This is a genomic window from Lysobacter sp. GQ73 (assembly GCF_059758755.1).
In genome coordinates this window covers 115,344-342,465 of record NZ_JCAXEE010000001.1, presented here as the reverse complement: position 1 = coordinate 342,465, position 227,122 = coordinate 115,344, and the positions used below count along the sequence as shown (strand labels likewise).

Below are 227,122 nucleotides of genomic sequence, written 5' to 3'. Positions count from 1 at the left end.
CTCCTCGGCCAGCAAACGTTGGCTGCAGGTCGACCTCGGCGCCAGCCGCTCGATATCGAGCTTCGTCGTCAGGCATGCCGGCGCCGGCGGCGAGCCCGCATCGTTCAACAGCAAGAACTTCAGCATCCAGACCTCGGCCAACGGCAGTGCCTGGACCACCGCGGTCAGCGTGAGCAACAACAGCGCCAACGTCAGCATCCACCCGGTCGCGGCGACCAGCGCGCGCTACGTCCGCCTCGACATCGCCACGCCGACCCAGGGCAGCGACACGGCCGCGCGCATCTACGAGTTCGAAGTCCACGACGCGCCGCCGGCGAGCGAGAAACTGGTGCAGGTACTCGACCAGGTGCCGCAGTTCGGCATCTACCGCAGCACCGAGCCGACCACCTACACGCCGCCTGCGGGCGTGCTGATGTGGAAGCGCGGCACCGAGTACGCCCGCAAGCTCAGCGACGCCGAGAAGGCCAGGGTCGGCGACGACGTCGCCCTGCGCATCACCTACCACGCCCAGTGCGATCCCTACGATCGCTTCGCCTCGGCCTTCTTCATCAGCACGCCGAAAGGCGTCACGCCGACCGTCGACACGCCGCGAGTGACCTTCACCGATTTCATTTCGCCGTTCAGCGACATGTGGCAGGGCAGCAAGGCGACCCGCGTCTACCCCGATGCGCCGATGAACCCGTATGCGGCCGCGCTGGCCAACCCCGACCGCGACATCTGGGTCGGCATCAGCGGCGGCGCCAACCCGCAATACGGCGGCGACGCCTGCGAACAGCACGGCGTGACCGATCCGGCGATCGCCGAGGTCGGCTTCAAGTATTCGCTGGCGCTGGTCTCGACCCAGGCGCTGACGCCCGGCAGCGACCCGGATGTGATCGGCCTGCTGTCGCGCTCGTCGGAAAAAGACGACAGCATCGCCACCGCCACGGTCTCGCACACCGCCAACCTGGGCATCGCCACCCTCGCCGTCAGCATCGCCGGCTACGGGGCTTCCAGCGGCGGCCAGGAATACACCCACACCGACATCGCGGTAAAACTCAACGGCGCGCAGATCGCCACCTTCAGCACCAGGATCGATTGCGCGAGCTACGAGCAGTTCAGCCCGCGCGGCAACCCGGGCATCTTCCGCAACAACACCACCACCAACCCGCGCAGTTGGTGCCCGGGCGCGCTGGTGCCGATGCGTTATTTCGATCTGGGCAACATCGCCGGCAAGACCCTGCAGGTCGGCCTCGGCGTAGGCAACCCCTCGCCGTGGACCGCCGACTCGCAGTACGTGACCAGCGTGAGCGTGCTCGAGCACTGATGGCGCACACGTAACGAAACCGCACAAAAGAAAAGCGGGCCGAAGCCCGCTTTTCTCGAATCCGACGTTGCGCGCGTGCCGATTACTCGGCGGCGACGCCCTCGCCTTCTTCGACGGCCTTCATCGACAGGCGGATGCGGCCCTGCTTGTCGACTTCCAGCACCTTGACCTTGACCACGTCGCCTTCCTTGAGCTTGTCGCTGACCTTCTCGACGCGCTCGTTGGAGATCTGCGAGACGTGGACCAGACCGTCCTTGCCCGGCAGGATCGTCACGAAGGCGCCGAAGTCCATGATCTTGGCGACCTTGCCTTCGTAGATGCGGCCCGGCTCGACGTCGGACACGATCTGGTCGATGCGCGCCTTCGCGGCCTGCGCGGCGGCGGCGTTGACCGAAGCGATGACGATGGTGCCGTCGTCCTGGATGTCGATCTGGGTGCCGGTTTCCTTGGTGATCGCCTGGATGGTCGAGCCGCCCTTGCCGATCACTTCGCGGATCTTGTCCGGGTGGATCTTCATGGTCAGCAGGCGCGGCGCGTACTCGGACAGCTCGGTGCGCGACTCGGTGAGGGCGTGAGCCATCTCGCCGAGGATGTGCAGACGGCCGGCCTTCGCCTGGCCCAGCGCGACCTTCATGATCTCTTCGGTGATGCCCTGGATCTTGATGTCCATCTGCAGCGCCGAGATGCCTTCGGCGGTGCCGGCCACCTTGAAGTCCATGTCGCCGAGGTGATCTTCATCGCCCAGGATGTCCGACAGGACGACGAAGTTGTCGCCTTCCTTGACCAGGCCCATCGCGATGCCGGCGACCGGCGCCTTGATCGGCACGCCGGCGTCCATCAGCGCCAGCGAGCTGCCGCAGACCGAAGCCATCGAGGACGAACCGTTCGACTCGGTGATCTCCGAGACGATGCGGATGGTGTACGGGAATTCTTCCATCGTCGGCATGACCGCGAGCACGCCGCGCTTGGCGAGGCGGCCGTGGCCGATTTCGCGGCGCTTCGGGCCCATCATGCGACCGGCTTCGCCGACCGAGTAAGGCGGGAAGTTGTAATGGAACAGGAAATGTTCCTTGTACTCGCCCGAGACGGCGTCGATGATCTGGCCGTCGCGCGCGGTGCCGAGGGTGGCGACCACGATGGCCTGGGTCTCGCCGCGGGTGAACAGCGAGGAGCCGTGGGTGCGCGGCAGCACGCCGACGCGCGAGGCGATCGGGCGCACGGTGTCGAGGGCGCGGCCGTCGATGCGGACCTTGGTGTCGAGCACCGAGTTGCGCATGGTCTGGTATTCGAGCTCGCCGAATTCCTTCGACAGCTCCGAAGTGCTCCAGCCGTCGGCTTCGGCGCGGCCGGCCAGGCGCTGCAGCACGTCCTTCTTGATCGCGCCGATGGCGTCGCGGCGCTGCAGTTTGTCGCGCACCTGGAACGCCGAGACGAGCTGGTCGCCCACGGCTTCCTTGAGCGCGGCGATCAGCGCTTCGTTCTTGACCGGAGCTTCCCACGTCGACGGCTTGGTGCCGGCTTCGACGACGAGCTCGTTGATGATGTTGATGACCTTCTGCATTTCGCGATGGCCGAACATCACCGCGCCGAGCATGACGTCCTCGGACAGCATCTTGGCTTCGGATTCGACCATCAGCACCGCGTTCGAGGTGCCGGCGACGACGAGCTCGAGCTCGGACTCGGCCAGCTCGGCGGCGGTCGGGTTGAGCAGGTACTGGCCGTTCTTGTAACCCACCTTGGCCGCGCCGATCGGGCCCTGGAACGGGGTGCCGGCCAGCGCGAGCGCGGCCGAGGCGCCGATCAGGGCCGGGATGTCGCCGTCGATTTCCGGATTCATCGACATGACCGTGGCGATGATCTGGACTTCGTTACGGTAGTCCTCCGGGAACAGCGGACGGATCGGACGGTCGATCAGGCGCGAGATCAGCGTTTCCTTCTCGGTCGCCCGGCCTTCGCGCTTGAAGAAGCCGCCCGGGATGCGACCGCCGGCGTAGAACTTCTCCTGGTAATCCACGGTGAGCGGGAAGAAGTCCTGGCCTTCGCGCGCGCTCTTGGCGGCGACGGCCGTCACCAGCAATACGGTGTCCTCCATCTTCACGATGACGGCGCCGCCGGCCTGACGGGCGATTTCGCCGGTCTCCAGGGTCACCTGATGGTTGCCGTATTGGAAGGTCTTGGTAATTTTTGCCACGGGTGGGTTCCTTCGGTATCTATGCGTTCCGGTCGGGGCCCTTGCCCCGCTCCGGTCGGCCGCCGGCGCCGGCGACCAATAGGTGGGTGTGCGTTGCGCCGGTCCGACCGGCCGCGTGGCACGTGACCCGGTTTCGCCAGGTCGAAGCCATGCGCTCATCGAGCGCAGGCGGCGTTGCCTCCTGCAACGCCACGCGGGTTTTCATCCCCGCCAAAACAAACCGCGGCGCATCGCTGCGCCGCGGTTGGGTGTCCGGTTAGCGGCGCAGACCGAGCTTTTCGATCAGAGCCTTGTAGCGATCGCCGTCTTTGCGCTTGAGGTAGTCAAGCAGGCTGCGACGACGGTTGACCATCATCAGCAGGCCGCGGCGGCTGTGGTGGTCCTGCTTGTGCTGCTTGAAGTGGCCGGTGAGCAACTCGATGCGGGCGGTGAGCAGGGCGACCTGGACTTCCGGCGAACCGGTGTCGGCAGCGCCGCGCTTGTTGTCTTCAATGATCTTGCTGGTGTCGATCGACATGACTGTGTTCTCTATAGACGCGGGGCCCGCAGAAGCGAATCGGTCGCGAGAAAATCGCTCCGACGCACCGCCTGGCCCGCCGCTTGCTTAAGTTAAGGGTTGCCGCCCAAGCAGGTCCCGTTTGGAAGTGCTTGAAAAGCGGCGGGATTGTACCAGCCCGCGGCGGTGAATGCGACCTGTGGGCCAATGATTCGGCGCATCCGCGGCCGATACGGCGCGCGCCGGTCAGTCGCCGGCTTCGCCCGGCGTCCGTTCAGCCTTTCTGCCGAGATCGCGCATGCGCGCCTGTTTGAGGTCGTCGATCATGACCTGGGCTTCGAGCCCCGGCTGCAGCCGCCACTGCCCCTGGGCCTTGCGCAGGCTGACCAGGTCGACGACCGTGGCCGCCGCGCAGCGCATAGACATCGTCCCGAGCTTGTTCGCCGCGTCGCCTCCTGGCGCGAGTCCACCATTCGCAGCATCCGGCTCGGAGCCGCTCAGCCGCCCTGCGCCGCCCAACGGAACAGGCGCTGCGGCTGCAGCCGGCCCTCGGCCTGGCGCAAACCCAGGCCCAGGCAGCGCCCGGCCTCGCCGAACACCGCGACCAGGCCCGGCTCGCCGGGCTCGCAGCCGACCGCCTGGCCGTGGCCGAGGCGCTCGGCCGCGCTCGCATCCAGGCTGACCCGGCCGAAACCGGTCAGGCCGGCCTCGATCGGCAGCAGGCAGGCGTCGAGGGCGGGGTCGCTGCCCTGCTCGGCCAGTTCGCGCAACGCGTCTAGGGTGATCATGCGCGGCTGCATGAACGGTTCGACCCAGAGCCGGCGCAGCGTCGCGACGTGGGCGCCGCAGCCGAGCGCTTCGCCGAGGTCGCGGACCAGGCTGCGCACGTAGGTGCCGGAACCGCATTCGATATGCAGTTCCAGGCGCGGGCCGTCGCGGCCGGTCACGCTCAGGGAATGAACGACGACGTCGCGCTCGGGCGCCTCGATGACTTCGCCGCGGCGCGCCTTGGCGTACAGCGGCTCGCCGCCTTGCTTGAGCGCCGAGTAGATCGGCGCGCGCTGGCGGATCGGGCCGCGCAACGGCGCCAGGGCCGTTTCGATCGCCGCGTCGTCGAATTCGGGCACGGCGCGTTCGAGCAACGGCGCGCCATCGGCGTCGTCGCTGTCGGTGGTCAGGCCGAGCACCGCAGTGGCGCTGTAGGCCTTGCGCGCGCCGAGCAGCAGCCCGGCGATCTTGGTCGCTTCGCCGAAGCACAGCGGCAACAGGCCGGTCGCGAGCGGGTCGAGGCTGCCGGTGTGGCCGCCTTTTTCTGCGCGGAACAGATGCCGTGCCTGCTGCAGCGCCTGGTTGGAGCTGATGCCGGGGGGCTTGTCGAGCAGCAGCAGGCCGTCGACGTTGCGCCAATTGCGTTTACGCGTGGTGTTCAAGCAAACCGTCCGCCCCTGCCTGCGCGATCTGCGCGTCCTGAACCGAATGCGTACCGGATACGCCGATCGCACCGATCACCTCGCCGCCCACGATCGGCGGCAGCCCGCCCTCCAACGGCGACAGACCATCGATGCCGAGCAGCCGCAAGCCCAACCCGCCGACGGCGACCGCGTCTTCGAACGCCTTGGTCGGACGGCGGAACCTGAGCGCCGTTTCGGCCTTGGCCTGTGCCACGGGAATGCTGCCATATTGCGCCTGATCGAGCTTGTGCAACATCACCGGATGGCCGCCGCCGTCGACGATGGCGGTGACCAGCGGCCATTGCAGGCGTTCGGCCTCGGCCTGGGCCGCGCGCATGACCCGCGCGGCGTTCGCCAGCGGGATCGGCGCGCCGTAACGCGGCGGTGGCTGCGACATGCGGGGGCTCCTGCTCGGGCAAGAAAGATGGGAAGGAGAGATAGAAGGAAATCGCCGCGCGGACTGCGGCCGCATGCCGGCGCGAGGCGCCGGCAGTGCTCGTCGCCAGCGCCGCCAGGAACGGGCCCTGCGGGTGGCGACCGGAGCGCCGCCGCGAGGCAGGCCGCAACCATGCGCCCTCGCCGGCGCTTATTCGGGCTTGTTCCTTGGGCTTGTTACTCGGGCTTGGCGTCGCCGTCGGCGTCGCTGGCTTCGCCGTCGGCCTGCCCGGCTTCCAGCGGCGGCAGATCGCGCAGCAGGATGCCGATGCGCTCGCCGCGATCGACCGAATCGTCGTAATGGAAATGCAGTTCGGGCACGTGGCGCAGCTTCATCGCCCGACCCAGTTGGTAGCGCAGCTCGCGCGAGAGTTCCTTGAGCGCCTTGACCGCCTCCTTGGAACGCTCGGCCTGCAGCGCGGTCACGAACACCTTGGCGTGGGCCAGGTCGCGCGAGACCTCGACGTCGGACACGCTGACCGACGGCAGGTTGTGCTCGCGCACGGCCTCGTGCACCAGCGTGCCCAGTTCGCGGCGGAGCTGGGCGGAAACGCGGTCGGTGCGATGGAACGATTTGTTAGGCATGAGATTCGAAATTGGAGATTGGGGATTCGCAGAAACGGAGCGAAGGAGCCGGAGATTCGGGACCCGCCTTCGCGAATCCCGAATCCCGAATCACGAATCCCGGCCTCATTACAGCGTGCGCTGCACTTCGATGCGCTCGAAGCACTCGATCTGATCGCCCGGCTTGACGTCGTTGTAAGCCTTCACGCCGATACCGCATTCGGTGCCGTTGCGGACTTCGTCGACGTTCTCCTTGAAGCGGCGCAGCGATTCCAGCTCGCCCTCGAACACCACGGCGTTGTCGCGCAACACGCGGATCGGCTTGCTGCGCTTGACCACGCCTTCGACCACCATGCAGCCGGCGACCGCGCCGAACTTGGAGCTGCGGAACACGTCGCGCACTTCGGCGATGCCGATGATCTCTTCGCGGATTTCCACGCCGAGGATGCCCGAAGCCACCTGCTTCACCTGGTCGATCACGTCATAGATGATCGAGAAGTAGCGCAGGTCGACGCCGTTGCCTTCGATGATGCGGCGCGCGGAGGCGTCGGCGCGGACGTTGAAGCCGATCACCGTGGCCTTGGCCGTAGCCGCCGCGTTCGCGTCGGACTCGGTGATGCCGCCGACGCCGGAGCTGATCACGTTGATGCGGATCTGGTCGTTGGACAGCGCCATCAACGACTGGCGCAACGCCTCGACCGAGCCCTGCACGTCGGCCTTGATGACCAGGTTGAGGCTCAGCTGGCCCTCGCCCTTGCCCATCTGGGCCATGATGTCTTCCATGCGGTTGCCCGCGGCGGCGACCAGGCGCGACTCGCGGCGCTTGGCGTCGCGCTGCTGGGCGACGTCCTTGGCCAGACGCTCGTCCTCGACGACCACGAAGTCATCGCCGGCATCCGGCACGCCGGACAGGCCGAGCACCTGCACCGGGATCGACGGACCCGCTTCCTGGACCTGGCTGCCGGTCTCGTCGAACAGCGCACGCACGCGGCCGTACTGCACGCCGCAGACGAGGTAGTCGCCCTTCTTGAGCTGGCCCTGCTGGACCAGCACCGTCGCGACCGGGCCGCGGCCCTTGTCGAGCGCGGATTCGATCACCGTGCCGGTGGCGCGGCCGATCGGCACCGCACGCAGTTCCAGCACTTCGGCTTGCAGCGAGATCGCGTCGAGCAGATCGTCGACGCCGTCGCCGGTCTTCGCCGACAGCTCGACCATCTGGGTATCGCCGCCGAAATCTTCGGCCACGATGCCCTCGGCGAGCAGTTCGTTCTTGACCCGCAGCGGGTCGGCGCCGGACTTGTCGATCTTGTTGATCGCCACGATCAGCGGCACGCCGGCCGCCTTGGCGTGCTGCACGGCTTCCCTGGTCTGCGGCATGACGCCGTCGTCGGCGGCCACGACCAGCACCACGATGTCGGTCAGCTTGGCGCCGCGCGCGCGCATCGAAGTGAAGGCGGAGTGGCCCGGGGTGTCCAGGAAGCTGATCACGCCGCGCGCGGTTTCGACGTGGTACGCGCCGATGTGCTGGGTGATGCCGCCGGCTTCGCCCGAGGCGACCTTGGTGCGGCGGATGTAATCGAGCAGCGAGGTCTTGCCGTGGTCGACGTGACCCATGATGGTCACCACCGGCGGACGCGCGACCTTGTCGCCCTGCACTTCCTCGGCGTGCGCGATCAGCGCGTCCTCGGCGGCGTTGGCGTTGGTGCGCACCACGGTGTGGCCGAGCTCTTCGGTCACCAGCGCGGCGGTGTCGTGGTCGATGCTCTGGTTGATGGTCGCCATGACGCCCATCTTGAACAGCGCCTTGACCACGTCGCCGCCCTTGAGGGCGAGCTTCTGGGCCAGGTCGGCGACCGTGATGGTCTCGCCGATCGCGACTTCGCGCACGATCGGCGCGGTCGGACGCGAGAAGCCGTGCTGGCCGCCGCCGGAGCGCGCCTGCTCGGACTGGCGGCGCGGCTGCGGCCGCGACTTGCCGCGCGAGCTGCTGGTGCGGCGGGCGCGGTCGGAAGCGCTCAGGTGCAGCTGGCCGGCGAAGCGGTTGGCCGCATCGTCGTCCTCGACGCCGGCGACCATCGCGTGCGAGCCGCGGGTCTTGTGGCGCGGCGCGTTATGGTCGACCCGGGCCGGAGCCGGCGCGGCCGGCTTCGGATGGCCGTGACCGTGGGCGGTCGGCGGCTTACGCACGGCCGTGGTCGTGTCGGCGGCCGCTTCGGCGGCTGCGACGACGACGCTGGCGTCGGCGAGCTTGGTCTTCTGCTCTTCCTCGGCTTGCTCGGCCTTGGCGCGCGCGGCCTCCTCGGCGGCGCGACGCGCCGCATCGGCCGCGTCGGCGCGACGCTGGTCGTCTGCGGCCAGGCGCTGCTGTTCGGCAAGGTTGCGCTGCTTGGACTCTTCGAGCTTGCGCAGGATCTCGGCGCGCTCGTCGTCCGGCGAGATGGACTGGCCGGATTCGCTCGGCTTGACCAACGTCACCTTCTTGCGCACGACCACGTCGACGGTGGTGCGGTTCTTGCCGCCGCCGACGGTGATCTCCTGCTTGCGGCTGCGGTTGAGCGTGATCTTCTTGGCTGCCTCGTCGGTCTCGGCCGGCTTGTCGGCCTTGCCGTGAGCGCGCTTGAGGAAGCCGAGCAGCTTGACTTTTTCGATGCTGGTGACGACCTGGTCGGGGCCGCTGAACTTCATGCCGGCCTCGGCCAGCTGTTCCAGCAACTTCTCGACCGGCGTATTCACCAGTTCGGCCAGCTTGCGGATGGTGGTTTGCTGCGACATTCGGTTTCCGTGTCCTCGTGGCGCGGGACGAGTCCCGCGCGTGATGGCGCCATTCTAGCTCCGCGCGCGCCGCACGACCGGCTCGCGCAGACCTTTTTGGCCTGCCCGCGGACCGGGCCGATGCCCGATCCTGCGAATCCGAGGCCGGCCAGGCCGGTCTCGGTGTGCCGCAAGACGCTCTTTGAGCCTCTTGCGGCGTGTGTCACCTCATTCGAACCAGTGCTTGCGCGCTTCCATGATCAGGGCGGCGGCACGTTCCTCGTCGACGCCTTCGATATCGGTCAACTCGTCGGTCGCCAGGTCGGCCAGGTCGTCGCGGGTGACCACGCCGCGCGAGGCGAGCGTGAAGGCCAGCGATTCGTCCATGCCCTCCAGCGACAGCAGATCGGCGGCCGGCTGGTGCTCGTCGAGCTCTTCCTCGGCGGCCAGCGCCTCGTTGAGCAGGGCGTCGCGGGCGCGGGCGCGCAGTTCCTCGACGATGTCCTCGTCGAAGCCCTCCACCGCCAGCAGCTCGCCGACCGGCACGTAGGCGATTTCCTCGACCGTGCTGAAGCCTTCCGAGACCAGGATGCCGGCGATTTCCTCGTCGACCTCGAGCTTGTCCTGGAACAGCTGGCGGGCCGAGTTCTGTTCGGCCTCGGACTTCGCCGTGACCTGGTCCTGGGTCATGACGTTGAGCTGCCAGCCCGACAGGCGGCTGGCGAGGCGCACGTTCTGGCCGCCCTTGCCGATCGCCTGGGCCAGGCGGTCTTCGGCCACGGCCAGGTCCATCGAATGCTTTTCTTCGTCCACGATGATCGACTGCACTTCCGCCGGCGCCATCGCGTTGATGACGAACTGGGCCGGGTTGTCCGACCACAGCACGATGTCGACGCGCTCGCCGTTGAGCTCGTTGGACACCGCCTGCACGCGCGAACCGCGCATGCCGATGCAGGCGCCGATCGGATCGGTGCGGTTGTCGTGGGCGAGCACGGCGATCTTGGCGCGGTCGCCCGGATCGCGGGCGCAGGCCTTGATCGAGACCAGGCCCTGGCCGACTTCCGGCACTTCGAGCTTGAACAGCTCCATCATGAATTCGGGAGCGGCGCGGCTGATGAACAGCTGCGGGCCGCGCGGCTCGGTGCGCACGTCGAACAGGAAGCCGCGCACGCGGTCGCCGGCGCGCAGCACGTCGCGCGGGATGCCCTTGTCCTTCGGGATGATCGCCTCGGCGTTGCCGCCCAGGTCGACGTAGATGTTGCCGCGCTCCACCCGCTTGACGATGCCGGTGACCAGCTCGCCGACGCGGTCCTTCCACTGGTCGACGACCTGGGCGCGCTCGGCTTCGCGCACGCGCTGGACGATGACCTGCTTGGCGGCCTGGGCGGCGATGCGGCCGAAATCCGGGTTCTCGATCTGCTCTTCGATGTAATCGCCGACTTCGACGCCCTCGACCTCGTCGATCGCGTCCATCAGGCGGATCTGGCGGTCCGGCGACTCCATGACTACGTCGTCGGCGACGACTTCCATGCGGCGGAAGGTTTCGTAGTTGCCGTCTTTCTGGTCGATGCTGACGCGGACCAGCACGTCCTCATCGTGGTAGCGCTTCTTCGCGGCCGAAGCCAGCGCGGCCTCGATGGCCTCGAAGATCACTTCGCGCGGCACGCCCTTCTCGTTGGCCACCGCGTCCACTACCAGCAACAGTTCCTTGCTCATTTCGTCACTCCGCACGGGTCGGCTCGCAGCCGCCGGCTATTGGGATTGGTAATTGGCTGAATCTGAATCGTTCCGATCACTTCTTCTTCGAAGGCTTGGCCTTCGAGGACTTGTTCTTGGGTCGGCCCTTGGCCGGCGCGCCTTGCGGCTCGCCCTTGCTCGGAGCCAGGCCGAGCGCGGCCCAATCCGGCACCAGGCGGCCCTTGTCGATGTTCGAGAACGGCACCGTGAAGGTGGCGGCCTCGACCGTGAACACGACCTGCTCGCCTTCGACGGCGTCGATCCGGCCCTGCAGGCGGCGACGGCCCTCTTGCGGCAGCTTGAGCGCGACCTTGACCGTCTCGCCGATCAGGCGGCGGTAATGCTCGAGGGCGAACAGCGGACGGTCGATGCCCGGCGACGACACTTCGAGGGTGTAATTGCTGCTGATCGGATCTTCGACGTCGAGCTGCGCAGACACTTCGCGGCTCACCGCCTCGCAGTCCTCGATCGACACCGAACGCGGTTCGGCGCCATCGGCGCCGGCGGCGGCCTCGGCGGCGGGCACGTCGATATAGATGCGCAGCACGGCATTGCCGGCGGCCGGCAGATATTCCACGCCGAGCAATTCCACGCCCAACGACTCCACCGTCGGGGCGAGCAATGCAGCGATTTGCGTTGCCTTGTCCGTCACGCGCCTTGACTCCTGACTCGGGTTGCGACTGGTCTGACCAATCTTCGATACGTCCTGTTTCCGCTGCCACCGGTTTCGCGGTCCGCCAGCGCATGAACGCGGGACGCGGTTCGAAACCGGGCTTTCCGGAAACCCAAAAACAACAAGGGGCCCATCGGGCCCCTTGTCCGTACAACTGGATTTCGGTGTGTTCGCGCGAGCAGAGCGCGATCACAAAGCCCGAGCTTCGCGGCCAAAAAAGAAAGCCTCTAGAGAGGCTTTCGATTCGCCAGCCGAAGCTGGTAGCGGGGGCAGGATTTGAACCTGCGACCTTCGGGTTATGAGCCCGACGAGCTGCCAGACTGCTCCACCCCGCATCAGGCCGACCATCATAACGGCCGGCGTTACTTTCTGCAAGCCTGCAATCAGATCTTCATGATTGCCGCTTACCGCTGCAACAGAACCGGTGGCGTCCCTGGGGACTTCGCGGCGTTGGTGCAGGCCGCAATCTTAATGCGCATTCAAATATTTTCAAGTCTTTTCTGCGATGAGCGTTGCAATCGGTCCGGGCGCGGGTAAAACGCTGTCGCCATTTTCAACCCCAGGCCTTGCAGGGGCTGGTCGCAGCGCCCTTGCGCCGTGGTGCCACCTACTCGCCAGCCCCCGCGGGCACGCGTATCCATGAACGCCGAGGCGCCATGCGGCTTGGCCGGACCGCAGGCTCCAGGCGTTCTCGCACGAACTGCGGTGGCTGTTCGGCTACGCCGAAATAAAGCGGAGCCCGCCTGCGTGGGATGACGGCAAGAACGCAGGCGCGGGCGACGCCGTCGCAGAGGTAAACCCGGAGCCCCAAAAAAGAACGAACCCGGCGCAGTGCTTTCGATGCCGTCTGCAGCTCCCCTCGCCTCCCCGGCTGGTCGCAGGTTCGAATCCTGCCCCCGCTACCCGCTTCGCCGGAGATGCGCTCGGACCCATGCAATCGCTCGACCGCCGGCCGCAGGAATCGCCTGCCGTAAACGCATCGGGCCGGCGAAAGCCGGCCCGATGCTGGAACTGTCGGCGAAACCCTCGCCGGTTTCGCGTGCCGCCGCCGATCAGGCCGCGAACGCGCGCATGCACCAGTCCATGATCGGGTTCCAGGCCAGCCCGAGCGCCAGCAGCGCGAGCGCGTTGACGCCGAACACCACGCGCAGCGGGCGGTCGTCGCTCGGCGCCGGCATCTTGCCGTCGGGCTCGTCGAAATACATCGCCTTGATCACGCGCAGGTAGTAGAACGCGCCGATCACCGCGAACACGATGCCGACGATCGCCAGCCACAGCATGTCGCCCTGCAAAGCGGCCTTCAGCACCGCCAGCTTGGCCCAGAAGCCGAGGAACGGCGGCAGGCCGGCCAGCGAGGCCATCACGCACAGGACCATGCCGGCCAGCCACGGGCTGCGCGCGTTGAGGCCCTTGTAGTCGTCGATCCTGTCGGCCTCGAAACCGCGCCCGGACATGACGATGATCGCGGCGAACGCGGCGGCCGACATCAGCGCGTAGCTGATCGCGTAGAACATCGCCGCGGCGAAGCCCTGCGACCCGCCGCCGGCCATGCCGAGGAACAGGAAGCCGACGTGCGAGACGGTCGAGTACGCCAGCAGGCGCTTGAGGTTGGTCTGGACCAGCGCGCTGAGGTTGCCGATCGCCAGCGACAGCACGGCCAGGCCGGCCAGCAGCAGGCGCCAGTGGTCCTCCTGCCCCGCCGCGCCGACTTCGAGCAGGCGGTAGGTCATGCCGAATGCGGCCAGCTTGGGCGCCGAGCCGATGAACAGGGTGATCGGGGTCGGTGCGCCCTGATAGACGTCGGGCAGCCACATGTGGAACGGCGCCGCGCCGAACTTGAAGGCGATGCCGGCGACCACGAACACCACGCCGGTGATCATCATCAGCGAGGACGGGCCGACCTGGGCGGCGATCGCGATCTGGTCGAGCATCAGGCTGCCGGTGGCGCCGTAGATCAGCGACAGGCCGTACAGCAGCAGGCCCGAGGCCAGCGCGCCGAGCACGAAGTACTTGATCGCCGCTTCCGAGGCCAGCGGGCTGTCGCGGTCCACGGCGACCAGCGCGTAGGAACACAGGGCCAGCATTTCCAGGCCGAGGTAGACCATGACCAGGCTGCCGGCCGAGACCAGCAGCATCATGCCGGCGATCGCGAACAGCATCAGCACTGCGACTTCGCCCTTGTACAGGCCGCGCGCGCGCAGGTAGGGCCAGGTGTAGATCATCGACAGGATGCCGACCACGCCGATGCCGAGCTTGAGGCCGTCGGCGGCGGTGTCGCGCACGAACATGCCGCTGAGCACTGTGCCCTGCCCGCCGACGTCGAAGGCGATCAGCGCCGTCGCCACCGCGACCACGACGATCGCGAACACGTGGGAGACGATGCGGTTGCGCTCCTCGATGAACAGATCGAGCATCAGCAGCGCGAACGCGCCGACGATCACCACCAGTTCGGGCAGCAGGGGCATCAGGTCGGCGAAGGTCCGTACGGGCATGTTCATTAGTGAATCTCTTGGCGGATCCGGCTCGGTTCGGGAGCCTTGCTCTAGGAGCGAGTGGAGAGGAGTGAGAAGTGAGCTGCGGGTACCCGCGCTTCCGACTCGTTCCTCACTGCTCGCTTCTACTCACTTCTGCGCGGGCAAAGCCCGCGCATTACAGCTTGCTCGCGACGATCTGGCTGGCCAGGTTCGCGATCGCGGGCTCCATCAGGTCGGTCAGCGGCTTCGGCCACAGGCCGAGCACCAGCACGCCGGCCGCGAATACGCCCAGCACCAGCGCTTCGCGCGGGTTGATGTCCTCGAGCTCGGCGACGTGGGCATTGCCGACGTCGCCCCAGATCACCCGCTTGACCAGCCACAGGGTGTAGCCGGCGCCGACGATCAGGGTGGTGGCCGCGCCGAACGCGATCAGCGGGTGCTGCTGGAAGCTGGCCACGATGACCATGAACTCGCCGACGAAACCCGAGGTGCCCGGCAGGCCGGAGTTGGCCATCGCGAACAGCACCACGAACGCGGCGAACCACGGCATCACGTTGGCGACGCCGCCGTAGTCCTTGATCATGCGGCTGTGCATGCGGTCGTAGAGCACGCCGACGCAGGTGAACATCGCGCCCGACACGAAGCCGTGGCTGATCATCTGCACCATCGCGCCCTGCAGGCCCAGGCGCGCGGCATCGGTGCCGTGGGCATCGCCGTTATGGACCAGGGCGAAGGCGATGAAGGTGCCCAGGGTGACGAAGCCCATGTGCGAGACCGACGAATACGCGATCAGCTTCTTCATGTCGTCCTGGACCAGGGCGACCATGCCGACGTAGATGATCGCGATCAGGCTCAGCGCGATCACCAGCCAGGCCCATTCGTGGCCGGCGTCCGGCACGATCGGCAGGACGAAGCGCAGGAAGCCGTAGCCGCCGATCTTCAGCATGATCGCGGCCAGGATCACCGAACCGGCGGTCGGCGCCTCGACGTGCGCGTCCGGCAACCAGGTGTGGACCGGGAACATCGGCACCTTGACGGCGAAGGCGATCAGGAAGCCGAAGAAGATCCACATCTGCTCGGCCGCGTTGAGCTGCAGCGCGTACATGTCGGCCAGCTGCCAGCTGCCGCCCTTCAGGTACAGGTAGATCAGCCCGACCAGCATGAACACCGAGCCGAGGAAGGTGTACAGGAAGAACTTCACCGACGCATAGACGCGGCGCGGGCCGCCCCAGACGCCGATGATGATGAACATCGGGATCAGCATGCCCTCGAAGAACACGTAGAACAGCATCGCGTCCAGGGCCGAGAACACGCCGACCATCAGGCCTTCGAGGATCAGGAAGGCGGCGTAGTACTGGCTGACGCGCTTGTCGATCGAGGTCCAGGCGCTGATCAGCACCAGGGTCGAGGTCAGGGTGGTCAGCGCGATCAGCGCCGCGGAGATGCCGTCCGCGCCGAGGTGGTAGCGGATGTCGTAGGTCGGGATCCAGGCGTGGTCTTCGACCAGTTGCATCGCCGCGCTGCCGAAATCGGCATGGGTGAACATCGTCACGCTCAGGCCGAGGGTGACGAGGGCCACCACCAGGGCGAACCAGCGCGCGGCGTTGGCGCGCTCGTTGCCGAACGCGAGGGTGGCGAAACCGCCGAGGATCGGCAGCCAGATCAGAATGCTAAGCAAGGGCACGGGGGTCACGTCGGGTGTCCTTGTCGGATTAGTGCCAGAACCGGATGACGACGGCGAGCAATGCAATCAGGCCGAGGATCATCGCGAAGGCGTAGTGGTAGAGGTAACCGGACTGGACGCGGCGGGTCAGGTTGGCGACGAAGCCGACCAGGCCCGCGCTGCCGTTGACCACGGCGCCGTCGATCAGCTTGCTGTCGACCGCGCGCGAGGCCTTGCCCAGGCCCACGCCGCCGGCGGCGAAGCCGTCGATCCACAGATTGTCCATGCCGTACTTGTTCTCCAGGATGCGCACCGGCAGCGCGAACAGCTTGCGCGCCTTGGCCGGCAGGTCCGGCTTCCACCAGTACATGACCGTGGCCAGGGCGAAGCCCGAGAAGGCCAGCCAGAACGCCGGCGCCTGGAAGCCGTGCAGCGCGAAGGCCACCGGACCGTGCCAGGCCTCCTCGCCGACCATCGCGATGGTGTCGCGGGCGGCATCGAGGTCGATCGCGCCGAGGAAGAACGGCAGCTGCTTGACCTTGTAGTCGAGCCAGTCGGTGCCGAACAGCATCGGGCCGGCGGTGAAGAAGCCGATCAGCACCGACGGGATCGCCAGCAGGATCAGCGGCACGGTGACCACCCACGGCGACTCGTGCGGCTCGTGCGGACCATGGTGGCCGTGGTCGTCGTGCGCATCGTCATGCTTGCCGTGGTCGTGCTTGCCATGATCGTCGTGCGCATGCGCGGCGCGATCGTCATGAGCGTGCCCGTCGTGAGCGTGCCCGGCGTGCGCGTCGCGGAAACGCTCCTTGCCGTGGAAGGTCATGTACAGCAGGCGGAAGCTGTAGAACGCGGTCACGAACGCGCCGAGCAGCACCGCCCAATAGGCGTACTGGGCGACCCAGTTGGCGTGCTCGCCGTGTGCGGCATGGTGCGCGGCCTCGATGATGGTGTCCTTCGAGTAGAAGCCGGCGAAGAACGGCGTGCCCACCAACGCGAGCGTGCCGAGCAAGCTGGTCCAGTAGGTGATCGGCATGTACTTGCGCAGGCCGCCCATCTTGCGCATGTCCTGCTCGTGGTGCATGCCGATGATGACCGAGCCGGCGGCCAGGAACAGCAGCGCCTTGAAGAAGGCGTGGGTCATCAAGTGATAGACCGCGGCCGAGTACGCCGACACGCCGAGCGCGACGGTCATGTAGCCCAGCTGCGACAGGGTCGAGTACGCGACCACGCGCTTGATGTCGTTCTGGACGATGCCGATCAGGCCGGTCCAGAAGGCGGTGGTGGCGCCGATGAAGAGGACGAAGTTCAGCGCCGTCTGCGACAGCTCGAACAGCGGCGACATGCGCGCGACCATGAAGATGCCGGCGGTCACCATCGTCGCGGCGTGGATCAGCGCCGAGATCGGGGTCGGGCCTTCCATCGAGTCGGGCAGCCACACGTGCAGCGGGACTTGCGCCGACTTGCCCATCGCACCGATGAACAGGCAGATGCAGATCACCGTCGGCAGCGACCAGACGATCGGGTGCTCGCCGCCCCAGACCTGGATGGTGCGGTCGGCCAGGGTCGGCGCGTTGGCGAACACGGTGCCGTAGTCGAGCGAACCCAGCGCCCACATCACCGCGCAGATGCCGAGCAGGAAGCCGAAGTCGCCGACGCGGTTGACCAGGAAGGCCTTCATGTTGGCGAACACCGCGGTCGGCTTCTTGAACCAGAAACCGATCAGCAGGTAGGACACCAGGCCCACCGCTTCCCAGCCGAAGAACAGCTGCAGGAAATTGTTGCTCATGACCAGCATGAGCATCGAGAAGGTGAACAGCGAGATGTAGCTGAAGAATCGCTGGTAGCCCGGGTCTTCGGCCATGTAGCCGATGGTGTAGACGTGGACCAGCAGCGAGACGAAGGTGACGACCACCATCATCATCGCGGTCAGCTTGTCGACCATGAAGCCGACGTGGGCCTCATAACCGCCGACCTGGAACCAGGTGTAGATGTTCTCGTTGAACGGCGAGGCGCCCTGCCCGGCCAGCTGCCACAGCACGTACATCGACATCGCGCAGCTCGCGGCGACGCCGAGGATGGTGATCGTGTGCGAGCCGGCGCGGCCGACCTTGCGTCCGAACAGGCCGGCGACGATCGAGCCGAGCAGCGGCGCGAGCACGATCGCCAGCAGGATGGACTTGGAGATTGCGGGTTCCATGCCGGATCAGCCTTTCATCGTGTCGATTTCAGCGACGTTGATCGTGCGCCGGTTGCGGAACAGCGTGACCAGGATCGCCAGGCCGATCGCGGCCTCGGCGGCGGCGACGGTCAGGATGAAGAACACGAACACCTGACCGGCCGGATCGGCCAGCTGACGCGAGAACGCGACGAAGTTGATGTTGACCGCGAGCAGCATCAGCTCGATCGACATCAGCAACACGATCACGTTCTTGCGGTTGAGGAAGATGCCGGCGACGCTGATGCAGAACAGCACCGCGCCGAGGGCGAGGTAATGGCCCAGGGCGAGACCGGCCCCGAAGAATTCGCTCATGGCTTGGCCTCCTGTGCGGCGGGCTCGGCGGGCGCCGGCACCGCCGGTTTGACCGCGTCCATCTTGATGATGCGGATGCGGTCGCTGGCGCGGACGCGGGCCTGGGCGCTCGGATTCTGGTGCTTGGCGCCCGGGCGGCGGCGCAGGGTCAGCATGACCGCCGCGATCACCGCCACCGTCAGGATCACCGCGGCGACCTCGAACGGCAGCAGGAAGTCGGTGAACAGCGCGTGCGCCAGCCACTTGGTGTTGGAGGCGCCGGCGGCGTCCGCGGTCAGCGGCGTGGCCAGGCTGGCCTTGACCCCGATCAGGGTCAGCATTTCGGCCAGCATCACCACCGCGACCAGCAGGCCGAACGGCAGATAGCGGACATAGCCTTCGCGCAACGGCGCCACGTCGATGTCGAGCATCATGACCACGAACAGGAACAGCACCATCACCGCGCCGACGTAGACCAGGATCAGGGCCACGCCGAGGAACTCGGCGCCGGCGATGATCCACACGCAGGCCACCGAGAAGAAGGTCAGCACCAGGCTGAGCGCGGCGTGGACCGGGTTCTTGACGCTGATCACGGCCGCGGCCGACAGCGTGGCGGCGGTAGCGAAGACGAAGAAGGCGATCTGGGCGAGATCCATATCGTGGGTACTCAGCGGAAGGCGGCGTCGGCAGCGCGGCGCTCGGCGATCTCGGGTTCGAGACGGTCGCCGATGGCCAGCAGCTGCTGCTTGTTGACGATGTTCTGTCCGCGTTGGTCGAAGTGATACTCGTGGATGTGGGTTTCCACGATCGAGTCGACCGGGCAGGACTCTTCGCAGAAACCGCAGAAGATGCACTTGAACAGATCGATGTCGTAGCGCGTGGTGCGGCGGGTGCCGTCGGCGCGCTTCTCCGAGTCGATCGTGATCGCCAGCGCCGGGCACACCGCCTCGCACAGCTTGCAGGCGATGCAGCGCTCTTCGCCGTTGGGATAGCGGCGCAGCGCGTGCACGCCGCGGAAGCGCGGCGATTGCGGGGTCTTCTCCATCGGGTACATCAGCGTGTACTTGGGCTTGAACAGGTACTTGAGCGTCAGCCCGAGGCCCTGCGCGAGCTCGATCAGGAGCAGGCTCTTGAAATAGGAAACGATGCGGTTCATTAGGATGCCTGTGTCACTGTCCCGGCTCGAACACGCCGTAGTACGCCATCACCGCGACCACGCAGATCCAGGCGATGGTCAAGGGAATGAAGACCTTCCAGCCCAAACGCATGATCTGGTCGTAGCGATAGCGCGGGAACGAAGCGCGGAACCAGATGAAGCAGCTGGCGAAGAAGAACACCTTGACCAGCAGCCACCACCAGCCGTCGACCGACAGCAGCGGAATGCCCAGGCCCTGGAACGGGCTCAGCCAGCCGCCGAGGAAGAACAAGGAGGTCAGGAAGCTGATCAGGATCATGTTGGCGTATTCGGCCAGGAAGAACAGCGCGAACGCCGACCCCGAATACTCCACCATGTGCCCGGCGACGATTTCCGACTCGCCTTCGACGACGTCGAACGGCGCGCGGTTGGTCTCGGCCACGCCGGAAATGAAATACACCACGAACAGCGGCAGCATCGGCAGCGCGAACCACTCCAGCGCGCCGGCGTTGCCGGACTGCGCCATCACGATCTCGGTGAGGTTGAGGCTGCCGGCGCCGACCATCACGCCGACCATGGCGAAGCCCATGGCGATCTCGTAGGAAACCACCTGGGCCGCAGCGCGCATCGCGCCGAGGAAGGCGTATTTCGAGTTCGAGGCCCAGCCGGCCAGGATGATGCCGTACACGCCGAGCGAGGTCATCGCCAGCAGGTACAGCAGGCCGGCGTTGGCGTTGGACAACACCATCTGGGCGTCGAACGGCACTACCGCCCAGGCCGCGAACGCCGGCGCCAGGGTCAGCAGCGGCGCGAGCTTGTACAGGAAGGACTCGGCCTTGGTCGGCTGGATCACTTCCTTGAACAGCAGCTTGAACACGTCGGCGAAGGCCTGGAGGATGCCCATGCCGACGTACATCGGACCGCGGCGCACGTGCATCCAGCCGATCAGCTTGCGTTCCCAGACCACGTAGAAGGCGACGGTGACGATCACCGGCATCGCGATCAGCAGGATCTTGAGCACGATCCAGGCGACCGTGCCGATCATGCCGAACGATTCCAGCCAGGCGTGGAAGGGATCGACCACTTGGGCGATTGCGGTGGCAGTGTTCATCGCGCTCATGCCCTCACCACGTTGACGCGGGCGGCGCCGAGCGGCGCGGTGGCGCCATGCCCGCTTTCGATCCAGACCGTGCCCGGCGCGACCTTGTCGCTGATCGCGACCGGCAGCGTGGCGGTGCCGGCGCCGGCGCTGAACTTGCCGACCGCGCCGTCGGAAAACCCGAGCGCGGCGGCGTCGCTGGAATGCAGCACCGCGCGCGGTTCGAGATTGAGCGGATGCGACTGCAGTGCGGGCGCGCGGCGCACGGTGGCGTCGCTGCGGTAGATCGCGGTCGATACCGCAACCTCCAGGCCCTCGCCCGCCGGCGTCGGCGCGCGGCCGGCGGCCGGCGCCAGCTCGCGGGTCTGCAGGCCGGCGCGCAGGCCGGCCAGATCGGTGAACTCGAAGCCCTTGGCCGACAGCTCGCCGCCAAGCGCACGCAGCACGCGCCAGCCCGGACGCGCTTCGCCCGGCAGCTTGCCGCCGCAGACCGCACGCTGCTCGAAGCCGTCGAGGTTGGTGAGGGTGGCGTCGACCTCGGGCAGCAGGCCGATCGGCAGGATCACGTCGGCCACGGCCTTGGTCGAACGGCAGGCGTAATGGCTGAAGGCCACCACCTGGGCCGCGCCGAGCGCGCGCAGCGCGCTGGCGGTGTCGGCGAAATCCAGGCCCGGCTCGATGCCGTAGACGATGTAGGCGCCGCGCGCCTCGTCGAGCATGCCGCGCGCGTCGCGGGCGCTCGGCAGCACGCCGTGGCGGGCCAGGCCGACCGCGTTCGCGCCCTGCGGAATCCGGCACAGGCGCGCACCGGTGGCCTCGGCGAAGGCTTTCGCGGCGGCGCGGATGGCGGCGGCGTAAGGGCCGTTCTCGGCCAGCGCGCCGACCACGATCGCCGCATGGGCGGCGTTCTTGGCGACTTCGCGCAGGGCTTCGTCGCCGAGCGCGGCGGCGAGCTGCGACGGCGCCACGATGCGCTTGCCGGCGACATCGAAGGTGAAATCGAAGTCGACCGGATTGACCACGTGCACCTTGGCGCCGCGGATGAAGGCCTTGCGCACGCGCTGATGCACCAGCGGCAGCTCGTGACGCAGGTTGCTGCCGACGATCACGACCACGTCGGCCTTGTCGATCTCGGCGACCGGCATGGCGAAGGTCTCGGCCACGGCGGCGTCGGACAGGTCGTGCTGGGAGATGCGGTGATCGAGGTTGCCGGTGCCCAGGGCCTCGGCCAGGCGAGCCAGCAGCGCGCCCTCTTCGTTCGAGGTCGCCGGGTGCGCGAGCACGCCGAGGTTGTCGCCGCCGTTGTCGCGCAGGATCTGCGCGGCGCGGGCGAGCGCCTCGTCCCACGAGGCTTCGCGCCATTCGCCGCCGTCCTTGACGAGCGGACGCTGGGCGCGGTCTTCCGCGTACAGGCCCTGGTGCGAATAGCGGTCGCGGTCCGACAGCCAGCACTCGTTGACCGCTTCGTTGTCGCGCGGCACGGTGCGCAGCACGTCGCCGCGGCGCACGTGCAGGAACAGGTTGCTGCCGAGCGCATCGTGGTAGCCGAGCGACTCGCGCGCGGTCAGTTCCCACGGACGCGCCTTGAACTGGAACACCTTGTTGGTGAGCGCGCCGACCGGGCACACGTCGATGACGTTGCCCGACAGCTCGGTGGTCAGCGGCTTGCCGTCGTAGGTGCCGATCTGCAGGTTCTCGCCGCGGTACATGCCGCCGAGTTCGTAGGTACCGGCGATCTCGGCGGTGAAGCGCACGCAGCGCGTGCACTGGATGCAGCGGGTCATCTCGGTCGCGACCAGCGGGCCGATGTCCTCGTCGGGCACCACGCGCTTGCGCTCGGAGAAGCGGCTGACCGAGCGGCCGTAGCCCATCGACAGGTCCTGCAGTTCGCACTCGCCGCCCTGATCGCAGATCGGGCAGTCGAGCGGATGGTTGACCAGCAGGAACTCCATCACGTTGCGCTGCGACTTCAGCGCCTTCTCGCTGCGGGTGACGACCTTCATGCCGTCCATCACCGGAGTGGCGCAGGCCGGCGCCGGCTTCGGCATCTTCTCGACCTCGACCAGGCACATGCGGCAGTTCGCCGCGATCGCCAGCTTGTCGTGGTAGCAGAAACGCGGGATCGCGATGCCGGCCTTGTCGGCGGCCTGGATGATCATCGAACCCTTCGGCGCGGCCATCTCGACCCCGTCGATGAAGACGGTGACGTGGTCCGGCGGCAGGTTCGGGTTGACGGGCTGGGCGCTCATGCTGGCTCTCCCGGGACTCGGGACTCGGGGCTCGGGACTCGAAAAAGCAAGAACTGCGACACTCGGACGCCCGGGTTCGGCTTCGCGCCGAGTCCCCGGTCCCGAGCCCCGAGTCGCGCTGGCGACACCCGACTCATGCCGCCATCTCCACGTTGCCGGCGGCCTGATCGTCGACCAGGAAACGCTTGTTCACGATCGCGTACTCGAACTCGCTCCAGAAGTGGTGCAGGAAGCCCTGCACCGGCCACGCGGCGGCTTCGCCGAACGCGCAGATGGTGTGGCCTTCGATCTGGCCCGCGGCGGCGCGCAGCATCTGCAGATCGTCCAGGGTCGCCTGCTTCTCGACGATGCGGGTCAGCATGCGGTACATCCAGCCGGTGCCTTCGCGGCACGGCGTGCACTGGCCGCAGCTTTCCTTGAAATAGAACCGGGCGATGCGCTGGCAGGCGCGGACCATGCAGGCGGTCTCGTCCATCACGATCACCGCGCCCGAGCCGAGGCCGGAACCGGCCTTCTGCAGCGAGTCGTAGTCCATCGTGCAGGCCATCATCGTCTCGGCCGGCAGCACCTTCATCGAGGAACCGCCGGGGATCACCGCCTTGAGCTTGCGGCCGCCGCGCACGCCGCCGGCGAGCTCGAGCAGGTCGGCGAACGAAGTGCCCAGGCGGATCTCGTAATTGCCCGGCTTGTTGACGTGGCCGGACACCGAGAAGATCTTCGGGCCGCCGTTGTTGGGCTTGCCGAGGTTGAGGAACCACTCCGCGCCGTTGCGCAGGATCGCCGGCACCGAGGCGTAGGTCTCGGTGTTGTTGATCGTGGTCGGCTTGCCGTACAGGCCGAAATTGGCCGGGAACGGCGGCTTGTAGCGCGGCTGGCCCTTCTTGCCTTCCAGCGATTCCATCAGCGCGGTTTCTTCGCCGCAGATGTAGGCGCCGGCGCCGAGTGCGCCGTAGATGTCGATGTCCACGCCGCTGCCGAGCACGTTCTTGCCCAGCCAGCCGTGCTCGTAGGCTTCCTTCAGCGCCTGCTCGAAATGCTCGAACGGCTCATGATGGAATTCGCCGCGCAGGTAGTTGTAGGCGACCGTCGAACCGGTCGCGTAGCAGGCGATCGCCATGCCCTCGACCACCGCATGCGGGTTGAAGCGCAGGATGTCGCGGTCCTTGGCGGTGCCGGGCTCGGATTCGTCCGAGTTGCACAGGATGTACTTCTGGGTGCCGCTGCCCTTGGGCATGAAGCTCCACTTCAGCCCGGTCGGGAAGCCGGCACCGCCGCGGCCGCGCAGCCCCGAAGCCTTGACCATGTCGACGATCTGCGCCGGGTCGGTCTTCTCGCTGAGGATCTTGCGCAGTGCGCTGTAACCGCCGGTCTTGAGATAGTTCTCGTACGACCAGGGGGTTTCGTAGTGCAGCGTCGTGTAGACGACCTGATGCTCCTGCGGAGCCGGGCCGACCGGGCCGTAGCCCTTGGAATAATCGTGGTGACCGTGATGCGCCATCGGGGCCGACCTCACTTCAAACCGTCGAGCAGCGCGTCGACCTGGGTCGCGTCGAGCTTCTCGTGGTAATGACCATTGACGACGACCACCGGCGCGCCGCAGCACGCGGCCAGGCATTCTTCTTCGCGCTTGAGGAAGATGCGGCCGTCGGCGGTGGATTCGCCGAGCTTGCAGCCGAGCTTCTTCTCGGCGTGCCGGACCAGGTCCTCGGCGCCGTTGAGCCAGCAGCTGATGTTGGTGCAGAAGGCGACGTTGTTGCGGCCGACTTTCTCGGTCTCGAACATCGAATAGAAGCTGGCGACCTCGTAGGCCCACACCGGCGGCAGGCCCAGGTACTTGGCGACCGCGGCGATCAGCTCGTCGCTGAGCCAGCCGCCGTTCTGCTCCTGCGCCGCGTGCAGGCCCTGCAGCACCGCCGAGCGCTTACGGTCCGGCGGAAACTTGCTCAGCCAGTGATCGATGTGCGCACGCGTCTCGTCCGACAGCGCGAGCATCGGATCGACGTGCTGGGTGGCTTCGAAATTGCCTGTCGCTTTCATTGTTGAGCCCCCGGGACTCGGGATTCGGGACTCGGGACACGCGAGGCCCGGCCGTCCGATTTCCGAAGATCGCGGAAAAAAAATAAAGAGAGTGCTGCAGCACCGAGCGCAGAGCCGGCTTCTACGAGTCCCGAGTCCGGAATCCCGAGTCCCGGCTTCATCGGTCGATCTCGCCGAACACGATGTCGTAGGTGCCGATCATCGCCACCACGTCGGCGAGCATGTGGCCCTTGACCACTTCGTCCATCGACGACAGGTGGGCGAAGCCCGGCGCCCGCAGCTTGACCCGGAACGGCTTGTTGGCGCCGTCGGAGACCAGGTAGCAGCCGAACTCGCCCTTGGGCGCTTCGACCGCGGCGTAGGTCTCGCCCGCCGGCACGCAATAGCCTTCGGAGAACAGCTTGAAGTGATGGATCAGGGCTTCCATGTCGTCCTTCATCTCCTCGCGCTTGGGCGGGGCGACCTTGAAGTTGTCGACGATCACGGGGCCGGGATTGGCGCGCAGCCACTTCACGCACTGCTTGATGATGCGGGTGGACTCGCGCATTTCCGCGACGCGCACCAGGTAACGGTCGTAGCAGTCGCCGTTGACGCCGACCGGGATGTCGAAATCGACTTCGGCGTACTTGGCGTAGGGCTGCTTCTTGCGCAGGTCCCAGGCGATGCCGGAGCCGCGGATCATCGGACCAGTCATGCCCCAGGCCAGGGCCTGCTCGGGCGAGATCACGCCCACGCCGACGGTGCGCTGCTTCCAGATGCGGTTGTCGGTCAGCAGCGTCTCGTACTCGTCGACGCGCTTGGGGAAATCGTCGGTGAAGGCATCCAGGTAGTCGAGCATCGAGCCTTCGCGCCACTCGTTGAAGCGCTTGAGGCTGCCGCCCTTCTTCCACGGCGATTCCTTGTACTTCGGCATCCGCTCGGGCAGGTCGCGATAGACGCCGCCGGGACGGTAGTAGGCCGCGTGCATGCGCGCGCCGCTGACCGCCTCGTAGCAGTCCATGAGCTCTTCGCGCTCGCGGAAGGCATACAGGAACACCGCCATCGCGCCCAGGTCGAGCGCGTTGGAACCGACCCACATGAGGTGGTTCAGGATGCGGGTGATTTCGTCGAACATGGTGCGGATGTACTGCGCGCGCTCCGGCGCCTCGATCCCCATCAGGGTTTCGATCGCGCGCACGTAAGCGTGCTCGTTGCACATCATCGACACGTAGTCCAGGCGATCCATGTAGCCGATCGACTGGTTGAACGGCTTGGACTCGGCCAGCTTCTCGGTGCCGCGATGCAGCAGGCCGATATGCGGGTCTGCGCGCTGCACGACTTCGCCGTCCATTTCCAGGATCAGGCGCAGCACGCCGTGCGCGGCCGGATGCTGGGGGCCGAAGTTGAGCGTGTAGTTGCGGATCTCGGCGTTGTTGAGGCCCGAGGTGCCGCTGTTGACGAACGGCATCGTGGTGGCGGGACTGGACATCACTTCACCTCGCCGCGCTGGGCGGCTTCGCCGACGGCGGTCTGGTAGCGCGCATCGTCGCGGATCACCCGCGGCACGCCGACGCGCGGCTCGATCGACACCGGCTCGTAGACCACGCGCTTCTTGTCGGCGTCGTAACGCACTTCGACGTTGCCGATCAGCGGGAAATCCTTGCGGAACGGATAGCCGACGAAACCGTAGTCGGTCAGGATCCGGCGCAGGTCCGGATGGCCTTCGAAGATGATGCCGAACAGGTCGAAGGCTTCGCGCTCGAACCAGTTGGTGCCCGGCCAGACCGAGGTCAGCGAGGCCACCACCGGCAGGTCGTCGTTCTGAGCGTAGGTCTTCAGGCGCAGACGATGATTGTGCTGGTACGACAGCAAGTGAGCGACCGCGGCGAAACGGCGCTCCGGCGTCGAGGCGTCGCCGTTGGGCGACTCGCCCCAACGGAAACGGCCGGCGCTCTTGCCTTCGACGCCGCGCGAGAAACCTTCCGAGGACACATCGGTGTCCCACTCGTCGCTGCCGTAGCTGAGATAGTCGATGCCGCTGACGTCGACGCATTGCTCGAAACCGAACTCGTCGCGCAGGGCGCGCGCCGCGGCCAGCCAGGCGGCCGGGGCCACTTCGAGGGTCAGTTCGCCGCGCGGTTCGGCCACGACGACCAGAGCGTCGGCGAAGCGTTCGCGCAGACGCTCGGCAAGGGTCGCGGCGCTCATTCGCGGACGCCCTGCTTGTGCTCGCCGAAGTTGGTGCCGCGGCGGATCTTGCGCTGCAATTGCAGGATGCCGTAGACCAGCGCTTCGGCGGTCGGCGGGCAGCCGGGCACGTAGACGTCGACCGGCACCACGCGGTCGCAGCCGCGCACGACCGCATAGGAATAGTGGTAGTAGCCGCCGCCGTTCGCGCAACTGCCCATCGAGATCACCCACTTCGGGTCGGGCATCTGGTCGTAGACCTTGCGCAAGGCCGGGGCCATCTTGTTGACCAGGGTGCCGGCGACGATCATCACGTCGGACTGGCGCGGCGACGGGCGGAACACCACGCCGTACCGGTCCAGGTCCAGGCGCGAGGCGCCGGCATGCATCATCTCCACCGCGCAGCAGGCCAGGCCGAAGGTCATCGGCCACATCGAGCCGGTGCGCGCCCAGTTCCACAAAGTGTCCAGATTGGTGGTCACGAATCCCTGCTGCAGCAGCGGATTCTCGCCTTCCGGGCGCAGGATGTCGTCGAGGCGGCCTTCCGGGATCGGGTTGTGCATCAAGCCCGAAACCTTGTCGCCAACGGTTTGGATCACTCCCATTCGAGCGCTCCCTTCTTCCAGACGTAAACGAAGCCGAGCAGGAGCATGCTGGCGAAAATGCCCATCTCGATCAGGCCGATCGGTCCGAGGTCTCGGAACACCGTGGCCCAAGGCACGATGAAGATGATTTCCAGGTCGAAGATGATGAACTGGATGGCGATCAGGTAGTAGCGCACGTCGAACTGCATGCGCGCGTCTTCGAAGGCCTCGAAGCCGCATTCGTACGGAGACAGTTTCTCCGCAGTCGGGCGCTTGGGCCCGAGCGTATTGCCTACTACCAACAGGGCGACGCCAATGACGCTGGCGACGATCAGGAACAACAGAGTCGGCAGGTATTCGGCCAGCACGCGGTGTTCTCTCGGCTACTTGTTCGGCTACATGGGCGCGTTTCCGCGACCTTGGCTTGGCGCCCGGGCGCCCAGTCGTTGGGACGGCGGGTCGCGGCCCGCCGTGCGTGCCGCACCTGCGTACCGTGGTGCGAGTTGCGAATTGCTTGGAGCTAGGAGTGTGAAGCTAGGTTTGGAATGGTGCCCAAAGGGGGACTCGAACCCCCACGACCTAAGTCGCTACCACCTCAAGGTAGTGCGTCTACCAATTCCGCCATCTGGGCACTGTATCCAACCAAGCCATCCTGGCTTCGGCTTCGTAAGGGTCTTGCGAAGCCGCTCGGTCATCGCTGACCGGCCCCACCATCCCGGCGGGGCGCTGGAACTCTATTTTAACCTGTTTATCTCAGCCGCCAGTAGTCGGCTGCTTTGCCGGGGCTGCCTGCTCGGCCGGAACCTGCACCGGCGTCGCGGCCGGAGCCGCGGGCACCTGGGTCGCCGGAGCGGGCGCCGCCGCCGGAGCGGACTGGCCTGCCGGCGCCTGCGGCACGCTGGTGGCCGGAGCCGCCGGGGTGGCGGAGGCCGGGGCGGCGGTCGCCGACGGGGCCGGAGCCGTCGCCTGCGGAACGCTGCCCATCAGGCCGACGCTGGGCTTGTCCGGGGTGACCGAGGTACGACTCGCCTGCCAGGCCATGAACAGGCTGATCACGAAGAACGCGATCGCCAGCCACTTGGTGGCCTTGGACAGGAAGTTCGACGAACCGCGGGCACCGAACACGGTCGCCGAGGCACCGCCGCCGAAGCCCGAGCCCGCCTGCGCACCCGCGCCGCGCTGCATCAGGATCAGCGCGATCATGGCGATCGCGATCAACACATAGATGACGTTGAGGAACAACAGCATCGTTAAGGATTCTTCGATTCGGACTGCTTGTTACGACCGCGCCGGGCCCGCCAGGTTCGTCGGGCCCGCTCGATCAGGGTGCCGCCGCAAGCGCGATGGCGTTGAAGTCCGCTGCGACCAGGGAGGCGCCGCCGACCAGGCCGCCATCGACGTCCGGCTGGGAAAACAGCGCGGCGGCGTTGTCGGCTTTCACGCTTCCGCCGTAAAGGATCGGTAGCGAGCCAGCGATTGTAGCATCGTGCGAAGCGATTTCGCTACGAATGAATGCGTGGACTTCCTGGGCCTGCTCGGGCGATGCGGTCTTGCCGGTGCCGATGGCCCAGACCGGCTCGTAGGCCACGATCGCGCCGTCCAGCGCGGCCGCGCCGAGCAGTTCGAAGATCGGGGTCAGCTGTTCCTGCAGGCGCCACTGGGTCTTGCCGTCCTCGCGTTCGGACAGGGTCTCACCGACGCACAGGACCGGCACCAGGCCGGCGGCCTTGGCGGCGGCGAACTTGCGCGCGACCAGTTCGCTGGTTTCGGCGTGGTACTGGCGGCGCTCGGAATGGCCGACCAGGCCGTAGCCGGCGCCGACGTCCTTGAGCATCGCGGCCGAGACTTCGCCGGTGTAGGCGCCCTTCTCGTTGCTGCTGACGTCCTGGGCGCCGAAGCTCAGGCCGCGCTCGCCGTAGTGTTCGATCAGCTCGCCCAGGTAGGGCAGCGGCGGTAGGATCAGGCGCTCGACTCCGGCCGGCGGCGTCTGCGCTGCGACTTCGTCGAGCAGGGCGAAAGCGAACTCGCGGCTGCCGTGCAGCTTCCAGTTTCCGGCGACGATCCTGCGGCGCATGGCGACTCCTTTGATGCTGAGGCGCGCAGTTTACATTGGCGCAGCGAGGAACGAGGAGTGAGACGTGAGGAGTGAGCCAAAGCAACTCTCGGACTCGTTTCCAGCGCCTGCGCCCCCACTGACGGCTCACCTGTCCTCGCTCACTCCTGCCTCATCGCCCGCATGAACCCCACGCCCTCCCCCACCCTACGCAGCTTCCCGCCGGTCGAAGCGCCCGACGCCAGGGTACTGGTGCTCGGCAGCATGCCCGGGGCCGCCTCGCTGACCGCCGGGCGCTACTACGCGCATCCGCAGAACCGGTTCTGGCCGATCATGGGCAGCCTGGTCGGGGCGGCGCCGGAGCTCGATTACCCGCGCAGGCTCGACATCCTTCGCGCGGCCGGAATCGCGTTGTGGGACGTGTTCGCCGAATGCGAGCGCGAGGGCAGCCTGGATTCGGCGATCCGCGACGACACCGCGGTCGCCAACGATTTCGCCGGTTTCCTGGCCCGCCATCTGCAGGTGCGCACGGTGCTGTTCAACGGCGCCAAGGCCGAGCATGCCTTCCGCCGCTTCGTGCTTCGCCCGCTCGCCCGCCCCGACCTGATCCTGCGCCGGCTGCCCTCGACCAGCCCGGCCAACGCTTCGCAGCGCAACGAGGCCAAGTGGTCGGCCTGGCGCGAGGCGCTGCGCGACGCCGGCGTCGCGGTCCGCGACTGAGCTCCGGGCGGCCGGCCCGGCCGATCGGCGCCTGCGCCAGCCGATCCGGCCACGAAAACCGCAACGGCAGCATCGCCGGCCACGCGGCCGCGGCACCGGAACCGCGGTCCGGGCGATTCACGTCTGCAACATTCGCGACGCGCCCCGAACCGGGGCGGGAGCGCCGAAACCCGCGCCGCCACTGGCTTTCAGGCGCGCGAAACCGGGTCGTCCGCGCCCCGCTCCGACTCCGCCGGACGGTTTTTTTCGGCCGGCCCCCTGTCCTACGCTGCAGAGCAGCGCCGTTTGTTGGGGAGAACCGCCCGACAGGCGCCCACCACCCTCGATCGATCGCTTGCGGCCCCTGCGGGCGCCGCGGGTAGCGGAGCCTTTCGTCCGCGCCAACAGGAAGTCGCTGCGCCGTCGTCGCGATCGGCGCCGCAGCGCCGAAACGCCGTTCGCGCCGCCCGGGTCGGAGCGCGAGCGGTCGCACAGGGACCGACCCGTTCATCCCTCAGGGAAGCGCTACCACAAGGAGTTCCACCATGAAGATCCATCGCCATCGCTCCATCCTGCAGCTCGCCGCCTTCAGTGCGATCGTGCTGTTCTCGTCCACCGCCTCGGCCGTCGCCGGCGAGCGCGTGATCCGCACCGCGCAGGGCGACATCGCCGCGATCGACGCGCCGAAGTCGCAGCAGCTCAATGCCAAGAACGCTCACGCCCATCCGTTCGCGACCGAACGCCAGCGCGCGGCGGCCCAACCGATGGTCTGGATCGACCGCGGCGGCGACGCGGCGCCGCAGGCCGCCGAGCTGACCGACAAGCTCGTGCGTGCCGCCGGCAGCGCCCCGGGCGGCAGCGCCCCGGCCTTCGGCAACTACCTGGCGCGCAGCCATTTCCGCGCCAGTTGGGACAAGCTCGAAGCGCTCGACAAGCGCCAGGGCGCCGCGCCGGACGCCACCATCTCCTCGGAGAAGGACGGCGCCCACTATCCCTACACGCGCTTCCTCGGCAACTACTACACCACCCAGTGGCAGGCCTCGCCGTGGAACAAGATCGGCAAGCTGTATTTCACCAAGCCCAACGGCAGCACCTCGTACTGCACCGCCAACGTGGCCAGCGGCAATTCGGTGCTGGTGACCGCCGCGCATTGCGTGTACTCGTTCGGCCAGGGCTGGAACTCGAACTTCCTGTTCGTGCCGGCCGAGCGCTACGGCGTGGCGCCGTACGGCAAGTTCGGCTGGAGCGCCGCGCGCGTGCCGACCAACTGGATCAGCTCGGGCACCCGCCGCTGGGACGTGGCGGTGATCAAGCTGACCGGCGAGCAGACCAGCGGCCTGCCGGTGACCAGCTACGTCGGTTGGCTCGGCCGCGCCTGGAACCAGCCTTACTCGCTGTACACCTACTCGCACGGCTACGCGAGCAACCTGAGCACGCAGTATACCAATATCTGCGCCGGCCAGACCTACGACTCGCCGACCGAAGGCACCAACGTCCTGGTCCAGGGTTGCGACATGACCTACGGCGCCAGCGGCGGCGGCTGGCTGATCAATTACACGCCGAATTCGAGCAGCGGCAACCACGTCAACAGCGTGGTCAGCGGCCCGCACATCGGCGCCTTCGGCACCGCCTGGGTCGGCGCCCGCTTCAACGACGACAACATCGTGCCGCTGTGCACGGCGATCGGGTGCTGACTCTTTCGGGACTCTTTCGGGACTCGGGACTCGGGACTCGGGACTCGGGACTCGGGATTCGGGATTCGGGATTCGGGGCTCGGGATTCGGGCCCGGGGCCCGGGGCTTGAATTTCCGCTGTAGGAATTCGGAGAGGGAACTCCGGCCCCAACGCGTTTAAAGGAAAGCCCGCCGGTTGGCGGGCTTTTCTTTCAGGGCGATACGGGGATCGAATGCTTCGTCATTTCCGCGAAGCCGGGCGCCGCCTTCTCGGCGTAGCCGAACATCCGGAGACTTCAGAGCGATGTCGCGATGGAGCCCTGGATCCCCGCCTTCGCGGGGATGACGAGCAACAGCCGAAGCACGCCGACCTCCCCCGACATTACGCCTCCCCGCTTCACGAGTCCCCAGTTCCCAATCCCGACCATCGAGTCCCGAGTCCCGAGTCCCCAGTCCCGAACATCGACTCCCGAGCCGGAACCCCCGAGCTCCTACTTGAGCTTGATCTCCCGCAGCCGCTCTTCGAGGTAGCCCTGGGCGGTGATCGGCTCGGGGTAGCGGCTGGGGTTGTCCGGAGTGATCGTCGAGGGCAACACGTCGATCAGGAAATCCGGGTTCGGATGCAGGAAGAACGGCGTGGAGTAGCGCGGCTGGCGCGCCTTGTCGCCCGGCGGGTTGACCACGCGATGGGTGGTCGAGGGGTATACGTGGTTGGTCAGGCGCTGCAGCATGTCGCCGATGTTGACCACGATGGTGTCGGCATCGGCGGTGAACGGCACCCACTCGCCCTTGCGCGACTTCACTTCCAGGCCGGCCGAGCTCGCGCCGACCAGCAGGGTGATCAGGTTGATGTCCTCGTGGGCGCCGGCGCGCACGTTGGGGATGTCATCGGTGGTGATCGGCGGATAGTGGATCGGGCGCAGGATCGAGTTGCCCGAATCGGTCTTGTCGGCGAAATATTGCTCGGGCAGGCCGATGTGCAGGGCCAGCGCGCTGAGCACGCGCGAACCGAGGCGGTCGAGCGACTGGTACAGGCCATAGGCCTGCTCGCGGAAATCGGGGATCTCCTCCGGCCACAGATTCGGCGGCATCTCGGCGGCGTACTTGGAGTCGCGCGGGATCTCGCGGCCGACGTGCCAGAACTCCTTGAGGTCGAAATGCTTGGAGTCCTTGGCGGTCTCCACGCCGAACGGGGTGTAGCCGCGCGCGCCGCCGCCGCCGGCGACGTGATACTTGCGCTTGACCTCTTCGGGCAGGGCGAAAAAGCGCTTGAACACGTCGTAGGAGCGGTCGATCTGCTGGTCCGAGATGTCGTGACCGCGAATGCCGGCGAAGCCCCATTCGCGATAGGCCGCGCCGAGCTCGGCGACGAAGGCGTCGCGGTCGGTGTCGAAGCGGCGGATGTCCAGGGTGGGAATCTGACTCACGTTGACGTTCCTGTTGATGTTTCTTCCGGGCAGAACGCTATCTTCGCTCAAAGCCGGCGGTTGCGTGCAAGGCCTGCGCAGCCGGCCGCCCCATGGACACAAGCCCAGCTTCGCAGGCCGCCCGCACGGACAGCCCGGCCAGCCGGGATGAACGCCATCCCGCGCGGCACCCTCCCCCTTCCTCCGGCGGTTCTCCACGGCTGTGTTACACGATAAAGTCGCGCCCCGACCCGGCGCTGTTGACCGGCAGCGCCACCGCCCGCCCGAGAACGCGCCTTAGATGGATGACCTAGCCGCCCGCCCAGCCTTCACGGTGCGTCGCGCCCTGGCCTGGCTGACCGGGTTCACCCTGACCAATGCGGCGGCGGCGATCGCGATCGCCGGGTTCAACATCCCCTTCGGCCACCTGGCCCAACACTGGAAGGCCGCGTTCTTCCTGACCGTGGCCCTGCCCGGACATTTCCTGTTCTTCGGCGCCCTGCTCGGCGTGGTGCCGCTGCTGCTGGGCTGGATCGGCCGGCGCCTGCGCTGGATGACGGTCGCTGCGGTGCTGCTGCAATCGGCCTGGCTGTGCCTGCTGGTCGCCGACGCCAAGGTTTTCGCCCTGTACCGCTTCCACCTCAACGCCATGGTCGCGAACATGGTGTTCGGCGGCGCGATGCAGGACCAAGTGGTGTTTTCCGGTACGGTCTGGGGGCTGATCGCGCTCGCGATCGGCTCGGTGCTGGCGCTGGAGATCCTCGCCGCCTGGCTGTGGTGGCGCGTGCTGGAACGCCGGCCCGGCATGCTCGGCATCGTCAAGGCCTGGTGGATCGCGGCCGCGGTGATGTTGGTCGGCCAGGGCATGGTCGCCTACTACGACGCCCGCGGCGATCGCACGGTGATGTCGCAACTGCCCTACATCCCGTGGGCGCAACCGATCACCCTGAAGGACGCGCTGCATCGCTTCGGCGTCGGCAACGGCGAGTCCGCGCACCTGCCGAGCGAGGGCGAAGGCCTGCTGGCCTACCCGCGCCGGCCGCTGCAGTGCGAGGCCCAGCCCAAGCTCAACGTGGTGGTGATCCTGCTCGAATCGCTGCGCTACGACGTGCTCACCCCCGAGGTGATGCCGAACACCTGGCGCTACGCGCAGCAGTCGCTGAATTTCCAGGATCACTACAGCGCCGGCAACGCCACCCGCTTCGGCGTGTTCGGCCTGCTCTACGGCCTGCCCGGCGGCTACTGGCACAAGATGCTCGCCGAACAGCGCGGCTCGGCCCTGATCGGCCAGATGAAGCGCGACGGCTACGGCATGCACATCTACGGCAGCGCGCCGTTGTACAACCCGGAGTTCGACCGCACCGCGTTCTCGGAAGTGCGCGAGCACATCGTCAACGGCCCGCGAGAGCGCAAGAGCGCCGAACGCGACCAGGCGATCCTGGAACGGCTGCAGGCCGACATCGCCGCGACCGCGACCGGCCGGCGCTTCTTCGGCTTCGTGTTCCTGGATTCGCCGCACCAGCCGTATTACATGCCCAAAGGCTATGCCTCGCCGTTCCAGCCGATGGCGAAAGAAATCAACGTGTTCGAATTCGGGCCGGACCACGACCCGACTCCGGAATTCAATCGCTACCGCACCTCGGTGCGCTACAGCGACGAGCTGATCGGCCGTTTCCTCGACCGGCTCCAGGCCGGCCCCTTCGCCGACAACACGGTCGTGGTGATCACCGGCGACCACGGCGAGGAATTCAACGACCTCAAGCAGAATTACTGGGGCCACAACGGCAATTTCTCCGACTATCAATTACGCACGCCGTTCGTGCTGCATTGGCCGGGCAAGGCGCCGCAGAAGATCGCCCACACCACCTCGCACGAAGACCTGGTGCCGACCCTGATGCGGCATGCGCTCGGCTGCCGCAACGACAGCGCCGACTACAGCACCGGCCGCGATCTGTTCGGCCCGGGGCAGCCCTCGCGCCCGCTGCTGGTGGAGAGTTGGTCGCAGCGCGGCATCCGCCAGGGCGACCGGATCTATCTGTTCGACAACTACGGCGCCGCCACCGTGGTCGACCGCCAGTACCGCCCGCTGCCCGACGCCAAGGTCGATCCGGCCGCGGTCAGCCAGTCCTGGGAAATGCTGACGCGGTTTCAGCAGCGTTGAGGGCCGCGCGGAAGGCCATGTCTCCCTAGTAGGAGCGGCGTGAGCCGCGACCGCGGGGCGGCCGATGGCGCGCAAAGCCGGATAGATCACGGTCGCGACTTGCGTCGCTGCTGCCCCAAAGCTGCGTGCTCTTGGGTAGGAGCGGCGCGAGCCGCGAACGCGGGCGCCGATTACCACGCAAGGTCGGATATATCACGGTCGCTCCTGCCCCAAAGCTGCGTGCTCTTGGGTAGGAGCGGCGCGAGCCGCGACCGCGGGGTCGCCGATGGCCGCGCAAAGCCGGATAGATCACGGTCGCGACTTACGTCGCTCCTACATGAGCTTAAGCAGGACAAAAAAATCGCACCGGCGCCTGCGCACCGGTGCGATCGTTGCCGCGCTCGCAACGTTAGACGGCGGCGCGTACGGCGTTGGCCAAGGTGTCTAGCGTGGTCTGCATCAGGGTGGCTTCGTCGGCCTCGACGGTCACCCGCACCACCGGCTCGGTGCCGGAGGGGCGCAGGAAGGCGCGTCCACGGCCGGCCACGGCGGCTTCGGCCTGGGCCAGGGCCTGTTGCACCGAGGCCGCTTCGGTCGGCTTGTTGCTGCCTTCGTAGCGGACGTTGATGGTCTTCTGCGGCACGCGGTTCAGGCCTTCGAGCGCGGTGCGCAGGCTCAGGCCGCGACGGCCCAGCACTTCGAGCACCTGCAGCGCGCTGACGATGCCGTCGCCGGTGCTGGTGCGGTCCAGGCACAGCAGGTGGCCGGAGGCTTCGCCGCCGAGCACGCCGCCGTGGGCGATCAATTGCTGGTGCACGTAACGGTCGCCGACCTTGGCGCGCAGGAACGGGATGCCGCGCTGTTCGAAGGCGCGCTCCAGGCCGTAGTTGGTCATCAGGGTGCCGACCACCGGGCCCTGCAGGCGGCCGCTGTCCTGCCAATCGGTGGCGAGCACGTACAGCAGGTCGTCGCCGTCGCAGATGCGGCCTTCGCCGTCGACGAACAGCACGCGGTCGCCGTCGCCGTCGAAAGCGATGCCGAGGTCGGCGCCGGTCGCGCGCACGCGCTCGACCAGGGTTTGCGGATGGGTCGAGCCCACACCGTCGTTGATGTTGAGGCCGTTCGGCTCGATCCCGATCGCATCGACCCGGGCGCCGAGCTCGCTCAACACCAGCGGGCCGCTCTGGTAGGTCGCGCCGTTGGCGCAATCCATGGCGATGCGCATGCCGCTGAGGTCGAAACCGCGCGGCACCGAGTTCTTGCAGGCTTCCAGGTAACGGCCGATGGCGTCGCGCGTGCGCACGGCCTTGCCGAGGCGTTCGGATTCGACGGTCTGGAACGGTTCCTCGAGCGCGGCTTCGATCGCCAGTTCGGTCTCGTCGTCGAGCTTCTCGCCTTCGGCCGAGAAGAACTTGATGCCGTTGTCGTAGTGCGGGTTGTGCGAGGCCGAGATGACGATGCCACCGTCGGCGCGCAGCGAACGGGTCAGATGGGCGACCGCCGGAGTCGGCATCGGGCCCATCAACTGCACGTCGACGCCGGCGGCGACCAGGCCGGCTTCGAGCGCGGCCTCGAACATGTAGTTGGAGATGCGGGTGTCCTTGCCGATGATGACCATCGGGTTGCGCCAGCCGCGCCGGATCAGCGCATGGCCGTAGGCGTTGCCCAGGCGCAGGACGAAATCGGCCGAGATGGGGCCCTCGCCGACCCGGCCGCGGATGCCGTCGGTGCCGAAATACTTACGTGCCATACAGTTCAACCTCCAGGTAGCGCGACGCGTCGCACCTGGACGCGCGCGCTGGATGTGATCGGGAAAGGAACGAAGACATCGCCGACGATCGGCGCCCCCAGGCCATCCAGCCCGCCGTCGTGTGCAGATTCGTCGGAACGGTGTCGAACGTCCCGCGATGACCGAGCGGTCGCACCGCTGCGATCAAGCCGCTGCCTCGGCGTCGTCTTCGGGTTGAGATTGTTTCATCATCATCGCCAAAAGATGGGCGAGACGATCACGCATTTCGCGACGGTCGCAAATCTGGTCGACCGCGCCGTGCTCGACCAGGAACTCGCTGCGCTGGAAACCTTCGGGCAATTTTTCGCGCACGGTCTGTTCGATCACGCGCGGACCGGCGAAGCCGATCAGCGCTTCGGGCTCGGCCATGTTGATGTCGCCGAGCATCGCGAACGAGGCCGACACGCCGCCGGTGGTCGGATGGGTCATCACCGAGATGTACGGCAGGCCGGCCGCGCGCAGGCGGCCGAGCGCGGCCGAGGTCTTGGCCATCTGCATCAGCGAGAACAGGCTTTCCTGCATGCGCGCGCCGCCGCTGGCGGAGAAGCACACGAACGGGCTGCCGATCTCGAGCGCGGATTCGGCGCCAAGGGCGAAGCGCTCGCCGACCACCGAACCCATCGAGCCGCCCATGAAGGCAAAGTCGAACGAACACGCCACCAGCGGCCGCTGCTTGAGCGTGCCGCGCATGGTGATCAGCGCATCGCGTTCGCCGGTGGCTTTCTGCGCGGCCTTGATGCGCTCGGAGTACTTTTTCTGGTCCTTGAACTTGAGCACGTCGGTCGGGCCGAGCCCGGCGCCGATTTCGACGGTGCTGCCGGCGTCGAACAGCGCGTTTAGGCGCGCGCGGGCGCGGATCGGCATGTGGAAACTGCACTTCGGGCAGACCTCGAGGTTTTCCTCGAGCTCGGGGCGGTACAGCACCGCGCCGCAGCGCTCGCACTTTTCCCACAACCCCTCGGGCACGCTGCGTCGTTTCGCCGCACCGGATTCGGTGCGGATGCCGGACGGCATGAGTTTCTTGAGCCACGACATACGATGGAACCTTCTGTTCAGGCAGCTAAATAAAGGACCGGAGTGACGAGGGTGAGGCCACCGCCGCCGCCAGCCTAGCGGGTCAGTTTAACGCAGCGAACCATACGGTCCGAGGCTCAGCCGTCCAGGGCCTGTCGCAGCGGCGTCAGAAAGCCCCGCGCGGCCGCGGCCGCGGCCTGCGCATCGGCGGCCTCGGCGAGCTCGGCCACCAGGGCGCTGCCGACCACCACCCCGTCGGCCTCGCGGGCCATGGCGGCGGCGCTGGCGGCGTCCTTGATGCCGAAACCGGCCACCACCGGCACCCGGCTGCGGGCGCGGATGGTGTGCAGGCGATCTTTGGCGGCGCCGGTGTCGAGGCGGTCGGCGCCGGTCACGCCGGCGAAGCTGACGTAGTACAGGTAACCCTGGGCGTCGTCGCAGAGCAGCGCCAGACGCGCGTCGGTGGTGGTCGGCGAGGCCAGCAGGATCAGGGCCAGGCCGGTCTCGTTGAAGGCCGCGCGCAGGTCCCCGGCCTCTTCCGGCGGCAGGTCGACCAGCAACACCCCGTCGACGCCGGCCGCGACCGCGTCGCGGGCGAAGCGCGCGTTGCCGCGGATCTCGATCGGGTTCAGATAGCCCATCAACACCACCGGGGTGTCGGCGTCGCGGACGCGGAACTCGCGCACCGCTTCCAGCACCCAGCTCAGGCCGGCGCCGCGCGCGATCGCGCGCTCGGAGCTGCGCTGGATGGTCGGGCCGTCGGCCATCGGATCGGAGAACGGCACCCCGAGCTCCAGCACGTCGGCGCCGGCCTCGACCAGCGCGTGCATCACCGGCACCGTCGCCTCCAGCGAAGGATCGCCGGCGGTGACGAACGGGATCAGCGCCTTGCGTCCGGCGGCCTGCAGTTGTTGGAACTTGGCGTCGATGCGATTCATAAGGACAGGAGTGAGAAGTGAGGAATGTGAAGTGAGCGGTTCAAAAGCGCGGGGGTGATTCGAGGCGATGGCAATGCACTGGCCTTTCGCTCATTCCTCACTCCTCCACACTCACTCCTCGCTTCAAAAATGCAGCCCCTCGCGCCCGGCGATCGTATGCACGTCCTTGTCGCCGCGGCCGGACAGGTTGCACAGCACGACCTGGTCCTTCGGCATCGAGCGCGCGAGCTTGATCGCCTGGGCGATCGCATGGCTGGATTCCAGCGCGGCCAGGATGCCTTCGGTGCGTGCCAGAGTGCGGAAGGCGTCGAGCGCTTCGTCGTCGGTCACGCCGACGTATTCGGCGCGGCCGGCATCCTTGAGGAAGGCGTGTTCGGGGCCGACGCCGGGGTAGTCGAGGCCGGCCGATACCGAATGGGTCTCGATGATCTGGCCGTCGTCGTCGCACAACACGTAGGTGCGGTTGCCGTGCAGCACGCCGGGACGCCCGGCCGCGAGCGAGGCGGCATGACGGCCGGTGTCGATGCCGTCGCCGGCCGCTTCGGCGCCGACGATGCGCACCGAGGAGTCGTTGAGGAAGGCATGGAACAGGCCGATCGCATTGCTGCCGCCGCCGACGCAGGCGGTGATCGCATCGGGCAGGCGGCCGTATTCGGCCATCATCTGCGCCCTCGCCTCGCGCCCGACCACCGCGTTGAAGTCGCGGACCATGCGCGGGTACGGGTCCGGCCCGGCCACGGTGCCGATGATGTAGAAGGTGTCGCGTACGTTGGTGACCCAGTCGCGCATCGCTTCGTTGAGCGCGTCCTTGAGGGTCTGCGAGCCGCTGGTCACCGGCACCACGGTCGCGCCGAGCAGCTTCATGCGATAGACGTTGATCTTCTGCCGCTCGATGTCGGTCGCGCCCATGTAGACCACGCATTCCAGGCCCAGGCGCGCGGCCACGGTGGCGCTGGCGACGCCGTGCTGGCCGGCGCCGGTCTCGGCGATGATGCGGGTCTTGCCCATGCGGCTGGCCAACAGGGCCTGGCCGATGGTGTTGTTGATCTTGTGCGCGCCGGTGTGGTTGAGGTCTTCGCGCTTGAGCAGGATCTGCGCGCCGCCGACTTCGTCGCTGAGGCGCTGCGCGTGGTAGATCGGGCTCGGTCGGCCGACGTAATGGGCCAGGTCGCGCTCGAATTCGGCGATGAAGGCCGGATCGATGCGGGCCGCGTCGTAGGCCGCGGCCAGCTCTTCGAGCGGCGCGATCAGGGTCTCGGCGACGAAGCGGCCGCCGAAGCGGCCGAAGTGACCGGAGGCGTCCGGATAGGCGTGGAAATCGATGGGGTCTGCGGACATCGGCTCGGGCGCGTTCTGCATCGGGGCGGACATCGCCGCGGGGGCGACGGGAACCGTGAGTTTAGGGCATCGAGGCGATCACCGTACGCACGAGGTGATCGCAGAATGGCGGCGCGGGCCGCAAGCACCGGCCTGCGGCCTTGCGCGGGGCCTCAGCCGGCGTGGCAGTCGGCGCGGCGCACTTCTTCGACGAAGTGGCGCATCTTGTCGCCGTCCTTGAGCCCGGGCGCGCTTTCGATGCCGCTGGACACGTCCACGCCCCAGGGCAAGGTCGCCTGGATCGCCTCGAACACGTTGTCCGGGGTGATGCCGCCGGCGAGCACGAACGGCTTCTGCACGCCGACCGGAATCCGGGTCCAGTCGAAGGTCTTGCCGCTGCCGCCGCTGCCGCCGCGGGCATGGCTGTCGAACAGGAAGCCGGCCGCGCCCGGATAACGCACGTGCAGGGCCGAAGGATGCTGGTCGGCGAGTTCGCCGCCCATCGCGATCGCTTTCAGATACGGCACGCCGAAGGCGCGACAGAACGCATCGTCTTCGTTGCCGTGGAACTGCAGCAGGCTCGGCCGGACCTGGCGCACCACTTCGCGCACCTCGTCGACCGGATTGTCCATGAACAAGGCGACCGCATCGACCAGGGGCGCCAGGGCCTGGCGCATGGCGCGCGCCTCCTCGGCGGCGACGCGGCGGATGCTGCCGGCGGCGAACACGAAGCCGATGGCGTCGGCGCCGAGCTCGCAGGCCAGGCGGACATCGCCCGGGCGGGTGAAGCCGCAGAACTTGATGCGGGTGCGGAACAGGGTGCGGGGTGTTGGCTGGCTCAAAACGTAACCTCGGCAGGGAGCTGGCAGTCGGCGGGATAACGCGGGCCGACGAACACCAGCCCCGAAGACGGCGCGGTCGGGCCGGCGACGGTACGGTCGCGTCCGGCCAGCAGTTCCCCGATCCATGCCTCCGGTCGTTCGCCCCGGCCCACGAGCAATAAGCTTCCGACAATATTGCGCACCATATGGTGAAGAAAGGCGTTGGCCTGGACTTCCATCTCGACCACCTCGCCGTCGCGGCGCACGCCGATGTACTGCAGGTCGCGGCGGGCATGCGGGGCCTGGCAATGCACGGTGCGGAACGCCGAGAAGTCGTTCTCGCCCAGCAGGGCCTGGGCGGCGCGGTGCATGGCCCCGGCATCGAGCGGGCGGCGTTCCCAGGTCAGGTACTGGCGCTCCAGGGCCGGCCGCACCGGGCGGTTGAGGATCCGGTAGCGGTAGCGGCGCGCCCGGGCCGAGAAACGGGCGTGGAAATCCGCCGCGACCGGCACGCACCAGCGCACGCACACCGACGGCGGCAGGCGCGAGGTGGTGCCGAGGACCCAGCCGCGCAAGTCGCGCCGGGCGCTGCTGTCGAAGTGGACGACCTGGCAGGAGGCGTGGACGCCGGCGTCGGTGCGCCCGGCGCAGGTCACCTCGACTCGGCCGCCGGCGACGAACGACAGCGCCTCCTCGAGCGTGCTCTGCACCGTGGCCTCGCCGCGCAGGTCCGGCTCGCCCGGGCGCACCAGGCGCTGCCAGCCGGAGAATTCGCCGCCGTCGTACTCCACGCCCAGGGCGTAACGGCTCAGCGGGGCCGCCACTGCGGAGGGAGCCGCCTCGGTGGAGGAAGCAGCCAGGGTCTCGAAAACTTCGGTCATGCCTGATTCGGCCGCGCGCTGGCGCGGCTCAACTCAACTCTGGGATTCGAGTTCGCGCAGAAGGCGCGCGGCCTGCTGGCGGGCCGCGTGGTCGCCGTTGATCAGCACCTCGCCGAGCAGCTGGCGGGCGCTGCTTTCGTCGCCGAGGTCGAGATAGGCCCGGGCCAGTTCGATGCGCTCCTGGCCCGGCGCGGTCGCCGCCTGGGCGTCGCCGCCGGGCGGATCGAACACCGGCGCCGGGACCGGGGCCTGCACCGGCGTCGGTGCAGGCTCGGCCTGCGGCGCAGCAACGGCGGCGGCGCCCGGGGCCGGCGCGGTACCGACATCGGCCGCGTGCCAGGTCGGCACCTTGGCGCGCGAACGCGCCTCGGCCTTGGGCGCGGTCCAGAACGGCGCGGCGATCGGTTCGGCGCCGGCGGCACGCTCGGCCTCGGGTTCGCCGAGCAGTTGCGCAACCGGGTCGACCACCGCGGCGGACTCGGGACGGCGGCGCAGCGAATCGGCCGCGGCGCCGGCGCCCGGGCCGGCATCGGCCGCGGCACGCTCCTGGCTGCCGCCGCGGACCGGCGCATCGGCCGTCGTGGCCGGCGCGCGGAAACTCGGCTTCTTGGGTTCGCGACGGCTCAACACCCAACCGCCGATCAGCAAGGCCAGCACGCCGAGGCTGCCGAACACCCATGGCAGCGGCGAGCCGCCTTCGCTACGGGCCTGGTTCTCGGCCAGGCGTTGCTGGCTCGCGGCCAGCTCGCTGTCCTTCATCGCGATGAGCTTTTGCTGCTGCGCCTGCAACTGCTCCAGCTCGGCGACCCGGCTCTTGAGGTCGGCCAGTTCGGCGTCGCGCGCAGCGATGACCTCGTTGGCCTGCTGAATCTCCTGTCGAACCATGCTGCCCTCGCCTCCGGCGCTGATGCCGGACTGTGCGCCCGCCTGGGTGGCTTGGCTGGCCCCCGGCGGGACGATTTCAAGACGCGCGTCGTTGCCGCGCGAAGCCGCGCCGCCCTGCGCGGCCGGAGCCACCGGCGCCTTCGCGACCGCATCGGACTCCAGGCTGATCGGCTGCGGCACCGGCTGGCGGGCCTGGCGCCATTGCTGGACCTGCACCCGCACCAGTTCGCTGGCTTCGCGCGGATCGATCGCGTCGAGCTGGTTGCCCGGCGGCAGGCGCAGCACCGCGCCCTGCCTGAGGCGGTTGATGTTGCCGCCGATGAAGGCCTCGGGATTGGCCCGCAGCAACGCGATCATGGTCTGGTTGAGCGTGTTCTCGCCGGCCACGCTCGCGGCGATCGCCGACAGGGTCTGGCCGCGCTCGACGGTGATGTCGCCGTCGGCGCCGACGCTCGGCGCGGCCGCGACCGGACGCGGCTCGCGCGGCGCCTGCGGGATGCGGCCGGCGTTGGCCGGCTCGGCCTGCGGCACCGGGTCGGGCTCGACCGGGATGGGTTCGGGCGCCGGCTGCGGCGCGGCGGCGATGGCGCTGCCCGGGTCGTAGCGGTCGAGTTGGTTCTCCACCGCCAGCGGATCGGTCGCCTGCGGCTGCGCGCCGAACGGCAGCGGCGCATCGAGCGGGCGCTCGATGGTGTTGGCGGCGGCGCCGGTCGGGGCCTGGATCGGCGGCTGCATCGGCGCCGATACGGTGCGCGGCGCATCCAGCAAGGCCGAATACTCGCGGGTCAGCCGGCCCTGCCCCCAATCGACTTCGATCAGGAAGGTCAGCAGCGGCTGGTTCACCGGCTGGGTGCTGGTGACCCGGATCACCGGCTTGCCGGCCTGGTCGAGCGCGAGCACGAAACGCAGGTCGGTGACGATGCCCTGCGGCGGCTCCAGACCGATGCGCTGGAAGGTTTCCGGCGAGGCCAGGCCGGCGCGCAACTGCGCCAGCTCGTCGCTGTCGCTGGAAATGACCGGAATTTCCGCCAGCAACGGCTGGCCCGCGCGCGATTTGACCTCGATCTGTCCCAGACCGAGCGCGCCAGCCGCTCCACTGGCCAAGGCCAACGCGAGAGCCAACGCGGTGCGTGCGAAACCTGATCTCACAGACGATCCCATTACCCTGGTCAGGCGGCGACTCTAGCGGTCGGCGGGCGGAATGCGCAACGCAACGGTGAAGATGGACCCTCGATTCGGCGTTCGACTCGACATCCTGTCGCCTGAACCGAGTCGGCCCGATGCCTGGCGCATCGCCGTCGACCCGTATCCGTGCAGAGTGCACCACATCGGCGGGTCAATGCCAGCGGCCTGGCCGATAACCGGCGCTGCGTCCGCCGCCCGTGCCGATGCGCGTGCCGGCTGCGCAAACGAACCGGGCCCCGCAGGGCCCGATCCGCACCTCACCTCGATATCTCGCTCAGGCTTCGTTCCAGACCAGTTCCGCCAGTTGCACGGCATTGGTCGCCGCGCCCTTGCGGATGTTGTCGGACACCACCCACAGCGACAGGCCGCGCGGATGCGAGATGTCGTCGCGGATGCGTCCGACGAACACCGGATCGCGTCCCGAGGCGTGCGTGACCGGCGTCGGGTATCCGCCGCCGACCGGGTCGTCGACCACGACCAGCCCCGGGGCCTGTTCGAGCAGCGCGCGCGCGTCGGCGGCAGCGAGCTTGTCGCGGGTCTCGATGTGCACCGCCTCGGAGTGGCCGTAGAACACCGGCACCCGCACCACCGTCGCGTTCACGCCGATGCTGTCGTCGCCGAGGATCTTGCGGGTCTCCCAGACCAGCTTCATCTCCTCGGTGGTGTAGCCGTTGTCGGTGAAGTCGCCGCCGTGCGGGATCACGTTGAAGGCGATCTGCACCGGGTAGACCTCGGCCTTGGCTTCCTGGAAGTTCAGCAGCGCCGCGGTCTGCTTGCCCAGCTCTTCCATCGCCCGCTTGCCGGTGCCCGACACCGACTGGTAGGTGGCGATGTTGATGCGTTCGAGCTTGGCCTTGCGGTGGATCGGCGCCAACGCGACCATCAACTGCATGGTCGAGCAGTTCGGATTGGCGATGATGCCGAGCGGGCGGCGCTTGGCCGCTTCCGGATTGACCTCGCTGACCACCAGCGGCACGTCGTCCTGGTAACGGAACGCGGACGAGTTGTCGATCACCACCGCGCCGGCCGCCGCGAACTTCGGCGCGTATTCCTTGGACACCGAACCGCCGGCCGAGAACAGCGCGATGTCGACGCCGCTCGGATCGAATTTCGCCAGGTCCTGGACCACGATGGTTTTACCGTCGAACTGGATTTTCTCGCCCGCCGAGCGTTCGCTCGCCAACACATGCAGCTGACCGATCGGGAATTTGCGCTCGGCCAGCACCTTCAGCATGGTTTCACCGACTGCGCCGGTGGCACCGACGACAGCGACATTGCAGGACGTCTTGGCGTTCATCTGTTCCTGTTTACCTGACTTGTGGGAGCCGCCGGACCCATTTCCGGCGGGTGTTGCTCGGATCGGCGCGCGAGCGCCGGAAGAAGAATCGGGGGAGGCGCCTTCATCGTCCGCCCTGTGCGCCCATTGTGCGGCCGCCGGCGCCGGCGCGCTCGGCGAGCTGCGCGGCGTTCAGCGGCGACGGCGGGCGGCCGGCATCGGGGCCATGGCCCAGCGCGGCGATCAGATTGTCCACCGCCAGCGCGACCATGGCGCGGCGGGTGGCGAGGCTGCCGCTGGCGATGTGCGGGGTCAGCACCACGTTGCGCAACGCGAGCAGGCGCGGGTTGAGCGCCGGCTCGCCCTCGAACACGTCCAGGCCGGCTGCGGCCAGGCGCCCCTGTTCGAGCGCATCGGCCAGCGCATCCTCGTCGACGATGCCGCCGCGGGCGATGTTGGTCAGGGTCGCGTGCGGCTGCATCCGCGCCAGCGCCCCGGCATCGACCAGATGATGGGCCTGCGGCGAGTACGGCAGCACCAGAATCAGGTGATCGGCGCGCGCCAGCAGATCCTCGAAGCCGACGTAGGCCGCGGCCGACTCGCGCTCGACCGCTTCCGGCAGGCGGCTGCGGTTGTGGTACAGCACGCGCATGCGGAAGCCGGCGGCGCGGCGAGCGATGGCCTGGCCGATCCGGCCCATGCCGAGAATGCTCAGGGTCGTGCCGTGCACGTCGCCGCCGAGCAGCGAATCGAAGTTCCACTGCCGCCAATGGCCTTCGCGCAGCCAACGCTCGGCCTCGCCGATCCGGCGCGCGGCGGCCATCATCAGCGCCCAGCCGAAGTCGGCGGTAGTCTCGGTCAGCACGTCCGGCGTATTGGTGACCAGCACGCCGGCGGCGGTCAGCGCCGGCAGGTCGAGGTTGTTGTAGCCCACCGCGACGTTGGCGATGGCGCGCAGCCGGCCGGCGCCGGCGACCTGGGCCGCCCCGATCGGATCGTTGAGGGTGACCAGAGCGCCGTCGACGTTTCGCAGCGCCGCGGCGATCGCCTCGGGACCGTGCTGGGTCACCTGCGCGGTCGCGACGACCTCGAAATGCTCGCCCAAGCGCGCGACGACGTCGTCGAACAGCGGTTGCGACACCCAGACCCGCGGCCGCTCAGGCATCGGCATCGAGCTCCAGTTGGGCCGGAATGCGCGGGCTGACCACGCCGACATCGCCGCACTGGGCGCGGTGACGCAGGGCCTGGTCGATCAGCACCAGCGCGACCATGGCCTCGCAGATCGGGGTGGCGCGGATGCCGACGCAGGGGTCGTGACGGCCGGTGGTGATCACTTCGACTTCGTTGCCGTGGATGTCGACGCTGCGCACCGGCAGACGCAGGCTGGAGGTCGGCTTGAACGCGGTCGAGCAGCGCAGTTGCTGGCCGGTGCTGATGCCGCCGAGAATGCCGCCGGCATGATTGCTGGCGAAGCCGGCGCGCGAGAGCCGGTCGCGATGCTCGCTGCCCTTGGACGCCACGACCGCGAAACCGTCGCCGATCTCCACGCCCTTGACCGCGTTGATGCTCATCAGGGCCGCGGCCAGATCGCCGTCGAGCTTGCCGTAGATCGGCTCGCCCCAGCCCGGCGGCAGGCCGTCGGCGACCACGTCGACGCGCGCACCGACCGAGTCGCCGGACTTGCGCAACGCGTCCATGTAGGTCTCCAGCTCGCCGACCTGATCGGCGGCGGGCCAGAAGAACGGGTTCTCTTCCACCGCCGACAGGTCGTAGGCCTTGGGCACGATCTCGCCGATCTGCGACATGAAACCGCGCACGCTGACCCCGTACCGCTCGGCCAGCCACTTCTTGGCGATCACCCCGGCGGCCACGCGCATGGTGGTTTCGCGCGCCGAGGAACGCCCGCCGCCTCGCGGATCGCGCAGGCCGTACTTCTGCCAATAGCTGTAGTCGGCGTGGCCGGGACGGAACTGTTCGGCGATCGAGCCGTAGTCCTTGCTGCGCGCGTCGGTGTTGCGGATCAGCAGGGCGATCGGCGTGCCGGTGGTGCGGCCCTGATAGACGCCGCTGAGGATTTCGATGTCGTCGCTTTCGTGGCGCTGCGAAGTGTGGCGGGTGCGCCCGGTGGCGCGGCGGTCGAGGTCGCGGCGGAATTCCTCCGGCGCGATCTCCAGGCCCGGAGGGCAGCCGTCGATCACGCAGCCGATCGCCGGACCGTGGCTCTCGCCGAAGGTCGTCACCGTGAAAAGCTTTCCGAAGCTGTTGCTGGCCACTGATCGAAGTCCTGATGCGTGCCGGTCTCGGCCCGGCGTGGGGGTTGCGCGGAGCCGGTGCGGGCGTCGCTTGCGCGAGGCGCCCGCGCCGGTGCGCGGCGGCAGGGGTATGTCCTGCGTCGACGCCATCGCGGTGCGCGCCGAACGCAAGCCACCTGCCTACGCCGATGGTATGACGCAGCGGTGACGCACGGCTTGGCGAGTCGCAAGGCGACGGCAATCGAGGACAGCGGATTCTATGCCGGCCGACCGCGCCGTCCTGCGACCGCGACCCGCATCGCCTGCGCCATCGGCCTCATCTCGAATTTCCCCGAATGTGAGGAAAAACCCATCCTGAGGCTGATGTGCCGCAGACACCGATCCCGTGCGAACTGCCGACGCGACCTACGTCGTCCACCATAGCCGACGACGCTGGTTTCCGCTGCAACGATGGGCGCAGCCGCGATGCGATGGCGGGGCCGACGGCCCTACGCCGGGGTATCGGCGAGGTTGCGCAAACGAACGCAGACGCCGCGGGGCGCTTGCGGATTCCGGTCGGTCTGGCGCCTGGCGCGTACTGGATCAGCGCTCAGGCGCTGCGGGCACGCGTCGCGCGTCGCCCGCCACCGGCCGCCGACGCACGCTCAGCCGCGCGCGTCGGCGAGTCGTTTGATTTCGTCGTGGTGTTCGACGAGGTCGTGGCGCTCGGCCACGAAGATGCCCATTTGGCCGACCTTGAACTCGACCCAGGCCAGCGGCAGTTGCGGCAGCAGTTCGACCAGGGCGCGCTCGGCTTCGCCGACTTCGCAGATCAGCAGACCGTGCTCGCTGAGGTGATCGGGCGCATCGCGCAGGATTTTCAGTGCCAGGTCGAGGCCGTCGTCGCCGGCGCGCAGGCCGAGCTCGGGCTCGTAGGAATATTCCTTCGGCAGCGCGTCGGTCTCGTCGTTGGTGACGTAAGGCGGATTGGTCACGATCAGATCGAAGACCTCGCCCTTCAGTCCCTCGAACAGGTCGGACTTGCGCAGCTCGACGTTGTCGGCGTGCAGGCGCGCCTTGTTTTCGGCGGCCAGCGACAGCGCTTCGTCGTTGATGTCGGCGCCGATCACCTGCCAACCGGGGTGGTAATGCCCGGTGGCGATGGCGATGCAGCCCGAACCGGTGCACAGGTCGAGCGCGCGCTCGACCTCGCGGCCGCCGAGCCAGGGCTCGAAGCCCGACTCGATCAGTTCGGCGATCGGCGAACGCGGCACCAGGGCGCGGCGGTCGCTCTTGAAGCTCAGCCCGGCGAACCAGGCCTCGCCGGTCAGGTAAGCGGCCGGGATGCGTTCGTTGACGCGACGCTCGAACAGTTCCAGCACCTTGGCCTTTTCTTCGCTGGTCACGCGGCCGGCGCCGTACACCGGGCTCAGGTCGTGCGGCAGGTGCAGCGCGTGCAGGACCAGTTGGGTGGCCTCGTCCAGCGCATTGTCGTAGCTGTGGCCGAAGGTCAGCCCGGCCGCGCCGAAGCGGCTGGCGCCGTAGCGGATCAGGTCGACGAGGGTCAGCTGTTCGAAAGAGGCGGAAGCGGGCACGGCGGGTCCAGGGCAAAACAAGGCGCGCAGTATAGCGGGTGGGCTCGGGACTCTGCTCGGGACTCGGGACTCGGGACTCGGGATTCGGGATTCGGGATTCGGGATTCGGGATTCGGGATTCGGGATTCGGGTTCGGGGTTCGGGGTTCGGAGGAGGGTTTGCCGGGGAACCGAGCGCGTGTCCATGCCTGGCCCTCCCCAAGCCCGACGAAACCGACCCGGAGACGCCCCCTGTGAAAAAGCCAGGGGATCTGCTCCTCACCCATCACCCCTCGCTTCCAAGCTTTTTTACTCCCCACTCCTCACCACTAGTTCCTGGTTTCTGCGCACCTGGTTCCTGAGCCCCCAGCCCGTCCCACCGAACCAGCCCGCCCCCGCGCCCGGTATCATCCCCGGGCGCAATCGACGGAATCGCCATGTTCAATCGCACCACCGCCATCGTCCTGGTCGCCGCGCTCGCCGCCGCGGCCGGCCTGTGGGCGTCCAAGCAGTACTTCGGCAGCGCCCGCCCCTCGCCCTGGCCGCAGACCAAGGCGGTGCGCCTGTTCGAGCCGCCGCGCACCCTGCCGGCGTTCTCGCTGCGCCAGTCCGACGGCACCCAGCTCATTCCCGGCGAACTCAAGGGCCACTGGACCCTGGTGTTCCTCGGTTTCACCCACTGCCCCGACGTCTGCCCGACCACCCTGGCGGAGCTGTCGGTGGCGCAGAAGCAGTGGGACTCGATCCCCGAATCGACCCGTCCGCGGGTGCTGTTCGTCTCGGTCGACCCCGAGCGCGACCCGCCCGACCGCATCGGCGAATACGCCCACGGCTTCCACAAGGACACCCTGGCCGCGACCGCCGACATCCCGGCGCTGGAGGCCTTCACCAAGGCGCTCGGCATGGTGTTCGGCAAGGTCCCGGCGCCCGAGGGCGCGCCCGCCGACCAATACTCGATGGACCACAGCGCCAGCATGGCCGTGCTCGATCCGCAGGGCCGCATGGCCGGCCTGATCCGACCGCCGCTGGATCCGAACGCCATCGCCGCCGACCTCGCCGCACTGACCGAAGCCAAGACCCCGTGAGTCTCGTCACCACTCTGACCTATGCCCTGCCGCACCGCGCGCTGTCCTCGATCGCGCGCGCGCTGGCTTACTCCGACAACCCGCGCGTCAAGCAGTGGCTGATCGACACGGTCACGCGCAAGTTCGGCGTGAACCTCGGCGAAGCCGCCGAGTCCGACGCGCAGGCCTATCCGACCTTCAACGCCTTCTTCACCCGCGAGCTCAAGCCCGGCGCGCGCGTGCCCGATCCCGATCCGCGCGTCCTGCTGATGCCGGCCGACGGCCGCATCAGCCAGTGCGGCCCGATCCGCGCCGGCGAGATCTTCCAGGCCAAGGGCCAGTCCTTCACCGCGGCCGAACTGCTCGGCGGCGACGAAGCGGCGGCCGCGCCGTTCCACGACGGCGTGTTCGCCACGGTGTATCTGTCGCCGAAGGACTATCACCGCGTGCACATGCCCTGGGCCGGCACCCTGCGCGAAACCGTACACGTGCCGGGCCGCTTGTTCAGCGTCGGCCCGGACGCGGTGCGCAACGTGCCGCGGCTGTTCGCGCGCAACGAACGCCTGGTCTGCCACTTCGACACCGACTTCGGGCCGATGGCGATGGTCATGGTCGGCGCCTTGCTGGTCTCGGGCGTGGAAACGGTCTGGAGCGGGGTCGAGATTCCGCGCTACGGCGACCGCATCCAGCACAAGGACTACCGCGGCAAGGGCATCTCGCTCGAACGTTTCGCCGAGATGGCGCGTTTCAACTACGGCTCGACCGTGATCGTGCTGTTGCCGCCGGGCGTCGCCGCCCTGGCCGACGGCCTGGGTGCGGAAACCGCGGTGCGCCTGGGCGAGGCCCTGGCCCGCCGCAACGACTGATACGCCGTCTACCGACCACCACCCAAGGAGGGGAACCATGTCGTCCCGTCATCGCCCGGCGCTGCGCCGGGCGGCCTGCCTGTTGCTGATCGCCGCCCTCGCCGCCTGCAGCGACAGAAGCGAGAACGAGCAACTGCTCGAACTGCGCGACAGCCTCGCCTATACCCAGTACCGGCAGTTGTCCGACCACGGCCTGCCCGGCGCGATCGGCGCCTATCGCAAGGGCATGGAATGGAGCGGCAAGCAGCCGCCGGTCGAATTCGACGACGCCGACTACTGCGCGATGCACGTGCTGCTCGCCTACGGCGCGCTGGTCGCCGACAAGAGCACGATCGCGCTGGCCGAAAGCGACATCGTCGAGGCGCGCGGCTGCGGCGCGTTCGATCGCGTCGCCGCGACCTCGCTGCGCTCGGTGGTGTTCCAGCGCCTGGAATGGCCGCAACTGGCCCAGGCCGAGAGCGACAAGGTGTGGGCGGCCCCGCAAAGCCCGGGCGCCGAGCAACCGCCGGTCGCGCACGTCATCACCCTGCATGCCGCGCTGACGTATCTGGCGGTGAGCGAAAAACGCTGGGACCGCGCCCAGGTGCATATCGATGCGCTCGGCCAGTTGTTGAAGCAGCCGTGGATGAGCGAGCTGCCGCGCGCCGGCCTGGCGTTCCAGGAAGGCCGTACCCGCGACGGCCTGGTCACGCTGAAGCGGATGAGCCGGGACCCGAGCGCGCCCGAACCGGTACGCCGGGAGCTCGCCCGCTTCATCGCCAAGGTCGAAGCCAAGGGCGGCGACGTCGACTCCTTCGCCTTCATGCCGCGCCTGATCGCGGTGCTGACCTGGGAAGCGGTCAAGGACCAAGGCCCGGAGGTGCTCAGCACGACCACGCGTTTCGCCGAGGAACAGGCCTGGAAGCCCTTGAACGACACGGTCAAGCACGGCGCCGGCAAGGCGCGCGAGGTCGCCGGCGGGCTGTGGGACAAGGCCCGCGGAGCGGTCGCCCCGGACGCGAAAGCCGCGCCCGAAGCCGGACCCGAAACGACGCCGCAGTAGCCGCGCTCAGGCAAGCGCGCCACGGCAAGCGCGTCCCGTCGCCTCGAGCGACGGCGGCGCGCCGGGCTTGCCGGCTTACATGCCACGCGCGTGCGGCGGCAGTGTCTGCTGCTGTTTTTGCCGATGCTGTTCGTGCAGCGCCGCCCGTTGCGGGCCGAGCTGGCTCAGGCGCTGCTGCGAATCCTGCACCGGGGTACCGGTCGCCTCGGCGGTCGGCATGTGCGCGCGCAGGCTGGCCGGGTCGTTGCGATCGACGTCGGCCCAGACCCCGCCGATATTGGAATGGCCGCTGCCGTCGCGGTTCCAGGCCACGAAATCGTTGCCGGACGCGTACAGGCCGGCGGTCGGGCGCCCGGCCCGGCCCTCGCCTTCCTGCTGCGGACGGCCATAGGCATAGGCGCCGCCCTGTCGAGCGCGTGGATCAGGGCCGGGGCGCCGTTGTTCATCTCGCGCAGCAAGGCCGGGGTCCAGCGAGTGCCGCTCTGGTTCTCGACCTTGGCCGCCATCGTGGTCAGGCGCACTTGGTCGTCGGGCGTGGCAGTGCGGTACAGCGCGGTCTGGCTGACCTGGGCCATGACGCCGGCGACCAGTTCGTTGGCCTGGGCGACGTCGCGGTTATGGATGTGGGCGACGCCGGCATCGGAGCGCAGGAATTCGTTGAGGTTGCCTTCGATGCGCGCGTCCATCGCGCGCCCGCCCTGGGCGGTGATGGTGTTGCCGTTGCGGCCGAGGTCGGCGATGGCCTGGGTGCGCTCGGCTGCGCTGAGCACGCGGTCGGGACGGTTGGCGCGGGCCCAATCCTGATAGGCGTCGACCAGCGACGGCACCACTTCGGGATGCTGGCCGAGGTCGGTCTGCAAGGTGCCGATCGAATAGCCGCTGTTGCCGACCGGCTGCATCACGCCGTTGACGGTGTTGCCGGCGAAGGACAGGTGATTGGAGACGTCGCGGCCGCCGATGCTGCCCTCGGAGCCGACGCCGATGGCGAAATAAGCGATCGCGCGGCGTTCGTCGTCGGTCATGACGCGCGGCGGCGTCGCCGCGGCGTCTTGTGCGGTTGGTTCATGGTCTAGCCTCTTTGCTGCGTCGCGAGCCGGAGCGCCCGCGGCTTCGCTGTCTGTTCGGACTCGATGGCCCGCGGCTCAGTTGTCTCCGGGTTCGTCGTCTTTGGGTTCGTCGTCGGGGCACTGGTCGTCGGTCGGCACCTTCTGCCCGGCCTTGGCCTCGTGCAAGGTCAGATACGGCCGATAGTCGCTGCCGGACTTCCGATACCAGACCACCGTCGCCTTATCGCGCACGAGATAAGCCGAAGCCTCGCCATAGCTCGGACAAGCCGGCGTACCGGTGTCGCTGCAGAACTGCAGGTACAGCTTGTCTTCGCGCAGCTCGCCCTTGAGCTTGCCGCTGTCGCCGCCGACCCGGGCGCCGTCGTCCCAGCTGCCGGTGTAGGACCCGCCGGACCCGGCGAGGTCCAGGTTGGCGGTGTGGTTCCAGCCGCAGCTCTGCTGGTAGCTCCATTGGCCGTCGAAACGCACCCCGGCCGACGCGCAGGAACACAACGACAAGGTCAGCCAGGCCGCGGCGGCGCGGTTACATCCTGTAAGCACGACGGACTCCGTACGGGCTATGCGCAGCGATTTAGCCCGCGCCCCGGCTTGAGTAAACCGATTCCCGGCTCCAGGTCCGGTCCGGCGCGACACGACCAAGGCGCGGTCAGCCGCGCCGCACCGACAGGGCGATCAGCGCCTGGGCGATCCAGTAGGTCGCCAACACCCCCGCCGGGGCAGCCGCGAACGGCGCGGCGAAGCGGTCGATCGCCAGGGTCGCATCGGAGGCGACGAAGAAGGCACCGCCCGCGGCCGCCAGCGCAGTCGCCCGGCTGGCGCGATGGCGCCACACCGCAGCGGCTTGCGCCGCCATCGCCGCGAGCACGATCACATAGGCGATCACCGGCGCCCGCAACGCGCCCGGCAGATGAGGCCACAACACCGCCAGCACCGCCGCGGCGAGCGCGGCATAGGCCGGAACCGGCCACAGCGCCGCGAACCAGGGCGCGCGCCGGGTCAGGCCCACCAGATAAGCGATATGCGCGCAGAGAAAACTGCCGAGCCCGAACACGAACCAGTCGCCCGGCAACATCAAAAACACGTCGCCCAGGGTCGACAGCAGCAGGCCGATCAGGATCGCGCGCCGATACGCAGGGCCGGCATCGGCGTCGGGCTCCGCCTCGCCGCCGCAACGCAACAGCATCGCCACGATCAACAACGTGGTCAGCGGCTTGAATAGATAGTGCAGCCAGGGCGACAGATAACTGCCGGCGATCGCCAGCAGCGCCGACAGCGCGATCGCTGCGAGCCACGGGTCTCGACGCGAAGACGAGGTCGTTGCGATGCGCCTGTTCATGCCGGCATCACTGTTTCATGATCCTCGCGAGCCGAAACACGATCGCTGTCGATCAAGGCTTCGATCTCTCGGCGCAGACGCGCCTCTCGCGCGCGCAGCGAAGGGTCGATCGCCCCTTCGGCGTGCCCGTGCGACAAGGCCAGTTGCTTGCGGGCTTCCTCGCGGTCGCCGCGCAAGGCGGCAGCCAAGGCCCGCAGGCGCGGCGCCACATATGGCGCATACCAAAACGCGGGGTCGTTCGCGTCGAACGCATCGAGCACCGCGGGATCGCCCACGCCCCAAGCATGGAAAAACAGCCACTCCGCGCCGGCCAAGGCCATCAAGTCCGCCATCGCCTTCTGCTTCGATGGATCGTAACTCCCGAAGCGGGCCCGCATTTTCTCGAAGAGTTCCGCGGCCCTATCAAGGTCGCGAACATCCAGCGAGCGTTTCAACATCAGCCAATCGTGATAGAGCGGCATCGGTTCGGGCTCCGCAGCCAAGCGCTCCAGCAATTCAAGGGGCAAATCGTCGATCGATTCGCCGTGCAATAGTCGGCCGCCTATTATCGAGAACGCGCTCCTGGGGATCCGATCGGCACTGTTGCGCAAAGCTCGCAGCCACAGTAGACCATCGCTGGCAAAGCTGCCGAACATGCGCGGAAACAGGTTGCCCACCGCCATGGAAAAATTGAGCAAAGCGCCCAGCTCCCACGCCGTTCTAACGACCGATCGTTCCAGGCAGACCGATACCGAGAGGCTGAGTGCGGCGACCAGCAGATTCGCGAGCGGCCCGCCTAGGGCGTGCGCGATCAAACTGCGGCGCAAATCGCGTTTCGGGTCCGGAAAGGCCAGGACATAGCCACCCACGCCCCTGGCCTTGTCGCGCTGGCGCCATCGAACCCGCAAACCGTGCCTGTACGGCACCGCCTCCAGCGACCATAGAGCGATGCCCGCGACGGCCATGCCCGCCCAGCGAGCGCCCAGCCAGTGACCGCCCTCATGCGCCAGCAGTGCGACTGGCGCGATCAGCACCATCGCAAGGGACAGGCTGATCGTCACCCCGATATCGAACTGGGACCCGGCCCCGAGGATCGACAAGGCAACCGCGCCCGTCGCAACTGCGCTGGACAGAAGGCCAAGTCGACCGAAGAACTGCTGCCAACGCGGCGACAAATCCCAGGCGGCCGCGGCGGCCTGGGTCGGTGGAGCATCGTCGGCGGGCGCGTCCATGCGTTCGCTTCTCTACCCGTATTACGGCCCGCAGCCGTTGAGCTTGAGCCTCTGGCCCGGCTTGATTAGGTAGCGCGGAGCCTTGATGCCGTTGGCCTTGGCGAGCTGCTTGGTGTCGCACTGGAACTTGCGGGCGACGTCGGTCAGGGTCTCGCCGCGCTGCACGCGGTAGTCGCGCGGGGTGGCCGGCTTTTTCGGCGCCGGCTTCGGCGTCGCCAGCCCGGCCAGCTCGCCGGCGGCGATCGTGGTCGGCACGGTGCCGTCGACGGCGCCGTTGGACGACGGCAACACCGTCAGCGGGCCGGTGCGGACGATGGCGTTGCTGGCGTCGCTCATCACCAGGGTGTGGGCGAGTTCGGCGCGCTTGCCCTGGGTACACCAGCGGTTGTACAGGCCGACCATCTTGACCGTGGCGTTGAGGCTGGTGCCGGCGGCCAGGTAGCTGCTGGGCTGGTAGCGCGGGTTGAGGTTGCGCAGCGCGCGCATGTAGCCCTCGCGGGTGCCGCCGTTGCCCAGGCAGATGGTCAGCTCGTAGATCGAGCTGGCCTTGCTCAGGCGTAGCGACGCCGGCTTGGCGTCGATCTTCGGAAAGCGCAGGCCGTATTCGCGCGGATGCAGGTACAGCCAGGCCGCCGCGATCACCATCGGCACGTAGTCGCGGGTTTCGGCCGGGAACTGGTTGTAGACCGACTCGTCCCAGAAATTGCGCCCGCCGCTGGCGTTGTTGATGCGCAGCGCGCGGCCTTCGCCGCCGTTGTAGGCCGCCAACGACATCTCGATGCTGTTGTTGAGCTGGCCCAGGCGTTCGTTCAAGTACGAAGCGGCGGCCTCGGAGGAGGCGCGCGGATCGTAGCGGGTGTCGAAGCCGCTGCCGTCGTCGCCGAGGCCGAAACGCTTGCCGGTGGCGAACATGAACTGCAACGGGCCGGCGGCGCCTGCGCGCGAGGTCACGTGGACCTTGCCGTTGGATTCCTTGGCCATGATCCCGAACAGCAACGCTTCCGGCAGGCCGGCGCGCTCGAACTGCGGCCACATCATCTGGCGCATGTACTGGTAGTTTTCGTGGGTCTGGATCAGCGAGCCGCGCATGTCGGTGAGCCAGCGGCGGATGCCGGCCTGCACCGCCGGGTTGTACTGGACCATCTTGACGAAGCGCTGGCCGTCGTCGCTGAGCAGCGCGGCGGCGCGCGCGGCTTGCGGCACGTCGGCGCCGAGCCCTTCGCTGTCGAGCGTGCCGCCCTCGTCGACGTCATCCTCGCCGGCCGCGACCGAGGCGTCGGCGTTGGCCTTGAGCAGGCGCTTGTAGCCGGCGAGCATCGTGCTGAGCTGGCAGCCCTTCTGCTTGATGCAGGCCGCGATCACGTCCTCCATGTCCTCCAGCGCGGCATCGCTCTCGCGACGGCCGGCCGGGTCGGCGTTGCGGATCTTGACCAGGGCCGACTGATAACGGGTCTCGCCGGACTGCATGCGCTGGGTCAGGGCATCGACGGCGGCCTGGTCGCGCTTGGACAGCGCGGCCGCATCGGGCGAAAGACAGGACAGCGCGAGCGCGGCGGCGAGCGGCGCGAGCGCGCCGGGGATGCGGAGGGAAGCAGGCATGTGGCGTGCGGCAGATCCTTGTAGCGGGGGCCCAGGGTAACGGCGGGGTCAGGGCGCGGCAAGAAAACACGACGGCATCGGCTTTTCCGCAGGAGCCGGTTCGGTCCGGCCCGGCTGGGACGGCGCGACGCGGCGGCCGGTGCGGCGAATCGCGACCCCGGTCGCGCCGGCGCACGAGCCGGCCCCTGTCGCGGTTCACGAAGCCTGCCGGGGTGCCGCTAGAATCGGCCCCTCGCTTCTCTTCATGGATCACGGACGCGGATATGGCTTCGACCCCCGGCGCAACCCAGAACGACATCCTGATCGGCAAGGCCGTGACCACGCCCGACAGCGGCCAGGTGTTCCTGCATACCAAGCTCGGCAACCGCCACGGCCTGGTCGCCGGCGCCACCGGCACCGGCAAGACCGTGACCCTGATGACCCTGGCCGAAGGCTTCTCGCGCCAGGGCGTACCGGTGTTCCTGGCCGACGTGAAGGGCGACGTCGCCGGCCTGGCCATGCCCGGCACGCTCAACGACAAGCTGCAGGCGCGCCTGGGCGAGATCGGCATCGCCGACTTCGCTCCCGCCGGCAACCCGACCGTGTTCTGGGACCTGTTCGGCAAGCTCGGCCACCCGGTGCGCACCACGGTCAGCGAAATGGGCCCGACCCTGCTCGCGCGCATCCTCGAACTCAACGACACCCAGTCCGGCGTGCTCGACATCGTGTTCAAGCTCGCCGACGACCGCGGCCTGCTGTTGCTCGACCTGGAGGACCTGCGCGCCCTGCTCGGCCTGGTCGCCGACGAGCGCAAGGACATCTCGACCAGCTACGGCCTGGTCAGCACCCAGTCGGTCGGCGCGATCCAGCGCTCGCTGCTGCGCCTGGAACAGGAAGGCGGCGCGCATTTCTTCGGCGAGCCGGCGCTGGAACTCACCGACCTGATGCGCACCACCAGCGACGGCCGCGGCGTCATCAACATCCTCGCCGCCGACTCGCTGATCCTCAAGCCGCGCCTGTATTCGAGCTTCCTGCTGTGGCTGCTGTCGGAGCTGTTCGAGCAACTGCCGGAAGTCGGCGACCTCGACCGGCCAAGGCTGGTGTTTGTCTTCGACGAAGCGCACCTGCTGTTCGACGATGCGCCGCCGGCGCTGCAGCAGCGGGTCGAACAGGTCGTGCGCATCATCCGCTCCAAGGGCGTGGGCGTGTACTTCTGCTCGCAGTTTCCCGACGACATCCCGGACAACATCCTCGGCCAGCTCGGCAATCGCGTGCAGCATGCGTTGCGCGCGTTCACTCCGCGCGACCAGAAGGCGGTCAAGACCGCGGCCGAAACCTTCGTGCCCAATCCGGCGCTGAAGGTCGCCGAGGTGATCTCCCAGCTCGGCACCGGCGAGGCGCTGGTCTCGACCCTGCAGGACAAGGGCGTGCCGATGCCGGTCGAACGCACCCTGGTGGCGCCGCCGCGCTGCCGCATGGGCGCGATCACCGAGGCCGAGCGCGCGCAGTTGCGCGCCGGCAGCCCGATCGGCCCGAAGTACGACCACTCGGTCGACCGCGAATCGGCCGCCGAGATGCTGGCCAAGCGCGCCGAGACCGCCGCCGTGCAGGCCGACGCGCCCGCGGCCAAGACCCGCGAGCAGGACGACCAGGAAGAAGGCGGCATCGGCCAGTCGATCAAGGACGCGGTGTTCGGCACCAAGCGTCGCCAGGGCATGGTCGAGACCATGGCCAAGCAGACCGCGCGCACGGTCGGCAACCAGATCGGCCGGCAGATCCTGCGCGGCCTGCTCGGCGGCATCTTCGGCGGCAAGCGCTAGCCCGCACGCAGGGCCCGCTGCGGCCGCCCGGGCAGTCTGCCCCTGTTGCTTCAGTCTTCGCAGTACCCGCCGTTTCCGTCCATCGATCGTTTCCATCATCAATCCGGAGTCGCTCATGACCAAGCAATCGCTCGCTCTCGCCTGCCTCGCCGCGCTCGCCCTGAGCGCCTGCAACAAGCCGACCGAAGGGACATCTGCTCCCGCCGAAACTCCCAAGACCGCGGAAGCCGCTCCCGTCGCCGCTCTTGAACCGGCCCCGGCCGAAGCGCCCAAGGCCGGCTTCGACGTCGCCGCCTTCGCCGGCAGCTTCAGCGGCACCCTGCCTTGCGCCGACTGCGCCGGCATCGACACCAAGGTCGAGTTCAAGGCCGACGGCACCTATGCCATCGACGAGAGCTACCAGGGCAAGAAGGACGGCACCGCCAAGGGCGACGGCACCTGGACCGCCGAGGAAGAAGGCAAGCGCCTGCGCCTGGACCCGAACAGCAAGAGCGACCAGGACCGCCTGTTCGAAGTCGTGTCCAACGAAGAGATCCGCCTGCTCGACCAGGAAGGCAAGGCGATCGACTCGCAGCTCAACTACACCCTCAAGCGCGTCGGCGCGGCGCAGTAAGCGAGCGCCCATGGCCCGCTGGCGCCCTCCTGCCGAACACGGCACCGCGCTGATCACGCGCGAGGGCCACGCGCGCCTCAAGCACGAACTCGACGACCTGTGGCGGGTGCGCCGGCCGGAAGTCGTCAAAGCCCTGGCCGCCGCGGCGGCCGAGGGCGACCGTTCGGAAAACGCCGAATACACCTACCGCAAGAAGCAGCTCGGCGAAATCGACCGGCGCGTGCGCTACCTCAGCAAGCGCCTGCCTTTGCTGCACGTGATCGAGTCCACGCCGAGCGACCCGCGCTCGGTGTTCTTCGGCGCCTGGGTCGAGGTCGAGAACATCGCCAGCGGCGAGCTCGCGCGTTATCGCATCGTCGGCCCGGACGAGACCGACGCCAGGCTCGGCCACATCAGCATCGACTCGCCGCTGGCGCGGGCCATGCTCAAGCGCCGCGTCGACGACGAATTCGAGGCGATGCTGCCGGCCGGCCCGCAGCGCTTCGCCATCGTCGAAGTGCAGTACGGCGCCCCGCGCGCGGGTTGAGCCGCGGCGGCCATCGGGCGAGGTGCGCCGGCGGCCGGGCTTACAGGGCTTCGAGCAGCGAATCCGGGGTCGGCGTGGTCTCCATGTACAGCGGCGGGCTGGGTTTCTTCTCGCGCTTGGCCGGCGCGTAATCGATGGCCTGATCGCCCTGCCCCGAGTCGTTGACCTCGCCGCGCTCGACGATGCGGTCGCCGGTTAGCAGGTTCCAACTCAATTTGACCGTGCCGTGGCGGTTGGTGCGGCTGTAGTTCTGCGCGTCCAGGCCGATCAGGCGCATGCGCTCGGCCTTGGGGTCGTAACGATAACGATAGGTCGACTGGGTCGCGGTGGTGCCGCCGGTCAGGTCCCCGATCACCAGCACGCCGTTGCGGATCGACAGGTCGGCGTCGCCGAGCGGGTACGGATCGAGTTGCAGGGTGCCGACCGGCTGGTGGCCGAAATCGACTTCGCTGCGGTACGCCAGCCACACCGTCAGGCTGCTTCGGTCTTCGCCGCGACCGACCAGGACCGTGTCGATGTCGCCGTCGCCGTTGAGGTCGCCGTCGATGCGCTTCTCCAGGCGGGTGCCGCCGTCGAGCATGCCGGCGACCTGCTCGGCGCTCATCGCCGGGATCGGCCCGGGTTGGGCCATCGCCGGCGCAGCGCCCAGCCACGCCGCTGCGAACAGGCACAGGATCGGTTTCATCGCGTTTCCCCGGCCGGCGCAGGTCGGCGCCCGACCGTTCGCGCCCAGCGACTCGTCTGACGCGCAATCTAATCCGCCCAGGCCACGGCGGTGGCGGCTCGCGATCCGCCGGCCCCGGATGCGGGCGTCCGCAGCGACGACGACCCTCGCCGGGGCGAGGGCCGTTGCTGCGACAGCGTGCTGCAACGGCTTGCTGCGAGGTCGATGCGGCAGGCCGGTGCGCGAGCACTGCCCTCAGCCACGCGACTGCCTGCGCAGGCCGAAGAACTGCAGCTCGGCGAAGATCGCCACCACTGCCGCCTGCGCCAGCACGTAGGCGGTGCCCAGCGTGTTCGGCGCGATCGCACCTTCGACCAGGACCAGGATCGAGGCCGCGACCCAGGCCAGGTTGATCCCGATCACCGTCCACGCCATCGTCGGCGAGACCGCCTTGCGGGTCAGCAGCCAGCCGAGAAAGGCGGTCCACACGAACAGAATGACGCCGCTGCGCTGCAACCACCCGGCATCGATCGCGAGCAGGCCGGACAGCGGCCCGGCGACGGCCAGTTGCAAAGCGCCGGCGGCGCCGGACACCACGGCGTCGGCGACCAGCGCACGACGCAACAGGGAAGAAGGACGGACTTGAGCGGCGATGGCCATGGTCGACTCCTGAGGCTTGCGGTTGAAAGGGCTTGCGGTTGAAGGCGGTGTAGATCTCGGAAGCCATCAAACCGCCGCGGCCGACGCGGGTCGATTACCTGCCAGGTAATGCCTCCGGCCGGCGGCTCGGGCTATCGTGAGCGCATGAACGATCTCCGCCCCGTGGGCGAGCTGCTGCGCAACTGGCGCCAGCGTCGCCGTCTGACCCAGTTCGACCTGGCCGAAATGGCCGAGGTCTCGACCCGCCACGTCAGCTTCATCGAGACCGGGCGCTCGCTGCCGAGCCGCGCCTTGCTGCTGCGCCTGGCCGACCGCCTCGACGTGCCGCTGCGCGAAAGGAACCAGTTGATGACCGCCGCCGGTCTCGCGCCGATGTATGCCGAGCGCTCGCTCGACGACCCCGCCCTGCGCGAAGCCCATGCCGCGATCGAAACGGTGCTGTACGGGCACGAGCCGCATCCGGCGCTGGCGGTCGACCGGCACTGGAACCTGGTCATGCACAACCGCGCGGTCGCGCCGCTGCTGGCCGGCATTCCCGACTTCCTGCTGGCCCGGCCGTCGAACGTGCTGCGGGTCAGCCTGCACCCCGAAGGCCTGGCGCCGCGCATCATCAACCTGGGCGAATGGCGCGCACACCTGCTGCACCGCCTGCGCCACCTGGCCGACACCACCCGCGATCCGGTCCTGTCGACGCTGTACGACGAACTCGTCGCCTATCCCTGCGACGATCCTTACGACGAAACCGAGCTGACCGCCGCCGCGCACGTCGCGGTGCCGTTCCGCGTGCGCAGCGAGTTCGGCGACCTGGCTTTCATCAGCACCATCACGGTGTTCGGCACCCCGCTCGAAGTGACGCTGTCGGAACTGGCGATCGAATCGTTCTTCCCCGCCGACGCCGCCACCGCCAAGGCGATGCGCGCGTTCGGCGCCAGCCTGGAACCGGCGCAATCGGCCGGGCATTGATCGCCGGCGCGCAGCGAGAGCCGGTCGGCGCACCGGCTTAATTATACCAAAAGGTTGACAATTGCCTCCGGCGAGCGGATATTCAACCCCATGGTTGACTATCGCTCCGAACGGCTCGACGCCGTATTCCACGCCCTCGCCGATCCGACCCGGCGGGCGATGCTGCATCGCCTGGCCGAGCGCGAGCACAGCGTCGGCGAACTCGCCGAGCCCTATCGAATGACCCTGGCCGCGGCGTCCAAGCACATCAAAGCGCTGGAACGCGCCGGCCTGGTCCAGCGCACCGTGCTCGGCCGCACCCACGTCTGCCGCCTCGACGCTGGGCCGCTGCATGGCGGCTTCGAATGGCTGCGCCACTACGAGCGCTACTGGACCCAGCGCCTGGACGACCTCGAAGCCCTGCTGCGCGCCGAGGACGAGGTCCAGGCACGGGCGAGCAAGCCGGACCCATCGAAGCGATCTGCGCCGCAGGCGAAACCGCCTGCCGCCAAGAAAGCCGCCGCTCCGCGGCGCAAACCCCGCGCCTGAGCGCGCATCACCCTGGCCGCGACCGCGGCCTCAGGAGACCGCCATGAATCTGTCCGCGACTCACGACGACTACGGCACCGTCACCGCAGCCGACACGGTGCGTATCGAACGCCTGCTGCCCGGCCCGATCGAGCGGGTCTGGGCCTACCTGACCGAGCCCGAACAACGCCGCCGCTGGCTCGCCGCCGGGGCCATGGAGCTGCGCCTGGGCGGTTCGGTCGAGCTGATCTTCGACAATGACCGACTGACCCGCGACGACGACCCGCCGCCGGCGAAATACGCCCAGTACGGCGGCGAGCACCGCCAGCACGGCCGCATCACCGCGATCGACCCGCCACGCCTGCTCGGCTATACCTGGAGCGACACGCCGCCGTCGGAAGTGCGCTTCGAACTCAGCGAGGAAGGCGACCGGGTACGCCTGGTGGTGACCCACAGCCGCCTGGCCGACCGCGCCATGATGGTCAGCGTCGCCGGCGGCTGGCATGCCCACCTGAGCATCCTGACCGCGTTGCTGTCGGGCGAACAACCGCAGGGCTTCTGGCGCACCCACACCCGGGTCGAGGCCGAGTACGAACGGCGCATTCCCGCGGCTTGAGCGGACGGCGCCGCACCGGGTTCGCCGACAGCGGCTAAGCTTGGCGTCCTGTCGGCGATAACCCAGAGGTCGCGCGTGTCCATCGGTCGTTCCACATCCTCGTCCGCGAACGTCGTTCCGTCGCGCCTGCGCCGCTGCCTGCGCGCCCTGCCCCTGGCCCTGGCCCTGCTCTCGACCGCGGTCGCGATAAGCGCCTGCCGCAAGCCGGCGGCGCAGGAAGAAGCGGCGGCGCCGAAAGTCTTCAGCGGCCGCATCGCCCAGTTCCAGACCATCGACGAGCGCGTCGGCACCGGCGAAGTCGCCCAGTCCGGCCAGGAGGTGATCGTCCACTACACCGGTTGGCTGTACGACGAAAAGGCCGCCGACAAACACGGCAGCAAGTTCGACAGCTCGCTCGATCGCGGCAAGCCCTTCGACTTCCTGCTCGGCGCCGGTCGGGTCATCCGCGGCTGGGACGACGGCGTCGCCGGCATGCGCGAGGGCGGCAAGCGGATCCTCATGGTGCCGCCGGAGATGGGCTACGGCCGCGAAGGCGCCGGCGGCGGAGTGATCCCGCCGGATGCGTCGCTGGTGTTCGAGGTGGAGTTGTTGCGGGTGGAGAAGCGCTGAGGCGCTTGGCGCTTGGCGCGTCGGCGTGCCGCTGCGAGCCTGTCCCTGTAGGAGCGACGTGAGTCGCGACAAGGGACGCGCAGAGATGACGAGGCCGTCTTCGTTCGTCGAAGCGGCGTGCTTTCGCCGGGGTAGGAGCAGCGCACGCCGCGACTGCGGGATGCGCAGAGATATCGGGGCCGTCGTCATTCGTCGAAACGCAGCGCTTTCGCCAGGGTAGGAGCGGCGCGAGCCGCGACATCGCTGTGACGGTCTCGCTGCGCTTCTTTCAAGCAAGATCAAGATCAAGATCAAACCCAAAGCTTCCGCCACTAAAGCGGCGGGTTACTTTCTTTTGTCTAAAGCAACAAAAGAAAGGTAACCAAAGAAAAATGCTTCTCTTTGAATCACGGGCCCGCACGAGCGGTGCTTTCGCGGTGATTTTTCATACGGGACATCCCTGTCCCGATGAAAAACGGCCCGCATCCCTGCGGGCCGCCCTTTGGGTCTTCTCTTGCCTTCGCGAGTGTGAGACGGCGCACAGCCGAAGCAAAGGCCGCAGTCGCATACAGCTGACGCGCAGCGACGCCCTCCCCTGTAGGAGCGGCGTAAGCCGCGACAGGGACGCGCAAAGATAACGAGGCCGTCGTCGTTCAACGTAGCGGCGTGCTCTCGCAGGGTAGGAGCGGCGCGAGCCGCGGCCGCGAACTTGCGGCTGCCGGCGCAGGCGATCGGGTAGCGCTGTCGCGACTCGCGTCGCTCCTGCTCCGGGCAGTCCACCTACAGCGACTTGCAAACCCCCGCGGCGATCTCGAACGAACGCAACCGGGCCGCATGCTCGTAGATGTTCGCGGTCAGCATCAGCTCGTCCGGGCGATGGCGTTCGATGAAGGCGGCGATGCCGGCGCGCACTTCGGCCTCGTCGCCGACCACGGCGCAGGCCAGGGCCTGGGCGACGCCGGCTTTTTCGAGCGGGGTCCAGAAGGTTTCGATGTCGTCGATCGGCGGCGGAATCAGGCCCGGGCGACCACGGCGCAGGTTGACGAAGGCCTGCTGCTGGGTGGTGAACAAGCGCCTCGCCGCGGCGCTGTCGTCGGCGGCGACCACGTTGAGGGCCAGCATCGCATGCGGGCGCAGCAGCCGCGCCGACGGCTGGAAGTCGCGGCGGTACAGGTTCAGGGCTTCGTCCATCGCATCGGGGGCGAAATGCGAGGCGAACGCGAACGGCAGACCCAGGGCGGCCGACAGGCGCGCACTGAACAGGCTTGATCCCAGCAGCCACACCGGCACCTCGAGGCCGGCGCCGGGCACGGCGCGCACCGCCTGTCCGGGCTGCACCGGTTCGAAGTAATGCAGCAGCTCGCTGACGTCCTGCGGGAAGCTGTCGGCGCCGTCGTAATAGCGGCGCAGGGCGCGCGCGGTCGCGTGGTCGGTGCCGGGCGCGCGCCCCAGACCGAGGTCGATGCGGTCCGGGTACAGCGAGGCCAGAGTGCCGAACTGCTCGGCGACCTGCAGCGGCGCGTGATTCGGCAGCATGATGCCGCCGGCGCCGACGCGGATGGTCGAGGTGCCGCCGGCGATGTAGCCGATCAGCACCGCGGTCGCGGCGCTGGCGATGCCGGGCATGTTGTGGTGTTCGGCGAGCCAGTAACGGTTATAGCCCAGGCGTTCGGCATGGCGGGCCAGTTCGAGGCTGTTGGCGAAGGCCTGGCGGGTGTCGCTGCCTTCGGTGACGGGCGCCAGGTCGAGTACGGAAAACGGCAGCATGCGGTTGCGCTCGCAACTAGGAGTCTTTCCAGATGGGGGCGCGACGAAGGGAATTCAGCGTCGTTCGAACACACTCGGGTGCGACGCTGTGTTGCGGATCGCGAGGCGATGCCCGGGCCCGACGGCACGCAGCCCACCCTGGTCTGCCAGAACCCGCCACGCTCGCAGGCGACGCCGCCCCCCTCCCGCGCACGGGGAGGACCGAGAAACCTCAGAACAAATCGAAGCGCAGCCCCTCGCGCTCGTTGTCCCAGACCGTGCTGACCACCCACCAGCGCCCGTGTTCGTGGCAGAGCTGGATGCTGTTGGCGCCGCGCTTGAGCACGATCGGCGAGTCCGCCGTCGGCCGCGCCTCGTATTTGCTCCAGACGTGGGCGATCTGGCCGAAGCGTTCGACACGCTGTTCGGTCTCGACCTCGTGGAAGTCGTTGGCGGCGAAGAACGGTTCCACGTCCGCGATGTAGCTGTCGACATCGAAAACCGCCGCGCGGGTCGAGCCGTCGGCCTCGACCACGGTACGCAGGCTCAGCGCGCGCGGGTGTTGCAGGTAACGGAAGCGGGCCCAGTCGCGCGGCGCGCCGGCCGGACCGGAAATGCAGGCGTAGACGGCGCGGATCAGGCGGCCGATGTCCTGGGCGTCGTGCTGCCACTCGGCGGGTACGGCGTCGGTGCGTTCGTTCATGACGGGGCGGTTCCTGGCGAGGGGGACGAAGACGACGATGCTGCCGCGCTACCAGGGCACCGGCCAACCGGCGAGGGGCGCGATCAGGTAATACAGCCCGGCCAGCACCAGCAGCCACATCGCCGACTTCAGCAGGAACCCGACCAGCTTGAAGGCCAGGTACAGCCCCAGCGCCACCATCACGATCGCCACGATGTCCATCCGAACTCCTGCGCTGCAAACGGCCCCGAGCTTAAGCGCTCGCCGACGAGGCGACCAAGTGCCGTGGGTACCGCCTCGCCCTTTCGTTGCGAAGCGAAGGCTCCCACACACCAGCCGTACCCACGGCGTTAAAAAATCCTTAGGATTCCGACGAACGGCAGGAACGTTTTTCTAACATTCCGGTCTAGGCCATCGATCGATCACGCAGCCGCGCGCGCGAGCGCCCGGCGCGGTCGGGAAAGGGACGAACACGGGGACCGGCCAGGCAACGCAACGGATCGCACTGGCCCGGCACTAGCCACAGCACCACGGATTGGAACACCCGCAATGCAAAACACCGACTCGCCGTCGCAACCGGCTCCCCACGCGGAGGCCGGCGACGCCGGCCGCCCTTCGCCCTGGACGCGGGCCACGCGCTCGCTGTTCGGCCGGATCGACTGGGTCCCGCCGGTCTGGCTCGCCGCCCTGCTCGCCCGCGTGCGGCAACGGCCGGCACCGTACCTCGGCAGCCTGCTCGGCCTGCTCGCGGTCGCCACGCTCGGCTACTGGCTCGTCACCCGGCCGAGGCCGGTCGTGCCCGGCGCGCTCGGAGTCGAAGTCCATAGCCCGGCCTTGACCGATTACACGCGCGCGCCGGCCGAGGTCGACAGCCTGCGCCTGACCTTTTCCGACACCGCCGCGCCGATCAAGCAAATCGGCCTGGCGCCGGCCGGGGTGACCATGACCCCCGAACTCAAGGGCGCCTGGCGCTGGGAAGACCACAAGACTCTGGTGTTCAAGCCCTCGGCGGACTGGCCGGTCAAGACCCGCTACACGGTCGAACTCGATCCCAAGCTCAGCCTGGCGCCGAAGGTACGGCTGCAGGAGTACCGGTTCGAATTCGAGACCGCGCCGTTCTACGCGCAGATCGCCAACAGCGAGTTCTACCAGGACCCGCAGGACCCGACGCTCAAGAAAGGCGTGTACGAGCTCAAGTTCTCGCATCCGGTCGACGCCGCCCAGCTCGAACGCCGCATCGCCCTCACCCTCGCCGACGGCGCCGGCACCGCCCTGGCCGCGCCCAAGTACACGGTCAACTACGACGAGAAGGGCCGGCTCAAGGCCTGGATCCACTCGCAGCCGCTGACCCTGCCGGAGAACGGCGGCAAGCTCAAGCTCGAAATCGCCGCCGGCCTCGTCAGCACCCTCGGCGGCAACCGCACCGCCAAGCCGCTCGGCGCCACGGTCGCCCTGCCTTCGCTGTACAGCGTCGAGGTCAGCGACGTCGCCGCGGTCCTGGTCGAGAACGAACGCTTCGAGCCCGAACAGGCGCTGGTGCTGACCTTCAACAACGCCATGCGCGACCGCGACGTCGCCGGCGCCGTGCGCGCCTGGCTGCTGCCGGTCAAGGACCCGCGCCGGCCCGCCGCGCAACAGAGCGGCGCCTATACCTGGAGCCGCGACGATGTCGACGAGGCGGTGCTCAAGGCCGCCACGCCGTTGCCGCTGAGCGCGGTGCCGACCGAGCGCGAATACGTCGGGACCCACAGTTTCAAGTTCCAGGCGCCGCCGGGCCGCCGCATTTACCTGCGTGTCGACAAAGGCCTCAAGGCGTTCGGCGGTTTCATGCTCGGCGCCAACCACCGCGCGGTCGAGACCGTGCCCGACTACCCGAAGCTGCTGCGCTTCGTCGGCGAAGGCGCGCTGCTGTCGCTGCGCGGCGAGCGCCGGATCAGCCTGGTCTCGCGCAACGTCGCCGGCGCGCGCCTGGAAATCGCCCGGGTCCTGCCCGAGCAGATCCAGCACCTGGTCTTCAACAACGAGGGCAGCTATGCCAAGCCCAGCTTCTACAACCTGTCCGCCGACAGCCTGGTCGAGCGCGAGGAAAAACGCCTGAACCTGCCGGCCGCCGACCCGGCCAAGGCTCATTACGAAGGCGTCGACCTCGGCCAATACCTCAAACCCGGCCGTCGCGGCGTGTTCCTGCTCAGCCTGCGCACCCTCGAGGACGACGACAGGAAACGCAGCGCCGAGGACACCCTGGCCGAGGAAGCCGGCAGCGAAGAAGACAGCCGCCTGGTGGTGTTGACCGACCTGGGCATGGCGGTCAAGCAGGCGCTAGACGGCCGCCGCGACGTGTTCGTGCAATCGCTGTCGAATGGCGCGCCGGTCGCCGGCGCGCGCGTGCGCGCGGTCGCCCGCAACGGCGAAACCCTGGTCGAAGCGCAGACCGACGCCAGCGGCCGCGCCCAGATGCCTTCGCTGAAAGGCTTCAAGCGCGAAAAGCAGCCGGCGATGCTGACCGTGAGCCAGGGCGAGGATTACTCGTTCCTGCCGATCGGCGACCGCGACCGCGCCCTGGACTATTCGCGTTTCGATATCAGCGGCGAGCCCAACGACCTGGAGACCGGCGCGCTCAACGCCTACCTGTTTTCCGACCGCGGCCTGTACCGTCCCGGCGACACCGTCAACGTCGGCATGATCGTGCGCGCCGCCGACTGGAAGCGCGCGCTGACCGGCCTGCCGCTAGAATGGGAGTTCACCGACCCGCGCGGCACCGTCGCCAAGCGCGAGCGGCTCAAGCTCAGCGCCAGCGGTTTCGAGAGCGCCAGCTTCGCCCCGGGCGACAACGCGCCGAGCGGCACCTGGCAGGTCCAGTTGTTCCTGCTCGGCCGCGACGACCAGCGCACCACGATCGGCTCGACCTCGGTGCAGGTGCGCGAGTTCGCCCCCGACACCATGCGGGTCAAGGCGAGGCTGTCGGCCGAGAACGCCAACGGCTGGATCAAGCCCGAGCAGTTGTCGGCGCAGGTCGACGCCGAGAACCTGTTCGGCACGCCCGCGCAGCAGCGCCGGGTCGAAGGCACCATGGTGCTGCGCCCGGCCTTCCCGAGCTTCCCGGCCTATCCGGGCTACCAGTTCTTCGACCCGCAGCGCGCCAAGGAAGGCTACGACGAATCGCTCAGCGACCAGACCACCAACGCCGAAGGCCGCGCCGAATTCAAGCTCGACCTGACCAAGTACGAGCGTGCGACCTATCAGCTGAGTTTCCTCGCCCGCGCCTACGAGCCCGGCAGCGGCCGCAACGTCGCCGCGCAAACCAGCGCCCTGGTGTCGAGCAACGATCATCTGCTCGGGATCAAGTCGCAGGACGACCTGAACTACATCAAGCGCGGCGCCAAGCGCACCCTGCAGTTGCTCGCCATCGGCCAGGACGGCAAGCCCAGGACCGTCGCCGGCCTGCGCGCGGTGGTGGTCGAGAAGCGCTATGTGTCGGTGCTGACCAAGCAGGACTCCGGCCTGTACCGCTACGTCTCGCACGAACGTCGCTTCGACCGTCGCGACCAGGCGCTGACTCTTGCAGGCGGCCGCGAGAACTTAGCGCTGAGCACCGATCAGCCTGGCGATTTCGTGCTCGAAGTGCGCGCCGCCGACGGCAAGGTGCTCAACCAGGTCGGCTACCGGATCGCCGGCGCCGCCAACCTGTCGCGCTCGCTCGAACGCAATGCCGAGCTGAGCCTGAATCTGTCCAAGCCCAGCTACAAGCCGGGGGAGACCATCGAGATCAGCGTGCGCGCGCCGTACGCCGGCAGCGGCCTGATCACCCTGGAACGCGACCGCGTCTACGCCCATGCCTGGTTCCGCGCCGACAGCAACGCCAGCGTGCAGAAGATCGTCGTGCCGGCCGATTTCGAGGGCAACGGCTACGTCAACGTGCAGTTCCTGCGCGACCCGAATTCCGACGAGATCTACATGAGCCCGCTGTCCTACGGCGTGGCGCCGTTCGCGGTCGACCGCAGCGCGCGCACCCAGCCGCTCAAGGTCAGCCTGCCGCGGGTGACCAAGCCGGGCACGCCGATGACCGCCGACGTGGTCACCCAGGGCAAAGCGCGGGTGGTCCTGTTCGCGGTCGACGAAGGCATCCTGCAGGTCGCGCGCTACCGCGTCGGCGACCCGCTCGATCACTTCTTCCGCAAGAAGATGCTGCAAGTCGACACCGCACAGATCCTCGACCTGTTGCTGCCCGAGTTCAGCCGCATCGCCGGCCAGGCCGCGCCGGGCGGCGACGGCGAAGGCGGCATGGCCAAGCATCTCAATCCGTTCAAGCGCAAATCGGAGAAACCGGCGGTGTGGTGGTCGGGCATCGTCGACGTCGATGGCCAGCACCAGTTCAAGTTCACCCTGCCCGATCATTTCAACGGCCAAGTGCGGGTGGTCGCGGTCGCGGTGACGCCGGAACGGGTCGGCGTGTTCCAGACCGAGGCGCTGGTGCGCGGCGACTTCGTGTTGACCCCGACCGTGCCGACCCATGTCGCCCCCGGCGACGAATTCGACCTCCCGGTCGGCGTCGCCAACACCATCGAAGGCGCCCAGGCGGCGGCCAAGGTCGCGGTCGCGCTGCAACTGCCGCCGGCGCTGACCCTGGTCGGCGCGGCGCCGGCCCCGGTGTCGATCGCCCCGCGCGGCGAAACCACGGTGCGCTTCCGCGTGCGCGCCGGCCACGCCCTCGGCGCGATGCCGGTGGCGATCCAGGCCAGCTCGGGCGCGTTCAGGGCGCAACGGCGGATCGAACTGTCGCTGCGCCCGGCCGTGGTCGCGCGCCAGGACCTGATCGCCGGACGCGCCACCCGGCGCACCGTCATCCAACCCCTACGCAAAATGTACGACCAACGCGCAACCCGCCAGCTGTCGGGCTCGGTCTCGCCGCTGGTCGCTCTCGACGGGCTGACCGCCTACCTCGGCGATTACCCGCACCAGTGCACCGAGCAATTGCTGAGCGGCGCGTTCCCGGCGCTGGTCCTGCGGTCGCATCCTGAGCTCGGCAAGGTGGTCGGCCCGGGCGCGGGCCAACCGAAGCAGAACATCGTCGACGTGCTGCGTTCGCGCCAGAACAGCGAAGGCGGCCTGGGCGCGTGGACGGCGACGCCGGAGGCCGACGCCTTCGTCACCGCTTATGCCGCGCTGTACCTGATCGAAGCGCGCGAGCGCGGCCAGCCGATTCCGGGCGACCTGTTGAATTCGCTCAACGGCTATCTCGAATCCCTGGCCGCCGACCGCTCCGGCAACGACCTGGCGACCCTGCGCAGCCGCGCCTTCGCGGTATACCTGCTGGTGCGCCAGGGCCGCACCGCCAGCAACCTGCTCAGCTCGGTGCACGAGCAGATCAAGCGCGACCAGCCCAAGACCTGGGAGAACGACAGCGCCGGCCTGCTGATCGCGGCGAGCTATCAGTTGCTGCAACAAGACAAGGCGGCGCGTCCGCTCGCGGTCAAGGCCTTCGCCCGCGCCAACCGCAACGCGGCCGCGGCGCCGCGCGCCTACTCGCACTACTACGACGGCGGCATCGAACAGGCCTGGACGGTGTACCTGCTCAACCGCCACTTCGCCGCGCTGGCCAAGGACCAGCTCAAGCCGGCGGCGCTGGAACGACTGCTCGATCCGTTGCGCGACAACAGCTACAACACCTTGTCCTCGGCCCTGACCGTGCTGGCGATGGACGCCTACGCCAGCGCGCAACCGGCGCAAGCCGCGCCGGTGCTGGAAGCGGCCGGCCAGGACGGCAAGTCGCGCCGCATCGGCGACGCCCAGGGTCTGATCGCCCGGGGCGCCTTCGCCGGCGGCGACCTGCGCCTGTGGGTGGCGCCGGCCGGCCCGACCCCGGCCTGGTACCTGGTCAACCAGAGCGGCTACGACCGCGCGGCGCCGAAGGCGGTGCAGGACCGCGGCCTGGAAGTGGTGCGCGACTACCTCGATGCCGCCGGCAAACCGCTGACCGCGCTCAAGCAGGGTCAGGAAATCACCGTGCGCCTGCGCCTGCGTGCGCTCGGCGCGCCGGGCCGCGACAGCATCGCCATCGTCGACCTGCTCCCGGGCGGGTTCGAACCGGTGATGCAGTACGCCGCCGCGGCCGTCGCCGAGCCTGCGGCCGGCGACGACAGCGAAGGCTGCGACGAGGGTTGCGAGAACGGCGGCGAGGAAGACGCCCAGCCTTCGCGCGACGGCGGCGAGCAGAACGCGGCACCGCGACAGACCCTGGCCCTGCCCAACTCAAGCTTCACCCCGGAGCACGTCGAACAACGCGAAGACCGCATCGTGCTGTACGGCAGCGTCGGCTCGGAGGTGGTCGAGTTCCGCTACGCGATGCGCGCCAACAACACCGGCAAGTTCGTGGTGCCGCCGGTGTACGCCGAGTCGATGTACGAACGCTCGGTGTACGCGCAAGGCGGCCCCGCCGGTCGACTGCAGGTGGACGCGCCGAAGCCATGAGGCCGTGGTTCGTCCAGTCAAGGAACATGCGACGGCGGTGGTGGGTCCTGCTGCTGAGTCTCATCGCCGTCGCTTTGGTACTGGTCGCTGCGCGCTTTTGGCCGCGGCCGTCGCTGTCGGAGGCTGTACCGCTGTCGACGGTGGTCCGCGACCGCGAAGGCCGGCTGTTGCGGCTGACCCTCGCGAGCGACCAGCGTTACCGGCTGTGGGTGCCGCTGTCGCAGGTCTCGCCGCAGTTGGTCGAAGCGGTGATGCTGCAGGAAGACGCCTGGTTCCGCTGGCACCGCGGCGTCAACCCGGTCAGCCTGGCGCGCGGCGCCTGGTCGACCTACGCCAGCGGCGAGGCGCGCATCGGCGGCTCCACCTTGACCATGCAGCTCGCGCGCCTGCGCTGGCGCCTGCAGACCCGCGACGTGCGCGGCAAGCTGGTGCAGATCGCGCGCGCGCTGCAACTGGAGCTGTATTACTCGAAAGACGAAATCCTCGAGGCCTATCTCAACCTGGCCCCGTACGGCGGCAACATCGAAGGCGTCGGCGCGGCCAGCCTGATCTATTACCGGAAACCGTCCGACCGCCTGACCCTGCCCGAGTCGCTGGCGCTGGCGGTGTTGCCGCAGGCGCCGTCGCGGCGCGGCCGCCTGAGCGCGCGCGACGACGACGCCTACTACATCGGCAGCGGTCTGGAAGCGGCGCGTGCGCGGTTGTATGCGCGCTGGCGCGAGCGTCATCCCGAGGACCCCGCCGAGGACGCGCTGCTGAACCTGCCGCTGCGCCTGCACAGCGCGCGCGAGCTGCCGTTCCGCGCCCCGCACCTGGTCGACCGGGTGTTGGCCGAACGCGCCTGGCACCCGCACGACGGCCCCGAGCTCAAGACCACCCTCGACACCCGCCTGCAGCGCCTGCTCGAAGAGCGCGTGCGCAACCATCTGCAGCGCGAACGCAGCCGCGGCCTGCGCAACGCCAGCGCGATCCTGATCGACACCCGCGACATGGGCGTGCGCGCCCTGGTCGGTTCGGCGGATTACTTCGACGCCGGCATCCAGGGCCAGGTCAACGGTACCGATGCCAAGCGTTCTCCCGGCTCCACCCTCAAGCCCTTCATCTACGCGCTCGCGCTCGACCAGGGCGTGTTGCACCCGGCCAGCGTGCTGCGCGACGTGCCGAGCGCGTTCGGGCCGTACACGCCGGAAAACTTCGACGGCCGCTTCATGGGCCCGGTGACCGCGACCGAGGCCCTGGTGCGCAGCCGCAACATCCCCGCGGTCGGTGTCGCCGCGCAACTCAGGCAGCCGAGCTTCTACGATTTCCTGCGCCAAGCCGGCGTGCGCGACCTGGCCAGCCAGAATCACTACGGCCTGGCCCTGGTCCTGGGCGGCGGCGAAGTGACGATGGAAGAACTCGCGCGCATGTACGCGATGCTCGGCAACGATGGCCGCCTGCGCGCGCTGCGCTGGCGCGAACACGACCCGCAGGAAGAAGGCGCGCGCCTGCTCAGTGCCGAGGCCGCCTTCCTCACCCGCGACATGCTGCTGCACAACCCGCGCCCCGATGCCGGCTCGCAGTCGGCCTCGCGGCCCCTGCCGGTGGCGTGGAAGACCGGCACCTCGTGGGCGTTCCGCGACGCCTGGAGCGCCGGCCTGGTCGGGCCTTACGTGCTGGTGGTGTGGCTGGGCAATTTCGACGGCTCCAGCAATCCCGCCCTGGTCGGCGTCGAAGCCGCCGCGCCGCTGTTCTTCGACATCGTCGACGGCCTGCAGGCGGCGCGGGTCGATCTGGCCGAGCCGGTGCGGCAGTGGCCCTTGAACCTCAAGCGTGTCGAGGTCTGCCGCGCCAGCGGCGATCTGCCCAATGCGTGGTGCCCACAGCGCGGCACGACTTGGTTCATCCCCGGCAAGTCGCCGATCCGGATCAGCACCGTGCACCGCGCCATCTCCATCGATATCGCCAGCGGCCGGCCGGCCTGCGGGCCGTTCGACCCGCGCACGATGCGCCAGGAGGTGTTCGAGTTCTGGCCGTCCGACCTGGCGCGGGTGTTCGTCCAGGCCGGCATTCCGCGCCGGCGCCCGCCGCCGGGACGCGACTGCGCCGGTTCGCAGGACTGGCTGGGCTCGCCGCCGAGCATCACCTCGCCGTATCGCGCCACCCGCTACACCATGCGCCTGTCGCATCCCGAGCAGGTCGCTCTGAACCTCGCCGCGACCGTCGATGCCGACGTCTCGCGCCTGTACTGGTTCGTCGGCAACACCTTCCTCGGCAGCGCCGAACCCGGCGCCGCCCTGGCCTGGACGCCGGACCGCACCGGGCATTTCCGCCTGTCGGTGGTCGACGACCACGGCCGCAGCGACGAACGCGAGATCGAGGTCGCGGTGGTGCAATGACGCAGCCCGCGGCGCGACGCTGAACCCCGCCCCGCTCGCCGGCCGCGCAGGCTATGGAAAACCCTCCGCGGCGCTTATGGTGAGCGCGTCCTCGCGCAGGCAACCTCCATGTCGCGTCCTAGGTTTCGTTCGCAATCGCTCACGACCGCCTCGCGCCGCTCGATCGCCCTGGCCGCGCTCGGATGGGTCGCCTTCAGCGCCCAGGCATCGCCCGTGCATGCGGACTATCCGGACGACATCGACAAGGTCCGCGGCTGCTGGATCCAGCGCGTCGAACCCGACGGCCCGGCCACCTTGTTCCTGCGGCTGCTGCCCGAACCCGAGCGCAAGGATTGGCTGGTCGGCGCGCTGCATCGCGCCGACGGCGACGATCCCGACCGCCGCCTGCGCCTGCAGTTCGCGCGCAGCGGCCACGACGCGGTGCTCGGCCCCAATACGCCGAGCGATGCGGCGGCGATGCCGGACGCCGAGACGGCACCGGTTCACAGGCCGAACGCGCCCCGACCGCCGCAGTCCGGCACAGCGAAGTCAGGCTCCGCCAAGTCAGGCCAAGCCCAGGTGCCGACAACGCCGATGAACTACCGGCGCATGGCGGGTCTGTCCCCACCACCCGCCGGCGCCCCCGAGCAGACCAGCGTCCTTTTCTACCGCCATCACGACCAGACCTTCCTGCGCGTGGAAGTCTCGCCCGAGCATCTCAAGCTGAGCCTGGGCGACTTCCATCCGCGGCGCACGAACAGGCCGGAATCGGTGCTGTTCGACGGCCGCCGCGACGGTTGCGACTGAGGCCGCGCTAGCGCCGCCGGCCGCGCCTCACCTCGCCGCGGTGACTCGCCAGACGATGTTGCCGACGTCGTCGCTGACCAACAGAGCGCCGTGTTTGTCCAGTCGCACGTCGACCGGTCGGCCCTGGGCGTTTTCTTCGGCGTCGAGGAAACCGGTGAGGACGTCCACCGGCTGGCCGACCGGCCGGCCGTGCTCGAAGGCGACGTAGATCACCTTGTAGCCGCTCTTGGGCTTGCGGTTCCAGGAGCCGTGCTGGCCGACGAACAGGCCATTGGCGAACTGCGCCGGCAGGCTCGTGCCCTGCGAGAAGGCGATGCCGAGCGAGGCGGTATGCGGCCCGAGCGCGTAGTCCGGCACCAAGGCCTTGGCCACCAGTTCGGGTTTCTGCGGTTTCACCCGCGCGTCGACGTGCTGGCCGTAATAACTATAGGGCCAGCCGTAGAAGCCGCCGTCGCGCACCGAGGTGATGTAGTCCGGCACGAGGTCGCTGCCGATCTCGTCGCGTTCGTTGACCGCCGTCCACAGCGCGCCCGTCGCCGGCTCCCAGGCCAGGCCGTTGGGATTGCGCAGGCCGGTCGCGAACAAGCGCTTCTTGCCGCTGACGCGGTCGAGCTCCCAGATCGCGGCGCGGCCCTCCTCCATCGCCATGCCGTTCTCGCCGACGTTGCTGTTGGAACCGACCGTGATGTAGAGCTTGCGGCCGTCGGCGCTGGCGATGAGGTTCTTGGTCCAGTGATGATTGATCCCGGCCGGCAGGTCGGTGACCTTGACCCCGGCCTGCGCGATCGAGGTCTCGCCCTCGCGATACGGGAACCGCAGCACCGCATCGGCATTGGCGACATAGAAATCCTCGCCGACCAGGGCCATGCCGAACGGCGAATGCAGGCCTTGCAGGAACACACTGCGGAACTCGGCGACGCCGTCGCCGTCGGCATCGCGCAACAGGCTGATGCGGTCGGCGCTGGGCACCGCCGCACCGGCGCGCTTCATCATCCGCGCCGCGACCCAGGCCTTGATGCCCGAAGCCTTCTTGTCCGACGCCGGCGCGTTGCTTTCGGCGACCAACACATCGCCGTTCGGCAGCACATGCAGCCAGCGCGGATGATCCAGCCCGCCGGCGAACGCCGTCACCGCCAGGCTCGGCGCCGCCACCGGCTTGCCGCCGGACGGCCAGCCGACCGCAGGCGCGACGTTGACCGTCGGCAACAAGGTCTTGTTAGGCGCCGGCAGCTGCGGCCGCTGGCCCGTGCCGTCGGCGACCTGCAGGGTCGCGGTTTCGCCGCAGGCGGCCAGGATCACCGCCGACAGCATTGGCACGAGGGCTCTCGGCACTGGGGACATATCGGTTCTCCTGCGCTCGCCTGGTGTGTCCGAGGATGCCTCGGCTGGAATTAAGGCGGCGAGAAACCGATCAATGCGACACTGCCCTCACTCTGTCCCGCGAACGGAAGAGGGGCTTTGAATGCACAGAATCTCGAATGCTCGATGCTAGGAGTTTCCGCGACAGCCGGTCGTTCCCTTCTCCCGCTTGCGGGAGAAGATGCCCGAAGGGCGGATGAGGACCGCAGCCCAATGAAGAAGGCCCTGCATCGCGGGACGCAGCGATGCAGGGCCTTAAGTGACGCAATGGGCACGGTCCCTATGCGCCACAAGCTGCCGCCGGCATCCTGGAGACATGCGGGCGGGGACGACTGGGTACCCAGTCCTGACTAAGAACGACGCGGGATCGCCGCCCCCCTACCTCGACGATGACCGGACCGCCGCCGGTCGTCGGATCGATCTCGCCCGTGGGCACCTGTCGTGGGGTGAAGCGCAGGCATCGGCAACGCCGAAGCCTGCTCGCCGACCCGGTCTTGCCTGTTGTCGTGCCAGCTCGGTTCAGCCAGCCCGGTCTCGCCGGCTCCGCGGCTTTCGCCGCCGTGCCTGGCTCAACCCGCGCGCTTGCCCGTGGCCGGCCTGGTCGGCGCGCCCCTCGGCGTCGCCGGCTTCATCGGGGTCGCCGCCGGGTCCGCCACCACCGGCGCGAGGCGCAGGTCCTGGAAGTCGAAACTGAAGTCGGTCAGCGGCGAGATCGCCTCCATCCGCACCTCGCGCACCTTGCCGTCCGGGGTCAGGGCGAAGTTGACGAAGGCGTCGGCGTTGAGCCAGCGCTGATCCCAGCGGACGATGAAGGTGTCGTGCTGCCAGTGGCTGAGTTCGCCGACCAGGTCCTTGCTGCGGCCGAAGCGCAGCCGCCATCGGCCGTCGCCGGCGGCTTCGACGAAGACGTCCCCGTACCACGGGTCTCGATAGGTGCCGGCATAAGCCTGCAACGGCAGCGACGGCTTCGAGTTCGCCGCGCGCGCGGCGACGTGCTGGTTCCAGTCGTCGTCGGCCTTGCTGCGGCTCTTGGCCAGGGCTGCGGCATAGGCCGCGTTCCAGTCGGTCCTGGGCGCGCCGAGGTAGGCGTCGAGCGCGCGCATGGTCACCGCCTGGAAGGCGCCGCCGAGTTCGGCGTTGGTCAGCACCACCACGCCGAGTTTCTGTTCCGGCACCAGGGTCACCCGCGAGACCATGCCGGGCCAACCGCCGGTATGCCAGACCAGCTTGCGTCCGCGGTAATCGGTCAACTGCCAGCCCTCGCCGTAGCCGGCGAAATTGGGCTTCGCCGGCGCCAGTTCCGGCACCGGCGGCTCGGCGATCGGCATCGGCGTGACCACCGACCACATCGCCTGCTGGCGCTTGGCGCTGAACAAGCGTTGTTCCTTGTCGCCGTCGCGCGCGTAGACGCCGCCGTCGAGCTGCACGCGCATCCACTTGCTCATGTCGTGCACGCTCGAATACAGGCCGCCGGCGCCGGCGACGTTGGTCCAGGTCATGCGCGGCGCGATCTGCAGGGTCTTGAAATCGGCCTTGGCATGCCCGCTGGCGACCGCATCGCCGGCGCGCAGGGCGTCGCTGTTGTAGCGCGTCTCGTCCATGCCGAGCGGCGCGAAGATGCGCTGCGAGAGAAAGTCGCGATAGCTCTGGCCGCTGACTTTCTCGATCACGAGCTGGGCGACGCCGTAAAGGATGTTGTCGTAGGCGTACTGGCCGCGGAAGCCGCCGCTCAGCGGCACTTCGGCGAGGCGCCTGACCACTTCTTCGTTGCTGTAGTCGGTGCCCGGCCAGTACAGCAGGTCGCCGGCGCCGAGGCCCAGGCCGCTGCGATGGGCGAGCAGATCGCGCAGGCGCATCTCGCGGGTCACGTAAGGGTCGGCCATGCGGAACCAGGGCAAGCGGTCGATCACCCGGTCGTCGAGGCTGAGCTTGCCTTCGTCGGCGAGCATCGACAGCGAGGCGGCGGTGAAGGCCTTGGTGTTGGAGGCGATCGCGAACAGGGTGTGGGCGTCGACCGGTTCGGGCTTGCCGATCTCGCGCAGGCCGTAGCCGCGCTCGAGCACCACCTGGCCGTCCTTGACGATCGCCACGGCGATGCCGGGCACCTCGAACTGCTCGCGCACCGCTTCGACGTAGGCGTCGAAATCCTGCAACTGCTCGGGGAGCGCCGGCGCGGCGACGGCAGCGTTCGCGGCGGCGGCTTCGGGCGCCTGCGCGGCGGCACCGGCGGCGCTCACGCACAACAGCAGACCGGCGCCGTGCGCCTTCCAGTCGTTGGCTCGCATCGTGGTCCTTCCCGGAAAAACGCCCACTCTCGGCGATCGTCGCCGCGCGCGCCAGAGGCCGGAAGTCGTGCGTGGGCGCGGCCCGCACGCCGGGGCGGCATAATGGCCGGCCGCTACCGCGCCGCCGTCCCTTCCCGCCCATGCCCGTCAACGCAAGCACCCTGCCCGGTCTGGTCGTGATCGGCGGCGGCCCCGCCGGCCTGATGGCGGCGCACACCGCCCGTGCGATGGGCGTCGAGGTCGACCTGTTCGACGCCATGGGCTCGGTCGGGCGCAAATTCCTGATCGCCGGCAAGGGCGGGCTCAACCTCACCCACGGCGAAGCGCGGCCGGCTTTCGATCGCCGCTACGGCACGCGCAGCGAGGCGGTCGGCCGCTGGCTCGACCAGTTCGACGGCGAGGCCCTGCGCGAGTGGGCACGCGGTTTCGGCGTCGAGACCTACGTCGGCAGCTCCGGGCGGGTGTTTCCGATGGACCGCAAGGCCGCGCCACTGCTGCGCGGCTGGGTGCGTAGGTTGCGCGAGGACGGGGTGCGCTTCCACGTCCACCATCGCTGGATCGGCTGGAGCGAGGACGGCGCGCTGCGCTTCGCCACGCCCGAGGGCGAGTCGCAGGTGCGCGCCGCGGCGACGGTGCTGGCGCTCGGCGGCGGCAGTTGGCCCGAACTCGGTTCCGACGGCGCCTGGGCGGCGTGGTTGAGCGAGCGCGGCATCGATGTCGCGTCGCTGCAACCGTCGAACTGCGGCTTCGACATCGGCTGGAGCCCGCATTTCGCCGGACGCCACGCCGGCGCACCGCTCAAACCGGTCATCGCGCACTGGAGCGACGAAGCCGGAGAACACAGCCTGCAGGGCGAATGCGTGGTCACCGCGACCGGCATCGAGGGCAGCCTGATCTATGCCTTGTCGGCGGGGCTGCGCGAGCGCATCGCCGCGCACGGCCACACCGTGTTGCGATTGGACCTGGCGCCGGGCCGCGAACTCGATCGCCTGCAGCGCGATTTCGCCCAGCCGCGCCGCGGCCGCAGCGTCGGCGAGCATCTGCGGCGCCAGACCGGCCTCGACGGGGTCAAGGCGGCGCTGGTGTTCGAGGTCTTGGGCAAGGATGGCCTCGACGATCCGGCCGTGGTCGCGCAGACGATCAAGCGCCTGCCCTTGCGCCTGCTGCGCGCGCGCCCGATCGCCGAAGCGATCAGCAGCGCCGGCGGCGTGCGCCTGGAAGCGCTGGACCCGCAACTGCGCCTGCGTGCGCCGGCCGCGCGCGGTTCCGCTGACGATTCCGCGGCTGTAGCCACGGCGCAGGCGACCTTCTTCGCCGGCGAGATGCTGGACTGGGAAGCGCCGACCGGCGGCTATCTGCTGACCGCCTGCTTCGCGAGCGGCCTGATCGCCGGCCGCGCGGCGGCGCGGCATTTGCTTGGGCGTGCGGACGACTGAGCCGAGCGGACCGAGCCGAACGATCGGCTACGGCTTCGATGGCCGCGCGGCGACAGCGGTCCAACGATCCCGCCGCGCCTGTCAGCGCTTCGACTTGACCACCAAGCGGCTCGTCCAGCGCTCGTCGCGCCGGGTAGAGCCGTTGAATTCCGCACCCGCGCCGACGCTCTCGTGCCACGATGAGCGCTTCGCCAATCGGTACTCGCGGTTTTGGATTACCGCGGTTCCCCACAGCGGACACGGCACCTGGCCCCGAGGTCCAGATACGTCCTGGTGGCGCTCAGCCGATCCAGGTAGAACTCGCTCTCTTCGATTTCGATGACCAGGATCGATCGCTCCGGATTCCGCTCACGCTCGAGCGAACGCAGGTTGTCCGTGCAATCGGATAAGGCAATCCGGTCCTGCGAGCTGTGGTGGATTTCGAGCCGGGCCTGGAGGCGGCTTATTCCGGCTGCCAGGTGCTGCTTCAACCCGTCCAACAGCGCTTGTTTGTCGGCCGAGCCCGGCATGGAACCTCTCCCCGGTCGGCGTGGCGCGCGCTCAAGAACGCGACCAGCTCCTCGTGCAGAACGCGTCCGCGGCCTTCGCGAGGTCGTCCAGACCGGCCTCGCTGACGGAGGCCTGCCTGCCCTTCGGCCGCAAGGTCTTCAACGCTGGAAATCCTTCCGCCTGGGCCGCGTCGTTGAGGGCGAACTGCCCTTCGGGCGTGGCGATCGTGTTCGCATACCCTCGCGGGCGGCAGGTCAGCGTCGCCCTCTCGTAGGGCAACGGCCACCGGCCTTTGAACGTGGACTTCGTCACGACCACGGCCTTCTCCGGCACGCTTTCGGTAGCCGATACAGGGCCCGCCTGGAGCAGGCCGGCCACGACGAGCGCTGCGAAGAGCGCATGACAACGGTCCATCGTTATCTCCCCAGGCCGTCCGGCCCGCCTGTCGGTGGTTGTATATCGGCGAGCCGCAATGGCCACTCGTCCAACGCTTGCAGGCCGCCGTCTCGCCGCGCAGGCGAGCCTCATGGACTTGCCCGGCGACTACGCGAGCGCGGTGCCGGCCCGATTATTCCGCAAACGGCCGGCGGCGGCGCGCCCGTGCTCAGGTCGCCGGCTTCTCGCTCGGCTTGCCCATGTAGAACATCGAAGCGCACAGGCCCACGCCTTGCGCGGTCGCGGCGGGGACGTCGCTGCCCTGCAGGGCGATCAGCTTGACCACGTCGCCGGTGCTCTCGGTGACTTTCGCCAGGGCGATGAAACCGGTCGGGGTGTTGCCGCAAAAGGCGTTGCCCGGGGTTTCCTTCGGCGGCACCTGCTCGATCACCCGGCGCAGTTCGATCGCCTGGCTGGCTTCGACCTGCATGACCGCGCCATAGGTCTCGCCGGCGGTGTATTGGTCGCCGCCGCGTACCAGGGCGACGCGTTCGGTCTTGTACAACGAGCCGTTCTCGCCCTTGAGTTCGAGATCGTCGATGGTGAGTTTGCCGGTGGTCGCCTGGGCGACCGGGTTGCCGGGCTCGAAGGTGCCCAGGGCGACCGGCGGCAGCATCGGCGGAGCCGCGCGCGAAACCGGTTCGGCGTTCGGGTCGGGCACCGTCTGCGGTGCCTGCGGCAGGGCCGCGGTGGTTTCCTGCGGGGCCGCAGTGTTGACCGGCGCGCTCTGGCTGCACGCGGCGAGCGCCACGACGGCGAGCGCGAGCGTCGGCAAAGCGGGGAACAGACGTCGGTTCATCAGGGGTCCTCTGTACATAATCCTGGTTGCGATTGCCGCGGGTCGCGAACGCGCCGGCAAGGCCGGCGCAGGTCCGTATCGCGCCGCCGGGGAAGGCCGGCACGAGGGTGCCGGCGCGGCGCGAACGCGCAGCCTAACCGTTCGCCGTTAATAGTTCGTAAGGCCGCGCGCGGCCTGCCGCGCTCAAGCGGCCGCGTCGTCGTGCAGGGGTTGCAGCGCCGGATCCAGGGCGACGCGTTCATCGAATACGAAACAGCGGCCCTGGTAATGACGGCCGCCGACCTGCTCGAAATAGCCGAGGATGCCGCCGTCGAGCTGGAGCAGATTGTCCATGCCGTCGGCGCGCAGCCACAGCGCGGCCTTTTCGCAGCGGATGCCGCCGGTGCAGAAGCTGACCACGGTGGCGTCGGCCAGGGCTTCGCGATGCGGCGCCAGGGCCTCGGGCAGCTCGGTGAAATTGTCGATCGGCAGGGTCAGCGCGTCGGCGAAGCTGCCGTACCGGACCTCCTCGCGATTGCGCGTGTCGAGCAAGACGACCCGGCGGCCGCCGTCGTCGTGCCCGCGATCGAGCCAACGCGCGAGCGTGTCCGGCGTCACGCTCGGTGCGCGCTCGCGCAAGGGCGAAGAATGCTCGCGGCGGAAGGCGATGATTTCCGGCTTCAGCTTGACCTTGAGCCGGGCGAACGGCTGCTGGCGGCTGTGGCTGTACTTGACCACCAGCCCGGCGAAACGCGGGTCGGCGCGCAGGCCCTCGAGCAGAGCCTCGATCGGCGCGGCGGCGCCGGCCAGGAACAGGTTGATGCCCTCGCCCGCTACCAGCACGGTACCGCGCAGCTCGCCGGCTTCGGCCTGTTCACGGACCCAGGCGGCCAACCGCGGCGGGTCCTCGACGGTGGCGAAATGATAGGCGGCGATATTGACGATCATGCCGCCATTCTAACGCGCAGCGCCTCCGCGAGCCTGACATGCGGCCCCTGGGCCGGACCTGAACCGAACCGCGAACCTTCCGCGCGAACCGCGGTCCCAGGAATTGCGCGGCCCGGACAAGACGGCCAAGCAGGCCCGGACCGCGTGAAACGCCGCCGCAAGGGCGGCGGCGTTGCCCTCTCAACTGCTCCATCAGGAGGCGTTTGCATGAAGGTACAGCTCAACACCGACCACCATCTCCGCGGCGATCACTCGCTTGCCCAGCACGTCGAAGGCGTGGTCGACCACAGCCTGTCGCGTTACCGCGACCAGGTCACCCGGGTCGAAGTCCACCTGCGCGATGTCAACGGCGCCAAGGCCGGCGGGGGCGACAAACACTGCACCATCGAAGCGCGTCTGGAGGGCCGCCCGCCGGTGGCCGCCACCGAAGACGCCGACACGATGCGCGGAGCGATCAGCGGCGCGGCGCGCAAGCTGCAACGCGTGCTCGACAGTTCGCTGGGGCGGTTGTCCAGCTGATACGACTCACCTCGCCGGCGGCGAGGACCGCCGGCGCCGATGCAGGGGCCGCCGCAGCGATGCGGCGGCCTTTGTCTGTGCGGCGAGGGTAGCCGGTGTTTTGACGACCTGCATTTGAACGCGTGTGTTGAAACCGCCTGGGCCGCCGGGCTCGGTGCAGTCGCGGCAGTGCCCTGCCCGTCGCCGCCGCACAGCGCCGGCCGCGCTGCGGGCGATCAGCGCTTGGTGGTGATCGCCCGGCGCAGATTGTTGCGGGCCGCCGCGTCGTAACGGGCGTGATAGTAGTCGCTGAGGAAGATCCGCTCGCGCTTGAGCAAGCCCTTGAGGAAGCGCCGGCGATTCAGCCGGAACAAGGGCCCGGGGACATGGCCGCGGTATTCCGAGGCGATGCCGCGATCGTAGGCGTCGAACACCGCCGGCTCGGCGCCGAGGATGGCCATGTCGCCGTCGAGGAACAAGCGCGTCTCCTCGTCGACCTCGTCGGCAGCGATGGCGCTGTGGCGCGCGGTCAGTTCGATCAGTTCGGCGACGCGATCGGCATCGAGGCGCGCATCCGCCAACCAGCGCGCGATGTGTTCGCGCGCCAACAAGGCCGAACGCGCCTCGTTGTCGCGCCGCCCCGCCTCGTAGATCGCGTCGTGATACAGCACCGCAAGCGCGACCTCGCGCGGCTGCCGCCAGCCGGGGCCGGCGGCGACGTCGAGGTAATGGCGCAGCACTTCGGCGACGTGGCCGATGTTGTGATAGGCGCGCGCCGGCGTCGCATACGCGGCTTCGAGCGCGGCGCGCTGCTCGGGCGGAAGCTGCAGCGGCAGCTCGGCGAGCAGGGCCTCGGGCAGGCTGGGTCTGGGTTCGGCGAACGACATCGACATCGCGGCAGGTTTCGCAGGGGCGATGGCGGCATCTTGGCATGCCGGGGTGGCGATCGCCCTGGCCACGCGTCGCGATCGAGCCCTGGATCCCCGCCTTCGCGGGGATGACGACTGGGAAGTTGCGTATGAGTGTTCGCGAGGACGACGGCGGGAGGCCTGCGCATCGTGACCGGAGCGAGCGTCCGGCCCGCATCGAATGCATCGCACCCTGCCCCCGGCGCGGCCCGAGCCGCGCCAGGGGTTCGATCAGTACTTCTTCTCGACGTTGATCATGAAACTGTTGTCGTCGTCGTTGCCGCTGCCGAACAGGCCGCGGTACTCGAAGCGCAGGACCAGGTCGCGCTCGGTCTGCAGCACCGCGCCGATACCGAACACGAAGCGGTTGCGGTCCAGGCCCTCGAGGCGGGCGCGGTAGAACGGACCGCCGACCATGTCGGCATAGCTCATCGTCGCGAAGCTCTCGTCCTGGAAGTCGTGCTGGTACTCCAGCAGCACCGTGGGCGAGAACGTGCCCAGGCGCACCGGGTAGCGGTAATCCAGGCGCAGGCCCAGGCTGGTCGTGGTGGTGTCGACGTCCATGTCCCGATGGGTCAGCGCGTACGAGGCGTCGCCCTGCTCCGTATAGCCGTCCAGGCGCGCGCGGGCCACGTCGAGACGGGCGTACGGCGTGAAGTGCAGGCGGTCGCGCTGGTAGTCCATGCCGGCCGAGACCGAGGCGAACCACTGGCTGCCGTCGCGGTCGCCGCGGACCATGCCGCCGGTGTCGGTGACGTAGCGGCGGGTGTCGAACGACAGCCACTGGTAGCCGAGCAGGCCGTCGAGATAGAAGCTCTCGCCCGGGTGGTAGCTGGCGTACAGCACGGCGCTGTAGCTCTTGGCCTTGCTGCGGCTGCCGCGCTGGCCGACGTCGGTGTCGTCGCGGCCGTAGCCGATGCCGCCGCCGAGCGCGAAGTCCTCGCGCAGGCGGTAGTCGGCGCCGGCGCTGATGCCGCTGGTCTCGAAGTCGAAGCCGGCCGAGCCGCCGCCGCGTCCGTCGCGGTTGCCGGTGTTGATCGAACCGCCGGTCCAGATGCCGTAGCGCGTACCGCTGCCTTCGACCGGCGGCTTGGGCTCGATCGCGGCCTGCTCGTCGGCGAGCAAGGGCTGGCGGCAATCGCTGCCCGGCGTGCGCCGCGCTTCGTCGCGGCAACGCGGGTCGATCGAGAAGCTCAGGCCGTTGTCGAAGCGCGCACCGTCGCTGCCGCCCTCGTGCATGCCCTGCATGCGCTGCTGGAAGTTGCCGATCTGGGCGGTGGCGAAGCGACGCGTCGCCGACGCCTGGGCGTTGAGCAGGCCGAGCACTTCGGCGTCCTTGGAAGGATCGTTGCGCGGCAGCACTTCGATTTCGATGGTCGCCACCGCCGAGGTCGCATGGGCGTTGTCGAGGGTGAAGCTCGCCACCGCGACGCCGGAGAAGCCGATGACCGGCGTATAGCGCAGCGTGTACACGCCGCCGGAACCGCTGATCGCCGCACTGCCCGAAGACGCCGGGGCCAACGACACCAGGGTGGCCGCGGTGAACGGGCCGCCGGTCGCGCCGGCGGTCAGATCGACCGCGACCGCCGCGCCGGCGATGGTGCGGACGCGCCGCGATTGCGCCACCGGTACCGCGTTGACGATGATCGTCGAGGTGATCGGCGCGGACGGGCCGAACGCGTTGTCGAGCGTGTACACCAGGGCGATCGGGCCGACCGTGGTGCTGGCCGGGGTGTAGACGATCTGGGTGCCGCTGACCACGGCCGTGCCCGACGAGGGCGGGCTCAGCAGGGTCACGCCGGTGAACGGACTGCCGGTGGCGCCGGCGGCCGCGTCGATGGTGGCGGTCTGGGTCGACAGGATCGTCGCCGTTTGCGGCTGGCCTTGCGGCACCGGCAACGCGTTGACGGTGATCGTCACCGTGGCCGGCGCCGAGGTGCCGCCGGGGCCGCTGGCGGTGTAGGTGAAGCTGTCGCTGCCGAAGTAATTGCCGGCCGGGGTATAGACCACGTCCATGCCGCTGACCACCGCGGTGCCGTGGCTCGGCGCCGAGGCGACCGCAATGCTGGCGATGATGCCGGTGTCGTTGGCGGTGACCGGGATCGTCGCCGCCTGGTTCGACAACGTGGTAGCGCTGTCGTCGACCGCGACCGGCACCGCGTCGACGATCACGATCGTCAGCGGCGCGGTGGTGGTGTAGCCGGCGTCGTCGGTGGAACGGATGGTGGCGGTGTAACTGCCGGCGGTGGTCGGAGTGCCGCTGTAGACGCCGGCGGAACTGAAGGACAAACCGACCGGCAGATTGCCCGAGACGATCGAGTAGCTGTACGGCGCGATGCCGCCGCTGCTGCTCAGGTTCTGGCTGTAAGGCACGCCGACCACGCCGCCGGGCAAGGCCGCCGGCGAAATCACCACGGTGGCCGGGTCGATGGCGAAGGTATACACCCGCGAGCCGGTCTGGCCGTTGGCATCGGTGGCCTGCACGGTGATGCTGAAATTGCCGTCCGAGCGCGGCACGCCGGAAAGCACGCCGGCCGAGGAGAAGCTCATCCCGATCGGCAACGCGCCGCTGAGCAGCGAGAAGCTGTACGGCGCGACGCCGCCGGTGGCGGCGATGGCCGCGTTGTAGGCGACCGCGGCGGTACCGTTCGGCAGGCTCGGCGGGTCGAGCACGATGCTCGGCGTGCCGACCACGATGGTGTAGTTCTGCTGCAGCGAGAACGGCGCGCCGCTGCCGGTGCTGCTGTCCTGCACGCGCACGGCGATGTTGTAGTTGCCGGGCACCGTCGGCGTGCCGCTGAGCACGCCGGCCGAACTGAAGCTCACGCCCACCGGCAGCGAACCGGCGGCGAGGCTGAAGACGTACGGCGCCGAGCCGCCGCTCGCGGCGAAGTTGATGGCGGTCGCCGCGCCGTAGTTCATCGGCAGGTTGCCCGGGGCCGGGGTCATCGCCAGGGTCGGCGCGCCGACCGTCAGGGTGAAGATCTGGCCTTGGGTGAACGGACCGTTGCCGCTGCTGCTGTCGGTCGCGCTGGCGTTGAGGCTGAAGCTGCCCGCGGCAGTCGGCGTGCCGCTGACGGTGACACTGTCGGCGGTCGTGCCCGTGATGCTCAGCCCGGCCGGCAGGCCGGCGACGTTGTAGCCGCTGTAGGGCGCCGTGCCGCCGGCCCAGCTGAAGGTCTGGGTGTAGGCGGCGCCGACCTGCGCGGTCAGCGGGCCGCCCGCGGTCACCGTGATCACCGGGTTGGCGACGGTGATCGTGACCGTCGCCGGGGCCGATGTGCCGGCGACGTTGCTCGCGGTGTAAGTGAAGCTGTCGCTGCCCGCATAGCCCGCGGCCGGCTGGTAGGTGATCGCGGTGCCGCTGGCGATGGCCGTGCCATGCGCCGGCGCCGCCGCGATCGCGACCGAAGCCGGGATGCCGCCGGTGATGTTGAGGGTGATCGGATTGGCGCCGCTGCCGTAGGCCACCGTCGCCGAGACCGGATTGGCCACCGGCACGATGTCGTCGACGATCAGGGTGTAGCTCTGCGGCGCCGAGGTGTAAGGACCGGTACCGGTGCTGCTGTCGGTCGCGGTCGCGGCGAAGGTGTAACTGCCCGGCGCGGTCGGCGTGCCGCTGATCTGGCCGGCGCTGCTGAAGCTCATGCCCGGCGGCAGGCTGCCCGAGGCCAAGACATAGCTGTACGGCGAAGTGCCGCCGGTGGCGCCGTTGATGTTGGCGCTGTAGGCCGAAGCGACGGTGGCGTTGGCGAACGAGGTCGGCGGCAACACCACGGTCGAAGCGCCGATGCTCAGAGTGTAGGCGCGCGAACCCGTATACGGGCCGCTGCCGCTGCTGCTGTCGGTCGCGGTGACGGTGAAGTTGAAACTGCCGCCCGCAGTCGGCGTGCCGCTGAGGGCGCCGTTGCTGGCCAGGCTGAGGCCGGCCGGCAAGGCGCCGGCGGTGACCGCGAAGCTATAGCCCGGGGTGCCGCCGGACGCGGTCAGGGCCTGGCTGTACGCCTGGGCCACACCGCCCGCCGGCAGGGTCGCCGGTGCGACGCTGACCGTCGCCGCAGCCACCGTCAGCGCATACGCGCGCGAACCGGTCTGGCCGTTGGCGTCGCTCGCGGTCACGGTGAAGTTGAAACTACCGCCCGAAGTCGGCGTACCGGCGATGGTGCCGGCCGAGCTCAGGCTCAGGCCGGCCGGCAAGGCGCCGGCGGTGACCGTATAGGTGTACGGGCCGATGCCGCCGCTGGCGCTCAGATCGGTGCTATAAGCCGCAGCGACCTGCGCCCCCGGCAGCGTGGGCGGCGCGACCACGATGGTCGGCGCGGCCACCTGCAGCACGTAGTTCTGGGTGCGGGCGAACGGGGCGCCGGCACCGGTCGAGCTGTCGGTGGCGCGGACCGAGAAGGTGAACAGACCGGTCACGGTCGGGGTGCCGGACAACACGCCGGTGGCGCCGTCCAGGTTCAAGCCGGCCGGCAAGGCACCGGCCGAAACGGTATAGGCATAGGCCGGCGTGCCGCCGCTGGCGACGAAAGCCTGGCTGTAGGCGCTGCCGTAGGTCGCGTTCAAGGTGCCCGCGGCCGGCGTCATGCCCAGCGTCGGCGCACTCACCGACAGGACGAAAGCCTGGCCGACGGTAAACGGACCGTCGCCGGTGCTGCTGTCGGTCGCGCTGGCGTTGAGCGGGAAGGTGCCGGCCGCGGTCGGCGTGCCGCTCACGGTCACGCTGTTGGCGGTGGTGCCGGTGATGCTCAAACCGGCGGGCAGACCGGTCACGTTGTAACCGCTGAACGGCTGGGTGCCGCCGGACCAGGTGAAGGTCTGGGTGTAGGCGACGCCGATCTGCGCGGTGAACGGACCGGAGGCGGCCACGGTGATGCCGGGCGGGCTCACCGTGACGGTGACCGTCGCCGGTGCCGAGGTGCCGGCACCGTTGCTCGCGGTATAGGTGAAGCTGTCCGGTCCGGCATAACCCGCGGCCGGCTGGTAGGTGACGGTGGTGCCGCTGGCGATCGCGGTGCCGTGCAGCGGTGCCGTACCGATGGCCACCGAGGCCGGCACGCCGCCGGTGATGTTCAAGCTGACCGGATTGGCGCCGCTGTTGTAGGCGACGGTCGCCGAGACCGCGTTGGCGACCGGCGGGATGTTGACGATCTGCAGCGAATAGCCGCGCGGCGCCGAGCTGTAGGCGCCGGTGCCGGTGCTGCTGTCGGTAGCGACGACGGTGAAGTTGAAGGTACCGGCTGCAGTGGGCGTACCCGACAGGACGCCGGCGCTGCTCAGGCTGACCCCGGACGGGAGCGCGCCGACGCCTATCGCGTAGGTATACGGCGCGGTGCCGCCGCTGGCGGCATTGAGGGTGGCGTTATAGGCCACCCCGACCGTGCCGTTGGCCAAGGAAGTCGCCGGCAGGGTGATCGTCGGCGCGGCGATGACCAGGCTGTAGGCGCGCGAACCGGTATGCGGAGCGCCGGCGCCGGTGCTGCTGCCGCTCGCGGTGACGGTGAAGTTGAAACTGCCGCCCGCGGTCGGCGTGCCGCTCAACAGGCCTGCGCTGCTCAGGCTCAGGCCGGCCGGCAAGGCGCCGGCGGTGATCGCATAGGTGTACGGCGCGATGCCGCCGCTGGCGGTGATGGCCTGGCTGTAGGCCGCCGCGACGGCGCCGTTGGGCAGGGTCGTCGGTGCGATCGAGGTCGTCGGCGCGGCAACGGTCAGGGTGTAGGCACGAGTGCCGGTGAACGTGTTGGCATCGGTGGCGCGCACGGTGAAGTTGAAGGTGCCCGCCGCGGTCGGCGTGCCGGTCAAGGCGCCGCCGTTCGCCAGGCTCAGCCCGGCCGGCAAGGCGCCGGCAGAGATCGCGAAGGTGTATGGCGAAGTGCCGCCGCTGGCGGTGAAGGTCTGACTGTAGGCGGCGCCCACGGTCGCGCCCGGAATCGTGGCCGGGTCGACCACGATGACCGGCGCTGCCGTGACGGTGACGGTATAGAGCCGGCTGCCCTTGTTGTCGGAACCGTCCTGCGACGTGCTGTTGTCCTCGGACACGATGCGGAAGGTGTAGGTGCCGGTCGTGGTCGGGGTGCCGCTGATCACGCCGCCGCTGCTCAGGCTCAGGCCGGGCGGCAACAGGTTCGGCGCGGCCTCCACCGTATAGGCGTACGGTGCAACGCCACCGCTGCTGGCCAGCGTGGTGTTGTAGGGAATGCCTACCGCCATCGCCGGCAGGGTGGTCGGCGAGATCACCGGCGTGACGATCGGAATGACGATCGCGTACGACTTGACCGTGGTCAGCGGCGTCGGCGTGCTCGAATCGGTCACGGTGATGTTGACCGCGAAGTTGCCGCGCTGGGTCGGGGTGCCGCCGAAGGCGCCGCCCGAGAACGTCAGGCCGGTCGGCAAGGTGCCGCTGGTATGCACGAAGCTGTAGGGCCCGACGCCGCCGGTGGCGCTCAGCGCCTGGCTGAAGGGCACACCCAGCACCGGCGAGATCGAGGCCGGGCTGACGGTGATCGGCGAGGTCGGCGCGCCGATGGTGACGTTGACGGTGACTTCGTTGCCAAGGCCATCGTCGAACACGAAGGTATCGCTGGTCGCCGTGTTGCCGAGGTGGGTATAGGTCACCGTCTGGCCGAACGGACTGGTCGTCGCGGTGCCGTGTGTTGGAGGGGTCAGGATGCCGCCGATGCCGCCGTCGTCCGGGCCATCGCAGGCGCTGGCATTGATGATCTGCGTGCCGCCATTAGCCACGGAGATGTTGAACGGCCCGCAATGCGGCGACGGCGCGGCGACCGCCATCGTGGACCACAGCCCCGCCAGACACAGCAGGAGCAGGCCCACCCCTAGTTGCAGGTACCTACCCTGCCGCCCGACATTCGAGATGCCCGCGCGACGTGCCCGATGCAGATGCATGATTTCCGATCCCCTGACGCCGATGGGGCGCGGTTCCTCCGCTGCCGCCCTCGACGTTCCGCCTGTTCGACCTGGTCTGGTCCCACGCGCCGAATTGCCTCGGCGCACCCCTATCCTTGATCTAGTACGCAAATCGGGGCCGGAACCGGCCGCTTTCGCCGCGGCATTGCGTTAAGGAAAGTCATGGCGCTCCGGCGCCATGCCGGATCCGCTCGGATAGGCCCCCTCCGCCGTGCGCGGGCGGGCCGCGCGAGCGGGTCTCCGGTACGCAGTCCGGGCTCGCACGGGGCCCGGACGACATCCTCTGGGGGAAGAGATGACAGAAGTATTCCTGGGACAGATCATCACGGTGGGGTTCAATTTCGCCCCGAAGGGTTTCGCGTTCTGCGCCGGCCAAACATTGCCGATCGCACAGAACCAGGCCTTGTTCTCGCTGCTGGGCACGACCTACGGCGGCAACGGCCAGACCACCTTCCAGTTGCCGGACCTGCGCAGCCGCACGCCGGTCGGGTTCGGCCAGTCCGTCGACGGCGGCTGGAACCCGACCGCCTATCAGTTGGGCGAAACCGGCGGCGTCGAGAACGTCACCCTGCTGACGACGCAGTTGCCTGCGCACAACCATGGCCTGGTCGGCACCAGCACCAACGCCAATTCACGCGGCGCACGCGACTCCTTGTACGGCAACTGCACGATCCCGCTGTACGCCGACGTCGGCGGCCCGCAGGTGGCCTTGTCGCCGGCCGTGCTCGGCCAGGCCGGCGGCACCCAGCCGCATCCCAACCTGCAGCCCTACCTGGCGATCAATTTCTGCATCGCCCTGACCGGCATTTACCCATCGCGCAACTGACGCGGCCGGCCCAGCGCGCGCCCTCGCGGCGCCATTCAATGCATTCCGTTCCGGAGTACACATCATGAGCGAACCCTTCGTCGGAGAAATCCGTCTATTCGGCTTCGGCCGCACCCCCACCGGCTGGTACCCCTGCGACGGCCGCCTGCAGTCGATCTCGGAGAACGAGGTCCTGTTCGCCCTGATCGGCACGACCTACGGTGGCGACGGACAGAGCAACTTCGCCATGCCCGACCTGCGCGGCCGGGTACCCGTCCACACCGGCACCGGCCCTGGCCTGAGCAACTACGTCATCGGCCAGGCCAGCGGCACCGAGAACGTCACCCTGCTGCCCACCCAGATGCCCGCACACACCCACACTATGTTCGCGACCACTTCGTTGGCCACCTCGAACAAGCCGGCGGTGAACGTGCAGCCCGGCGCGCTGTCGGGCGACACCATGTATCTGACCGATATCAGCGGGCTGCCGCCGATCCCGGAAGCCGTCAGCGCGGTGACGCCGGCCGGCAACACCCAGCCGCACGCCAATCAGATGCCGACCTTGACGGTGCAGTACTGCATCGCCTGGGCCGGCATCTTCCCGCAGCAGAACTGATCTCGCCGATCGCATTCCAGAGGACATCACCATGACCGAACCTTTCATCGGCCAGATCCAGATCTTCGGTTTCAACTTCGCGCCGCGCGGTTGGGCGTTCTGCAACGGCGCGACCTTGGCGATCCAGCAGAACACCGCGCTGTTCGCGCTGCTGGGCACCCAGTACGGCGGCAACGGCACCACCACCTTCCAACTGCCGAACTTCGTCAACCGCACCGGCTGCAACCAAGGCCAGGGGCCGGGGCTCACCCCTCACCAGATCGGCGATAACTTCGGCTCCAACAGCGTCACCGTGACCACCCAGGAGATGCCCGCGCATAGCCATGCGATGCAGATCTACAACCAGAACGACGTGAGCAAGCGACAGTCGGCGCCGGCCAACGGCGTCGCGCTCGGCAGTCCGGCGGCCTCGGCGTTCACTTCCGCCCCCACCGCCAATTCGCCGTTCCCGCCGAACATGATCGGCCCCACCGGCGGCGGCCAGCCGCACGAGAACCGGCAACCGTACCTGGCGATGAACTTCTGCATCGCCCTGCAGGGTATCTTCCCTTCGTTCCCCTGATCGCTTGAACCTTGGAATCGCTTGAAGCTCATGCAAATCGCTTGAACGCCATGCACTCCGCCGCGCCGCTGTCGTTCCCGCAGGAACGCGGCGGCATAGGGACCCTCCCCGCGTCGCTGTCCGGACGCGGGATCGGTCTGCGCGCGGCAAACGGCGACGACATCGACTGGCTGCGCTCGCTGTACCGCGAATTGAGGGCGCCGGAGTTCGCCGAACTGGGCTGGCCGCAGTCGGCCCTGCACGCCTTTCTCGACCAACAGTTCATGCTCCAGCACGTGCACTACCTGCGCCATTACGGCGAAGCCGAGTTCCTGATCGTCGAACAGGCCGGCCGCTCGATCGGGCGTTTTTATCTGCTGCGCGAAGCGCGCGAGCATTTGCTGGTCGACATCAGCCTGGCGCCTGCGAGCTGCGGGCAAGGCTTCGGCGGCGCGCTGATCGCGATGGCGCAACAGCAGGCCGGCGCACTCGGGCGCGGCATGCGCCTGCACGTAGAGTCCGCCAATACCGCAGCGCAGCGCTTGTACGGCCGCCTCGGCTTCCGCGTCGTCGAAGCTCTGCCGACCCACATCATGATGCGTTGGACGCCGGCCCTTAGCTGAAACGGTCGACCGCAGCGTGCGATAAGGACCCGTCGCTCCTCCGACGATAACGGTTGCGGTCGGCCGGGCCACGCGATCGAACGGGTGTCTTGGCCTGGATGGCTATTGCGCGACCGCGCTCGCGCCTCGTCTCAGTTGAAGATCGCCTGATACAGAAAGCCTTCGCGCTCGCGCGCGACCGGCACCAGGAAGATGCCGACTTCGCCGATCGAGTCGTGGCGCATCACATAGATCTGCTGCGGAAACAGGAACGAGGAACCGTTGCGGAACAGCAGCGAGAACGGCGCGCGCTCGCCTTGTTGCGGCCGGGTGCTCAGCGCCCGTGCCTCGACCAGCACGAACGGCACTTCGCTGTCGTTGAGCTGCGCCGAGTAGGTCTCGTTCACATGCGCGGCGAAGTGTTCCAAGGTCAATATGTCCATCGCAGGCCTCCCCAAGCCGAGGCCGCATCGTCGTCGTCTCTGGCGTCCGATGCAAGCCCTGTCGACGGTTTTGCGACCGACTCGCGCCTGCATGCGAGCCGCAATCGGTCCTCCGCGGCGTCCGGTTCGCGACCGGGCGTCGGGATACGCATGCAGTGCGGAGGGCTGGGCGAGAGGCGTGGCTGGGAGCACGGCCAAGCGCCACGACGAATAGCCGGCGGCGGATAACGACCGCCGCCGGCTCCGGCCGCGCCGCCGCGATCCCAGTTCGCGGCGGACGACGGCCGGAGCCGCCGACAGCGCGGGCGATCCCTGCCCGTCCCTGCTTTCATCACTGACGGAGATGAAAGATTCCAAACCTTCGGGCCGTGCCGGCCGCGGCACCCGCCCGGCTCGAAGCCGGCGGGCGCCGCGGACCGGTCGACACCGGGGGAAGACGCCGCTCCTGCCGTCGCCGCCACGACGCGGCGATCGGCGGACCCGCCGCGCTATTTGCGCGGACGTAGGCCATGAAGCTGCGTGCTCGGCTCTCGCGCCTGGCGCGGAGAACCGCCCCCTCCCCCCTCCGTGGGGGTACCGGCTTCGCCGCCGCGAGGGCGATCGCGGCAGCGGCAATACGAGCGGCCCGTTACAAGGCCGCGGCGGCGGTCGGCGGCAGCGCCCGGCCGCGGATCGAGGTCACCGCCACCACCGCATCGACGCTGGCATCGCCGGCATGGACGCGATAGGTGTAGGTGTCGACGCCTTCGAACCCCGGATCGGGCCTATAGGTCGCCCGCCCGTCCTGCAAGGTCACCACACCGTGCCGCGGCGCTTCGACGATGCTGTAGCGCAACGACGCCTCGCTGCCGATCGAGCCGCGCAAGGCAACGGTCGAGGTCGCGCCGTCGACGCTGTTGGTGACCAGATCGGCCGCCGCCAGCGGTTCGTAACGCTTGAAGCCGCGCACGCTGCCTTCGACCAGTCGGGCCGGATGGCCGCCATCGGAATCACCGCGGTCGGTCTGCGAGAACATCGAGGTCGACGGACGCTGCTCGGTATGTTTGAAAGTGAAAGCCTGATTTTGCGCTTCGCCGGCGAAACCGCGCTGCGCGCTCGAACTCGGGGCGCCGAACGCACCGGCACTGCACGCGAGCAGCGTCAGGCACAGCACGACGGGCCCCTGGATACTCTTGGACAACATGCCTACTCCTTGGTCTGGATGGAAACGGATCTATCGTCTGTTCCGGACGCGCTTGCCTGCGCTGGTTCGCCGTTCGATCGCGACGGCGCGGGGATGGTGCTTCCTGCCTCGCCCTGTCCGGACCCGCTCGCGACCTCCTGTCGCCACCGGGAAAGCATGATCGCAGGGAGGCGTCGCAGAGGCCGAGACGGCAAGCGACGCGGGTCGAAATTCCTTCCGGAGAGTTGGGCTGCTTTCGGCGAAAGCCGGGATTCGCGGAGACGTGCGACTACCCAAAGTCGCCATGCAAGGCAGCGCGTCGAATAAGACATGGCGGCGTCGCACGCGTTGCGATTCGCGCTCGCTCATGGTGACGTCCGCGCGTGCGGCAACGCAGCCGCGGCTCGCGCCGCTCCTGCCGCGGGGTGCGGCCCTTCAGGCCGCCGGATCCAAAAAAACGAAGGCCCGCGCATGCGGGCCTTCGGGGGCGATTGGTCTGCGGCGCCCGGCGCCGGCGGCCGGGCTCGCGACTATGGCTTAACTCAGTACTTTCCCATGAAATCGCGCTTGCCGATGTTGACGCCGAGACCGCGCAGAATCGCGTAGGCGGTGGTGACGTGGAAGAAGAACTGCGGCAGGCCGTAACGGACCAGGTAATCGTGCCCGCCGAAGCGGCGCTCCTTCGGGGTGCCGGGGCGCAACACCACTTCACGGTCCTCGGCGCCTTCGAACAGGGTCGGCTCGAGGCCGTCGACGAAGGCGATGGTCTTGGCGATCAGCGCCTGCAGTTCGGCGAAGCTGCGTTCCTTGTCGTCGTACACCGGCACTTCGACGTCGGCCAGGCGCGCGCTCACGCCCTTGGCGAAGTCGCAGGCGATCTGGACCTGGCGCAGCAAGGGGAACATGTCCGGAAACAGGCGCGCCTGCAGGTAGGCGTCGTGGTCGATCTTGTGTTCGGTCGCGTGGGCTTCGGTACGGGCCAGGATCTCGGTCAGGCTGCCGAGCATCTGCTTGAGCACCGGGACGGACGCGGAATACATCGAAATGGGCATGGTCTGGGATTCGTGCAGGGGAAAGCCGCCATGGTACGACGACGGCATGTCCGCCGCCCTGCCGCACCGAGGCGGCAGGCGCGGCTCAGGCCGGCGCGGGCTCAGGCCGACGATCTGGCGCTGCGACGCGGTTTGGCTTGTCGCAGGGCCGCCGCCCAACGCTGCGCGCCCGCGCCCTGGTCGCCCCAGGTGTCGTCGGGGTTGGCCAGCCGGCAACGGTCGATCGACAGACAACCGCAGCCGATGCATTGGTCGAGGGTGTCGCGCATCAGGGTCAGGTTGGCGATGCGTTGTTCGAGTTCGTCCTTCCAGGCCGCCGACAGCCGCGACCAGTCGCTGCGGGTGGGCACGCGCGAATCGGGCAGGGTGTCCAGCGCCTCGCGGATCGTCGCCAGCGGCATGCCGACCCGTTGGGCGACACGGATGATGGCGATGCGGCGCAAGGTGTCGCGGCTGTAGCGGCGTTGGTTGCCGGCGGTGCGCAGGCTGTGGATCAGCCCCTTCGACTCGTAGAAATGCAAGGCCGACACCGCCACGCCCGAGCGTTCCGCGACCTGGCCCACGGTCAGCTCCATCGTCATGCTCATCGGCTATTGACCTCAACTTATATTGAGGTTCTATGCTGCACCCGGTCTCATTTCGACGTCAAGCCATGGCCCTCCCCCACGCTTACGCAGCTACGCCTAACGCCCTCGCCGGCCTGGGTCAGGTCAAGGCGGTGGTATTCGACCGTTATGGCGCGCCCGAGGTCCTGCACGCCATCGACTTGCCGATGCCGCAGGCCGGCCCCGGCGAAGTGCGGGTCCGCGTGCGCGCCGCCGGCGTGCGCCCCAGCGACATCGCCCTGCGCCGCGGCCTCGCCGCGAACGATGCCGGCCAGGCGTTTCCGCGCCGCCTCGGCAACGAGTTCGCCGGCATCGTCGATCAGGTCGGCGCCGGCGTGCGCGATCTGGAGGTCGGCGACGAAGTGCTCGGCTGGGCGGTAGCGATGAGTTATGCCGAGGTGCTGACCGTGCCGGCCGAGCAGGTCGTGCACAAACCCGAGACGATGTCCTGGGCGGTCGCCGGCGCCCTGCCCTCGACCGGCCAGAGCGCGCTCGGCGCGCTGCGCGTGCTCGGCGTCGAGCCCGGCCACACCGTGCTGATCCACGGCGCCGCCAGCGGCATCGGCAGCGTCGCGGTGCAACTCGCCCGCGCCTGGGGCGCGCAGGTGATCGGCAGCGCCGCCGCCAACGATCACGATTACCTGCGCTCGCTCGGCGCGCAGCCGGTGCTCGACGACCGCCAGGGCCTGGACCAGGCGCGCGCGCTGGCGCCGCACGGCGTCGACGCGATCTTCGACGCGCTCGGCAGCGAAGTTCACGAAGGCTGGCTCGGGCTCGGCGCGGGGCCGTCGCGCATCGCCACCCTGTGCGATTCCGACCAGGCCCGGCGCCTCGGCCTGCGCACCTTGCGCAGCCAGCGCAGCCGCGCGCACCTGCACGAGCTGATGGCCATGCACGTGCGCCATGGCCTGCTGGTGCACGTGCGCGAGATGTTTCCGCTGACCCGCGCCGCCGAGGCGCATCGCGCGGTCGAACGCGGCCACGGCCGCGGCAAGGTGGTACTGATGGTGTACGAGGCCATGGCCATGAAGTACAGCGCATGACCGATGCCAGCGCTCTCGATCGCCCGCTCGCCGCCGCGAGCCCCGGCCCGGCGCCGCCCGCGGCGATCCCGGAAAGCCTGTACGCCCCGCGCTACCGTGGCTTGACTATCGGCGCGGTCGCGCTGGTGGCCCTGGTCGCGTTCGAAGCGCTGGCGGTGACCACGGCGATGCCGACCGTCGCCCGTGCGCTCGACGGTCTGGCGCTGTACGCACTCGCCTTCGGCGGCACCCTCGCCGCGAGCGTGGTCGGCATGGTCGCGGCCGGCCGCTGGGCCGACGCGCGCGGGCCGGTCGCGCCCCTGCGCCAAGGCATCGTCTGGTTCGCCCTCGGGTTGGTCGCGGCCGGCCTGGCGCCGTCGATGCCGTGGCTGATCGCCGGCCGCGTGATCCAGGGCTTCGGCGGCGGCTTGATCTCGGTCGCCTTGTACGTGGTGGTCGGCCGGGTCTATCCCGCGCAGTTGCGAGTCCGGATCTTCGCCGCGTTCGCCGCGGCCTGGGTGGTCCCGGCGGTGGTCGGCCCGGCGATCAGCGGCGCGATCGTCGAACACGCCGGCTGGCGCTGGGTGTTTTTGTCGGTGCCGATCGTCGCGATGCTGGCGGCGTGGCTGGTGTTGCCGTCGCTGCGTCATCTCGGCCCGACCGCGGGCGCCGCCGATGCCGGCCACGATCAGCGCACCCGGCTGCTATGGGCCTTGCTGACGACGGCCAGCCTTCTGGCCTTGCATTACGGCGGCCAGCAACGCGGCTGGCCGGCCGCGGCGGTGCTGGTCCCCGCGCTCGCAGCGCTGGCCTGGGCGGCCTCGCGCCTGCTGCCGCGCGGCGCCCTGCGCGCGGCGCGCGGTCTGCCGACCGTGGTCTCGCTGCGCGGCATCGCCGCCGGCGCGTTCTTCCTGACCGAGGCCTACATCCCGCTGTTGCTGTCGCAGGAACGCGGCCTGTCGCCGACCTGGGCCGGGCTGGTGTTGACCCTGGGCGCGGTCGGCTGGTCGAGCGGCTCCTGGTATCGCGGACGTACCGCGGTCGCAGCCTCGCCGCAGCGCTTCCTGCAGGCCGGCATGGCGATGGTCGCGCTCGGCGTGGTCGCGATCGCCGCCTTGGTATGGCCGCAGGCACCGGTCGCGCTGGGCGTGGCCGGTTGGATCGTCGCCGGCCTCGGCATGGGCATGATCTACCCGACCCTGTCGGTGTTGATGTTGGAACTGTCGCCGCCCGAGCAGCAGGGCGTGAACTCCTCGGCGCTGCACCTCGGCGATGCGATCTTCACCGCCACCGCGCTGGCGATCGGCGGCTCGCTGTTCGCGGCGCTGATGACGCGTTCGCACTCCCTGGCTTATCTGTGCGGGTTCGGCATCGCGCTCGGTTTGGCTTTGCTGGGTTTGATGTTGGCGGCGCGGGTGAGGGTGATCGAGGCGGCGCTTTGATTGCGCTTTGGTCGCGCATTCGCTCTGGCAATGCAGCTCATTGACCTCCTGTAGGAGCGGCGTGAGCCGCGACAGGGATGCGTGGAATTTGCAACGCCTTCGTTATCGACCGAAGCGGTGATCTTTCGCAGGGTAGGAGTGGCGCAAGCCGCGACCGCGGGACGCGCAGAGATGGGAAGGCCGCCGTCATTTCCCGAAGCGACGTGCTTTTGCCGGGGTAGGAGCGGCGCAAGCCGCGACATCGTTGCGGCGGGCTGCGGCGCTTTTCTCATTCAGATCGAGATCAAGATCAAACCCAAAGCTTCCGCCACTAAAGCGGCGGGTTACTTTCTTTTGTCTAAAGCAACAAAAGAAAGGTAACCAAAGAAAAGTGCTTTTCTTTGAATCACAGGCCCGCACGAGCGGTGCCTCCGCGGTGATTTTTCATACGGGACCTCCCTGTCCCGATGAAAAACGGCGCGCATCCCTGCGCGCCGCCCTCCGGGTCTTCTTTAGCCTTCGCTAGTGCGAGGCGGCGCACAGCGAAAGCTGCAATGCGGAACAGGATCGCGGCGCTCGCCATCTACTGTAGGAGCGGCGTGAGCCGCGACCTCGGGACGCGCAGAGGCAACCATGCCGATGCCATTCCATCGAAGCGGCGCGCTTTCGCCGGGGTAGGAGCGGCGCAAGCCGCGACCGCGTCGTTACGGTCTTGCGGCGTATGGATCAAGAAGGATCTGAATCAGGGTCAGATCAAGATCAAAATCAAGCCCAAAGCTTCCGCCACTAAAGCGGCGGGTTACTTTCTTTTGTCTAAAGCAACAAAAGAAAGGTAACCAAAGAAAAGTGCTTTTCTTTGAATCACAGGCCCGCACGAGCGGTGCCCCCGCGGTGATTTTTCATACGGGACCTCCCTGTCCCGATGAAAAACGGCGCGCATCCCTGCGCGCCGCCCTCCGGGTCTTCTTTAGCCGTCGCGAGTGCAATACCGCGCACAGCAGCCAAAGCCAAAGCCAAAGCCAAAGCCAACAATAGATCCGGTGGGCGACGACGACGCCCCTGTAGGAGCGGCGTGAGCCGCGACCGGGCGGCTTCGACCTTGCGCCGGGGCTAGCGCGACAGTTCGGTCGCCGCGGTCGACGTCGTGTTCATCGATACAGGTTTGGCCTGGGCCAGGCGCTGGTACAGGGCCACTACCTGTTCCATCAGGCCTTCAGTGCTCCAGGCACGCGCGTCGAGCGGGCCGGCCGCCGATAATTCGGCGCGCAGTTGCGGCGAGCGCAGCACCTCGGCGACGTGGCCGGCGAAGGCCTCGACGGTTTCCTCGCTGACCACCGCGCTGCGTGCGCCGCGCAATACCGTTGCCGTGCCCATCACCGCGGTCGAGACGATGGGCACGCCGAGCGCCATCGCTTCGATCAGCACCAGCCCCTGGGTTTCGGTCGGCGAGGCGAACACGAAGGCGTCGCCGGCGCGGTAGGCATCGAGCAGGCTGGTGCGGCGGTCGAGGTTGCCGAAAAAGCGCACGTTGCGTTCCAGACCGTATTCTTTCGACAAACGCCTGAGCCGCTCCGCATCCGGGCCTTCGCCGGCGATGATGAACATCAGCTCGGGAAAATCGGGGATCAGACGGCGCGCCACCTGCAGCAGGAAGGCGATGTTCTTCTCCACCGCGAGCCGGCTGACGGTGACGATCGTCGGCCGCTGCGCGTCGATCCCGTGCTCGGCGCGGAAACGCGCGCCGTCGCCGTGGGCGAATTCGGCCAGGTCGATACCGGTCGGCAACACCGTCGACGGCGTGGTCACGCCGTAGCGGTCCAGCACCTCGACCATCTGCGCAGTCGGCACGATCAAGTGATCGACGCCGTGGCAGAGCATCCGCGACACCCGCCGGGCGACGAAGCGCAGCAGCGGCGCCGGCGCCCATGGCAGGTAGTGGCCGATGTATTCCTCGAAGTAGGTGTGGTAGGTCTCGACCGTCGGCCGGCCGCTGAGCTGCGCCAATTGCACGCCGAGCCGGTGGGCGCGGAACGGGGTGTGGATGTGGATCACGTCCCAATGCCGCTGCGCCAGTTGCGGCAGGATCCGGCGCAGTTCGGGCGCGCGGATCAGCCGGTCTTCGGGATCGAAGAAGATCACCCGCGCCGGCAGCCGGAGGATTTCGAATTCGTCGCTGTCGTGCAGCTCCTGGCCGCTGCCCGGACCGTAGTCGGGCACGACCAAGGTCACCGCGTGCCCGCTGCGCGCCAGCGACTGGGCGAAAGTGCGGATCGAGGTCGACACCCCGTTGACCCGCGGGAAGTACACGTCCGACAGCATCAGGATGTTCATCCCGCCCAGCCTAGGCCCCGCCGATGACGGATTTGTGGCGGCTGCGCCAGTCAGGCCGGCGCGTGCCGCTCGAACAGCAAGGGCGAAGCCAGTCCGCACTGCGGGTGCATGCGGTTGAGGGTGTGGATGGCGCCGGCCACGCCGGTCATCAGCCCCGGGGTGAAGGCGTCGCGGGCGCGGCTGCCGACGGCGCCGCGATGTTCCTCGATCGCCGAGACGATCTGGGCGCTGTGCTCGACCGGGTCGCCCTGGGCGCTGCCTTCCGGGTCCAGGCGTGCGGCACGGGTCAACAGCTCCCAGAGCGCCAGATCGCCGTGGCAGAGCGTATGCCCCAGCCCCCAGCCGTCGCGACCGGCGGCGGCGGCGGCGCGGCGCAAGGTGCGCAGATGATGCTCGGCGCCGGTGCGGGCGTAAAGATCGCTGGCGGCCAGGCCGATGCCGACGCTGCCATGGCACCAGGCGTGCAGGAACTGGCGCTCCTCGGGGACCCGCGCGTCGAGCCAACTGCCGGCCGCGTCGTCGTAGAGGCTGTCCTCGAAGGCGAAAGCGCGTTCGGCCAAGGCCAGCCAGCGCGCGCGGTCGTCGGCGTCGCCGGCTTCGCTGAGCCCGATCCGGGTCAACGCCCAGCCGATGCCGCTGGCGCCATGGGCGAAACCGCCGACCGGCGCGGCGAAGATCGTCGACGGCCAGCGTGCGCCGCGGTCATCGACGATCGCCTGCGCTTCCATATAGCGCGCCGCCTGCGCCGCCAACGCCGGCCAGCGCGGGTCGGCGTCGACCTCGGCAAGCTGCAGCAAGGGCACGATGGCGCCGCTGGCGCCTTCCAGCAGGTCGAGGTACTGGTCGCCGTCGAAACCGGCCTGGGCCATCGCCTCGGCGCGCTCGACCGCCCATTCCAGCATCTGCGGCCGCCGCAGCAGATCGTGCAGCGCGACCCAGGTCCAGATCTGCGCGCCGAACCCGATCATGCCGCCGACCGTGCTCGGCCGGTCCTGCGCTTCGATCGCGCGCATCACTGCGATGGCGCCGTCGAGCGCGGCCTCGGTGCCCTCGACCGGATCGGCGCGGCCCTGCCCGACCTCGTGCAGGTAGCCGGCCAGCGCCAGCGCCACTCCGCCCAGGCCGGTGTAGAGATCGGCCTGCAGCGGGCGCGTCACCCACCCGGTGTCGCCGAGCACCGGACTGATCCAGGTCACCGTGCCGTCGCGGCCGCGTACCGCCAGTTGCAGCAGTTGTTCGACCGCACGCGCCGCCGCCGCGCGACGGCGCGCGTCGAGGCGTTCGGCATGCGGATGGCGCGCGAAGACGTCGCTGCGCACGCGTTCGTTCCGGCCCAGGCGTTGGTTGAGGTCGACCGTGACCAGCGCGCTGCGGATGGTCAGCTCTTCCAGCTCGACCCGCATGCCGCGCCAGTGCAGCAACGCCTCCTCGATGCGCGCGGCGTCGAGCGAAGCGACGAAGATCGGCACGTCGCCGCGGCGCATGTCGTCGATCTCGCCGTCGATCTCGGCCGGCGCCGACGGCGCGATCGGCAGCACCGCGGCGTTGCGCGCCAGGATGTCGCGGGCGCGCTCGATCGCCTTGGACTCGTCGTGCAACGAGGCCGGATGCCAGAGCATGCGCATGATCTCGACGTAGGCTTGGGTCGGGCGGCGGATGTCGCGCACCCGGCAGCCGAGAAAGCCCTGCAGCAGCGGCGCCAGCGCGTCCTGTGCATCGAGCGCGCGCAGGCGTTCGGTCGCGGCCAGGAAGCCGTCGGTGATGCGGTCCCAATAGCGCGACACGTCGGGATGCGGGCTGGGATGGTTCTGCGATTGGCCGAAATCGGCGCTGACTACCTGCAGCCGCGCCTGCATCGTGCCCTCGTCGGCGATGGTCGGCACGCGGATCTGCGGCTGCTCGCCGGGCAAGGCGCCGGCCGCGGAAATGTCGACGCCGCCGAAGCCCAGCGCCGGTGCGCGGAACGGCACGATGCCGGTACGCAGCACCGAGGTGCGGATCAACTCGGAGGCCAGATCGAAGGCCTGCCCGCGTCCGGACGGCGGCGGCTCGATTTCGACCGCGAACAGGCTCTCGACGTCGATGACGACCGGCACCGGCCCGGCCGCGATCAGGTTTTCCTGGTGGATGTCGGTGCCGCCGAGCAATTGCATCACCGCCAGCCAGTGGCCGAGACGCCGATAGAAGCCGGCGAGTTCGTCGTCGCCCTCGCAGTAGCGGTGCTCGACGAAACCGGCCCACCCGTAGGCTCCGCGGTCGAGCGCGTGCGGCACGCGGATGCGCTGGGGATCGTCGGCGAAGACCCGGGCGAGGAAGGCGTCCAGCGCCAGGTCGATGTTCAGCGAGCGCGGCTTGTACATCACCCGCCCGCCTTCGGTGGTCAAGCGGGCGACGGTCTGGCCGCCGTCGTGCAGATCGCCCTCGCCGGGCTGCACAGCGAGCAGGCGCCCGGCCGGGCGGCCGAGCAATGCCGACAAGGCCTCGCGATCGGCGGCGAAACGCGTCGCCAACGACTCCAGCGCGAGCCGTTGCAATTCCAGCGAGCGGCGCAGGCGCTCGTGCAGCGCCGGATAGCGGCGGCGCAGGTGCGGGTCGAACTCCGGCTGAGTGGCCAGTGCGATGAACCGGGCGAACTGGCCGGCATCGTCCTCGGCCTCCAGTTGCCCGCCGAGCTTGGCCGCATGCAATTCCAACAACAGGGTGCGGCTGATCTTGAGCCGGGCGTTGTCGTTGAGGCCTTGCTCGCCGACCGCGCGCAGCAGGGCGATCTCGTCGCGGTGCAAGCCTGGCGCCAGGGCGTCCAGGTTTGCGGCGAAGGCGCGCCGCGCGTCCAGGGTGAAGGCTTCGATGATCGGTAAAAACGATTCGCCGCTACGGTTTTCGCTCATCGGTTCGACGCGTCCTGCCTGGATCGATGGGGAGCAAGCACGACCCGGCGCGCCATGCGCGCGACGACAGGGCCGTCGCCCGGCGCTCGACACGGCTATCGCGCGCAGCCTCGCGGCCGCGGAAGGCCCGACTGGGGTCGTGGGGGTGACGGCGACGGCGAACCTGATAGTGCCGCCGCCTGCGGAACTCGCTCCCGGCCTTCGCCGGGAGCGAGCCGTTCAGCTCAGCTGCGGCTTAGCAGCACTGGCCGCCGCCGGAAGCGCTGCAGCTGCTGCAACGCGTCCACAGCGGCAGGCTGCTGTCGGTCAACGCGGCTTCGGTCGCGGACGTGCCTTCGATGTACAGCGGACCGGCGGGATTTTCCATGCCGCCTTCCGCACCGCTCAGCCAGCCCGAAACGATGTCGTCGATCTGTTGCATAAACCTCTCCTTGTTCACAACATAAGTGAAATCGGTCACAGTCCATCCCGGACATCCGTTCATCGAAGTCCGCGCTAGCCCGGTCCCGATCGTTGACGTCGAACGTAAGCGAAGCCCTTTGCTCCGGAGCGATCGTGCCGCCATCGAACTCCGTCGCCTCAACTCCGCGCGGACACGCTGCGCGCTCGGACCGGTCGGTGTCAACTGTCAGTTACGACGCTGCAATGCACCATCGATTGCGCGAACGCAACCGCGGTAACGTCGTCTCGGCCGCGGTGGAGCCCGCCTCGCCCGCCTCGTCGCGGCGGCAGCCCGGGCTTCGTGCCGCATCGATGCCGCACGACACCGGCCACGCATGCCCAGTCCTATAACTTCGTCACGAAATACACGGCGCCCGCCGACAGGAATGCCTTGAACACCGAACTCGATACGCCCGCTCCCCGCCGACGCCGCTGGCTGCGCTGCGCCCGCGCCGTAGTCGCGCTGGCCTGGCTGGCGATGGGCGTCTACCACGTCTACAAGCCCTTACCGCCCGGCATCGCCCAGCCGTGGCCGCTGCGCTCGGCCGACCAGGTCGAATTGCTGACCGATGTCACCTGGGTCGACGCCAACGGGCAAAGCCACAGCGAACAGCAGGTGTTCGACGAAACCCTGCGCTTGATCGGCCAGGCCCGACGCGGCGTGGTCGCCGACCTGTTCCTGTTCAACGACTTCGGCGGCGATGCCGCCAGCCCGCGCCACCGCCGCCTCAGCAGCGAACTCAGCGCGGCGCTGATCGCACGCAAGCGCGCCGTGCCGCAGTTGCAGGCGGTGCTGATCACCGACCCGATCAACACCGTCTACGGCGGCCTGGAATCGCCGCAATTGCAGGCGCTGCGCGCGGCCGGCGTGGAAGTGGTGATCACCGACCTTCGCCGCCTGCGCACGCCCAACCCGGCCTGGTCGGGCCTGTGGCAGTTGTGCTGCGCCTGGGCCGGCAACGACGCCCAGAGCGGCTGGCTGGCCAATCCGTTCGGGCCCGGCAAGGTCACCCTGCGCAGTTGGCTGGCCCTGTTCAATCTCAACGCCAATCATCGCAAGACTCTCGTCGTCGACGATGGCGACGATTGGACCGCGTTGATTTCCTCGGCCAACCCGCACGACGCCAGTAGCCGTCACGGCAACATCGCCCTGCGTTTCCGCGGCGCCGCCGCGCTCGACGTGCTGATGAGCGAGCGCGCGGTAGTGGCGATGTCGCAGGGCCGCTGGCCGCCCGGCCTGCCGGTGGCGGCGCCGCGGCCGAGCATCGTCGACACCACCTCGGCGCCGCGCGTGCAACTGCTGACCGAGGCCCGGATCCGCGACGCCTTGCTCGCCGCGATCGACGGCGCGCGCGGCGGCGACCGCCTGGATATCGCGGTGTTCTATTTCTCCCATCGCGGCCTGGTCAACGCGGTCGCCGCCGCGCACAAGCGCGGTGTCGGCGTACGGGTGCTGCTCGACCCCAACGAAGACGCGTTCGGGCGCAAGAAGGACGGCGTGCCCAACCGCCAGGTCGCCAGCGAACTGCACGCCGCCGGCGTGCCCTTGCGCTGGTGCGACACCCATGGCGAGCAATGCCACGCCAAGCTGCTGTTGAAGACCGCTCGCGACGGCCGCATCGAACTGATCGCCGGCTCGGCCAACTACACCCGGCGCAATCTCGACGACTACAACCTGGAGACCAGCGCGCGGGTGGTGGCCGAGTCCGACGCGCCGGTCGCGCGCCGCGCCGCCGCCTATTTCGAACAGAGCTGGGGCAACGGCGACGGCCGCGGCATCAGCGTCGATTACCCGCGCTACGCCGACGAATCCGGCTGGCGCAAGCTGTGGTATCGCTTCGGCGAAGCCAGCGGGCTGTCGAGCTACTGACGGCGGCAACGAACGAGGGCGCGGGAACGCCTCGCCCTGGTGCGGTCGCGGCCGTCGGCAACCGCGCCGTGCAACGAATTCAAGCGTCGCGGCCGCCCTGCCCGGCCAGGAATTCCTCCAGGCCGGGACAGCCGAGGCGATGCCAGGCCGGATAGTCCATGCGATAGAACGCGGTGGCGCTGCCGCTCGTCGCCGCCAGCGCCGCGGCGCCGCCTTCGCGACGGTAGAGCTCGCGGATGCGTTGGACCTCTTCGAGCAGACGTTGCTGGAGCGACAGCGCCGGCACGCGACGCAGCGGCACCGCAGGCCTCGGCAAAGTCTGCAGTGCGGCGCGGCTATGGCGCGTATCGGCGAAGGTCTGCGCATCGCACGGCCATTCGCCGCCGCTGCGACCGTCGCCGTCGAGCATGGCCAGGGCCAGCCCGCGACGCAGCGGCGCGGCCCCGTGCTGCAGCGCAATGTGCCCCATCGGACGATGGCGCGCGCGGGCCCGCGGTGGCCCACTGCGGCCACGCCGGACTCGCTGCCGGCCTGGGAGCCGTTCGCATGTCCGCTTTGCACCGTCCCTCCATGAGCCCAGGTTCGCGTCGCGCGGCCGTACGCATCGCCGGCTGCGCCCTCGCCCTCGGCGCGCTGTGCGCGGCGGCGCCGGCGCTGGCCTTGACCGAAGTCACCGGCTTCGGCAGCAACCCGGGCAATCTGCGCATGTACAAGTACGTGCCGCCCGGATTGCCGGCCGATGCGCCCCTGGTCGTGGCCCTGCACGGCTGCGCCCAGAGCGCGGCCAGCTACGACGCCGAAACCGGCTGGGAGTCGCTCGCCCAGCGCTGGCATTTCGCCCTGCTGCTGCCGCAGCAGCAAAGCGCAAACAACGCCAACGCCTGCTTCAACTGGTTCGAGAGCGGCGACAGCACGCGCGGCCAGGGCGAGGCCTTGTCGATCCGGCAGATGATCGAGCGCATGCGCAGCGATCACGCCGGCGCCGTCGACCGCGTCTATATCACCGGCCTGTCCTCGGGCGGCGCCATGACCGCGGTGATGCTGGCGACCTACCCCGAAGTGTTCGCCGGCGGCGCTATCGTCGCCGGCATTCCCTACCGCTGCGCGTTGGGCTCCAGCGCGGCGTTTTCGTGCATGTCGCCCGGCACCGACCTGACGCCGGCGCAATGGGGCGACAAGGTGCGCGCAGCGAGCAGCCACGCCGGCCCCTGGCCGATCGTCTCGATCTGGCACGGCGACGCCGACTACGTCGTGCGTCCGGCCAATCAAGCCGAAAGTCTGCAGCAATGGACCAACGTACATGGCATCGACGCGGTCGCCGACGTCGAAGACAGCGTCGCCGGCTATCCGCACAAGGTGTATCGCGATGCCTCCGGACAGGCGCGCGTGGAAACTTACTCGATCGCCGGCATGGGCCACGGCACGCCGGTCGACCCCGGCAGCGGCGAAAGCCAGTGCGGCACGGCCGGCGCCTACGTGCTCGATGTCAACCTGTGTTCGAGCTACTACATCGGCCGCTTCTGGGGGCTGGACGATCTGGACCCGAATCCGCCGCAGGTCGCGCTGACCTCGCCGGCGGACGGCGCCTCGGTCAGCGGCGTGATCGCCCTCGGCGCGGACGCCAGCGACGATGTCGGCGTGGAGCGCGTGGATTTCCTCATCGACGGCGCGCTGCTCGCCAGCGATGGCGAAGCGCCCTATGCGGCGAGCTGGGACAGCAGCACCGCCAGCAACGGTATCCACCATCTGCAAGCGCGCGCCGAGGACGTGACTGGCAATACCGCCGTCTCGCCCGCAGTCCAGGTCGAGGTCAGCGGCGGTACCAGCGGACCGCCCCTGGTGATGGAATTCGACAACGAAGACGCCAATGACGGCTACGTCAAGGCCAACGCCGACGCCAGCGCCGCCGCGGTCGGCACGCTCGAAGCGAGCTATGGCCTGGCGATCGGCCGCGGCAGCGACGGCAAATACAACCGCAGCCTACTCTCGTTCGATACCTCGGCCCTGCCCGATGGCGCGACCGTGGTTGCGGCCTCGCTCAGCGTCGCCTACCGCAGCGCCTACGGCGATCCCTGGAGCCAGCCGGCCGCCAATCGCCTGCTGGTCGATGCGCGCAGCAGCTGCTTCGGCGCCTGCACCATCCAAACCGGCGACTATTCGTCCGCCGCCGATGCAACGGCGGTGGCGGAACTCGCGCGCTTCAGCGGCGGCCGCCAGACCAGCACCGCGTTCAGCGCGGCCGGCCTGACTGCGCTCAACCGCAGCGGCCGCACCCAGTTGCGCCTGCGTTTCGAGCAGGCGCCGGGCGCTACCCACTACCTGTGGATCGACCACGGCGCGAGCGCGAAATTGCGGGTCGAATACCGGCCCTGAGTCCCAATTCAGCACCGGCGCCGCAGCGCCCCGCACCGCCGTCTCGCGAGCCAAGACGGGTTTGCCGTATCGTTTGCGCATGGACGACCTTCGCTACCTGCGCGGCTACAACGAGCGCGTACTCGACCAGGTGCGCGCGCTGATCGACAGCGGGCGCCTGGGCGAAATGCTGCGCAACCGCTACGGCAGCCGCCACCAGGTGCGCGACGACAAGGCCCTGTTCGAGTACGTGGTCGAGATCAAGGACCGCTACATGCGCAAGAGCGACCCGCTCAACAAGGTGATCTACGACAACAAGCTGCACGTGGTGCGGCATGCGCTGGGCACCCATACCGCGATCTCGCGGGTCCAGGGCGGCCGGCTCAAGGCCGCGCGCGAGATCCGCATCGCCACCCTGTTCCGCGATGCGCCGGCCGAATTCCTCGAGATGATCGCGGTGCACGAGCTGGCCCACTTGAAACACCGCGACCACGACAAGCCGTTCTACCAGCTGTGTGCGCACATGGACCCGGACTATCACCAGCACGAGTTCGACCTGCGCCTGTACCTGACCCAGCTCGAACTCGAAGCCGCGACCAAGCGCGCCAGCGGCGCCGCACCGGGATCCGACGACAGCGATGCTCAGGCCGCGAGCGGCGCGCGGCCGTAATTGCTCGCATAGGCGTTCTCGACGCCCGGCAGGATCTCGACGATCGCGAAATAGCGATCCCAGAACGGCGTTTCGCGCAGCGCCTCGACCACGAGTTCGTAGGCGTGGTGGCTGCGCGCCTGCCATTGCCACAGATCGGTGACTCGGGCGCTATAGAACTCGATGTCGTAGAAGCGCAGGCCGACCTCGTCGCGGTGCTTGCGCAGAATCGGGGCGACCCATTCTTCGAGCAGGCGAAACCGGGTATCGATGTCGAACCCGAGCCATTCCGGCTGGGTCTTGACCAGCATGAATACGGTCAGGGGAAAAGTTTCTTGTCGTTCGCTCATGAGGTTCTCATTGGCGTTGCGGGGAAAGTGGGAACACAATATGAGCGATTGCTCACATTAACTACTCGCATTCGCCATGCCCTCGCCACGCCGCAAGATCAGCCTCAAACCCCGTAAAAAGCCCAGCCAAAGCCGCGCCGCCGAGACCGTTGCGGCGATCATGGAAGCGGCGGCTCGCATTCTCGAGCGCGGCGGCCTGCCGGCGTACAACACCAACGCCGTCGCCGAGCGCGCCGGCGTCAGCATCGGCTCGCTGTACCAGTACTTCCCCAACAAGGACGCGTTGACCGCGGCGCTCATCGACCGCGAGACCGCCACCCTGCTCGCCGATCTGGCCGCGGTGCCGGACCATGCGAGCTATGCCGACGGCGTCGTCGCCGTGGTACGCGCGGCGATCGCCCATCAGTTGCACCGGCCGGCCTTGGCGAGACTGCTGGATTTCGAGGAGCGGCGGCTGCCGATGCGCGATCGCGATCTGCAGGTCGACCGCGCCGCGCAGGCCTGCGTGCTCGGCCTGCTGCGACGGCCCGACGCGCCGGTCGTCGCCGGCGACGGCGCCACCTCGGCCGAGCTCCTTGCCCTGGACGCCATCGCCATCGTCCGCAGCCTCGTCGATGCCGCTGGGGAACGCGGCGAAACCGAGGCCGCGCCGCTGCAACGGCGCGTGCTGCACGCGGTGTTCGGCTATCTGGGCCAGCCGCGCGCCGCCGAAGCGACGGCGAAGACGCGCAAGCGCACCGAACCGCGCCGGCCGGCCGGGCGACCGCGCCCGGCGTCCGTATCGAGTCCGGATCAGGCCCCGCTGCGGTCCTCGCGCACCGCCATCAACGCGATCAAGGTCAACGCCGCCGCGCCGGCGAGGTAGTAACCGACGTAGGCCAGGCCGTAGCGGCCGGCGAGCCAGGTCGCGATATAGGGCGCCAGCGAGGCGCCGAAGATCCCGGCCAGGTTGAACGCCAGCGAGGCACCGGTGTAGCGCACCGGGGTCGGGAACATCTCGGCGAGGATGGTGCCGAGCGGCCCGTAGGTCAGGCCCATGATGCCCAGGCCCAGGCCGAGGAACAGCAAGGTGCCCCAGGCGCTGCCGCTGGCGAACAAGGGCGCGAAGCCGATGCCGAACAGCATGATCGCCACGGTCGACAGGATCATCGCCAGACGCCGGCCGCGACGGTCGGCGAACATCGCCGACAGCGGAATGGTCGCGGCGAAACAGAGCACCCCCCCGAGCTGCATCTGCAGGAACTGCTCGCGCGAATAGCCCAGCTGCGAGGTGCCCCAGCTCAGCGCGAACACGGTCATCAGATAGAACAGCACGAAGGTCGCGAGCGCGGCGAAGGTGCCGGCGACCAAGGCACCGGGATGTTTTACCAGCACCTCGAGCATCGGCAGGCGCACGCGCTCGTGGTGGTCGATCGCGCGCTGGAACGCCGGGGTTTCGCTGATCCGCAGCCGTACCCACAGGCCGACGAACACCAGCACCGCGCTGGCCAGGAACGGCACCCGCCAGCCCCAGGCGAAGAAGGCCTCGTCGCCCATGCTGTCGGTCAACAGCAGGAAGATGCCGGTCGACAGGAAAAACCCGATCGGTGCGCCGAGTTGCGGAAACATGCCGTACCAGGCGCGCTTGCCCGGCGGGGCGTTCTCGGTCGCCAGCAACACCGCGCCGCCCCATTCGCCGCCGAGCCCGAGCCCCTGGCCGAAACGACACAGCGCGAGCAGCACCGGCGCGGCGATGCCGATGCTCTGGTGGGTCGGCAACAGGCCGATCGCCACCGTCGACAGGCCCATGGTCAGCAACGCCGCGACCAGGGTGGCCTTGCGGCCGATGCGGTCGCCGAAGTGGCCGAACACCGCCGAACCGACCGGCCGGGCGAAGAACGCCAGGGCGAAGGTCGCCAGCGATTGCAGGGTCGCCGCAGCCGGGTCGGCCGAGGGGAAGAACAACTTCGGAAACACCAGCACCGCCGCGGTGGCGTAGATGTAGAAGTCGAAGAATTCGATGGTGGTGCCGATCAGGCTGGCGAACAGCACGCGGGACGGGGAATTGGCGGACGCTGGTGCTGCTGCGCTCATTGCGTGTTCCAGCTTGGGGACCGGTGAATTGTTACCCGATCCGGACGTCCGCAGGGAGGAGCCTTGCCAGGCGCGAACGTTCGGCTCCGGCATGGCCTGCGCACACGCGGCGAACACCCTCTAGCTCGAACGCCCAGTGGCCGCATGCGCGCCGATCCGGCAAGGTGTCACCATCCCCCGCACGAGTCCCGCCCATGAGCGAATCCCCCATCCGCGTCGCCCTGATCGGCTACGGCTTCGCCGGCCGGACCTTCCACGCGCCCTTGATCTCGGCGACGCCGGGCCTGCGCCTGAGCGTGGTCGGCTCGCGCGATGCCGGCAAGGTCCAGGCCGACCACGCCGACGTGGCGGTACTCGCCGACCCGTTCGCCGCAGCCACCGATGCGCGGGCCGACCTGGTGGTCGTCGCCACGCCGAACGACAGCCATGCCCCGCTCGCACGCGCCGCGCTCGCGGCCGGCAAGCACGTGGTGGTCGACAAGCCCTTTACCCTCGACCTGGCCGAGGCGCGCGAACTGTCCGCACTGGCCGCGGACCGGGACCGCCTGTTGTCGGTGTTCCAGAACCGGCGCTGGGACAGCGATTATCTCGGCATCAGGCAGGTCGTCGACGAAGGCTTGATCGGCGAGGTCGCGCATTTCGAGTCGCATATCGACCGCTACCGGCCGCAGGTGCGCGAGCGCTGGCGCGAACAGGCCGGTCCGGGCAGCGGGCTGTGGTGGGACCTCGGCCCGCATCTGGTCGACCAGGCCCTGCATCTGTTCGGCCTGCCCGAGCGGGTGATCGCCAGCCTGGCGACCCAGCGCGCGGGCGCGCAGGTCAGCGACTGGGCGCATGCGGTGCTCGAATACGGCACGCGCCGGGTGATCCTGCACGGCAGCATGCTCGCCGCCGGCGGCAGTCCGCGTTTCCTGGTGCACGGCACCCGCGGCAGCGTGGTCAAGACCCTGGCCGACCGCCAGGAAGCGCAACTGCTGTCCGGCCTGCGTCCGGGTGAGGCCGACTGGGGGCGCGACGAGGACGAGCTGATCCTGCACGACGCCGACGGCAGCCGCCGTTTGCCGACCCCGGCCGGCGACCAGCGCCGCTACTACATGGCGGTGCGCGATGCACTGCTCGGCCACGGCCAGAACCCGGTGACGCCTGCGCAGGCGATCGCGGTGATGGCGGTGCTGGAAGCGGCGGTGGCATCGGCGGCCGCCGGCCGCGCCACGGTGCCGTCCCTGAGCGACAGCGAACGCGCCGCTTTCGGCTGAGGCGCGCGCGGTTGTCCATCGCGAAAGCCGCCGAGCCGGACTCGGCGGCAGCGGATCGATCGCTCTCTCGGCCCGGTCGTGACGCGTGGCTACCGCAGCCGGCGCCCTCGGTCGCCAGCATCGATGCCACACGTCCACAATGCCGTATGCCCGCAGTGCCCGGTGTTCGCTCAGCGCGGCGAGGGAGCGCGGCGCACTGTGCAAATCCGCAACCTGGATCAAGTCCGCCGGCCCAGACTGGCCCCGCACGACGCCACCGGAGCCCCGCTTGAACCGCAGCAGCACCTTCGACCACTACAGCGCCCGCATCGAGAAGGTCGTCGCCTTCATGTCGAGCCGGCTCGACCAGCCGCTGACGCTGGCGCAACTCGCCGAAGCCGGGCATTTCTCGCCGTTCCATTTCCACCGGGTCTATCGCGGCCTGAAGGGCGAGACCATCGCCAGCACCCAGCGCCGGCTGCGCCTGCATCGAGCCGCCAACGATCTGCTGACCAGCGAACTCAGCATCGGCCAGATCGCCGGCCGCGCCGGCTACGGCAGCGTGGCTGCCTTCACCCGCGCATTCGGCGCCACCTACGCCTGTGCGCCGGCGGCGTTCCGCAAGCGTCGTGCCGCCCTGCCCGCGTTGTCGCGCGCAGCCTTCGACCCGACCCTGGAGAGCCTGATGTACAGCGCCGAAATCGCCACCCTCGCCCCGATCCGCACCGTAGCCCTGCCGCACACCGGCGACTACCAGACCATCGGCGACACCTTCAACGCCTTGTACGCGTGGGCCGGCCCACGCGGGCTGATGCATCAGGACACGCGTTTCCTCGGCATCTATTACGACAGCCCGGCCGACACCCCGCAGGAGCAACTGCGTTCGGACGCCTGCCTGACCGCGCCCGGCGGCATCGAACTCGGCGAGGGCATGCGCTGGGTCGAGATCGCCGGCGGCCGCCATGCCGTGGTCGTGCACACCGGCCCCTACAACGAGTTGCACCGCGCCTACGACTGGCTGTTCTGCCAATGGTTGCCGGCGAGCTTCGAGGAAGCCGGCGATGCGCCGGTGTACGAGGAATACCTCAACGACCCCTCGAGCCTGCCGCCGGCGGAATGGAAGACCGCGATCTGCCTGCCCTTGAAGTAAGCCCACGCACGTAGTTCCCGACACAGGCGGCCGCGCGCGCCGGCCGCCTGTCTTCAACTCGCGCTTACATCCGGGGCGCTACCTTGGGCCCATGACGACACCGACCCGGTCGCAGTCGCGGAACGATCCGCGATGAGCGCGCAGTGCGATTACAGTTTCGGCATCGAGGAAGAATTCTTCCTGGTCCGCCCGGAATCCCGATTGCTGGCCTCGCAGGTGCCGCCGCGGTTATGGAAGCGGGCCCGCGCCGAGTTCGGCGAATCGATCGAAAGCGAACTGCTGCAAGCGCAGATCGAGATCGCCTCGCCGATCCTGTGCGACATCGGCCAGGCCCGGCGCCAACTCGGCGAGCTGCGCCGCGGCCTGTCGGCACTGGCCCACGAACACGGCCTGGCCCTGCTCGCCGCCGGCACCCATCCGCTGGGACTGTGGCGCGAACAGACCGAGACCGATAAGCCTCGCTACCGGCAACTGGTCGAGGATTTCCAGATCGTCGCCCGGCGCAGCCTGGTCTGCGGCCTGCACGTGCACGTGCAACTGCCCGACGATGTCGACCGGGTCCAGGTGATGAACCGGGCGATGCCGTGGCTGCCGCTGTTGCTGGCGCTGTCGACTTCGTCGCCGTTCTGGGACCGCCTGCGCACCGGCCTGATGAGTTACCGCCAGGCCATGTACGACGAATGGCCGCGCACCGGCATTCCGGATTTCTTCGAAAGCGAGGCCGCCTACGACGCCTTCGCCGCGGTGCTGGTGCGTGCCGGCGCGATCGCCGATGCGAGTTCGTTGTGGTGGGCGATCAGGCCCTCGCCGAACTACCCGACCGTCGAGTTGCGAATCGCCGATGCCTGCACCCGGCTGGACGACAGCCTGGCGATCGCAGCGCTGTACCGCTGCCTGATGCGCCACTTGGTCATGCATCCGGCGCAGGCGCCGGCCTGCGACGCCGGCGTGCGCCGGATCATCGACGAGAACCGCTGGCGCGCCAAGCGCTTCGGCCTGCAAGCCGAGTTCATCGACGAATGCGGCAATACCGAACCGGCCTTGGCCCAATTGCAGCGCCTGCGCGAGCTGTGCCGCGAGGACGCGCAGGCGCTGGACTGCGTCGAAGCCCTGGCCTCGATCGACGACATCCTGGCGCGCGGCACCAGCGCGCACTCGCAGTTGGCGCTGTACCACCAGCAACGCGACGGCGGCGCCAGCCGCACGGCGGCGTTGAAGGCGGTGGTCGACTGGCTGCTGCACACCACCGTACCCGCTGCCTGAGGCCGCGACGATGCCCGCCCACGACCGACAACCCGCCATGCCCGCGCCCGCCCGCAAACTGCTGATCGGCCTGTCGCCGCGGCTGATGCGCAACCTGCCGCCGTCGTACGGTTTCCGCAACAAGACCCTGCAATACCTCGAACAATCGATGGCGCACTGGGTCATGTCGAGCGGCGCGCTGGTGGTGATGATCCCGACCGTCGACGCACTCGGCGAAGTGCAGGCCACCGACTTGTCGGTGCGCGATTACGCCTGTTCGCTCGACGGCCTGATCCTGCAGGGCGGCGCCGACATCGACCCGCAGGCCTACGGCGAGCGTCCCAGCGAAATGCTGATGACCACCGACCCGGAACGCGACCGCTTCGAGTTGAACCTGCTGCGCGCTTTCATCGAGGCCGGCAAGCCGGTGCTCGGCATTTGCCGCGGCATGCAGCTGATCAACGTCGCCCATGGCGGCAATCTGTACCAGGACTTGGTCGGCGGCGGCGCCACCCGCAGTCAGCACTACATTCCGGCGCGTTACGACGAGCACGCGCACTCGTTGCGGATCCGCGAGGGCGGCTGGCTCGCCGAGCTGTACCCGCAGGCGCAAGCGCAGGCCCAGGTGAACTCGATCCACCACCAGGGCATCAAGAACCTCGGGGAAGCCCTGGAAGTGGAAGCCTGGTCGGAAGACGGCATTCCCGAATGCATCCGCAGCGCCGGCAGCGGCTTCGTGGTCGGCGTGCAATGGCACCCGGAATTCCACGATCAGCGTTTTCCCGAGCTGTTGCCGGGACGGCCGCTGCTGATGGCCTTCATGGAAGCGGCGCGCAAACGCGAGCAGGCCGAAACGGGTGCGCCGGGCGCGACGCCGGGCGGCCCCTGATTCGAATGGCGACCGCGCCGCGCGATGCGGCGACGGTCGCGAGCGAGCCGCCTTACAGCGCGGCGGTCACCACGATTTCGACGCGGAATTTCGGATTCGCCAGGGGCGCCTGCACGGTCGCGCGCGGCGGCGTGTGCCCGGGCGCGACCCAGCGGTCCCACACTGCGTTCATGCCGGCGAAATCCTCCATATCGGCGAGGAAGATCTGCGCCATCAGGATCCGGGTCTTGTCGGTGCCGGCGCGCGCGAGCAAGGCATCGATCGAGGCCAGGGTTTCGCGGGTCTGCCCTGCGATGTCGAGATCCTCGCTGTCGGGCACCTGTCCGGCCAGGTAAGCGACGCCGTTATGGATCGCCATTTCCGACAAACGCGCGCCGACGTCGAATCGCTGGATCATGCATCACCTCCCGTGGGTAAGGCGGCCATTGTCGGTCAAAGCGGCGCCGCGCACACGCACGCCGTCTCACTCCGACGAAGATCTCGAAACCGCGGCCCGGCAGATGGTCGGCGCCGACCGCGCGCGCAGCTGCGCGGTCTAAAGCTCCGGCGTGCTGGCCTCGATGATGCGCTGGCTTTCCTCGCGCTCGCCGCTGCGGTCCGGGCCGCTCAGGGCGGCGTCGGCATTCGCGCGATGCTGGGCGCGCACGTCCGGCGGCAGCACGTCGATCTGCCGATGCGCCTGCGCCACCGCGCGTTCGCCGGGCTTAAGCTGGCAGTTGCGGCTGAGGATTTCCAGTTCGTCGCCGGTCTGGGCCGCGCCGCTCTGCAGATTGACCACGACGCCGAGGGTGTCGCCCAGCGGCTCGAGCCGGGTGCAGATCGCATCGATGGTGCCGTAGCTGCGCTGGCCGTTGCGGTCGACGATGGCCAACAGGTTTTCGTCGTCGACCCACACCGCCGAACGCACGCCGGACACGCTCTTGGCCGCGATGCGCGCATTCTCGCGATCGATCCGGCGGGCCGGGTCGACCAGGCGGATCGCGCGGCGCAGGTCGCGGTCCAGCGCCTCGACGTTCTGGTGCAGGGCGACCTGGTCGCCGGCGATCGCCTGGCCGCGCATCTTCGCCAGGCGTTCGGCGGTTGCGTTGCGGTCGATCGGCACGCCGGCGCGCGCGGGTTTCTGCGCCGCTTCGCGCTCGGCCTGGCCGTCGCAGGCGCTCAGCGCCGTCGTCAACATCGCCGCGCAGAGAACTGCGGCAACCGCGCGAACTGCATTTGCGCCACGTTTCATCGCATCACCTCGTGCCGTGAGGACGGCCCGTATCGATCGGCCGGGCCTTGGCCGCCCCGACCGCTTTATACCCCGCGACGGCCCGGAACGGTTGCCGCATCGCAACGCAAGTGCGACCGCGGTCGCGCCTCGGCCGCGCGCGCGCGGACGCCGGCCGGGCCCGGCCGCGTTTCGCGACCGCGTCCCGGATTCGCCGGCGACTGCGCCATTACAGTCGATCGCAAGGTCGTTCGCGACCGTCGCCACCCGCATGCGGCCTCGACCGGCCCTTGCCTGACCCGGGAACGGCCGGCTATCGCACCGGCCGCAGCGACGGCGCCCGACCGAGGCAGCGCCCATAACCATAAGCAAGCCGCAGCCAACACCTCGCATCCGGATCGACCGCGTGCGTACCCCGGGGGGACCGAGAGTCACAACCGAGGATACGTATGAACGCACCCCACCCGACCGCGCCCCGCCCGACCGCACTGCGCGGCCAGCCCCACCGCAGCGCCTGGGCCGTCGCCGCCCTGCTGTGCGCCCCTGGCGTTTTCGCCGCACCGCAGACGCCGCCGCAAGACCTGCCCGCCGCCACGAGCGCGGCAGCCCAAGCCGGGCCCAGCGCGAGCTGCAGCTATGTCGACTGGAGCCGCGGCATCAACTACCCGCTCGGCACCATCGTGAAATACCTGCCCAACGGCCGGTACTACAAGCTGGTCAACGTCGGCAGCAACGGCAGCGACGGCACCGACCCGACCATCAGCACCTGGTACTGGCAGCCGACCAGTTGCGACGACACCACCCCGCCGGGGGGCGGCGGCTTCATCGTCACCCAGGCCCAGTTCAACCAGATGTTCCCGAACCGCAATCCCTTCTACACCTATGCCGGCCTGGTCGCGGCGATCAAGTCGTATCCGAATTTCGCCCACGAAGGCGGCGACACCATCGCCCGCCAGGAAGCCGCGGCCTTCCTCGCCAACGTCAACCAGGAGACCGGCGGGCTGGTGCACATCCGCGAGCTCAACCAGGCCAACTGGAATCATTACTGCGCGCCGGCCGGCACCTGCGGCAACAAGCAGTACTACGGGCGCGGGCCGATCCAGCTGAGTTGGAACTACAACTACGCCGCCGCCGGCAACGCGCTCGGCCTGGATCTGCTAAACAACCCCGACCTGGTCGCGACCAATGCCGCGATCGCCTGGCAGACCGCACTGTGGTACTGGATGACCCAGCGCGGCGGCGCCAGCAACACGCCGCACCAGGCGATGGTCAATCTGCGCGCGTTCGGCGAGACCATCCGTGCGATCAACGGCGGCATCGAATGCAATGCCAGCGGCCTGGGCCACCAGCAGATGCTCAACCGCGGCACCTACTACCGCAACTTCGCCGCGATCCTCGGCGTGCCGCCGGGCAACAACCTCACCTGTTGATCGCTGCCGGGTCCTGATCGTGGCCGGTCCGGCCGCCGCTTGCGCGCGCGGCCGGACTTGCACGGTGCCGGCCGAACCGCGCTGGCGAGAGCCAGTCGACGCGGCGCGGACAGCGCGACCCTACTGCGGCACCAGCGAACAAGCGCCGCCGCCGTTCGGCGGCGGTTGCTGCGGAAAGGTCGTTTCCGGATACACGTGCACCGGCGTGGTGGCGATGAACCCGTCGGCGAAGGCGAATTCGACGAAGGCCGCCGACCAGCCCGACGCGGGCTGGGTCAACGCGGCGACGGCGCCGTTGCGCGTCGGGGTCAACGGCGATTCGCGATAACGGATGCCGCAGGCGTAGCGGAAATCGCGACCGTCCGGATTGTCGGCGACCCACAGCTTGGCGCTGACCGGGCGCTCCGAGGCGCGCGCGCTGAGGCGAAGTTGCCCGCCGTGCCGGATCAGGCGCGCACGCACGCTCGGCAGCGCTCGATTGCGGCCCCAGCGTTGCAGGGCCGGGATCAGGGTTTCGCGCATGTGCCGGCGTACTCCGCCGTGATCGGCGTTCGGCGCCGCGCGCAGACTGGTGGCGCCGGGCAGCTCGTCCAGATACAGGCGCTGCGCGTCGGGCGGGAAAAAATCGTCGCCGCTCGCGCTGACCAGGTACTTCGGAATGCGCAAGCGCTGGCGATGCCGGGTGCGCAGATAGGCGTAAGGATCTTCGATCTTCATCAGGTCGTCGAACTCGGGCTGCCGGTAGCGCGTGGTGATGCCTTCCTGGTGATAAGGCTGCAAGGCGATCGGCCAGCCGCCGCCGTAGCTGCGATTGATGTGTTCGATCAGAGCCTCGATGCGCATGTCGATGACGTAGGACACGATCGCCTGCACGCGCGGGTCGCCGATCGCGGTAAGCCATGCGGCCCAGGCGCGCTTGGAGGCACCGGTGACGACGAACGAACGCACCCGCCAGCCGCGCAGTTCGCGTTCGGCCAGGTCCATCGCCTTGACCGCGCTTTCGGCCATCGGCAGGTGCAGCGGCAGGGTCGTGTTGGCGGCCGGCGCATCGAGAAAGCGGCGCCAGGTCGCGGCGACCAGCACGTCCTCTTTCTTCGCGACCGTGTCTGCGGGCAAGGTCAGGTATTGGTTCGGCACGTCCGACACCGAGACCACGATGGTGTGGGTGCTGCGCGCGACTTCGAGCGCCAGGGCTTCGTCGAAATCGCTAGGCGGCCGCACCGGGTCGTTGCCGTTGGCGCGGTTACTGCCGTTGTTGATCACCAGCAGGGCCGACTTCGGCCGCGCCACCTCCGGAATATAGATATCGACCCGATGCGTCCATTCCGGCGGCACGGCGCCGCCGCTTTCGGGCCAGCGCTGCGACGCCAGGCGAAAGCTGCGTTTCTCCACGCCTTCCAGTGGCGTATTGCCGAGGCTTTCGTAGCGCAGCGGCACGCGCGCCTGCCGCAGCCGATAATCCGGCCAGACTTCGCTGTAATCGATGCGCTGGCCGGCGCCGCGCGACGCCGCTGCCGAGGCCGCTGTTGAGTCCGCGGCGACGGCGGTCGTGCCCGCGGAGAGCAGCATCGCCGCCAGACACCAACCCAGCCACCGTGCCGTCGCCCGTCGAACGCCAAGAACAGTGGCACGAACCGTGATTCGATCCGTGATTCGATCCATCGTTCGGTCCATCGCCTCCAGCCCTCGCCTGCCGTTTCGGCGCCCAGCCTAAACCCAAACCCGGGCCGGACCTGTGCGGCAGCGCAGAGATCGGCCGACCGTGCGGCTCAGAGGCTGCGCCAGGCGCCGACCAACCCGATCAGGTGGACCAGGCCGATCGCGAAGCAGATCGCCGAACTCCAGTACCAGAACGGGGTCGCCGGCTGCGGCACCGAGGCCACCGCCATCGGCACGACCGCGAGCCCGCGCAGCAAATACACGGCGGTGATCGCGCACAGCGCCGGCCTGGCCCAGGGCCACGGCGCGATCAGGCCCGAGCCCGACAGCGCATAACCGCTCCAGATCGCCAGCACCAGCGCGATGCAGGCGGTAAGCACGGCCGGATACGAGCGGCCGGCGTCGGCCATGCGCGCCATGGCTTCGCCGGCGCCGAAGAAGCGGTACCAGGCGCCGCCGCCGAAGATCACCGCGACATGCGCCAACGCCGCCAACGCGTTGAGGAGCGCGGCGAACAACAACCAGGGCTGCGAGCTCATGCGGCCCCGGGCCGGTTGGGACGGACGAGAAAGACGGCGCGGTTCGGCATGGCGCGATCCTGCACCGCGCGAAAACTGTACGCGAGTGCCGAAAGCAACGGTTGTGCCGGCCGCGGGCGCGGTCGCTGCCGAGCGGCCCCGCCGGGATGGGCACGATGCGACCGGACGACGAGCGGTCGCCGGCCTGCAGCCGCGGCCCTCGATTCTGCGCGGCTTGTCGCAACCGCGGGCGTCATCGCGAAGTACAAGAGCCGCACGAAGGCCGTCGGCCTTCGGCTGCGAGGGTCGCGACGGTCGAGCGACCCATGCGATCCGCCCGCCCATTCGATCCGCTCATGGCCAAGGAGATCACCATGTGCACCAATTTCCTGCTCGGCGTTCCGGCCGTCCCGGCCTCCAGCAATACCGTGCAGTACCTCTCCGCGCGCTGCATGGAACTCACCGGCACGCTGGCGAGCAACCTGTACCGCGTTCCCGCGCAACAGCAGTTCCCCCTGTTCCCCAACCGGTCGCATTCGTGGACCGGCACCTACGGCTTCGTCGGCATCGCCGACCCGCAGGCGTTGCCGGAATTCGCCTGCTTCGTCGACGGCATCAACGAAGTCGGGCTGTCCTGCGCTGCGCTGTGGTTGCCGGGCACGCAATACCCGAGCGCTCACCGCGGCGCCCACGATGCCCTGGAATTCTCCGATCTCGGCGCCTGGGCGATGAGCCAGTTCTCCAGCGTCGCCGACCTGCTGCTGGCCCTGCCCAACGTCGAGATCGTCGGTCCGCCGAGCACCGCCAAGACTTACCTGCCGCTGCACTTCATAGTCACCGACTCCAGCGGCGCCAGCGTCGTCATCGAATTCATCGACGGCGCCACCAACATTTATCCGCCCGACTACGACAACGGCGCCACCAGCGACGGCGTGCTGACCAATGCGCCGCCCTACGATTGGCAGCGCACCAACCTCGCGAGCTACGACCACCTCAGGGTCGAAGGCAACGGCACCTCGACCTCGGCCAAGGCCGGCCCGCCGGTCGGCAGCGGCCTGCTCGGCCTGCCCGGCGACATCATGTCGGCCTCGCGCTTCGTCAAGGCCGCGACCTTCCGCAAGGGCTTCCACTTGCTGCCCTCCGACGGCGCCGGCTGGCTGCCGACCGCGCCCAAGGCCGGCGCCACCGACAGCAGCCAGACCATCGTCAACGTCGCCATGCAGATGGTGCAGATGATCCAGGCCACGCCTTACGGCACGGCCCTGATCAAAGCGAAGCCGCCGTCCATCCACCCCACCGTCGGCGACTGGACCATGTGGCAGGTGGTGCGCGATCACAGCAACTTCGCCTATTACTTCAGCAGCGCCTTCAACAGCAGCCTGCAGATGGTCGACCTGACCACCGTCGATTTCGGCGGCGGCAGCGTCAAGCCCAAGGAGCTCAAATCGATCCCGATCATGCCCGGGTCGAGCACCTGGTACACCGACGTCAGCAGCGGCTTCGCCTGATCCGGTGCGGCGGCGAGTGCCGTGGCCCCGGCCTGCGACGCATCGGCGCCCGGCGGCATCCACGCAGACATGGCCCCTCGCCGTCCGCCGCAGCGCAATCCTTGCGCCGCGGCGGCCTACTCCGGAGACCCTCATGCGCACCGCTCAGCGTCTGATCCATTGCCTGCTCGTACCGCTGTTGCTGCTATGCCTGTCCGGCACCGCCCATGCCGTCGCGGCGACGCCGCGCGACACCGTCGCCGACGTCGCCCGCAGCATCCAGGACCATTACTACGACGTCGAGCGCGCGGCGCAGATCGGCGACAGCCTGCGCCAGGCCGCGGCCCGGGGCGAGTTCGACCGCTACACCGACCCGCGCGACCTGGCCACCGCCCTGACCGAGCGCATCAAGTCCCACGACGGCCATTTCCGGGTCAATTGGCTGGCGCCCGAACAGCGAGGGCCTGCGCAGGCGGCCCGTCCGGGTTCGCGCCCGGGCCCAGGCCCGGCGCCGCGCGTTCGCATCGGAGCGGGACCGAACCTGGCCGAACCGGTCGACTACGCGCGTCGCCGCAACTACGGCGTGCATCGGGTCGAGATCCTGCCCGGCAACCTCGGCTATCTCGACCTCAAGGAGTTCGCCGACTTCCGCTTCGGCGAACCGCGCGCGCCGGCGCGCGTCGCGCTCGAAGCGGCGCTGCAATTGCTGGCCTCCACCGATGCGCTGATCATCGACCTGCGCGACAACGGCGGCGGCTCGCCGGCCTCGGTCGGTTATCTGGTCAGCGCCTTCACCCCGAAAGGCGCCGACATCTACAGCCGTTTCCGCTGGCGCGACGGCGATCGGATCGAAAGCACCTCCGAGGCACCGTTGGATTGGTACCCGACACCGCGGCTGGACGTGCCCGTGTACCTGTTGACCAGCCCGCGCACCGCTTCGGCCGCCGAAGCCCTGGTGTATACGCTCAAGAACGTCGGCCGCGCGACGGTGATCGGCGAGACCAGCGCCGGCGCCGCCAATCCCGGGGCCGAGATCGACGCCGGCAACGGCTTCAGCGTGTTCGTCGCGACCGGTTCGCCGACCAGCCCGATCACCCATCGCAACTGGGAGGGCAGCGGCATCGCGCCCGACGTCGCCGTGCCGCAACGCGAGGCCTTGCGCACGGCGCAGGCGCTGGCCCTGGAAAGCCTGCTCAAGCAAGGCCTGCGCGGCGGCGATGCGGCCGACACGCGCTGGGCGCTCGAGGCGGTGCGCGCCGAGTCGGCCTCCGCGCCGGCCCTGGTCCACGCCGACTACACCGGCCAATACGACCGCATGCGCGTCGAGGCCGAGGCCGGCCGCCTGTATCTGCGCAACGGCAAGCGCCCGCAGCAGCCGCTCGCGGCGCTGGAGCGCGACCTGTTCTACGTCGTCGGCGACCCGAGCCTGCGCGTGCGCTTCGAGCGCGACCGCGACGGCCGCGTCGCCGCGCTGGAAACCCTGCGCCCGGACGGCAGCGGCAATCGCTACCGGCGCTGAGGCCGCGGTCCGGACGGTCGTCGCGAACGATCTCGTCGCGAACGATCCGCGCACCCATGACCGGCGACGCGCGGCATCGCGCCGCGCGCCGTCGTCGAACGCGGCGGATTCACGACTGCGCCGAATCCGCGTTTGTTGCCTGTGCAGAGCGTCGCAGCCTGCACCGGTGACCCCTATCATCCGCCTCCGGCCGGGCTGCCGACGCTCTGCGCCCGATCACAACTGGCGCAGGAACGCGACCAGGTCTTCCTTCTCCTGTTTTTCCAGCCGCGTCTGCAGCACGACGTTGAAGAACTCCACCGTGTCCTCCAGGGTCAGCAGGCGACCATCGTGCAGGTACGGCGGCGAATCCTTGATGCCGCGCAGCGGGAAGGTCTTGATCGGCCCGTCGGCGCTGGCGAAGCGGCCGTTGATCATGTGCGGCTTGAAGAAGCGCTCGACCCGCAGGTTATGCATGCTGTTGTCGGTGTAATACGGCGGTGTGTGGCAGGCCGAACACTGCGCCTTGCCGAAGAACAGCGCCTCGCCGCGCTTCTCTGCCTCGCCGGCATCGGGCTTGAGGCGGCCGAACAGGTCGAGCTTCGGCGCCGGCGGGAAATCCAGCAGCGCCTGGAACTCGCCCATCGCGTGCACCTGGTGGCCGCGATCGAGGATGTTGATGCCCTTCTTGGTCGCGATCACCGGGTCGCCGTCGAAATACGCGGCGCGCTGCTCGAACTCGGTGAAATCCTCGACCGACTTCAAGGCCCGCTGCGAACCGAACAGGCGCTGGACGTTGACGCCGCGCAAGGTCGGGGTGTCGATGCGGTGCCGGAACGGCTGCGGCCGGATGTCGCCGACCAGGTGCGTCGCCGCGACCGAATGGCCGTTGCTGTGACAGTCCAGGCAGGCGATGCCGCGGCTCGGCAAGGCCGAACGCCGGTCCTCGGTCTGGTTGAACTGCTGCTGCGCGAACGGCGTCACCAGCAGGCGCAGGCCTTCGAGTTGCTTGGGGTTCAACACCCCGTTGAACAGCTCGAAGTAGTTGTTGATCGTCACCAACTGGCCCTTGGAGACATCGCCGAGGTCGGGCCGCGTGGTCAGGAAGATCGGCGCCGGAAAATCCGGCAGCAAATGATCGGGCAGATCGAAGTCCAGGTCGAAGCGGGTCAGGTCGCGCTGCTCGGCGCGCTTGATCGCATCGATGTGGAACTGCGGAAACACCATGCCGCCTTCGGCATGATTCGGATGCGGCAGCGGCAGGAACCCGGCCGGAAACAGCCCACGCTCGCGGATCTGTTCCGGGCTCATCGCGCCGAGCTCTTCCCAGGTGGTGCCCGCCGGCAGCCGCGCGCGCACCCCGCCCTGTACCGGCTTGCCGCCCGACATGGTCACGCCGCGCACCGGCTTGTTGCCCAAATCGTAGCGTTGCTCCAGCAGGCTGCGATGGCGCTGCATCACCGCCGGCTTGTCGCGTTCCATCCGCGACTTGATCGCGGCGAAGGTTTCCTTAATCACCACCGGCATGTAGCTGCTCGGCGGATCGGCCGCCAGGGCGATGCCGGACACGCCCAGTGCGCACGCACACAACAGCCACAGTGGCCGAAGCCGTGGAGACTTCTGCTGCCTCATGGTCTTGCTCCCTGGAATGGTGGAAGACGTCGCTGGCGGCACCGCGGACACGGCGCTCCCCTCGAGGCTAGCCCTCGCCGGCAAGCGGTTTAAATCGTTTGATTCGATAGCTGCGATAGCCGCCGGCTATGCGCATGACGAAGCAGTGAACCCGAGATGCGCCGCATCAAAAAACCGGCGCGACGAGTGTCACGGAATTCGTGCGAATCGGTATTGAGTCACTACGCAAGTGGGTTGTTTGCATGTTGCGGCAGGGCGCGCCGCTGCCCCTAAAACGGCGCAACTCAGGGTAGCAACGGCGGATGCAGATCGCCCGCCAAAGTTCGCGTGGCGCGACCGGAGCCGCCGGGTCGAAGACGAGCCGGCTGTGCGGGAACTGCGGTCGCTGCGCTCCTGCGCCCCCTCAATCCGTCATCGGCCCGTACGGCATCAAGCCATAGCCGCGTTCCGATTCGACGATCGAACGTACCTGGCGCAGGGAAATCAGGATGCAGCCGCACAGGCAGAAATCGCCGTGGCGCGCGGCCGGGCGGCCCTCCACCCGATGGGTCGGATCGCCGGTCAGGATGACCGTCAGACCGTGTTCGTGACAGTGCACTTCGTCGCCGACGCGCGCCCAACTGAAGCCGCCGGGGCGGTCCGGCGCCGACCCGGTCAGTACCGTGCCGCCGCAGCTGGTCGTGTCGCCGACCATTATCCAATGCCGAACCATCGCCCACCTCCGCTCTCGACTCGCTCGCACCTCAGCCAAGGAAACGGCGCGACGATCGCGGCGTGAATCGCCGCGCGACCGCTGGTTGCCCGTTGCCGGACACAGGTCATGTCGAACGGTGTTGCCCAGGATCCACGGGAGCATTCGAACTGCGCATATCGTCACCGTTCCGGCTGCGCAGTCGACAGAGCGATGGCCGAACCGGTGAACGGCAGCACCAGGTCGTAGACCGGCGCGGCGGGCGGGGTCGCCGGAAAAGCGATCGGCGTGGTCGCGGCGGTGCCGAACTGGGTGACGCCGCCGAGGATGTTGCCGAGGTCGTAGCGGCGGCCGCCGAACTCGAACGGCGCGCTGTCGATCAGGCGCGCGCTGAACACGTTGTTGGCGAACACCGAGGTCGAGGCCGCGCCGATCTGCGCTGCCAGGGTGGTACCGACCACCAGGCCGGTGCGGCGGAAAGTGGCGATGCGTTCGCCCTGCGCGAACGACTCGGGCCGGTCGAAATCGCCGGCCGGTTCGCGCTGCAGATACACCGAGAATTCGCCGGCCGGGTCCAGCCCCAGGGTCAGCGCGCCGTTGTCGACGTCCGGGGCGACGAACGGCCGCGCGGCGAAGGTGAAATACGCGGTGGTTTCGCCGACCGCGCCGCAGAACAGCGAGCCCTCGATGCCGGACAGGTGCAGGAAATAGCCGTAATCGGCCAGGGAACCGGCGGGCGTGCGATAGAAACGTCCGGTGACGTACCAAGCGAGTTCGGCGGACAGCAAAGGCGACATGGGCGGGCTCGGCAGCGTGGGGCGCGAGGCCCCGAACGGAAGGGCACGCCGCATCGGCGGCGTATGCTCCAGGTAACGCCGCCAGGCAGAATCAGGAGGACAACCGGCCGCCCGCCAATGTCCGGAACCGTGCGCGAGCGCTCATTCCGGCGCGGCATCTCCGGCCCGCTCGGCGATCGGGCGGGCATAACGCACCAGCGAGACCAGGGTCTTGCCCGGCTCCTCGGTGAACACGACGTGCGCGGACCGCTCGAACCAGACCAGTTGCTTGGACGGCGCCTGCAGGCGTCCGAACCATTCGGCCGCGAGTTCGGAGGAGACGTTGTAGTCGTCGCGGCCGTTGAACAGGATCACCGGGCAGTCCAGGCGCACGACCGAGCTGTAGTCGCGCTGCAGCGCCTCGGTCAGCAGACGCTTTTCCGAGAATTCGTTGCCCTCCCAGATGCGCGCGATCTCGGCATCGCTGTATTCCGGCGCCAGCGCGACCGCGGCCGAGACCGTGTCGTAGCCCTGCAGGCCGCGCAGGGCGCCGCCGTAATGCCCGAGCCATTTGCGCTGCACGTACAGGTCCTTGAGCGCGAGCGGCCGGCCGGGCTGCGCATAGCCCTCGATCGCGGCGAGTTCGCGCAGCGCTTCGGCATTGCCGTCGCGCCGGGCGCGCTCGAGCGCGAACTTTAGGCCGCGGCGCTCGCTTTCCAGCGAGTGGGTGACCTGCCCCAGGCCGATGTAGGCATGCAGCCACTGCGGCCGGCGCTGGGCGACTTCCAGGCCGAGCACGCTGCCCCAGGAATGGCCGAGCAGGAAGATCTTGTCCTTGCCGAACTCCTTGCGCAGCCAGGCCACCATCTCTTCGGTGTCCTCGACCAGGCGCTCGCGCGTCATCGTCGGCTCGAGCTTGGCCGGATCGTTGAGCAGATAGGTCTTGCCGGCGCCGCGCTGGTCCCACTGCACGACCGTGAAATAGTCCTCCCAGCCGCGCTGGAAGTACCAGCTGTACGGCATTTCCACGAAGCCCGGCCCGCCGTGCAGCATCAACAGCACCGGATTGCGCTTGTCGACCCCGCGGATCGTCACCCACTGCTCGATCCCACCGATCTTCACCGCCTCGCTGCGTTCCACGCCTTCCGGGGTGACGATCCGGCGCAGATCGGCGATCAATCGGGTCGCCTCGGCGCGACTGGCCGGCTTCGCCGCCGGTTGCGCTGCGGCATTGGGGGCGGCGGTCACGGCCAGGGCGGCCGCGACGATCCAGGTCTTCGCTTGTTTCTGCCAATCGCTAAGCATTTCGGGAGGTCTCCACGGTGATTTCGCCGCACTGCGGCAAGCGCGCGCAATTCGCGCGGCCGGCGCAATAGATACGGTGGAGCCGGGTGCGGTTGCAGTGGCAAAACGTTTCCGGCAACGCGGCGCCATGGCAATCTGGCCGCCGACTTTCAAAGGCCGCCACGATGCGTGTTTACCTCGACGACGAGCGCGTCACCCCGGAAGGATGGGTGCGCGTGTTCTGGCCGGACGAAGCCATCGCCCTGCTCGAAACCGGCGAAGTCGCCGAGATCAGCCTCGATCACGACCTCGGCGACGACGCGCGCGGCACCGGCTACGACGTGATCGTCTGGATAGAAGAAGCGGTGGTCACCCGCGGATTCCGGCCGCCGGCGATCGGCGTGCACTCCGCGAATCCCTCCGCACGCCTGCGCATGGAGGCCGGCATCCGCGCGATCGGGCGCGCCAGCCAGGCTTGAACCGACATCGCGTCTCCCGTCCCGCGTTACGACGGCCGGGACCTGTCCAGTACGGGATGAGCCCCCGTCCATCCAACATCGCCGGCCGTGCGCACGCCGCCCTGGTCGATTCGCGCCCTCCCCGTTCGTCGAATCATCAAGACGGCGCAACACACGGCCGCTTTGCCGCGTTAGCCTGCACTGTCCACGACCGCCCGTTCACGCTCCCCAGGACCCCGCCATGCGCTCTTTGCTCTGCTCGATCCTGTTGCTCGGCCTGCCTGCCCTCGCGATCGCCGATCCGCGCAAGGACTGGGACGATTTCCGCGCCGGGATCACCCAGTACGCCAGCGGGCCGACCGGCATGTACGCGATCCAGGACGTCGCCGTGGTCGATCCCGGCAAGGCCGTGCACCTCGCAGCGGCGCGCGCGCCCGCCGACATCCGCTGGGCCGAACAGGCCGGCGGCAAGGACCGGGTCAGCGTCTCCTACGAAAACGGCCGCGCCCTGCTGCGCGGTCCCGGGCTCGCCGAGGTCGACCTGCTGAAGGCCAAGGACCAGCAGCAGACCCTGGCGAACGGACTGATCGTGCGCGGCACCGTCTACGAAAAATCGATCAAGGCCTGGCTGTACAACCCGAAACTGCCGGCCCGGCGCTTCAAGAGCCTGAGCTTCTTCCCCTACGACCCCAAGGGCGTGGTCGCGGCGACCTTCACGCGCAAGAGCGCGCCGGTCGGAGTGAGCCATCTGGACTCGCGCAACCACACCGGCCTGATGTACTGGGTCGGCGATGTCGAGCTGCCGCTGCACGGCAAGACTTACAAGCTGCGCGCTTTCAACAAGGAAAAGGACTGGACGAAGATCAACCACGTCCTGCTGTTCTTCACCGACAAGACCTCGAAGAAGACCACCTACGGCGGCGGCCGCTCGCTCGAGACGCACTTCCCGGCCGGCCAACCGCCGTCCGCGATGACGCTCAACTTGAACATGCTCTACAGCTTCCTGTGCGCGCACTCGGAGTACTACAACTGCCCGATCAACCTCACCACCTTCGTCGATACCGAGCTGAAGTACGGCGAGATGTATCCGCCGCAGCTGAAGTGAGCGGATGTATGACGGCTTCGGAACGGCCAAGCCCGCGCACGGGCCTGGCTGGCGTCGGCGCCCCGATTGCACGAACGGCTATGCTTGTCGTCCATATCCGATCCGGCGAAAGCGAGCCCCGCGTCCCCTCTCGATGGAGGGGGCTCTCACGCGGGCTTCCAGTGTCGCCATGCAACCGTTCATGCAGACATCGAGACGCCGACCCCGCCTGATCCGGCGAATCCTCCTGGCCCTGTGCGGCGCGGTACTGACCGCGCTCGGAGCGAGCGCAGTCCTCGCCCAGGTGTTGGGCAATCGGCCGATGCTGCTGACGCAATCGGCCAGCCATACCTATTGGCAGGTCGTGCCCACCCCGGGGCCGTATGCACTGCCCATGGGCATCGCCCTGGCGGCGGTCGGGGTCGCGCTGCTGATCGCAGCGTGGCGGGGGCGCCGAAGCCGCTAGGCCGTCCCCGCTGCGATCTCGGCAGATCGAAACCGTATCGCGCGGCGCCGCGCTCGATCGCATCGTTGGCTCGCGTAATCACGCCGTCGGCAAGGCGCTCGCCTGGTACTGCTCGGCGAACTCCGCGCTCGGCGGAATCGGCTTGATGATGTCGATCAGCACGCCGTTCGGGTCGCGGGTGATGAAGTGGCGTTGGCCGAACGCTTCGTCGCGCAGGCTCAACAGGATCGGCAGGCCGGCGTCCAGCAACCGGGCGTGGACCGCGTCGACATCTTCGACTTCGAAATTCAGCAACAGGCCGCCGACCCGGCCGCGTCCGGACTCGGGGATGGTCTCGTGGCGCCCGTCGAGCACGGCCAGATTGATCGACGAGTCCTGCGCCGACTGCAGATGCACGTACCAGTCGGCCTCGAACAAGGCCACGAAGCCGAAATGCGCCTGGTAGAACGCGGCGGTGCCGGCGACGTCGTGGGTCATGATCACGGGGTAATAGCTGGTGACTTTCATCTTGTCGGCCTCCTGGAATCGACATACAGTCTGTATGCAAGATCAAATTAACATACAGGCTGAATGTATGCAACAAGCCAATCCGCCGCGATCGCCCCGCTCCAACCGCGAGCGCACCGAAGCCACCCGGCACGCCCTGCTCGAGGCCGCGCGGGCACTGTTCGTCAGCAAGGGCTACGGCGACACCTCGACGCCCGAGGTCTCGGTGGCGGCCGGCATCACGCGCGGCGCGCTGTACCACCATTTCACCGATAAGCGCGACCTGTTCCGGCACGTGCTGCGACGCGAGGCCGAGGCGGTTCGCAACGACATCGTCGCTTCGGCGCCGGCCGGGCTGAGCGCGCGCGAGGCGCTGATCGCCGGCAGCGACGCCTATCTGAGGGCCATGGCCGTGCCGGGCCGCACCCGCCTGCTGTTGCTGGAAGGTCCGGCCGTGCTCGGCCTGGCCGAGATCGCGGCGATCGACGAGTCCAACGCAGCCGAGACCCTGCATGCCGGTCTCGCCGCCGCAGTCGGCGGCGGCGGCGGCGAAGTCTCGATCGACGCCCTGTCCAAGCTGCTGTCGGCCGCCTTCGATCGGGCCGCGCTGGAGATCGACGCCGGCGGCGACCCCGAGGCGGTCAAGGCGGCGATGCTGTGGCTGTTGCAGCGAGTGCTCGGCAACGACGGCGAAAACGCGGCGCGCAAACGCAAGTCGGAAAGCTAGCGGGTATCGCCGGTCTGCCGGGCGCACTCGCCTTCCAGCCAGGCCGCGAAGGCGGTGGCTCCGGCGCTGGCGGGCTTCAGGGCGAGCCGGGTCAGCCAATAGCCGCCGGCGTCGAGCATCGGCTCGAACGGCTGCAGCAGCCGGCCCTCGGCGAGTTCGCGCTCGAACATCGCCGGCGGCGCCAGAGCGATGCCGAGCCCCTGCAAGGCGCATTGCACCATCGTCAGCGAGGAATCGAAAATCGGGCCGTTGACCGGCCCCTTCGGCACGACCTGTGCCGCTTCGAACCACAGGCGCCAATCGTCGACGAAGTAGGAACGCAGCAGCGGAAAACGCGACAGCTCGGCCGGGCCGCGCAATTGCGCGGCGAGGCTCGGTGTGCACAACGGCGCCAGCGGCGCGGGCATCAGGAAGCGGCTTTCCATGCCCGGCCAGTTGCCGCGGCCGTAGCGGATCGCGTAATCCAGGCCCTCGCCGGCCGGGTCGACGCGGTTGTTGTGGGTGCTCACGCGCACGTCGACCGCGGCATGGCGATGCGTGAAATCGGCCAGGCGCGGCAACAGCCAACCGCTGGCGAAGGTGCCGACCGCGCCGACATGCACGACTTCCCGCGCCAGGCCGTCGCCGACCCGGTCGAGCGCACCGTCGATGCGATCGAAGGCTTCCTGCAGCACCGGCAGCAATGCCAGGCCTTCGTCGGTAAGCGCGAGCCCGCGCGGCAAGCGCCGGAACAGTTCCACGCCCAACTGCGCTTCGAGCTGCCGGACCTGCTGGCTGACCGCGGCCTGGGTGACGTTGAGCTCTTCGGCGGCGCGGGTCAGGCTCAGCGCACGCGCCGCCGCCTCGAACACTTTCAGCGAACCGAGATTGATCCGGGTATGGGCCATCGCGGCTCCGTATGAGTAAGAACAGGGCGTTGCGGCTGCGAGTCGGGCGCGGGAGGCGAGTCGGGCGACGCCGGGTCGGCGATTCGAACCGCGCTGCGGAGTGTAGCAACCGCACGCGACGGCTTCGGAGCGCTACCCGCGCGCGGGCACGAACCAAGCTTCGTCCTGCGCCGGCGCGGCGGCCTCGGCCTGCTTGTCGCGCAGATAGCCGTACCACTCCTCCTGCACGCGCTCGATCGGCCCGATCCGGCGTTCGAACGCTTCCGGCGAACCGCCGTCGCGGATCAGCGCCCGATAGCCTTGCGCGTATTGGCCGTCGCGGTAGTGGAACAGGAAATGACTCAGGCTCCAGTATTCGACGTAGTACAGATTGAGATGACGGCCGATCTCGGGGCCGGTATCGGCGAGCAAGTCGCGCAAAGGGATCCAGCGACGCTGTTCGATGTCGCGCCGAAGATCGCCGCTCAGCCGAGTCCGGCTCAGCCACCAGATCGGATAAGCCGTCGGGTCGATGGTGCCGGGGTGCAAGCGGCCGTCGTCGATCCGGCTCGCACCGAAATACGTCGCGAGCCCCTCGTTCATCCAGCGCTGGTTCTTAAAGCCGGCGACCTCGTGGTTCAACTGGTGGGTCGCCTCGTGGACCATCCAGTGATACGGGTTCTGTCCGCTGCCCGCGTAATAAGCGTGGCAGATCGGCGCTCGGTAATAGGCCTCGGCCCAGGGCAGGCTGCGGTTATGGGCGACGAACTCGCTGCGGTTGCGATACAGGCGCAGTTGCGGTCGCCCGGGCTTGGGGTCGGCACCGAGCGTATTGGCGAAGAACTCGCTGTAGGCGCGATGCAGGCTTTCTACCGCGGCACCGATCGCCTGGGTCTGTTCCGGCGTCGCCGTGGTCGCTATCGCGTAGTGCTCGGTCTCGAACACCTCCACCGGGACCGGTTCGGTCGATGCTCGCTGCTGCGCAACCGGTTGCTTGCCGGTTCCGCTCCGCTCGGGCGGGGCCTTTTCGCCCGCTCCGTTGCAGGCCGTGCAAAGCGCGAGCACTGCCGCCAGGGTGTAGCGTTTCGTGCCGATCCCGATCGCGCTCGACACGTCCCTGATGCGCGCCTGCATAACCAGGAATCGCGGCATACGGCGGCCGCTCATGGCAACCGCGCCGAACGCAGCTCGTGCTTGCGGCACAGTTGCTCGGGCTCCAATTGGCGATAGCTCTGGCCGAACCACAACCAACCCGACCTCAATTCGCTGACCGAGATAACCCGCGCATCGTGCAGACTGAAAAGCACGTTGACGTGTGGGTTGACCGACAGTCGCTCATGCTTTACGCCCGGCGCATAGAAGTCGACCGAGATGTAATACGGAATACTGCTTTGTTCGTGATACCAGGAACCGCTAAGTTCGATGTCTTCGCTGCCCCGCGAGGCGATCAACTTGGCGATGCAGTTCGGCAGCCTGATGCCGTGCGGGCCGATCCTGAGCGCGACGAGCGGCGGCCGGTTCCGGGGAAACCGCAGATCGAGAGCGATCGGGCCGAACCGCGGCGGAACCCCCACGACGCTGCCGTCGGAGCGCCGATGCAGCACATGGTCGACATGCGCCTGCACCGCCATCGGCATCAGCGCGAATGCCGCCAGCATCCACCCGATCCGGCTCATGGCGCCCCGGCGCAGGAACGGCGCAAGGCGCGAGCGTGACGATTCCGGTCGCAAGTCCGAACGCCGCCGCGCGCCTTGTCGCGGTCGCAGCTTGCGCAGCTCCTACTCTGGGCTTGCGGTTGGATCTTAACGGCCGTCAAGACACCTTCGTCAACTTGCCGCCGCTCCAACGGTACCGCCGCTCATAGCGGCCCGGGGCCGGGCAATGCGTGGTGGCTTGTCTGCCCTTCTCGGTCGAGAACGAGCGCTTGCAGATCGGCGAGTCCTGCTCGACCTGGAAGGCGACCTCGATGGTTCCGTTCCGGACGCGTAAGGCGTGGACGTCGCCGGGAATCTGCTCGGCGCCGGCCAGCCGATAGCCGGTTCGGGCCGCGGCGAGCACGTCCGGTTCCACGCGCTTGCCGGTCTCGGCCGGTTCGTTCGCAGCCGCGGCAAGGACCACCAACTCGTTGGGACAATCGAAATTGGCCCCGACGCAGCGCGCGGTCGCCAGGAACAGGATTTCTTCGACGCCATCGCCGTCCAGGTCGGCTGCGCTGGCGCGACCGGCGAAACGTTCTTCGACGATATCGTCGATTGAAAACAGAGCCAGATGCGCTTCGACAGCCGCCTCGAGGCGCGCCTTCTCGAGCGCGTGGCCCGCAGGCGGCGCCATCAGCAGGACGGCCGCCACGCACAGCAGGCGGGTTGTATTCGTAAGGGACATCGGGCGCTCTCCCTGGGCCGGTGCGGACGATCCTTCGCCGCTACGATAGCGCGCCGCCGCATCCGATCCAATCGGCTTGCGGTCTGCATTACGCCCGCGATCCGTTCCGTAGCCGATCGGCCAGCCCGGCTCAGCCAGGAACGTCCGGCCTGTACACCCAAGCCGGCTCCCATGCCGATGTCGGCCGGCATGGGCTCACCGATGCCGACGGGTCGTGCTTACTCGGCCGGCGTCACGCATTTCTTGTCGCGGAACAGCGCCCACTCTTCGCAGACCTTGCCGTCGGGCAAGGTGCACACGCCGAACTGTCCGCCGTCCTTAGCGGTGCGGATCTCCAGCGTGCCGCCGAGGTCCTTGCAATGCACCGAGGCCGGATTCGGCATGCCGATCTTGGGCGGAGTCCGGTCGGTGGCCGCGGTATCGGTGGCTGGGTTTTCCGACGGCGTGGCGCAGGCGGCCAACGCCATAACGGCGGTCAGCAACAGGGCGAAACGAGGCAGGTTGTGCATGGCGAGGGCCTTCGGGAACGGGGGTTCACTATACCCGGCGCCCGACAAGGCCCGGTCAAGACGCCAAGTACGGTCGGGGCAGCCGATGGACCCGGCGGGCGCGCTGCCCGCCGGTTGGCGAGCGCTCAGGCCGCCGCCCGCAGCGAGCGCTCGAAACGCATGTGTTCGCCGATCTTGTCGACCCAACTCACGTCGCCGCCGGCCGGCGGCAGCTGGCTCAGCATCGTCCAGGTGGGTTCGACGAAATCGGGAAACTCGCCGACCCATTGCTGCGGTTGCGCCGGCAAGGCATGGCTCAGCACCGTGGTCAGGTTGACCACCGAATGCCGCGACAGCTCGTGCGGAAACCACTCGCCCTTGACGTAGAAAGCGGTCTGAAACGCCGAACCGACCGTATGGAAGCCCAGATCGCTCGGCGGCAAGGTGGGCACGTAGTCCCAGTAGTTGTAGACGCGGATGCTGTTCGCCGGCGGAATCGTGGCGTTGTAGGCGGTCTGCCAGTCGCTGGTGCCGACCATCGGGCTGGCGAAGTTGATATTGGTCGTGTTCATCGGCTGGCTGATCGCCAGGTCGAGCGAGAACAGTTGGCTCAGCGCGGCGCCCAGGCTGTGCCCGGTGACGTAGAGCTGGCTCGGCTGGTACTTGGCCAGCAGCGCGAACAACTGCTGCCGCATCGACTGGCTCATCGCGCCGCCTTTGTCGTCGTAGATGCTGTAGAAGCCGGAGGCGACGTGCGGCGTGGGCGCGACCGTACCGCTGCTCGGCACGAATTCGGTGGTGAGAAAGCGTATGTCCTCGTAGATGTCCATGTCCGAGTCGGTGCCGCGAAACGCGAAGATCATAGTTCCGGGATCGGCGATGGCCTGGAACACCAGTCCGTACTTCTCTTCCGACCCGTCGACCAGGAACGCGTCCCAGCCGGTCCAGGCGTCGATCTGCTGGTAGCCGTCGGGCGACTGGAACGGCTGGTTCTGGTAATAGTCGTAAGCGGCCCTGGAAGCGACCGCGAGCGCGATCGTGAGCGTCGCGTCGAGCGCCGGCTGGGCGGATGCGTTGGTGGCAGTCATCGGAGTTCCTCTCGGTAGGCAGTGCGAGCGGTCGAGCGCACCGCTCTCGCCACCACAGCACGCAATGCGGCCCGAGGACCGGCCACAATGCCGCCTCCGTCCTCGCCGCGGCGGGAAGCCGACCATTCGAATCGTGACGAACCTCAAGATTTAAAGATGACGGTCTGCAAGGCGGCGCGGCCTCGGCGGCGCGAGTGACGACCTTATCGCGGGTTGTGGCGCGGTCGATTTGTCGATCACGAGCAGCCCCTGCCCCCCAAATAAAGGGTAAGTGCTCCGGATGGCGAATCGCCTCGTGAAGGGTGCGAGCAGTTCCCAGCCGGCAGCACTGAAACCTATGCCGAAGCCGCCCGAAACCGCGTCCTCCTCGCCCAAGGGAACAAGCGCCCGGCGCAGCCCGACGCAAGCAAGGGATCTGCAACGCGGAGCGTGCAGTTGCTGTCGCGACCGACTCCGCGATCGAGAACAAACCTTCCTCATACACCACAATCAGACGAACTCTTCGTCGTCCGCTCGCCATGCGACAGGACGCATCACGCATTGAGCAACTTGGGCAGATCCATTCGCGATCCGGGTACATCCTCGCTCGGAGGTCTTCGATAACGTTCAGTCTCCAACCACACCTCAAGGACCGAACATGAAGAGTCGTACTTCGATAGCCGCTCTGTGCATGACGCTCGCGTTGTCCGGTTTGACTCCGCTCGCCGCAGCGGCGCAGGACCCGATGGCCGCGCAGCATCGCCAATGCGAACGCGAGTTCGAACGCACTTCCGAAGCGCTCGGCGATGCCTTCGCCCGGCGCGACCTCAATCGCTTCATGGCCGGTTTCGCCGAAGATGCGGTCCAGGTCAACAGCCTCGGCCAGGTGCTCAACGGCAAGCCGGCGATCACCGCCTTCTATCGTGCGGTGATGGCGAACGAGTACGTGTTCAAGCGCACCTTGCTGGCGCAGACCATCAGCCAGTGCTCCAGCGCCGTGGTCGTGGACCGCATCGAGTTCACCATCCCCTCGGCCGGCATCACCCTGCACGCGATCGACGTGGCCAACTGGGCGCGGGTGCGCGGCCAATGGCGGTTGAGCGCCGACACCACCACGCCGATCGCCAATCCGTAACGATGTCGGCAAGCCTCTGGCGGGGCCGGCCGCATGAGGGATGAGGCCAGCATGGCGGCGCGCTGCGGTGCGCCTCTGGTTACGGACTCGGGTCACACCCGGCGGCTTCGGCGACTCGTCGTCGCAGGCATTGCGATGCCGTAGAGGTATCCAGGCATTCGGGAATGCCATGGGATCGCAGAAGCCGCCATGTACGTGTACTACGTCAATCGCAACGCACAGCCGAACGGGGACCACGAGGTGCATCGCTCCGACTGCCCGTTCGTGCCTTTCAACAAGCAGGAGCTGGGGTATCACCTGCACTGCCAGTCGGCGGTGGTCGCCGCCAAGCGCCACTTCGCCCGGAGCAACGGCTGCTATTGGTGCTCCAAGCCCTGCCACGGCGCTTGAATGCAAAGGCCCGCCGAATGGCGGGCCTTTCTTTACAGGAGCGCCTGCCCGCCGAATGGCGGGCCTTCTTTACAGGAGCGCCTGCCCGCCGAATGGCGGGCCTTTCTTTACACAGCGCGCCTGCATCGCAAAGAGTGACTCGGCGCCGCGATGGGCACCCGATGTACCCATCGCTCCGATCAACCGCCGGTTTCGCGCAAGTCGATGCCGTGCTGCTTGGCGTAGGCCTTCTGCGCCGCATTCCAGGCGATGGCCTTGCTGTCCACCTCGCCGATCAGGCGCTCCATGTCGGTGCTCAGCGAACCGAATTGCTGATCGCTGTAGCCGTCCGGAAGCTTGCCCATTTCTTCCAGCTTGGCGAACGCGGCGTCGACGCTCTTGAGATAGTCGAGCATGCTCGCGTGCAGGGCGGCGGCATCCTCCGGCGGCGGAAACGCCTGGGTCACGGTAGTGTTGGCGGCGAGCTCGCGGCGCAGGCCGGCGAACTGCGGCTGATAGCGGCTCATGCCCTTGCGCTGCTGCAGCACCTTGCTGAACTCCTCGGCGCGATCGCCGCCGAGCCAACGCACCGCCGGGGTGCTCGCCGAGTTCCATACCGAAACGTTCTGCAGCAGGTATTCCTCGGCGGTCAGGGTACTGCGCCCTCCACCGCTGCAGGCGGCAGCGAGCAAGGCCAACAGGCAAATCGACGCGAGGCGATAAAATTTCTTCAAGACAATGTCCTTTTGTTGAGGTGAGGTGCTTCCGATGCGAAGCGGCGACGAAGCGCCGCCTTGGAGATCGGAGCGCGGCAAGCGCGGCCCGGGCGGGACCGTACGCCGACACGCGCCGTGCCGCCGGGAAGACCCGGCGGACAGGTTCGCTGTGAGCGGACGATGCGCGAGCGAGAACGTCGCGGAGAGAAAACCAGCCAGCGGCCGCGGCACATGGTAACCCGATGGGCAAGACAGCGACACCGATGCAGCCGGCGCGGCGATTGCCGCCCGATTGGGCAAGCCGGGTTCGTCGAGCCGCACCGGTGCTCGCTAGACCCGCGTCACCACCAGCCACAGCAGCAACAGATACAGCGCGAACGAGAAGCCGGTGGCGAAAGCCTGGGTGGAAGGCGCCAGGCCGAGCATGGAGATCGCCAGCTCGATGACCAGCCAAAGCGAACACACCCCCATGATCAGGACCGCCCATAGCAAGGGCGGGTACAAACCGAGCGCTTTGACCAGCAGATTCTGCCGCCGCGCTATAGGCTCGATTTCGTCCATGTCCACACGTCCGTCAACGACAAAGCCTGCGATTACGTTCCACACAGATTCCGCGAGCGCCGCGCTGTGCCCGCCCCTGACATAGGTCACTTGATTGACGCCGACATTGGGCTTCGAAACGACGAAGCCGTCATGTCCTGCGCAACCGAGATCCTGCACTTCCAAACTCTCGAAGAACTTCGGAAAGAACGCCACCACCCAGTCGCCGGTGGCAACGAAGTTGAGCACGCCGCAGACCCTGGGCTGCGGGCCGCCGAGGAAGCGGCGCCAGTCGTAGTCGCGGCGCACCACGCTGCCGGCGAACACCACCCGTTCGAAACGGCAGCAAGGGTAGAGCTCCAGCGCGCGGGCCAGCAGATAAGTGCCGTTGCTATGCCCTACGTACGAGAACTTCGCGTTCGGATAACGCGCCACGGCCTCGGTGTACTGGTCCATCAGCCATTCCACTTTCTGCCGCCGATACCACGGAAACAGGAACGGCAGCATCGGGAAATAGCCATAGCTGGAGGTCTCGGTGGCCCAGGTCGCGAATCGGTCGCCAGCGCGCTGCTTGATGCGGCGCGCGATCTTGTGGGTCCAGTAGCCGACATCGCGGATGCCGTGCATGACGAAGACCACGCGCTCGATGCTCTCGTCGGGCGCGGCGAAACGCTCGTCGGACGGCACCACGGCTTCGCGCTGCAGTTGCTCTTCGCTGCCCTGCAATGCTAGCAAAAGGGCCCGGGCCCGGGCTGCACCAAATGTCGGGTCGGCCATTTCGATAATGTCGCGGTGGCCGCTATGAGGCACGTCGAGGTAGACGAAATCGCCCCCCGAGACCAGGTCGACGTTATCTTCCGGCGAGACATGGTCGTCACGCGACCCCAGCAGTTGGATAGTCAGGGCGCCGCCTGGCTGTCCGGCGATACCCAGAGGCTTCGGGATGGCACGGTTAGCGCGCCTGCGCATCAACAGCCACTGGATACGCAGTTGTGTGATGAACTCAGCCCCACAGCGGAAAGCAAATATCAGGGGTCCTCGCTCTCGAAAAAGGCGAATAGCATGACCAAAAGTGCTGGCAGCACGCCAGAGCAGCGCCCGATGGATACCAAGGTGATGGGTAATACGCCAACCACGATTCATGCCGGCCAAGAGCACGATCCGCGAGACGCAGCCGGCCCAGGGCCGCGCGGATGTGAGCGCTGCAGCATCGGCTGACGCCGGCTTGAAATCGTCCTCGAACGGAGCCCTTTCGACTTCGCCGCAGGCCACCACGTATAGCTTGCGCGCAATCAAGCCACCGATGCTGTGCCCGATCAGCACGATATTGCGAAAGGGTGTACCGTCCACCTGCCTCTGCGCGTACCTCCGGTCGATCTCCGCCAGCACACCAGCGACGATGAGGTTCGGATCCGCCATCGACCATGTCGATGTCGGTAGCTCCGGGCAATAGATCTCCGCATCCGGCCAGGCACCAAGCACCAGGGCTCGTACCGATCCAAGCCGGGCTGCGCTGTGCCTGTAGGCGTGCAGCAACACCACCAGCGTCCGCGGACGCTCCTCGACTTGCGTGTTCATCCCGCCCCCTGGCTGAGTAACGATGCACTCCGCGTCCTCGCCGATCGAGCCCGCCGATTCATCTAACGAAGAAGCCGACGGACTCCGGTCAGACCGGCGGGTCGAAAGCGCATGGGCGGAACAACCGGAACGCGAATAACGTGCAGTAAATACGCTGCAGCCGGCAATTCGCGCTCGACGCGCGCGAGTGCGAGCTCAGGCCGAACGAATCGCTCACCATCGTCCTTGCGCGTCGCCAATTGGCTCCATCGCCCGTCGACCGATTGGGCCTGCATCGGAACCGCCGCCGCGCCTAAGGTCGCCCTCGTCCCAACCACCGAGACAAGACGATGACCCACCGCATTGCCCGCCCCGCCCGCACCTCGGCGCTGATCGCGGCATCCTTGTTCGCCCTGTCTACCGCAAGCACCGCGTTCGCTGCCGGCTCTACAGTGGCCGCACCGGCAAGCGCCGCGCCGCAAGCCGCCGCGTCGGCCTGGGTCGGCGACATCCTGACCCGCATCTGCGCCCGTCAGTTCGATATCGCCCAGCGCATGGACATGGAATCCTTCCGCGACTACGACGCCGAGACCTTCCGCGCCGTGCACGACGAACGCGCCATCACCGTGTTCGACAGCGGCGGCGTGCGCATCGGCCTCGACGCGATCATGGCCGCGCTCGCCAGCCACTTCACCAACCGCGAAGCCAAGTGGAGTTGGACCGAACGCCATCGCGTCGTCGACGGCTGCAACTCGGCCTACATCCTGTACGAAACCGTGTACGAGATCCCGCGCATCGGTTATCGGCAGAAGGCCTTGACCGGCGTCACCTATACCCACGACGGCCGCAAATGGCTGGCGATCGCCGACCAGGGGACCAAGCTGCCGCCGTGACGGCGGCATGGCGGCGCTCCTGCCGTCCCGGACACGACACAAAGGCGGCTGCGGCCGCCTTTGCTTTGCCCGCGGGGCCGCATCGTGGGCGTTAGCGCGCCGAGGCCGCATCATCGCATCGCCGCGCGGCCGGCCGTGCGAGCACCGGGATGGCCGCCGGCTTCGATTCTTGGCGTTCGCTTCCGGTGAGGAGCCACGCGCGCAGCGTCTCTTCGGCGGCCGGGGGGGGACGGCCGGCCACTGGTCCTCACGGCTCGCCCTGTTTCAACGGCCGCAGAAACAAGGACGTCCGCCCGAGTCAACGCCAGCCAGCGCGCAGGACTGCGGCCGACACCAGGAGAGGTACGATGAAATCCAGACACTGCACGTCCGCGCTGCATTGCGCGGCCGGCCCGACGCGTCCGCCGCAACATCCGCCTACCGCCTCGCCGACGCCGCGCTACAGCGGCTTCGTCATCCTGCGCTTGTCCGAACGCATCGCGCCGGGTGCCGACAAGGACCTGCGCAGTCTGGCGCGCAAGCACAAGCTGGTGGCGCTGGCCAAATTGCTCGAAGAAACGACGGTCGAATCCACCCGCCCGGTGATCCGCAGCGTCGATGCCAAGCGCCTGATCGAAATGGAGCGCCGCGCCGCGCAATCGCCGTTCCCGCCGCTGCGCAGCCTGACCGGTTACTGGCGCCTGGATCTGCGCCACCGTCCCGACGACGCCGAAGCCCTGGTCGCTCGCCTGCGCCGGCTCACCGAAGTCGCCGACGCCTACCGCGAACTCGAAGTCACCGATCCGGTCGACGACGCCGACGATCCCTATTGCGCCGGCCAGGATTACCTGGACGCCGCACCGACCGGCATCGACGCGCGCTGGGCCTGGACCCAGGCCAACGGCACCGGCGCCGGCATCGGCGTAGTCGATCTCGAACAGGGCTGGTTCCTCGGCCACGAAGACCTGGCCGGGCACGCGCCCAGCCTGATCTTCGGCGACAACCGCGACGGCGTGGGCACTTACAAGGGCAACCACGGTACCGCCGTGCTCGGCGAGATCGCTGGCATCGACAACACCCTCGGCGTAGTCGGCATCGCCCCCGACGTGGCCTCGGTGCGGGTGACTTCGCATTACGACGCCGGCACCGACACCGCCCTGCACGTGGCCGACGCGATCGTCGCCGCGCTGCCGACCATGGCGGTCGGCGACGTGCTGCTGCTGGAAGTGCAGCGCGGCGGCGCGATCCTGACCGAAGTCGACAACGCCGACTTCGATGCGATCCGCCTGGCCAGCGCCCTGGGCGTGATCGTGGTCGAAGCCGCCGGCAACGGCAGCAACGACCTGGACGCCTACACCGACGGCGGCGGCTTCCAGGTGTTCAACCGCGCCAGCGCCGACTTCCGCGACTCCGGCGCGATCGTGGTCGGCGCGGCGCTGTCGCCGCTGCCGCACAACCGCGCCGGCTTCTCCAGTTTCGGCTCGCGCGTGGACTGCTATGCCTGGGGCGAGAACGTCACCACCTGCGGTTATGGCGGCCTCGACGACGGTGGCGGCGACGACAACCGCACCTACACCGCCGGTTTCAACGGCACCAGTTCGGCCTCGCCGATCGTCACCGGTGCCGCCCTCATCACCCAAGGCATGTACGCCGCGGCGACCGGCACGCGCCTGTCGCCGGGGCAGATGCGCAGCCTGTTGTCCGACCCGGCGATCAACACCCCGCAAGGCGGCGGCGTGGCCGGGGCCATCGGGGTGATGCCGGACTTGCGCGCGATCGTCGAAGACACCCTGGGCCTGGTGCCCGACGTCTACCTGCGCGACGCGGTCGGCGACAGCGGCGCGGTGCCGTCCACCGGCGCGATCAGCTCCAGCCCCGACGTGATCCTGCGTCCAGACCCGGTGGCCAACCCCGATGCCGCGTTCGGCGAAGGCAGCGGCACCGAGAACAGCAACACCCTCGGCCACGAAGCCGAGACCGGGCAGGACAACTACCTCTACGTGCGCATGCGCAATCGCGGCGCCGCCGATGCCGACGATGTCCGCGCGACGGTGTACTGGAGCCCGGTCGCGACCTTGCTGACCCCGGACCTGTGGAACCTGATCGGCACCTCGGCGCCGGTCGACGTGCCGATGGGCGACACCCTGGTGGTCGCCGACGCCATCACCTGGCCGCAAGCCGACATCCCCGCGCCCGGCCACTACTGCTTCGTCGCCAGCCTCGACCATCCCGGCGATGCGGCGCCGCCGCTGCCGCCGGGCCCGCCCAACTTCGACTGGGACTCTTTCCGCGACTACATCCGCGCCCACAACAACATCACTTGGCGCAACTTCAACGTGGTCGACCCGCCGCCGGACCCGCAGGCCATCCTGGCTCTGCCGTTCCTGATCACCGGCACGCCGGATCGCGCCCGGGTCTTCGATTTCGAGATCGTGCGGCGTCTGCCCAGGGGCGTTACCGTGCAGTTGGAGCTGCCGCGCGATCTCGCCCGCCGCATCGGCGCCGGGACGCCATGGAAGGTGGAGGCGCCTCGCAAGGGCGATCGCGCCAGCATCGCCTTGCCGGGTCTGCCGCGCCTGCCCCTGTGCGGCCTGTCGCTGCCGCGCGGCGCACGGCTGCCGGCGCGGTTCCTGCTGCGCGGGGCCAAGCCCGAGCAGATGCAGGGCGCCAGCATCGCCATCCGCCAATTGTTCGAAGGCGAGGAAGTCGGCCGCATCACCTGGCAGTGCATGCGGCGCGGCGACGCCGGCCAGCCCAGGCCGCCGCGCGGTAAGCCGGTCGCGGCGAAGAAGCGCTAGGTATCGATTGCCGGACCGATGCAGGAAGATCCCGCCCGAAGCCATGCAGTTTCGGGCGGGACGAGGCGCCGGCGCGTCGCGGCAGCGAGCACGCCGGCTCCGCCTGCCGGCTCAGGGGTTGGTGAAGTATCCCGAGCAATAGCGCGAGCCGTTCTTGGTCAAATAGAAGCGGCTGCAGTTGGTGTCGTAGCTGCTGCCCAGCGCAGTGATCTGGAAGCCCGACAGATACACCCCGTTGAGGTGGTAGTGACTGCCGTTGTACTTCAGCGACCAATGCTCGTGCGGGCCGGTGGAGGCGCCGCCGTTGCACAAGGCCTGCGCCCGAGTGTTGGCCGGATTGCCGACCCGGCTGTTGGCGGCGACGCTCGCGCCGGTGCCGTACTGCAGGTTCATCATGTGGTAGTAGGTGGTCGACCAGCCGCCGCTGTGCACGATTTCGGCGAAGCAGGAAGAATGGCGCTTGAACGAGCCGCCGGCCGAGGCCGACACCCAGTTCGAGCTCTGGTTGCTGCCCCAGCCGCCGCCGCGCGACATGTCCAGCGACGACATCGGGTAATTGCCCGAGCCGGTGTTGGTATGCGCACCGCCCACGTGCCAGGACTGGCCGCGCGGATACGGGAACTGCAGGAAGCCGTTGGCCGGTCCGGCCAGGGCGTTGACGTCGCTGGTGTCGGCGAAACGCGCCGACGGCGCGGCCGCCTTGCGCGGCTCGTTGAACAAGCGGCCGTAAACCTGCTGGAACTCGCCGTCGCCGCGCAGCGCGGCGCTGGCCTGGCTTTCGCCGGCCTGCAGGTACAGGGCCTGCAGCGGGTTGGTGCGCGCCAGCGGCACCCGCCCCTGCGGCGCCAGGGAAGCGTCTTCCTGTTCGTACAGGGCCTGGCGCAAGGCGGTGGCTACCTCGCGGGTCTGGCCGTTGAAGTCCTTCGCCGCCGACAGCTTGCCGAACGGGCGGCGCATCGCGTCGGCGCTGGCGCGCTGGCGCGAAACCACGCCGCTCTGCTGCTCCATCAGCGCGATCAACACCTTCGGGCTGATGCTGCTGTAACCGGCCCAGTGCGAAATCGACTCGCTGTGACGCACCAGGTGCGGCGCGTGCTTGGCCAGGTAGGCCGCGGTGTCGAAGTCGAACATTTCGTCGTAGGAATACACCAGGTCCTGGCCGCTCAGGCCGGCCGCGGCGGTCGCATCGCGCCCGCCGGCCGTCGCCGCGCCGCCGATGACCGCCGCGATGCAGCCGGCCAACAAACCCAGTCGTGCTTTCGAAATCGCCTTCATCGCATCGTTCTCGTCGATTGAGGGGTGGCGTGCATGCCCCTGTCCGCAACGACGGACCCGGCATCGAGTGCAGTGCGCTTGCTCGCTCGCATCGGCCACCCTGAGTGATGCGATGCCCCGACTCTAGGGACCGTCAATGCCGATGTCGTGCGATCCAAGCGCGGTTGCTCACTTGCGGTGAGACTGGCCTTGCACTTCCCTCATTTCGAATCGTCATATACGCGCGCGGCGCGGCGGCGATATTCGATGTCATTCGCGTATCGGGTTTCATCGCCGGGGAACAGGCCGCGAACAGGCTGCTCACACAGCACGTTAATCCGTCTTCGCGATGTGCGGCTGCGCTGTCTGAAAACCGCTATGGGCAATGTCTACCGCACTGCAAGAGTGCGTATTCACCGCCGGCATTCGACCCGGTTTTCCGGATGAGAAACCCGTTGCGTTCGGGCGTGACGATGGGCGTGCGCGTTCCGAATCATCGCCCCGGCCATCCCCACGCCGATCCCCTGTTGGCGTGGGGGGGCCAGGCGGACTTGCTGTTTCCGCGTACCGCCGGCCCGCCTCAGAACGTGATCTTCACCGACGCAGCGCTGCGCTCGGCCTCGCCGTGATACACCGCCTCGATGTTGTTGCCGTCCGGATCGAGCACGAACGCCGCGTAATAGCCGGGGTGATAGTCTCGGCCGCCCGGCGCCCCGTTGTCCTTGCCGCCGTTGGTCATCGCGGCGCGGTGAAACGCATCGACCATGGCCCAGTCCTGCGCCTGAAACGCGATGTGGTGGCGTCCGGTCAGGCGGCCCTGGGCCGCGGGGCTGTCGGCGGTGGACACGAACAATTCGTCGGCCCAGAAATGATCGTCGCCGCTGCCGGCCATCGGCACCTTCAGGGCGGCGAAGACCGCGGTGTAGAACTTGCGGCTTGCCTCGATATCGGCCACCACCAACTGGATGTGGTCGATCAGACGGCCGCGGTGCAGTTCCTGCGTTTCCATGGCGCTTCTCCCGTCGTCGTGTGGTCGTCGGGCCCGCCCGCGGGAAACGGCGGATAGGGCCGGAATCCTTGAGCGTTTTACGGCCCGCATCAACAAACCTGAGTGAAGACCGTGTTTCGACAGGGCACGCCCGGTGGGACGCAGCCGCCGCGCCTGGCATCGCGAGGCCAGCGGTCGCCCCGTCCAGGCCCGCTCAGCACACCTCACGTATTCGACATCCCGTGCAACCGCCGCCGCCATCGCCGCATCACTTGCACCACGCAGCAGGGAATCGGCCTGGCCGGCCCGCAGCTCGAACGCCCTCGCCGCGCCGCCCTGTCGATCACCGCTCCGGAAAACCGCCCATGAAAACGATGCCCGCTCTGCTCGCCCTGCTGCTTTCCGTTCCCGGCTTCGCCCTGGCCGAGGAATGCAAGAACACCTCGGACTACGAGCGCGCCCGCGCGGTGATCCGGGACTTGAGCCGCATCGTCGCCCCGAACGGGGTCCAGGAAGCCTATGCCGTGCGCATCGGCGGCATCGACCAGTGGATCAGCGTGCGCGGCCAGGACAAGGCCAACCCCATCGTGTTGTTCGCCCACGGCGGCCCGGCCTCGCCGCTGATCCCGACCATGTGGCAGTTCCAGCGCCCGATCGAGGAGTTCTTCACCGTGGTCAACTGGGACCAGCGCGGCGCCGGCAAGACCTTCGCCTCGCACGACCCGCAGGCCTACGCCGACACCCTGCAGGTGGAACGCTACGCCGACGACGCCATCGAAATCGCCGAGTACGTGCGCAAGCGCTACGGCAAGCGCAAGGTCGTACTGGCCGGCCACAGCTGGGGCACCATCGTCGCGATGACCGCGGCGCTGAAGCGGCCGGACCTGTTCCATGCCTACATCGGCATCGGCCAGGCCATCAATGTCCGCGAGAACGAGCGGATCAGCTTCGACTACGGCCTGCAGCAGGCCAAGCTCCACGGCAACACCGAAGCGGTCAAGGAAATGGAGGCGATCGCGCCCTACCCCGGCGACCGGCCGATCACCCGCGAGCGCATCATCGCCGCGCGCAAATGGTCGCAGCACTACGGCGGCCTGACCGCTTACCGCACCGAGTCGGCGTACTTCTACCGCGCGCCGCTGCTGTCGCCCGAGTACAACGACTGCGACCGCGCCGCGGTCGACCGCGGCAACGAGTTCACCCTGGGCCGGGTGCTGCCGGAGTTCGTCACCGTCGATTTCAGCCAGGTGCGCGAATTCCCGATCCCGGTGGTGATGTTCATGGGCCGCCACGACTACACTACGCCGTCGCAGCCGACCGCCGACTGGCTGGCCCGGGTCAAGGCGCCGTACAAGCAGGGGGTATGGTTCGAACACTCCTCGCACATGATCCAGTGGGAAGAACCCGGCAAGGTGCTGGCGAGCCTGTTGGCCTACGTCCGCCCGCTGGCCAAGGACGATGCGCCGCCGCAGTAAGCGGCGCAGCGAAGCCGGCGCCGCTGCAGGCGCGGGGCCGGCGCTGGCGACAGCGGCCGATCCGATCCCTCTCGCACGGCCATGGCCGACCGCCGCCCCGATCCGCGTTGCACCCCATAGCCAGAGAGCTTCAGGGAAGATCGCGATGTCGGCCGTGGACCGATCGAAAAACATCCTCATCTTCGCCGACGGCACCGGACAGGCCGGCGGACTGCGACCGGACCAGCGCCTGAGCAACGTGTACAAGCTGTACCGGGCCACCCGCAACGGGCCCGAGAGCCCGATCGACCCGGCCGAACAAGTCGCCTTCTACGACGCCGGCCTGGGCACCGACGCCGATGCCGGCCACGTCCGCCTGGGTTTTTTGCGCAGCCTGCGCAAGTTCTTCAGCTCGGCGATGGGCACCGGCATCAGCACCAACATCGTCGAATGCTATGCGGCGATCCTGAAACACTACGAGCCCGGCGACCGCATCTATCTGTTCGGCTTCAGCCGCGGCGCCTACACCGCGCGCTGCGTCGGCGGCGTGCTCAATCTGTGCGGCGTGCCCACGCACGGCGCGGACGGCAAGCCGATTCCGCGCTACGGCCGCGGGCTGATGCGGATCGCCCGCGAAGCCGTGCTGCAGGTCTACGAACACGGCGCCGGCAAGGACCGCGGCAAGTACCTGGCCGAACGCGAGGAGCAGGCCCGGCGCTTCCGGCTCAAGTACGGCTCCGATGTCGACGGCGAATCGAACGTCCCTGCGTACTTCATCGGCGTGTTCGACACCGTCGCCGCGCTCGGCGCCAAGGGCCTGTTGCGCGCCGTCATGGTCTCGCTGCTGGTCGCGCTGACCATCCTGGCACCGTGCGCGGCCTTGTACGGATTCGGCCTGGGCCGCTATATCGTCCCCTACCTCGGTGCGCTGGTCCTGGCCGGCGTCTACTCGTTGTTCAAGCAGCACTACCGCTCGATCCGCGACTTTCCCAACCCGGGCGACTTCCGCTGGCATTTCGCCGGCTGGCGCTCGGGCTTTTACGATCGCCTGCTCGGCCGCCGCGTGCGTTACGCGCGCCACGCGCTGTCCATCGACGAGCGCCGCGCCGACTTCGCCCGCGTCGAATGGGGCGTCAAGGGCCAGCATGTCGAACACCCGGCGGGCGAGCCGGAGTGGCTGCGCCAGGTCTGGTTCGCCGGCTGCCATTCCGACATCGGCGGCAGTTACGACGAAGACGAATCGCGGCTGTCCGACATCGCGTTGTCGTGGATGCTGGAACAGACCGCCGAATTGCCGCATCCGGTGCTGGTCGACCGCAGCCGCCTGCACCTGTTCCCCTGCGCGGGCGGTATGCAGCATTGCGAGATCCAGCGCCTGCTCGAGCGCTATCCGGACTGGGTGCCGCAGGCGTGGCGCATCGGCTGGAAGCCCAAGCCGCGGATCGAAGCCCGCGGCGCCCCGCTGCACCGCAGCGTGCTGGAACGTTTCGAGCTGACCGCCGTACGCCACTGCGGCGAAGTCCGCCCCTATCGCCCGGAAGCGTTGGCCCTGGACGCGCGCTTGGCCCGCTACTACGCGGCGGCCGATACCGCATCGTGTCCCGAGCCGGCGCCGCACCGAACTTGACAGCCTCGGCATGCTCATCGAGCCTACCCGACTATATACGGAGGCGATCGATATGCATGTTCGACCGGCGGCCCTCGCGGCCATGGCCATCCTGGGGCTCGGCGCCCATTCCGCTCACGCACAGACCGCCGTGCTGAGCTACAACGAAATCGCCGCCGAATACGCCGCGAACCCGGAGGCCGCGGGCAAGAAGTACGACGGGCGCCGCCTGGCCTTCTCCGGGCAACTGATGCGCATGGGTTCGGAGCCCGGCGGCACCTACTTCGGCGCGATCGCCGAGGACGGCGCGATGTTCGACACCGCCTTCGAGGTCGCCGACCAGGAAGCGCTGAAGGCCAAGTTCGAGGGCAACGAAATCAAGCCGTTCCAGAAGTCCTCGACCCTGGTGTTCGAGTGCACGAACGAAGGCAATGCAGGCACCGTCGTGCAGGGCCTCAAGCTGAGCCGGTGCCGCGTTACGAAGTAAACCGCCGCCGGCTGCAAACCAATCCGGCCGGGCTCCGATGAGACCGGCTTTTTTGTTGCTCGAGCAAAAGCAAACCAAACCGCTCTGGAGCAGGAGCGGCGCGAGCCGCGATCGCGCAACCGGGACGATCGCTGCGCGGCGGCGATCCATGCCCCGGTGCAGTCGACCGCAACCGCGCAATCACGAGGCTCATCCCCTGCGACGCCCCTGCCCTACAGTGCATGGGGACATGCTCAGGACCGCCCCTCGGTCCGCCCTCATGTCCCGTCGCTCCGGGGCCCGACGACCGTATCGAACGCGCACGCCCGCCTCCGCGGACGGCGGCTTCGAGCGTGTCCGTTCGCGCGCCGGCACGACGCCGATCGCACCTCCCGACCATCACACCAAGGACCAGGTATGAAGCATACGCAACTGAAGAAAACCGCCCTCGCCACGCTGGCCTTGTCGCTGGCCCTGCCCGCGGCCGCGACCACCTTGCGGGTCCCCGCGGACTATCCCACCATCCAGGCCGCCATCAACGCCGCCGTCGCCGGCGACACCGTGCTGGTCTCGCCCGGTAACTACCCCGAACGGCTCAACTACGACGGCAAGGCCATCGCCGTGATCAGCGAAGGCGGGCCGGCGTCGACCATCATCGACGGCGGCAGTGCCGGCAACGTGCTGGTGTTCGACAGCGCAGAAGGCCCCGCCGCACGGCTGGAAGGCTTCACCATCAGGAACGGGCGCGCCAGCTTCGGCGCCGGCATCGACATCCTCGCCGCCTCGCCGAGCATCGTCGGCAACATCTTCGACAGCAACACCCAGACCTCGGGCGGCTACGGCGCGGCAATCGGCGGCAACGGCTCCTCGGCCCTGATCGAACGCAACATCTTCCGCAACAACAGCTGCGACTCCCAGCACCTGTCCGGCGTGATCACCTTCGTCAACGGCTCCTCGCCCGACATCGTCAACAATCTGATCGTCGACAACCCCTGCCGGGCGATTACCATGACCCTGCCGGCCGGCAACAGCCCGCAGGTGTCCAACAACACCATCGTCGGCAATCGCACCGGCATCAAGGTCAGCGCCCAGGTCAACTCGAACCTGCACCTGTACCAAAACAACATCCTGGCCGGAAACGCGGTCGGTTTCGAGATCGTCAACGGCACTGCAGCGAACCATCCGCTGTTCAAGCACAACCTCGTCTTCAACAACACCAGCAACTACCTCGGCGTGGCCGACCAAACCGGCCTCAACGGCAATCTGTCCGCGGACCCGCTGTTCGTCGCCCCCGCCATCGGCAACTACCACCTCGCCGCCGCCTCGCCCGCGGTCGATGCCGGCGCCAACGCCGACTTCCTGCCCGCGACCGACATCGACGGCGAAAAACGCCTCATCGACGGCAACGGCGACGGCGCGGTCGCGGTCGATATCGGCGCGGACGAACTCAAGGTGCTGTACCCGCCGGTCGCCGACTTCCAGGTCGTCACCGACGCGCTCAAGGCGAGCTTCACCGACGCGTCGAGCGACCGCGACGGCGTCATCGCCTCGCATCTTTGGGACTTCGGCGACGGCAACCAGTCGACCCAGGCCCATCCCGAACACAGCTATGAGCAGGGCGGCAGTTACACCGTCGCCCTGACCGTGACCGACAACGACGGCGCCAGCCACAGCGTCAGCAAGCAGATCGCGGTCAATGGCCAGACCTTGTTCGAGAATGCCGGCGACTATCCGATCCTCGACCTGCGCAGCGTCGAAAGCCCCATCGTCGTGAGCGGCCTGCCCGGCAATGCCCCGGCGACGTTGAAGGTGGCGGTCGACATCAAGCACACCTTCATCGGCGACCTGCGCGTCGACCTGGTGGCTCCGGACGGCAGCCGTTACACCCTGCACAACCGCAGCGGCGGCAGCGCCGACAACCTCATCAAGACCTACACCGTGAACGCCTCCAGCGAGGCGGCCAACGGTACCTGGAAACTGCTGGTCAACGACAATGCCCGCGCCGACGTCGGCAAGATCGACCGGTGGAGCCTGCAGTTCTGATGAATGCCGCGCCGGCGGCGCGATAGATGCGTTCTGGGCTTCGATGGCGAGCGCATTGGGAAGGGCGCAGGGAGGTTATTCGCTGCGCCCTTTTTGATTCGGAGCCCTTCAAGATCCTGACCGTGGCGCCTGCCTGTCTGCCCGGCCGCTACATCTCAGGGGTCGATTGTTCGATAATCCGCTGAGATTCGTCGGCTCGGCGTCGCGCTTCGCGGATCTCGCCGGCGGTCGCCTGCTTCCGCTTGGGCAACCCTTCTCCATACCGAATCGCACTGCGCATTGGCCTATCGTCTTCTTCGCGTGCGGAGGGCATTGGCACCGCCCTGTGTTCCGGGCGCTGCGCAGCCGATCCTGCCGTGCCGGCCGTGCGCTGCAGCAAGGTCTGGATCAGCCATAGAAAAACCAACATGCTCAGCAGCGAAAACAGCCACCACATGGCATTGGTCGCGCGCTGTGAAGCTCGATCAACACGCCCCCGCTTGCCGTTCGCTCTTGCGCGCACGGTGAGTTGCGACGCGCCGATTCGATCCAGGCGCGCACCCAGCATGCGCCTAAGCGCATCGCCATCTACCAGTTGAACGTGCCCCTGGCGGGTTGCAGCATCGATCGCAGCGCGAGTGAACTCGCCACTGCTTACCAGGATCGCGCCTGTCGCACCTTCATTGACCAGCAGGCCCAGCAACTCGTGCACGGCATTATGGGGAACCTGTTTGGCATTCCAGTGTTTGCACTGAACCAGGATGTACTCATCCTCCCGATGGAGCTTCAAATCGATGCCGCCGTCGAAACGCGCTCCCGTGCCCGCCGTTCCCACGTGTTCGACGCGAAAACCCTGTCTGCGGTAATGCTCCGCGATCAATACCTCCAGTTGGCACCAGTCAACTCTGGCCAAAGCGTCGTCGCGACGCTGGCGCACATTCTTGAGTCCGTTCATACCTGCCCTCGAGCGGTCCATGCAGAACGATAACCTAGGTCGATGGCGTCATTCGATTGGCCTGATGTCGGCAGGCTACATCGTTGCGATTATCGGTATCGGCGCCTCCCGACCCGCCAAACGGCGGCCGGCTGCATGAACGCCCGGCCTCGCCCTTTAGTGCAATACCCAAGCCCATCGGGCGGGTCCAGCATCGGTCCGATCCGGCGCCCGTCGCCGTCGAACCGACACCCTGGGGAGGGAAGCACTCATGGTCCGCATCGCGCTGAAGAGGGTTCGCCTCGGTCCATCCGATTCCGTCTACGCTCGCAACCGCGCCAAGGCGCTGATCATGGCGGCCGCGCTGCCGCTGCTCGGCAGCCTGGCCCTGCTCGCCCCGTCGACGGCGCGGGCGCTCGATTGCGGCAGCAACAACGGTTACACCTGCCAGGGCACGGCGTCGCAGTACGCGGGCGGTTTCAGTCCCGGCGTGGGCAGCGGCGGGTTCGGCGGCGGCGATTGCATCGCCACGCGCACGCCGGTCGTGTTCGTCGCGGGCAACGGCGACAGCGCGCTCAGCTTCGACATGCCGCCGGCCGCGGTGAACGGCTACGCCGCACCGGCCCATTCGGTGTACGACGAACTCAAGGCGCGCGGTTACAACGACTGCGAACTGTTCGGGGTGACCTACCTGGATGCGCAGGAACGCAGCTCGCCGCAGTACAACTATCACCAGCCGGCGAAGTACCAGGTGCTCAAGACCTTCATCGACAAGGTCAAGACGTATACCGGCCGCAGCCAGGTCGACCTCGTCACCCATTCGCTGGGCGCGTCGATGTCGCTGGCGATGCTGCGTTACTACGGTTACCAGGCCAACGTGCGCCGATTCGTCAACATCGGCGGCGGCTTGCGCGGCCTGCAGACTTGTCTCAGCACCGGCTACCAGTCGCCGTATGCGCCGACCTGCAACGCCGAAGCCTACGTGTTTCCGTACGACTACTACACCTTCGGCCTGTACCCAAGCAGCGGCGTCGCCTATTACGGCTACAACCGCTGGACCGGCAGCGGCAGCAACAGCCTGCGCGCGATGCCGGCGATGTACGGCTCGATCGCCTTCTACAGCATCACCGCCGGCCTGCACGACCAAGTGCAGTGCTTTACCACCAGTTACTCGGCCGGCTGCAGCGCCGGCGCCTTGTTCAACGCCGCGAGCAACGTCAAGGCGCAGGTCGACATCGGCGTGGGCAGCACCGCTTATGCCTACGATTGGGACTGGAGCGACGGCAGCCCCTACAACGCCGGCGGCGGCGACACCAGCAACGGCGTCGGCCACTTCCGCTCCAAGACCAATGCCGGCCGGATCGTCTACAACATGCTGGCGACCACCTGCACGACCGGTTGCGCGAACGGGTATGTGGGGGTCAACGGGCCGGCGGTGAATCGCTGACCCGGGGCCAATTCGTCAGGCTCGCCGGAGCCGCGTTCGTCTCAGATCTGGAACCCGCCGCGCCCCGCGCCGCCGCGGCTGTAATGCAGCAAGCGCCCGCGATGCGGGGGCAGATCCATGTCGTTCATCGGGCAGCGCCGCTCTTCGACCGAGTAACCCTGGGCGAGCATCAGCCGGGTGAAGCGCGCGCTGTTGCCGCGGCCGGGGTCGGTGATCAGCACCTGCGCATCGTCGAAGGCGTGCCGGGCGATGACTTCGCCGATCACTTCGGCCTGGTCGCGTTCGTACAGCACGTCGCTGGCGATGATCAGGTCGAAGCGTCCCAAGGTGGGCAGCGCGGTGTCCCAACGCAGATGCCGGTAATGCACCGCCGGCAATCCATTCAGGGCGGCGTTGTAAGACAGGAAGGGTTCGGTCAGCGGGTGCACGTCGCTGGCGACGATGTTCGCCCCGCGCCGCTGCAACACCAGGCTGGCCAGGCCGATCCCGCAGCCGAGCTCGAGAATGCGCTGGCCGCGGATGGCGAAACGGTGCATGGCCTGCGCCAGTAACTGCCCGGCCGGCCAGACCTGGCCGAACAGGCTCCATTGCGCGGCGGAGATGCCCAGGCGCTCGCCGTGGCCGTCGGGGTCGCTGAACTGCTGCAGGTCGCTCAGCACTCGCAGCCCCCAGGCGTCGCCGCCTACGGTCAACGAGAGTTGGCGGGTGGTATAGCCCGGCACCGGCCGCTCCCGAGTGGGCGTCCCCCTGGATCAGGGCGATGACGCGTGAAAGGGAGCGAAGCGAGCGATCAGGGATCGGTCGGGCGAAACGCGCGATTGGAACGGCTTACCGATGACATCCTACACCTGTCAGGCGGGCCGTGAGGCTAATCCCACAGAACCGCCCGACCCGATTCAGGGCGCGAGTATCCACACGACGATGGAACGCCCGCCACGGGCTCCGAGCATCGATCCCGGCTGGACACCGTCTCCGATCAAGCCAACGAGACGGCATCGGCCGCCATCGCGTCCGCGGCAGCCCGACCGTGAAGCAGTTCGTCGTCCAGTTGCCTTGCTTCCCACTCCTTGTATGTCACATCGGTGCCCTTGAGCTTCCACTCTGCGGTGCCGTTCGTTGGCCGGCCGTTGACTACCGCGCCCGCGGCGCTAGGGCTATTGAATGCATAGCTGTCATTGAAAACGCAATGGCCGCCGTGCTGCGCCAGTACGCCAGTCCGGCGCAGTTCGGCGTACAGTCGCGCGTAACTCGAATCTTCCGAGCCGATGCCCATCCAGTCGCCTCGTGCGATCGAACCCGCTTGCACGACGAACTCACCGTTAACGAGTTCTGCAATGGCATCGACACCCCTGCGTTGGCTCTTGAGTTCAAAAATGACCGGACAACGCCCGGCCGCCGCGGCGACCGGCACGGCGTTCTGAACGGGTACCGCACGCCTTTCACTGACGAAGCAATCGATACGTAGCGCAGGCAGAAGCACGTACAAATACTCCAGGAAATTCTCCATGTTGGCCAAGGCCGATTCGGTCATGGACGGCAGGCTGGGCTTGACCGTGTTGTCCAGCTCGACTTTCCCCACCTCTGTGGCACGCTGGACAAGACGGGCTTCGAGATATTTGACGTGGGCCTTGTTCAGTGAATTCTCGGCTGAGGTCACCATCACCAGACGTGACCACCAACCCTTCGCGACGTCGTGGCGACGAATACGGCTGCTGATATCTTCGCCTTCACCGATATAGGCCCGGGGTTTACCGGAATCGTCCTCGCCAAGCAGCAGGTAGACGCCTGTGCGCGAGGCTTCCGGCCGCCGAAATGCGTCCGGCATCTGAGCTCGCGATGCGAGAAGAACATGACCGGTCCAATTGAATATCGTGGCCGTCATCATCCCCTCACTACGTCCGTCGACGAAGAAGAGCTCCATCGACTGCCCGTGCTTCTGTCCGATCATCGCTCTCTATCGCTCGGTGATTGAAGTGTTGCGAACGTCGACGACAGAATCCATATAAACGAAAGTCCTGGCAAGCCGCGACAGAACGGCCCTGGCGCAATCGGCCCGTCCCCAGCTTGGATCGCCGAATCCTGTGACCGAGAGCCATTCGCTATCGGCGGACCAGTCTGCCGGCCGGTGGCCTCTTACCTCAGTCCTTGCCGGCCTTTCGACTCTATGCCGACAGCGATGGCGGTTTTAGTCGGCCGGTGTCGTCACGGGGTTCGAGTACGATTACGCCCGGCCTACGGCGGCGAACCGCCGACGCTGCCTAAGGTTTGAGTCGAGCGGCGATAGCGCCGTCAGCCTGGAGGCGATCTCGCCCTATGCCATCCGGCCTGCCGCAGCGCCGACCATCACCCGCGCGGGCGCGGTGCCGCGCGAGCCGAGCGCCGAGGACGTGCGCGGCGTACGGCTGGTGCCCGGCAGCGCCCCCGGCCGCTGAGCGCTCGCTCGGCGTCTACTCGAGCCGAGCCGGGTCGATCGATTCGGTCTGTTCAAGATTGGCCCGGCTCGGTGGCCGGCTGAGTCGGCCGGCACAGTTAACCGGCTCGGTTAACGGGCTGGGTCGGCTCGAACCGGCTCGGCGCCGCAACCGCCGTCAGCGTCGCCTTGCAACTGGCGCAATTCGCACTCGATGTCCCAGCCGTCGCCGTGCACCTCCAGGAAACGGCGGGTATGCGCGATCGCTTCCTCCTTCGAGGCCGCCTCCAGCAAGGCATAGCCGCCGATCACTTCCTTGGCTTCGGTAAACGGGCCATCGGTCGCGGTGATCTTGCCGCCGCGCAGGCGCAGGCGGACGCCGTCGGCGCTCGGGGCCAGACCGGCGGTGCCGATCAATACTCCGGCCCGGGTCATTTCCTCCATCAACTTGCCCATATCTGCCAGCAACCGCTCGCTGGGCGGTTCGCAGGTGGCTTCGTCGATCCGGATCATCGAAAGAAAACGCATGCAGCTCTCCTGGTGGTCGCGATGGAGCGCGGCGGCCGGAACTCCGGCGCATGGAACCCGCTCCTGTCTCGACGACGAACCAGGGCGGCCAAAATCGACACGCCCCTCCACATGCCCAGCGACACGCCGCCGGAGAACGGCGCATGGCCGCATGCGGCCGGCTCCATATCCGTCCAGGCGAGAGAAGCCGCTGCGGCGGCCATAGCGATCAGCAGCGCCGGCCGCGGGCCGGCGCCGCGCTCAGCGGTGCGCCAGGGCGAAATCGATGGCCGCGCACACCGCCGCGGCCTGGGCGGCGTTGCACTGCTCGGGCGTGGCGCGCGGGCTGTCCGGATAGACCTCGGTGGTGGTGCGGTAGCGGGCATCGGTGATGCCGGCGCACAGGCCGAGCGACTTGACCGGGTAATTGATCACGCCGTGGGCGACCACGGTCGCGCCGATGATTTCGCCGCGGGCGTCGGCCGGGGCGATATGGGTGACTTTCTCGACCGCGGCGATCACCGCCTGCTGGAACTCGGGTTGCGGGTCTTCGCTGTCGCCGACCAGATAGAAACCGTCGGGGATTTCGCCGGGCTCGTAAGGCTTGCCGTCGCGCGCGGCCAACGCCGGGCGGAACTCGGACTCGTCGCTGTCGGTGGTTTCGTGCAGGTCGATGTGCATCAGCACCTCGGCGCGTACCGGCGCGACCAGGCGCATCAGCGCCGCCGATTCCTCGGCCGGGCTGTCCGCGCGGAACGAGCGGTTCGGGTCGATCGCATCGATGTTCCAGCGATGGATGCGCTCGTAGGCCCAGGGGCTGACGCAGGGCGCGACCAGCAGATTGACCCGGCCGGCGTAGTCCGCGGCATGGCGCTCGACGAACGCCAGCGCGCCGTGCACGCCGCTGGTCTCGTAACCATGCACGCCGCCGGTGACGAGCATGCAGGGCAAGCCGTCCTGCCAGTCGCGGCTCTTGATCGCGAACAACGGGTAACTGTCGGGGGCGTAGTCGAGGCGGCCGTACTCGACCACCTCGAAACGCGAGCGCAGCCGCTCGATCGCGCCGACCACGTCGGCCTGGTAGCTGCGATGGCGGACCTGGCTGGCGCGCCACTGCGCCACTTCCGCCGCGCCCCAGGGCTGCCCGGGCGTGCCGATCGGGTAGAAGGCTGCTGCAGTCATCGCGTCGCTCGCTCGGGTATCCGGAAAGGCGGGCATTTTAGCACCGCCCCCCGATGCGCCCGGCGGCCGGGTCCGTCGATTGAAAGCGCGCGGGCATCGCGGGTCGTGTCGATCCGGCGGGTGCTGGTTCGTCGATCAGGCAAGAGGGCCGGAAAGCTGTACCGGCCCACCCCTCGCCCATCCACCCCAGGAGCCCCACCGATGTCCTTCCAGGCGTATCTCGACAATATCCAGACCAAGACCGGCAAGACCCCGGCCCAATTCCGCACGCTCGCCGCCGGCAAAGGCTTCGCCGACGCCAAAGGCCTCAGGCCCGGCGTCAAGGCCGGCGAGATCATCGACTGGCTCAAGCAGGACTTCGGACTCGGCCACGGCCACGCCATGGCCATCGTCGCCCTGCTCAAGGGCAGCAAGAAGGAAGGCGACCGGTAACGGCGCTGTCCCGTGCGGCGGCAAGCGGCCGGGCGCGTCGGAAAGGCGCGCCATGCCTCGGGCGACTCACGCCGCTTCGAAGAACATCAGGTACACCAGCCGGCCGTTGTGCAGGTTGTCGCCGAACCCGGCGCCGGCGGTATGCCACAGCCACGGCCGCAGCAGGACCAGGCGATTGAAGCGCATCGGCACGGTCATGGTGGTTTCCCAACAGCTGTCGTCGAGGCCGTCGCGCTCGATGATGTCCTGGTGGGCCTCGTCGATCGAGGAATACCCCAGCTCGGCCAGCTCGCGCTCGTTCATCGGCCGCCGATCGGTGTTGGTGCGGCGATGGCGAAAAAAATCGGTGCCGCCGCGGCAGTCCTCGGGCCGGCTCAGGTACAGCACGCCGGACCAATAGCCGGGGTCGACGTGGACCTTGCCGCGGCCGAGGTCCGAGCCCAGGGTGATGCGGAACTTCGCATGCGACCCCAGCGGCGAAATCACCTTGAGCCGCTCGCCGACGATGCTGGAGACGTACTGCGCCAGCCCGTCGAGTTCGATCCGCTCCAGCGAATTGCGCCCGGGAAACGCACCCTGCTGGTCCGGATAGGTCAGGCGCAAGGCCGCATCGCGCAGCCCGTCCGCGCGCTCGAAGAAGTCGTCGACAACGATCAGGGAAGTGGGCATGTCAGCGGCAGGACGATCAGTGAGGGAGCGGAGCGGGACCCGACGTCAAAGTCAACAGGCCGCCGGCGAACAGACGATGCTCGGCCTCGATGCGTTGCATCTCGTCCGAAGCCAGGTCGGCGCAGCGCTGCCCCAGCAACTGCGTCGCCAGCGCGACCGTCTCCGGCCGCAGCGTGGTGCTCGCATAATCGTTCAGGCTGCGACCGCCGGCGTCCAGACTACGCACCAGCGGGCTCGCTTGCACCTGCAGGGTTTCGAAATCCGGCTCGGGCGGCAAGGGCTGCTCCAGACGGTCCAGCGCCGCCAGCAGGCTACGCTCGAACGCGGCGATCGACCAGCGCTCTTCGATCAGCGCCGCGCCGCGCCGGCACTGCCCGGCGATCGCTTCGCGCCGACCGAGGTCCCCAAGGATCCGTTCGGCGACGACGCGATAGGCCGCCGGGTCCTGGCGGCCATCCGCCTGCGGCGCCATCGCCGGCGTTTCCAGCACGGCGATGCCGTGCCCGGGCGGCAGCAGAAAACGGTTGTTGCCGACGCCGTTGGTGTACACCGGACAGCCGTTGTGGACCGACTCCAGCACGTAGAAGCCGAACGGTTCGGGAAACCGGTTATAGGCCAGAGCGAAGTGGCTGGCGCGCATCAGCCGGAACAAGGCGCGCTGGTTGAGGTTCGGCACCGGCACGAAGTAGTCGTCGCAGCAGCGCCCGCTCCCCGCCAGCATCGCATCCATCGCCCGCCGCGCGTCCGGGGTCAACGACGATTCCGCCACCAGCAGCTTGACGCCCTTCGCGCTGGGGCCGCCGCGCAACTCGTTGAGCCAGTACATCACGCTCAAGGTCGCGAACCAGTCCTGCTTGCCCGGCTGCAAGGCATGACCCCAGATCAATTCTCCTTCGAGCCGGCGCAGGATCTGCGGCGGGATGTCGGCGCCGTAGCCGAAACCGGGATGGCCGTCGGGGCTTTCCACGCAGGGCACCGGCAGCTGCAGGCTGGTCAGCGCGCGCATGCCGTGCGGGTTGAGGCAACTGCGGGCAGCCCAGTTGGGAAAAGCGAAGGTCGCACGCAGGGTGCGTTCGAGGTACGGCGAGTTCGCGCAATGCAGGTCGATGTCGCGCGAGGTCATCCACACGCCGGTGCCGAAGGCCAGGCCGTGATACAGCATCAGATTGCGCCGCGCCCAACCGCGGCTGGGCGTGCGGATCGACGTGCCGGCGCCGTCGAACAGGGCCACGTCGGGCGCCGACGCGGCGTCCAGCGCGGCCAGGCGCGCGCTCAGCGCGAACGGCAGCATGGCCTCTTCGCCGAGGTCGCCGCGCGGCGGCTCGAACGCGCGCACCCGCCAGCGGTGGCGGACGAGGATCGTGCCGATGCTGTCGTTGACGTAGCCTACCGAGCCATGAAACGGCGGGCCGCCGGTCTTCGACAGCATCAATGCGATAGAGCCAGCCATTCCTACATCCCTGCGTTGATGAATTCGGCACGAGCGCGGCGACCGCTCTCGTCCTGGCCGAACCCCGCGCACGCGCGGGCAGCGAAACCTTAAGGACAAGAAAGATGCCGCAGCGGCGAACGAAGGCCGCGTCGGCGCCTCATGGGCGCATTCTACAAGCCCCATTGGAGCGAGCCGAGACTGCCCTGTGGGTCTTGACAGCAGTAGATGCGGACCGGTGGCTTTTGGTTGCAACGCGGACGAATCGTCCTATCGATTGCAGACGCCACCGGCCACAGCGTCGACGATCCGCGCCACGCACCGACGCGGCATCGCGCCGATACCCGGGCGACCTTCCACGCGCTCAGGCATAACGCATGGCCACGACCGCCAGCACGGCGTAGCGCGCGGTCTTGGCGATGCCCACCATCGGCAGGAACACCCGCAGTCGCTCGCGCATGACTCCGGCGGCGAAGGTCAGCGGGTCGCCGACGATCGGCAGCCAGCTCAGCAACAAGGTCCACTTGCCGTAGCGTCCGTACCAGGCGCGGGCGCGCGCCAGCGCCGCCGGCTTGATCGGAAAGAACCGGTGCCGGCTGAAACGCGTCGCTTCGCGCCCGAGCCACCAGTTGACGGTCGAACCGAGCACGTTGCCGAGGCTGGCCACCAGCACCAGCCACCACGGCGGATAGCCGGCCGCGACCATCCCCGCGAGCAGGGCTTCCGATTGCGCCGGCAGCAAGGTGGCGGCGACGAACGCGGTGAGGAACAGTCCCAGATACGCCATCGCCGGCATTCTAGCGTCCCGGCTGCAATGCTCCGTGCGCGAAGCCGCCGCGCGCAGGCCCGAATTTCAAGAGCGGAAACGAAACGGGGCAGCGCTCCTTCGTTCCAGGCGGGACCCGGAAGCTGCCCCATCCTTCGCGCATCTATCTTGCGAGCGCCTGCCCGACGGGGGCTGGTCCCACGAGCATTCGCCTTGGACCGAAGCCCGCTCGCGCGAGCTTCGTCTTGCTTCCTATCTCGGCAAGCTTGCCCTTACCAAATCCGCACCCGCTTGTCCGGCGGCAGGTACATCGCATCGCCCGGCTTCACGTCGAACGCGCGGTACCACGGGTCGAAATTGCGCAACGGGCCGTTGGCGCGGTACTGCGAGGGCGAATGCGGGTTGGTCTTGATCTGGTTGAGCAGCGCTTCGTCGCGGTACTTGCCCTTCCAGATCTGGCCCCACGACAGGAAGAAGCGCTGGTCGCCGCTCAGGCCGTCGATGACCGGCGCCGGCTTGCCGCCGAGGCTGAGCTGGTAGGCGGTGTAGGCCATCGAAATGCCGCCGACGTCCCCGATGTTCTCGCCCATGGTCAGCGCGCCGTTGACGCATTGGCCCGGCAATGGGCAGAACGCGTCGTACTGGGCGCCGAGCGCCTGGGTGCGCTGCTCGAAGCCGGCGCGGTCGGCGTCGGTCCACCAGTTGCGCTGGATGCCGGCGTAGTCCGACTTGCTGCCCTGGTCGTCGAAGCCGTGGCCCATCTCGTGGCCGATCACCGCGCCGATGCCGCCGTAGTTCACCGCCGGGTCGGCGTTGAGATCGAAGAACGGCGCCTGCAGGATGCCGGCCGGGAACACGATCTCGTTGAAGGTCGAGTTGTAGTAGGCGTTGACCGTCTGCGGCGTCATGAACCACTCGTCGCGGTCCGGACGCGTGCCGATGCGACGGACCTGGTCGTTGCGGCCGTAACGGCGCAGTTGCATGACGTTGGCCATCAGGTCGCCCGGGACGATGGCGACGCTGCCGTAGTCGCGCCACTTGTCCGGATAACCGACCTTGGGACGGAAGCTGGCGAGCTTGCGGTAGGCCTCGGCCTTGGTGCCCTCGCCCATCCAGTCGATCTTCTCGATGTTGCTGCGCAGGGCCTTGCGCAGATTTTCCACCAAGGCCTGCATCGCCGCCTTGGCCTGCGGCGAGAAATGGCGCTCCACGTAGAGCTTGCCCATCGCGTCGCCGAGGCCGTCGCTGCCGGCCACCGTGGCCACTGCGCGCTTCCAATCGTCGCGCTGGGCCTTCTGGCCGCTGAGTACCGTGCCGGTGAAGGCGAACGAGGCATCGTCGATCTCGCGGCTCAGCAGCGGCGCGTTGTTGCGCACGGCATGGAAGCTCAGGTAATCGCGCCACACCGCCAAGGGCGTGGCCGCGATCGTGTCGAGCACCGGCTGCACCGCGCTCGGGGTGATGACGTTGACGCGGTCCAGCGCCGGCATGCCCTGCGCCTTGACCTGCGCGGCCCAGTCGTAGCCCGGGTATTGCTTGGCCAGCTCGGCGAAGCTGGCGACGTTGTAGGTCTTGTCGCGGTCGCGCAGCTTGGCGCGCTCCCACTGCGGCTTGGCCAGCTCGGTCTCCAGCGCCAGCACCGCCTGTGCGCGCGCCTTCGCATCGCTCACGCCGGCGAAACCGAGCATGCGCTCGATGTGGGCGAGGTAGGCGGTGCGGATGCCGACGAAGCGCGCATCCTGGTTGAGGTAGTAGTCGCGGTCCGGCAAGCCCAGGCCGCCGACGCGCAGGCCGACCAGGTACTGGTCCGGGTTCTTGCGGTCCAGGTCGACGCCGAAACGCAGCGGCGCGGTGGTGCCGTCGAGGTCGGTGTTGCCGAAGGCGGCGATCAGCGCGTCCTTCGAGTCGATCGCGGCGATGCGGTCGAGCACCGGCTGCAGCGGGCGGATGCCGGCGGCGTCGCGGGCGGCGCGGTCCATGTAGCTGGCGTAGTAGTCGCGCAGCTTCAGCGCGTCGCTGCCCGGTGCCAGATCCTTGCGTTGCTGCAGCGATTCGATGATTGCGTGCACCTGCGCCTCGGACTGGTCGCGCAGCATGTTGAACGAGCCGTACGAGGTCTCGTAGTCCTTCAGCTGATAGGTGTCGAGCCAGTGGCCGCTGACGTAGCGGTTGAAGTCGTCGCCGGGCTTGACCCGGGTGTCGCGCGAGGACAGGTCGACGCCGAAGCTGCCGAGCCGGGGCTGCCCCTTGCCTGCGGCGCCGGTCGCGGAGTCGGCGGCGTGGACGGACGGAACAGCCAGCGCGACGGCAAGCGCCAGGCCCAGGCTCAAACGTGAAGGCTTCATATGCGGTCCCCGCTGGAAAGGCCGCAGCCTAGCGCAGCCGGGCCCGGGCTGTCGTAGGCCGTTGGTTTGGGCCGCTCCATTAACGACACCACCGGGCCGCAGGCCATCCTGCCGAACCTCGGCGCTGCAAGCCCCCACGCGCCAGCGCCGCGCATTCCTAAAACCGAGCCGCGCGGCTCCCGGCAGCCTTCCTGGCTGCGATCGACCGGCCGCGTTATCGTTCCGTCCCACGAACGGGCATGCCCGCCCGTTCGGCGCTTGTTCTGGTCGATCCCCAAGGAAATACCCCGCCGTGCCGCATTACTCAGGTCCCCTGCTCACCCGCCCCGACGCCGACGCATTACTGGCCGCACGCGCCGGCGGCGCCGGCACCTGGACCGGTTCGCTGGACCTGGGGCGTTCGAGCGGCGAGGCAGGACTGGACGCAGAGACCTGGCGCTGGCGCGATCGGCATTATCCGTATCCGTCCAAGCTCAAGGACCGCACGATCTACCACTGGGACGGCGACGAGTTCGCGCCGGTGTCGCGCTTCTCCGGCTCGCTGATCAAGCTGGTGCCGACCGAATGGGGCGCGCCGACCTTCGAGATCGACGGCATCAAGATGCTGCCCACCTCCAAGGCCTCGCCGATCGACGACGCGCAGCGCAAGGTCGCCCTGGTCGAGCCGCGCGGCAAGGTCGTGCTGGACACCTGCGGCGGCCTGGGCTATTTCGCCGCCTGCTGCCTCGAAGCCGGCGCCGCCCGGATCCAGTCCTTCGAGAAGAACGAAGACGTGCTGTGGCTGCGCACCCTCAATCCCTGGTCGCCCGACCCGGAAGCGGCCACGAGCGGCGGCCGCCTGCAGTTGACCCATGCCGACGTTTCGCAGGCCATCGCCGGGATCGCCGATGCCTCGGTCGATGCCCTGCTCCACGACCCGCCGCGATTCGGCATCGCCGGCGAGTTGTATTCGCAAACCTTCTACGACCATCTCGCACGCGTGCTGCGCCGCGGCGGGCGCTTGTTCCACTACACCGGCAGCCCGAACAAACTCACCAGCGGCCGCGATGTCCCGCGCGAAGTGGCCAAGCGGCTCGACAAGGCCGGGTTCAAGGCCGAGCTGGCGCTGGATGGCGTGCTGGGCACCCGGCGCTGAGGCGGCCCAGGATCGAACAGGCGAAACCGGCGATCACGGCACCTCGCAACGCCAGATCGAATCGGCGAGCCAGAGGTTGGCGCGGGTGATGTGGTTATAGATCTCTTCCAACGGCGTGCCGCCCTGCGCCGTGCATTGGGCGACGGCATCGGCGCGCGCGTCTTCCAGCGCGATGCCGGGGTCGTAGCTCTGGCCGTGCCCGCTGACGGTGACGATGCCGGCGAAGGCCGCGCCCGACAGGGTCAGCCACAGCGCCGATGCGACGAGGACGGAGGCTCGCGTCATGCTCATGCTCCCGATACGGATTAGGACGCAAGCATTCGACCCGCGCCGTCCGCAGGCGACCGTGAAGATCGGGTAAGCGGAATGTAAAGCCTTGACCGAGCCGCCAGGCCTGCACCGGGTACTCAGCCGCCTGGCCTCGATGGGCGATTCGTCGAGCGGCTTGAGAGGCTATCGATCTACCCATGGCCGAGCGGGACCTCATAAAGACCGGCGCCAGCGCGCGGGGCTATCCGGGGCCTGGCGCTTGCGCGCCGGATCGGCCGCGCCTGCCCCTGCGCAGCCGCCACGAATACCGGCGGCACGGGTACGCCGGTTGCTGGAACCACCCTTGACGATGCTGGCGCCGGCGCCGGCATGACCGCCACGGCCATCGTCCGGCCCCTGCCCGGTACACCCTCTTCGCTGAGCCGTTCTTCGCCAGTTGTGAGTCTTCCGGCGAGATCGCGCGGCGGTCGCAGCCGGCTGCCCGGTTCGCAGCCCAGCCCTTGTACGTTGGCAAGTCGGGCGGTTAACGGCCTGACAGGCACTTGCATATCGTTTTTCGATATGTTTTATATTGCTTACCGATATGACAGAGGCAGCGTCCCATGACCCGCGCTCCGCACGCCTTAGCCCTGGCCCGCCCGTTGATCCGCGGCCTGATCCTCCTCAACGCCCTCTATGCCTTCGCTATCGCCGCGTTGCTGATCGCGACCCTGGTCGACCCGAAGCTGCTGTTCGAAGCCCTCGGCGTGGCTTACGAGCATCTGCACAATGCCTTGCGCGCGGTCATCGTGCTGGGCATCGTCGCTGCCTACCTCACTCATCGCGTGCTGCGCGCGCTGCTGGCGATCGTCGACAGCGTGCGCGACGGCGATCCCTTCATCGCCGGCAACAGCCGCCGGCTGCAGGCCATCGCCTGGTGGGTGCTGGCCGGCGAAGGCTTGCGCTTGCTGAACGGCAGCATCGTTTACGGCGCGTCGAAAGCCGCGCCGTCGCTAAAGATGGACATCGACGTCGGCTTCTCCTTCGCGCCGTGGCTGGCCGTGCTGCTGCTGTTCGTGCTAGCCCGCGTATTCGAGCAAGGCGCGCGCATGCGCAGCGACCTCGAAGGCACGGTGTAAACGATGGCCATCGTGATCCGCCTCGACGAGAAGCTGCACGAACGTCGCATGACTCTGACCGAACTGTCCGAGCGCGTCGACATCACGCTGGCGAACCTGTCGATCCTCAAGACCGGCAAGGCCAAGGCCATCCGTTTTTCCACCCTCGAAGCGATCTGCAGCGTGCTGGATTGCCAACCCGGCGATTTGCTTGCATTCGACCCGACCCAGGCGGCGCAGGAGTGAATGCGGCCGATGGCAGTGGGAATGAGTGTGGGTTCGGCTAGAAGGCCGGCGATGCGGATGCCGCCTGCCTTCATCCCGCGAAGGCGGGTATCCGGCAGTTACCTTCTTTAGCTACTCAAGCGCGCTGGCCCACAGGGTAGGAGCGACGCGAGTCGCGACCGCGCCATAGCCACGACGGCGCAACAATCCGGAGGCTGCGCGGTCGCGACTTACGTCGCTCCTACATAGGCAAGGCCTGCGCCGCAATGCGGCGAATCCCCCCGTGTAGGAGCGGCGTAAGCCGCGACCGCCGGCGCGCAGAAGCGGCAACGCCGATGCCCCACATCGAAGCAGTGTGGTCTTGCGAGGGTAGGAGCGACGCGAGTCGCGACCGCGCCATAGCCACGACGACGCAACAATCCGGAGGCTGCGCGGTCGCGACCTACATCGCTCCTGCCTAGGCGAAACCCGCAACGCAATACGGCGCATCCCTCTCCCTGTAGGAGCGGCGTAAGCCGCGACCGCCGGCGCGCAGAAGCGGCAACGCCGATGCCCCACATCGAAGCAGTGTGGTCTTGCGAGGGTAGGAGCGACGCGAGTCGCGACCGCGCCATAGCCACGACGACGCAACAATCCGGAGGCTGCGCGTCGCGACTTACGTCGCTCCTGCCTAGGCGAAACCCGCAACGCAATACGGCGCACCCCTCCCCCTGTAGGAGCGGCGTAAGCCGCGACCGCCGGCGCGCAGAAGCATCAAGGCCGACGTCACTCGTCGAAGCGGCACGGACGACAGAGCCGCTGCGACCGCATTTCGCGGTCGCGGCTTGCGCCGCTCCTACCCCGGCGAAAGCAAGGCGCTTCTACGAACGACGATAGCCTCGCCATCTTTGCGTGTCCCACGTCGCGGCTCACGCCGCTCCTACGGGGGAGGTCACCTCTCCGCCCCGGCAAGGCCCTCCATCCGTCACCGTCTCGATGCGCCGCACCACGTTGCTTCCGGTTCCAGCGTGCGCGGCGCTGCCAACCCATCACCCTGACACGTCCGCAAGCTGCACGAAGCGCCAATGCCGCCTTGCGACGCGCTCAAGCCGTGTGCGCGATCCCGGTTTGCGCACGTCAAAAATCGCGGCGAGCCGCGTCGTCGAAAGCGTGATCCGACTCAAGTCGAGGCACATAGCGCCCTGACTATGCTCGCCGCCGGATCGCCCGACGGTCCGCTCCGCACCGGCCGCGAAGCCCGGTCAGCGTGTCGCTTCGCATGACGATTCCTTCCATCCCTCCAGGATTTCTACTCATGCGCTCCAAGTTCCCGTCCGTGCCATCGAAGTCCGCCGCGCCGCTACTGCGCTTGTTGCTGCCGTGCCTGGCGATCGCGGCGATGCCCGCCGTCGCGCCGCTGGCTGCGCCGCCGTCGAACGCTCCCGCCCCGCAACCGGCCCTGTCCAAGCCGGCCAAGACCCAACTCGGCCGCTACGATTCGCGCGAGTACATCGAAGTCAAATTCGTCCGCGACAGCCAGGTGCGCCTGCAGGGCGGACGCCCGGTCTCGGCGAAGTACGGGCGACTGGCGGCGCTGGAGAGCCTGGCCAGCGGCGCCGGCCCGGTCGCGAACATGGAACCCTTGTTCCGCGCCGACGAGGCCACGCTCGCCGCGCTGGCCAAGAGCGCGCAGCCGCAGGCACAGAACGAGCAGCCCGACCTGAGCCAGTGGTTCCGCCTGAAAGTGCGGCCGGGCCAGGACATCCGACGGGTGATCGACGAACTCAACGCCATGAGCATCGTCGAGATCGCCTACCCGGCGGCGCTGCCGGTGCCGCTGCCGGCCTCGCCGGCGTATCACGATTATCAGTACTACAAACTGCCCGCGGCGCAGAACGGCATCGACAGCCAGTACGCCCGCACCCTCGCCGGCGGCGACGGCACCGGCGTGCGCGTGCTCGACATCGAGTACAGCTGGAACACCAGCCACGAAGACCTGTCCAAGCTGCGTCTCGCCGGTGCGCTGGTCGCCAACGGCACGCCGAGCGATCCGTTCAACGACAACAACCACGGCACCGCGGTGATGGGCGAACTGGTCGCCGACAACAACGGCATCGGCGTCACCGGCCTGGTCAGCGGCGCCAGCGCGCACTACACCAACGCCATGAACACCCAGCGCGGCTACGACTTGGCCAATGCCATTCTCACCGCCGCCAACGCCTTGCGCGCCGGCGACGTGATGCTGCTGGAACAACAGGCGGCCGGGCCGAGCGGCTGCAGCAACTACGTGCCGGTGGAATGGACGCCGTCGGTGTACGACGCCATCGTCGTGGCCACCAACAAGGGCGTGCACGTGGTCCAGGCCGGCGGCAACGGCAACATGAATCTCGACAACACCGCCTGCTTCGGCTCGCCGTTCCCGCGCAGCCGCCCGGACTCGGGTTCGATCATCGTCGGCGCCGGCGGCCCGCGCTCGACCGCCTGGTGCAGCGACACCGTCGCCGAACGCGCCAAGCAGCCGTTCTCGACCTACGGCCGCCGCGTCAACGTGCAGGCCTGGGGCCGCTGCGTCACCAGCACCGGCTACGGCGGCCTGTACAACGGCGGCGTCAACGCCCGCTATACCAAGACCTTCTCCGGCACCTCCAGCGCCTCGCCGATCGTCGCCGCGGCGGTGGTCGCGTTGTCGGGCATCGCCAAGCAACGCGGCATCACCCTCACCCCGCGGCAGATGCGCGACCTGCTGATGACCACCGGCACCCCGCAGACCGGCACCGGCGGCCAGATCGGCCCGCTGCCCGACCTGCGCGCGGCGATCGCGCGCCTCGGCACGATGCGCTGAGCCTCGGCGAGAGAAGGGCCGCACCCTTCGCTCGCGTTCCACGGAAGCGACGACTCAAGGGTAGGAGCGGCGCAAGCCGCGACCGCGAAACCGAAACTACGACGGATCTTTTGCCTGCGCGGTCGCGACTCGCCTCGCTCCTACCCCTTGGATCGTCGGCCTTTGCAGGAGCGGCGCAAGCCGCGACCGCGAAACCGGAACTACGACGGATCTTTCGGCTGCTCGGTCGCGACTCGCGTCGCTCCTACCCCTTGGATCGCCGGCCTTTGTAGGAGCGGCGTAAGCCGCGACCGCGAAACCGGAACTACGACGGATCTTTCGGCTGCTCGGTCGCGACTCACGTCGCTCCTACCCTTGGATCGCCGGCCTTTGTAGGAGCGGCGTAAGCCGCGACCGCGAAACCGGAACTACGACGGATCTTTCGGCTGCTCGGTCGCGACTCACGTCGCTCCTACAGGAAGCCCGGCTTTAAGGGGTAGGAGCGGCGCAAGCCGCGACCGCGCGGCTTCCAATCACTGCGGACACATCCCCATGCGATGACCGCACCAGCTCCCCTGCCTCGACCCGCAACAGCCGGTTCCCACAGGCGCTTGGCGCTAGACAGTCAGGGCCCCGCCCCTCCGTTCACGATTTTCATATTCGGAAACGGCCTTGACCGGACCGAAACCAAGCAATTCGTCCCAAATTCGAGGTAGGGGTGCCGCGCCGGGAACCCGTTCTAATCAGTGCGGCCCGGCCGAGCGCTTCAAGCCTGCCACTCCAGCGACCTGCCCCGGCCCCGCCGCCACTGTTGTCCGCATCCCTCTCTGTCTTAGGAGTTTTTGGATATGCGCAAGTTCAGTATGTCGGTTCTCGCTGCCACCGTAGCCATGACTGTGTCGGGTGCGGCCTTCGCCGCCGACGACCTCGCCCCCGCGTTGAAGTCGGCCATGCAGCGGGACCTGGGATTGTCGGGCACGCAGTTGGCCCAGTACCTGAAGACCGAACGCCTCGCCGCACAACAGGAAAAGACGCTGGAAAAGCAGCTCGGCCGCCATTTCGCCGGCGCCTGGCTCGAGCGCAAGGCCGACGGTTCGTTCGGCGTGGTCGCCGCCAGCACCTCGATCAAGGCCGCCAAGGCCGCCCCCGGCGTGGAAACCCGCCAGGCGCGCCATAGCCTGGCCGCGCTCAACGCAGCGAAGGGCCAACTCGACAGCCAGCTCGCGCGCAGCGGCAAGGCGCCCAAGGGCGTATACAGCTGGGCGGTGGACCTGCCGAGCAACAGCGTGACCGTGGGCGTGGCCCCGGGCGCGGAAGAGGCCGGCGTCGACTTCGTCGCGCGCAGCGGCCTGGATGCGAGCACCGTACGTTTCGAAACCCTGAGCGAAGCGCCGCAGCGCCGCATCGCCATCCAGGGCGGCCGCGGTTACCTGCGCGACCCGGGCGACGGCTACGTCTACGCCTGCTCGGTCGGTTTCCCGGTGACGAAGGGCACCACCCTGGGCTTCGCCACCGCCGGTCATTGCGGGGACACCGGCGAAGTCGTGTACCACGAGGTCTCGCAGTGGTCGCCGGGCGTGCGCCTGGGTTCGTTCGCTGCCTCGTCCATGCCCGACGGCAACCAGACCGGCCCGGACCGCGGCTGGGTCCAGGTCGACAACACCCACACCCTGTCGGCCAGCGTGTACGGCTACGGCAGCGGCGACGTCAACGTGGCCGGCAGTACCGAAGCCGCGGTCGGCGCCGCGCTGTGCCGTTCCGGCCGTACCAGCGGCTGGCGTTGCGGCGCCATCCGCAGCAAGAACATGACCGTGTCCTATGTCGACGACGCCGGCAACCCGGACGGCACCGTGACCGGCCTGACCCAGACCACCGCCTGCGCCGAAGGCGGCGACTCGGGCGGCTCGTACATCACCGGCGCCGGCCAGGCGCAGGGCGTGCTGTCGGGCGGCAGCGGCAGCTGCAAGGGCCGCCAGGGCCGCACCGGCGGCGGCAACAGCTACTTCACTCCGATCAACTCGATCCTCAGCACCTATGCCTTGACCTTGAAGACCACGCCGTAATCCATCGCGATTGCGTCAGGTGTCCGAGCGCCCCGGTTTTCCGGGGCGCTTTTTTTTGCCCGTCGCGGTTGCGGGGGGCGCTGGGAGGAGTGAGGAGTGAGGAGTAAGGAGTGAGGAGTGGGAAGTGCGCGACAAACTAGTAACTAGTTACTAAGAACCAGGAACCAGTAGCCGACGATGGGGTTCGACCGATAGGCGGAAACCGGTCGGCGATGCCGTCGAACAGCATAGCCGCGACAACGCGACACGAAAGATTAAAACGACGATTCCGCATCGAACGAAAGAAATCGAGTGTCACAACAAAGCGTGCGCAAACCGCTAGTTCCAGGATGTTCTCGCGATTTTCAAAACGTCCGTCGACAGAACCAACAAGGGCGTCTCATTTCGCGCGTAGGGCGAACAGACCGCGGCGCGTTCTAATCGGCGCGGCCCAGCGAAGCGCTGCATGCGAGACGCCGTCACGCATGAAAGCGTCGCCTCGACTGGACGCGAAGCCGCTGTACCCCCACTCGTCTATGGAGTTTCTGGAATGCGTAAGTTCAATCTCCCGATCGTCGCTGCCGCCGCAGCCATGTTCGTATCCGGTGCGGCCATCGCCGCCGACGATCTCGCGCCCGCGCTGAAGACCGCCATGCAGCGCGACCTGCGACTGTCCGGCCCGCAGTTGGTCCAATACCTCAAGGCCGAGCGCCTTGCCGCGCAGCAGGAAAAAACCCTCGCCAAGCGACTCGGCCGCCACTTCGCCGGCACCTGGCTCGAGCGCAAGGCCGACGGATCGTTCGGTGTCGTCGCCGCCAGCACCGCGAACAAGACCGCCCAGGCCGCGGCCGGCGTCGAAACCCGTCGCGCCCGCCACAGCCTCGCCGCGCTCAACGCCGCCAAGGCGCAGCTCGACGGCCTGCTCGACCGCAGCGCCAAGGCGCCGAAAGGCGTGTACAGCTGGTCGGTCGACCTGCCCAGCAACACCGTCACCGTCGGCGTCGCGCCGGGCGCGGAAGACGGCGGCGTCGATTTCGTCGCCCGCAGCGGTCTGGACGCCAGCGTGGTGCGCTTCGAAACCCTGAAGGACGCGCCGCAGCGCCGCATCGGCATCCAGGGCGGCCGCGGCGTGCTGCGCTATGTCGGCAACAACCGCATCGCGGCCTGCTCGATCGGTTTCTCGGTGACCAAGGGCAACAGTGCGGGCTACGCGACCGCCGGCCATTGCGGCGGCGTCGGCGAGGTCGTCTACGACGAAGTCTCGCCGTGGCAGCCGGGCGTGCGCGTGGGTACGTTCGCGGCATCGGCCATGCCGGACGACAACGCGCGCGGCCCCGACCGCGGCTGGGTGCGGGTCGACAACACCCACGTGCTGTCGGCCAGCGTCCATGGCTACGGCAACGGCGATGTCGCCGTGCGCGGCAGCACCGAAGCGGCCGTCGGCACCGCGGTGTGCCGTTCCGGCCGCACCACCGGTTGGCACTGCGGCACCATCCGCAGCAAGAACGTCACCGTGTCGTATGTCGACAATGACGGGAACCCGGACGGCACCGTGATCGGCCTGACCCGCACCACCGCCTGCGCCGAAGGCGGCGACTCCGGCGGCTCCTTCATCACTGCCGAAGGCCAGGGCCAGGGCGTGCTGTCGGGCGGCAGCGGCGACTGCGCCGGCGCCGCGGGCGACCACGGCGGCGGCAACAGCTACTTCACCCCGCTCAACTCGATCCTCAAGGCCTACACGCTGACTCTGCGCACCAGCCCGTAATCCATCACGGTTGCGACTATGGGTCGAACGCCCCGGAAGTTTCCGGGGCGTTTTTTATGGGACGCACTCACCTGCAACCCAAGGGGTAGGAGCGGCGCGAGCCGCGACCGCAGAGTTGCGGTCTCGCGTCGAACCTCACAGGTATCCGGCGCGGTCTCGGTTACACGGGAGTCCGGTGCGCGCTGGAAACCACGCGGTCGCGGCTCGCGCCGCTCCTACCCTTTGCAGACTCGGTTGCATGGGAATTCGGCGCGAGACAGCAGGGCCAAACGGAAACGCAAACGACGGCCGGACAGCCCGGCCGTCGTGTACCTAACCTCCGATCAGGGCTCGATCGTGATCGTCGGCGGACCGGCTTCGCCGCGCACCATCGTCGCAGCGCTGGCCACGGTCGGGGCCGTGCAGGTGCTGGTGTGGTCGATCGCATTGGTCGTCGCGCCATCCGCACCGACCAGGGTCGTGCGCCAACCGAAGGTCGCGGTGGGGACCGTACCGTTAGTCGTACACTTGAAGTTGAAGGTCAACGGTGAGGCGGTATTGCTGGTGTAGCTGCCGTTGTAGTCGCTGCAGCTCCAGCCGGAGGGACAGCTGATGATCTTGGTCTTGCGCTGCACCGTAAACTTCGGCACGCCCTTGTAGAACACCTGCGCCTGGAAACTGACGTTGTGCGGCCCCGACACGTTCGGAATGCTGTCCAGGCTAAAGGGTTCCTTCAACACCGACACGCCGAGCGCGGAGAAATGATCCACCGGCACGAAGTACAGGTCGTTATGGGTCGGCGTGCCCGCGCCGCCACGGCCGTGAACGATGCCGTAGGCGGTGTTGGTGCCGAATACCGGCCCGCCGCTGTCGCCGAAGTCGTTCATCACCTGGTTGCTGGCGTTGTGCACGCGGATGAAGGTGCCGACCACGCCGTTGTACATCGCCTGCGCATTCTTGTCGGCGACCTGTCCGCAGGTGTAGTTGGTGGTGATGCCGTTCTTGCAGGCCGTCGCGCCCAACGGCAGGTTGGCCGAGGTCGTTTCGCTGGTGATCGCCATCGTCGCCTGCGGCCCGCCGACCAGCTTGATCTCGTTGCTCTGCACCTGCGGCGTGCCGACGGTTTGTTTGTTCCACTGCAGGTCCAGCGAACCGCTGTTCTGCTCGCTCTGGAACGCCAGGGTCACGTTCGGGCTGCCGATGTAGGTCAGCGCATTGTCGCAGTGCCCGGCCGTGATCATGCCGAGTTCGCGCGTCGCATTGACCACGTTGAAGCCGCTGGTGCAGTTCATCGTCGTGCCGGTGACCTGATTGCCGCCGACCATGGCGGTAGGCGTCATCAGCGCCGGCACCTTGTGCAGCTTGATGTAATCGGCCACCGCGATCAGCCCGGACAGGCGCTTGGACGCGGTCGCGGTGTCCAGCACGAATAGATCGATTTGCGAGGTCTTCAGGTCGAGGCCCGACTCGAATGCGACCCCCGACTGGCTCAACTGGGCCGCCAGCTCCTCCTGCGCCCCGCGCAACAGTTCCAGCGGCCGCGGCGCCAGTTGCGCCACGAACAGCGGGTCCTTGGTGTAGCGCGCCAACAGCGCCTTCGGCGTCTTGGTGAACCGCACCACCACCCGATAGGCCGGCTGATGCTCGATGTACAGCCCGGCGAACGTCTCCGGCAACTCGCGCTGCAGCCGCTGCTCCAACTGTGCGATCTCCGCTACTTGCGCGGTCCGGCGTTTGGCTTCGGCCAACGGCACCTTGAACTGCTGCGCATACGACACCGCGATCGGGTCGCCGCCGGTTGGCTGCGCGTTGAGACCCAGCGAGAACAGCAAGCCGACGGCCAGCGCGGCGGGGGCGAGACGCGCGGAATGACGATATCCAGAATCCATGAGGCTAACGCTCCTTTGGTTGACGACAGGCAGGCGCCTGTCGCCCGACTTATAGCGTTCGTCGCACTGATGGGAAGCGGACACTGTCAAAAGTGACGTCGATTGTCGGTTGGCGAGGGAGCGAAACGGAACGAGCGTACCGGTTTGACAGAGACCTCTGGGTAGGAGCGGCGCGAGCCGCGACCGCGGAGTTGCGGCCTTGCGCCGGGTCCCCTGCAACCGAGCCCTCGCAGGATGTTGGTGAGGATCGGCGCGAGATCGCAGCGATGCGGTCGCGGCTCGCGCCGCTCCTACCCTGGCATGCGACGCCAAACCGCGGTTTCGTCGCGTGTCGGCGGCAGAGCCCACAAAAAACGCCGCCCGAAGGCGGCGTTTTTCGTCACGTAAACGGCTTTATTTGTTCTTCGGCACCTCCACCGTGTCCGAAGCCGCCACGTCGTTGCCCGAACCGTCCTGGGCGGTGTAGGTCGCGGTATAGATGCGGCCATTCCCGTTGCCGGCGCGCTCGCCGCGCAGGTCGAACTGCAGGTCGGGCGTGCCGATGGCGGCGTTCTGGATGTCGTTGACGGTGTCGCCGTCGGCATCGCCGTTGTCGGGCTCGTTGCTGGTCACGCTGGTCAGGACGTAACCGACGCCCGGGCAGTTGTCGCTGGCGACCACGCTGGCCCAGATCGGCACCATCTTGTGGTTCGGCGGCCACAGCTGGCTGGGATCGAGGCTGACCTCGATGGTCGGCGGGGTGTCGTCGACGATCTGCGCCAGCGCGGTGTCGTTGGTGGACAGGCCGCAGGCGTCCTGCGCGGTCACGCTGACGGTGAGTTGCGCCGGCGAGCCGGTCACATCCGACACCACCACGCTGCCGCTCACCCCGACCTGCGTAGACGTGATCTGCTGGATGTTGATGCTCGGCGTGCCCAAGGTGAAGTTATTCGCGCCCTTGATCAGGTCCACATCGACATCGCTGGCCAACACGCCGCAGGTATCGGTGGCCTGGGCGGTGAACTGCACGGTGAACCGGCATTGGTCGTCGACCGCGCCGCCGGCCGTGGCGACGGAAACCGCCGGTGCGGTGTTGCTGACGCTCAGGTCCTGGTCGTTGATGTCGAAGAAGATGTTGCCGACCGACTGCAGCTTGATGCGGTTGTCCGAACCCGATGCGCAGGGCACCACGAACGAACTCGCGCCGTCGTTGGCGGTGGAACCTATCAGAGTGGTGGCGAAGTTCTGCCCGCCGTCGCTGGAGAACAAGGCGCTGACCTGCGGTGCGATCGAGCCCCCGCCGACCTGCCAAGTCAACGGCACCGTGCATCCGGCGCTCAGGCTGCCGCCGTTCGGCGAAGTGATGAAGAACGGATCGCCCACCACCTGGATGTGCATGCCGTCGTAGGCCACGCCACCGCCGCCCATGCGGTTGTCGCGCGCGATCAGGCGGAAGTTCATCTCGCGATCGACCTGCGGCAGGATTTCGCCGGCGCGGGTCACGCCGTCGAGCAGGTCCTGCAGGTTCGGGATGATGCGCGAGCTGGACGCGCCCGGGGGCAGCGAACGCACCAGCGGGCCGTCGCCGGGGTCGGTGTTGATAGGCCGCTGGGTCACCGCGCGGTCGTACTGCTCCCAGTTGTAGGTCAGCGCATCGGCATCGGTCGCCGAGCCGCTCAGCTCGAACGGGGTCTGCCGCGGGATCGTGTAGTCCTCGCCGGCATTCACGCTCGGCGGCAGGTTGCTCGTGTTGACCAAGGTGCCGCAGGTGGCGCCGTCGCCGGTGAACACGTTGGTGACGATCTCGTCGAAACTGCGCGAGTGGAAGTACGAGCCGGCGCCGATCACCGAGGTGTCGACATCGTCCGTACCGCAGTTGCCGTTGTACGACATGCGGGTGGTGCCGCTGCCCGGCTCGTAGCCGCTTTCGCTGTCGCCGGCGAGGAACTCATTCAAAGTGCAACTGCCGTCCGCACCGGTGAAGGTGTGGCGCGCGCCGAGCTGGTGGCCGACTTCGTGCGCGAGCAGGCCGCTGGCGCTGTTGGCGCCGTTGTTGCCCATCTGCCCTGCCCCGCGCGCCTTGTGCAGGGTGTCGTTGGCGGTCTGGCAGACGACGTACCAGGCGCAACCGCTGGCCCCGTTGCCCGCGCGCGTGGCGAACAAAAAGCCCAGGTCGTAGTCCGCATCGTCCAGCACCACCTTGTTGTTGTCGCGATTGGCGTCGCGCAAGGTGCAGGGGCTTTGGGTATTGTCGAACGGGTCGGTGTCCGGGTCGCTGTAGATCACATCGTCGCTGGCATCGGCGATCACCAGGCGCACGCTGACCTCGGGCTCCAACACCGCATTGGCGCCGGCCAGGTCGGCGACGATGGACGACCACACATCGGCCAGGCCACCGCCCGCATCGCGGGCTTGGTAGAACTCGCCGGTGGTCGACGCCGCCAGCCGATAGATCCGCAACTGCGTGCCCGCCGAGACCTTGGCGTTCTGCTTGATCTGCGACACCAGCGCGGCCGAGAAGCGCGGCGGCACCGGCTCGTGATGGTGATCGTCGTCGCCCTGGTGGAAATCGTTGGCGCCGTCGGTGCGGTCCTGGTCGCGATAACTCAGGTACACGCGGCCGTTGGCGGTTTCGACCGGCTCGACGCGCAGGATGCCGTCGTCGGTCTGGCCCGAGATGAACACACCGCGCGTGCCGACCGTGATGTGGCCGGTGAAGCCTTCGCGCTCATCCTCGAACACGTAAGTCCTGATCTGCGGGAACTGCCCCGCCAGGTTCGGCCCCAGCAACTGGCTTTGCGCCAGCGCGATCTGCACGAACCCGCCGCTGGCACGCGGCAGATAGATCTGCGTCTGCGGCGGAATCGGCCCGAAGGTCTCGCGCGGCGTGCCGCGCAGGCGCGCTTCGAGCATCATCGCGTCCAGCGTCAGCGGCACATAGCCGGTCGGCGCCGGAAAGCGCTCGGGCAACTGCACCGCCGGCAGTGTTTGCCACATGCCGTCGGGCGAAGCCCCGCCGTTTACCAACATGGCCGCCGCAGCCAGCGGATTCGGCGCGAAGGCCGCACCCGCTGCGCCTGGCGAGCCGCCCGCGGCGGCGTCCTGATGCGTGTCCACGAACAAAGGCGCCGAGATCCGGCTCGCGAACGCGAGCGCAGCCAAACCCAACGCGATCAGAGAAACCGCGGCCCACCGCTTGGGGCCGCGCCGGAACGTCGAATGGGTAGTCATGACACAGGTCCTGGTCATTAGGGGATGCCCGCATAGCCCCCAGGGGCAGTCCAAGCGCTACACCGGCATGGGGGACAACGCGGGCGCAACGGGGTGTCGGACAGCTTCTGGGGCGCAGTCGCTCCGCGCCGCCTGTTCAGGCGATGAAAGGCAGCTATTCATGGCCGTCGCTCACAACCGATCCACTGGGCCATGCCGATCGCATCGAGGCCTCTGCCTCGACGGCCGAGGCGAGTGGCACCGGAAGAACCGCCTGAATGGCCGTTGCGTCGTGGCCGTAGGGGCGACAAGGTGGCGCCGATCGGCCGCCTATCCCGCGTCGCCGCGGCGCCCATCGGCCATCGAGCGGCCACGCGGCATCGCGCACCGTGCGCGACGGACGGCCCGCCGATCACGCCCCTTCCGTATTCGCTTCCAGCCTACCCGGAGCCGCCATGAAGCTTGCCGTTCTGCTTGCCCTGTTGACCGCACCGGCGTTTGCGACGGACCTTCCGCCCGACCTCGCCGAAGCGGTCGCCGCGTACGACCGCGCTCAGATCCGCAACGACACCGACGCCCTCACCCAACTGGTCGAAGACGACTACGTGCTGGTCAACTCCAACGCCTCCGTCGAGAACAAACAGCAGTTCCTCGCCGACTTCCATCTGCCGGGATTCAAGATCGAACCTTACGTATGGCAGGAGCGGGTACAGAAGGTCTGGGGCGACAGCGCCGTAATCGGCGGCCTGCTGCATCTGAGCTGGACCCAGGATGGCCGGCATCAGACCCGCAAGTTGCGGGTGTCGTATGTCTGGGCCAAACGCAACGGCCGCTGGCGTGCTACCTATGGCCAGGTCACCCGCGTCCCTGAGTGACCTGTGATCGCACGAATAGACCTTGGCCGCGCCGTGCTCGCCGCATCGCCAACCATGGAGCAGCTCAGAGGGTAGGAGCGGCGCAAGCCGCGACCGCGCGGCGTCAACGCGCGCCGTCACTATCAGGGCCTCGTCCAAACTTCCGAAAATCCAAACGCTTGCGCAACTCTCTGTTGCGCTTGCAACCCGGCCCGGCTTCGAGAACGCTAGCTGCCTCTCCGCGGAACCGGCCATGGCCCTGCTCAACTTCCAGATCCGGCTCGACACACGCACAGTCGGTTGCGCGACCCTGAGCGTGTTCCTCGTCGCCTGCAGTCCCGCTTCGGATATCTCGGCCGCGCCGTCTTCTGCCTCTTATACCGGCGAAGCCCCGCCCGCGGCAGCGTCCCATTCGGCTTCAGAACACCAGCGCCCTACCCGCATATCGACACTAGGGATTTACCGGGTTTCACCCCACCTAAGTGCTCAGCAAGTCGAGTCGATCGTCTTCGACTTGATCGGCAATATCCGCAGTAAGGCCGACCTGACCGAAGTGCGCTTCGAAGCGTTGACCGGGCTACGTCTGCATCGCTTGGACAGCCGTAACGCAGCCTACGCCAAAGGTACGACCAGCGAAGGATGGCGATTCGCCATCGGCATCGAGCGATTCGCTGTCGACGACGCCAGGCTCGAAATTGCGACGCTGCCCAAGAAGCAAGGCGACGGTAGCGGCCCTCTTACCTGCACGCTGCCCTTCGACAAGTTCCGAAATAAACTGGATGCCGCCAATTTCCGCAGCGACAGCTCGACCGGACTGCACGGCAAAGCGCCGAACTGGCGTTTCTCCAAGAACGAGCAAGTGGTCCACGTGGACCTTTACCCAACCGAGCCGCTCGATCGCGGCGGCATCGAGTGCATCGATCACATCTCGGTCGTGATCGACTGAGCCGTGAACTGATCCGATAGGCCGCAGCAAATGCGCAACTCCCAGTTGCTCTTGCAACCCGTCGCCAGTTCCATGACCCTAACGACATCTTTTCAGAACCGGCCCATGGCCCGACTCATTGCCCAGATCCATTTCGACGCACGCATATTCGGCTGCGCGATCTTGTGCTTGGGCCTCGTCGCCTGCGGCTCCCCAGCGGAGGTCTCGGCCACCACACCGCAGCCCGATCGATCCGATCAATCGACCTCGCTTTCCAGCCCCAAGGCTCAGCCTGTGAAAGACACACCCAATGCACCGGCCTCAGCGCCAAAGCTGAGCAAGAAAGAGTTCGAAGAAAAGTTGTTCGCCCTCATCCAGGGCATTCAAGCCCCAGACGATCTGAGCAAGGCGCGGGTCGAAGCGCTGACGCAACTTCCCTTAGTTGCTACCGAAGTCGACGGCACCTGGGACGCACAGGGATATCTTGAATCTGGCTCACCCTACTCCTTCGGCTTCAATCAGTACGCCCCCGACGACAAACGAGTAGTGATTCGCCTGCCAGATGAAAAGCAATACGACCCGCATCGGCGCCACTCATGCATATTCGCTTTGACTGGCCTGCACGACAAGCTGAAAACCATGGGCTACCAGTACAGCGAGTTCCCCGGGCCGCATAACAGGCCGCAAGCCTGGCAGTACTGGAAAGGCAGGCAATCGCTATTGGTGGACTACACCTACCGGCCAAAGCCCGAAGACAATGAGGCCGCCTGCGTGTATGCCGTCACGATCGAGATGATTATTGAGGACTGATCTATTTTCGGCTTTCGGCCCGAACCGCGTTCGTCCGAGCCTCATCGAAAGGCCCATCCCAACCAAGAGAGATGACGTGAATCTCAATCACCTAACCGCAGCAGCCGCCATTGCGATACTGAGCTTAGTAGGCTGCCAGAAAGGAACCGCCGCGGTTGAAAGTCCGGCCGGCTCAAAGCCTGGCACCGAACGTGTCGCACCTAGCCAGTCCAGCGACATGCTCGCTAGCGCCGAGCTGTTCGCGAGCGACAAGGGCCATGATTGGTCGGCGTATAGCGCCCTGCCCCAAATCAAATGGATCGACCCGTCGCCGAAAGAGTACGTCCCCGGCCGCTACTCACAGCACGGGAAAATTTTGCTGCTCGGGTTCTCGGTCAAAGAGGTGCCGAACGGCAGGCCTGGACCGGATTACGCGACCACGAAAAGAAACGAAGGCGAGTCGACCCTATCCATCAACGGGTCGCAGGCTGCCGTCGAGTCCATCTCGATCAGCAAGCCCTTCTATTCGGACGATTACCTCGACGTCCTCAAGAAACAGTTCGGCGCCGCGGCTGAAGTCTCCACGATCGCCGATGAATGCGCTCCGGGAGAGGCTGAAGAGGGCGCAGGAAATGGCGCGTTCTTCACTGTCTCGATCGCGGGGCGGAACAAGATTTATGTGCAGGCCAGTCAGCAAGACGGCGGCAAATACACCGCCGGCTTCACGGTATTCGACCTGACACGGACCCGACCGAGCGAGGTCATGGCCCAACTGAAGTGCAAGCAGCACCAGTGATCAACCATCAAGGAGCAGGAACATGGCAGGGACGCGTAGGCAAGAACGAGCCGTACTGACGGCCAATCAGTATGCTCAGGGCAATATCGAAGGGTTAAGCGACTATTCCACTCGGAGACTGGTGGCTTCAACCGTCTTGACCGAGAGCAATGGCGGCGACCTGGGCATCATCAACGGTGCGGGTTACGTCGGACGATATCAGGCGGGCGCTACCTGGCTGGCCGATGCGGGCTACGTCGACGCGGATAAGGTCAGAGCGGCGATGTCGGGGTATCGCAGAGAGTGGACCTGGGCCGAGTCGGGAGGCATGACCCGCTTCCTGGAAGATGCTTCCAACTGGAAAGACGGTTTGAGCCTCGACCAGTACAAAGCCTCCGCCGACTTGCAGGATCAAGCGTTCAAACGCAACAGCGACGCCGCTTATCGCACCGCCATGAGGCAGGGAGTGCTCGTTGAGGGTGACTCCGAAGAGCACATCGCGGGTTTCCTGAAAGCGCGGCATATCGCCGGATATGGCGGGGCCGTGAAAGTCGTCCAGGGCAAGCAGGCCGCGACGGACGACTACGGAACCAGCAGCTACGACTATTACAACGATATAGCACTCAATCGCGACGGACTCGACCAACTGCTGATCATCGAGGAACGGTTCAAAGGCATTCCCTACCAACTACCTGTCGAGAATGAGCTACGTCCGGGCGAAGCCAATCTTTCCGTAAAAGCGTTACAGGAAAATCTGAAGCTGGTCGGCGCGGTCGATGCCAACGGCGGAGCGCTGCAAGCCGACGGAGACTATGGGAAGAGCACGCGAGAAGCTGTTTCCCTGTTCCAGGAGCGCAACAACCTCCCAGCTACCGGCACAGCCGACATTGCGACGCTAACGACGTTGCGAACGCACGCCGCGGCACTCTCAGCGACACCGGACTTCCAGCAGGTCGCCGAGCGCTTTCAACCACCCGGCTATCGAAACGATTGGATGCAGCCGAACGACCAAGGCTTGCCGTCGTACTTACAGGCCCCTACCTCCACAGCCAGCACTCGCCAACCACGCGATGCGATGGCCGACGGCAGCTTGAAAGTCGGCGAGCAAGGTCAGGAAGTCGCAAAGTTGCAGGAGAATCTGATCCAGCTCGGAATCAATGACCGGATCAAACAGCCGATCACCGCGGATGGCGTTTTTGGCCCGGCCACTCAGCGAGCAGTACAGGCCTTTCAACTTTGGCATGGCACTGAGCAGGCCAACGGAGTCGCAGATCGGCAGACGCTCGCAGCGATCAGCACCCAGGCCGGGCTGGCCATCGTCCAACGAGCGGCGGACCAGGTCTCCGACCGCCCCGCCCGCGACTTCGCCGCCAACGTCAATCTTGGCAGGCGGATCGATCCCGAGTCGGCTGCCGATCGCTACGAGGCGAGCCGCGCACCCCATGCAGCCCCCCTTTCCCCAGCCCCAGCCTCGCAAGCCCCTGCCCCGATCAGCCCGGTTTCATCGCCAGCACGCATCGACCCCGCACCGACACCCTCACGGCTAGCGCCCGAGGATCAGGCCATGTTCGACAAGATCCGACAGAACGTGCCTGCGCAGGTGGCTGACGAGAAAGTGGCGCAAGCGATGCTCCAAGCCAAGCAGAACGGCATTCCCGATGCTGGTCGCATCGGCCGCATCGGAGTTGTAGATGGAACCCTGTGGGTCGCGGGTGTCGTACCGGGATTCCACGCGGGTGTGTCCACATCCGAACCGGCACCGCCGATGCAGGACACCTTGCGTGCGAACCAATCCTTCAATCAAGACCGCGACCAACAACACGCGCAAAACCTAGCCCAACGTTCGCAGGAAGACCCGAGCCGCGGCCCAAGACAGTAAGGCCGTATCCGAGTTCACCTAAAGCCCCCCGCAACGGGTCGTCCCAGGCGAGCGACCACTTTGATTGCCATGGCAAGGAAGCCGAATCGGCCCTCCATCCACGGCAACTAAGGGCCGCGAAAACGCCTAGCGCCGCATCGCGCCGGACAGAAGGACCGTCCGGCCTTGGGCCGACGGAACCGCGGACAGCAGAGCTAAGGCAACCGCCGACGCGTCGATGGGTTTGTAGTTCGCGGGGATCAGGAACCCCACTGCCTTGCCGAGCGCAGCCCCCAGCACCTCGCCCTGCCGGGTCGGTTGCCCGAGCACCTCGCGATCCCCCAGCAACAACGATGGGCGGGCAAAGACCATGCCTTCGAACGGCATCGCCGCCAAGGCGTCCTCCAGCTCGCCCTTTACCCGGCTATAGAAGACCTTCGACTTGGCATCGGCGCCCATCGCACTCACCAAGCCGACCCGCTTTGCGCCAGCGGCCAAGGCTGCCGTCGCCACCGCCAGGTTGGCGTCGTAGTCGACGGCACGAAACGCCGTCTGGCTGCCCGCGACCTTAATCGTCGTACCCAGGGCCAGATACACCTCTTCCGCGTGCGGCAGATCAGGCAGTGCGGCGAAGTCGACGACGTGCGCCATCAGCTTGGGATGCTGCTCGGCCGGCATTCTGCGGCCGAGGCTATGCACCGCGGCGACACTCGGGTCGGCCAGCAGCCCGGACAGAAGCTCCCTGCCTACCAGGCCGGTTACGCCTGCGACGATGACGGTGCGGCTTGCCATGACGAACTCCCATCGAGCGAGTTGGGATTCTGCTCAGGTCTCAGCTTAGCCGCCCGGAGCGACGGAATACTGCACTCACTTAGAGCAGAACGAACTACAGCTCGGATGGGCTGACAGCCTGGGATATCCGGTCCAAGTCGTCGGCCAAGCGATCAAAGCAATGAGCTAGCGCCTGCGCCGAGAGATAGACCACATCGGGACCGCCCTCGCCTTGCGGCTCAGTGAGCTGGGCCAGCAAACGCAATTGGTCCCGAGTTTGGATGAGTGCCTGGACGGCAGTCGTCGGCAGCGAATAGCAGTGTGACGTTGGATGGGCAACGGAGTTTGCACTTTCCATATTGGCGCACCATTCTTTCGATAGGCGAACACTACAAGTGCATCGGCGATATTCAAAAATAGAATAACCGGCGCGAACAAAATGAGACGCTCAAAATTAGAACAAAGTTGGGTTCATTTTTTCTCTCAATGAACACGCATCATTTTCCCAGTGCTGGATCGCGAATACTGCCCTCAAAAAAATTAACCTAGAGAGCATTGTAGTAGTCGATCAATTCGAAAAGCAACTTCCGCCCCGGAGAACGCTGCCCTAACTCTTTGGAAAATGCGACAGCTTCCATGAGAGAAACATGGCACGCTCTCCGCGGCTCTTTACGCCACACGTGATACTTCATAAGCAACTCAAATTGCCCGATAGACCGGTTCAACAAATAATCGTCAATATCTAGCGCAACGTCATGGAGCACTCTCAGCCAAGCCTTAGCGCGCTTCTCGCTGATCCGACAGGAATTCCCAAGATCTCCTCTCAACAATGTCCAAACAGAGGGAATCTCCCGACCGAACGAATGCCCAACTTGGTTTCGAATCTTACGTATAGCCTCAAGCTCAGAAAGATGAAACTTCAATTTGGGCGGCACATTACCAAAAAGACCACGGAATGATTTTGACCTAGCACCCCAGTCCCCCTTAACACATCCAACAATCGCACTATCAATATCGCTTGAAACTCCGAGCTTCAGAAGCTTCACACCATCAACAAGTCGCGGCGCTCCACGCGCCCCGAAGGGATCAGATAGCAGGGCTAGGGAAGTCACAGAGCGGACATAGAGTTCAAAATAAGATGCTGCTGACATGACAATACCTAGTCGGACCCAATTCTGAAAATCTTTGAAGTGGGTTGCCCACAAAGGCATTGTGTTGGCTAATCGGAAGACGTCAGGACCGCCCGCATTGAAGACCTGTACAGGTGAGGGATTCATTGAGTGCCGAGCCAGGTAACTTCCATAAGACGCGACAGGTACAAATGACCAATAGAGGTCATTCAGCTCAGTGTGGTGCCGCTTAAACTCTTCGAAAGCAAATGTTGATCGCCCCGCTACTACCCAACGGTGGAATGCCATTTCTATTCAGCCATTTTTACATTAATCGGGCGATCAACGAACGGGAAAGGAGTTCCATTAGCCACGCTTTCAAGCACTATTCGCATTTCGCGAGGGACATCCTCAAAATGCATCGATCTCGCAACAAGACCTGCATTCAATGAGACTCCAAACTGGTCCTGTGCCCAGCGAGCGATTTGAGAGAAAACGTATTTTCCCGGCACAACCCCAATTCGGGAATCTGGTTCGCCCCAGCGCCGCTTGAGCTCATGCCTGGCAATCTTGTTTGTTCTTCCCGCCCCAAGTGAGCGATCGTCTAGCGCAAACTCCCCAACCATGCCGTCAAAAACCTCTTCCTCAAGATCATTAACCAGCCGCATAAGCTCAGCGTCGATCTCATCAATAGATGGCACTTTAGTGCGCTTTGCAAGCCGGGCGACTATAGCGCGATGAATAGCTTTAGGAACAAGGAGATAATTCTCAATTTCCTTTCTCCTCCAAATATGCAATTCAATCCCCGCTTCAGCAGCCTGCTTATATTTTTTTAAAATTTGCTGCTCGGTATGATAATCAGAGTCAAGTATGCAGTAGACTCGAATCCTCTCCCCTCCGGCATTGCGCAAGAACAAGGACGACCCAAGGGCATTAGCAAAGCCATTCCAACCACCAATGGACATGTGAGGCATGTAGGCTAAGCCATCTCGATCAGAAACAAAAATAACGTCAAAAAAATCCGATAACAACCCGAATTCGCCGCCCTCAACCAGCAAACATTTTCGTGAATGCCATAGTTTCGCCAACTGCAAATTATGGGCACTGCCAACATGATCGAGCACCCTTTGGACAGCAGGAAAAGTACCTGCAAAAGCAGAACATCGCTGTCTATCAAGAACCAGCACATCCTCCGGCTCGACCTCAGCCATGACTTCAACAGAGTGAGTCGTCACGACGACCTGGCTGTCTCGCAACAGAAGGTGCCGCATTAATCTACGCTGCAAGTCCGGATGCATATAAACATCTGGCTCATCTAAAATTACCACCGCATGCAAATTAACTCTCGAGAGAAACCACATAGTTTGCAACCACATCTGAAGCCCATGCCCCATATTAGCAACTTCTGTAACGTAGTCATTCGCTCTAATTAATAGCGAGAACTCGGCCTTATCCCCCTCCCTAAAGAGATTTAGGTCACGCACGTCGAGTCCCGGCCATGTATCCTGGGACAATTGCCTGAATTTGTCGAAATTACCCTTAAACAAGTGCAACTGATTTCTGAAATGACGGGAAGCAAGTGCTGACGAGAGATTTCGCCTCACATATTCAGGATTACGTAAAGACTCCGACCTCTCCAATGGCCCAACCTGAGGCATTATCTCAACCCCATCCACCCCTAGGCCATCGATTTTACCTCGCGAGGAAATGACTCCACCCTTTCCATCCAAAAGCACCGCATGAACCTCGGCACCCTCGCCCACATATATCTTTAAAGACGCCGAGGAAGAGAAGGTTGCTATAATTTGCGCAGGCGCCTCACCATATCTATGAAATAGGTTTTCGCCATTGAACTCTATGCCAGCGAGAGACGGATTGATACCCACCTCCCTAGCAGGTAAATCAGCCCAAGCCGGTGGCTTTTTAAATGCCATAGTTCTGAGGCGACTAGAAACTATAGAAACAATCCTAAGCGCGTCGACTAATGTCGATTTTCCTGCGTTATTCTTTCCCACCACAACGGTTCGACGACGCAGAGGGATCAAATGATTGTCAAAACAACGAAAATTCTGCAGCCTGATCTCGGTCAACATTTTTCACCCTTTGTTCTAGACCAGGAAAACTCCACCGCACGGGCTATTCATCGCTTTGCAATGATTGAAATTAACGTCGCACGCACTCCAAGCCACAACGAAAAATACCCAGGTCTCCGGCCATCTCTGGCATCCTTTAGCGGCTTGAGTAGATAACCACGAATCCTAGACCGCTATCGTCTGGCGGTGGTCATTGTCGCGAATCACCTCACGCAATCACTCCAGGGGTGCTCCACATCGGAATATGCTGATTCCGTACCTGCTACTGCGTCCTCGCTCTGTAGCAATATTGCGTCCCGCGCACCTTGCGTGAAGTGCAATGTCTCCGTCGACAGAACTTTCATCACCTGCCACAAAGCTCTCATCAACCTCTATGTTTGGAGCGTCCACGAGCCGCTCCTTTGGATAAGAAACATGGATGCCAGATCTTTCCGCAACGCATTAGAGAGATTTCATGGCGAGGAACGGTTTACGAAGTTCGTCCTCAGGGGCGCTGTTCCGCGCTTGCTGTACCAGCAGGAGCGCGAGTGGGAGCGCTTCGTCGAGGCACACCCAGAATTCGCCCCCGCATTTACGCAACTGGACGTGCTACTCCGATTTTGTGTGTTGCACGGAGAAGATCTGCTGCACGACCACATAGAAGTTTTCCACGGCACTGCCCGATACGACGATGCATACATGGCCGAACGCCAGCGCCTCTTCCCGTATACCAATGCACCGCCATACATCACACAGGGCCTGCCTTACACAGGGGATACCATTGCCGTGTGGTACTGCCCGCGCTGTCGTCAGCTCGCTTCTCGATTCAAGTTTGTCCGCGAGACTGAATGACACACCTCTACTGCTGGGGCAAGCCAAGAACATCAGTTTATCCTTCGCATTCGTTCTATCGCATGAAGGCTTCGAGGGTATCTCGAAGCGCCCATATCGCGTCATCGAACCGCTGAACGCGTGATTGAGGCTCGGCAAAGTTATTCAGAACCTCTTGCAGCCGCGCAAGGTGTTCGGGATAGCCCTTAAGCATTTCAAGCCATTTGAACAGAACCCCGGAAGGAATCCATCCGACATCAACATTCCCACCTCATGGCATCGGCGGCTCGGTCATGCGAGCGAGTATCTCGGGAAGGTCGCGATGCAGGGCCGATTGCTTTTTCAACCCCCTATGCACTGCTTTGGTGACTTTTGGATCGGCAAGCCGGGCCTCGCGGGCTTGCTCAAGCGCCGCTCCGGGCGGCGCTGGGTTGATGCGGCCGTCATAGATCTCCAGGCCATCGCAATTAAAGATGCGGATCGGGATGTCTGCTTGACCGCGCACACGGTCCAAGTTGCTCGGCATGTTCTCGTAGCACTGCTTACGAAAGGCTTCTTGGTGATAAAGACCGTGACCGTCCCTGAGGAAGCCACTCAGGAAGCGCGCATCGACGGCGAGTTCGCTTTCCAATCTATGCACGGCCACCACTCGGACTTGAACTTCATAGCGCTCGACCTGCATTAACCGTATCTGGTCGAGCAGGCTTTCCGCGTCGCTCAACGTGGTATCGATGATGATGTTTTTACGGCCTCGAACCGCCACCTCTTGCAAGGCGGCGGCCCATAGACCGACATCAGGGTCTGTATCGAGAGGCCAGGTGTAGGGGCTCGCGTTGCGCAGTTCACGCACATCCGGCCAATAGCTGCGGAGCCTATCCGGGTCGATCACGATCGGATCATGGCCCAGGTCTGCTTTCGCCATGCCTATCAGGGCGCTTTTCCCTGCGCCCGGCTGGCCCACCAAGAAGATCGCCTTGGGTTGGGAGTGGGATGCGGCCTGCTCCATGCCGCTATCGGGAACGATCCGATCCCAGAAAATCATCTCGCCGAGCCTTATGTCCAACACGCGCTCTTGGGAGGTCATTCGAATGCCTTCTTGTGCAGCTTGAAGTAACGCCCAAGCCCGTCAGGATCGCTGTCGAAGCTCAAGAGCGCGCGGCCCATCGTCGATCTTGCGCGTTCGGCCGCGTCGAACAGCACGGGGTTTCCGTCGGCCCGCGCGGCCTCAAGCTGTCGAACGGCCTCTTGAAGAAACCAGTCGAGCCGGTTCTGAAGTGCCCAGATGGCCTCGTCCAACGGCTGCACCCGGGGCGTCGGCTCTGCGAATTCATTCAGGACGGTTTGTAAGTTTTCGATATGCCCCGGGTAGTCCTTGAGCAATTCGCGCAAGCTGGACGGGACTTCCGGGGGCGTCAGCTTGGCCTTGAATATCCACATGCTGCGTCCTCTTCCTGAGTGGGGCATTGGGGCCGGATAAAAGTCCCCTATTCCGGGGTTGGGTTGCAAGCCCCGTGTGCGGTTATCGCCGTGGATTTCTCGATTATTTTTGTCGAACGAAGGTTATGCGCAACCACGAGTTGCGGTTATGCCGATTCGAGTCTGTGTGCGACGTTCGTCGTGCGCCACTAATGTGCCAACCGGCCTTCCGTACTTATTCCTCGAAGCGCGTCAGGCCCTCGCGATTGCGTTCGTAATGCCGCGCGAGCGGGAACGGCGGCAGCCAGGATTCGCGGCGCACGGTCCACAGCTCATACGTCGGTTGGAATTGGTCGGGGGCGTCCAATGCGCCCAGGTTCACTTCGATTTCGTCGCCGCTGCGGCCGAACACGGGCGAGCCGCAGTTCGGGCAGAAGTGCCGGCCTCTGTAGTCGCGGGTTTCGCCTTTGACGGCGACCGCTTCTTCGGGAAAGATCGCCGAGGCGTGGAACAGGGCGCCGTGGTGTTTGCGGCAATCGAGGCAGTGGCACAGGCCGACCCGGTAGGGGCGGCCCGTGGCCACGATGCGGACGTTGCCGCACCAGCAGCCGCCGGTGTATCGATCCATGGGGCACCTCGTTCGAAGTCGGCCGACGCCTTGTTTACGACGAACGCTGCGGCGCTGCAACCGCTGGCCGCGGAAAGCGCCTCAGCCGCGCCAGTTCGCGTGCGTGCTCCAGAACGCGACGCTGCGGCGGTAGGCCTCGCGGTCGAGCGGTACGCCGGAGCCGCCCTCTTCCACGCCCAGTGCGTTGCGCATCATGGTGATGGGGGCCATCGGGGTTTCGACGGGTTCGGCGGTGTACATGCAGCCGACCACGCCCCAGTCGGCGTCGGTGACGGTGCCTTCCTTGGCCAGTTGTTCGCGGCTGTAGAGGATGACGATGAGGTATTCGGCCACCGGCGGGTCGAGCCCCTCGAACCAGCGCACCAGCACCGGCAGTTCGTCCTTGGTGCGGGCGTCGTAGTCCGAACGCAGCAGGTGGCGGTTGGCCTCGGTGATCGGCACCGCAAGGCAACGGGTGCTGGTCCAGTTGCGGTGCACGTGCAGTTTGCAGAACGGGGCGTAGCCGTCGAGCACCTGCAGCGGCGGCGCTTCGTTGAGGTGGCGCTCGAACTGTTCGGGGGTGATGTCCTGGATGGTGTTGCGGCGCGGCTCGCGCGGGAACAGGCGGGCGCGGGCGAAGTCGGTGAGGATGATGGTCATGGGCGCATTATCGAACGCCCGGGGCCGCGGCGCATTGCGATGGCGGGCCGCGTGGTGCGGCCGTGCCGTTCGAGATGCTGGCTGGGCGATCTGCTGCGCCCCGCCCTGCCCCTCTCCCGCGGGCGGGAGAGGGGTTCTGAGCGTGGGATCGGCGAGTTGGCGACTTCAGTCCCTGCGGAAGAAATCCAGGGTCCAGTGCAGCAAGGTGCCCGAGCCGCCGGGGACGTCGTCGGTGACGCGCAGTTTCCACACGCCGTTGGCGACTTTGTCGGTGAGGTCCAGGGTCTGTTCGACGCTCGGGTTGATCGGGCCGTTGCTGTGGTCGCGCAACAGGTAGGCCTTGCCGTCGGGCGCGATCAGTTCCAGCTTGAGGTCGGTGCGGTACGGGTGGTTAAGGCGGTAGACCAGGCGCGCGGTGCCGCCGTTGCCGTCCACGCCGGCGACGGTCAGCGGGCTTTCGACGACGCTGTTGTCGTTGATGAGGTAATCGGCCGGGTTGGCGAACACCGCACGCGGGCGGGCGTCGTAGTGGTCGCCATAGGTCGCCATGACGCTGGCGCCGGTCATGTCGGTGCGCGCCTTCAGGCGCAGGAAGTAAGTGACCGGGAAGTCGGCCTGCGGGTCGCGGTCGACCCGGCAGAAGGTGCTCCACACGCCGCTGGTGCGGCAGTGATATTCGGTATCGGTCGGCGGCGCGCCTTCGCGCACGTACAAGGTGCCGGCTCCGGTGCCGGGGCCGAACTGGGTGTTGAGGTAGAAGCCGGGCGCGGCGCCCTCGGGCTTCATGAGGTTGAACACCAGCGACTCGCCGGCCTTCAGGTTCATGCCGACCCGGGTGAGGTCGTTGGCCAGGCGGTTGGGGTCGATATACGGCAACACCGTCAGCTGCACCGGCAAACGATGGGTCGCCGAGGCGGCGGTGCCGACGATGTTGGCTTCGTACGTGCCCACCGGCGCATCGGCGGATGCGGTGAAGGCGATGCTGGTGGGGCCGTAGGGGTTCACGACTTCGGGGCTGAAGCGCGCGACGACGCCGGGCGGCAGGCCTTCCATCGAGAACGCGATGGGCTGGTTCCAGCCGTGCAGCGGCCGCGCGTTGATCTCCAGCCAGCCGCTGATGCCGGCCTGCTGGGTCACCGCCACCAGGGCGCGGCTGCGGCCGACCGTCCACATGGTGAAGTCGGGCACCGGGTTGACGTAGAGGTCCAGCGGCAGGCTGCGGGTGATGGCGCCCGAGGTGCCGGTGATGGTCAGCGGGTACTTGCCTTGCGCCGCTTGCGCGGAGGCCTTGAAGGTCAGGGTCGAGTTCACCGCCGCCTTGGCGCCCGGGTTGACCGGGTTGATGCCGAAGGTCGCGGTGACGCCGGCGGGCAAACCGCTTACGCCCAGGGTCACCGGCTCGTCGAAGGCGTGGCCGGCGACGGTCACCGGCAGCTGGCTACTGCGGCCGAGATAGGTGATGTGCTGGGTGCCGGCGATGCTGAGCTTGAAGCCGGCATCGGCGGTGACGGTGAGGTTCGCGGTGGTGCTGCGCACGAGCGTGTCGTACTTGCCGGTGACGGTGATGGGATAGGTGCCGGCCGGGACGCCGGCGCCGATCGCCAGGGTCAGCCGGGAGCGCGCATGGCCGCTCGGCGGCGGGCTGATCGTGGCGGGCGAGAAGCTGGCGGTGACGCCCGCCGGCAAGCCCGAGGCGCTGAGCGCGGCGGGCCGGCTGAAGCGGTCGATGCTGGTCACGACCACGTAGGCGAAGACCGAGCTTTCGCGGCTGGTGGCCACATTGCCGGGGTCGATGTCGAGGCTGAAATCGCCGTAGGTGCTGGTTGCTGAAGAAGCTTTGGTTTGTGCATGAGCGCCGGTCGTCGTTGCCAACGCCAGCACAGCAATGACGCAGGCATGCCGAGCGAACGCGCGCAGCCGCTGCAGGGGGATAGCCATGAGGCCACTCCTGAAAAATGAGGGTGAAAGATGACCGGGCCGCGATGGCGGCCGGCGACGTAACGCGCGGCGATACCTTGACGCGCGGCGATCTTGGCAGAACGCCTATCGGCCTAATGAGAAAGCCGGCATGGTTTTAGATGCGTGAACGGGCCTGCGGCACGGTCTGAGCGATGGTTTGCGGGCGGCGCTGCTTTTGGCTTTCGTGCGGGCCGTTGTTTGCCAGCCTGCGTTGTGGGGTTGGCGTGATATGCGTCGCGGATTGGGCTGACGCTGTATTGGGAGCGATGCGCCGCGTTTGGATGGGTGGAGAGTGCGGCGAGCGGGTGTTTTGTTTTTCTGCTGAAGCTAACTATTGCCTGGACGGGTAAAAGCGGCGCTCGCAAAGGAAGGAACTGCGGCGGGTGGCTACGGCAGCGGCTTCGGCGGTGGCAGTTGGAAGTTATTGCATGCTCTGGTAAAGGCAAATCCCCCCTACCCCCCTTTTTCAAAGGGGGGAAAGCATGGGGCGACGGCAAATACGGGCAGAACTCGTCCTCTTTAAAAAGACCCGGGCAAACTCGCCCTCTTTTAAAGAACCCGGGCAAACTCATTCCTTTGAAAAGATCCGGGCAGAACCATCGCCCCCTTTGAAAAAGGGGGCAGGCGCCTGCGTGGCGTGTTTGAGGTGGATGCAGCTGCGCCGGGGGATTTGCTCTGGCTTCTATCGCAGCAGCCATTCCATGCAGCCCGTCGCAATCGAATCGAACAGCCAAAAAACAGGCCCGCATCGGCGGGCCTGTTCGGGTTCGGCGATGCGCCGCGCTTACATATTGCGGCGATACTCGCCGCCCACGTCGTACAGGGCATGGCTGATCTGGCCCAGGCTGTGGGTCTTCACCGCTTCCATCAGGCTGGCGAACACGTTCTTGCGGTCGCGCGCGGCGGCCTGCAGGCTGCGCAGGCCGTCGCTGGCATAGGCGTTGCGGCCCTGCTGGTACGACAGCACGTTGTCGATCTGCTGGCCCTTCTCGCTTTCGGTCGAACGGATCAGTTCGATCTCGGTGACGATGTCGCCGCCGTGGTCCTTCGGCAGGAAGGTGTTGACGCCGACCAGCGGCAGGCTGCCGTCGTGCTTCTTGTGCTCGTAGTACAGGCTCTCTTCCTGGATCTTGCCGCGCTGGTACATGGTGTCCATGGCGCCGAGCACGCCACCGCGCTCGCTGATGGCCTCGAACTCCTTGTACACGGCCTCTTCGACGATGTCGGTGAGGTAGTCGACGGCGAAGCTGCCCTGCCAGGGGTTTTCGTTGAAATTGAGGCCCAGTTCCTTGTTGATGATCATCTGGATCGCGACCGCGCGGCGCACGCTTTCTTCGGTCGGGGTGGTGATGGCTTCGTCGTAAGCGTTGGTGTGCAGGCTATTGCAGTTGTCGAACAGCGCGTACAGGGCCTGCAAGGTGGTGCGGATGTCGTTGAACTGGATTTCCTGCGCGTGCAGGGAGCGGCCGCTGGTCTGGATGTGGTACTTCATCATCTGGCTGCGCGGGTCGGCGCCGTAGCGCTCGCGCATGGCGCGCGCCCAGATGCGGCGGGCGACGCGGCCGATGACGGTGTACTCCGGGTCCATGCCGTTGCTGAAGAAGAACGACAGGTTGGGCGCGAAGTCGTCGATCTTCATTCCGCGCGCGAGGTAGTACTCAACGATGGTGAAGCCGTTGCTCAGGGTGAAGGCGAGCTGGCTGATCGGGTTCGCGCCGGCTTCGGCGATGTGGTAGCCGCTGATCGACACCGAATAGAAGTTGCGGACGTTCTTGTCGACGAAGTACTGCTGGATGTCGCCCATCATGCGCAGGGCGAACTCGGTGCTGAAGATGCAGGTGTTCTGGGCCTGGTCTTCCTTGAGGATGTCGGCCTGCACGGTGCCGCGCACGGTGGCGAGGGTGCGGGTCTTGATGGCTTCGTAGGTCTCGGCGTCGACGACCTGGTCGCCGGTGACGCCGAGCAGGCCCAGGCCGAGGCCGTCGTTGGTCTCCGGCAGCAGGCCGCTGTACTGCGGGCGTTTGCGATCGGCGAACATGGCCTCGATCTTGTCGTGGGCGGCGTCCCAGCGGGCGCCGTCCTCGCGCAGGTATTTCTCGACCTGCTGGTCGATGGCGGTGTTCATGAACATCGCCAGCAACATCGGCGCGGGGCCGTTGATGGTCATCGACACCGAAGTGGTCGGCGCGCACAGGTCGAAGCCGGAGTACAGCTTCTTCATATCGTCCAGGGACGCGATGTTGACGCCGGAGTTGCCGATCTTGCCGAAGATGTCCGGACGCACCGCCGGGTCTTCGCCGTACAGGGTGACGCTGTCGAACGCGGTCGACAGGCGCGCGGCCGGCTGGCCGACGCTGAGGTAGTGGAAGCGGCGGTTGGTGCGCTCGGGCGTGCCTTCGCCGGCGAACATGCGGATCGGGTCTTCGCCGGTGCGGCGGTAGGGATACACGCCGCCGGTGTAGGGGTAATAGCCCGGCAGGTTTTCCTTCTGCAGGAAGGTCAGCAGCTCGCCCCAGCTCTTGTAGGTCGGCGCGGCGATCTTCGGGATTTTCTGATGGCTCAGCGAGTCGCGGTAGTTCTCGACCCGGATGACCTTGTCGCGGACCTTGTACTCGTTGACCTCGTCGGTGATCGACTTCAGGCGCGCGGGCCAGTCGCGCAGCAGCTTGAGGGCTTCGGAGCTCAGCGACTGGACGGCGTCGTTGTAGCGCTGGCGCAGGGTGATGAGGGTGCGGTCGACGGTCTTTGCCGGCGACGTCGCGTCTTGGGTCGCGTCTTGGGTCGCGGCTTGCGTCGCTCCTGCCCCGGGAGCCGACAGCAAGGCTTCGGCGGCGTACAGGTCGAGCTGTTTCGGCAACTCGGGGTCGTCGAGGTCGTGCAGGGACTGCCAGTACGACTGCGCGCGGTCGGCGACGTCGGCCTGGGTCTCGATCTGGCGGTTGATGCTGCGGCCCTGTTCGGCGATCTCGGCCAGGTAGCGCACGCGGCTGCCGGGGATCAGCACGGTGGCGCGCGGCTCCTTGAGCGAGGTGTCGACGTCCGGCGTCCACTTCTCGGCCGGCAGCGACAGCTTCTCGCGCAGCAGGCGGCACAGGTTGACGAACATCCAGCTGATGCCGGGGTCGTTGAACTGGCTGGCGATGGTCGGATAGACCGGAACGTCTTCGTCCTTGGTCTGGAAGGCGACGCGGTTGCGCTTCCACTGCTTGCGCACGTCGCGCAGCGCGTCTTCGGCGCCGCGCTTGTCGAATTTGTTCAGCACCACCAGTTCGGCGAAGTCGAGCATGTCGATCTTCTCCAACTGGCTCGGCGCGCCGAAGTCGCTGGTCATGACGTACATCGGGAAGTCGACCAGGTCGACGATCTCCGAGTCGGACTGGCCGATGCCGGCGGTCTCCACGATCACCAGGTCGTAGCCCAGGCCACGCAGGAAACCGATGCAGTCCTTCAGCACGGTGTTGGTGGCCGAGTGCTGGCGGCGGGTGGCCATCGAGCGCATGTACACGCGCGGGCTGCGCAGCGAGTTCATGCGGATGCGGTCGCCGAGCAGCGCGCCGCCGGTGCGGCGGCGGGTCGGGTCGACCGAGATCACCGCCATGCGCATGTCGGGGAAATTGGCCAGGAAGCGGTTGAGCAGTTCGTCGGTGACCGAGGACTTGCCGGCGCCGCCGGTGCCGGTGATGCCGACCACCGGGGTCTTGCCGCCGGCGAGCTGCCACTGCTTGCGCAGATGGGCGAGCTGGGCTTCGTCGAGCAGGCCCTCTTCGATCGCCGAGAGCATCTTGCCGATGGTGATCTCATCGTCGATCGCGGCCGGCTTGTCCGGCGTGGTGTCGGCGATGCGGCCTTCGTTGGCGCGGCGGATGACGTCTTCGATCATCGCCACCAGGCCCATGTGCATGCCGTCGTTGGGGTGGTAGATGCGCTCGACGCCGTAGGCCTGCAATTCGCGGATCTCTTCCGGGGTGATGGTGCCGCCGCCGCCGCCGAACACGCGGATGTGGCCGGCGCCGCGTTCCCTGAGCATGTCGACCATGTACTTGAAGTACTCGACATGACCGCCCTGGTAGCTGGACAGGGCGATGCCGTCGGCATCTTCCTGCAGCGCGGCGCGGACCACGTCCTCGACCGAGCGGTTGTGGCCGAGGTGGACGACTTCGGCGCCCTGCCCCTGGATCAGGCGACGCATGATGTTGATCGCGGCGTCGTGGCCGTCGAACAGGCTGGCAGCGGTGACGAAACGCAGCGGCGTGGCGTCGGGCTGTGCGGCAGGAATGTTGGCGGCGGTCGTGCTCATGGGCATCTCGATACGCATACGGGCTGTGCGTATTGTAGCTCCGGGCGGCAGGTCCGGTCCGGCGGCCGGCCGTGCGGGGGCGAACGGTGCTGCGGGCGCGCCCGGGCCGCGTCATGGCCCGCACGTCGCCATGCCGGCGAAGCTTAGAGGCAGGAGCGGCGCAAGCCGCGACCGCGTCGGTGCCCGATAGCTGCGCAAGCGCGACGACTGGCACGGTCGTCGCGGCCGATCGAAGCGGAATGCGGTTGCAGATGCGTGTTCGTGCGGTCGCGGCTTTTGTCGCTCCGGCAAAGGCTGGTCACGATGCGAAGCGATTCGATTGCAGGAAGCCGGCGAGGCGATCGTGCGGGTGCGCGGTCGCGGCTTGCGCCGCTCCTACCCTTGGCTGCGCTGCGGCTCCTTGCGGGTGCGACGCGAAGGCGAAGGCGAAGGCGAAGGCGAAGGCGAACGTTCGAGCGGCCGGCGGCGAATCGGCAACTGCGGCAAAGCGCGCAGCGCGCGCCCAGTCGCGGCCCGGACCGGGCCGCGCGCAGCCTGCGCAGGCTTTCACCGGGCTTCATAAGCCTTCACGGAGCGGTTCCAGCCACGATTGCCCGGACCCTGCAATACCTAGCCGTATTGCCCGATTGCTTTAGACTACGGCCCCTACGGCGGGCCCCTGCGGTTGCGGCGTACAGGCGAATCCATTTCCATTCAACGACTTACCACCACCAGGCGTCCTTAGCGCTTCGCGCAATGCCGCGCCGGTCCGGAGCACCCGATGATTTTCGAAACCCTCGACACCTTCGGCCATGAGCAGGTCGTGTTCTGCCATAACAAGGACGCCGGCCTGAAGGCCATCATCGCGATCCACAACACCGTGCTCGGCCCGGCGCTGGGTGGCCTGCGGATGTGGCCGTACAAGACCGAGCAGGACGCGCTGAACGACGTGCTGCGCCTGAGCCGCGGCATGACCTACAAGAACGCGGTCGCCGGCCTCAACATCGGCGGCGGCAAGGCCGTGATCATCGGCGACCCGGCCGCCGACAAGTCCGAGGCGCTGTTCCGCGCATTCGGCAAGTTCGTCGACTCGCTGGGCGGCCGCTACATCACCGCCGAAGACGTCGGCATCGACGTCAACGACATGGAATACGTGTACCGCGAAACCGAGTACGTCACCGGCGTGCACCAGGTCCACGGCGGTTCGGGCGATCCCTCGCCGTTCACCGCCTACGGCACCCTGCAGGGCCTGATGGCGGCGCTGAACAAGCGCTTCGGCGACGAGGAAGTCGGCAAGTACAGCTACGCCGTGCAGGGCCTGGGCCACGTCGGCATGGAATTCGTGAAGCTGCTCAAGGAGCGCGGCGCGAAGATCTTCGTCACCGACATCAACAAAGGCTTGGTCGACAAGGCCGTGTCCGAGTACGGCGCCGAAGCGGTGGGCCTGGACGAGATCTACGACGTGCCGGCCGACGTGTACTCGCCGTGCGCGCTGGGCGGCACCGTCAACGAGCAGACCTTGCCGCGCCTGAAGGCCAAGATCATCTGCGGCGCGGCCAACAACCAGCTGGCCAACAACGCCATCGGCGACGAAGTGTCCAAGCGCGGCATCCTGTACGCGCCGGATTACGCAGTGAACGCCGGCGGCGTGATGAACGTGGCGCTGGAACTCGACGGCTACAACCGCGAGCGCGCCATGCGCATGATGCGCACGATCTACCACAACCTCGGCCGCATCTTCGAAATCGCCGAGCGCGACAGCATCCCGACCTACACCGCCGCCGACCGCCTGGCCGAAGAGCGCATCAGCGCGATCGGCAAGCTCAAGCTGCCGATGGGCCGGTCGACGCCGAGCTTCCGCGGACGCATCCGCAGCGGCCACTGAGCCACACCACGACGGGGCCCATCGGCCCCGTCGTCGTATCCGGCGCAGGGTTCTCGCACCCGCTTGCGTCTTTCTGAATGCGCGCAAGCGCGTCGCCGGGTCACGCTACGAACGCGGTCTCCTCCACTGTCTTGCCACCCACGGGATGCACGCCATGCGTAAACAGGTACTCGCCGCCGCGGTCGCACTGGGCTTCGCCGCCATCGCCATGCACGCCGGCGTGCAGGCGGCGGCGCAAGCCGCTGCCCCGGCCCCGCCCGGCCACGCCCACCACGAAACCCTGGATTACGAACACCAGGAGCGCTGGCAGGCCGCGCACGACAAGGCGCAGTCGCCGATCGACATCGTCACCGCCTCGGCGGTCGCCGCCGCCGACAACGAGCCGCGCGCGCTGGAATTCGTCCACACCCGCGGTCCGATCGACGCCGTCGCCGACAACGGCCACGCGGTCCAGGTCGACACCCACCGCACCGAGGCGACCATCCGCGGCCGCCATTTCGCCCTGAGCCAATTCCATTTCCACGCCGAAAGCGAACACACCCTCGACGGCAAGCACTTCCCGCTCGAAGGCCATTTCGTGTTCAAGGCCCAGGACGGGCGCCTGGCCGTGATCGGCGTGATGTACGTCGAAGGCGCGGCCAATCCGGTCGCCCAGCAGGTGCTCGACGATCTCGAACCGAGCCGCCGCGACGGCGCGAAAGCGCAGCGCGAGATCGATATCGAGGCGCTGTTACCGAAATCGCATGCCTACTATCACTATCTGGGCTCGCTAACGACCCCGCCGTTGTCGGAAAATGTGGAGTGGTATGTGCTGCCCGCGCCGGTGACGATGTCCAAGGCGCAGATCCAGGCGTTCTTGTCCCACTACCGCCGCAACAACCGCAACATCCAACCGCTCAACGGGCGGCCGCTGATTCGTTACGAGGGCTGATATGCGCAGTTTTCCCCTGGGTGAAGAGATCGACGCGCTGCGCGATGCCGTACGCCGTTTCGCCGAAGCCGAGATCGCGCCGCGCGCGGAGCAGATCGATCATGACAACGCCTTCCCGCAGGACCTGTGGCCGAAACTAGGCGAGATGGGCCTCCTGGGCATGACCGTGCCGGGCGAATACGGCGGCAGCGAGATGGGCTATCTGGCGCATCTGGTGGCGATGGAGGAAATCTCCCGCGCCTCCGGCTCGGTGGGCCTGTCCTACGGCGCGCACTCCAACCTGTGCGTGTCCAACCTCTACGCCAACGGCAACGAGGCGCAGCGTTCCAAGTACCTGCCCAAGCTGTGCAGCGGCGAGTGGAAGGGCGCGCTGGCGATGAGCGAGCCCGGCGCCGGCTCGGACGTGGTCGGCTCGATGAGCTGCCGCGCCGAGTTGAAAGGCGACGTCTGGGTCGCCAACGGCAACAAGATGTGGATCACCAACGGCCCCGAGGCCGACGTGCTGGTGGTGTACATGCGCACCGCGGGCAAGGACGCCGGCAGCAAGTGCATGACCGCCTTCATCGTCGAGAAGGGCATGAAGGGGTTCAGCACCGCGCAGAAGCTCGACAAGCTGGGCATGCGCGGCTCCAACACCTGCGAGCTGGTGTTCGAGGACTGCGAGATTCCGGTCGAGAACGTGCTCGGCGAAGTGCATCACGGCGTCAAGGTGCTGATGAGCGGCCTCAACACCGAGCGCCTGGTCCTGACCGGCGGTCCGCTGGGCCTGATGCAGGCCGCGCTCGACATCGCCCTGCCCTACGTGCGCGAGCGCAAGCAGTTCGACGTGGCGATCGGCACCTTCGGCCTGATGCAGGGCAAGATCGCCGACATGTACACCGCGCTGCAGTCGAGCCGCGCCTTCGCCTATCAGGTGGGCCGCGACTTCGATGCCGGCTACAAGAGCCGCGTCGACGCCGCCTCGTGCCTGCTGCACGCCTCCGACGCCGCGGTGCAGGTGGCGCTGGAAGCGATCCAGACCCTCGGCGGCAACGGCTACATCAACGAGTACCCGACCGGCCGCATCCTGCGCGACGCCAAGCTGTACGCGATCGGCGCCGGCACCAACGAGATCCGCCGCATGCTGATCGGCCGCGAGTTGTTCGACGGCAAGAGCTGAGCTTTCGCCGAACGGATGAAACAAAACGCCGTCGCGGTTGCGACGGCGTTTTCGTTTGGAAGGCCTGTGGTTGGAGCCACCATCGATCGCGGTAGTTGCTGCTGCGCTCGATGACCCGGGCGGCTCATCCCTCAGAACGGCACCGACCAAGTCGCGAACGCGCGCAAATAGTCCTCGCCGCGCTCACGGCGTTGGTCGAAGTCGAAGCGCAGGACGCTGCCGCGGCCGAAGCGGGTGCTCAGGCCCAGGCCGAACACGCCGACATCGCGGGCCAGCGGCTCGCTGGCGATCGGCGACCACACGTCCACGGCGGTGAAGCGGGCGTCGATGAAATCGCCCGACTGCGCCAGGGTGCGCTGCCACTCGGCGCGGCCGTCCAGGGTCAACAAGGCCGAGCCGATCCGCCATTCGTGCTGCAGGCGCGCGCCCAGCAACGCCTGGGTGGCGCTGAGGGTCGAGTCGCCGGCGCTGAGGCCGAAGCCGGCCGCGCCGGGTTCGTCGAACCCGCCGCGGTCCAGGCGCACCGACTGCACCCCGACATAGGGCGTGACCATGCCGTTGGCGCTTTCGAAACGGTGCCCCAGTTGCGCATCGAGCTGCAGATAGCGATTGGCGTAGCGGGTCCCGACGCCGAAATCGGCGGCGCCGAGCATGACCTCGCGTTCGAGATGGCGGTCCATGCGCCCGAGCGCGGCGCGCCCGAGCAGGTAGTGCCCGCCGCGGTTCCAGGCCGCATAGAACTGGCCCTCGACCTGCCGATTGCGCTCGCGGTCGCGACGCAGCTCGTGGCGCGCATAACCGTCGGTCTCGCTGAGCGCGGCGCCGTAGCGCAGCGCGCCCTGGCGACGGTCGTGGCCGACGATCCAGCCGTTCGCGTCGAGGTCGAAGCGGCCGGCGGTGGCGCGCTGGGCGTCGATGCGGTCGGCCCAGGCGCCGTCGCGCGGGTCCAGGTACTGCGCGTCCAGGCGCGATTCAAGCGCGCGGCGATTGCCTTCGATCGCCATCATCGCGAAAGCGGCGTCGGCGCTGTGCAGCTCGCCGGACAGGCTGGCGAGCGAGCGCTTGGCGATTTCCGGCGTGGCCGACTGCTGCAAGGCGCCGGCCGCGGCGCTGAAGGCGCCGTGCGCGCCGGGGCCGCCTTCGACGACGGTGTTGCGGTCGAGTTCGCCGAAGGCGCCGTCGACGCGTTCGGCCGCCGCGGCGGCGGCGCCCTGCACGCCCATCGCTTGCGCGGCGGCGGTGATGTTCAGCGAGACGATGTCGAGCCAAGCCTGGGTGCTGCTATAGCCGGGCACCGCGACCAGGAACACGTTGGACGCGGTCGTCAACGAGGCGAAGGCGCCGCTGAGGCTGCCGGCGTTGACGAAGACCTCGCGGCTGGAGCGCGTGTAACCCGGCAACTGCCCGAGCACGTGCGCGTTGCCGGCCAGATTCGCGTTACCGGTGACTTCGAGCCTGGAGCCGATGAAGAACTGCAATTGCCCGGCCGCGGACTGCTGGTAGCTGTCGACGCGCAGGCTGGCGCCTTCCACGCGCAAAGCGCCCTGGTTGTCGACCCGGTTGCCGACGCGCGCGCCGTTGCCCCCGGCGAAGGTCGCGCCCGAGCGCACGAGCAAGGGCGACACGGTCGAGGCGTTGTCGGCGAGCCGCAGCACGCCGCCGGCGACGTCGGTGGTGCCGGTGTAGCTGTGCGCGGCGGCGCTGTCCAGGCGCAAGGTGCCGCTGCCTTCCTTGATCAGTCCGCCGCTGCCGCTGAGCGGATTGGACCAGGTCGAGGTGCCGTCGAACGACACCCGCACGTCGCCCCAGTCGAGCCGGCGCGGGCCGCGCACCGAGGCGCCGACATCGAGCAGGCCCTGGCCGAACACCGCATCGACGCCGGGCGCGCCGAGGTCCCTGGCGTTGCCGAGCAGGGTCTGACGCACCAGGTCGTTGTTGAAGTAGGGAAACGCCTGCCACACCAGCGCTGCGGCGCCGGACACCTGCGGCGCGGCGAACGAGGTGCCCTGGACGAACCAGTAAGTCGGGCTGCCGACCGGGTCGTTGACGCCGGTCGCGATGACGTTGCCCGGCGCGACCAGGCAGTAGTTCATGGCGATGCCGCAGGCGTTGGAATAACTCGCCAGTTGGGTCGGGTTGTTGCTGTCGAGCGCGGCCGCGGCGATCCAGCCGCGTTCGAGCACGTTGGCGCCGGCGCCCTGGCTCGGCAAGGAGGCGTTGTCGGACGGTTGCGGCTTGGCTTCGTTGCCGGTCGCGAACACGACCAGGCCGCCGTTGTCGATGAAGGGCTTGTAGGCGTTGATGAAACTGACGGTGACGTTGTCGCCGGTCCAGTACAGGCCGCCCCAGGAGTTGTTCATGATGCGCACGCCAGCGTTCATGAGGTCGCGCGAGACGATGTCGAGACCGCCGGCGTCGCGCGCTTCGTTGCCCTGGCCGGAGCCGTCGTCGTTCGGACGCACGTCGGACAGGATGCGCGCCGAGACGATGCTCGCGCCCGGGGCGATGCCGCCGGGCCAACTGCCCACCGCGGTGCCGGCGGCGAGTTGGGCGACATAGGTGCCGTGGCCGAGCACGTCGTCGACGGCGTGGTTGTTGGTGCGCGGGTCGGTATAGATCAAGTGCGGGCCGACCCGACCGGCCAGCGCCGGATGGGTGCGGCGCACGCCGCTGTCGACCACGCCGATGCGCACGCCCTGCCCGCTCAGGCCGAGCGCATGCGCCGCGCGGGCGTTGGTCAGCGCCAGATGCGCGTCGATCGCGGGCTGGGCCGGGTTCGGCGCCGGCGGCGTGGTCGGCGGCGGGTTCGCCGGCGGCGGCGGCGTCGGGCGCACCGCTTCGCCGCCGCCTCCGCCGCCACCGCAGGCGCTCAGGATGGCCAGGCTCAGCGCGCACAGCGCCAGCCGCGAACTGCTTCGCGCTGCCGGTCCGAATCGTTTCATGGCTCAGCTCCCCGTCGGGGACGGGCCCGCCGTTCGCACCCCTGCGACACGGCCGCGCGTCGTCTTCGTTTTAATCCAAGCCGTGCGCGACGACAATCGAAACCGCAGGTTGTTCGCGCAGATTTCGCCGGGCGCGTAAACCCGAACCATGGCCGCGGTTCCGAGAAAGGCTTCGTCGCTCAGCCGCGCGCACCTCGCTCGATGTCCGGCCCCGATGGGGCGCGGCCTGCCGCGGCTTCGCGCGCCGACCGGTCGTTGCCGGTACCGGCGGCCGCGCGGCGACCCGGCCGGAGGGCAAAACCCGGAAAACCGCTCCACAGCGTTCAGCCGTCTGGCGGGTTCGTGCAGGGCATGGCAAGGCCAATTGTTTGTTTTTCGTTAGCCAAGCCTCGGCACCGGACCCGCGATGCTTCGGCCGGGACCGCCGATTTGCCGCGCTGCAGCATGGCGCCGCATAATCCGGCGGTTACCCGGCCCCGCGCCGGCCGCCTACGCCACAGTTTCTGGAGTTCCGCCATGAGCGATGTCGTCATCGTCGGTGCCAAGCGCACCGCCATCGGTTCCTTCCTCGGCCAGTTCACCGGCGTCCCGACCCCGACCCTGGGCAGCGCCGCGATCGCCGGCGCGCTCGAGCAGTCCGGCGTCGCCGCCGACCAGGTCGACGAAGTCATCATGGGCTGCGTGCTCCCGGCCGGCCTCGGCCAGGCCCCGGCGCGCCAGGCCGCGCTCAATGCCGGCCTGCCGACCGCCGCCGGCTGCACTACGATCAACAAGGTCTGCGGCTCGGGCATGAAGGCGATCATGCTGGCCCACGACCTGATCAAGGCCGGCTCGGCCAAGGTCGTCGTCGCCGGCGGCATGGAGTCGATGACCAATGCCCCGCACCTGCTCAACCACTCGCGCACCGGCATCCGCTACGGCAGCACCGAGATGCTCGACCACATGGCCTGGGACGGCCTGACCAACCCCTACGACGGCAAGGCCATGGGCGTGTTCGGCGACGCCGCCTGCGAGAAATACGGCCTGGATCGCGCGGCGATCGACGCCTATTCCGAGGAAAGCGTCAAGCGCGCGCAGGCCGCGCAGAGCGCCGGCCACTTCAAGGACGAGATCGTTCCGGTCACCGTCAAGGGCCGCAAGGGCGAGGTGGTGGTCGACAGCGACGAAGAGCCGGCCAAGATCGACGTCAGCAAGATCCCCGGCCTGCGCCCGGCCTTCGGCAAGGACGGCGTGCTGACCGCCGCGTCGTCCTCGAAGATCTCCGACGGCGCCGCCGCGACCGTGCTGATGTCGGCCGACGACGCCGCCGCGCGCGGGCTCGAGCCGCTGGCCCGGATCGTCGCCCACGCCGGCCATGCGCAGGCCCCGGAATGGTTCACCACCGCACCGGTGAAAGCGATTTCAAACGTGCTCGAAAAGGCCGGCTGGACGGTCGCCGACGTCGACCTGTTCGAGGTCAACGAGGCCTTTTCCTGCGTCGCGATGGCGCCGATGAAGGACCTCGGCATCCCCCACGACAAGATCAACGTCCATGGCGGCGCGGTCGCCCTGGGCCACCCGATCGGCGCCAGCGGCGCCCGCCTGGTGGTCACCCTGATCAATGCCCTGCGCCTGCGCGGCGGCCGCCGCGGCGTCGCCTCGCTGTGCATCGGCGGCGGCGAAGCGACCGCAATTGCGATAGAGTTGCTCTAATTAGTTAAAAACGCGTTGCACAAAAAAAACCGGCAAGGCCGCTTGACACACGTCACCGGCTTGTCATCATGTTATCGGCGCGCAACTGCGCGTTGCCTAACTAAATCGACGAGGAATCCGAATCATGAATTTCAACAAGGCGCTGATCGCCCTGGCACTGGGCCTGGCCCTGGCCGCTTGCTCGAACCAGAAGCAGGCCGAAGAAGCTTCCGCCGACGCCGCTGCCGCTTCGACCGAAGCTCAGGCCGCTGCTGACACCGCCGCCGCTGCTGGCGACGCTGCCACCGCCGACGCCGCTGCTGCCAGCGCCGACGCCGCCGCTTCGGCTGCCGACGCTGCCGCCACCTCGGCCGACGCCGCTGCCAACGCTGCGACCCCGGCTGCTGCCGACGCCGCTGCCGACGCCGCCGAGAACGCCGAAGACGCCGCGAAGGAAGCCGCTGCTGCCGCCAAGGACGCTGCTGCCCCGGCAGAAGCTGCCAAGGAAGAAGCGAAGAAGTAATATCGCGCAAGCGATGCTACTTAGTTCCGGCACGAGTCATCGTGCCGAACGGGAAAGCCGCCGGTCTCCGGCGGCTTTTTCCGTAAGGTCAGTGAACGATCCGAGCCGGCTTGCCGGACCGCTGCGCGCACTGGCGTTGCCTGACATCACCGCTCCACGTTTTTTCTCAGACAACTCCTCAGGATAGACACTCATGAAGACCCACCTTTACGTCCTCCTCGCCGCTTCCGTCCTGGCCCTGTCGGCTTGCGCCCCGAAGTCCGAAGAAGCCAAGAACGAAGCCGCCGAAGCCTCGGCCGCCGCCGAGCAGGCTGGCGACGCTGCCGCCCAGGCCGCTAACGCCGCCGGCACCGCCGTCGCCGAAGGCGCCGACGCCGCCGCTGCCGCCACCACCGACGCTGCCGCCGCTGCCGGCGCCGCTGTCGACAACGCCGCTGCCGCCACCGCCAATGCCGCTGCCGACGCCGCTGCTGGCGCCGCCGACGCGACCGCAAAGGCTGCCGACGCTACCGCCGACGCCGCTGCCAAGGTCTCCGACAAGGCCGACGCCGCCGCCGAGAAGGCCAAGGAAGAAGCTGCCAAGCACTAATCCGCTTGCGTAGACGCTGTTTCGAGAGGCCCGCGCAAGCGGGCCTTTCTTTTTGTCCGCACGCCGCACGTGCGGGACTTCAGCCATCAGCGGTCCGCCCAAACGGCTTTTGTCGTGTCCGCGCACGCGGGCCTTCCGTCGTCCACGGAGGCGGCGCACGCGGAGGTTCGTTCTCGTCCGCAGTGCCGGCGCAGCGCCCGCGCGCCGCGCTTGCTACATTGCCCAGTACTGCACCGCATCGCCCGAAGTGATTGGCCGCGAACGGCGCTTTGTGTTTTGATGCCGCGTCCCAGAACCAGGCCGCCGTGCAATGCCCGCGATCACCTCCCAACTCGACCCGCGCTCGCAGGATTTCCGGGACAACGTCGCCTACCACCAGGCGTTGGTCGAGGAACTCGATGCGCGCCTGGCGCGCGCCGCGCACGGCGGCGGCGACAAGGCCCGGGCCAAGCACACCGAGCGCGGCAAGCTGCTGGCGCGCGACCGCATCGCCGCGCTGCTCGATCCGGGTTCGCCGTTCCTGGAAATCGCCCCGCTCGCCGCCGAGGGCATGTACGACGACGCCGCGCCCGCCGCGGGCATGGTCGCCGGCATCGGCCGCGTGCAGGGCCTGGAAGTGGTGATCGTGGCCAACGACGCCACGGTCAAGGGCGGCACCTACTTCCCGATGACGGTCAAGAAGCACCTGCGCGCGCAGGAGATCGCCCGCGAGAACCGCCTGCCCTGCATCTACCTGGTCGACTCCGGCGGCGCCTTCCTGCCGCTGCAGGACGAGGTGTTCCCCGACCGCGAGCATTTCGGCCGCATCTTCTACAACCAGGCCCGCCTCAGCGCCGAGAACATCCCGCAGATCGCGGTGGTGATGGGCAGCTGCACCGCCGGCGGCGCCTACGTGCCGGCGATGTGCGACGAGAGCATCATCGTCAAGGAACAGGGCACGATCTTCCTCGGCGGCCCGCCGCTGGTGAAGGCCGCCACCGGCGAGGTGGTCGACGCCGAAGCGCTCGGCGGCGCCGAAGTGCATACCACCGTGTCGGGCGTGGCCGACCATTTCGCCGAGGACGACCGCCACGCGCTGCAGATCGCCCGCGAGATCGTCGGCAACCTCAACCGCCGCAAGACCCTGCCGGTGACCGTGCAGGCCTCGCGCGAGCCGCTGTACGCCGCGCAGGAGCTGTACGGCATCGTTCCCAAGGACACCCGCCGCCCGTTCGACATCCGCGAGGTGATCGCCCGCATCGTCGACGGCAGCGAACTGCAGGAGTTCAAGGCGCGCTACGCCAAGACCCTGATCACCGGCTTCGCCCACGTCCACGGCTATCCGGTCGGCATCGTCGCCAACAACGGCATCCTGTTCGCCGAGAGCGCGCTGAAGGGCGCGCACTTCATCGAGTTGTGCAACCAGCGCGGCATCCCGCTGGTGTTCCTGCAGAACATCACCGGCTTCATGGTCGGCAAGAAATACGAGAACGCCGGCATCGCCAAGGACGGGGCCAAGATGGTCACCGCGGTGGCCTGCTCGCACGTGCCCAAGTTCACCGTGGTGATCGGCGGCAGCTTCGGCGCCGGCAACTACGCCATGTGCGGCCGCGCCTACGGCGCCCGCTTCCTGTGGATGTGGCCGAACGCGCGCATCAGCGTGATGGGCGGCGAACAGGCCGCCTCGGTGCTGGCGACGGTGCGCCGCGACGGCATCGAAGCGGCCGGCAAGGTGTGGACGCCGGACGAAGAGGAAGCCTTCAAGGCACCGATCCGCGACCAGTACGAAAGCCAGGGCAACCCCTACTACGCCAGCGCGCGGCTGTGGGACGACGGCATCATCGACCCGGCCGACACCCGCCGGGTGCTGGGGCTGGCGCTGTCGGCCAGCCTCAACGCGCCGATCGAGGACCGCACCCGCTTCGGCGTATTCCGGATGTAATCCCGCAGCAAAGGACTGCTTCGCATGATCGTCGGCATCGACCTCGGCACCACCCATTCGCTGATCGGCGTCCACGGGCCCGACGGCCCGCGCCTGATCGCGAACGCCCTGGGCTCGCTGCTGACGCCTTCGGTGGTCAGCGTCGGCGAGCACAACGAGGTCATCGTCGGCCGCGCCGCGCGCGAACGGCTGGTCTCGCACCCGCAGCGCAGCGTCGCCGCGTTCAAGCGCTGGATGGGCACCGACCGCGTCACCGCGCTCGGCAAGCACCGCTTCCGTCCCGAGGAATTGTCGGCGCTGATCCTGAAGTCGCTGATCGCCGACGCCGAGGCCGACCTCGGCCGCCGCGTCGAAGAGGCGGTGATCAGCGTGCCGGCGTATTTCTCCGACAGCCAGCGCAAGGCCACCCGCATCGCCGGCGAACTGGCCGGGATCAAGGTCGAGCGGCTGATCAACGAACCGACTGCGGCGGCCCTGGCCTACGGCCTGCAGCAGCGCGACGGCGGCGGCCGTTACCTGGTGTTCGACCTCGGCGGCGGCACCTTCGACGTGTCGATCCTGGAGTTGTTCGACGGAATCATGGAAGTGCACGCCAGCGCCGGCGACAACTTCCTCGGCGGCGAAGACTTCTCCCAGGCCCTGCTCGAGGCTTTCCTGAGCGAACACGGCCTGGCCGCGAGCCAGCTGAGCCTGACCGAGCTGGCGATCCTCGAACGCCGCATCGAGGCGCTCAAGCACGAACTGGCCCGCGGCAGCGAGGTCGGCTTCGAACTGAACCTGGCCGGCCAGGCGCGCGCCTGGCGGGTCGACGAGGCCGCCTTCGCGCGGATCTGCGAACCGCTGGTGCAGCGCCTGCGCGCGCCGCTGGAACGGGCGATGCGCGACGCCAAGCTCAGCCCCGCCCAGCTCGACGAAATCGTCCTGGTCGGCGGGGCCTCGCGCATGCCGCTGAGCGCGCGCCTGGTCTCGCGCATGTTCGGCCGCCTGCCGCTGCGCCACGTCAACCCCGACGAAGCGATCGGCCTGGGCGCCTGCGTCGCCGCCGGGATGAAGGCGCGCGACGAATCGCTGGAGGAAATCATCCTCACCGACGTGTGTCCGCACACCCTCGGCGTCAGCACCAGCCGCGAGACCCACGGCCGCTACACCACCGGCATCTTCTCGCCGATCATCCACCGCAACAGCACCGTGCCGGTGAGCCGGGTCGAGCGTTATTTCCCGACCTACGACGAGCAGCGCGCGGTCGAGATCGAGATCTACCAGGGCGAGAGCCCGCGGGTCGAGCACAACGTCCGCCTCGGCATGGTCTCGATCGAGTTGCCGCCCAAGCGCCGCGACGAGAACCCGATCGACGTGCGTTTCACCTACGACATCAACGGCCTGCTGCAGGTCGAGGCGGTCGCGCTGTCGACCGGGCTCAAGCGCGAGGTGGTGCTGGAAAAGAACCCCGGCGTGCTGAGCCAGGAGGAGATCCGCGAACGCCTGGCCGCCCTCGCGGCGATCAAGGTGCATCCGCGCGAACAGCAGGAGAACATCGCCCTGGTCGCGCGCGCCGAACGCCTGTACGAAGAACTGCTGTGGGCGCGCGAGCAGTTGCAGGACGCGCTGGTGCAGTTCCGCGGCGCCCTGGACCTGCAGGACCCGGAGCTCATCGCCCACCACCGGACCGAGTTCGCGCGCTACCTCGACGCGATCGAAGCCCAGTCCTGAGCATGTCCCGCGCATGAGCCCGTTCGCCCGCCTGGGCCTGGACCACGACGCAGACGAAAGCCAGATCAAGCGCGCCTATGCGCGCGAGTTGCGCAAGACCCGGCCCGACGAGGACCCGGTCGCGTTCCAGCAGTTGAACGAAGCCTATGAGCGTTGCCTGGAATGGGCGCGCCGGCCGCAGCCCGAAGCGGCGAGCGCGATGTTCGAGGACCTCGACGCGCTGCTCGACGGCATGCGGGCGCTGCCGACGCTGCGCCTGCGCGCCGATGACGCGCACGCCGACGACACCGGCGTCCAGCGCGACGCCGTAGAAAGCGGCAGCGACGACTTCGGCCGCGGCGCTTTCGAGCGCCCGCCCTTCGACAGCGACGCCTTCCTCGACCGCCTGCTGCAGGTCGCGCGCGAGGGCAGCTCGCAGGAACTCGAACGCTGGCTGCGCGAGCACCCCGACCTGTACTCGGTCGAACGCAAGCAGGCGCTCGCCCCGGCCCTGGTGGCGCGCCTGGAACGCGAACCCTCGCTGTACATCGCCCAGCTCGACATCGTGCTGGCCTTCTTCGATCTCGACACCGTGCATCCGCGCACCGCGGCGCTGCAACCGGCGATCGCCGACCTGCGCGCCTACTCGCAGGCGCGCGGCGCGGATTTCCGCGGGCTGCGGTTCGACCCGGACCCTCGCCCCGGCAAGCGTGGCCGCCATCCGCTCGGCCTGGCGCCGGGCGTGTTGTTTTTCCTGTTGATGCTGCTGGTGGCGATCGCACGGGTGATCAAAGCGGCGAACGAGACATGAGTCCGTTCGAGCGCCTGGGCATCGCCGCCAGCGCCGACGAGCGCGAGATCAAGCGCGCCTATGCGCGCGAGCTGCGCCGCAGCCGTCCCGACGAGGACCCGGCCGGGTTCCAGGACCTGCACGATGCCTACCGGCACTGCCTGGCTTACGCCGAGCACCGGCGCTCGCTCGGCGAACACGGCGAGGATGAGGACGAAGACCTTGCGGCGGCGGCGCCGGAGTGCCAGCGCGAACACCACGGCGAACACGGCGAGCGCCCCGTCGATGAACCGCCGGACTCCGATCGCGCGGAGGCATCCGAGCCACCATCGGGCCGCTCGCACGCGTCCGCGGACGACCGCTGGCGCAGACCGCCCTCGCCGCCGTCCGACGACGAGGACCCAAGCGACGCCTTCGACGGCCGCGCCTTCCTCGACGAACTGCTGCAGCGCGCGAGCGATCACGGCGCGGCCGAGTTGGAACGCTGGCTGCTGGACCTGGAGCCGCTGTACTCGCTCGACCTGAAACAGGCCCTGCGCGCACCGGTCGCGCACGCGCTGGCCATGGCCGACCCGCCGCTGTCGAGCGAGTCGGTGCGCACCATCGCCGCCTTCTTCGCCCTCGACAGCGTCAACCCGCGAGAAGACTGGCTGCAGGAACAAGTGCATCAGGCCAGCCGGCGCGCCGAGGCCGCCGCCGAGTTCGAGCAGACCGTCGCGACGATGCTGTCGCCGCGAGTGCGGCCGGTGGACCGGATGCTGATGCGCGAGCTGCTCGGGCCCTATTCGCTCCGGCGCCGGGTGCTGATCGCGCTGGTCGCGATGCTGCCGACGCGCCTGATGAGCCTGTGGTCGAGCCTGCGGCAGATCGACCCGCAGCTGGCGGCGACGCGGCTCGATGCCGGCAGCATGGACTTCTGGCATCGGGCGACCGATCGCCATCGCATCGATGTGCGCCGCGCCTTGCTCGCGGCGGCGCGCATCGTGCTGTATCCGCTGTTGCTGCTCGGCTTCTTCGCCGCCTTCGGCCCGCGCAACTCCCTGCTCGCCGACCTGCCGCGGGTGTGGTTCATCGGTGCGGCGATCTGGCTCTCGCTCGCCTGCGTCCGTATGTTGACTCCGCTACTGCCGAAGCGCGGCGACCCCGGCGTGCTGTCGTATCGCGACCGGCCGTTGCTGTTGGTCGCCGCGCTCGCCGTCCTCGCGCTGGGTCTCGCGCCGCTGTCGACCGACCTGTCTGCGCTGGCCGTCGTCGGCATGGCGGCGACCTGGATGGTCGCGCGCGGCGTCGGCCGCATCTATCGCACGGTGTGGACGATGTTCGCCGGGCTCGTCGTCGCGGTGTGCCTGCCGGATTGTTTCGCGATTGTGTTGGGCACGCCGGCCGGGCAGTTGCGCGCGATACCGGACACATGGCTGCCGCTGTACCTGGCCGCCGGCGTGGCGACCCCGATCGCGCAGGACCTGCACCTGGCCAGACTGCAACGCACCGACCTGCAGACCGCGCGCGAACAGGCGAGTTGGCTGCGCCCCTTGCTGGTGGCGGCGGCGCTGTTGCTGATCGTGCGCGGCCTGCTGTGGGCGTGACCGCTGCCGGCTCGGTCCGTATCGGCTGAGGCCTGTCCATCCCATCCCGTCGCGCCTGTTCGTGCGGTCGATTCGACAGCGGCGAGCCGGCCTGTTCATCGGCCTGTTCATCGGCCTGAAAGATTTCTGAACTATTTTTGCCATCGCAGCCGCGGCCTCGGTTCGCTGAACGCGTGAGCCTTCGAGGTGTTTCGCAGTTGCGCAAACGCCTGCGAAAACTGAATCCGAGTCGCGGTTTTCTGCAACTCCGATTGGTGAGATTCATCACAGTGGGCGCGTCGTATCAGCGTGTTAGGCTCCGAAGTTCACGCGTGTCATCACCTGATCCCCCGACCTGAGGAAACACCGCGTCATGGCCATCTTCAACCAGCCTGCTCCGCCCAAGCGCGACAATCCGGTACCGCCGCTGCAACCGGAAACCGCGCTCAAGAAAGAACCCGACGCGGCCACCGAATTCTCGTTTGGACACGCTTCGCCCTCGCCCGCGCCGTATGCCGCCGCACCGGCCCCCGCGCCGGCTCCGGCCGCGCGCGCGGTCGAACGCGAAACGGTCAAGGAGTCCCTGATCGCTTCGGACCTGTCGATCGAAGGCAAGATCCAGGGCTCCGGCCACATCCGCATCGCCGGCCGCTTCAAGGGCGACGTCCAGGTCGACGGCGACCTCACCGTCGAACTCGGCGCCAAGCTCACCGGCGGCGTGCGCGCGCGCAAGGTCGTGATCGCCGGCGAACTCGAAGGCAACATCGAATCGGCGCAGCGCGTCGAACTGCTCGACAGCGGCGCGATGATCGGCGACGTCAAGGCGGCGGTGATGACGGTCGCAGCCGGTTCGCGCATGCGCGGCCAGGTCGAGTTCGGCTGGGACGACAAGGACGCCGCCAAGCCGGTCGCACGCAACGAAGGCGGGCGCGGCGAAGGCAAGGCCGACAAGAACGGCGCCAAGACGGAGACCGGCGCCGACTCATGAGCGCCGTCCGCCAGGGCCTGCCCGGGGCGACGCGCATTTGTCCGCATTGCAAGGCGACGATCCTCGAAAGCGCGAGCGTCTGTCCGGCGTGCCGGCATCACTTGCGCTTCGATTCGGACGCATCGCAACAGACGGCGGCGAGATTCTCGCCGCTGCATGTCGAGGGCACGATTCGGCATCCGCCGAGCGACGGCGCGTGGGAGTACTCCATGGTGCTGTCGATCCGCAACGACCGCGGCGAGGAGATCACCCGCCAGGTCGTCGGCGTCGGCGCCCTGCATCCCGGCGAGGAACGCACCTTCACCCTGGCGGTCGAGGCCTTCGAAGCGGTCGGCTACAAGGCCGCGAACAAAGGACGTCTGCGACGCTAAGGCGTCTGCGCGTCGGTCACAGGAAAGGACCCCTTTCGATGTCGCAACCCGCTTCGCTGTACGCGAGATTCACGCTGAGCCACGAGCAGTACGAAGCTTTCATGAATTCCACGCCGGCGCGCCCGGTCTCGTTCGACGATTGGCAGTGCTGGTTCGACCGCCACGCGGTCCGCGGCCTCGGCAAGGCCGCCGCGGAAATGCTCGCCGACCTGGATGCGCCGACGGTGGCCGACCTGATCAAGGCCTGGCGCCAGGACGAGTGGACCGGCACGCCGCCGGTCGAGTACGACGAAATCAACCGCACCCTGCACATCGCGATGCTGCGGGTATCGGAGAACCTCACCGAGCGGCTGCGCATCCTCAGCCCCTTGCGCGCCGCCGGCGCTTTCAACGAGCCCGCGGCCAACGACTTCATCGCGATCTTCGACTTCCTGCGCGACGACGGCAGCGTCGCGGCCTACCTGCAACTGCACGACGGCAAGAGCCGCTTCGGCAGCGAACTCGCCCCGGCGCACCGCGAGGAAGCGCAGAGCTATCTGCAGGAAGTGCAGGACTACTTGCGCAGCCGCAGCAACTGAGCGCGCGGATCGCCGCCGGCGGCCGCAGGTTCCGCTCGCCGGGCTCGGCGCCGCGGCCACGCGTTCTACCGGCCTGAAAGACGAAGCCCCGCTCATGCGGGGCTTCGTTGCGTTCTGCGCTGGCTCGAACCTTGACCGGCTCAGTCCGACGGCCCGCAGCTGTCGCAACCGGCGCAGTTCGGCGCGGCCGCGCGCGGCGCCGGCGCGATCGCCTTGCCGATCCGGCGCAGCCACGGCGGCCGGCCGTCGCGCACCAGCGGCAGGGCGCAGGCCACGCGCAAGCGGCGCACGCCGCCGGGGAACTGTTTGCGCGCGACGACCACGGCGCTGGCGAGCACCGCGATCGCGATCACCACGTACTGCGCGAACAGTCCGGCGTCCATGGCTCAGCCCGCTCCCAGGGCGACCGCGACCTGGTAGGTCAGCAACGAGGCCAGGTAGGCCAAGGCGAACAGATAACCGGCGCTGATCGCCACCTGTTTCCACGAGTTGGTCTCGCGGCGGATCGTCGCCAGGGTCGACAGACATTGCGGTGCGTAGATGAACCAGACCAGCAGCGACAGCGCGGTCGCCAGCGACCAGGTGTCGGTGATGATCGGGCTCAGCGCCTGCGCGGCGGCTTCGTCGTCGGCCGCGGACAAGGCGTACACCGTCGCCAGCGAGGCCACCGCGACTTCGCGCGCGGCCATGCCCGGGATCAGCGCGATGCAGATCTGCCAGTTGAAGCCGATCGGCGCGAACACTGCGGTCATGGCATGGCCGATGCGGCCGGCGAAGCTGTAGTCGATGGCCGGCATGGTCGCGCCCTCGGGCGCGCCCGGGAACGACAGCAGGAACCACAGCAGGATGGTCAGCGACAGGATGATGCCGCCGACCCGGCGCAGGAAGATCCAGGCGCGCTCCCACAGGCCGATCAGCAGATCGCGCGGATGCGGTATCCGGTACGAGGGCAGCTCCAGCAACAGCGCGTGTTCGCTCTTGTCGCGGCGCCACTTCTTCATCACCCACGACACCATCAGCGCGCTGAGGATGCCGGCCATGTACAGGCCGAACAGCACCAGGCCCTGCAGGTTCAACATGCCCCAGACTTCGCGCTGCGGAATGAAGGCGCCGATCAGCAAGGCGTACACCGGCAGGCGCGCCGAACAGGTCATCAGGGGCGCGACCAGGATCGTCGCCAGTCGGTCGCGCGGGTCCTGGATCGAGCGCGTCGCCATGATCCCGGGGATGGCGCAGGCGAAGCTCGACAACAGCGGAATGAACGAGCGGCCCGACAGACCGGCGCCGGCCATCATGCGGTCGAGCAGGAACGCCGCGCGCGGCAGGTAGCCCGATTCCTCCAGCGCCAGGATGAAGGCGAACAGGATCAGGATCTGCGGCAGGAACACGATCACCCCGCCGAGGCCGGCGATGATGCCGTCGACCAGCAGGCTGCGCAGCGGCCCCTCCGGCAGGGTCGCGCCGACCCATTCGCCGGCGAGCGCGGTGACCGCCTCGATGCCGTCCATCAGCGGCGTCGCCCAGGCGTACACCGCCTGGAAGATCAGGAACATCACCACCGCCAGGGTCAGCAGGCCCAGCGCCGGATGCAGCAGCCAGCGGTCGAGCACGTCGTCGACCTTGGCGGTGCGGGTCGGCATGCTCACGCTGAGCGCGAGCAGGCGACGGGTTTCGGCATGCAGGTCGGCGCTCTCGCCCAGGCGCACCCGCGGCTCGTGCGGTTCGCGCGGCCCGACCGCGATCCGGTCGAGCATGGCGACCAGTTCGTGGGCGCCGTCGCGCTTGACCGCGACGGTCGGCACCACCGGCACGCCGAGTTCGCGCTCGAGCGCGACCAGGTCGATCTCGATGCCGCGGCGCTTGGCCGCGTCCATCATGTTGATCGCCACCACCATCGGCCGGCCGAGTTCGCGCAGTTCCAGGGCGAAGCGCAGGTGCAGGCGCAGGTTGGTCGCATCGACCACGCACAGCAGCACGTCGGGCGCGCGTTCGCCGGGATAGAAACCGCGCACCAGGTCGCGGGTGACCGCCTCGTCCAGGCTCGCCGCCTGCAGGCTGTAGGCGCCGGGCAGATCGAGCACCGCATAGGTGCGGCCCGAAGGCGCGCGCAAACGGCCTTCCTTGCGCTCGACGGTGACGCCGGCGTAGTTGGCGACTTTCTGGCGGCTGCCGGTCAGCAGGTTGAACAGCGCGGTCTTGCCGCAGTTGGGGTTGCCGACCAGGGCGACGCGCAGGGGCTCGGCGGCGGCGGTCACGACCGCGGCTCCGAAACATTGGCGTCCAGCAGCTTCACCCGCACGCGCGCGGCCTCGCTGCGGCGCAGGGCGAAGCGCGTATAGCCGACCTGGACCAGCAGCGGCTCGGCCGAGAGCGGGCCGGCGGCCACTACTTCGACCCGCTCGCCGCTGACGAAACCGAGTTCGCGCAGGCGTCTTGCGATGGTGTCGTTGGCGATCTGGTCATCGACGGACTCGACCGTGGCCGCGGTGCGGCGCGGCAGTTCGGACAGCTTCAAAGGGTGGCTTCCACTGAACGGTGGCGTCCCAAATGGGAATTGTTCTCATTCTAGCACCGCCGACCGTACAGGAGCGGACGCGGCAAGCTGAACGGTATCATTCGCCAACTCCTACAAACTCATCCCCCATGTCCCATCCGCTGCTTAGCCTGCGCGAGGGCCCTGTCGCCCGCCTGCGCCTGAATCGTCCGGAGCTGCACAACGCCTTCGACGCCATCCTGATCGCGGCGCTGACCGGCGCGCTGGAAGCCGCGGCCGGCGACGACGAGGTGCGGGTGGTGGTGATCGAGGGCGAAGGCGCCTCGTTCTCGGCCGGCGCCGACCTCAACTGGATGCGCGGCATGGCCGCGGCCAGCGAAGCGGCCAACCGCGAGGACGCCCTGGCCCTGGCGCGCCTGATGCGCACCCTCAACGAGTTGCCCAAGCCGACCATCGCCCGGGTCCACGGCGCGGCGTTCGGCGGCGGCGTCGGCCTGGTCGCCTGCTGCGACATCGCCCTGGCGACGCCGTCGGCGAAGTTCGGTCTGACCGAGAGCAAGCTGGGCCTGCTGCCGGCGGTGATCTCGCCGTACGTGATCGAGGCGATCGGCGCGCGCGAGTCGCGCCGCTGGTTCGCGAGCGCGGAAATCTTCGATGCCGCCACCGCCCTGCGCATCGGCCTGCTTCATGACGTAGTCGCCGAGGACGGCCTGGATGCCGCGGTCGCGCAGCAGATCGCGTTGTTGCTCAAGGCCGGTCCGCATGCCGCCGCCCAGGCCAAGACGCTGGTGCGCCGGGTCGCCGGCGAGCGCGACGGCGCCCGCCTGGACGCCGACAATGCCGGTCTGATCGCCGCCCTGCGGGTATCGTCGGAAGGCCAGGAAGGCTTGTCGGCCTTCCTCGACAAGCGCAAGGCCCACTGGTGCCCGTAACGGCCCGCCATCCAAGGAGCGTCCCATGCTCGACCATCTCGGCCTGTCCGTCGCCGACCCGCTGCGCAGCCGCGACTTCTATCTGCAGGCACTGGCGCCGTTGGGCTACGGCCTGGTGACCACGATCGGCAGGGAGATCACCGGCGGCGAGGAAGTGTTCGGCTTCGGCCCGCCGCAGCGCCCGGCGTTCTGGATCAGCAAGAGCGGCCAGGCTAGCGGCGGCGCCCATGTGGCCTTCAACGCGGACAGCCGCGCCGCGGTCGATGCCTTCCACGCGCAGGCGCTGGCCGCCGGCGCCCGCGACAACGGCGCGCCGGGCGTGCGCGCGCATTACCACCCCAACTACTACGGCGCTTATGTGATCGACCCCGACGGCAACAACGTCGAGGCGGTCTGCCACGCACCGGCCGCCTGATGGCGGCGCAGGTCATCGCATCGCCCCATCGCATCGCGGTATTGCGACGGCGTGCCGCGAGCGGCGCCGCATCGCCGATGCCCGAGCCGCCCCATCGCGCCGGGCCATCGGCCAAAATACCCCGGCCGCGCGCGAGCCTTCGCAGCGCGGCCTCCTTCCACCCTGCGCTGCGGCGCCCGATCGGCGTGCTCCTTCATGTTTGAAAAAATCCTGATCGCCAACCGCGGCGAGATCGCCTGTCGCGTCATCCGCACCTGCCGCACCCTCGGCGTCCGCACCGTCGCGGTGTATTCCGAGGCCGACGCCGACGCCCAGCACGTACGCCAGGCCGACGAGGCCTATCCGATCGGCGGCCCGCGCCCGGCCGACAGCTACCTGCGCGGCGACGCCATCATCGAAGTGGCGCTGCGTTGCGGCGCCCAGGCGATCCACCCCGGCTACGGCTTCCTCAGCGAGAACGCCGACTTCGCCGACGCGGTCGAAGCCGCGGGCATCGCCTTCATCGGCCCCAAGGCCGCCTCGATGCGCAAGATGGGCAGCAAGGCCGGCGCCAAGGAACTGATGCAGGCCGCCGGCGTGCCGGTGGTGCCGGGCTATACCGGCGAGAACCAGGACCCGGCGCTGCTGCACGGCGAGGCCGACCGCATCGGTTATCCGCTGATGATCAAGGCCGCCCACGGCGGCGGCGGCAAGGGCATGCGCATCGTGCGCGCGAGCGAGGAGTTCCCGGCCCTGCTCGAAAGCTGCCAGCGCGAGGCGCGCAACGCCTTCGGCCGCGACCGCGTGCTGCTCGAACGCTATGTCGAACGCCCGCGCCACATCGAGATCCAGATCTTCGGCGACCGCCACGGCCAGGTGATCCACCTCAACGAGCGCGAGTGCTCGGCCCAGCGCCGTTACCAGAAGGTGCTGGAAGAATCGCCGTCGCCGTTTCTCAGCGCCGAGCTGCGCGCGACGATGGGCGCCGCGGCGGTGCTGGCCGGCCAGGCGATCGACTACGTCAACGCCGGCACGGTCGAGTTCATCGTCGGCCAGGATGCCGATGGAAAGCCGGGCGGCTTTTACTTCATGGAGATCAACACCCGCCTGCAGGTCGAACACCCTGTCACCGAGCTCGTCACCGGCCTCGACCTGGTCGAGTGGCAGCTGCGGGTCGCCGCCGGCGAAGCCCTGCCGTGCGCGCAGGACGCCATCGGCCAGCGCGGCCATGCGATCGAAGTGCGTCTGTACGCCGAAGACCCCGAGGCCGGCTTCCTGCCCGGCTCGGGCAAGCTGGAACGCCTGCGTCTGCCGTCCGCCGACGCCCACGTGCGCCTGGACTCGGGCGTGATCGAAGGCGACACGGTGACGATCTTCTACGACCCGATGATCGCCAAGCTGATCGTGTACGACCAGGACCGTCCGCGCGCGCTGGCGCGCCTGCGCGGCGCGCTCGCCCAGTGCGAGATCGCCGGGCCGAAGTCGAACATCGAATTCCTCGAGCGCCTGATCCGCCACCCGGCGGTGGTCGAGGGCCGCATCGACACCGGGTATCTGGACCGCCACCTCGAGGAGTTCATGCCCTCGGCGCAGGTCGACGCCGCCGGCGACCGCGACCTGCTGCTCGGCGCGACCGTGGTCCAGTTGCTGGCCCAGGAAGGCCGCAGCCGCGATAACGCCGCCGCTTCCAACGACCCGGACTCGCCGTGGGCGATCGCCGACGGTTGGCGCCTCGGCCACGGCGGCCGCCGCAGCCTGGCCTTCGTGCAGCGCGACGAGCGCCTGGAATTGCAGGCGCACGGCAGCGGCGGCGACTACCGGATCGAGATTCCCGCGCTCGGCGACGTGCAACACCAGATCCAGGGCGCGCGCCTCGACGGCGCCGAACTGAGCCTGCGTATCGACGGCCGCGCGCGTCGCCTGACCGCCTTCGCCGAGAGCCTGAGCGAGAGCGGCGGCCGGGTGGTCGTGCACGACGGCGAGCGCCGCCTGCGCCTGGAATCGGTGCCGATGTACCGCCACGAACACAGCGCCGCCTCCGGGTCCGGCAACAACGTCACCGCGCCGATGCCGGGCCGCGTGGTCGTGGTCAAGCTCGTCGCCGGCGACGCGGTCGAGGCCGGCCAGGAAGTGATGGTGATCGAAGCGATGAAGATGGAGCTGAGCCTGAAGTCCCCGCGCGCCGGCGTGCTCGCCGAGGTACGCGCGGCGGCCGGCGATTTCGTCGAAGCCGACGCGGTGCTGGCGACGCTGGAAACGGCGTAAGGCCGGGCGGTACGCGGGACTGCGCGAGGGGTCGTGGGGCAGGCAAGGACACCGCCCTGCCCGATCATGAAATCGCCCCCTCGACACAGGGGGCGGCGCGCAACGCCAGCCCGACGCCGCCGCGAACTCCATCGCGCGGGGATTTTCTCTGCGTGCATGAACCGCTTCGGCAAGCAAGCGCCAAAGCGATCTCTGCCTCCTCTCCGGGGCGAACGACACAAGCCTCAGGGCGGGCAACTCGGGCATCGAGGCGCCGGACCGCGGCCACGGCCGGCGGGCCGCCGTTGCAGTAACGCAACGCGGGCTATTTCGCTTGAGCTTTGCCGCTTTCCAGGCTCATGATGGCTTTCGCAGCGGCGCGCTTGCGCCCGATCATTCGGTCCCACCGACCCACGCCCGACGGCCTTCGATGACAGCGACCCCGCCCGAGCACCCTTTGCCTTCGTCCGCGGCCACGCCGCACCGACACTGCGCGCTGTCCGGCGCCCTGGCGATGGCGCTGACCCTGCTCGGCGGCTGTGTCGCCTTCGAGCGTTCGCCGGTGGCCGAGCGCAGTTGCGACCCGGAGCTGCCGGGCGAATGGAATCTGCGCGCCGACGGCGTCGCCAAACGCATCCGCATCGACGCGCGCTGCCATACGGAAGACTGGCCGGGACTGCGCGAGCAGCCGGTCGCGCTCGACCTGACCGGTTTCACGCTCGGACGCGACCGCTACATCGTCCTGACCCCGGCCGATGCCGACCGCGCGATCGGCACCGAGCAGAAACAACTCGCCAAGACCACGCCGGCCGGCGCCGTGTTCCTGGTCCTGTACCGCATCGAAGGCGACCAGGCCAACGCCTGGCTGCCCGACTCGCAACGCGCGCTGACGGCGATCGCCGCCGGCAGCCTGCGCGGGCGCAAACTCGAAGACCGGTTCGCCCTGGTCGAGGGCAGTTCGCAACAACTGCGCGACACCCTCGAACAACGCGCCGGCCTGCTCTACGACACCGACAAGACAGCCGTGGTGCTGCAGCGCGCCACCGCCAAGGACACACGATGACCCAGCCCGCTTCCGTACGTATCGTCGAAGTCGGTCCGCGCGACGGACTGCAGAACGAGAAGGCGCAGATCGCCACCGCCGACAAGATCGCCCTGATCGACCGGCTGTCGGCGACCGGCCTGCGCAGCATCGAGGCGACCAGCTTCGTCAGCCCGAAATGGGTGCCACAGCTCGCCGACGCCGCCGAGGTCTTCGCCGGCATCCGGCGCAAGCCCGGCGTGCACTACCCGGTGCTGGTGCCGAACGAGCAAGGCTACGAACGCGCGCGCGCGGTCGGCGTGGAAGAGATCGCGGTGTTCACCGCGGCCTCGGAAGCGTTCAACCGCACCAACATCAATGCCGGCATCGACGAATCGCTGGCCCGCTTCGAACCGGTGATGGCGCGCGCCAAGGCCGACGGCGTCGCGGTGCGCGGCTATGTCTCGACCGTGCTCGGCTGCCCCTACCAGGGCGCGGTGCCGGTCGCCGACGTGGTCCGCGTGGCGCGTGCGCTGCATGCGATGGGCTGTTACGAGGTGTCGCTCGGCGACACCATCGGCGTCGGCACCCCGGGCAAGGCGCGGGCAATGTTCAAGGCGGTGGCTTCGGAGGTGCCGACCGCGGCCTTGGCGGTGCATTTCCACGACACCTACGGCCAGGCCCTGTCGAACATCCTGGCCTGCCTGGAAGAAGGCGTGGCCGTGGTCGATTCGGCGGTGTCCGGCACCGGCGGCTGCCCCTACGCCAAGGGCGCCAGCGGCAACGTCGCCAGCGAAGACGTGGTCTACATGCTGCACGGGCTCGGCATCGAGACCGGCGTCGATCTCGACGCGCTGGCCGAGACCGGGCGCTGGCTGGCCGGCCTGCTCGGCCGCGAAACCGGCAGCAAGGTCGGCAAGGCCCTCGCCGCGTGAAGCCCGGCGCGCCCGCCGACGGTCCGCCTGCACCGGCGCAAGCCCCGGTGGCGGACACGCTGGCGGCGCTGGACCGCGCACTGGAGGACCCCGCTCTCGAACCCGGCTTGCGCCGCGTGCTGAGCGATGCGGCCGCAGCCCTGCGGCATCGCGCGGACGGCGCCGCCGAGGGCGACCACGCCTGTCTGTACCGCGCCGCCTTCGATGCGATTCCCGACCTGGTCACCGTGCTCGACGAAGCCGGCACCGTGGTCGAGATCAATCGCCACGGCACCCAGGAGCATCGGCGCATCCGCGAGGAGATCCTCGGCCAGCCGATCCACACGCTCAACCCGGAGTTGCCGCGCGATCACCTGATCCCGGTGTGGGAAACGCTCAACCGGGGCCAGAGCTACATCATCGAGGTGACCAACAAGCGCGGCGACGGCACGCGTTTCCCGGTCGAGGTGCATTCGGCCGGCTTCATCCACCAGGGCCAGCGCCGGATCATCGCCATCGCCCGCGACCTCAGCAACCGCCAGGAAGCCGAGCTGCGCTTCCGCGAGTTGGTCGAACTGATCGATCGCGGCGTGATCGTGCAGGACGAGACGCTGCGCATCGTCTACGCCAACAGCGCGGCTATGCGCCTGCTGTCGCTGCACAGCGGCGAGAGCATCGCCGACGAACTGCGCTCCGGGCAGTGGATGGTGATCGACGAGCGCGGCCACGAACTGAGCCGCGAGCAGTACCCGTCCAACGTCGCCCTGACGACCGGCCGCATCGTCGAAAGCACCGTGCTCGGCCTGTACCACCGCGACCGCCGCGAACTGATCTGGCTGTCGGTGACCGCGGTACCGCGGTTCCCGGCCGGCGGCGACCGCCCCCATCAAGTGTTCGCGCTGTTCTCCAACGTCACCGCGCTCAAGCGCGACAGCGCCCTGTTCGACCGCGCCCAGGCGCTGGCGCACATCGGCGGCTGGGAATGGGACTCCGGACGCGACCGCCTGTACCTGACCGACGAAGCCACCCATATCCTCGGTTACGACACCCCGCTGGTCTCGATCGAGGAACTGCTCAACTGCCTGCGCCCGCTCGACCGCCACCGCCTGCGCAACGGGCTCGAACGCAGCCTCGGCAACGGCCGCGGCCTCGACCTGGAGTTGCAGGGCCTGCGCCCGGACGGCAGCGCCTTCTGGGTGCGCGTGATCGGCGACGCCGGCACCGGCGAGCCGATCGGCCAGGTCATCACCGGCACCCTGCAGGACATCACCGAACGCAAGCTCGAAGAAGAACACCTGCGCATCCAGGCGCGCAGCGATCCGCTGACCGGCCTGCTCAACCGCGACGCGGTGCAGGCCGAACTCGAACAACGCCTCGACACTTTCCCCCAGTCGCCGCTCGCCGTGCTCTACATCGATCTCGACCGCTTCAAGGTCGTCAACGACGTGCTGGGCCATGCGGCCGGCGACCGCCTGCTGGCCTCGGCGGCGCGCCGCATCCGCCAGGCCGTCGGCGAACGCGCCCAGATCGCCCGTTTCGGCGGCGACGAATTCCTGGTGGTCTGTTCGCTCGACGGCGAACCGCAACGCGCCGAACGGATCGCCGATTCGATCCTGGAAACCTTCGGCGACAGCTTCCGCGTCGACGGCGAAGAATTCAGCATCACCGCGAGCATCGGCATCGCCCAGTCGCCGCTCGACGGCCGCACCGCCCAGCAGCTGATCCAGAGCGCCGACG

General features: G+C 67.8%; 191 protein-coding genes, 2 tRNA genes and 1 pseudogene (2 of these 194 only partly in view). 82 read left to right on the top strand and 112 right to left on the bottom strand.

Translation table 11 applies throughout. From position 1 onward, the window contains the following. On the top strand, nt 1-1,306 hold the 3' portion of the coding sequence (locus AC6CH2_RS01445; RefSeq protein WP_498267620.1) for a discoidin domain-containing protein. The gene continues 218 nt to the left of window position 1, outside the view; only the last 1,306 of its 1,524 coding nucleotides appear in the window; its start codon lies beyond the left edge, outside the window; its stop codon occupies nt 1,304-1,306. 82 nt (nt 1,307-1,388) lie between these two features. Here the strand turns inward: AC6CH2_RS01445 and pnp are convergent, their stop codons facing one another. The 27 genes from pnp to tpiA all read right to left on the bottom strand — a co-directional run bounded on the left by pnp (nt 1,389) and on the right by tpiA (nt 29,597). Continuing rightward, on the bottom strand, nt 1,389-3,497 hold the full coding sequence (gene pnp, locus AC6CH2_RS01440; protein ID WP_498267619.1) for a polyribonucleotide nucleotidyltransferase: 2,109 nt from the start codon (nt 3,495-3,497) through the stop codon (nt 1,389-1,391). Nucleotides 3,498-3,753: 256 nt separating this feature from the next. Further along, a complete protein-coding gene (gene rpsO / locus AC6CH2_RS01435; RefSeq protein ID WP_031370860.1) occupies nt 3,754-4,014 on the bottom strand; it encodes a 30S ribosomal protein S15 in 261 nt (86 codons plus the stop codon). Nucleotides 4,015-4,239: 225 nt separating this feature from the next. Further along, entirely contained in the window at nt 4,240-4,419 is a 180-nt protein-coding gene (locus AC6CH2_RS01430; protein ID WP_498267618.1) for a hypothetical protein, read from the bottom strand. Nucleotides 4,420-4,490: 71 nt separating this feature from the next. Then, nucleotides 4,491-5,423: a tRNA pseudouridine(55) synthase TruB gene (truB, locus tag AC6CH2_RS01425; RefSeq protein WP_498267617.1), complete on the bottom strand. Its 933-nt coding sequence runs from the start codon at nt 5,421-5,423 to the stop codon at nt 4,491-4,493. Continuing rightward, a complete protein-coding gene (locus tag AC6CH2_RS01420) occupies nt 5,407-5,781 on the bottom strand; it encodes a GlcG/HbpS family heme-binding protein (protein ID WP_498267616.1) in 375 nt (124 codons plus the stop codon). Before AC6CH2_RS01420 ends, truB begins: the two co-directional genes overlap by 17 nt. A 275-nt stretch (nt 5,782-6,056) precedes the next feature. Further along, nucleotides 6,057-6,464 (bottom strand): 30S ribosome-binding factor RbfA, encoded by a 408-nt coding sequence (gene rbfA, locus AC6CH2_RS01415; RefSeq protein ID WP_498267615.1) that lies wholly within the window; start codon nt 6,462-6,464, stop codon nt 6,057-6,059. A 108-nt stretch (nt 6,465-6,572) separates the two neighbouring features. Then, nucleotides 6,573-9,215, bottom strand: a complete 2,643-nt coding sequence (gene infB, locus AC6CH2_RS01410; protein ID WP_498267614.1) for a translation initiation factor IF-2 — start codon at nt 9,213-9,215, stop codon at nt 6,573-6,575. A 207-nt stretch (nt 9,216-9,422) separates the two neighbouring features. Then, a complete protein-coding gene (gene nusA, locus AC6CH2_RS01405) occupies nt 9,423-10,910 on the bottom strand; it encodes a transcription termination factor NusA (RefSeq protein ID WP_435395785.1) in 1,488 nt (495 codons plus the stop codon). 76 nt (nt 10,911-10,986) lie between these two features. Then, nucleotides 10,987-11,583 carry a ribosome maturation factor RimP gene (rimP, locus tag AC6CH2_RS01400; RefSeq protein ID WP_435395784.1) on the bottom strand — a complete coding sequence of 199 codons (597 nt, stop codon included), beginning with the start codon at nt 11,581-11,583 and terminating at the stop codon, nt 10,987-10,989. Nucleotides 11,584-11,862: 279 nt separating this feature from the next. Next, nucleotides 11,863-11,939 (bottom strand) — tRNA-Met (locus tag AC6CH2_RS01395). 717 nt (nt 11,940-12,656) lie between these two features. After that, nucleotides 12,657-14,102 (bottom strand): NADH-quinone oxidoreductase subunit NuoN, encoded by a 1,446-nt coding sequence (nuoN, locus tag AC6CH2_RS01390; RefSeq protein WP_435395783.1) that lies wholly within the window; start codon nt 14,100-14,102, stop codon nt 12,657-12,659. A 151-nt stretch (nt 14,103-14,253) separates the two neighbouring features. Then, nucleotides 14,254-15,771, bottom strand: a complete 1,518-nt coding sequence (locus AC6CH2_RS01385) for an NADH-quinone oxidoreductase subunit M (protein WP_435395782.1) — start codon at nt 15,769-15,771, stop codon at nt 14,254-14,256. Between the two features lie 19 nt (nt 15,772-15,790). After that, entirely contained in the window at nt 15,791-17,941 is a 2,151-nt protein-coding gene (gene nuoL, locus AC6CH2_RS01380; protein ID WP_498267613.1) for an NADH-quinone oxidoreductase subunit L, read from the bottom strand. A 6-nt stretch (nt 17,942-17,947) separates the two neighbouring features. Further along, on the bottom strand, nt 17,948-18,274 hold the full coding sequence (gene nuoK / locus AC6CH2_RS01375) for an NADH-quinone oxidoreductase subunit NuoK (RefSeq protein WP_057918244.1): 327 nt from the start codon (nt 18,272-18,274) through the stop codon (nt 17,948-17,950). Continuing rightward, nucleotides 18,271-18,909, bottom strand: coding sequence for an NADH-quinone oxidoreductase subunit J (locus AC6CH2_RS01370; protein WP_435395780.1), 639 nt, complete (start codon nt 18,907-18,909; stop codon nt 18,271-18,273). The genes nuoK and AC6CH2_RS01370 overlap by 4 nt, the downstream gene beginning before the upstream one ends. Nucleotides 18,910-18,920: 11 nt before the next feature. Beyond that, a complete protein-coding gene (gene nuoI / locus AC6CH2_RS01365; RefSeq protein WP_435395779.1) occupies nt 18,921-19,409 on the bottom strand; it encodes an NADH-quinone oxidoreductase subunit NuoI in 489 nt (162 codons plus the stop codon). 13 nt (nt 19,410-19,422) lie between these two features. Next, entirely contained in the window at nt 19,423-20,499 is a 1,077-nt protein-coding gene (gene nuoH / locus AC6CH2_RS01360; RefSeq protein ID WP_498267612.1) for an NADH-quinone oxidoreductase subunit NuoH, read from the bottom strand. Nucleotides 20,500-20,504: 5 nt separating this feature from the next. Next, on the bottom strand, nt 20,505-22,736 hold the full coding sequence (nuoG, locus tag AC6CH2_RS01355; RefSeq protein WP_498267611.1) for an NADH-quinone oxidoreductase subunit NuoG: 2,232 nt from the start codon (nt 22,734-22,736) through the stop codon (nt 20,505-20,507). A 133-nt stretch (nt 22,737-22,869) separates the two neighbouring features. Continuing rightward, nucleotides 22,870-24,234 (bottom strand): NADH-quinone oxidoreductase subunit NuoF, encoded by a 1,365-nt coding sequence (gene nuoF, locus AC6CH2_RS01350; RefSeq protein ID WP_435395776.1) that lies wholly within the window; start codon nt 24,232-24,234, stop codon nt 22,870-22,872. An 11-nt stretch (nt 24,235-24,245) separates the two neighbouring features. Further along, nucleotides 24,246-24,773 carry an NADH-quinone oxidoreductase subunit NuoE gene (gene nuoE, locus AC6CH2_RS01345; protein WP_498267610.1) on the bottom strand — a complete coding sequence of 176 codons (528 nt, stop codon included), beginning with the start codon at nt 24,771-24,773 and terminating at the stop codon, nt 24,246-24,248. A 157-nt stretch (nt 24,774-24,930) separates the two neighbouring features. After that, nucleotides 24,931-26,220, bottom strand: coding sequence for an NADH-quinone oxidoreductase subunit D (locus AC6CH2_RS01340; protein ID WP_435395787.1), 1,290 nt, complete (start codon nt 26,218-26,220; stop codon nt 24,931-24,933). Nucleotides 26,221-26,240: 20 nt separating this feature from the next. Further along, nucleotides 26,241-26,960 (bottom strand): NADH-quinone oxidoreductase subunit C, encoded by a 720-nt coding sequence (locus AC6CH2_RS01335; RefSeq protein WP_498267609.1) that lies wholly within the window; start codon nt 26,958-26,960, stop codon nt 26,241-26,243. Further along, entirely contained in the window at nt 26,957-27,544 is a 588-nt protein-coding gene (locus AC6CH2_RS01330; RefSeq protein WP_435395773.1) for a NuoB/complex I 20 kDa subunit family protein, read from the bottom strand. The genes AC6CH2_RS01335 and AC6CH2_RS01330 overlap by 4 nt, the downstream gene beginning before the upstream one ends. Then, complete coding sequence (locus tag AC6CH2_RS01325; protein WP_031370881.1) at nt 27,535-27,891, bottom strand: NADH-quinone oxidoreductase subunit A; 357 nt, start codon at nt 27,889-27,891, stop codon at nt 27,535-27,537. The genes AC6CH2_RS01330 and AC6CH2_RS01325 overlap by 10 nt, the downstream gene beginning before the upstream one ends. Before the next feature lie 178 nt (nt 27,892-28,069). Next, nucleotides 28,070-28,154 (bottom strand) — tRNA-Leu (locus tag AC6CH2_RS01320). A gap of 122 nt (nt 28,155-28,276) precedes the next feature. Beyond that, nucleotides 28,277-28,771: a preprotein translocase subunit SecG gene (gene secG / locus AC6CH2_RS01315; protein ID WP_498267608.1), complete on the bottom strand. Its 495-nt coding sequence runs from the start codon at nt 28,769-28,771 to the stop codon at nt 28,277-28,279. A 73-nt stretch (nt 28,772-28,844) separates the two neighbouring features. Further along, nucleotides 28,845-29,597 (bottom strand): triose-phosphate isomerase, encoded by a 753-nt coding sequence (gene tpiA / locus AC6CH2_RS01310; RefSeq protein ID WP_498267607.1) that lies wholly within the window; start codon nt 29,595-29,597, stop codon nt 28,845-28,847. Between the two features lie 162 nt (nt 29,598-29,759). Here tpiA and AC6CH2_RS01305 point away from each other — a divergent pair, with 162 nt between their 5' ends. Together AC6CH2_RS01305 and AC6CH2_RS01300 are read left to right on the top strand one after the other, a co-directional pair. Beyond that, on the top strand, nt 29,760-30,296 hold the full coding sequence (locus AC6CH2_RS01305; RefSeq protein ID WP_498267606.1) for a DNA-deoxyinosine glycosylase: 537 nt from the start codon (nt 29,760-29,762) through the stop codon (nt 30,294-30,296). Between the two features lie 524 nt (nt 30,297-30,820). After that, on the top strand, nt 30,821-31,969 hold the full coding sequence (locus AC6CH2_RS01300; protein WP_498267605.1) for a trypsin-like serine peptidase: 1,149 nt from the start codon (nt 30,821-30,823) through the stop codon (nt 31,967-31,969). 470 nt (nt 31,970-32,439) lie between these two features. Here AC6CH2_RS01300 and AC6CH2_RS01295 read toward each other — a convergent pair whose 3' ends face one another. Continuing rightward, nucleotides 32,440-33,375: an isopenicillin N synthase family dioxygenase gene (locus tag AC6CH2_RS01295; RefSeq protein ID WP_498267604.1), complete on the bottom strand. Its 936-nt coding sequence runs from the start codon at nt 33,373-33,375 to the stop codon at nt 32,440-32,442. A gap of 280 nt (nt 33,376-33,655) precedes the next feature. Between AC6CH2_RS01295 and AC6CH2_RS01290 the strand changes: the two genes are divergently transcribed. Further along, nucleotides 33,656-35,515 (top strand): DUF3413 domain-containing protein, encoded by a 1,860-nt coding sequence (locus tag AC6CH2_RS01290; RefSeq protein ID WP_498267603.1) that lies wholly within the window; start codon nt 33,656-33,658, stop codon nt 35,513-35,515. 388 nt (nt 35,516-35,903) lie between these two features. Here AC6CH2_RS01290 and glmM read toward each other — a convergent pair whose 3' ends face one another. From glmM to prmB, 11 genes are all read right to left on the bottom strand, one after another. Continuing rightward, nucleotides 35,904-37,244: a phosphoglucosamine mutase gene (gene glmM / locus AC6CH2_RS01285; protein WP_498267602.1), complete on the bottom strand. Its 1,341-nt coding sequence runs from the start codon at nt 37,242-37,244 to the stop codon at nt 35,904-35,906. A gap of 183 nt (nt 37,245-37,427) precedes the next feature. Then, a complete protein-coding gene (gene accD / locus AC6CH2_RS01280; RefSeq protein WP_498267601.1) occupies nt 37,428-38,318 on the bottom strand; it encodes an acetyl-CoA carboxylase, carboxyltransferase subunit beta in 891 nt (296 codons plus the stop codon). Nucleotides 38,319-38,434: 116 nt separating this feature from the next. Beyond that, nucleotides 38,435-39,235 carry a tryptophan synthase subunit alpha gene (trpA, locus tag AC6CH2_RS01275; protein WP_498267600.1) on the bottom strand — a complete coding sequence of 267 codons (801 nt, stop codon included), beginning with the start codon at nt 39,233-39,235 and terminating at the stop codon, nt 38,435-38,437. Nucleotides 39,236-39,358: 123 nt separating this feature from the next. After that, nucleotides 39,359-40,573 (bottom strand): tryptophan synthase subunit beta, encoded by a 1,215-nt coding sequence (gene trpB / locus AC6CH2_RS01270; protein ID WP_498267599.1) that lies wholly within the window; start codon nt 40,571-40,573, stop codon nt 39,359-39,361. 152 nt (nt 40,574-40,725) lie between these two features. Next, entirely contained in the window at nt 40,726-41,394 is a 669-nt protein-coding gene (locus AC6CH2_RS01265; protein ID WP_435395763.1) for a phosphoribosylanthranilate isomerase, read from the bottom strand. After that, on the bottom strand, nt 41,391-42,185 hold the full coding sequence (gene truA / locus AC6CH2_RS01260) for a tRNA pseudouridine(38-40) synthase TruA (protein ID WP_498268183.1): 795 nt from the start codon (nt 42,183-42,185) through the stop codon (nt 41,391-41,393). The genes AC6CH2_RS01265 and truA overlap by 4 nt, the downstream gene beginning before the upstream one ends. A gap of 102 nt (nt 42,186-42,287) precedes the next feature. Then, nucleotides 42,288-44,288 (bottom strand): motility hub landmark protein FimV, encoded by a 2,001-nt coding sequence (locus tag AC6CH2_RS01255; protein ID WP_498267598.1) that lies wholly within the window; start codon nt 44,286-44,288, stop codon nt 42,288-42,290. 310 nt (nt 44,289-44,598) lie between these two features. Beyond that, nucleotides 44,599-45,621, bottom strand: a complete 1,023-nt coding sequence (locus AC6CH2_RS01250) for an aspartate-semialdehyde dehydrogenase (RefSeq protein ID WP_498267597.1) — start codon at nt 45,619-45,621, stop codon at nt 44,599-44,601. A gap of 103 nt (nt 45,622-45,724) precedes the next feature. Further along, nucleotides 45,725-46,771 (bottom strand): 2-hydroxyacid dehydrogenase, encoded by a 1,047-nt coding sequence (locus AC6CH2_RS01245; protein WP_498267596.1) that lies wholly within the window; start codon nt 46,769-46,771, stop codon nt 45,725-45,727. Next, a complete protein-coding gene (aroC, locus tag AC6CH2_RS01240) occupies nt 46,758-47,873 on the bottom strand; it encodes a chorismate synthase (RefSeq protein WP_498267595.1) in 1,116 nt (371 codons plus the stop codon). Before aroC ends, AC6CH2_RS01245 begins: the two co-directional genes overlap by 14 nt. Nucleotides 47,874-48,496: 623 nt before the next feature. Beyond that, complete coding sequence (prmB, locus tag AC6CH2_RS01235; protein WP_498267594.1) at nt 48,497-49,426, bottom strand: 50S ribosomal protein L3 N(5)-glutamine methyltransferase; 930 nt, start codon at nt 49,424-49,426, stop codon at nt 48,497-48,499. 415 nt (nt 49,427-49,841) lie between these two features. Between prmB and AC6CH2_RS01230 the strand changes: the two genes are divergently transcribed. The 3 genes from AC6CH2_RS01230 to AC6CH2_RS01220 are packed head-to-tail and all read left to right on the top strand — an operon-like array spanning nt 49,842 to nt 52,376. Beyond that, a complete protein-coding gene (locus AC6CH2_RS01230) occupies nt 49,842-50,489 on the top strand; it encodes an SCO family protein (RefSeq protein ID WP_498267593.1) in 648 nt (215 codons plus the stop codon). Continuing rightward, a complete protein-coding gene (gene asd / locus AC6CH2_RS01225; protein WP_498267592.1) occupies nt 50,486-51,334 on the top strand; it encodes an archaetidylserine decarboxylase in 849 nt (282 codons plus the stop codon). The genes AC6CH2_RS01230 and asd overlap by 4 nt, the downstream gene beginning before the upstream one ends. Before the next feature lie 37 nt (nt 51,335-51,371). Next, nucleotides 51,372-52,376 (top strand): hypothetical protein, encoded by a 1,005-nt coding sequence (locus AC6CH2_RS01220; protein ID WP_498267591.1) that lies wholly within the window; start codon nt 51,372-51,374, stop codon nt 52,374-52,376. Nucleotides 52,377-52,540: 164 nt separating this feature from the next. Here AC6CH2_RS01220 and AC6CH2_RS01215 read toward each other — a convergent pair whose 3' ends face one another. From AC6CH2_RS01215 to AC6CH2_RS01195, 5 genes are all read right to left on the bottom strand, one after another. Further along, complete coding sequence (locus AC6CH2_RS01215) at nt 52,541-53,398, bottom strand: hypothetical protein (RefSeq protein WP_498267590.1); 858 nt, start codon at nt 53,396-53,398, stop codon at nt 52,541-52,543. Nucleotides 53,399-53,518: 120 nt separating this feature from the next. Beyond that, a complete protein-coding gene (locus AC6CH2_RS01210; protein WP_498267589.1) occupies nt 53,519-53,983 on the bottom strand; it encodes a hypothetical protein in 465 nt (154 codons plus the stop codon). 106 nt (nt 53,984-54,089) lie between these two features. Beyond that, the gene (locus AC6CH2_RS01205) at nt 54,090-54,779 is read right to left on the bottom strand and encodes a lysoplasmalogenase (RefSeq protein WP_498267588.1); all 690 of its coding nucleotides are present in this window, start codon (nt 54,777-54,779) and stop codon (nt 54,090-54,092) included. Continuing rightward, nucleotides 54,776-55,990 carry a hypothetical protein gene (locus AC6CH2_RS01200; RefSeq protein WP_498267587.1) on the bottom strand — a complete coding sequence of 405 codons (1,215 nt, stop codon included), beginning with the start codon at nt 55,988-55,990 and terminating at the stop codon, nt 54,776-54,778. The genes AC6CH2_RS01205 and AC6CH2_RS01200 overlap by 4 nt, the downstream gene beginning before the upstream one ends. A 21-nt stretch (nt 55,991-56,011) precedes the next feature. Then, a complete protein-coding gene (locus tag AC6CH2_RS01195; RefSeq protein WP_498267586.1) occupies nt 56,012-57,589 on the bottom strand; it encodes a transglycosylase SLT domain-containing protein in 1,578 nt (525 codons plus the stop codon). A gap of 263 nt (nt 57,590-57,852) precedes the next feature. Here AC6CH2_RS01195 and AC6CH2_RS01190 point away from each other — a divergent pair, with 263 nt between their 5' ends. The 3 genes from AC6CH2_RS01190 to greB all read left to right on the top strand — a co-directional run bounded on the left by AC6CH2_RS01190 (nt 57,853) and on the right by greB (nt 60,527). Beyond that, on the top strand, nt 57,853-59,388 hold the full coding sequence (locus AC6CH2_RS01190) for a helicase HerA-like domain-containing protein (RefSeq protein WP_498267585.1): 1,536 nt from the start codon (nt 57,853-57,855) through the stop codon (nt 59,386-59,388). A gap of 115 nt (nt 59,389-59,503) precedes the next feature. Next, complete coding sequence (locus tag AC6CH2_RS01185) at nt 59,504-60,001, top strand: copper resistance protein NlpE (protein ID WP_498267584.1); 498 nt, start codon at nt 59,504-59,506, stop codon at nt 59,999-60,001. Between the two features lie 10 nt (nt 60,002-60,011). Continuing rightward, nucleotides 60,012-60,527, top strand: a complete 516-nt coding sequence (gene greB / locus AC6CH2_RS01180; RefSeq protein ID WP_498267583.1) for a transcription elongation factor GreB — start codon at nt 60,012-60,014, stop codon at nt 60,525-60,527. 40 nt (nt 60,528-60,567) lie between these two features. Here the strand turns inward: greB and AC6CH2_RS01175 are convergent, their stop codons facing one another. Both AC6CH2_RS01175 and AC6CH2_RS01170 read right to left on the bottom strand, forming a co-directional pair. Continuing rightward, nucleotides 60,568-61,212 (bottom strand): hypothetical protein, encoded by a 645-nt coding sequence (locus AC6CH2_RS01175; RefSeq protein WP_498267582.1) that lies wholly within the window; start codon nt 61,210-61,212, stop codon nt 60,568-60,570. A gap of 234 nt (nt 61,213-61,446) precedes the next feature. Further along, the gene (locus tag AC6CH2_RS01170) at nt 61,447-61,851 is read right to left on the bottom strand and encodes a hypothetical protein (RefSeq protein WP_498267581.1); all 405 of its coding nucleotides are present in this window, start codon (nt 61,849-61,851) and stop codon (nt 61,447-61,449) included. Between the two features lie 144 nt (nt 61,852-61,995). Between AC6CH2_RS01170 and AC6CH2_RS01165 the strand changes: the two genes are divergently transcribed. From AC6CH2_RS01165 to AC6CH2_RS01150, 4 genes are all read left to right on the top strand, one after another. Then, on the top strand, nt 61,996-62,814 hold the full coding sequence (locus AC6CH2_RS01165) for a helix-turn-helix domain-containing protein (RefSeq protein WP_498267580.1): 819 nt from the start codon (nt 61,996-61,998) through the stop codon (nt 62,812-62,814). Between the two features lie 90 nt (nt 62,815-62,904). Next, the gene (locus tag AC6CH2_RS01160) at nt 62,905-63,342 is read left to right on the top strand and encodes an ArsR/SmtB family transcription factor (protein WP_498267579.1); all 438 of its coding nucleotides are present in this window, start codon (nt 62,905-62,907) and stop codon (nt 63,340-63,342) included. Nucleotides 63,343-63,385: 43 nt separating this feature from the next. Continuing rightward, nucleotides 63,386-63,937: an SRPBCC family protein gene (locus AC6CH2_RS01155; RefSeq protein ID WP_498267578.1), complete on the top strand. Its 552-nt coding sequence runs from the start codon at nt 63,386-63,388 to the stop codon at nt 63,935-63,937. 186 nt (nt 63,938-64,123) lie between these two features. After that, entirely contained in the window at nt 64,124-64,546 is a 423-nt protein-coding gene (locus tag AC6CH2_RS01150) for an FKBP-type peptidyl-prolyl cis-trans isomerase (RefSeq protein WP_498268182.1), read from the top strand. Nucleotides 64,547-65,305: 759 nt separating this feature from the next. Here AC6CH2_RS01150 and AC6CH2_RS01145 read toward each other — a convergent pair. The 3 genes from AC6CH2_RS01145 to AC6CH2_RS01135 all read right to left on the bottom strand — a co-directional run bounded on the left by AC6CH2_RS01145 (nt 65,306) and on the right by AC6CH2_RS01135 (nt 67,175). Beyond that, complete coding sequence (locus tag AC6CH2_RS01145; protein ID WP_498267577.1) at nt 65,306-66,292, bottom strand: LLM class flavin-dependent oxidoreductase; 987 nt, start codon at nt 66,290-66,292, stop codon at nt 65,306-65,308. 211 nt (nt 66,293-66,503) lie between these two features. After that, on the bottom strand, nt 66,504-66,974 hold the full coding sequence (locus tag AC6CH2_RS01140) for a hypothetical protein (RefSeq protein ID WP_498267576.1): 471 nt from the start codon (nt 66,972-66,974) through the stop codon (nt 66,504-66,506). 48 nt (nt 66,975-67,022) lie between these two features. Further along, nucleotides 67,023-67,175 carry a hypothetical protein gene (locus AC6CH2_RS01135; protein WP_161786141.1) on the bottom strand — a complete coding sequence of 51 codons (153 nt, stop codon included), beginning with the start codon at nt 67,173-67,175 and terminating at the stop codon, nt 67,023-67,025. Nucleotides 67,176-67,502: 327 nt separating this feature from the next. Here AC6CH2_RS01135 and AC6CH2_RS01130 point away from each other — a divergent pair, with 327 nt between their 5' ends. The 3 genes from AC6CH2_RS01130 to AC6CH2_RS01120 all read left to right on the top strand — a co-directional run bounded on the left by AC6CH2_RS01130 (nt 67,503) and on the right by AC6CH2_RS01120 (nt 76,585). Further along, nucleotides 67,503-73,421: an alpha-2-macroglobulin gene (locus tag AC6CH2_RS01130; RefSeq protein WP_498267575.1), complete on the top strand. Its 5,919-nt coding sequence runs from the start codon at nt 67,503-67,505 to the stop codon at nt 73,419-73,421. Between the two features lie 26 nt (nt 73,422-73,447). Next, on the top strand, nt 73,448-75,799 hold the full coding sequence (pbpC, locus tag AC6CH2_RS01125; RefSeq protein WP_498267574.1) for a penicillin-binding protein 1C: 2,352 nt from the start codon (nt 73,448-73,450) through the stop codon (nt 75,797-75,799). Between the two features lie 108 nt (nt 75,800-75,907). After that, nucleotides 75,908-76,585, top strand: coding sequence for a hypothetical protein (locus tag AC6CH2_RS01120; protein WP_498267573.1), 678 nt, complete (start codon nt 75,908-75,910; stop codon nt 76,583-76,585). A gap of 27 nt (nt 76,586-76,612) precedes the next feature. On the opposite strand, the gene AC6CH2_RS01115 is transcribed toward AC6CH2_RS01120, so the two are convergent. Together AC6CH2_RS01115 and AC6CH2_RS01110 are read right to left on the bottom strand one after the other, a co-directional pair. Next, nucleotides 76,613-77,896, bottom strand: a complete 1,284-nt coding sequence (locus AC6CH2_RS01115; RefSeq protein WP_498268181.1) for a PQQ-dependent sugar dehydrogenase — start codon at nt 77,894-77,896, stop codon at nt 76,613-76,615. A 617-nt stretch (nt 77,897-78,513) separates the two neighbouring features. Continuing rightward, entirely contained in the window at nt 78,514-80,229 is a 1,716-nt protein-coding gene (locus AC6CH2_RS01110) for a serine hydrolase (RefSeq protein ID WP_498267572.1), read from the bottom strand. Between the two features lie 140 nt (nt 80,230-80,369). Here AC6CH2_RS01110 and AC6CH2_RS01105 point away from each other — a divergent pair, with 140 nt between their 5' ends. Then, nucleotides 80,370-81,665: a TIGR03862 family flavoprotein gene (locus AC6CH2_RS01105; protein ID WP_498267571.1), complete on the top strand. Its 1,296-nt coding sequence runs from the start codon at nt 80,370-80,372 to the stop codon at nt 81,663-81,665. A 215-nt stretch (nt 81,666-81,880) separates the two neighbouring features. On the opposite strand, the gene AC6CH2_RS01100 is transcribed toward AC6CH2_RS01105, so the two are convergent. The 4 genes from AC6CH2_RS01100 to AC6CH2_RS01085 form a co-directional block, all read right to left on the bottom strand. Continuing rightward, a complete protein-coding gene (locus tag AC6CH2_RS01100) occupies nt 81,881-82,174 on the bottom strand; it encodes a hypothetical protein (protein ID WP_498267570.1) in 294 nt (97 codons plus the stop codon). 31 nt (nt 82,175-82,205) lie between these two features. Then, on the bottom strand, nt 82,206-82,568 hold the full coding sequence (locus AC6CH2_RS01095) for a hypothetical protein (RefSeq protein ID WP_498267569.1): 363 nt from the start codon (nt 82,566-82,568) through the stop codon (nt 82,206-82,208). Nucleotides 82,569-82,758: 190 nt separating this feature from the next. Further along, nucleotides 82,759-83,388 (bottom strand): hypothetical protein, encoded by a 630-nt coding sequence (locus AC6CH2_RS01090; RefSeq protein ID WP_498267568.1) that lies wholly within the window; start codon nt 83,386-83,388, stop codon nt 82,759-82,761. Nucleotides 83,389-83,571: 183 nt separating this feature from the next. After that, the gene (locus AC6CH2_RS01085; protein ID WP_498267567.1) at nt 83,572-84,315 is read right to left on the bottom strand and encodes a sulfurtransferase; all 744 of its coding nucleotides are present in this window, start codon (nt 84,313-84,315) and stop codon (nt 83,572-83,574) included. A gap of 207 nt (nt 84,316-84,522) precedes the next feature. On the opposite strand from AC6CH2_RS01085, the gene AC6CH2_RS01080 reads away from it, so the two are divergent. Then, the gene (locus AC6CH2_RS01080; protein WP_498267566.1) at nt 84,523-84,834 is read left to right on the top strand and encodes an HPF/RaiA family ribosome-associated protein; all 312 of its coding nucleotides are present in this window, start codon (nt 84,523-84,525) and stop codon (nt 84,832-84,834) included. A gap of 215 nt (nt 84,835-85,049) precedes the next feature. On the opposite strand, the gene AC6CH2_RS01075 is transcribed toward AC6CH2_RS01080, so the two are convergent. Next, the gene (locus AC6CH2_RS01075) at nt 85,050-85,700 is read right to left on the bottom strand and encodes an HD domain-containing protein (RefSeq protein WP_498268180.1); all 651 of its coding nucleotides are present in this window, start codon (nt 85,698-85,700) and stop codon (nt 85,050-85,052) included. Nucleotides 85,701-85,952: 252 nt separating this feature from the next. Further along, nucleotides 85,953-92,552, bottom strand: a complete 6,600-nt coding sequence (locus AC6CH2_RS01070) for a putative Ig domain-containing protein (RefSeq protein ID WP_498267565.1) — start codon at nt 92,550-92,552, stop codon at nt 85,953-85,955. A 388-nt stretch (nt 92,553-92,940) separates the two neighbouring features. Between AC6CH2_RS01070 and AC6CH2_RS01065 the strand changes: the two genes are divergently transcribed. The 4 genes from AC6CH2_RS01065 (at nt 92,941) to AC6CH2_RS01050 (ending at nt 95,230) form a co-directional block, all read left to right on the top strand. Then, nucleotides 92,941-93,471: a phage tail protein gene (locus AC6CH2_RS01065; RefSeq protein ID WP_498267564.1), complete on the top strand. Its 531-nt coding sequence runs from the start codon at nt 92,941-92,943 to the stop codon at nt 93,469-93,471. A 64-nt stretch (nt 93,472-93,535) separates the two neighbouring features. Further along, complete coding sequence (locus AC6CH2_RS01060; protein ID WP_435394107.1) at nt 93,536-94,066, top strand: phage tail protein; 531 nt, start codon at nt 93,536-93,538, stop codon at nt 94,064-94,066. Between the two features lie 31 nt (nt 94,067-94,097). Further along, on the top strand, nt 94,098-94,628 hold the full coding sequence (locus AC6CH2_RS01055) for a phage tail protein (RefSeq protein WP_498267563.1): 531 nt from the start codon (nt 94,098-94,100) through the stop codon (nt 94,626-94,628). Nucleotides 94,629-94,678: 50 nt separating this feature from the next. Next, nucleotides 94,679-95,230, top strand: a complete 552-nt coding sequence (locus AC6CH2_RS01050) for a GNAT family N-acetyltransferase (RefSeq protein ID WP_498268179.1) — start codon at nt 94,679-94,681, stop codon at nt 95,228-95,230. 131 nt (nt 95,231-95,361) lie between these two features. On the opposite strand, the gene AC6CH2_RS01045 is transcribed toward AC6CH2_RS01050, so the two are convergent. The 4 genes from AC6CH2_RS01045 to soxR all read right to left on the bottom strand — a co-directional run bounded on the left by AC6CH2_RS01045 (nt 95,362) and on the right by soxR (nt 98,447). After that, complete coding sequence (locus AC6CH2_RS01045) at nt 95,362-95,652, bottom strand: DUF6916 family protein (protein WP_435394105.1); 291 nt, start codon at nt 95,650-95,652, stop codon at nt 95,362-95,364. Between the two features lie 628 nt (nt 95,653-96,280). Then, nucleotides 96,281-96,835, bottom strand: a complete 555-nt coding sequence (locus AC6CH2_RS01040) for an Ig-like domain-containing protein (RefSeq protein ID WP_498267562.1) — start codon at nt 96,833-96,835, stop codon at nt 96,281-96,283. Nucleotides 96,836-97,356: 521 nt separating this feature from the next. After that, the gene (locus tag AC6CH2_RS01035) at nt 97,357-97,866 is read right to left on the bottom strand and encodes a DUF1993 domain-containing protein (RefSeq protein WP_498267561.1); all 510 of its coding nucleotides are present in this window, start codon (nt 97,864-97,866) and stop codon (nt 97,357-97,359) included. 101 nt (nt 97,867-97,967) lie between these two features. Then, nucleotides 97,968-98,447, bottom strand: a complete 480-nt coding sequence (gene soxR / locus AC6CH2_RS01030; protein ID WP_498268178.1) for a redox-sensitive transcriptional activator SoxR — start codon at nt 98,445-98,447, stop codon at nt 97,968-97,970. A gap of 71 nt (nt 98,448-98,518) precedes the next feature. Here soxR and AC6CH2_RS01025 point away from each other — a divergent pair, with 71 nt between their 5' ends. From AC6CH2_RS01025 to AC6CH2_RS01015, 3 genes are all read left to right on the top strand, one after another. Next, nucleotides 98,519-99,514, top strand: coding sequence for an NADP-dependent oxidoreductase (locus tag AC6CH2_RS01025; RefSeq protein WP_498267560.1), 996 nt, complete (start codon nt 98,519-98,521; stop codon nt 99,512-99,514). Continuing rightward, on the top strand, nt 99,511-100,935 hold the full coding sequence (locus tag AC6CH2_RS01020) for an MFS transporter (protein WP_498267559.1): 1,425 nt from the start codon (nt 99,511-99,513) through the stop codon (nt 100,933-100,935). The genes AC6CH2_RS01025 and AC6CH2_RS01020 overlap by 4 nt, the downstream gene beginning before the upstream one ends. 578 nt (nt 100,936-101,513) lie before the next feature. Further along, nucleotides 101,514-101,750 carry a hypothetical protein gene (locus AC6CH2_RS01015; protein ID WP_498267558.1) on the top strand — a complete coding sequence of 79 codons (237 nt, stop codon included), beginning with the start codon at nt 101,514-101,516 and terminating at the stop codon, nt 101,748-101,750. Nucleotides 101,751-102,024: 274 nt separating this feature from the next. Here AC6CH2_RS01015 and AC6CH2_RS01010 read toward each other — a convergent pair whose 3' ends face one another. The 3 genes from AC6CH2_RS01010 to AC6CH2_RS01000 all read right to left on the bottom strand — a co-directional run bounded on the left by AC6CH2_RS01010 (nt 102,025) and on the right by AC6CH2_RS01000 (nt 106,554). Then, a complete protein-coding gene (locus AC6CH2_RS01010; RefSeq protein ID WP_498267557.1) occupies nt 102,025-103,245 on the bottom strand; it encodes a glycosyltransferase in 1,221 nt (406 codons plus the stop codon). 50 nt (nt 103,246-103,295) lie between these two features. Then, the gene (locus AC6CH2_RS01005) at nt 103,296-106,133 is read right to left on the bottom strand and encodes a type 2 lanthipeptide synthetase LanM family protein (protein WP_498267556.1); all 2,838 of its coding nucleotides are present in this window, start codon (nt 106,131-106,133) and stop codon (nt 103,296-103,298) included. Nucleotides 106,134-106,368: 235 nt separating this feature from the next. Next, nucleotides 106,369-106,554, bottom strand: a complete 186-nt coding sequence (locus tag AC6CH2_RS01000) for a DUF6229 family protein (RefSeq protein WP_441330620.1) — start codon at nt 106,552-106,554, stop codon at nt 106,369-106,371. 411 nt (nt 106,555-106,965) lie between these two features. On the opposite strand from AC6CH2_RS01000, the gene AC6CH2_RS00995 reads away from it, so the two are divergent. After that, nucleotides 106,966-108,444 (top strand): phospholipase D-like domain-containing protein, encoded by a 1,479-nt coding sequence (locus tag AC6CH2_RS00995; RefSeq protein ID WP_498267555.1) that lies wholly within the window; start codon nt 106,966-106,968, stop codon nt 108,442-108,444. Nucleotides 108,445-108,523: 79 nt separating this feature from the next. On the opposite strand, the gene AC6CH2_RS00990 is transcribed toward AC6CH2_RS00995, so the two are convergent. Then, the gene (locus AC6CH2_RS00990) at nt 108,524-108,913 is read right to left on the bottom strand and encodes a hypothetical protein (RefSeq protein WP_498267554.1); all 390 of its coding nucleotides are present in this window, start codon (nt 108,911-108,913) and stop codon (nt 108,524-108,526) included. 77 nt (nt 108,914-108,990) lie between these two features. Here AC6CH2_RS00990 and AC6CH2_RS00985 point away from each other — a divergent pair, with 77 nt between their 5' ends. Continuing rightward, the gene (locus AC6CH2_RS00985; protein WP_498267553.1) at nt 108,991-110,817 is read left to right on the top strand and encodes an extracellular catalytic domain type 1 short-chain-length polyhydroxyalkanoate depolymerase; all 1,827 of its coding nucleotides are present in this window, start codon (nt 108,991-108,993) and stop codon (nt 110,815-110,817) included. Between the two features lie 79 nt (nt 110,818-110,896). Next, nucleotides 110,897-111,388, top strand: a pseudogene (locus AC6CH2_RS00980) (YgjP-like metallopeptidase domain-containing protein); the annotation flags it as partial. A 50-nt stretch (nt 111,389-111,438) separates the two neighbouring features. Here the strand turns inward: AC6CH2_RS00980 and AC6CH2_RS00975 are convergent. Next, a complete protein-coding gene (locus AC6CH2_RS00975) occupies nt 111,439-111,795 on the bottom strand; it encodes a darcynin family protein (RefSeq protein WP_498267552.1) in 357 nt (118 codons plus the stop codon). 76 nt (nt 111,796-111,871) lie between these two features. On the opposite strand from AC6CH2_RS00975, the gene AC6CH2_RS00970 reads away from it, so the two are divergent. Then, nucleotides 111,872-112,660 (top strand): TetR/AcrR family transcriptional regulator, encoded by a 789-nt coding sequence (locus AC6CH2_RS00970; RefSeq protein WP_498267551.1) that lies wholly within the window; start codon nt 111,872-111,874, stop codon nt 112,658-112,660. Here AC6CH2_RS00970 and AC6CH2_RS00965 read toward each other — a convergent pair. Next, nucleotides 112,588-113,868, bottom strand: a complete 1,281-nt coding sequence (locus AC6CH2_RS00965; RefSeq protein ID WP_498267550.1) for an MFS transporter — start codon at nt 113,866-113,868, stop codon at nt 112,588-112,590. The genes AC6CH2_RS00970 and AC6CH2_RS00965 overlap by 73 nt on opposite strands. 194 nt (nt 113,869-114,062) lie before the next feature. On the opposite strand from AC6CH2_RS00965, the gene AC6CH2_RS00960 reads away from it, so the two are divergent. The 4 genes from AC6CH2_RS00960 to AC6CH2_RS00945 all read left to right on the top strand — a co-directional run bounded on the left by AC6CH2_RS00960 (nt 114,063) and on the right by AC6CH2_RS00945 (nt 118,384). Continuing rightward, on the top strand, nt 114,063-115,124 hold the full coding sequence (locus AC6CH2_RS00960) for an oxidoreductase (RefSeq protein ID WP_498267549.1): 1,062 nt from the start codon (nt 114,063-114,065) through the stop codon (nt 115,122-115,124). Between the two features lie 268 nt (nt 115,125-115,392). Then, nucleotides 115,393-116,253 (top strand): AraC family transcriptional regulator, encoded by an 861-nt coding sequence (locus AC6CH2_RS00955; RefSeq protein ID WP_498267548.1) that lies wholly within the window; start codon nt 115,393-115,395, stop codon nt 116,251-116,253. Nucleotides 116,254-116,385: 132 nt separating this feature from the next. Beyond that, nucleotides 116,386-117,516 carry a carboxylate-amine ligase gene (locus AC6CH2_RS00950; RefSeq protein WP_498267547.1) on the top strand — a complete coding sequence of 377 codons (1,131 nt, stop codon included), beginning with the start codon at nt 116,386-116,388 and terminating at the stop codon, nt 117,514-117,516. Between the two features lie 37 nt (nt 117,517-117,553). Further along, nucleotides 117,554-118,384 (top strand): gamma-glutamyl-gamma-aminobutyrate hydrolase family protein, encoded by an 831-nt coding sequence (locus tag AC6CH2_RS00945; protein WP_498267546.1) that lies wholly within the window; start codon nt 117,554-117,556, stop codon nt 118,382-118,384. A gap of 52 nt (nt 118,385-118,436) precedes the next feature. On the opposite strand, the gene AC6CH2_RS00940 is transcribed toward AC6CH2_RS00945, so the two are convergent. Together AC6CH2_RS00940 and AC6CH2_RS00935 are read right to left on the bottom strand one after the other, a co-directional pair. After that, nucleotides 118,437-118,781 carry a RidA family protein gene (locus tag AC6CH2_RS00940; RefSeq protein WP_031369989.1) on the bottom strand — a complete coding sequence of 115 codons (345 nt, stop codon included), beginning with the start codon at nt 118,779-118,781 and terminating at the stop codon, nt 118,437-118,439. A gap of 138 nt (nt 118,782-118,919) precedes the next feature. After that, entirely contained in the window at nt 118,920-119,561 is a 642-nt protein-coding gene (locus AC6CH2_RS00935; protein ID WP_498267545.1) for a hypothetical protein, read from the bottom strand. Nucleotides 119,562-120,043: 482 nt separating this feature from the next. On the opposite strand from AC6CH2_RS00935, the gene AC6CH2_RS00930 reads away from it, so the two are divergent. Continuing rightward, complete coding sequence (locus AC6CH2_RS00930; RefSeq protein ID WP_498267544.1) at nt 120,044-121,024, top strand: chitinase; 981 nt, start codon at nt 120,044-120,046, stop codon at nt 121,022-121,024. A gap of 120 nt (nt 121,025-121,144) precedes the next feature. On the opposite strand, the gene AC6CH2_RS00925 is transcribed toward AC6CH2_RS00930, so the two are convergent. Beyond that, nucleotides 121,145-122,593, bottom strand: a complete 1,449-nt coding sequence (locus AC6CH2_RS00925; protein ID WP_498267543.1) for a PhoPQ-activated pathogenicity-related family protein — start codon at nt 122,591-122,593, stop codon at nt 121,145-121,147. A 200-nt stretch (nt 122,594-122,793) separates the two neighbouring features. Continuing rightward, a complete protein-coding gene (locus AC6CH2_RS00920; protein WP_498267542.1) occupies nt 122,794-123,222 on the bottom strand; it encodes a hypothetical protein in 429 nt (142 codons plus the stop codon). Nucleotides 123,223-123,557: 335 nt separating this feature from the next. On the opposite strand from AC6CH2_RS00920, the gene AC6CH2_RS00915 reads away from it, so the two are divergent. Continuing rightward, nucleotides 123,558-124,709 (top strand): linear amide C-N hydrolase, encoded by a 1,152-nt coding sequence (locus AC6CH2_RS00915; protein WP_498267541.1) that lies wholly within the window; start codon nt 123,558-123,560, stop codon nt 124,707-124,709. Nucleotides 124,710-124,842: 133 nt separating this feature from the next. Further along, entirely contained in the window at nt 124,843-126,207 is a 1,365-nt protein-coding gene (locus tag AC6CH2_RS00910) for a S41 family peptidase (RefSeq protein WP_498267540.1), read from the top strand. A gap of 216 nt (nt 126,208-126,423) precedes the next feature. On the opposite strand, the gene AC6CH2_RS00905 is transcribed toward AC6CH2_RS00910, so the two are convergent. From AC6CH2_RS00905 to AC6CH2_RS00890, 4 genes are all read right to left on the bottom strand, one after another. After that, nucleotides 126,424-127,818 carry a hypothetical protein gene (locus tag AC6CH2_RS00905; RefSeq protein ID WP_498267539.1) on the bottom strand — a complete coding sequence of 465 codons (1,395 nt, stop codon included), beginning with the start codon at nt 127,816-127,818 and terminating at the stop codon, nt 126,424-126,426. A gap of 403 nt (nt 127,819-128,221) precedes the next feature. Beyond that, on the bottom strand, nt 128,222-128,530 hold the full coding sequence (locus AC6CH2_RS00900) for a PAAR domain-containing protein (protein ID WP_498267538.1): 309 nt from the start codon (nt 128,528-128,530) through the stop codon (nt 128,222-128,224). A 161-nt stretch (nt 128,531-128,691) separates the two neighbouring features. Next, nucleotides 128,692-129,306: a hypothetical protein gene (locus tag AC6CH2_RS00895; protein WP_498267537.1), complete on the bottom strand. Its 615-nt coding sequence runs from the start codon at nt 129,304-129,306 to the stop codon at nt 128,692-128,694. Between the two features lie 141 nt (nt 129,307-129,447). Beyond that, nucleotides 129,448-130,590: an alpha/beta fold hydrolase gene (locus tag AC6CH2_RS00890; RefSeq protein ID WP_498267536.1), complete on the bottom strand. Its 1,143-nt coding sequence runs from the start codon at nt 130,588-130,590 to the stop codon at nt 129,448-129,450. Nucleotides 130,591-130,754: 164 nt separating this feature from the next. On the opposite strand from AC6CH2_RS00890, the gene AC6CH2_RS00885 reads away from it, so the two are divergent. The 3 genes from AC6CH2_RS00885 (at nt 130,755) to AC6CH2_RS00875 (ending at nt 132,577) form a co-directional block, all read left to right on the top strand. Further along, nucleotides 130,755-131,048 (top strand): cyclic-phosphate processing receiver domain-containing protein, encoded by a 294-nt coding sequence (locus AC6CH2_RS00885; RefSeq protein WP_498267535.1) that lies wholly within the window; start codon nt 130,755-130,757, stop codon nt 131,046-131,048. A gap of 220 nt (nt 131,049-131,268) precedes the next feature. Then, nucleotides 131,269-132,132, top strand: coding sequence for a DUF1684 domain-containing protein (locus AC6CH2_RS00880; protein WP_498267534.1), 864 nt, complete (start codon nt 131,269-131,271; stop codon nt 132,130-132,132). A gap of 169 nt (nt 132,133-132,301) precedes the next feature. Then, nucleotides 132,302-132,577 carry a hypothetical protein gene (locus AC6CH2_RS00875; RefSeq protein ID WP_498267533.1) on the top strand — a complete coding sequence of 92 codons (276 nt, stop codon included), beginning with the start codon at nt 132,302-132,304 and terminating at the stop codon, nt 132,575-132,577. Nucleotides 132,578-132,655: 78 nt separating this feature from the next. Here the strand turns inward: AC6CH2_RS00875 and AC6CH2_RS00870 are convergent, their stop codons facing one another. Further along, on the bottom strand, nt 132,656-133,084 hold the full coding sequence (locus AC6CH2_RS00870) for a VOC family protein (protein ID WP_498267532.1): 429 nt from the start codon (nt 133,082-133,084) through the stop codon (nt 132,656-132,658). A 67-nt stretch (nt 133,085-133,151) separates the two neighbouring features. Between AC6CH2_RS00870 and AC6CH2_RS00865 the strand changes: the two genes are divergently transcribed. Continuing rightward, nucleotides 133,152-133,790 (top strand): TetR/AcrR family transcriptional regulator, encoded by a 639-nt coding sequence (locus AC6CH2_RS00865; protein ID WP_498267531.1) that lies wholly within the window; start codon nt 133,152-133,154, stop codon nt 133,788-133,790. On the opposite strand, the gene AC6CH2_RS00860 is transcribed toward AC6CH2_RS00865, so the two are convergent. From AC6CH2_RS00860 to AC6CH2_RS00835, 6 genes are all read right to left on the bottom strand, one after another. After that, nucleotides 133,787-134,677, bottom strand: a complete 891-nt coding sequence (locus AC6CH2_RS00860; RefSeq protein WP_498267530.1) for a LysR family transcriptional regulator — start codon at nt 134,675-134,677, stop codon at nt 133,787-133,789. The genes AC6CH2_RS00865 and AC6CH2_RS00860 overlap by 4 nt on opposite strands. Before the next feature lie 132 nt (nt 134,678-134,809). Further along, on the bottom strand, nt 134,810-135,823 hold the full coding sequence (locus AC6CH2_RS00855) for a DUF1570 domain-containing protein (RefSeq protein ID WP_498267529.1): 1,014 nt from the start codon (nt 135,821-135,823) through the stop codon (nt 134,810-134,812). Further along, the gene (locus tag AC6CH2_RS00850) at nt 135,820-136,314 is read right to left on the bottom strand and encodes a hypothetical protein (RefSeq protein ID WP_498267528.1); all 495 of its coding nucleotides are present in this window, start codon (nt 136,312-136,314) and stop codon (nt 135,820-135,822) included. Before AC6CH2_RS00850 ends, AC6CH2_RS00855 begins: the two co-directional genes overlap by 4 nt. A gap of 154 nt (nt 136,315-136,468) precedes the next feature. Beyond that, complete coding sequence (locus tag AC6CH2_RS00845; protein WP_498267527.1) at nt 136,469-137,005, bottom strand: hypothetical protein; 537 nt, start codon at nt 137,003-137,005, stop codon at nt 136,469-136,471. A gap of 251 nt (nt 137,006-137,256) precedes the next feature. After that, nucleotides 137,257-137,547: a putative hemolysin gene (locus AC6CH2_RS00840; protein ID WP_498267526.1), complete on the bottom strand. Its 291-nt coding sequence runs from the start codon at nt 137,545-137,547 to the stop codon at nt 137,257-137,259. Between the two features lie 125 nt (nt 137,548-137,672). Continuing rightward, nucleotides 137,673-138,614, bottom strand: a complete 942-nt coding sequence (locus tag AC6CH2_RS00835) for a lipase family protein (protein ID WP_498267525.1) — start codon at nt 138,612-138,614, stop codon at nt 137,673-137,675. A gap of 637 nt (nt 138,615-139,251) precedes the next feature. On the opposite strand from AC6CH2_RS00835, the gene AC6CH2_RS00830 reads away from it, so the two are divergent. Further along, the gene (locus AC6CH2_RS00830) at nt 139,252-139,728 is read left to right on the top strand and encodes a YybH family protein (RefSeq protein ID WP_498267524.1); all 477 of its coding nucleotides are present in this window, start codon (nt 139,252-139,254) and stop codon (nt 139,726-139,728) included. A gap of 189 nt (nt 139,729-139,917) precedes the next feature. After that, the gene (locus tag AC6CH2_RS00825) at nt 139,918-140,118 is read left to right on the top strand and encodes a hypothetical protein (RefSeq protein WP_498267523.1); all 201 of its coding nucleotides are present in this window, start codon (nt 139,918-139,920) and stop codon (nt 140,116-140,118) included. A 179-nt stretch (nt 140,119-140,297) separates the two neighbouring features. Here AC6CH2_RS00825 and AC6CH2_RS00820 read toward each other — a convergent pair whose 3' ends face one another. Then, the gene (locus tag AC6CH2_RS00820) at nt 140,298-140,831 is read right to left on the bottom strand and encodes a hypothetical protein (protein ID WP_498267522.1); all 534 of its coding nucleotides are present in this window, start codon (nt 140,829-140,831) and stop codon (nt 140,298-140,300) included. Nucleotides 140,832-141,143: 312 nt separating this feature from the next. Further along, the gene (locus AC6CH2_RS00815; RefSeq protein WP_498267521.1) at nt 141,144-142,931 is read right to left on the bottom strand and encodes an alpha/beta fold hydrolase; all 1,788 of its coding nucleotides are present in this window, start codon (nt 142,929-142,931) and stop codon (nt 141,144-141,146) included. 329 nt (nt 142,932-143,260) lie between these two features. On the opposite strand from AC6CH2_RS00815, the gene AC6CH2_RS00810 reads away from it, so the two are divergent. After that, a complete protein-coding gene (locus AC6CH2_RS00810; RefSeq protein WP_498267520.1) occupies nt 143,261-143,803 on the top strand; it encodes a hypothetical protein in 543 nt (180 codons plus the stop codon). A 347-nt stretch (nt 143,804-144,150) separates the two neighbouring features. Next, nucleotides 144,151-146,580, top strand: a complete 2,430-nt coding sequence (locus tag AC6CH2_RS00805) for a S8 family peptidase (RefSeq protein WP_498267519.1) — start codon at nt 144,151-144,153, stop codon at nt 146,578-146,580. A gap of 111 nt (nt 146,581-146,691) precedes the next feature. Here the strand turns inward: AC6CH2_RS00805 and AC6CH2_RS00800 are convergent, their stop codons facing one another. After that, nucleotides 146,692-147,855 (bottom strand): M23 family metallopeptidase, encoded by a 1,164-nt coding sequence (locus AC6CH2_RS00800; RefSeq protein ID WP_498267518.1) that lies wholly within the window; start codon nt 147,853-147,855, stop codon nt 146,692-146,694. 559 nt (nt 147,856-148,414) lie between these two features. Continuing rightward, complete coding sequence (locus AC6CH2_RS00795) at nt 148,415-148,843, bottom strand: VOC family protein (protein ID WP_498267517.1); 429 nt, start codon at nt 148,841-148,843, stop codon at nt 148,415-148,417. A 344-nt stretch (nt 148,844-149,187) separates the two neighbouring features. Here AC6CH2_RS00795 and AC6CH2_RS00790 point away from each other — a divergent pair, with 344 nt between their 5' ends. The 4 genes from AC6CH2_RS00790 to AC6CH2_RS00775 all read left to right on the top strand — a co-directional run bounded on the left by AC6CH2_RS00790 (nt 149,188) and on the right by AC6CH2_RS00775 (nt 154,391). Next, nucleotides 149,188-150,297: an alpha/beta fold hydrolase gene (locus tag AC6CH2_RS00790; protein WP_498267516.1), complete on the top strand. Its 1,110-nt coding sequence runs from the start codon at nt 149,188-149,190 to the stop codon at nt 150,295-150,297. A gap of 154 nt (nt 150,298-150,451) precedes the next feature. Further along, nucleotides 150,452-151,903, top strand: a complete 1,452-nt coding sequence (locus tag AC6CH2_RS00785) for a T6SS phospholipase effector Tle1-like catalytic domain-containing protein (protein WP_498267515.1) — start codon at nt 150,452-150,454, stop codon at nt 151,901-151,903. Between the two features lie 52 nt (nt 151,904-151,955). Beyond that, nucleotides 151,956-152,369 (top strand): hypothetical protein, encoded by a 414-nt coding sequence (locus AC6CH2_RS00780; protein WP_498267514.1) that lies wholly within the window; start codon nt 151,956-151,958, stop codon nt 152,367-152,369. A 396-nt stretch (nt 152,370-152,765) separates the two neighbouring features. Further along, entirely contained in the window at nt 152,766-154,391 is a 1,626-nt protein-coding gene (locus AC6CH2_RS00775) for a proprotein convertase P-domain-containing protein (RefSeq protein ID WP_498267513.1), read from the top strand. Between the two features lie 148 nt (nt 154,392-154,539). On the opposite strand, the gene AC6CH2_RS00770 is transcribed toward AC6CH2_RS00775, so the two are convergent. Further along, nucleotides 154,540-155,325 carry a restriction endonuclease gene (locus AC6CH2_RS00770; RefSeq protein ID WP_498267512.1) on the bottom strand — a complete coding sequence of 262 codons (786 nt, stop codon included), beginning with the start codon at nt 155,323-155,325 and terminating at the stop codon, nt 154,540-154,542. A 331-nt stretch (nt 155,326-155,656) separates the two neighbouring features. Between AC6CH2_RS00770 and phaZ7 the strand changes: the two genes are divergently transcribed. Further along, entirely contained in the window at nt 155,657-156,751 is a 1,095-nt protein-coding gene (gene phaZ7, locus AC6CH2_RS00765; protein WP_498267511.1) for an extracellular native short-chain-length polyhydroxyalkanoate depolymerase PhaZ7, read from the top strand. A 41-nt stretch (nt 156,752-156,792) separates the two neighbouring features. On the opposite strand, the gene AC6CH2_RS00760 is transcribed toward phaZ7, so the two are convergent. The 4 genes from AC6CH2_RS00760 to AC6CH2_RS00745 form a co-directional block, all read right to left on the bottom strand. Then, complete coding sequence (locus AC6CH2_RS00760) at nt 156,793-157,473, bottom strand: class I SAM-dependent methyltransferase (protein WP_498267510.1); 681 nt, start codon at nt 157,471-157,473, stop codon at nt 156,793-156,795. 254 nt (nt 157,474-157,727) lie between these two features. Next, nucleotides 157,728-158,699, bottom strand: a complete 972-nt coding sequence (locus AC6CH2_RS00755) for a GIY-YIG nuclease family protein (protein WP_498267509.1) — start codon at nt 158,697-158,699, stop codon at nt 157,728-157,730. A gap of 594 nt (nt 158,700-159,293) precedes the next feature. Continuing rightward, nucleotides 159,294-159,689: a YciI family protein gene (locus tag AC6CH2_RS00750; RefSeq protein ID WP_498267508.1), complete on the bottom strand. Its 396-nt coding sequence runs from the start codon at nt 159,687-159,689 to the stop codon at nt 159,294-159,296. A 240-nt stretch (nt 159,690-159,929) separates the two neighbouring features. Further along, on the bottom strand, nt 159,930-160,850 hold the full coding sequence (locus tag AC6CH2_RS00745; RefSeq protein ID WP_498267507.1) for a M14 family metallopeptidase: 921 nt from the start codon (nt 160,848-160,850) through the stop codon (nt 159,930-159,932). Between the two features lie 201 nt (nt 160,851-161,051). On the opposite strand from AC6CH2_RS00745, the gene AC6CH2_RS00740 reads away from it, so the two are divergent. After that, the gene (locus AC6CH2_RS00740; RefSeq protein WP_498267506.1) at nt 161,052-161,282 is read left to right on the top strand and encodes a DUF4287 domain-containing protein; all 231 of its coding nucleotides are present in this window, start codon (nt 161,052-161,054) and stop codon (nt 161,280-161,282) included. A gap of 66 nt (nt 161,283-161,348) precedes the next feature. Here AC6CH2_RS00740 and AC6CH2_RS00735 read toward each other — a convergent pair whose 3' ends face one another. From AC6CH2_RS00735 to AC6CH2_RS00720, 4 genes are all read right to left on the bottom strand, one after another. Beyond that, nucleotides 161,349-161,951, bottom strand: a complete 603-nt coding sequence (locus AC6CH2_RS00735) for a DUF6445 family protein (RefSeq protein ID WP_498267505.1) — start codon at nt 161,949-161,951, stop codon at nt 161,349-161,351. A gap of 16 nt (nt 161,952-161,967) precedes the next feature. Beyond that, the gene (locus AC6CH2_RS00730) at nt 161,968-163,401 is read right to left on the bottom strand and encodes a glycosyltransferase (protein WP_498267504.1); all 1,434 of its coding nucleotides are present in this window, start codon (nt 163,399-163,401) and stop codon (nt 161,968-161,970) included. Between the two features lie 343 nt (nt 163,402-163,744). Beyond that, complete coding sequence (locus AC6CH2_RS00725; RefSeq protein WP_498267503.1) at nt 163,745-164,167, bottom strand: YqaA family protein; 423 nt, start codon at nt 164,165-164,167, stop codon at nt 163,745-163,747. 251 nt (nt 164,168-164,418) lie between these two features. Continuing rightward, nucleotides 164,419-166,491 carry a M13 family metallopeptidase gene (locus AC6CH2_RS00720; protein ID WP_498267502.1) on the bottom strand — a complete coding sequence of 691 codons (2,073 nt, stop codon included), beginning with the start codon at nt 166,489-166,491 and terminating at the stop codon, nt 164,419-164,421. A 292-nt stretch (nt 166,492-166,783) separates the two neighbouring features. On the opposite strand from AC6CH2_RS00720, the gene AC6CH2_RS00715 reads away from it, so the two are divergent. Continuing rightward, complete coding sequence (locus AC6CH2_RS00715) at nt 166,784-167,626, top strand: class I SAM-dependent methyltransferase (protein WP_498267501.1); 843 nt, start codon at nt 166,784-166,786, stop codon at nt 167,624-167,626. A 33-nt stretch (nt 167,627-167,659) separates the two neighbouring features. On the opposite strand, the gene AC6CH2_RS00710 is transcribed toward AC6CH2_RS00715, so the two are convergent. Further along, nucleotides 167,660-167,911: a hypothetical protein gene (locus AC6CH2_RS00710; protein WP_498267500.1), complete on the bottom strand. Its 252-nt coding sequence runs from the start codon at nt 167,909-167,911 to the stop codon at nt 167,660-167,662. A gap of 587 nt (nt 167,912-168,498) precedes the next feature. On the opposite strand from AC6CH2_RS00710, the gene AC6CH2_RS00705 reads away from it, so the two are divergent. From AC6CH2_RS00705 to AC6CH2_RS00685, 5 genes are all read left to right on the top strand, one after another. Then, on the top strand, nt 168,499-169,014 hold the full coding sequence (locus tag AC6CH2_RS00705) for a DUF2975 domain-containing protein (RefSeq protein ID WP_498267499.1): 516 nt from the start codon (nt 168,499-168,501) through the stop codon (nt 169,012-169,014). A 3-nt stretch (nt 169,015-169,017) separates the two neighbouring features. Then, a complete protein-coding gene (locus AC6CH2_RS00700) occupies nt 169,018-169,239 on the top strand; it encodes a helix-turn-helix domain-containing protein (RefSeq protein ID WP_441330691.1) in 222 nt (73 codons plus the stop codon). A 1,273-nt stretch (nt 169,240-170,512) separates the two neighbouring features. Continuing rightward, nucleotides 170,513-172,039 (top strand): S8 family serine peptidase, encoded by a 1,527-nt coding sequence (locus AC6CH2_RS00695; RefSeq protein WP_498267498.1) that lies wholly within the window; start codon nt 170,513-170,515, stop codon nt 172,037-172,039. An 827-nt stretch (nt 172,040-172,866) separates the two neighbouring features. Then, a complete protein-coding gene (locus tag AC6CH2_RS00690; RefSeq protein ID WP_498267497.1) occupies nt 172,867-174,081 on the top strand; it encodes a S1 family peptidase in 1,215 nt (404 codons plus the stop codon). A 529-nt stretch (nt 174,082-174,610) separates the two neighbouring features. Further along, nucleotides 174,611-175,825 carry a S1 family peptidase gene (locus tag AC6CH2_RS00685; protein ID WP_498267496.1) on the top strand — a complete coding sequence of 405 codons (1,215 nt, stop codon included), beginning with the start codon at nt 174,611-174,613 and terminating at the stop codon, nt 175,823-175,825. A gap of 323 nt (nt 175,826-176,148) precedes the next feature. Here AC6CH2_RS00685 and AC6CH2_RS00680 read toward each other — a convergent pair whose 3' ends face one another. Both AC6CH2_RS00680 and AC6CH2_RS00675 read right to left on the bottom strand, forming a co-directional pair. Continuing rightward, nucleotides 176,149-177,693, bottom strand: coding sequence for a S1 family peptidase (locus AC6CH2_RS00680; RefSeq protein ID WP_498267495.1), 1,545 nt, complete (start codon nt 177,691-177,693; stop codon nt 176,149-176,151). 393 nt (nt 177,694-178,086) lie between these two features. Further along, nucleotides 178,087-180,669 (bottom strand): reprolysin-like metallopeptidase, encoded by a 2,583-nt coding sequence (locus tag AC6CH2_RS00675; protein ID WP_498267494.1) that lies wholly within the window; start codon nt 180,667-180,669, stop codon nt 178,087-178,089. A 668-nt stretch (nt 180,670-181,337) separates the two neighbouring features. Here AC6CH2_RS00675 and AC6CH2_RS00670 point away from each other — a divergent pair. From AC6CH2_RS00670 to AC6CH2_RS00650, 5 genes are all read left to right on the top strand, one after another. Further along, nucleotides 181,338-181,757, top strand: coding sequence for a nuclear transport factor 2 family protein (locus AC6CH2_RS00670; RefSeq protein WP_498267493.1), 420 nt, complete (start codon nt 181,338-181,340; stop codon nt 181,755-181,757). 232 nt (nt 181,758-181,989) lie between these two features. Next, complete coding sequence (locus AC6CH2_RS00665; protein WP_498267492.1) at nt 181,990-182,682, top strand: hypothetical protein; 693 nt, start codon at nt 181,990-181,992, stop codon at nt 182,680-182,682. 105 nt (nt 182,683-182,787) lie between these two features. Next, nucleotides 182,788-183,471 (top strand): hypothetical protein, encoded by a 684-nt coding sequence (locus AC6CH2_RS00660; protein ID WP_498267491.1) that lies wholly within the window; start codon nt 182,788-182,790, stop codon nt 183,469-183,471. 76 nt (nt 183,472-183,547) lie between these two features. Further along, nucleotides 183,548-184,246, top strand: coding sequence for a hypothetical protein (locus AC6CH2_RS00655; RefSeq protein ID WP_498267490.1), 699 nt, complete (start codon nt 183,548-183,550; stop codon nt 184,244-184,246). Nucleotides 184,247-184,268: 22 nt separating this feature from the next. Then, nucleotides 184,269-186,104 (top strand): peptidoglycan-binding domain-containing protein, encoded by a 1,836-nt coding sequence (locus tag AC6CH2_RS00650; protein WP_498267489.1) that lies wholly within the window; start codon nt 184,269-184,271, stop codon nt 186,102-186,104. Between the two features lie 126 nt (nt 186,105-186,230). Here the strand turns inward: AC6CH2_RS00650 and AC6CH2_RS00645 are convergent, their stop codons facing one another. The 4 genes from AC6CH2_RS00645 to AC6CH2_RS00630 form a co-directional block, all read right to left on the bottom strand. Beyond that, nucleotides 186,231-186,875: a Rossmann-fold NAD(P)-binding domain-containing protein gene (locus AC6CH2_RS00645; RefSeq protein ID WP_498267488.1), complete on the bottom strand. Its 645-nt coding sequence runs from the start codon at nt 186,873-186,875 to the stop codon at nt 186,231-186,233. 94 nt (nt 186,876-186,969) lie between these two features. Then, complete coding sequence (locus AC6CH2_RS00640; protein WP_498267487.1) at nt 186,970-187,212, bottom strand: XAC0095 family protein; 243 nt, start codon at nt 187,210-187,212, stop codon at nt 186,970-186,972. Between the two features lie 187 nt (nt 187,213-187,399). After that, complete coding sequence (locus AC6CH2_RS00635) at nt 187,400-188,272, bottom strand: hypothetical protein (protein WP_498267486.1); 873 nt, start codon at nt 188,270-188,272, stop codon at nt 187,400-187,402. 2 nt (nt 188,273-188,274) lie between these two features. After that, entirely contained in the window at nt 188,275-190,056 is a 1,782-nt protein-coding gene (locus AC6CH2_RS00630; protein WP_498267485.1) for an ATP-dependent nuclease, read from the bottom strand. Nucleotides 190,057-190,470: 414 nt separating this feature from the next. Between AC6CH2_RS00630 and AC6CH2_RS00625 the strand changes: the two genes are divergently transcribed. Continuing rightward, on the top strand, nt 190,471-190,887 hold the full coding sequence (locus AC6CH2_RS00625) for a hypothetical protein (RefSeq protein WP_498267484.1): 417 nt from the start codon (nt 190,471-190,473) through the stop codon (nt 190,885-190,887). Nucleotides 190,888-191,137: 250 nt separating this feature from the next. On the opposite strand, the gene AC6CH2_RS00620 is transcribed toward AC6CH2_RS00625, so the two are convergent. The 6 genes from AC6CH2_RS00620 to AC6CH2_RS00595 form a co-directional block, all read right to left on the bottom strand. Beyond that, a complete protein-coding gene (locus AC6CH2_RS00620) occupies nt 191,138-191,950 on the bottom strand; it encodes a zeta toxin family protein (protein WP_498267483.1) in 813 nt (270 codons plus the stop codon). Then, the gene (locus tag AC6CH2_RS00615) at nt 191,947-192,303 is read right to left on the bottom strand and encodes a hypothetical protein (RefSeq protein WP_498267482.1); all 357 of its coding nucleotides are present in this window, start codon (nt 192,301-192,303) and stop codon (nt 191,947-191,949) included. Before AC6CH2_RS00615 ends, AC6CH2_RS00620 begins: the two co-directional genes overlap by 4 nt. Nucleotides 192,304-192,517: 214 nt before the next feature. Further along, nucleotides 192,518-192,910, bottom strand: coding sequence for a GFA family protein (locus tag AC6CH2_RS00610; RefSeq protein WP_498267481.1), 393 nt, complete (start codon nt 192,908-192,910; stop codon nt 192,518-192,520). A gap of 81 nt (nt 192,911-192,991) precedes the next feature. Next, nucleotides 192,992-193,549: a DUF3228 family protein gene (locus tag AC6CH2_RS00605; protein WP_498267480.1), complete on the bottom strand. Its 558-nt coding sequence runs from the start codon at nt 193,547-193,549 to the stop codon at nt 192,992-192,994. 165 nt (nt 193,550-193,714) lie between these two features. After that, nucleotides 193,715-195,487, bottom strand: coding sequence for a proprotein convertase P-domain-containing protein (locus tag AC6CH2_RS00600; RefSeq protein WP_498267479.1), 1,773 nt, complete (start codon nt 195,485-195,487; stop codon nt 193,715-193,717). Nucleotides 195,488-196,292: 805 nt separating this feature from the next. Next, the gene (locus AC6CH2_RS00595) at nt 196,293-199,805 is read right to left on the bottom strand and encodes a methylmalonyl-CoA mutase family protein (protein WP_498267478.1); all 3,513 of its coding nucleotides are present in this window, start codon (nt 199,803-199,805) and stop codon (nt 196,293-196,295) included. A 760-nt stretch (nt 199,806-200,565) separates the two neighbouring features. Between AC6CH2_RS00595 and AC6CH2_RS00590 the strand changes: the two genes are divergently transcribed. From AC6CH2_RS00590 to AC6CH2_RS00580, 3 genes are all read left to right on the top strand, one after another. After that, complete coding sequence (locus AC6CH2_RS00590; RefSeq protein ID WP_031373366.1) at nt 200,566-201,669, top strand: Glu/Leu/Phe/Val dehydrogenase dimerization domain-containing protein; 1,104 nt, start codon at nt 200,566-200,568, stop codon at nt 201,667-201,669. A 154-nt stretch (nt 201,670-201,823) separates the two neighbouring features. Beyond that, on the top strand, nt 201,824-202,600 hold the full coding sequence (locus AC6CH2_RS00585) for a carbonic anhydrase (RefSeq protein WP_498267477.1): 777 nt from the start codon (nt 201,824-201,826) through the stop codon (nt 202,598-202,600). 1 nt (nt 202,601) lies between these two features. Beyond that, nucleotides 202,602-203,759 (top strand): isovaleryl-CoA dehydrogenase, encoded by a 1,158-nt coding sequence (locus AC6CH2_RS00580; RefSeq protein WP_435394020.1) that lies wholly within the window; start codon nt 202,602-202,604, stop codon nt 203,757-203,759. 131 nt (nt 203,760-203,890) lie between these two features. On the opposite strand, the gene AC6CH2_RS00575 is transcribed toward AC6CH2_RS00580, so the two are convergent. Further along, entirely contained in the window at nt 203,891-206,701 is a 2,811-nt protein-coding gene (locus tag AC6CH2_RS00575; protein ID WP_498267476.1) for a S8 family serine peptidase, read from the bottom strand. Between the two features lie 516 nt (nt 206,702-207,217). Here AC6CH2_RS00575 and AC6CH2_RS00570 point away from each other — a divergent pair. The 10 genes from AC6CH2_RS00570 (at nt 207,218) to AC6CH2_RS00525 (ending at nt 217,386) form a co-directional block, all read left to right on the top strand. Next, nucleotides 207,218-208,393: a thiolase family protein gene (locus AC6CH2_RS00570; RefSeq protein ID WP_498267475.1), complete on the top strand. Its 1,176-nt coding sequence runs from the start codon at nt 207,218-207,220 to the stop codon at nt 208,391-208,393. 124 nt (nt 208,394-208,517) lie between these two features. Next, nucleotides 208,518-208,895 (top strand): hypothetical protein, encoded by a 378-nt coding sequence (locus AC6CH2_RS00565; RefSeq protein WP_498267474.1) that lies wholly within the window; start codon nt 208,518-208,520, stop codon nt 208,893-208,895. Between the two features lie 193 nt (nt 208,896-209,088). Beyond that, nucleotides 209,089-209,484 (top strand): hypothetical protein, encoded by a 396-nt coding sequence (locus AC6CH2_RS00560; protein WP_498267473.1) that lies wholly within the window; start codon nt 209,089-209,091, stop codon nt 209,482-209,484. A gap of 310 nt (nt 209,485-209,794) precedes the next feature. Then, complete coding sequence (locus AC6CH2_RS00555) at nt 209,795-211,405, top strand: carboxyl transferase domain-containing protein (RefSeq protein WP_031373359.1); 1,611 nt, start codon at nt 209,795-209,797, stop codon at nt 211,403-211,405. Nucleotides 211,406-211,429: 24 nt separating this feature from the next. Next, nucleotides 211,430-213,115 carry an Hsp70 family protein gene (locus tag AC6CH2_RS00550; protein ID WP_498267472.1) on the top strand — a complete coding sequence of 562 codons (1,686 nt, stop codon included), beginning with the start codon at nt 211,430-211,432 and terminating at the stop codon, nt 213,113-213,115. A 13-nt stretch (nt 213,116-213,128) separates the two neighbouring features. Continuing rightward, nucleotides 213,129-213,905 (top strand): J domain-containing protein, encoded by a 777-nt coding sequence (locus AC6CH2_RS00545; protein WP_498267471.1) that lies wholly within the window; start codon nt 213,129-213,131, stop codon nt 213,903-213,905. After that, on the top strand, nt 213,902-215,470 hold the full coding sequence (locus tag AC6CH2_RS00540) for a hypothetical protein (protein ID WP_498267470.1): 1,569 nt from the start codon (nt 213,902-213,904) through the stop codon (nt 215,468-215,470). The genes AC6CH2_RS00545 and AC6CH2_RS00540 overlap by 4 nt, the downstream gene beginning before the upstream one ends. A 352-nt stretch (nt 215,471-215,822) precedes the next feature. Continuing rightward, entirely contained in the window at nt 215,823-216,437 is a 615-nt protein-coding gene (locus AC6CH2_RS00535) for a bactofilin family protein (protein WP_498267469.1), read from the top strand. Then, a complete protein-coding gene (locus AC6CH2_RS00530) occupies nt 216,434-216,808 on the top strand; it encodes a hypothetical protein (RefSeq protein WP_435397158.1) in 375 nt (124 codons plus the stop codon). Before AC6CH2_RS00535 ends, AC6CH2_RS00530 begins: the two co-directional genes overlap by 4 nt. A 38-nt stretch (nt 216,809-216,846) precedes the next feature. Next, nucleotides 216,847-217,386, top strand: coding sequence for a hypothetical protein (locus AC6CH2_RS00525; protein ID WP_498267468.1), 540 nt, complete (start codon nt 216,847-216,849; stop codon nt 217,384-217,386). Between the two features lie 140 nt (nt 217,387-217,526). Here AC6CH2_RS00525 and AC6CH2_RS00520 read toward each other — a convergent pair whose 3' ends face one another. Genes AC6CH2_RS00520 through AC6CH2_RS00510 form a run of 3 tightly spaced genes read right to left on the bottom strand, consistent with a single transcriptional unit; the run spans nt 217,527 to nt 219,901 of the window. Next, nucleotides 217,527-217,769, bottom strand: coding sequence for a DUF6587 family protein (locus tag AC6CH2_RS00520; RefSeq protein ID WP_498267467.1), 243 nt, complete (start codon nt 217,767-217,769; stop codon nt 217,527-217,529). Nucleotides 217,770-217,772: 3 nt separating this feature from the next. Then, nucleotides 217,773-219,641: a ferrous iron transporter B gene (feoB, locus tag AC6CH2_RS00515; protein WP_498267466.1), complete on the bottom strand. Its 1,869-nt coding sequence runs from the start codon at nt 219,639-219,641 to the stop codon at nt 217,773-217,775. Continuing rightward, on the bottom strand, nt 219,638-219,901 hold the full coding sequence (locus tag AC6CH2_RS00510; protein WP_435394784.1) for a FeoA family protein: 264 nt from the start codon (nt 219,899-219,901) through the stop codon (nt 219,638-219,640). Before AC6CH2_RS00510 ends, feoB begins: the two co-directional genes overlap by 4 nt. A 128-nt stretch (nt 219,902-220,029) precedes the next feature. Here AC6CH2_RS00510 and AC6CH2_RS00505 point away from each other — a divergent pair, with 128 nt between their 5' ends. The 6 genes from AC6CH2_RS00505 to AC6CH2_RS00480 form a co-directional block, all read left to right on the top strand. Next, the gene (locus AC6CH2_RS00505; protein ID WP_498267465.1) at nt 220,030-220,812 is read left to right on the top strand and encodes an enoyl-CoA hydratase-related protein; all 783 of its coding nucleotides are present in this window, start codon (nt 220,030-220,032) and stop codon (nt 220,810-220,812) included. A gap of 25 nt (nt 220,813-220,837) precedes the next feature. Then, complete coding sequence (locus AC6CH2_RS00500; RefSeq protein WP_498267464.1) at nt 220,838-221,227, top strand: VOC family protein; 390 nt, start codon at nt 220,838-220,840, stop codon at nt 221,225-221,227. A gap of 195 nt (nt 221,228-221,422) precedes the next feature. Then, complete coding sequence (locus AC6CH2_RS00495) at nt 221,423-223,471, top strand: acetyl/propionyl/methylcrotonyl-CoA carboxylase subunit alpha (RefSeq protein WP_498267463.1); 2,049 nt, start codon at nt 221,423-221,425, stop codon at nt 223,469-223,471. 409 nt (nt 223,472-223,880) lie between these two features. Then, nucleotides 223,881-224,513 carry a hypothetical protein gene (locus tag AC6CH2_RS00490; RefSeq protein ID WP_498267462.1) on the top strand — a complete coding sequence of 211 codons (633 nt, stop codon included), beginning with the start codon at nt 223,881-223,883 and terminating at the stop codon, nt 224,511-224,513. Continuing rightward, a complete protein-coding gene (locus AC6CH2_RS00485; RefSeq protein ID WP_498267461.1) occupies nt 224,510-225,406 on the top strand; it encodes a hydroxymethylglutaryl-CoA lyase in 897 nt (298 codons plus the stop codon). Before AC6CH2_RS00490 ends, AC6CH2_RS00485 begins: the two co-directional genes overlap by 4 nt. A 47-nt stretch (nt 225,407-225,453) precedes the next feature. Further along, nucleotides 225,454-227,122, top strand: partial view of a putative bifunctional diguanylate cyclase/phosphodiesterase gene (locus AC6CH2_RS00480; protein WP_498267460.1) — the 5' portion only. Its footprint extends 854 nt past the window's final position; only the first 1,669 of its 2,523 coding nucleotides appear in the window; the start codon lies at nt 225,454-225,456; its stop codon lies beyond the right edge, outside the window.

What these genes read in the sequence shown, in the direction of transcription:
- pbpC (WP_498267574.1), top strand. Translation starts at nt 73,448, where the DNA reads ATGCGACGGCGGTGGTGGGTCCTGCTGCTGAGTCTCATCGCCGTCGCT.
- AC6CH2_RS01340 (WP_435395787.1), bottom strand. Translation starts at nt 26,220, where the DNA reads ATGCCGTTCGTCAACAGCGGCACCTCGGGCCTCAACAACGCCGAGATC.
- AC6CH2_RS00720 (WP_498267502.1), bottom strand. Translation starts at nt 166,491, where the DNA reads ATGAAGCCTTCACGTTTGAGCCTGGGCCTGGCGCTTGCCGTCGCGCTG.
- AC6CH2_RS00620 (WP_498267483.1), bottom strand. Translation starts at nt 191,950, where the DNA reads ATGACCTCCCAAGAGCGCGTGTTGGACATAAGGCTCGGCGAGATGATT.
- AC6CH2_RS00825 (WP_498267523.1), top strand. Translation starts at nt 139,918, where the DNA reads ATGTACGTGTACTACGTCAATCGCAACGCACAGCCGAACGGGGACCAC.
- AC6CH2_RS01215 (WP_498267590.1), bottom strand. Translation starts at nt 53,398, where the DNA reads ATGACCGACGACGAACGCCGCGCGATCGCTTATTTCGCCATCGGCGTC.
- AC6CH2_RS00560 (WP_498267473.1), top strand. Translation starts at nt 209,089, where the DNA reads ATGAAGACCCACCTTTACGTCCTCCTCGCCGCTTCCGTCCTGGCCCTG.
- AC6CH2_RS00590 (WP_031373366.1), top strand. Translation starts at nt 200,566, where the DNA reads ATGATTTTCGAAACCCTCGACACCTTCGGCCATGAGCAGGTCGTGTTC.
- AC6CH2_RS00885 (WP_498267535.1), top strand. Translation starts at nt 130,755, where the DNA reads ATGCGTGTTTACCTCGACGACGAGCGCGTCACCCCGGAAGGATGGGTG.
- AC6CH2_RS00490 (WP_498267462.1), top strand. Translation starts at nt 223,881, where the DNA reads ATGACAGCGACCCCGCCCGAGCACCCTTTGCCTTCGTCCGCGGCCACG.
- AC6CH2_RS01250 (WP_498267597.1), bottom strand. Translation starts at nt 45,621, where the DNA reads ATGAACGCCAAGACGTCCTGCAATGTCGCTGTCGTCGGTGCCACCGGC.
- AC6CH2_RS01130 (WP_498267575.1), top strand. Translation starts at nt 67,503, where the DNA reads ATGCAAAACACCGACTCGCCGTCGCAACCGGCTCCCCACGCGGAGGCC.
- AC6CH2_RS00975 (WP_498267552.1), bottom strand. Translation starts at nt 111,795, where the DNA reads ATGAGCGAACGACAAGAAACTTTTCCCCTGACCGTATTCATGCTGGTC.
- AC6CH2_RS00740 (WP_498267506.1), top strand. Translation starts at nt 161,052, where the DNA reads ATGTCCTTCCAGGCGTATCTCGACAATATCCAGACCAAGACCGGCAAG.
- AC6CH2_RS00580 (WP_435394020.1), top strand. Translation starts at nt 202,602, where the DNA reads ATGCGCAGTTTTCCCCTGGGTGAAGAGATCGACGCGCTGCGCGATGCC.
- AC6CH2_RS00485 (WP_498267461.1), top strand. Translation starts at nt 224,510, where the DNA reads ATGACCCAGCCCGCTTCCGTACGTATCGTCGAAGTCGGTCCGCGCGAC.
- AC6CH2_RS01220 (WP_498267591.1), top strand. Translation starts at nt 51,372, where the DNA reads ATGTCGTCCCGTCATCGCCCGGCGCTGCGCCGGGCGGCCTGCCTGTTG.
- AC6CH2_RS00870 (WP_498267532.1), bottom strand. Translation starts at nt 133,084, where the DNA reads ATGAAAGTCACCAGCTATTACCCCGTGATCATGACCCACGACGTCGCC.
- AC6CH2_RS01115 (WP_498268181.1), bottom strand. Translation starts at nt 77,896, where the DNA reads ATGCTGTCGGCGGTGATCCTGGCCGCCTGCGGCGAAACCGCGACCCTG.
- AC6CH2_RS01080 (WP_498267566.1), top strand. Translation starts at nt 84,523, where the DNA reads ATGAAGGTACAGCTCAACACCGACCACCATCTCCGCGGCGATCACTCG.
- nuoG (WP_498267611.1), bottom strand. Translation starts at nt 22,736, where the DNA reads ATGAGCGCCCAGCCCGTCAACCCGAACCTGCCGCCGGACCACGTCACC.
- AC6CH2_RS00945 (WP_498267546.1), top strand. Translation starts at nt 117,554, where the DNA reads ATGCCCGCGCCCGCCCGCAAACTGCTGATCGGCCTGTCGCCGCGGCTG.
- AC6CH2_RS01245 (WP_498267596.1), bottom strand. Translation starts at nt 46,771, where the DNA reads ATGCCGATGCCTGAGCGGCCGCGGGTCTGGGTGTCGCAACCGCTGTTC.
- AC6CH2_RS01055 (WP_498267563.1), top strand. Translation starts at nt 94,098, where the DNA reads ATGACCGAACCTTTCATCGGCCAGATCCAGATCTTCGGTTTCAACTTC.
- nuoK (WP_057918244.1), bottom strand. Translation starts at nt 18,274, where the DNA reads ATGAGCGAATTCTTCGGGGCCGGTCTCGCCCTGGGCCATTACCTCGCC.
- AC6CH2_RS00965 (WP_498267550.1), bottom strand. Translation starts at nt 113,868, where the DNA reads ATGAGCGCAGCAGCACCAGCGTCCGCCAATTCCCCGTCCCGCGTGCTG.
- tpiA (WP_498267607.1), bottom strand. Translation starts at nt 29,597, where the DNA reads ATGCGCCGCAGGATCGTCGCCGGAAACTGGAAGCTGCACGGCAGCCGC.
- AC6CH2_RS01205 (WP_498267588.1), bottom strand. Translation starts at nt 54,779, where the DNA reads ATGAACAGGCGCATCGCAACGACCTCGTCTTCGCGTCGAGACCCGTGG.
- AC6CH2_RS00530 (WP_435397158.1), top strand. Translation starts at nt 216,434, where the DNA reads ATGAGCGCCGTCCGCCAGGGCCTGCCCGGGGCGACGCGCATTTGTCCG.
- AC6CH2_RS01100 (WP_498267570.1), bottom strand. Translation starts at nt 82,174, where the DNA reads ATGCCGGGCTCGGCCGACAAACAAGCGCTGTTGGACGGGTTGAAGCAG.
- AC6CH2_RS00830 (WP_498267524.1), top strand. Translation starts at nt 139,252, where the DNA reads ATGAAGAGTCGTACTTCGATAGCCGCTCTGTGCATGACGCTCGCGTTG.
- AC6CH2_RS00730 (WP_498267504.1), bottom strand. Translation starts at nt 163,401, where the DNA reads ATGGCTGGCTCTATCGCATTGATGCTGTCGAAGACCGGCGGCCCGCCG.
- nuoH (WP_498267612.1), bottom strand. Translation starts at nt 20,499, where the DNA reads ATGAACACTGCCACCGCAATCGCCCAAGTGGTCGATCCCTTCCACGCC.
- glmM (WP_498267602.1), bottom strand. Translation starts at nt 37,244, where the DNA reads ATGGCACGTAAGTATTTCGGCACCGACGGCATCCGCGGCCGGGTCGGC.
- AC6CH2_RS00675 (WP_498267494.1), bottom strand. Translation starts at nt 180,669, where the DNA reads ATGTGGCAAACACTGCCGGCGGTGCAGTTGCCCGAGCGCTTTCCGGCG.
- AC6CH2_RS00585 (WP_498267477.1), top strand. Translation starts at nt 201,824, where the DNA reads ATGCGTAAACAGGTACTCGCCGCCGCGGTCGCACTGGGCTTCGCCGCC.
- AC6CH2_RS00745 (WP_498267507.1), bottom strand. Translation starts at nt 160,850, where the DNA reads ATGACTGCAGCAGCCTTCTACCCGATCGGCACGCCCGGGCAGCCCTGG.
- AC6CH2_RS00570 (WP_498267475.1), top strand. Translation starts at nt 207,218, where the DNA reads ATGAGCGATGTCGTCATCGTCGGTGCCAAGCGCACCGCCATCGGTTCC.
- AC6CH2_RS01190 (WP_498267585.1), top strand. Translation starts at nt 57,853, where the DNA reads ATGGCTTCGACCCCCGGCGCAACCCAGAACGACATCCTGATCGGCAAG.
- AC6CH2_RS00555 (WP_031373359.1), top strand. Translation starts at nt 209,795, where the DNA reads ATGCCCGCGATCACCTCCCAACTCGACCCGCGCTCGCAGGATTTCCGG.
- AC6CH2_RS00795 (WP_498267517.1), bottom strand. Translation starts at nt 148,843, where the DNA reads ATGGAAACGCAGGAACTGCACCGCGGCCGTCTGATCGACCACATCCAG.
- AC6CH2_RS00610 (WP_498267481.1), bottom strand. Translation starts at nt 192,910, where the DNA reads ATGGATCGATACACCGGCGGCTGCTGGTGCGGCAACGTCCGCATCGTG.
- AC6CH2_RS01090 (WP_498267568.1), bottom strand. Translation starts at nt 83,388, where the DNA reads ATGAACCGACGTCTGTTCCCCGCTTTGCCGACGCTCGCGCTCGCCGTC.
- AC6CH2_RS00690 (WP_498267497.1), top strand. Translation starts at nt 172,867, where the DNA reads ATGCGCAAGTTCAGTATGTCGGTTCTCGCTGCCACCGTAGCCATGACT.
- AC6CH2_RS01175 (WP_498267582.1), bottom strand. Translation starts at nt 61,212, where the DNA reads ATGAAACCGATCCTGTGCCTGTTCGCAGCGGCGTGGCTGGGCGCTGCG.
- AC6CH2_RS01230 (WP_498267593.1), top strand. Translation starts at nt 49,842, where the DNA reads ATGTTCAATCGCACCACCGCCATCGTCCTGGTCGCCGCGCTCGCCGCC.
- AC6CH2_RS00705 (WP_498267499.1), top strand. Translation starts at nt 168,499, where the DNA reads ATGACCCGCGCTCCGCACGCCTTAGCCCTGGCCCGCCCGTTGATCCGC.
- AC6CH2_RS00630 (WP_498267485.1), bottom strand. Translation starts at nt 190,056, where the DNA reads ATGTTGACCGAGATCAGGCTGCAGAATTTTCGTTGTTTTGACAATCAT.
- AC6CH2_RS01035 (WP_498267561.1), bottom strand. Translation starts at nt 97,866, where the DNA reads ATGCCCATTTCGATGTATTCCGCGTCCGTCCCGGTGCTCAAGCAGATG.
- AC6CH2_RS01105 (WP_498267571.1), top strand. Translation starts at nt 80,370, where the DNA reads ATGCCCGTCAACGCAAGCACCCTGCCCGGTCTGGTCGTGATCGGCGGC.
- AC6CH2_RS01335 (WP_498267609.1), bottom strand. Translation starts at nt 26,960, where the DNA reads ATGAGCGCCGCGACCCTTGCCGAGCGTCTGCGCGAACGCTTCGCCGAC.
- AC6CH2_RS01330 (WP_435395773.1), bottom strand. Translation starts at nt 27,544, where the DNA reads ATGGGAGTGATCCAAACCGTTGGCGACAAGGTTTCGGGCTTGATGCAC.
- secG (WP_498267608.1), bottom strand. Translation starts at nt 28,771, where the DNA reads ATGCTGTTGTTCCTCAACGTCATCTATGTGTTGATCGCGATCGCCATG.
- accD (WP_498267601.1), bottom strand. Translation starts at nt 38,318, where the DNA reads ATGTCGTGGCTCAAGAAACTCATGCCGTCCGGCATCCGCACCGAATCC.
- AC6CH2_RS00565 (WP_498267474.1), top strand. Translation starts at nt 208,518, where the DNA reads ATGAATTTCAACAAGGCGCTGATCGCCCTGGCACTGGGCCTGGCCCTG.
- AC6CH2_RS00660 (WP_498267491.1), top strand. Translation starts at nt 182,788, where the DNA reads ATGGCCCGACTCATTGCCCAGATCCATTTCGACGCACGCATATTCGGC.
- nusA (WP_435395785.1), bottom strand. Translation starts at nt 10,910, where the DNA reads ATGAGCAAGGAACTGTTGCTGGTAGTGGACGCGGTGGCCAACGAGAAG.
- AC6CH2_RS00985 (WP_498267553.1), top strand. Translation starts at nt 108,991, where the DNA reads ATGTCCGCTTTGCACCGTCCCTCCATGAGCCCAGGTTCGCGTCGCGCG.
- AC6CH2_RS00700 (WP_441330691.1), top strand. Translation starts at nt 169,018, where the DNA reads ATGGCCATCGTGATCCGCCTCGACGAGAAGCTGCACGAACGTCGCATG.
- AC6CH2_RS00600 (WP_498267479.1), bottom strand. Translation starts at nt 195,487, where the DNA reads ATGGCTATCCCCCTGCAGCGGCTGCGCGCGTTCGCTCGGCATGCCTGC.
- AC6CH2_RS00835 (WP_498267525.1), bottom strand. Translation starts at nt 138,614, where the DNA reads ATGACTGCCACCAACGCATCCGCCCAGCCGGCGCTCGACGCGACGCTC.
- AC6CH2_RS01085 (WP_498267567.1), bottom strand. Translation starts at nt 84,315, where the DNA reads ATGATCGTCAATATCGCCGCCTATCATTTCGCCACCGTCGAGGACCCG.
- AC6CH2_RS00635 (WP_498267486.1), bottom strand. Translation starts at nt 188,272, where the DNA reads ATGGCATTCCACCGTTGGGTAGTAGCGGGGCGATCAACATTTGCTTTC.
- AC6CH2_RS00615 (WP_498267482.1), bottom strand. Translation starts at nt 192,303, where the DNA reads ATGTGGATATTCAAGGCCAAGCTGACGCCCCCGGAAGTCCCGTCCAGC.
- AC6CH2_RS01420 (WP_498267616.1), bottom strand. Translation starts at nt 5,781, where the DNA reads ATGCGCGCGGCCCAGGCCGAGGCCGAACGCCTGCAATGGCCGCTGGTC.
- AC6CH2_RS00645 (WP_498267488.1), bottom strand. Translation starts at nt 186,875, where the DNA reads ATGGCAAGCCGCACCGTCATCGTCGCAGGCGTAACCGGCCTGGTAGGC.
- AC6CH2_RS00520 (WP_498267467.1), bottom strand. Translation starts at nt 217,769, where the DNA reads ATGGACGCCGGACTGTTCGCGCAGTACGTGGTGATCGCGATCGCGGTG.
- AC6CH2_RS00545 (WP_498267471.1), top strand. Translation starts at nt 213,129, where the DNA reads ATGAGCCCGTTCGCCCGCCTGGGCCTGGACCACGACGCAGACGAAAGC.
- AC6CH2_RS01200 (WP_498267587.1), bottom strand. Translation starts at nt 55,990, where the DNA reads ATGGACGCGCCCGCCGACGATGCTCCACCGACCCAGGCCGCCGCGGCC.
- AC6CH2_RS01160 (WP_498267579.1), top strand. Translation starts at nt 62,905, where the DNA reads ATGGTTGACTATCGCTCCGAACGGCTCGACGCCGTATTCCACGCCCTC.
- soxR (WP_498268178.1), bottom strand. Translation starts at nt 98,447, where the DNA reads ATGACGATGGAGCTGACCGTGGGCCAGGTCGCGGAACGCTCGGGCGTG.
- trpA (WP_498267600.1), bottom strand. Translation starts at nt 39,235, where the DNA reads ATGAATCGCATCGACGCCAAGTTCCAACAACTGCAGGCCGCCGGACGC.
- AC6CH2_RS00970 (WP_498267551.1), top strand. Translation starts at nt 111,872, where the DNA reads ATGCCCTCGCCACGCCGCAAGATCAGCCTCAAACCCCGTAAAAAGCCC.
- AC6CH2_RS00875 (WP_498267533.1), top strand. Translation starts at nt 132,302, where the DNA reads ATGCAACCGTTCATGCAGACATCGAGACGCCGACCCCGCCTGATCCGG.
- AC6CH2_RS01045 (WP_435394105.1), bottom strand. Translation starts at nt 95,652, where the DNA reads ATGGACATATTGACCTTGGAACACTTCGCCGCGCATGTGAACGAGACC.
- AC6CH2_RS01300 (WP_498267605.1), top strand. Translation starts at nt 30,821, where the DNA reads ATGAAGATCCATCGCCATCGCTCCATCCTGCAGCTCGCCGCCTTCAGT.
- AC6CH2_RS01135 (WP_161786141.1), bottom strand. Translation starts at nt 67,175, where the DNA reads ATGGACATCGTGGCGATCGTGATGGTGGCGCTGGGGCTGTACCTGGCC.
- AC6CH2_RS00925 (WP_498267543.1), bottom strand. Translation starts at nt 122,593, where the DNA reads ATGCTGCTCTCCGCGGGCACGACCGCCGTCGCCGCGGACTCAACAGCG.
- AC6CH2_RS01370 (WP_435395780.1), bottom strand. Translation starts at nt 18,909, where the DNA reads ATGGATCTCGCCCAGATCGCCTTCTTCGTCTTCGCTACCGCCGCCACG.
- AC6CH2_RS01005 (WP_498267556.1), bottom strand. Translation starts at nt 106,133, where the DNA reads ATGAGCGAAAACCGTAGCGGCGAATCGTTTTTACCGATCATCGAAGCC.
- AC6CH2_RS00595 (WP_498267478.1), bottom strand. Translation starts at nt 199,805, where the DNA reads ATGAGCACGACCGCCGCCAACATTCCTGCCGCACAGCCCGACGCCACG.
- AC6CH2_RS00500 (WP_498267464.1), top strand. Translation starts at nt 220,838, where the DNA reads ATGCTCGACCATCTCGGCCTGTCCGTCGCCGACCCGCTGCGCAGCCGC.
- AC6CH2_RS01060 (WP_435394107.1), top strand. Translation starts at nt 93,536, where the DNA reads ATGAGCGAACCCTTCGTCGGAGAAATCCGTCTATTCGGCTTCGGCCGC.
- AC6CH2_RS00890 (WP_498267536.1), bottom strand. Translation starts at nt 130,590, where the DNA reads ATGCTTAGCGATTGGCAGAAACAAGCGAAGACCTGGATCGTCGCGGCC.
- AC6CH2_RS00860 (WP_498267530.1), bottom strand. Translation starts at nt 134,677, where the DNA reads ATGGCCCATACCCGGATCAATCTCGGTTCGCTGAAAGTGTTCGAGGCG.
- AC6CH2_RS01145 (WP_498267577.1), bottom strand. Translation starts at nt 66,292, where the DNA reads ATGCTGCCGTTTTCCGTACTCGACCTGGCGCCCGTCACCGAAGGCAGC.
- nuoL (WP_498267613.1), bottom strand. Translation starts at nt 17,941, where the DNA reads ATGGAACCCGCAATCTCCAAGTCCATCCTGCTGGCGATCGTGCTCGCG.
- rpsO (WP_031370860.1), bottom strand. Translation starts at nt 4,014, where the DNA reads ATGTCGATCGACACCAGCAAGATCATTGAAGACAACAAGCGCGGCGCT.
- AC6CH2_RS00960 (WP_498267549.1), top strand. Translation starts at nt 114,063, where the DNA reads ATGAGCGAATCCCCCATCCGCGTCGCCCTGATCGGCTACGGCTTCGCC.
- AC6CH2_RS01025 (WP_498267560.1), top strand. Translation starts at nt 98,519, where the DNA reads ATGGCCCTCCCCCACGCTTACGCAGCTACGCCTAACGCCCTCGCCGGC.
- AC6CH2_RS00550 (WP_498267472.1), top strand. Translation starts at nt 211,430, where the DNA reads ATGATCGTCGGCATCGACCTCGGCACCACCCATTCGCTGATCGGCGTC.
- AC6CH2_RS01305 (WP_498267606.1), top strand. Translation starts at nt 29,760, where the DNA reads ATGAACCCCACGCCCTCCCCCACCCTACGCAGCTTCCCGCCGGTCGAA.
- AC6CH2_RS01155 (WP_498267578.1), top strand. Translation starts at nt 63,386, where the DNA reads ATGAATCTGTCCGCGACTCACGACGACTACGGCACCGTCACCGCAGCC.
- AC6CH2_RS01430 (WP_498267618.1), bottom strand. Translation starts at nt 4,419, where the DNA reads ATGTCTATGCGCTGCGCGGCGGCCACGGTCGTCGACCTGGTCAGCCTG.
- AC6CH2_RS00865 (WP_498267531.1), top strand. Translation starts at nt 133,152, where the DNA reads ATGCAACAAGCCAATCCGCCGCGATCGCCCCGCTCCAACCGCGAGCGC.
- AC6CH2_RS01290 (WP_498267603.1), top strand. Translation starts at nt 33,656, where the DNA reads ATGGATGACCTAGCCGCCCGCCCAGCCTTCACGGTGCGTCGCGCCCTG.
- nuoI (WP_435395779.1), bottom strand. Translation starts at nt 19,409, where the DNA reads ATGAACCGCATCGTTTCCTATTTCAAGAGCCTGCTCCTGATCGAGCTC.
- AC6CH2_RS00790 (WP_498267516.1), top strand. Translation starts at nt 149,188, where the DNA reads ATGAAAACGATGCCCGCTCTGCTCGCCCTGCTGCTTTCCGTTCCCGGC.
- AC6CH2_RS00935 (WP_498267545.1), bottom strand. Translation starts at nt 119,561, where the DNA reads ATGTTGACGACGGCGCTGAGCGCCTGCGACGGCCAGGCCGAGCGCGAA.
- AC6CH2_RS00535 (WP_498267469.1), top strand. Translation starts at nt 215,823, where the DNA reads ATGGCCATCTTCAACCAGCCTGCTCCGCCCAAGCGCGACAATCCGGTA.
- AC6CH2_RS00800 (WP_498267518.1), bottom strand. Translation starts at nt 147,855, where the DNA reads ATGAAGGCGATTTCGAAAGCACGACTGGGTTTGTTGGCCGGCTGCATC.
- AC6CH2_RS00665 (WP_498267492.1), top strand. Translation starts at nt 181,990, where the DNA reads ATGGCCCTGCTCAACTTCCAGATCCGGCTCGACACACGCACAGTCGGT.
- AC6CH2_RS00575 (WP_498267476.1), bottom strand. Translation starts at nt 206,701, where the DNA reads ATGAAACGATTCGGACCGGCAGCGCGAAGCAGTTCGCGGCTGGCGCTG.
- AC6CH2_RS00815 (WP_498267521.1), bottom strand. Translation starts at nt 142,931, where the DNA reads ATGAACACGCAAGTCGAGGAGCGTCCGCGGACGCTGGTGGTGTTGCTG.
- AC6CH2_RS00710 (WP_498267500.1), bottom strand. Translation starts at nt 167,911, where the DNA reads ATGACGCGAGCCTCCGTCCTCGTCGCATCGGCGCTGTGGCTGACCCTG.
- AC6CH2_RS00605 (WP_498267480.1), bottom strand. Translation starts at nt 193,549, where the DNA reads ATGACCATCATCCTCACCGACTTCGCCCGCGCCCGCCTGTTCCCGCGC.
- phaZ7 (WP_498267511.1), top strand. Translation starts at nt 155,657, where the DNA reads ATGGCGGCCGCGCTGCCGCTGCTCGGCAGCCTGGCCCTGCTCGCCCCG.
- AC6CH2_RS00680 (WP_498267495.1), bottom strand. Translation starts at nt 177,693, where the DNA reads ATGGATTCTGGATATCGTCATTCCGCGCGTCTCGCCCCCGCCGCGCTG.
- AC6CH2_RS00990 (WP_498267554.1), bottom strand. Translation starts at nt 108,913, where the DNA reads ATGGGGCACATTGCGCTGCAGCACGGGGCCGCGCCGCTGCGTCGCGGG.
- AC6CH2_RS01170 (WP_498267581.1), bottom strand. Translation starts at nt 61,851, where the DNA reads ATGGCCATCGCCGCTCAAGTCCGTCCTTCTTCCCTGTTGCGTCGTGCG.
- AC6CH2_RS00750 (WP_498267508.1), bottom strand. Translation starts at nt 159,689, where the DNA reads ATGCGTTTTCTTTCGATGATCCGGATCGACGAAGCCACCTGCGAACCG.
- AC6CH2_RS01195 (WP_498267586.1), bottom strand. Translation starts at nt 57,589, where the DNA reads ATGCCTGCTTCCCTCCGCATCCCCGGCGCGCTCGCGCCGCTCGCCGCC.
- AC6CH2_RS01120 (WP_498267573.1), top strand. Translation starts at nt 75,908, where the DNA reads ATGTCGCGTCCTAGGTTTCGTTCGCAATCGCTCACGACCGCCTCGCGC.
- AC6CH2_RS00780 (WP_498267514.1), top strand. Translation starts at nt 151,956, where the DNA reads ATGCATGTTCGACCGGCGGCCCTCGCGGCCATGGCCATCCTGGGGCTC.
- AC6CH2_RS00625 (WP_498267484.1), top strand. Translation starts at nt 190,471, where the DNA reads ATGGATGCCAGATCTTTCCGCAACGCATTAGAGAGATTTCATGGCGAG.
- AC6CH2_RS01140 (WP_498267576.1), bottom strand. Translation starts at nt 66,974, where the DNA reads ATGAACGAACGCACCGACGCCGTACCCGCCGAGTGGCAGCACGACGCC.
- AC6CH2_RS01110 (WP_498267572.1), bottom strand. Translation starts at nt 80,229, where the DNA reads ATGCGAGCCAACGACTGGAAGGCGCACGGCGCCGGTCTGCTGTTGTGC.
- AC6CH2_RS01010 (WP_498267557.1), bottom strand. Translation starts at nt 103,245, where the DNA reads ATGAACATCCTGATGCTGTCGGACGTGTACTTCCCGCGGGTCAACGGG.
- AC6CH2_RS01095 (WP_498267569.1), bottom strand. Translation starts at nt 82,568, where the DNA reads ATGGACCGTTGTCATGCGCTCTTCGCAGCGCTCGTCGTGGCCGGCCTG.
- AC6CH2_RS00735 (WP_498267505.1), bottom strand. Translation starts at nt 161,951, where the DNA reads ATGCCCACTTCCCTGATCGTTGTCGACGACTTCTTCGAGCGCGCGGAC.
- AC6CH2_RS00725 (WP_498267503.1), bottom strand. Translation starts at nt 164,167, where the DNA reads ATGGCGTATCTGGGACTGTTCCTCACCGCGTTCGTCGCCGCCACCTTG.
- AC6CH2_RS00855 (WP_498267529.1), bottom strand. Translation starts at nt 135,823, where the DNA reads ATGAGCGGCCGCCGTATGCCGCGATTCCTGGTTATGCAGGCGCGCATC.
- AC6CH2_RS00810 (WP_498267520.1), top strand. Translation starts at nt 143,261, where the DNA reads ATGACCCACCGCATTGCCCGCCCCGCCCGCACCTCGGCGCTGATCGCG.
- AC6CH2_RS01165 (WP_498267580.1), top strand. Translation starts at nt 61,996, where the DNA reads ATGAACGATCTCCGCCCCGTGGGCGAGCTGCTGCGCAACTGGCGCCAG.
- nuoE (WP_498267610.1), bottom strand. Translation starts at nt 24,773, where the DNA reads ATGAAAGCGACAGGCAATTTCGAAGCCACCCAGCACGTCGATCCGATG.
- AC6CH2_RS00850 (WP_498267528.1), bottom strand. Translation starts at nt 136,314, where the DNA reads ATGCTGGCGGCATTCGCGCTGATGCCGATGGCGGTGCAGGCGCATGTC.
- AC6CH2_RS00670 (WP_498267493.1), top strand. Translation starts at nt 181,338, where the DNA reads ATGAAGCTTGCCGTTCTGCTTGCCCTGTTGACCGCACCGGCGTTTGCG.
- AC6CH2_RS01050 (WP_498268179.1), top strand. Translation starts at nt 94,679, where the DNA reads ATGCACTCCGCCGCGCCGCTGTCGTTCCCGCAGGAACGCGGCGGCATA.
- AC6CH2_RS00915 (WP_498267541.1), top strand. Translation starts at nt 123,558, where the DNA reads ATGGCCAAGGAGATCACCATGTGCACCAATTTCCTGCTCGGCGTTCCG.
- AC6CH2_RS00950 (WP_498267547.1), top strand. Translation starts at nt 116,386, where the DNA reads ATGAGCGCGCAGTGCGATTACAGTTTCGGCATCGAGGAAGAATTCTTC.
- AC6CH2_RS00840 (WP_498267526.1), bottom strand. Translation starts at nt 137,547, where the DNA reads ATGCACAACCTGCCTCGTTTCGCCCTGTTGCTGACCGCCGTTATGGCG.
- AC6CH2_RS00930 (WP_498267544.1), top strand. Translation starts at nt 120,044, where the DNA reads ATGAACGCACCCCACCCGACCGCGCCCCGCCCGACCGCACTGCGCGGC.
- AC6CH2_RS00920 (WP_498267542.1), bottom strand. Translation starts at nt 123,222, where the DNA reads ATGAGCTCGCAGCCCTGGTTGTTGTTCGCCGCGCTCCTCAACGCGTTG.
- AC6CH2_RS00895 (WP_498267537.1), bottom strand. Translation starts at nt 129,306, where the DNA reads ATGTCGCCTTTGCTGTCCGCCGAACTCGCTTGGTACGTCACCGGACGT.
- AC6CH2_RS01020 (WP_498267559.1), top strand. Translation starts at nt 99,511, where the DNA reads ATGACCGATGCCAGCGCTCTCGATCGCCCGCTCGCCGCCGCGAGCCCC.
- AC6CH2_RS00525 (WP_498267468.1), top strand. Translation starts at nt 216,847, where the DNA reads ATGTCGCAACCCGCTTCGCTGTACGCGAGATTCACGCTGAGCCACGAG.
- rbfA (WP_498267615.1), bottom strand. Translation starts at nt 6,464, where the DNA reads ATGCCTAACAAATCGTTCCATCGCACCGACCGCGTTTCCGCCCAGCTC.
- AC6CH2_RS00640 (WP_498267487.1), bottom strand. Translation starts at nt 187,212, where the DNA reads ATGGAAAGTGCAAACTCCGTTGCCCATCCAACGTCACACTGCTATTCG.
- trpB (WP_498267599.1), bottom strand. Translation starts at nt 40,573, where the DNA reads ATGTCCGCAGACCCCATCGATTTCCACGCCTATCCGGACGCCTCCGGT.
- AC6CH2_RS01185 (WP_498267584.1), top strand. Translation starts at nt 59,504, where the DNA reads ATGACCAAGCAATCGCTCGCTCTCGCCTGCCTCGCCGCGCTCGCCCTG.
- AC6CH2_RS01065 (WP_498267564.1), top strand. Translation starts at nt 92,941, where the DNA reads ATGACAGAAGTATTCCTGGGACAGATCATCACGGTGGGGTTCAATTTC.
- AC6CH2_RS00755 (WP_498267509.1), bottom strand. Translation starts at nt 158,699, where the DNA reads ATGATCGGACAGAAGCACGGGCAGTCGATGGAGCTCTTCTTCGTCGAC.
- AC6CH2_RS00650 (WP_498267489.1), top strand. Translation starts at nt 184,269, where the DNA reads ATGGCAGGGACGCGTAGGCAAGAACGAGCCGTACTGACGGCCAATCAG.
- infB (WP_498267614.1), bottom strand. Translation starts at nt 9,215, where the DNA reads ATGTCGCAGCAAACCACCATCCGCAAGCTGGCCGAACTGGTGAATACG.
- AC6CH2_RS00770 (WP_498267512.1), bottom strand. Translation starts at nt 155,325, where the DNA reads ATGAACGGACTCAAGAATGTGCGCCAGCGTCGCGACGACGCTTTGGCC.
- nuoN (WP_435395783.1), bottom strand. Translation starts at nt 14,102, where the DNA reads ATGAACATGCCCGTACGGACCTTCGCCGACCTGATGCCCCTGCTGCCC.
- nuoF (WP_435395776.1), bottom strand. Translation starts at nt 24,234, where the DNA reads ATGGCGCATCACGGTCACCACGATTATTCCAAGGGCTACGGCCCGGTC.
- AC6CH2_RS00495 (WP_498267463.1), top strand. Translation starts at nt 221,423, where the DNA reads ATGTTTGAAAAAATCCTGATCGCCAACCGCGGCGAGATCGCCTGTCGC.
- AC6CH2_RS00685 (WP_498267496.1), top strand. Translation starts at nt 174,611, where the DNA reads ATGCGTAAGTTCAATCTCCCGATCGTCGCTGCCGCCGCAGCCATGTTC.
- AC6CH2_RS00805 (WP_498267519.1), top strand. Translation starts at nt 144,151, where the DNA reads ATGAAATCCAGACACTGCACGTCCGCGCTGCATTGCGCGGCCGGCCCG.
- AC6CH2_RS00940 (WP_031369989.1), bottom strand. Translation starts at nt 118,781, where the DNA reads ATGATCCAGCGATTCGACGTCGGCGCGCGTTTGTCGGAAATGGCGATC.
- AC6CH2_RS00505 (WP_498267465.1), top strand. Translation starts at nt 220,030, where the DNA reads ATGTCCCATCCGCTGCTTAGCCTGCGCGAGGGCCCTGTCGCCCGCCTG.
- AC6CH2_RS00910 (WP_498267540.1), top strand. Translation starts at nt 124,843, where the DNA reads ATGCGCACCGCTCAGCGTCTGATCCATTGCCTGCTCGTACCGCTGTTG.
- AC6CH2_RS00900 (WP_498267538.1), bottom strand. Translation starts at nt 128,530, where the DNA reads ATGGTTCGGCATTGGATAATGGTCGGCGACACGACCAGCTGCGGCGGC.
- AC6CH2_RS00540 (WP_498267470.1), top strand. Translation starts at nt 213,902, where the DNA reads ATGAGTCCGTTCGAGCGCCTGGGCATCGCCGCCAGCGCCGACGAGCGC.
- AC6CH2_RS00905 (WP_498267539.1), bottom strand. Translation starts at nt 127,818, where the DNA reads ATGAGGCAGCAGAAGTCTCCACGGCTTCGGCCACTGTGGCTGTTGTGT.
- AC6CH2_RS01000 (WP_441330620.1), bottom strand. Translation starts at nt 106,554, where the DNA reads ATGCAACAGATCGACGACATCGTTTCGGGCTGGCTGAGCGGTGCGGAA.
- AC6CH2_RS01075 (WP_498268180.1), bottom strand. Translation starts at nt 85,700, where the DNA reads ATGTCGTTCGCCGAACCCAGACCCAGCCTGCCCGAGGCCCTGCTCGCC.
- AC6CH2_RS00775 (WP_498267513.1), top strand. Translation starts at nt 152,766, where the DNA reads ATGAAGCATACGCAACTGAAGAAAACCGCCCTCGCCACGCTGGCCTTG.
- AC6CH2_RS00695 (WP_498267498.1), top strand. Translation starts at nt 170,513, where the DNA reads ATGCGCTCCAAGTTCCCGTCCGTGCCATCGAAGTCCGCCGCGCCGCTA.
- AC6CH2_RS01040 (WP_498267562.1), bottom strand. Translation starts at nt 96,835, where the DNA reads ATGTTGTCCAAGAGTATCCAGGGGCCCGTCGTGCTGTGCCTGACGCTG.
- AC6CH2_RS00880 (WP_498267534.1), top strand. Translation starts at nt 131,269, where the DNA reads ATGCGCTCTTTGCTCTGCTCGATCCTGTTGCTCGGCCTGCCTGCCCTC.
- greB (WP_498267583.1), top strand. Translation starts at nt 60,012, where the DNA reads ATGGCCCGCTGGCGCCCTCCTGCCGAACACGGCACCGCGCTGATCACG.